The sequence below is a fragment of the Trueperella bernardiae genome (genome assembly GCF_001469025.1).
GTDB classification, from domain to species: domain Bacteria; phylum Actinomycetota; class Actinomycetes; order Actinomycetales; family Actinomycetaceae; genus Trueperella; species Trueperella bernardiae.
The window spans coordinates 1-230686 of sequence record NZ_LNIZ01000002.1 but is presented as its reverse complement, the minus strand read 5'-3'; the positions used below and the strand labels follow the sequence as shown (position 1 = coordinate 230686).

Genomic DNA, 230686 nt, shown 5'->3' with positions numbered 1-230686 from the left:
GGCCGCGTTGCACCACGCCGAGGTGCTGGCCGTGGTGCCGGCAGACAAAGAGGAGGTCCGGCCAGGGGACCTCCTCCAGGTCATTCAATTATAGGAACGTTGCTAACTGGTGAGTCTGAGCGGTTTCGTGCGCACAACCGGCCTTTTCAAGCCCAGATTCACCAGTTAGTTACGGCGATCAGTGGTCGGCACCGGACTTCCACCCGGCAATCCTCGCCGGACGCCGTTCGCGGGACGATTTGAGCTTCATCTTCGTATATACGAAGATACGGCCGAAATCGTCCCGCGAAGGGACCACCTCTCCGTCACACCCCAATCTGGGCGGTGACAATTGGGGCAATTGTAACTGGTGTGAATAGGGTTGGGGCAGGCAGAAAAACAAGCGCCCGCCGGCAAATTATCGGCGCCGGCAGGTTTCGCCCCAATAGGTTGGGGCCGGCCTCGGCACCAAAACCGGCCTCGACACCAGGGTGGATTGAAATATTTTGGACGATTCCGGGGCGATCTCCTCATATAAAAAGATCGCCCCGGAATCGTCCAGTATTTTTAAATCGCTCAGCCCGGCCACGGTGGCCAACATCCGCGGGCGATCAGTGGTCGGCGCCGCGCATCTGGTCCACGGCGTGGGGCAGGATCGGGATGATCACTTCCATCCCGTCCGTCACTCCGCCCACCGAACCGGGCAGGTTGACCACCAGGGTGCGGTTGCGCCCGAGCACCATGACGCCCGCGCGCGAGCGGGACAGGACTGCCGACGGCGAGCCCTTCTTGATCCCGTGGTAGCGGATCGCCTCCGGGATGCCGGGGATGTCGAAGCGCAGGAGCGGGTCCATCGCGCGGGCCGTGTAGTCCTGGGGCGAGATGCCGGTGCCGCCGGTTGTGATCACGACGTCGACCTCGTCGTACACCGCGGTCTGGACGGCTTCGGCGATGGCGCGGACATCGTCGTGAACCACGGTGGCGGTGACGACCTTGACGCCGGCCTCTTCGAGATAGCGCACGGCGGTGGGGCCGGAGATGTCCTCCCGCTTGCCGGCGGCGCTTCGATCTGAGATCGTGATAACGGCAGCTGAAATACTCATAGTCTCATTATAAATTAAGTAAACGTTCGCTCAAGAATGTTTAGGAACGTCTTGCTTAACGAAGCCTGCGACCCAAGGACACACATGTTCAAGAAGATCGCCGCGGTCGCCGCGGTTACCCTCCTCCTCGTCGCCTGCTCCCAGGGCGCCGGTAACGACGCCGGCTCCGGCCCTGGCAGCCCGGGCGGCTCGGGTGCCAGCAGCCCCGCCAGCTCCGAGCTCATCGTCTTCGCCGCAGCCTCTCTCAACACGGCGTTCCCGCAGATCGCCGAGGAGGTCTTCGGCCCGGATAACCCGGGCGTCAACGTCACGTTCTCCTTCGAGGGCTCCTCCTCGCTGGCGGAGAAGATCCTGGCCGGCGCCCCGGCGGACGTCTTTGCCTCCGCGAACGTGGGCAACATGGACAAGGTGGGCGACCTCGCCGTCTCCCCCGCCGAGTTCACCAAGAACACGCTGCGCCTCATCGTGCCCGCGGGTAACCCGGCCGGCGTCACGGACTTGGCCTCGGCCAACGCGGCGAAGTTGGTGGTGTGTGCGCCGCAGGTGCCGTGCGGGGCGGCCACCACGCAGCTTGCCGAGCACCTCGGGCTCACGCTTACGCCGGTCTCGGAGGAGCAGTCGGTGACGGACGTGCGCACGAAGGTGGAGACCGACGAGGCCGACGCGGGCCTCGTCTACGTCACCGACGCGATGCTGGTGGCGGACAAGGTGGAGATCGTCGATGTCCCCGGCATCACTGACGTCGGCACCTCCTACATGATCGCCACCCTCACCGACGCCCCGAATCCCGACGCCGCGAAGGCCTTCCTTGACGCCGTCATGTCGGAGAAGGGTCAGGCCATCCTCGCGGAGTACGGGTTCGGCACGGGCGCGGGCGAAACCAAGTAATGCGCGGCATCCCGCGGGGCTTTTGGCTGCCGGCCACGATTGCGCTAGCCATGCTTATCCTGCCGTTGGTGGGCATGGCCTCGCGGGTGCCGTGGGCGGAGCTGGGGCCGATCCTCACCTCCGCCGCGTCCACAGACGCGCTGTGGCTCTCACTGCGCACGTGCCTTCTTTCCATGGCGATTTGCCTGGTGGTGGGAACGCCGCTCGCGCTCATGTTCGCGCGCGCCGCTGAGGCGCCCCGGCGCCCGGCGTGGCTCACCCCGCTGCGCACGTTCGTCCTCGTGCCGTTGGTGATGCCGCCGGTGGTGGCCGGCCTGGCCTTGCTCACCACATTCGGCCGGCGCGGGCTGTTCGGCCCGGCGCTGAACGTGGCGGGCATCCAGATCCCGTTCACCACCACGGCCGTGATCTTGGCCCAGGTCTTCGTGTCTTTGCCCTTCCTCGTCACCACTGTGGAGAGCGCCGCGCGCGCCGCCGGCTCCGACCTCGAGCACGCCGCCGCGGGCCTGGGCGCCAGCCGGTGGGTGCAGTTCAGCCGCATCACGGTGCCGGTGCTCGGCCCGTCGATCATCTCGGGCGCGGCCCTTGCGTTCGCCCGCTCGCTCGGCGAATTCGGCGCCACCATCACCTTCGCCGGCTCACTCCAGGGCACCACACGCACGCTCCCCCTCGAGGTCTACCTCCAGCGCGAACAAGACCCCGACTCCGCCCTCGCCCTCGCCCTCCTCCTCATCCTGATCGCGTTGCTCGTCACCGCGCTCACCACCGCCATCGAGGCCCGCAGCTCTCGCCGCTTTGCCAACGACGCCGGTGCCGCGGCCCGCGCCGATGCCCCGGGTGGGGGCCGGGAGGACGGCGTCGGGAACGACACCGAGGCTGGGCGGAAGATACAGGCGCCGGTGGGCTTCGTGCTGGACGCGGACGTGCCCGAGAGGCACGTGCGCTACCGGCTGGAGGCCGAGCCGGGCGAGACGATCGCGCTCATCGGGCCGAACGGCTCGGGGAAGTCGACGGGGATCCGGCTACTGGCCGGAGATATCACGAGCCCGGGGTCGGTGGTGGAGAAACCGGCCGCCGTGGGGTTCTTGGACCAGTCGCCGGCGTTGTTCCCGCACATGTCCGTGCTCGACAACGTAGCCTTCGGGCCACGGTGCGCCGGGGTGGGCAAGGCCGAGGCGCGGGAGCGGGCGCGGGCCGAGCTGGCCGCCGTCGGGATGGCCGGGCAGACGGAGCGTAACCCGCGCGAGCTGTCGGGAGGGCAGGCACAGCGCGTGGCACTGGCCCGGTTGCTCGCCGTGGACCCGCAGCTGCTCCTGCTGGACGAGCCCTTCGCCGCGCTCGACTCCACCGCCACCGCGCAGCTGCGCGCCATCATCGCGCGGCGGGTGGCGGGCATTACCACGGTGATCGTCACGCACGACATCGTCGACGCCCTCACCCTTGCCGACCGCGTGGCCGTGCTCGAGGGAGGGCAGCTCGTGGCGCTCGCGCCGATGCAGGAGGCGCTCAGCCGGCCGGCCACGGCGTTCGTGGCGAGCTTCGCGGGCGTCAACATGCAGTTCGGGCAGATGGGCGGCGATGGCCTGCGATCCGGGGCCGTGACCTTCCAGGGCGTGGCCGACGGGCTGACCGACGGCGACGCCGGTGCCGCCGTCTTCGACCCCACCTCCGTCTCGCTTCGCACCCAGCGAACTCCCGGTTCGCCGCGCAACGTGTTCGAGGGCCGGGTGCAATCGATGAGCACCGGGGCCGTGGGGGTGAACGTGATGCTGGATATCGGCTCTGCGACGCCGATCCACGCAACCATCACCGCGGCCGCAGCCGCCGAGCTCGGGCTGGAGGAGGGGGCTGCCGTGTATGCCGAAGTGAAGGCGATGCAGGTGCGACTCATCTCCATTTCGCACGGTGCAAATGTGAATAAGTAGCTACCGGGGCGTAAGATGAGTGTGTGCGTTGCCCGATCCGGGCGGCGCTGACCTGAAAGGAGTCCACCCATGGTCAACATCATCGGAACGATTATCTTCGGAGCTGTGATCGGCTTCCTCGCCCGCTTCATCCGAAAGGACGCCCCGATCTCCGTGCTGGCAACTGTCGGCCTCGGTGTGGCCGGCGTGGTGGTCGGTAACCTGATCCTCCAGCTCTTCAGCTACCCAACCGACACGCCCGGCATTGATTGGATCCGCTGGATCGTGGCCACCGTGCTCGCGATTTTCTTCATCGGCATCTACCTGGGCCGCGCGGGTAAGAAGAACTAAGCGGCGCTGAACGGGGGCGGCGGGCGAAGGCCCGCCGCCCCCTTCGCGCATCTGCAACGTTAGTTCCCAAGATGCAACACCAAAATGCGGCTTTTTGCCGTTGCACATCGCGAATTAGCGTTGCACCTGCGGAGGTGAGGGGCCGGGCCGAACCAGAATGGCCAGGCCAGACAGGCCGAACCGGGCAGGGCCGCAAACCGGCCGAAAACATAAATGAGGCGGGCCGCCATCCACGCTAGGCGGCCCGCCTCGGGCAGACGCTCTGACCTTCAGGGAGAAGACTGCACAAATTCCTTCTCCAGCCAGTGCGTCAGGTTTCATCACACACACGAAAGGGAAGACCTTGAAGGAGATCTCCTTGCGATGTCTCTAGTATGGCAATCGATACTTAGATATCCATTGATGATTTCTGGGAGTTTTCTGGGAAATCTTTACCTCCCGCCGCAACCCAAACAGGCGCCCGAGAACCCGCGGTTTTCCGAGCCATTAGACCCATGACTGTGGCGTACGGAACATTAAGATGGCTTTCATGAACGACGCCCCACGCGCCGCGTCCAACGACGGACCCGCCCCCACCACCACGCCCGCAACCGGCCAGCCCTCGGCTGCCCGCCCAGCCCCCGGCCAAGCCCAACCCACGGCCACCCCGGCTGGCGCATCCAAGCCCCGCGCTAAGCGCCCGGCCCGCCGCCCACGCAAGGCACCGGCCGCCCAGCGCTGCACGCCGCTTGGCGCGAAGGAGAAGATCGGCCTGATTCTGGGCGCGATCGCCTTCGCGTTCCCATTCGTGGTGGATATCCCGAACCTGGAGCCCCTGGGCGAGCGCATGCTGGCGATCTTCCTGCTGGCCATTATTTTCTGGATCACGGAGCCGATTCCGCTCACGGCCACGGCGGTGCTCGTCATCTTGCTGGAGGTGCTGTTCGTGGCCAAGGGCGGCGTCTTCACCCCGAGCCTCTACCCCTCCAGCCCCGACGCCGCCACCATCGCCGACCAACTCCTGCCCTCCTCGGCCTACTTCGCCGCGCTCGCCAACCCGGTCATCATCCTGTTCCTGGGCGGCTTCATGATCGCCCACGGCGCCGAAAAGTACGGCCTGGACCGCAACCTCGCCTCGGTCATGCTGCGCCCCTTCCCCGATAGCGCCCGGGCCACCACCGCGGGCCTCATGCTCATCACCGCGATCCTGTCGATGTTCATGTCGAACACGGCTACCACGGCCACGATGTTCGCCGTCGTCGCCCCCATCCTCAAGGGCCTGCCGAAGGGCAAGGCGCGCGCCGGCGTCGCGCTGTCCATCCCGCTCGCGGCAAACGTGGGCGGCATCGGCACGCCCGTCGGCACCCCACCCAACGCGATCGCTATCGGCGCGCTGGCCGAGCGTGGCATCACCGTCTCCTTCGTGGACTGGATGATCATGGCCGTGCCGTTCATGGCGATCATCCTGCTGTTCTCCTGGCTGTTCCTCTCCTTCGTGTTCCTCCCGAAGGACGCCCGCATCCACGTGGAGATGACCTCGAACTGGGACCGCACCTCGAACGCCCGCATCTTCTACGCAATCGCCGCAATCACCATCCTGCTGTGGATGAGCGAGCCGCTCCACGGCGTCTCATCCAACACGGTGGGCTTCTTCCCGGTCGTAGCCCTGCTGTGCCTCAAGGTCATGGGCGGCGCGGACATCAAGGCGCTCGACTGGTCGGTGCTGTGGCTGGTCTCGGGCGGCATCGCGCTCGGCACGGGCGTCGGTGCCACGGGCCTGGACGCCTGGCTGGTCGGCTCGGTGCCGTGGGAATCCCTGGGCGGAGTGTGGATCGTCGCGATCCTCGGCCTCATCGGGTTCGGTATGGCGAACGTCATCTCTCACTCCGCGGCCGCGAACCTCCTCGTCCCGCTGGCCGTGTCGCTGGCCGTCTCCCTCGACGGCGTGGACACCATCACGGTCAGCGTGGTCGTGGCGATCGCCTGCTCGCTGGGCATGTCGATGCCGATCTCCACCCCGCCCAACGCGATCGCGTACTCCACGGGCGAGATCAAGATCTCCCAGATGGCGCTGCTCGGCATGGTGGTGGGCACGGCCGCCACCGCCGTCCTCATCTTCGCCCTGCCTACCGTCTGGTCTGCCATGGGGTTGCTGTAACGATGGGGTTCCCGACGACGTCCGACTCGGTCGCGTTCAACCGCGCACCATTCCATACCCCCGCGCTCGACACGGCGAACTTCGGCGTCCAGCCGTCGATCCCGATTGTGGACGCGCGCCCGCTCGACGTCGTCATGCTCGGCACCGACCCCGCCACCGCGGCAGTCCCCGAGTGGCTCGCGGAGGGGTTGCGCGGGGAGTGCCGGGTCCACCTCATGGCCGACCTGACCGAGCTCATCGAGCGGGAGCCGGAGCTGGACGAGCTCGCCGTCGTGACCCTGACCGTGGACAAGCACGGGCTCGGCCCCGGTCACCTCCTGTTCGACTTCATCGCCGCCCCCGGACATGAGGACGTGCGCGTGGCGCTACTCGCCACTGAGCGCGAGATCAGCGGCCTGTCCGCCCTCGCCGACTCCAACCGCCTCGACCTCCTCGCTTACCTCCCCGACATCCCCCACCTGCCCTTCACTCGCGACATCCGCACCCAGCTGCGCCGCTACCGCAAGAACACTCGCGTCAAGGCCGGCGGGCGCCGCGAGCGCGCCACGGTGGACGAGCGCTTCGCCCTCCACCTCGACGCCTCCGACCTGGAGATCGTCCACCGGATCGTCGAACTCGCCGACGAGCTACTCGGCTACCAGCCGCGCGTCCACCACCCGCCCAACACGCGCCTGACCACCGAGGGCGAACGGGTGGAGGAGATCACGCTGGCGCTGTCGGGGCAGGTCGCGCTCGAGATGCGTTCCGACGTCGGCGACGTCACCATGCACCGCTCCACCACCGGCCGCCTCATCGGCATGCTGGCCCTGACCTCCGGCCGCAACGCGTTCTTTACCTCGCGCACGACCACCAACGTGGTGGCCGTCCAGCTCACCTTCGAGCAGATGAACTACATTTGGAGCCACAATTCGGAGATCCCCTCCCTGGTGGCGGCGCTGTTCGTGCGCTCGTTTGACCGGCGCCTGCGCCGCTCGGAAGATATTCAGATCGAGCAGGTGGAGCTCACTGCCGAACTCGAGCGGGAGCGCGCCAACCTTGCCCAGGCTCTGCGCAACCTCGAGGCGGCCCGCGCCGAGCTCATGAGCCAGGCGCGTTTCGCGTCGCTCGGCGAGCTCGCGGCCGGAGTGGCCCACGAGCTCAACAACCCGATGGCCGCCATCGAACGCATCGGCGACCACCTCTACGACGACGTCCACGCCCTCACCTCCACCGCGAAGGACCAAAAGTGGGCGCGGCGCGTGCTGGCGGCGATGGACGCGGCTCACGGGGCGGCGTCGTTAACAACGCGCGAGGAGCGAAAGATTCGGCGCGAACTGGAAGCGGTGACGGGTGACCGGGCCGCGGCCCAGCGCCTCGTGCTCGCCGGAATCCACGACCCAGGCTTCGCCAAGGAAGTCCTGCGCTCGCGCGGCATCGACCTGGAGACCGTGGAGCTGGCGGCGTCGATCGGCACGGGCCTGCGCAACATTTCCACGGCCACACACCGGGTCACCGAGCTGGTGGCCTCGCTGCGCTCCTACGCGCGCCCCGACGGCGACCCCATCACGAACGTGGACGTGCACGTGGGTCTCGACGACACCCTCCGACTCGTCTCCCATCGCCTCCTCAACGTCGAAGTGGAACGCGACTTCCACACCATCCCCCACATCACCGGCAACCCCGGCCAACTCTCCCAAGTGTGGACCAACCTCATCACCAACGCCGCCGAAGCCATGGCCGACCAGCCGGGCGCCCGCATCCGCATCACCACCGGCGTGGAGGGCGGCAACGTCACCGTGGCGATCGCCGACAACGGGCCCGGCATCGCACCCGACATCCAGAAGAACATGTTCGAACCGCGCTTCACCACCAAGGGCGGGCAGGTGCGGTTCGGGATGGGGATTGGACTGTCGGTGGTGCGGTCAATGGTCACGCGGCACGGCGGCCACATCCGCGTGGACACCGGGCCGAGCGGCACCACCTTCACCGTGTCGCTGCCAATCGCCGGGCCCCCGACGGAGGCTGAGGGCGCTGGTGCGGGCCGGGCGGACGGCGTCACAACAAGCCAAATAGCAGAGCAGAGAGCCGAGTAGGAGGAACCATGAAACTTGCAATTCTCATCGTGGAGGACGAGCCGGAGGTGCGCGCCTCCATCGAGCGCGACCTCATCGACTTCGCTGACGTGGCTCGTATCGAGCCCGCCGAGGACGTCGAGGACGCCTGGGAGGTGGTGGACGACATCGACGAAGACGGCGACGCGCTCGCCCTCGTCCTGTGCGACCACCGCATGCCCGGCACCACCGGCGTGGAATTCCTGGTGCAAATGATGGACGACGATCGGACCGTGGACACTCGCAAGGTGCTCGTGACCGGGCAGGCCGACCTGTCCGACACGATCCGCGCCGTCAACGACGCCGACCTCGACCACTACATCGCCAAGCCCTGGCAACCCGAGGAGTTACGCGAGACCGTGCGGCAGATGCTCACCGATTATGTGGAGGTCAGCGGGATTAATCCGCTGCCGCACCTGGCCGTACTTGACCCGGAGCGTGCGATGGAGCTGGCGCGGGACTTCTCGATCGCCGACTAGCCGGTGCCGGGCGGTCAGCGGGGGCCGAAGGGGATCTCCTGCGTGCGGCCGGCGAGCACGTCGATGAAGAGGACGCGCCCAACCAGCGGGTGGCCAGCCCCGGTGATGAGCTTGATGGCCTCGGCGGCCATGACCGCGCCCGTCTGGCCGGGCGCCGCGCCCATGAGCCCCACCTCGGCGGTGGTGGGCAGGGAGCCGGCGGGAGGTTCAACGGGGAAGAGGTCGCGCAGACAGAGCCCGTCAGGACCGGGGAATCCGGCGGCCACGGCCCGCGGCCCAGTCCAGAACACCGACACTTGGGCCTGCCAGCCCAGCAGCGCACCCCACACCACGGGGATGCCGGCACGCGCGGCAGCATCGGAGATGAGGAACCGGGTGGGCAGGTTGTCGGTGCCGTCCAGCACGAGGTCCCAGCCGGCCAGCACCCCATCGACGTTATCCTCCGTCAGCCTCACGGGGAAGGTCTCCACAGCAAGGCCCGGGTTGAGCTCCTTGAGCCGACGCGCCGCCGAAGCCACTTTGAGCTCCCCGACCGCGGCGGTCGAATGGATAACCTGGCGTTGAAGATTGGTGAGGTCCACGCGGTCGGCGTCCACGACGCCGACCGCGCCCACTCCCGCCGCCGCCAGATAGAGCAGCGCTGGCGATCCGAGGCCTCCGGCCCCGATCATCAGCACCCGCGCCCCTAGCAACCTCCGCTGTCCAAGCTCGCCGATCTCCGCCCGCGCGATGTGGCGCGCGTAGCGTTCCCGCTGGTCGAGGGTCAGTTCGGGGCCTGGCTCCACGAGCGGGGCGATCATCCCAGCCGAACTGCTCTTCACGCCCACCTCAGCCTCCGGCGAACGGGGGTAGAACGTCCACGCGCGGGTCGTCGGGGAGGACGGCCTCCCGCTCGGCGTGCTTGCCGTTCACCAGGAAGGAACACAGGCCCAGGACGCGGGTGAGGCGGTCGGGGTCGGCGGGGGCGACGGCGTCGTGAACGCGCGCCGCCAACTCCTCGACCGTGGCGCCCTGCGGGACCTCCACGGTGGCGGTGTCGGTGCCGGCGGCGTCGGCTGCCGCGGCGAAGAAACGAAGCTCGGCGATCATGCACTCTCCTCGAAAAACGGTTCGGGCTTCCACAGGGGCGTGGGCTCGTCGGCGCGCGCCCGGATGATCCACCATAGCGCCTCGACCGCGAGCGCGCCCGCCAAGCCGATCAGCGTGGCTTGCCACATCATGGGGCCGTTGGAGGAGTCGAGCATGAAGATGCGCTGCGTGAGGTCCCAGTTGAAGATCACGCCGTACCCGACCAGCGGCAGCACCACGAGCGCGAGCTTCCACGCAGAGAGCGGGCGGGCGATGCAGAACAGCACCCAGGACGAGGGGATGATGAGGGCCACGAGCGCCGCGGTCGACTCTTGCACGTGCACGTCCGGCACGTCCCACCCGGAGGCAACCATGTAGGCGAGGAACGACGTCGTCCCGACCACCACCCCCGCCGGCACCGCGAAGCGCAGCACGCGGCGCACGAAGTGTGGCCGCGCCCGGTTGTGATTCGGGGGCAGAGCGAGGATGAAGGCGGGGATGCCGATGGTGAACCAGCCGGTGATCGTCACGTGGATCGGCATGAAGGGGAAGGGCACGGCGGCGAGGATCACGAGGATCGCGAGGAAGGCGGAGTAGATCGTCTTCGTGAGGAAGAGGTTGGCGACGCGCTCGATGTTGCCGATTACGCGCCGGCCCTCGGCCACGACGTGCGGGAGGGTGGCGAAGCGGTTGTCAAGCAGGACGATCTTGGCCACCGCGCGGGTGGCGGCGGAGCCGGAGCCCATGGCGACACCGATGTCGGCGTCTTTGAGGGCGAGGACGTCGTTGACGCCGTCGCCGGTCATGGCCACCGTGTGCCCGTTGGATTGGAGGGCCTTGACTATGTCTTGCTTCTGGTCGGGGCGTACGCGCCCGAACACGCGGTTGTGCTCGATGGTGCGGGCGAAGTCGTCCGGCTCGATGTGGCGGGCGTCGACGGGCGTGCCCTGCTCGACGCCGAGGCGCTCGGTCACGGCCCCCACCGACGCCGCGTTGTCGCCCGAGATCACCTTGACTTCTACGTCCTGCTCGGCGAAGAACTCGAGGGTGGCGCGGGCGTCGGGGCGGATCTTCTGCTCGAAGATGATGAGGGCAAGCGGAGTCACGACGCCGGGCGCGCCTTCCTCGCCGACCTCCCGTTCCGCCCTTCCCAGCATAAGGACGCGGCGGCCCGTGGCCCCGATCTCCTCAGCGCGTGCGGCGGCAGGGTGGTCGCCGCCGAGGACATCCGGGGCGCCCATAACGTACGTGACCCTGTCCGGCCGAGCGAACGTGGCCCCCGACCACTTCGTGGCCGAACTGAACGGCGCCCGCTCGGCCACCTCCCAGGCCTCGCCCTCCACCGAAAAGTGCTCGGCGATGGCTTGCGCGGTAGCGTTCGGGTCCGGGTCGGTAGCCACCAGCTGCGCCAGGATCTGGGCGCACTCGCTTTCCTGCGCGTTCGGCTCACCACGGCCGACTGTGCCGTCGGCGCCCTCGGCCCCGCCGTCGTGCCCCGCACTGTCGACGCGAGCCGCGCGGCCGGCGTCGTGAACAACCTCAAGTTCGGCGAACACCAGCGTGTTCTCGGTCAGCGTGCCGGTTTTGTCGGCGCAGACCACGTCCACGCGCGCCAGCCCCTCGATCGCGGGCAGCTCCTGGACCAGGCACTGCCGCTTGCCGAGCCGGATCACCCCGAGCGCGAACGCCGTGGACGTGATGAGCACCAGGCCCTCCGGCACCATCGGCACCAGCGCGCCCGTGATCTCCAGGACCACGGCGCGGTAGCTGTGGACGCCGTCGCTGGTCTGTGAATAAATCGTCAGCAGGCCCACGGGGATGAGCACCCACGTGATGTATTTCAGGATCGTGTTGATGCCCGCCTGCAACTCCGAACGCGCGAGCGAAAACCGGGAGGCCTCCGCGGCGAGCTTGGCCGCGTACGAATCCGCGCCGACCTTCGTCACCTCATAATCGCCCGACCCGGACACGACAAACGACCCCGACATGATCGGATCCCCCGGCGCCTTCCGCACCGCGTCCGACTCTCCCGTCAGGTTCGACTCGTCCACCGACAGGTAGTCCGAGGCGCGCACCACGCCGTCGACCACGATCTGGTTCCCCGCGCCGACCCGGACGACGTCGTCGAGCACCAGCTCCTCCTGGGCCACCTCGGTAAGCTCGCCGTCGCGCCACACGCGCGGGCGCTCCTCCCCCACGATCACGAGGGACTCGAGCGTGCGCTTCGCGCGCAACTCCTGGACGATGCCGATGCCGGAGTTCACCACGATGAGCAGGCCAAACGCGCCGTTAATGAGCGATCCGGTGGTCATCACCATGATGAACAGGACGAACAGGATCGCGTTGATCCGCGTGAAGACGTTCTGGCGGACGATCTGCCCCACGGACTTGCCCGTGCGCGGGGGGAGCTCGTTAGCGCGGCCGTCACGACGCCGTTCCTCAACTTCCGCCGACGTCAAGCCGAGCGTTGTAGCTGGCATGCTATCTCTTCCTGTAAAGGGTCTTGCGCTGGTAGTGCGGCTCGGACGTGACGAGGATGCCCAAGTTGCGGAAAATCGCCTCGTCCACCGTGCCCAGGATCGTGGTGGTGTGCACGTCGCAGCCCTCAAGGTTGCGCAGCTGCTCAAGCGCGAGGCGGGCCTCGGGCGACGTCGACGCCGACACCGACAGCGCGATCAGCACCTCGTCCGTGTGCAGGCGCGGATTACGCGAGCCGAGGTGCTCGGTCTTCAGGGTCTGGATCGGCTCGATTGACTCCGGGGAGAGCAGGTGCAACTCCGGATCGATGCCGGCCAGGTGCTTGAGGGCGTTGAGCAACATCGCCGCCGAACAGCCCAGTAGCGGGGAGGTCTTGCCCTGGATGATCGTGCCGTCGCGCAACTCGATCGCGCAGCCCGGCTCGCCCGTCGCCTGCTCAATCGCGAGCGCCGGCTCCACCACGCGCCGCTCCTCCGCCGTGATCCCGGCCTCCGCCATGATGAGCGCAATCCGGTCCGACTGCGCCGGCTCCAGGTCATTCGCTGCCTCATCCACCAGCGCCTTGTAATACCGGCGCACGATCTCCTGGCGGGAGGCGCGCCGGACGGCGTCGTCGTCGGAAATGCACATGCCCACCATGTTCACGCCCATGTCCGTGGGCGACTTGTACGGCGACTCGCCCATCATCAGCTCGAGCAGCGAGCGCAGCAGCGGAAAGACGTCCACGTCGCGGTTGTAGGACGTGACCTGCTTGCCGTAAGCGGCGAGGTGGTAGGGGTCAATGACGTTGTTGTCCTCGAGGTCCGCGGTCGCCGCCTCGTAGGCCAAGTTCACCGGGTGCTCCAGCGCGATATTCCAAATCGGGAAGGTCTCGAACTTGGCGTAACCGGCCGGGACGCCCCGCTTGAACTCGTGGTAGATCTGGGAAAGGCAGGTGGCGAGCTTACCCGATCCCGGGCCGGGCGCCGTGACCAGGATGAGATCGCGGGAAGTGCGGACGTAATCGTTGCGGCCCAGCCCCTCATCCGACACGATCAGCTTCGTGTTCGACGGGTAACCCGGGATCGTGTAATGGTGGGCCACCTTCAGGCCCAGGCGCTCCAGCCGGTCCGAGAACTGGTGCGCCTGGCGGTTACCCGCCTCAATCTGCGTCATCACCACGTTCTCCACCAGGAACCCGCGCTCGCGGAACACGTCAATCAGGCGCAGCACGTCCTCCTCGTACGTAATCTGCAAGTCGCCGCGCTTCTTCTGCCGCTGAATGTCCTTCGCGTTGAGGCAGACCAGGATCTCGATCTGGTCCTTGATCTGCTCCAACATCACGATCTTGTTGTCCGGCGTGAAGCCGGGCAGGACGCGGGCAGCATGATTATCGTCGAAGAGCTTGCCGCCCATCTCCAAGTAGAGCTTCCCGCCGATCCGCTCACGCCGCTCACGAATGTGGGCCGACTGCATATCAATGTACTTGTCCCGATCAAAACCGATCGACGACGGGGTTGGGCCGGACAAATCTTGCGACACAGTTACTCCTTCACGCCTCGCACACTGGGGCCGCGGCTTTGGGGCCGCCGTACCTCCCACAGCACACCGCCCTGGGCGGGTGGGGTGCCGGATCACGCTTTGGGTCGCGTGGCCCGGAACCGTGCCGGAGCAAAAGTTCGCGCACCACGCGACCTTCAACCGTCCTAGTCTAAACGCGACCGCCCCGCCGTGCGAAGTAGACCGGGGGATGACCTCGGGGCGCGCGTTCTTTCGTTTCTCGTCACCAAAAGGGTTTTGTGCACTCCAAAATCGGCCGTTTAAGTGACGCGAAAACACTGTGCGTGACGAGAAACGCAGGGCAGGGGTTCGGTGGCGGCTAGGCGCGGCGGGGGCGACGACGTCGGGCGTCGAGAATAAAGCCGATGACGATGGCCGCGAGGGCGGGCGTCGTCCAGCCCATCTGGAGGTCGGAGGCGGGGAGGGCGTCGACGGCGGGTTTGATCGCGAGGAAACACTCGGAGGCGGCGATCAGGCCGGCCTCGGCGAACGCGACCACGGCGGCGGCGAGCGCGCCGAGCTTGTACGCCCAATCAAGGGCGAAGGGCAGCGCCAGCTCGACCAAGCCCAACACCACGATGACGATCGCGATCGGGTAAATGAACTGGTTGAGCGGGGCCACAAACTCGAGAATCCGCTCCAGGCCAAGGTTCGCGAGCGCCACCGACACCACGATCTGCACCGCGATCACCACCGGGCGCGGGACCACGCGCAGGAGCCGGGTGAAGTAGGCGGTGGAGGCGGTGAGGAGGCCGATCGTCGTCGTGAGGCAGGCGAGCAAAGTGATGATGCCGAAGATGACCTGGCCCATCGAGCCAAATATCTGGCCCGCCACGGACGCGAGCAGCTCCGCGCCATTCGTGAAACCCATGCCCGCCTGGCGCGCGCCGATCAGGGCCAGGCCCACGTACACCACGGCCAAGCACGCCCCCGACACCAGGCCCGCCTTCATCATCCCACCAATGCGGGCGGCGCGGGTGGCGGCGCCGCGCTTCTTCAGTTCCGTCACGATCACGACACCGAACACGAACGTGGCCAGCACGTCCATCGTGTAGTAGCCCTTGATCATGCCGCTGGTCAGCGACGACGGCTCCGTGGACACCGCGTTCGCGATCTGCGGCAGGCGGATGAGGGCCCCGACGATCAGGAGCGCGAGGAAGCCCAGGAGGAGCGGGGTGAGGACGCCGCCGACGCGGTCCACGACCTTGCGCGGATTGACCAAGTACAGCGTGGAGACCGCGAAAAACACCAGCGTGAAGACGAGGAGAGGCGTGCCGGAGGTGTGGGCGGCGTCGGAAACGAACGGGCGAGTGGACATCTCGTAGGCGACCGTGGCCACGCGCGGCACAGCGTACAGCATGCCCGTCGACAGGAAGATTGCCAGCGTGAACAGGAAGCCGGCCGGTCGACCGATGCGCATCGCGACGCCGCCGGCCCGGAGCTCGCCGGCCGTTTCGGTGGCGTTCACCACCATCGCTAAGACCGGTAGCACGACGCCCGTCAGCAAGAAACCCAGGAGGACCGCCGGGAGGTGGCCGACCGAGTTCGCGCCGATCATCACCGGGAAGATCAAGTTGCCCGCGCCGAAGAACATGGCAAACAGGGCGAAACCGACGATGACGGGGGTGGGCATCTTGCTCGTTGGTGTTGGCGTGCTCACTGTGTGTCCCCTCGTTGTGTAGTTGTGCAAGTGGGCCGGTTGGCCGGGTGGGCCGGTTGGGCGGGCCACTCCCCCGTATGGCAGGCTACCCCGCGAGCCCGGGCTGACCGTAGATCACTGGTCGCAAGTACCACATGATGTTCGCCATGTTTACCGGAGAAATCGCCCGGTCCGCCGGCCCCAGGCTTGACCCCGGGCTTGACCGGGCGTCGTCGGGCATGAAAAATCCTCCGGCGCGGGCAAACCCGTACCGGAGGACTCTGGCGGTGGAGGCGGGATTTGAACCCGCGGTAGCTATTAACTACACAGCATTTCGAGTGCTGCACCTTCGGCCGCTCGGACACTCCACCTCGGCACGCCATCTTAACCGAATTTCGTGCCGCTGAGCAATTCGCCCTCGGGGTGAGCCGCCCCACGGCCCGCACCCCGCGTCGCGAGCCGGCTCGAACACCCGGCCGGCCAGCCCTTACACCCGCCGCGCGGCGAACCACTCCCGCAGCTGCCGCCCCGCCTGTTCCTCGGCCACCCCACCGAATACTTCGACTTCGTGGTTGAGGCGGGCGTCGCGCAGGACGTCGCGGACGGACCCGGCGGCGCCGGCCTTCTCATCCCAGGCCGCGAACACCACCCGCGAGATCCGGGCGTTTACGATCGCCCCGGCACACATCGTGCACGGCTCGAGCGTCACATACAGCGTGCACCCGGCCAGGTTCCACGAGCCGCGCGCCCGCCCGGCCTCGCGCAGCGCGTTGATTTCGGCGTGCCCGGCCGGATCGAGGTCGATCTCACGGGTGTTGACCCCGCGCCCGATCTCCCGTCCGGCCTCGTCCACGACGACGGCGGCGACGGGGACGTCGCCCTCGGCCCCGGCGCCGCCGGCCAGCTCGAGCACCAGGTTGATCCACGATTTTTCCATACCGACATCGTATCGATCCAGAAACGCAACCGCCCTGAACGCGGTAGATTAGAGCTATGAAACTCCAGGTTATTGATCACCCGCTCGTCTCCCACAAGCTCACCGTGTTGCGCGATAAGAAGACACCCAGCACGGTTTTCCGCCAGCTTGTCGAGGAGCTGATCATGTTGCTGTCCTACGAGTCCACCCGCGACGTGGAGGTGGTGGACAAGCAGATCGTCACCCCGGTTGCTCCGATGACGGGCCGCGCGATGGCCACCCCGGCCCCGATCGTCGTGCCGATTTTGCGCGCGGGCTTGGGGATGCTCGAGGGCATGATGAAGTTGATGCCCACGGCCGAGGTCGGCTTCCTTGGGCTCAAACGCAATGAGGAGACGCTGGAGGCAGTCACGTACGCGAACCGCCTGCCGGATGACCTGACGGGCCGCCAGTGCTTTGTGCTCGACCCGATGCTCGCCACCGGCCACACCCTCATCGCGTCGATCGATTACCTGCTCGAGCGCGGCGCCCGCGACGTCACCGCGATCTGCATCCTCGCCGCACCGGAGGGCCTCGCCACCCTCGAGGAGCACCTGGGGGATCGCGCGAACGTGCGCGTGGTGGTGGCCGCCGTCGACGACCACCTCAACGAGAAGGGCTACATCGTCCCCGGCCTGGGCGATGCGGGCGATCGCCTCTACGGCGTCGTCGACTAGTGGCCGCCCCCGCGCCTAGCTGGCTCGGCTCCCCCGGCCCGGACTACCTGGGCCCGTCCTGGCGCGCCCGGAGGATTTATCTTCGCGACGACGACGGTGGTGCCCCTCGCGCCCACGGCTCGACGTGCGGCGGCACTGAGTTCGCCGTGTTGGTCCATGAGGTCGATGCCGCGGACCTGGTCGCCCGAACGGGCATGGCGGCCCTGTGGATCCCGGGCTTCGTGGACACGTTTTTCCACGTGGAGCATGCCGCGGCGTGGCGGGAGGCGGGCGTGGCCCTGGTGGGCCTGGACATGCGCCGGGCGGGCCGCGCGCTCATCGGCTGGCACCGCGACGACATCCGCGACATGTCCGTGCGCAACGAGGAGATCGACCGGGCGATTGAGGTGCTGCGCGCGTGGGGCGCGGACAAGGTGATCCTCATCGGGCATTCGACGGGCGGCCTTCAGGTGCCGATCTTCGCGGCGGCTCACCCTGGCGCGGCGGACGCGATCATCTTGAACTCGCCCTGGTTTGACCACAACGGCCCGGACCTGGAAAAGAAGCAGCTCACCGCCCTGGTGGACCGGGTGGGCGCGCGGCTACCGCTGTTGCGGATCGGCAAGCTCGACCCCGCCTACGCCCGCCGCCTTCACGTGGACTACGGCGGCGAGTTCCGCTTCGATCCGGCCCACAAGCCCCTCGACTCCGTGCCCGTGCTGGCCGGGTTCTTCAGGGGCGTGCGCCGGGCGCAGGCCCAGCTCGCGGCCGGATTGGCCATCCCGACGCCGATCCTCGTTGCCCATTCGAGCGCCTCGGGCAACCCTAAGAAGCCCACCGGCGCCGAGCTGGACAGCACGGACGTGGTCCTCAACGTGGGCGACATGGTCCGCCTGGCCCCGAAGCTCGGCCGGAACGTCGAGCTGTTGGCGGTGCCGGGCGGCCGGCACGACCTCTCGCTCTCCCCTGCCCCCGCGCGCACGTTCTACACCGAGCGCACGATTTCCTGGGCGCTCGACGCCACCAGCACCGCCACGCGCTACTGACCCTCGTCATATGTCAGGACCCTGTAGCTTTTCGTTGCCAAAATCGGCCGATCCGGCCTCAGAGTCCTGAGATTTGACGGCCAGCCACGCGGGCGCCGTTGTTACCGGTTATTCCACCAGCGCCGCGCAAGGACCCCGATGCCGAACGCGACGGCGAAAATGCCGACATACTGGATGATTTTGACGGCGGTAGGGTCAGCGGAGGTGGCCATAAAGATTGCAAGATTCACAAGCCCAGTCTATCCACAGGCGCCCGCCGCCGCCCGAAGGCGGCCAGCGCATTTGCTAGTCTTGGTCCAAACGCGCCCGCATCGGCGCCGCGCACCGACAGAACAGGAACTTTTGATGGGCAAGTCCAGCCGCCGTAACAAGGAAGCCAAGCCGAAGAGGCCCCGTATCCAGTTTGTTGACCGCCCGTTTGAGGGCCTGCCGTTCGAGGCGGAGCTGGTGGCGATGCGCGAGATCATCCCGGCGGCCACGCTGACGGTGATCACCACGCCGGAGTACGGCTCGCGCGAGGTCACCTTCGTCACTATCCTGCCGGGCATGGGGGCGGCGCTGCGCCGCAAGAACGGCGAAGTTCTGGTGGCGGTGCAAGCGGTGACGTCGTCGGGAGATGCGTCGCTCGACATCGCAGACCGTCTGGTCAAGGCGCTCGAGCTGGAGCCGGGAGAGTCCATCCTGCACGCCGACCTGCCCGAGCCCGGCCCGCGCCTGCAGGACGTGCTCGATGCGGACAGCGCCGGCGAGCTCACGATCCTCGATTCGTTCGGGTACTGGGTGGACGCGGAGGACGCGCAGGATCCCAACGTGCAGGCCGCAATCCAGCAGACCTCCGACCAGATGGTCCCCACCACCCAGGTGGAGGGCGTGGAGGGCGCCTACTGGTGCCGCATGCAGCGCGAGTTCCTGCGCTGGGTGCGCCCCGAATCGGAGGATAAGGTGCTCGACGGCCTTGCCCGCCTACACTTCAAGCGCGAGCTCACGTTTGACGACGCCCGGTTCGTCGGCGCCTTCCGCGCGCTCGGCCTGCTCATCCCCGTCTTCGAGCTGGCCCCGGGCACCGAGGCGGAGGAGCTCGAGGGCCCGCTGGCCAACTTCGAGAAGGTGCTGATCGCTGCGATCACATCCGACGAGCCGCTCTCCCCCGAGGAGCGCCGCACCCGGTCGGGCATCATTTCCCGCCAGGTGACTCTGCGATAACTTCCTGCACGTTCGCGCATTCCTTTGCACATTCTTTACCTGGAATGGTTAGACTTTACGTGTGAAGGGCGAACGTGTAGCAGTCGTTATTCCGGCCAAAGATGAGGCGGAGCGCATCGGCGCGACGATCCGTGCCGCGCGCGCCATTCCCAAGGTTGACCTCATCGTGGTGGTGGACGACGGCTCCGACGATGACACGCGTTCCGTCGCCCGCGCCGCCGGCGCCACGGTGGTTCGCCACTCGGTCAACCGTGGCAAGGCCTCGGCACTGGAGACGGGCGCATCTGTGGTGGCGATGCGCGACGCCGAAGACGCCACGCCCCGCACGCTCCTCTTCCTCGACGCCGACCTCGGCGACTCCGCCATCGAGTGCGCCCCTCTGGTGGCGCCCGTGCTGGCGGGCGAGGTCGACATGACGATCGCCTACCTTCCCCCGCAGGCCGGCGCCGGCGGGCACGGCATGGTGACCGGGTACGCGCGGCGTTGGATCAAGAAGCTGACGGGCTGGGAGGCGCAGCAACCCCTGTCCGGCCAGCGGTGCCTCACGCGCGAGGCCGTGGAAGCTGCTCACCCGCTCGCCCCGGGGTGGGGCGTGGAGGTCGGGATGACGATCGACCTGCTCACCCAGGGTTTCACCGTGCAGGAGATCGCGTGCAAGCTTTACCACCGGCCCTCGGGCAACGACCTCGCGGGTCAGTTGCACCGGGCCAGCCAGTACGCCGACGTCGTCCGGGCCGTGACCGCCCGCCGGATGCGGGGCGTCCGGGTCCATTCGCGCAAGCGCTCCGGGCAGGTTCCCGAGCCGGGCGTGCCGTTCCGCGCCATCAAGTAGGGTGAGCGCGGGCCGGCCCGTTACTAACTAGCGAATTTGGGCCCGAAACCGCCGGTTTTTCGAACGAAACTGCTCACACTCACCAGTTAGCCACGCGCGTGCTCTTTGGACAGGGGCGTTTCGAAGACGTTGCGCCCGTAGCGCTCGTTTTCGGTGCCGTCGAGCCCGGCGATCACCCACAGGCCGCCCATGTAGATCCCGCCGATGAGCGGGATGACCAGGCCGGAGTCGTTGATGAGCATGGCGATGAGTAGCGTGGTGATGGCGGCAATGGCGCCGGCGCGCAGTTCGGGGAAGTCGGTGCGGTCGCGCAGGGGATCGAGGCCGGCCCGACGCACGGCCACCACTACCCCGGTCAACACCACTGCGGCCACAATCCAGCTGGGCCACGGCACCTGCGTGAAGAGCTGGTGGGCTTTGCGCGCCACGACGTCGAGCGCCTGCCCGTCGAGGAGGGATTGGAAGAAGTGGCCGAGGTGGGTGGGGTCGGGGCGGAGCCAGTCGAGCCAAGAGATCCCGACCGCGAGCGCGGCCGCCGCCACCCCCACCACGATCACCCGCAGCGACGTGATCCGCACGCCTCGCATCATGAGGATGAGGAGCAGGAAGCCGATGAGTAGTGGGGGCGGGCCGCCGAAGTCGGCGCCGATGTGTGGGGCGCCGTTGATGAAGATCGCCACGGATCCGAGCAGGCTCACGACGCCGACCGCGATCCACCTCCCCGCCAGCACGCGGGCCGCCACCACGGCGAGGAAGATCATTGACACAGCCCAGATGGCGAAGGGGGCGTTTGAGATGCCGTAAAAGCGCCCGCCGGATTGGGGTTGGTCGCCGAGCACGGAGCTGGCGTGCAGGTGGGAGCCGAGCATGGCGTCCACGCCAATCACCACCGCGGTGAGGCACGCGATGAGGACGGGGCCAAGCGCGATGGCGGGTAGGCCGCCGGCGTCGGGGGCAGTGAGGACGTCGCTGGTCTGGCCGGTTTCCGCCTGCTCCTCGGCGAGCCGACGCCGGGTGGCGCGCCGCACCACGAGCATCGCCAGTTCCGCGATGACCAGGGCAATGAGGATGACGCCGACCGTGAAGCTGATCGTGGAGAAGCGGCCGGCCCGCCACCAGGGCAAGAGGTTGATGAGGAAGGAGGCCACGGGCATGGCGGCTACGACGCCGAGGGCGAAGACGTGGTGGAGGCCAAAGCGCCCGCCGCGGATCGTGATGATCATGGCGGCAAAAATGAGGGCGGCCCCGAACACGAAGAGGAGGTAGAAGAGGACGACGACGGCGCGGGTCATGATCGCGCGGTCGTTGGCGTCGACGAGGGTGGCCGGCCCGGCGTCGGAGGCGAGGAAGGTGACGGCGGCGCCGGCGGAGGTGGCGGGGGCGGTGAGGCCGAGGGCGTCGAGGATGGCGGCGTGGACGTCGACGTTTTGGATGAGGCCGCCCTTGCGGGTGGACGCCGAGGTGGCGAGCCCGTGGTGGGATTCGCCGATCACGGTTTCAAGGAAGATCTGCAGGCGGGCGGCGCGCCGGTCGGAGTCGCCGATGGAGGACACGATGAGGGTGGTGCCGGGTTCGAGGGTGGCGATGAGCTCGCCGAGCTGGCTGTCTATCGTTTCGGCGACCGCGCGGGTGTGGGCCGACACCTGGCCGGGCGGGACGAGCGCGGCCTCGAGGTGGGAGGAGGGGGTGGTGTCGCGGTGAGCGCTGCCCAGGTCGATGACCACGAGGTCGGCGTCGCTGACCAGCTCGTAGGCCTCGACCACCTGGTTGACCGTGCCGTAGGAGGAGACGGCGAGAGCGGGGCCGAGGGGGCGGCCGTCGTCGTCGGCGATGGCAACCGCGCCACCGCCGCCGATGGAGGCGACGCTGAGCCCGGCGTCGGTGACCGTGGTGGCGAGCGCGCCGAAGGCCGGGCGGAGCGGGTTGGATTCGTTGTGTTCGAGGAGCGTGTCCCACACGCCCAGGCGGCCGTCCTGGCTGAGGCTGCGCCCTACGAACGTGCCGCCGTATTCCTGGCAGGGCTGCTGGGAGTCGGCGAGGCCTCGCGTGCGCACGCCCGTGTTCAGCGTGGCCCAGCCGGCGAGCGAGCAGGTGGTGAGGTCGAAGGTGCGGACGGAGACGTTGGCGATGGCGGAGTCCTCGGCGAGGGCGAGGAGCGTGGGGGTGCGCGGGCCGACCGCTTCCCACGGCAGGCCGGTCATCCCAACGAACACGACCTTGTTACCGCGCGGCATCGGCTCGGGGTCGGGGCGCAGGAGCGGGAGGAGGATCGAGGCGAGCAACGCGAGCGCCGTGCCCACAACGATCGCGATGCCGGCGCGCCCGAGTCTCATGCTTTTTGCCATGAGATTTAGCCTAGCGTGCCCCGGGTAGACTAGCGGCCATGAGCAAGCTTCGTTTTTCGTTTCTCGGCCCGCGCGGCACGTTCACCCAGCAGGCGCTGAACGAGATCTCCACTGAGGAGGAGTCGGTCCACATTCCCGCGATCGACTCGCCGCGCGCCATCAAGATGGTGCGCGCCGGGGAGGCCGACTACGCCGTGGTGCCGATCGAGAACTCGGTGGAGGGCGGGATTAACGCCACGCTCGACACGCTCGCCGCCGGCTCCGACCTGCTCATTTACGCCGAGGTGCTGGTGGACATCGCGTTCACGCTTGCCGTACGGCCGGGCACGAAGATGGAGGACATCACCCACATCTCCACCCATAACGCCGCGTGGACGCAGTGCCGCAACTGGTTGGGGGAGCATCTTCCCGACGTCGTCCACCTGCCCGCGTCGTCCACCGCGGCCGGCGCCGAAAAACTGGCGCGCGAGGAGAACCCGGGCTTCCAGGCCACGCTCGTGTCGAAGCTGGCCGCCCAGCAGTACGGGCTGGAGTCGCTGTCCGACGCCGTGGCCGACAACCACGACGCCGTCACCCGCTTCGTCCTCATCGGCAAGGCCGGCAAGTTACCCGAGCGCACGGGCGCGGACAAGACCACGCTCATGGTGCAACTGCCCACCGACGAGGCCGGCGCCCTGCTCAACATGCTCGAACAGTTCAAGGCACGCGGGGTGAACCTGTCGAGGATCGAGTCGCGGCCGATCGGCGATTCACTCGGCCGGTACGCCTTTTCGATCGACGCCGAGGGGCACCTCATGGACGAACGCATCCAGGCCGTGCTACTCGGCTTGCACCGGGTGTGCCCCAAGGTGACGTTCCTCGGGTCCTACCCGTCCGCGGCCCACAAGAGCATCCGGCTGCGGCCCGGCACCGCCGACGACGACTTCATCGGCGCCCGCGCCTGGGTCGACGCACTGGTGGAGCGCTCGCTGTAGGGCTTACCGGGCCCGCGGATGTGGCGGGCGGTCAGCGCGGGCTCGCGCGCCGGGCGCGTTACACCACGCGCACGCGCAGCGCGCCCTTGTCGATGTAACCGGAGATCGTGGTGGCGGCGCCCAGCACGTCGCCATCCACCTGGACAAGTTGGGCGGATTCGGCCACCACGGTGGCCGAGCTGATGCGGTGAATGTGGAGGTCCCCCGAGGGCTGCACCCCCGGCATGCTCACCGGCTTTAGGCCCAGCCCGTTGAAACCGACTTTGCGCGCCACGTCCACCCAGCCGATGAGGCCGCGGCGGATGTCGAGCACTCCGAGTTCAAGCCACCCGTCATCCGGGCGGGTGTGCGGGTCGAGGAGCAGGCCGCCCACCAGCTGCCCGCAGTTGAGCAGCATGACCGAGCGGGCCTCTACCTGCACCGGCTGCCCCTCCTGGCCAGCGGTGATCGTGGCCGACATCCTGTCCGCGCACAGGTACGGCATCGCGGCCTTGACGTAGGCCAGCCAGCCGATCTTGGCCTTTAGCTCCGATTCTTCATCGGCAGCCGCCATGATGTCAGCATCGAAACCCAAGCCGGCCACCACCAAGAAGGCATACTTGCCCGGCTTGGCCGCCTGGGAGGCATCGGGATCCGTGGACTCGCCAGCCCCGGGCGCATCCGGCGCGGGCGGCGCCGGGGCGCCCTCGGGGATTTCCAGCCACCCCACGTCAATCGTGGTCTCCTGCCCGGTCAGCGCGGTGACTGCCATGCGCCGGGCGGAGGTGAACGGCAGGTCAAGATTGCGGGCCAGCAGGTTGCCCGTACCCACCGGGAGCAGGCCGAGCGGCGTGCCCGTGCCGGCCAGCACCTCGGCCACATTGCGCACCGTGCCATCCCCACCCGCGGCGATCACCACCGAGGCGCCCATCTCCAGCGCCTGGCGGGTCTGCCCGCCGCCGGGATCCTCCGCGGTGGTGGGTAGCCAGATCGGCTCCGGCAAGTCCGCATCCGCGGCGACTCTGGCCAGCAGGGTCTTCAGGTAGTCAAAATCCGTCTTCTTCGTCGGATTAAAGACAACCACAGGGCCCGCCTGCTTCCCGGGCGGGGGCTCCGCCTCCGCGGCGCCCCCGCCCGGATCCACCAGCTCCCGCAGCGCGTCAATCTCCGCCTCATTCGCATCACACTTGAGGCGCAAGGAATCGGCCGACGAATTCACCCGCGCCGCCGACCACAGCGCAAAAAGCCCGACCACCAGGCCGAGCACTCCGACAACGATTCCCCAATCCATGAAATCATCCTATCCCCACCCTCCGACAATTCTTCCCCGGCCCGCAAATGCGCCCTTTTCTCCCGGTCCGCCCGCGTCGCAGGCGACGCAAGCCGCGCCCAACGCCACCACAACGGGGAGCGCAAGCCGGCCGCCGTCGTCCCTCACACCCCGCCCGCGCACCGAGCGTTCCGGACGTCAATTGCCCCGTTCGTAAGCCAAGGCATATCCTTGAGGCATGATCGATATCCGCACCATCCGCGACAATCCCGAACAAGTAAAGGCCTCCCAGCGCGCCCGCGGGGCCGCGGAGTCCGACGTCGACTCCGTGCTCGCCGCCGACGAGGCCCGCCGATCGTCGCTCCAGGAGTTCGAGGACCTGCGTGCGGAACAAAAGGCGCTCTCCCGCACGGTTGGCAAGGCCAGCCCCGAGGAACGCCCCGCGATCCTGGCCAAGGCCAAGGAAATGGCCGAACAGGTCAAGGCGCTCGAAGCGAAGTCCGACTCCGCCGCGGCCGCCTTCCAGGAGGCCATGCTCAAGCTGCAAAACATCATCGTCGACGGCGTGCCCGCCGGCGGCGAGGACGACTACGTGGTGCTGCGCGAGGTCGGGAAAATCCGCGACTTCGCCGCCGAAGGCGTGCAGGTCAAGGACCACCTCGACGTCGCCGAGGGCATCGACGCGCTTGACATGGAACGCGGCGCGAAGGTCTCCGGCGCGCGCTTCTACTACCTCACCGGCATCGGCGCGCGCCTCGAACTGGCGCTGCTCACCATGGCCGCCGACCAGGCCGAAGCCAACGGCTTCAAACTCATGAACACGCCCACGCTGGTCAAGCCGGAAGTCATGGGCGGAACCGGCTTCCTCGGCGCGCACTCCGACGAAATCTACTACCTCCCCGCCGACGACCTCTACCTCACCGGCACCTCCGAAGTGGCACTCGCTGGCTACCACGAAAACGAAATCCTCGACCTCACCGCCGGCCCCAAGCGCTACGCCGGCTGGTCCACCTGCTACCGGCGCGAAGCCGGATCGCACGGCAAGGACACCCGCGGCATCATCCGTGTCCACCAATTCAACAAGGTGGAAATGTTCTCTTTCTGCGACGCCGCCGACGCCGAAGCCGAGCACGCCCGTTTCCTCGGCTGGGAAGAGGACATGCTCGCCAAGGTGGAGCTGCCCTACCGCGTGATCGACACCGCCGCAGGCGACCTCGGCGCCTCCGCCGCCCGCAAGTTCGACTGCGAGGCCTGGTTGCCCTCCCAGAACCGCTTCATGGAGGTCACCTCCACCTCGAACTGCACCACCTTCCAGGCGCGCCGCCTCAAGATCCGCCAGCGCGGGGAGGACGGGATGGAGGCCGTGGCCACCATCAACGGCACCCTCGCCACCACCCGCTGGCTCGTGGCCATGTTCGAAAACCACCAGCAGGCCGACGGCTCGCTCTACGTGCCACACGCGCTCCGACCCTACCTGGGCGGACGCGAGGTCATTGAGCCGGTCCGGGGGCTGCAGGCATAACAATGCGCGAGCTAAGTGACGCCCTTTCCGGCCTCGCGGCCGGACCCGATCTGCTTATCGGGCTCGACGTCGACGGCACGATCTTCCACCACGACACCTCACTCTCGCCCCGCGTCCGCGACGCGATCCTCGCCCACGTAGCCGCGGGCACGCACGTCGTGATCGCCACCGGGCGCGGGATCGCCGGCACGCAGCTGGCGCTCGACGCGCTTGGACTCAGCGGCGTCTACGCCGTGTGCTCGAACGGCGCGATCATCGCCGCGTTCGGCGAGGACCCGGGGCTCGCGCCCACCACGCCCGTCTCCCCCGACATCACCGACCGGGCCGTCCACATCGTCCGCGTCCACACCTTCGACCCCAGCGCCGAAATCGCCAAAGTCCTCGTAGGGCTTCCCGACGCCGCCATTGCCGTCGAGTCCATGAGCTCCGCCACCCGCATCTCCGCACCCTTCCCGGTCGGCGAGCTCTCCGGCAACGTGGTGCTCTCCGCGCCTGACCAGCTGGTGGGCCCCGACACCACGCGCGTCACCATCCGCGCACCCCACATGACCGCCATGGAACTGCTCGACGCCATTGAGGCGCTCGGGCTACGCGGCATCGAGTACGCCGTGGGGTGGTCGGCGTGGATGGACCTCGCACCCGCCGGGATCTCCAAAGCCGTGGGGCTCGCCGACGTGCAAAAGATCGTGGGCGCGCGGCGGACCCTGACCGTCGGCGACTCCGGCAACGACTGCGAAATGCTCGCCTGGGCCGACACCGGCATCGTCATGGCCAATTCCCGCCCCTACATTCGCGAGTTCGCCGACGCCATGGCGCCCCATGTCGACGACGACGGCCTGGCCGTCGTGCTCGAGGCCCTGCTGTAGGCGGGGCTGGCCTGACGCCTTTCTTTCCACCACCTGGCTCCTTTCTCCCCTCATTATCTACTTCGTCCCGCGTGTCCTTCTCCCCTGGCCGGGCGAATTGGGCGGCAGTTTTTGGCAGGGGGTCGGCCAACGTGCCAGAATGACACGTAGCTCGCGCGTGCGGCGCGAGCGCTGGAGGGTTGTCAGAGCGGCCGAATGAGGCGGTCTTGAAAACCGTTATACGGCGATCCCGTATCGGGGGTTCGAATCCCCCACCCTCCGCCACCGGCCCGGAAAGGGCGACGCCTCGCCCTTTCCGGGCCTCCTTCTCAGCGTTCATGGCTAACGCCGTGACTGACATGCTCGCGGGCGCGGTCGGGCAGGGCGCCAAGGCTCACGTAGACAAATCATGAGGATTTGCTCCGAATGGCCGATTTTGGAAACGAAAACTCTCAGACTCACGAGTTAGCCACACCAACCCGCTAGCAGCCCACTTCCAGCGCACTCCACCCTTTAACACCCCATTAATTCAACGTTATTTGCACAATTATAATTGCCGCATTAGGCTGGTCCCATGATCACCCCAGATACCGCACCCACCACCCAAACCCCAACCCAATCCCTGTGGCGCCAGCACGACTACCGAGCCTGGTTCGTCGGCGACACCTCCTCTCAGCTCGCCGGCGCCCTGCGCGCTTTTGCGCTTCCGCTCGCAGTCGTCGCCCTCACCGGCTCGGCCACGCAGGCGGGCCTCATCGCCACGGCCTCCCAGGTCATCGGCATCATTTGCATGGTGCCGGGCGGCGTGATCGCCGACCGGGTGGACCGCCGCAAGATCCTCTACCTCTTTGCCACGCTCGGCACGGTCATCTGGTCAGCGGTCGCGATTCTCTTCGTCACCGGCGCCCTCAGCTTCCCCGTCCTCATCACGCTGACCTCGCTGGGCGCCATCAACGCCGGCCTGTTTGGCCAGGTCACGGACGCGATCCTCCGCACGCTTGTCCACGGCGAGGACCTCGTCAAGGCCAGCGCCGCCAACCACGGCCGCGACGCCACCATCGAACTCGGCGCCCCACCCATCGGCGCCGCCCTCTACGCCCTGGGCGCGTGGGCACCCTTCGCCGCCTCAGTTGTCGGCTACCTCCTCCTTGGCCTGTGCGGCTCCCTCATCCGCCGCGACCTCCGCCCGCGCACACCCCCGCCGAACCGGCCACCCCCGCCGAACCAGCCTCCACCACAGCACCTGCCCCGGCCACCACCCGCGTCGACGACGCCACCGGCCCGACCGTCGTCGTGAAAGCGTGGACCACCTTCACCACCGACGTCCGCGACGGCTTCGCCTACCTGCGCGAACACCCCACGATCTTGCAATTGCTGGCACCACTGTCAGTGGCGAACATCGGGTTCCTCGGCGCGCAGCACGCGATCACGTACGCGCTGGTGCTGGACGGCCGGTCGCCGGGCACAATCGCGGGCTATAACATGGCGATCGCGGTGTTTGCACTGGTCGGATCCGCGCTGGCGGGCCGGTATTCGAACCGCTTCCGCACGGGGCGGGTGTTCACGGTGGCCATTCCGGCGTCGGCGTTGGTGCTGATCCCGGCGGTGTTCAGCCGCGAGCTCGTGGTGATCATCCCGTGCATGGGCCTGTACCTCATGGCCGCGATCACCACTGCGGGCCACCACTCCATCATTTTCTCCACGGCGCCCGACCACATGCAGGGCCGGCTATGGGCGGCGTTTGGGCTGATCACGTCGTTGCCGATGGCGGCCGGCCCCACCCTGGCCGGCGTGCTGCTCGACCGGGGTGCCTACAGCGTGGCTATGGCGGCGTTCATCGTGGTGATGGTCGTGCCTTTGCTCACCTGGTCGGCGATGCCGCGGGTGCGCTCGCTGCCGCGCCCAGGCGAGTGGTCTAATGTGGAGCTATGACGAACATAGCCACCCCGGAGGTCGTGGCCGCGCTGGCCAATCCCGTGCGGCTCAAGCTCCTGTACGAGATCACGGCAGCCGGGCGCGCCCGCACCTCCGACCTCGCGCAGGCCGTGGAACTCGCGCCCAACAAGGTCTCCTACCACCTGAAGAAACTCTGGGCGGCCGGCGTCGTGACCAAGCAGCCCGGCGACGACGCCCGCGAAACCTGGTGGTCCGCCGTCCCGGGCGGGTGGCAGGTCGACGACCCGGAGCTCGCCCCCGGCCTCACCGCCGCGCTCACCCTCCTCGACCAGCACGTCCGCGACCGCTCAGAGGCCTTCGCCGCCCAGCAGCGTGACGCCGGCGTCGTCCTCCCCTTCGCCAACGGCGACACCGTCCTCACCCTCAGCCTCGACGACGCCCGCACACTCGCCGACGAACTTTCCGCACTTGTCGAGCGGTATGTGGGGCGCCCGGCGACGCCGGACGAAGACACCCAGCCGGCAGGCACCGGGCCAGCCGACGCCAAGCCCGCCGATGCCGGGCCGGGCGCGATCCGCTACGACTTCCGATTCTCGCTCCTGCCGATTGGATACGCCGCGCCCGCCAAGGAGTAGAGGTAAGCGAACATGACACTTGAGACCGAACGACTACTCTTGCGCCAATGGGAAGAACGCGACGCAACCGACCTCTTCCACTACGCCAGCGCCCCCGCCATAGGTCCGATGGCCGGGTGGCCACCGCATAAGAGCGTTGAGGAAAGCCTCGGAATCATCAGAAACTTCCTGGACGGCCCGGAGGCGTATGCCATGTGCCTGAAAGATGACGGCAGACTTATCGGATCTATCGAACTCAAGGTCGACAGCAAGGACACACCCGCCGACGAGTGCAACCTCGGCTTTTGGATCGGCCAACCGTACTGGGGCCGTGGGCTCACACCGGAAGCCGCCCGGGAGATTCTTCGCCACGCCTTTGAAGACATCGGCATCACTAAGGTCTGGTGCAGGTTCTACGACGGCAACACCCAGTCAAAGCGCGTCCAGGAAAAGCTCGGCTTCGTGCATGTTGAGACTCTCCACGACGTCGACATCCCGCGGTTACACGAGAAGCGAACCGTTCACGTCAACGCGATGACCAGGGACGCATGGCTTGCACGACAGCGACGCGCCTGACGGCGCCGGGGCTGCGGTAAATTGGCGCCGCCCGGGCGATATCCGCTATTCTGATCAAGCCTGGAGATGTGGCTGAGTGGTCGAAAGCGCTCCCCTGCTAAGGGAGTAGCCGTGGAAACGTGGCTCGCGGGTTCAAATCCCGCCATCTCCGCCCAGCGCCCGGAAACCGCGCGAAATCAACGTTTCCGGGCTTTTCCTTGTCCGCGAATGACTAAACAATTTCGGGCCTTGCCACGCCCTCGCAAGCTAGCCCTCAAAGACCCGGACTTTCCGTGTCCTAGCAACGAAAAATCCAAGTATTAGACCCACATTTTGCCTATTAAACCAAGGCTCTGATACCCAATCGAGCGAGCCACTTAACAACAGTGGACGATTTTGACGCCATGACCTCATATAGGAAAGATGGCGCCAAAATCGTCCAGTGAATTTAATTGGCTCTTCCCAATTAGGGGTGAGGCTTGGGATCCGCCGGGCCGGACGCCGATAATCCGTGCCGCCGGCCCACGCGCTGCCCGACACCGGCCCCAGGTCGTGCCCGGTACCGGCTGCGGCCGACACAACTCGTGAACCTAAGATCCGCCAGGCCTCTACAGAAATTGCCAGCCGGTATATTCACGAGTTCTGCCGAATACCCTCGATCGAGAAGATCCCTAGATAGATAACTGCAACCCAGTGGTTGCATGCTTGTGTGATAAGGAGGCTCGCCATAGGCATCTATGACCAGCTCGGGATCGACGTCACCGCCCCGGCACACTCAGCTCAATCGAGATGTATACCCAGCTTCGCCAGGTCACGACATGACTTGTGGAAATCCGCAAGGAGCGCGAGATGCGCCAGGAAGATCTGGCCAAGGAGCTGATAATCTCCCACCAGGAGGCGGCGAAAATCGAAGATCCGCGCAACAGCTCGAAAATGTCCACCCTCATCGGATACGCTCTTGCGGTCGGCGCCGGATTGACATCCAGGTCCACAAGGACGACACCCATTCTTGCGGCCCCGCGAACGACCCCAAGCGCGCTCGCTCCGGCGTAAAAACTCGTGAGCCTGAGAGCAAGACCGCCGGTTTTCCCGACGAAAACTCTCAGACTCACGAGTTAGCAACAGCGCCCGTTAGTTCAGCTCCACCTTCTGGTTCCACGAGCGGCGCGACAACCACAGGAACACCACGATCATGATCGCCATGCCAACGAACATGCCGAGCGGCATCACTTCGCTGTCCGGGTCGGCGGCGATGAGCTGCGCCATGCCATAGTGGACGAACTCGGGGGCCCCGCCCCTCTCGATCATCGACATGTCGAGCCCGAACGGCACTGCCGCCAGCGAGATCACCGCCGCCACCTGCCACGCGATCCATGCCACGATCGCGACGACGATCGGCCCGCCCGCGCCCATCCGGCCGAAGCGCCCCTCGCTTCCCACGGTGGCGACGAACGTGAAGAACACCGGCCACATGAAGAACACTCCGATGAGCAACAGTGGGATGACCAGCCCATACAGCACCGGGACCGGGACCACCTGGCCCGCATTCCGCAGCACCTCACCCACAACGGCGAACAGGTTCGGATCGGGATCGAAGAAGGCGGCGCCGAGCGTCGTGCCTACGACGAACCACACGAGCGCAAGCAGCAGGAAGTCGATCACCAGCGCCACGGCGGTCACAATCATCGCCCACCCCAGCTTCGTCCAGTAGATCGTGGAGCCCTTGACCGGGATCGCGTGCGTCAGATAGCCCTCCGAGCGGAAGCTGGAGCGCCAAAAGTCCACAGCCAGGATGATCTGCAGGGCCGGGACCAGCACGATCACCGGCAGCAGGCCGAGCACCACGCCGAATTCATTAAGAACCGGGATGCGAAACGCCATGAGCGCACACCCGAGCGCGATGGTGGCGAGGGCGGCGCCGACCACGACTCCGATAATCCCGCGCGTACGGATAAATTCATGCTTGAGCAGTTTGCCGATCATCGGTACACCTTTCGGAAGAGCTGGTCGATGCTGAGGCCGTGTTCGGAACGGAGGTCGTCGGCGTCGCCGGTCATGGTGATCTGGCCGTGGCGCATGAAGACGACCGTGTCGAGAGCCGGCTCGAGGTCGTGGACGAGGTGGGTGGACATGACGAGGAGCGAGTCGGATTCGAGGTTGTCGAGGATCGCTTGGAGGATGCCTTCGCGGGCGGCGGGGTCGACGCCGCTGATGGGCTCGTCGAGTAGGTAGAGCTTCGCGCGGCGCGACATCGTCAGCGAGACCTGCACCTTTTCCCTCATGCCCTTCGACATCTCCGACAGCTTCATCGACTCATTCAGCCCAAAGTTGCCGATCATGTCGAGGGCGCGGGCGCGGTCGAAGTCCGCGAAGAGGTCGTCGTAAAGGTCGAGGCAGTAGCGCACGGCGAGCTTGCGCGGCAGGAATTCGCTGTCGGGCAGGAACGCGGTGACTGCCTTGGTCTCCGGCCCGGGCGCGTTGCCGAGCACACGCACCTCGCCGCTGTAGCCGGCGTTGACGCCGGCGATGGTCTTGAGCAGCGTGGTCTTGCCGCAACCGTTTTCGCCGAGGAGCCCGACGATGCGGCCGGCCTCCAGGTCCAGGTTGACGTCGGCGAGCGCCTGGACGTCGCCGTAGCTCTTGCGCAGGTCGCGGATGTGGAGCAGCGGTTCACGCTCGTTCATGGGTTATCTCCCTTCGGGGTTGAGGTCGTAGCTGTGCCAACTCGAGGTGATGAGCTGCTGTGCTTGTTCGTGGGTGAGGCCGAGGCCGCGGGCTGCGCGGATGTAGTCGTCGGCCGACAATTGGGCGAGTTCGATGCGCAGGGCGTCGACCCGTTCGGCGCTGTCGGTGATGAATCTGCCGGCCGTGCGCTCGGTGCGGCACAGCTCGCGGCGTTCGAGTTCGGCGAGTGCGCGCTGGGCGGTGTTGGGGTTGACCCCGAGCTCCGCCGCGAGTTCCCGCACGGAAGGCACGCGCGCGCCCGGCGCCCATGCGCCGCTAACGATCCGGCGGGTGAATTCGTCCACCAGCTGCATCCAAATCGGGATTCCGGCTTCGAAGTCCACGTACACCACCTTCCTTTGTGTTGCTGTATTACGCACATAATACACCGACACAGTTACGCAGGGCAAGGCCCTCTTCACGACGACGGTCGGCCCATTTCACTGCGCTGGGCTCAGCTCACACCCACCCGGCGTGGGCAACTGGTGAATTTGGGACCGAAAGGACCGATTTTGGCAACGAGAGCTTCCAGACTCACCGGTTAGCAACACGAGCCCGACAGGTCACCCCTCGGGCACTGGCCGGGCTGGACAAGCCAGGGCGGCGGGCACTGGCGCCCGCCACCGCAACAGGAACACGTGCTAGTCGGCCCGCGTGCGATCCTCCCACGCGGTCTCGATCAGTTCGCGCAACACGGATTCGTCAAGCTCGTCAAAGGCTGGCAGCACAATCGCATTCCGCCCAAACGGCACCGACCCCAGCCTGGCCAGGATCGGCGCGTAGTACTCGGAGTAGCGGCGCAGCACGAGCACCAGCTTCGTGCCCCGACGGGAAAACCCGATCTCGAACCCATCCGGCGACGACTCATCCACACACACCGGCACCTTCTCCCCGAACCCGATGACGGACGGCCCCCACATCACGGCTTCGTGCCCCGTCACGGACTTCAGCAGCCCGTACAGTGCCCGCGCGTCCGCCTGTAGCTCGGCGGGGAATCGGTCCACGACCTCACAGGGGTCCAGCCGGGTCTGCGCCTCCATGCCGATCCCTCCTTCGTTTGGCCTCCTGCCGGCATTCTATCGGCCGCGCCCGCCCAAGTGGCGGGTGCCACCTTGCCCCTTCCGCACGACGCCGCCCGCCCGGCTCCCCGCCCCACCCCGCTTTCACGTCACCAACCCGGCAACCACGCCCACCCCCGTTTCACGTCACGCAAAGCCTTTTCTCGTCACTCAAATCGCGGATTTAGGTGACGAGAACACACTTTGCGTGTGCCGAAACGGCGATAGCCCGCGCGAGGGCGAACACCGGCCTCGACGTCGTCGTTGATAACAATTCGGTAACATCTTGATATTGAGACAATCCGCCGGCGAAAACCTTCCTAGGATGGCACCAAGCCCCCGAGGACACAACGTCGTGCCCTCGGGCATCGCTTCACCGCCGCACCAGGCCAGCCGCACAAAACCCACCAAGAGAGGTCGTCATGAGCACGCCGAATCTCATCAAAGACTCCCCCATTTCCGCAGGTTCCCAAGACCACCACGACGAAACGATCATGCCCCAAGGCCACCCCTGGCTGCGCCACCTCGGCGGGCTGGCGGCCGGCGTCGTGGCCGGGCTGATCGTCTACTTCATCTTCCCCAAAGAGCTCTCCGCCTCCCTGCTCGAGCAATTCGCCGCGAAGGAGATGGATACCAGTGCCACCAACATCGCCATCACCGCGGGCATCGCGGTCATGATGGGCGTGTGGTGGATGACCGAAGCGATCCCGCTGGCCGCCACCGCGCTCGTGCCCGTCACGCTCTTCCCCATCTTCGGGATCATGAGCTTCAAGGAGGCCGGCGGCGCCTACGCCTCCTCCACGATCTTCCTGTTCATGGGCGGGTTCTTCCTCGCGCTCGCCATGCAACGGTGGAACTTCCACCGGCGGCTCGCGCTCACCATCGTGCGGGCGATCGGCACGAAGCCCACGCGGCTCGTGCTCGGGTTCATGGTGGCCACCGGCTTCCTCTCGATGTGGGTGTCGAATACCGCGACCGCCGTCATGATGCTGCCGATCGGCATCTCCGTGCTCTCCACGATCGGGCATGTCGGCGACGACGACGGCCCCCGCCTGTCCAACTTCGGCACCGCGCTCATGCTGGGGATCGCGTACGCGGCGTCGATCGCGTCGCTGTCCACGCTGATCGGCACGCCGCCAAATGCGCTGCTGCGCGGGTACCTGCAGGACACGCATGACATCACGCTGTCGTTCGGCAAGTGGATGCTCTTCGCCACCCCGATGGCCTGGCTGTTCCTGCTGGTGGCCTGGCAGCTGCTGGTGCGGGTGTACAAGCCCGAGGTGAGCGAGATCCCCGGCGGTAAGGAGCTCATCGAGCGCGAGCTGCGCGACATGGGGCCAATGTCCGCACAGGAGAAGATCGTTGGCCTGATCTTCGTGGCCGCCGCTGCCGCCTGGATCATCATCCCCACCTTCTGGCCCGACGGCCCCATCTCCGACTCCACGATCGCCATGATCCTCGCGATGGTCCTCTTTATTACGCCGGCCAAGCCGAGCGAGGGCGTGGCAATCCTGGATTGGGAGACCGCCAAGCACATCCCGTGGGACGTGCTTCTGCTGTTCGGTGGCGGCCTGTCACTGTCTGCAGCGTTCGGGAGCTCGGGGCTGTCGGTGTGGATTGGCGAGGTGGCCGGGTCGATGGCCGGGCTGCCCACGATCATCATCATCGCCGGCGTGGCCGCGATCGTCATCTTCCTCACCGAAATGACGTCCAACACCGCCACCGCCGCGGCCTTCCTGCCGATCATCGGCGCCGTGGCGATCGGCATGGGCGTGGACGTGCAGCTGCTCGTGATCCCGGTGGCCCTCGCCGCCACCTGCGCCTTCATGCTTCCCGTGGCCACTCCGCCGAACGCGATCGCCTACGGCTCGGGCTACATCTCCATCGCACAGATGGTCAAGGCCGGCCTGTGGCTCAACATCCTCGGCATCGTGATGATCACGGTGTGGACGCTGGTGTTCGGGCCGATGCTGCTGGGCTTCAGCCTGTAGGCGGGCGGCCGGCGCGGGCGGGGCCACAGCTCCGGGCGGAGGACGCGGGGCCGGTTTCGCCGGCCCAGAGCCCCGTTCCGACGGCGCGGTCGGCGCGCGTCCGATCCCGGGTTTCGCAGGCCCGGCTCACCGCCCGCCTCGCCTCCGCTTTCGGTTTCACGTCACGCAAAGTGTTTTCTCGTCACTCAAATCAGGGGTTTACGTGACGAGAAAACACTTTGCGTGTGTCGAAACGGTGGGGCTGACCGCCGCACGCAACCTCGGGCCAGCAGGCGGCACGTAATCAAGACCACGCCGGCCCAAGTGGCATCTCGCGGGTTTGGCGCGTAAAGTAAACGCTGTTCAAGAGAACAAAGCGCCCGTAGCTCAACGGATAGAGCGTCTGACTACGGATCAGAAGGTTGGGGGTTCGAGTCCCTCCGGGCGCGCACATCGGCTCAGTGGTTGATCTAGAATCCCGCTGAGCCGTTTGTTTTGCCGAAACTAGGCTTAGGCTTATCGGCCAGATTGCATCTGATTTCGGGCTATTTTTCGTTGCTACAAAGCCAAAAGTAGGAGTTAGATTCGGCCTAACTTGAGTTCGGGTTTATAGGCCAGACTGGGCTTACCGGGCTCTTCCCAAGTAGCAACTGGGCCGGCTGCCCGGATTATCGGCGCCCTAGCAGGCCCCGCGTACCCAGTGCCAAGGCCCGGCCGACAGAACTCGTGAAAATACCGGCTACCGATCGCTATAGGCACCAGGTCGACCTCAGGTTCACGACTTGTGACGGGCCCAGCCTGTGCCAGGCGCGAATTGGGCCGGCTACCCGGATTATCGGCGCCCTGCTCGGTGGGCCTCGCCCTACACCTTTAATTGGGAAGAGCCGCTTGCGGACGCTGGCCCGAGTACCGGCCTCCACTCAATCTTTCCGGGACGATCTGATTCACATCTGCGCATGTGTGCAGACGTGGCCGAAATCGTCCCGCAAGCACCTCGCCGTCCTTCAGCCTTGGCGCGGCTCCCCTTCGGCCAGTTGCCACCGCCGGCCCAGGTACCCATTCAAGCCCACCAACAGCAGTGCGATGAACCCCACCATGGCCAGCCCGCCCGCCAACCCACGGGTCTCAAACGCGGTCTGCTTCCCGTAGAACATAAAGCCGGTGGCCAGGCCAACCAGTACGTCAAGGACGTAGCGCCAGCGCGCCGGCACCCGCCGCACGTGGCGAGCGGACAGCCCGCCCAGCGCCTGCCCAAGCAACCTCCTCTACAGGAAGTGCGCCCGCAGTTCCTCCGCACTCACGGCCGACAGCTCCCCGAGCGTCACATCAAACGCGGTGATCGCCCCGGTCTGCCCGCCGGCGGCCTTCCGGGCCACTGCCCGCGCGAAGGCCACGAGCACCGACCCCGTGAATTCGGGATTCGACCCAAGTTCGAGGCTGAACGTGACTGTGGCGGCGACGTCGTCGTCCGTCATCCCCGTGCGGATCACCTGGCCGCCGTGCGGCATGCCGGCGTGGTCGGCGGCGAGTTCGGCGGCGGTGAGGAAGGTGACGGTGGTGTCGTAGTCGGCGAAGTAGTTCGGCATCTCAACGATGGCGCGCTCGATGGCGGCGCGGTCGGCGCCCTCCTCGGCCACCACGTAGCACGCGCGCTTGTGCATGGTGCGCGGGGTGAGGTCGACGTCGCGGTGCTCCTTGACCGCCGCGACCGTCGCCTCGACGGGGACCGTGTACTGCTTGGCGTCAACAACGCCGGGGATGCGGCGGATCGCGTCCGAATGCCCTTGCGAGACACCGGGCCCCCAGAACGTGGTGGTGGCACCGGTGGGGAGGACGGCGTCACCGAGCACGCGCAGCATCGAGAACAGGCCCGGGTCCCAGCCGGCGGAGATCAGGGCGAGGGTGCCGGCGGCGCGGGCGGCGTCGTCGAGCGCGGTGAAGTGGGCGGGGATGTTGGCGTGGGTGTCGAAGGAGTCGACCGTGTTGAACAGCGCGGCGACGGCGGGGCCTTGGACGGCGAGGTCGGTGGCGGAGCCGCCGCAGTTCACGACGACGTCGAGCCGGCCCACGTACTCCTCCATGCGGTCGACGTGCACGACGGGCGTGCCGAGGGTGGTGACGGTGGCGGGGTCGCGGCGAGTAAAGACGACGACGCCCTCCACGCCCGGTTGGCGGCCGAGCGCCAGTTCCACGCCGCGGCCCAGATTGCCGTACCCATTGATGCCTACACGAATCATGAGCCCCTCTTTCGCTGGTGAACTAGTGCCTAGTGTGGCAAAACTGCGAGCGGAAGAGAAGGGCGGGTCACGGAGCGGACGGCGGGGTCGGGTGCGAGGGGCGGGAGGGATAGCCGGATTGGCTTCCTGCTCCGTCCCGACACCCTGCTCGCCCAGCCTCCCCGTGAGCTCGGAACCAAAACCTACGAGGTGCTCGCATTTGGCAGATGCTTGCCGATGTATCCGATATAGATCTTTCCTGTCACCGCCGTTGCGTCATGGAAATGCATTCGCGGCGCAATTTGATCGTTCGTTGCGATTTTGGTGTGCGCTCCCGTGAAAACCCGCTCCGAAAGATCGATTTGAGCGGGCACCTTGAAAGTCCTCTTATCTCTGAAACCGGTGTTGGTCCGGCTCGTCTTGCTCTCGTTCGCGGCAAAAGTAGCCGAAGGGAATTTCGTTCCGGTTGCCGTGTCACTTTCAAGATACTCTTTGGACCCTCCATATTCGATACGCGTCCGGAAGCTCCTCGTTGAACGCATCGGCCGCGTTCGCTGCGACCACGTAAACGGCCGCAATTCCCGTCATTTCCTTGGTCAGAGATGAAACAATCTGCTTCCAACCGTCACGATAATTCTGATTGGGTTCGACCGCCACGACAACGGACGCGACGCGATCGGGCGCACTGATCGCGTCGTGAGCGCGGCTAACGTCTATCTCGTCCACGAGGAGAGGCTCAGCAGTGAGTTCTGTGGCCCCATCTGTGATTCGATATGCCCCCAAAATCATGGAAGAAAGCCCCGGCGGGGCTACCTTCCTGATCCCGTCTGACGTTTTGGCAGTTTTCCACTGTGCTCCGGCGGCTCCCAAGCTGTTTCGGCCACGATTGTCTGGCGGTATTCGCGGATCCGAGGCAGGCTCGCCGCGTAGAGCGACACCGTAAACTTGCCGTTCTCGTTCTCCTTGGTGAGCCGGTAGAACCCTCGTCGGCTTGAATCGGCATCGTCTGCGTGATGATAGACCCTCAACGTGGAGTTTTGCCCCAGCTGGTGGGCGCCTGTGCCCTTCCAATCAGCACGGACCCGCGTTTGGTTCCGTCCCTTCGTCTTCTTGTCCAACCAGCGATGCAACTGCTCCTCAGCTACAGTCACGGCATCCTCGCCGTCCTGCAACCGCATGATCGCCCGGTAACCGACTACCATGGCACAACCTCCTTGTCGTTGTCTGTTGGTGCCAGCGTACTTCCCGCCTCCGACAATTTTTGGAAGTCGCTTCGCCAAATAGATCCCACCTCGATATCGAGATATTTCGAGGTGCAATTACCCCCGCTCGCGCGGGGAAGAGCCGCGGTCGCCAGTGATGAGTGTGATGAAGTTGGAATTACCCCCGCTCGCGCGGGGAAGAGGAAGTCAAAGCATCGGCTGGCCCGGCTCAGCTGGAATTACCCCCGCTCGCGCGGGGAAGAGCGCGCCGAGGATGGCAGAGCGGCCATGCGCCGGGAATTACCCCCGCTCGCGCGGGGAAGAGCGGGGCGCGTCCCCGTTTAAGCGCATGATGTGGGAATTACCCCCGCTCGCGCGGGGAAGAGCGGGTGCCGGTCGCTCCGCGCCCTCAAAATCGGGAATTACCCCCGCTCGCGCGGGGAAGAGGCACCATTCGGGTAGTAAAGGGCCGCCATACCGGAATTACCCCCGCTCGCGCGGGGAAGAGTGAGGGCAACGAGGACGAATGACCGTCATCGCGGAATTACCCCCGCTCGCGCGGGGAAGAGTGCGTGTGCGTACTCGGCGGGTGATACTAGTAGGAATTACCCCCGCTCGCGCGGGGAAGAGTACCCCCGCCACCGCTAGATCCCTATAGGCCTGGAATTACCCCCGCTCGCGCGGGGAAGAGCCGCTCGGAATCTTTCTGGAATTGCTGGGAACGGAATTACCCCCGCTCGCGCGGGGAAGAGATTCTTGCCGCGCGCAGGGACGAGCTCGGGATGGAATTACCCCCGCTCGCGCGGGGAAGAGCGGCTTGGAACGCTGACAGTGCGTTCGAGAAAGGAATTACCCCCGCTCGCGCGGGGAAGAGACCATCCCACCTGTGGTTTTACTGAAGCAGGCCTCCCTTTGACCCGTTTTCCCGGTCCAGAATGGGCGGCTCGGACTGCGAGCCGTCGTCGTCAAGCACGCCGGTCACGGTGGAGCTCAAAAGAATCCCATCCATGTCCATAATCATACGGGTGGGTTCGCCGAATGTCTGGACGCTGAAGCCTTGCTCCATCGCCGTGTCGCTACTAATCGCGACGATTCGTCCCTCCCCGGCTCCTTCGCGGCAGCGGCCGACGAGGTTGTCCCTCACCACGGGCGACACCTTGCCAACGTACGTGCCTACGTCCACCTCTGACAGGAATCGGCTGAGGTAGCCGTGGAGGTGATCTGGGATGGAGGTCGCGGTGATAACGATGAACACTAGTCGGCCCCGTACTGCGTGTGACCGGCTACCTCGTGGTTTCTCCCGCCGATCAGCCGGTCGTCGTCGCGGCTTGGAAGGTGGGGCGAGAGGATTTCCATGAGCGTGGCCAGCATCCCCTCGAGCACGCGCTCGCCGACCAGCGCCGAGCGCAGCTCGCGCCGAATCTCCGCCAGCGCCTCGAGGTCGTGGGCGTGCTTGAACACGATCGGGATCGAGAGCGACGGCTTGTACGTGTCCGCGAGGTCGAACAGCAGCGAGCGCTGGTCTCCCCGGTGTATGACGCCGAGCGCCGGGCTCACGCCGATCGCCGCGCACGCAGCTGCCGCGCACCCATACAGAATGGAGTTCGCCAGGTTCAACCCCGCGTTCACGTTGTCCTTCGCCGTGGTGTCCCGGTGGAAGCCCGGCACCTTGTATCGTTTCGCCAGGTCGCGGTAGAGGTTGCGCATTGTGCGCCCCTCCATGCCGCGCATGACGGCGATGCTCATGCCGTCGACGTCGTCGAGCCCGAACTGCTTCTTGTACAGGATCTTCGCGGCGTCACGCTGGCGTGCCTCGTTGGAGACCAGCCGTGCCTGCGCGATGGCCCACTTCGACGACGTCGTCAGCGGCGTTGCGACCGTGTACGAGGTGAGCCCTCCCCCGCCTCCGAAGATGACCGTGGCACCCGCCCGGGCGCAGGACGTCATTGCCGCGTGGGAGATGCTCGTTCCCGGCCCGAGGACGATGACGGCAATTTCTGCCACGGGTATCTGGATCGTGTGGGCGATGTTCTCGCCTTCCTCGCTGCTGTACGCTACGACACCGGTCCGATCCTGCCGGATGGTCGCGTACTCGAGATATAGGTAGGAGATGCGATCCTCGAGGCGAATCTGGTGATTCACTGGGATCGTCGCAAACGCAAGTGCCTCGTCCGAATATGCCATCACCGCCTACCCCAAGAATCCTGCGTGATCATAGTATTTCTCGGCGTTCGTAAGCGCCCAGTATCCGGCAAGCACGGACGTCGATTCTGCGAGCGACACGAGATCACTCTCGATCCCCTCCAGCTTCGAGTTGCCGGGAATCGGCATCGACGCCCGCAGCGCCCGCTTCACGCTCTCCTTGTCGCTCCCGCGCAGACATTGAAGCGCCTCAAGCGACTCAGGCCAGGCGCCGGGCACGACGCTCGGATCGCCCACGCACACCACCATCAGCCTTTCGGTCTCCACCAGGCGAGTTCCGTTGGCGAAATCATCCGTCGCATCCTTCGTGCCCGTGAGCCCAGAGAACATCCCGAGCGACGGCTCTCCGCTCAAGATCTCATCCAGATCGACGCGCGCATTCTTGCCGGCGCTCTTCCGAAGGGCGGCCTTTGCCGCTTCGTTGATCGCCGATTCGCGGTTGGGGTCGATGTCGGAGAAGCGGAAGGCCGTGGCGTCGATAAAGCCCTGGCAGTCGTCCGGGATTCTCAGCTGCTCGTGCGAGGAGAGCCAGTTCCACACCCGCCCCAGCTCTCCGGCCATGTACGGCAAAACCAGCCCGGAGTATCTTTCGTCGTCATCGTCCCCCGCAACGCGCACCACCCACATCGGCAGCCGTTCGACCCCCGGGAGCCGCTGGCTCCTTCGCGGGTCGGTGCGCCGCCACGCGCGGCCGGCTCGCTGTATCAACGACGGTGCCGGAGCCAGCTCGGTGCGCAGCAGATCCAGGTCGATGTCGAGCGAGGCCTCGATCGCCTGAGTGCCCACCACAAAAACGGCCTGCCCCTCACCCTCCGGACCGAGGAGGTGCTCGAGCCGCTCGGCGTTACGTCTCCGGTGCTCGGCAGTCATCCGTGAATGGAGCAGGATGGTGTCCCCCGCGTTCTCGAGCGCCTTCGCCACCTCGCGCGCGTGCGCGACTCGGTTGCAGATGATTCCGATCCGCGCACGCGGGTAACGCTCACGCATCCGGCTCGCCCAGCGCACGTGTGATTCGGGCACCTGATCGATCGTCTCCTCCGAGCGCTGGATGTCCAGCACCGCCTCCCTCGCTGCGGGCTCTGAGCGCAACAGCTGGCCGCTCGTCGTGAGTGTCTCGATCGACGGAAAGTGCGCGTCCGGCAACTCGCCGGGGGCGCCGTAATGCGCGAGCAGCGTCTCGCGCTGCCACGACGGCATGGTCGCCGTCAGGAACGTGACCCGCGCGTTCGTCGCCTTGAGCCACGACACGATCGGGCGGAGAAGCTCCGTCTGATACAGGTCGAGGGTGTGGACCTCGTCGACGACGACGTGCGCGTTCGCCAGCGCCAGCAATCGCAGGTGCGTCCATTTGCGGGGCAACGCCCCGAGCAACGCCTGATCGACGGTTCCCACGCACACCGGTGCTAGCAACCGCGCGCTGCGGCTCTTGACGAAGTCAGTGGGATAGAGGCCTCCACCGTCGGAATACCGCTCCGACTCTGGCCCCTTCTCCACCGTCACCGGCGTGGCATAGAAGTCCTCGACGGAGGCCAGGCCGTGGGCGAGCGCCGCCACGTTCGGCGTCCCCTCGTAGAACTTCTGGATCCTCCGCATGAGCGCGTTCGACGTCGCCTGTGTGGGCAAGAGGAAAATGAGCCGCTCGTTTGCGCTCGCGTGCCGCAGCATCGCCGCCTCGGTCTTGCCGCCGCCCGTCGGGGTCATGACGCTGAGCAGGCCGTCGCCCACCTCACCAGCGATGGCCTGAATCTGCCGCGGCTCGTGCCCGCCGAGGATCGCCGCCCGCGCCGCCTCCGGGCTCCCCCATCCGCGGTAGATGCCTACCGTCGCGTCGATGTGGGCGAGCGCTTCACGACGCCGTCGCTCCAGCCACGCCCTCGGATCCGTCAGGCTGAGCTCGCCCGTACCCCGTGCCGCGCTGCCTGCCGCCACGAAGGCCTCTTGGGAGGCGATGCGGTCGGCCAGGACGGTCAAACCCGAGAGCAGGATTGTCTCGGTCGCGCCGTGCCGCGAATCCGCATCGGGAAAACCCTGACCCGTTGCCTCGCACAGCGCATCGAGTAGATCGCGGCGTATCGTGTTCCAAGGCTCCGACAAGACGTGACTGATGTAGCGCCTTCGATCGGTATTCCTGCGCAGCTCTTCTCCCGGCAGGGAGTAACGCCCATGGTGACCGAGCGCCGGGATAACCCTCCAGTACCTCGCCGCCGAGAAGTTCTCATCGAGGATCGCACCCTGTAAGGAGAGGGCGCCTACCCGCTCATGCCGGCGATAGTCACGCTTGCCGGCACGCTTCAGAATAGCTTGGGGGTTATCGAATGACACCCCCTCCTCCGCCTCGAGCTGCCGCCGAACAGCGTCAATGCGTGGACCTGCCATTCTCGGCTGGTATTGGAATTCCTCGGACGCCTTGCCCAGGTCATGGCACCCGACCAGGAGTTCCACCACGCCGCGCGCGGCCTCCTCGGACTCCCCCGGCGCCAGAGCACGCGCGAGAAGTTCCCGGAGCCCGGGCCTCAGCCAGTGATCGAACAACGCGCCGGCGACAGCCGCGGAATCTAAGAGGTGGGCGAGCAGCGGGTACGTCGTGCCCTCCCCATCGAGCTTTGCCCACACCCGCTCGTGCGTCTTCATTCGCTTACCTCAGCGGCTGCACCGACAGCAATCCGCACCCGTAGGACTTGGCCCGGCCCACTCCCTTGAGCACAAGCTCCTGCAGGCCCTCGGGCGAAGAGACTTCCGCGACCCCGTCGATCGTGTCGACCTGCACCACGTGCGTGGCGCTCGGCGTCTTACCCCTCCGATCCCCTCCGAGAACCGCCCTGGTGTGGTTCACGATTGTCACGTTCGTCAGGCCGCTTTCGAGCTTGCTCGCGAGCCACTCGGGAACGCCCACCTCGCCGTCCGTAGCCTCCATCGGCACGGGGCTCACCCCGCCCGTTCCCTTTCGCCTCACCGCATTGATCGCAACACGGAAGCGGACGGGCGTCCCCGCCGCTATCTGCTGGATCTCCACTTCCTTGATCTGGAGGCCGTCGACGCCGTCGAGGTTCTCCGGCCGCACGCGCGACTGGACGAGGAAGTATGGAGCCTGCCCCGGGATCAGGTCGAGGCGGAACAGAATATTGTTTGTGGAACGCGGCTTGGTTCCTTCAAACTCAGGGAAGAGCGCCATGACGGCACGGTGCCGAAATACCGGATCGTTGATGTCCCAGCCGCGCGCCGGCTTATGAACATGCGGGCGCCGAAGCGCTGAATGAACCGGATATTTTGCAAGAAATACCTTCTCGGACACGGCATTCCCCTTTCTCTACGGTAACCTGCAGGAGGTGCCTCCTCGCACGCGCGGGGGTATTTCCATTTACGGACGACGGCGCCTCTCTTCCCCGCGAAAGCGGGGGTACTGTCAACACAATAACACACCCAAAATATATGTGGAACATTTATGGACGACGGTCAATACCTGTGTTACGCTTTCTTCATCTACAGGAGGAGGTCCTATGGGTGACAACGCGCTTTCCGAGGTTGCATGGATCCATCGTCAGGATGGTCGCGCCACCGTGAGAGACACGCTGCTCAACGCACACAAACCCGATTGCAAGCTTGACCTGTCCTTGCCCGGGTTCGCGGTGTCGAGCCAGCTACGCATCCTCACGCATGTGCTCGCCGTCACCTTTCGACACCTCGAACACACCTCAGGTGAGGCGCGGTACAAACAGGTTATTCACATCCTTGAAAATGGCATTCCCGCAGGCGCGGTCGATGGCGCGATCGCGGATCTCGACGCGGGAGCCCACCTTTTCAACCCGGTTCACCCCTTTCTCCAGCGGCCACCCCTTCCGGAGCAGAAGAAGAATGACACGGGCCGGCGCATCGGCCCAAACAACGATCCCGTCACAAAGCTGCTACCCAGCAAGCTGTCTGAAGAAGGTAAGGACTTCTGGAACCTTGGCTTCGCCGGGACGGGTAGACTTCCCCTCCACGAGGCGGTTCTGCACATCGCAGTTTTCTACTGCTTTTATCCAGCGGAGAACACTCGCTACGACGGCGACAAGTGCGAGATGGGCGCACCCGGCTTCCGCTTTGTCGGCAAAGACAACACGGCAACCGAAGTTGTGTGGTGGGGAGAGACGCTTCTCGAAACTCTGTTCTACATGACCCCCAGCTCATGGGTGGCAGGCGCGGGCCTCCCCGCATGGGCAGACAGGACGGGCACTCAGTCACAGGAAGACAATGACATGCACCCTCTGTGGAAGGCGTCGTGGTCATCTAACTCCGCTGTGTGCTGCTGGGAGGAGGGCGAGCTTGCCGGCGTCAGGAGGGGCGGCGTCCCGAGCAACTGGCTCCCTCGCGGAGTTGCGAAAGGTACAGGTAAGGAAGCTAAGGATAGCCGTAAAGCATGGTGGGATCTTCGCAACCTGTCCGATCCTTTCTACCTCTATCGCGACGGCAAGATGGTTCGCGTCGACTTCGGCCGTGACGCCACTCAGCTCGCGGTCGAGTGGGCGGCTAACCTCAACATATCGCTCGCCAGGGAACACGCCCGGACGTCGATCCTCATCCCAGGTAGCACGTTGCTAGCATCTGACCCTCGCCTCATGTTCATCCGCCATCAGATTGGGGGCGAGCCAGGGTCTTTATCTATCCGTGCGTCGTCAGTCTTCATGCCCGACGACTCGGTGTGGTCGTTCAACTTGGGCGAGGAGTTCGTCGAGGCTGTTGCCGACGAGGCCAAGTTCATTCAGTCCCTCCTCAAATTCGTGGTCGCGCCCTTCCGCCGGTCCGGAGTCGGGGACAGGCAAGCCGCCGCGAAAAACCAGGTACCCAACGTCCTCGACCCTCTCAAGAACCAGCGCGCCGACGCCGCGAGCGCCTTCTGGCGTTCGATCCACGACGTCTACGCAGACCTGATTGCTGCCACCCAGGACGGTCTGGAGATTCCTCCGGAGGTGTATTGGCGGGGGCGCGACGCCGCGCTGGCGGCGTTCGATTTCGTCACCACGCCACACATTGGTCAATACCCCGCGCAGATCTCGCACTCCCGTTCACGGCTCGACTCCTTGTTGAGAGGGCTCGTGAACCAAAGGATTTCCCCAGTCAATGCGTCTGAAGGAGACGATGATGAGTAACGATAACGAAAAGGCGTGGCAACACTACATACGCGCATTGGCGTTGCCAGCTGGCGATTCGCGAGCTCGTTCCACCAAGGAGATCGCGTCGGTACGCAGGGGATTGACTGCCGGAACGGAGGTTTATGCCTACCCCTTCGTTCTCCCGCACGTGCCCGCGGACGCCTCGCGGCAGACCGAGCAGGCCCTCCTCCGCGGAGCCTCCCTGGTCGCCGAGTTCAAGGACTCCATCCCCGCGTTCACCCCGAGCGCGGATTCCGACGGGCGCTATCCGCGTCGTAGTTTCGGCCAGTGGGCCGGCATGGTTGCGCACAACAACCGCGAACTTCTGGATCCGAACTCTCCCGGAATGATCGGCAACCGTCTGGCCTACATTCACACACAGTCTCTCGACGAGGCCGCCATGACGATTCGCCGGATCCTCCTCGTTGCCTCCCGTGGCAGCGAGCGGGCGCCAGCCATTGACTACGTCGATCTCGTTGCCACCTTGGTGTACTGGGGGCGCGGCCTTACCCAAGCCTCTCGTGAACGCCGTCTGCGAATCATCCGCGATTTCTATCGCCCACAACGGCAAGAACCTGCCGACCCCACCACCACATCACAAGCTCAGAACTAAGGAACTTAGGAGAATCATGTCCCGTAACCTCACGCTCCACATTGTTGCGTCCGTGCCCTATTCAAACCTTAATCGCGACGACTCCGGCACCCCGAAGCGAGTCGTCCAGGGCGGCGCCCTCCGTGCATTGCACTCCTCGCAGGCGATTAAGCGCGGCATCCGCACCATGTACGAGGAGGCGAGCCTGGTGACGTCTGTTCGATCGGGCCAGCTTGTCGCCGAGATCGTCGACCGCGCAAAGACCCTCGGTTCCGGCCTCGACGAGAAAGCGCTGACGAAGGCGGCGACCGACATCGTCGGAACCCTGACGAAGAAGGAAAGCGCGGCTGGCGACGGCGCAAGCGATAACGCCGTTACCGAATCCGATCGCTCCATCTGGATGAGCAGCGAGGAGATCGAGGCTGCTGCTGCTGCGGCGGTCGCTGGCCAGACAGACGGCGACTTCATCAAGGACGGGGTCACGGGATCGCTGGCCATCGCGGCTTTCGGACGCATGTTTGCCAACGCTCCCGCAAAGAACACCGAGGCCGCGATTGCGGTCTCTCCCGCAGTCACCACGCATGCTGCAACCATCGACACCGACTACTTCTCCACGGTCGACGACCTGCGCGAGCGCAAGAATGACTTGGGCGCCACCTTCCTCGGCGTTTTCCAGTTCACTAACGGCGTGTTCTACCGGAGCGTCACCATAGATAAGGACCAGCTGAAGAAGAGCTGGACCGGGTGGGACCGGGACGACGCCGCAGCAAACCTCAAGGAGCTCGTCAACGCGATCATCTACGGTCAGCCGCGCGGCAAGGTGAACGCCACGGCTCCTTACATCCAGCCGGCCCTCATCCTCGCTGAGGAACAGCGTTATCGTGTAGCCTACGACTTCGAGACCCCGGTCGACGCCGATGGCACAACCGGCGGCTACCTCACCCCGACTATCGACACGCTCGCCGCACAGTTCGCACAGGCGCGGAAGTTCGACGCCGATAACTTTGGGCCCCTCGAGGTCCTCTCGGGCACCTCGGAGCATCTCGATGAAGCGTTCGACACGCTCACGCCCGTGTCGAAGAACGATCTGATCGACGCCGTCGTGAACTGGACCCGGGCATGACCACGTCCTTCTACGTCCGGCTCGCCGGCCCGCTGCAGTCTTGGGCCGGCGCGTCGGTGACCGGAAACATCGTCCACACGGAGCTCGAGCCAACGAGGTCCGGCCTTGTCGGCCTCCTCGCCGGAGCCTGCGGATATTACCGAGGCGAATGGCCCAGCTGGTTGGATGACCTGGTGTTCATCGTCCGCAACGACAACCGCGGCATGCTCACTGACGACTTCCAAACCATCAATCCCCCCACGGTGGAAAAAGAATTCAAACGAGGACTATCCATCGCACTTGGTAGGAGCATTCGCGCTAAGGACGCCCTCACTCATACACCCGCCGGACCCACTAAGAAAGGGGCTCGCACCGCAGTCATCACACGAACCTACATCGCAAACGGCGAGTTCCTTGTGCAAATCACGAGCAACGAGCACGTCGACCAGATTCGGGAAGCTCTGAAGAACCCTGTGTTCACCAGCTACTTGGGGAGGAAGGCGTTCGCGCCCACGTTCCCCTTTGTCCTTGGCGAAGGTAGCCCGGCCGCCCTTGCGAAGATTCCCGTCTACCGCCCGCACGATCGGAGCGGGGCGCCCTCGGCGCGGCTGCAGCTCAAGCACCTTGCCCCCGGGGTTCCGCCGCTGGCCGAGATTACCACGGTCCCAACCGTGCGTAGCCGAGGCGAGTGGCTAGACGCGGTGAGGTCAATGCTCAATCCGCTCTAGCGACACCCGAAACTATCGGCCTCGGGTTTGCGTCCGTGCGCCGATCGGATACAAAGAACGGCACCCTTGAAACTTCGGTGGGGTGCCGTTCTGTCGCGCCTCCTCGCGGGCATATGGATGGCCCTCGTATGGGCGTAGTCGAAGCTCCCCTCGATGGGGGTGCTGGACAAGCGCGAGCACCCTCGTGAGCGAGAACCGCCGTTCAAGCTGTTCTAACAGTCGTGGATCAGCAACGCCATACGGCTCTGCCTCACTCACAAACTTGTTTCGCAACGTCTGGGCGCCTGGAATAAGGTACGATTTCCACTTACCGAGCGCACCCATCACTTGCATTCCCCTATGGTGTAGCCACGGAGAATCCCACGCACCTCGCTACCGCTGATCAATCCACGAGCCTGACATGGCAGCGCCTGATCAGCGAAGGGATCCTCCTCCACCTGCCCTGCCAGCTAGCTGGCCGCCTTCGCGAACACGAAAGCCTCGGGAAGCTCGTCCGCTTGCGCGCGGCTGAAGCCGCCCTTGAGTAGCCCTGTCACGTCTTCCACCCCTCAGGATGTCCGGTTACCCCAGTATGCCTCCCCACCTTTCCGCCAAAACAGGAGTGTGGACAACCGGGCCCGACCCCAAGTTGTTTGCAAGTTGTTTAAACAACTTCGAAACAACTTGCGACCCCCTCGCCACCCCGAGACACCCATAAAACCGCGCTATCTCGCGGAAAACAAAGGTTACGTCCTTTAGTGTGGTGTATCTGGACCCGGGACTGGCCGCGTGCCAACGTGTGTAGTGGCGGTCATCGCGGGTACCTTTCGAATCAACTTCCAATTCTCCTCGAAAGGATACAATCACGATGACCGCCGATCCCCATCATATCGACAACACTGCTTATCTTGAAGAGTTACTGACCCAGGCCTCGCCTGACTTGATGCGGCAGATGCTTGCCGACTTCATCAACCAGATCCTGTCTGCCCAGGCAGACAGCGTATGCGGGGCCTCCTATGCCACGGTCTCACCCGAGCGCACCAACAGCCGTAATGGTTACTGTCACCGCCAGCTCGATACCTGCCTGGGCAGTATCGATGTAGCTATCCCCAAGCTACGCATGGGCTCGTTCTTCCCTGACTGGCTCTTAGAGCGCCGTAGCCGCACCGAGCGGGCCCTGACCAGTGTCATTGCCATTTGCTACCTCAAAGGGGTCTCTACCAGGCGTATGAACGACCTGGTAAGCACGCTCGGTATTGACAACCTATTGAAGTCCCAGGTCTCGCAGATGGCCAAGGAACTCGATGACACCGTTGAAGACTTCCGCACCCGACCACTAGACAACGGGCCCTACTACTTCATCGCCTGCGATGCCTTGTCGATAAAGGTCCGTGAAGGGGGCCGAGTGGTTAAGACCAGCGTGCTGCTCGCGACCGGGGTCAACGCCGAAGGCTACCGGGAGTTGCTGGGCATGCAGGTGACCACCAGTGAATCTATCACCTCCTGGACGGGGTTCTTCCGTGACCTCCTCGCCCGCGGGCTGAGCGGGGTGTTCATGGTCACCAGTGATGCTCACATGGGCATCCAAGCCGCGGTCAGTGAGTGCCTGCCCCAGGCGAGCTGGCAGCGGTGCCGGACCCATTTTTCTAAGAACCTGTCCTCCATGGTCTCTAAGACCCAGTGGCCGACCCTGTCAGCGATGTTCCACACCATTTTCGCCCAGCCTGACAAGGAGACCGTGTGGCACCAGGCGAGGGAGGTAGTCAACTTTTGTCAGGCCAGGTTCCCCGACGTGGCTGACAAGCTTGAAGAGAGCCTTGATGACCTGCTGGCCTTCACCGCCGCCCCGAAGGCGGTATGGACCAAGATCTGGTCCAATAACCCCACCGAAAGGCTCAACCGTGAGATCAGGCGCCGCACGGACGTGGTAGGGATCTTCCCCAACCGTGACTCCATCACCCGCCTGGTTGGGGCGGTCCTAGCCGAGCAACACGATGAGTGGATCCAACAAAACCACTACATGTCCCTCACCAGCCTCGAGCAGGTCAAGCTCACCATCGCCACCAACACCATCGACCACGACACCATCGAAGCCCACCCCAAGGAAATCACCGCCTAACCACCCAACAACCACCCGCCAATCAAAATCGAAAGGCAGATACACCACGACCATGGACTTGACCAAAACAAGTTGTTTCAAGTTGTTTGCGAAGTTGTTTCAAGCGGTTGTTTGACGCGGCTCGCGCCCCGTCAACGCCGGCCGCATCCCGATCGTCGCCACCCGGCAGCGCCGCGTCACGCCTCGCACGCCCGCCTGAGGAGACACACCGTCTCGAAGTGCTCGGTGTGCGGGAACATGTCCACCACCTGCGCCTTCACCACGTCGAACCCGCCCATCGCCGCCACATCCTTCGCTAGCGACCGCACATTGCACGACGAGTACAGCACCGTCTCCACCCCCGACCGCGCGATCCACTCCGCCAGCTCCGGCCCGATCCCACGCCGGGGCGGATTCACGACAACGACGTCCGGCCGCTCGCCCTGCTCCCCCGCCCACGCGGTCGCATCCGCGACGACGAAGCGCGCCTCACCCCGACCGCGGGCCTGCACGCCGGTTGTTGGATCACTCTGCTTGCCGAAGCTGACGTCAGCTCGCCCGCCGGCGGCGGCGTCCGCGCCGCCGCCGGCCGTGCCAGCCAACTCCTCCGCTGACTCCCGCGCCGCCTCGACTGCCTGCTCTTCGGCCTCGACCCCGACCACGTTCATCCCCGCGCTCGCGAGCGCGAGTGCAAACCCGCCGACCCCGCAGTACAGGTCCCAGACCGTGGCCGGCCTGCCGGCCTCGCGATCCCCGGCGGCGTCCTTCTCTCCGTCAGCGCCCGTGTCCACATCCGCACCCGCGCCGGCCACCCATTCGACCGCCCGCGAGTACAGCACCTGCGCGGCCTCGGTGTTGGTCTGAAAGAACGACTTCGGCCGCAGGTTGAGAGTCAGCTCGCCGCCGGCCACTTCGAGCCGCATCGGCAGCGCCGACTCGTCGGAGATGACGATCTCCTCCTCGCCCTCGATCACCGCCTTGCGCTCAGGCTGGACGTTGAGCGACACCACGCGCGCCGCCGGCACCAGCTCCCGCAGGCGCGCCAGCTTCTTGAATAGCATCCCCTGCACGCCGCGCCTCCGCGCGACGAATCGCACCATCAGCTCCCCGCTCGGCGACTCGGTGACGATCACGTACTTGAGCACCCCGCGGTCGCTCACCGGGTCGTAGGGGTGGAATCCGCACTCGCTCACGAACTGAGCCAGCGCCGGGGTGGCCAGCTGGATTCCCGGGGTGGGCAGCGGGCAGTCGCGCAAGTCCTGGCCTCCATCCGGGCCCAAGATACCGAGCTTCGGGCGGGCCGCCGTGCCCGTCACCACCAGCTTGACCTTGTTGCGGAATGTCTCCCGCCCCGAAGCCCCCGGCTCCAGCCACTCGCCGTTCATGAAGGGGGCGAGCGCCTCTTCGGCCCGCGCCTGCTTGGCGGCGAGCTGCTCATCCTGCGGGGTCTCGATCAGGGTGCAGGATCGGCAACGCCCCTGGTCATAGTAGTGACACTCGAGGAGCGGCTCGGCGGCGGCAGCGCGAACTGGAAGGGGGAATCGCATGCCCTCATCCTACCGTCCGCGCGATCCCACCTGCCCGGGCCCGGCCGGGCAGGCCCCGCACACCCAGTCCCCGGCACCCGCCCGACACAACTCGTGAAAATACCGGCTACCGATTCCTATTCGGGCCAGGTCGCCCCCAGATTCACGACTTGCGCCGGCCACACCCCGAGCCGGACCAAAATCAAAGCCGACGGCACAGATTATCGGCGCTCGCCGCGCGGCGGCCTCCGACCCGCGTTTACCGCCCGGCCCGCGGCTTGGCCCGCCTCGTCGGTTCGGCGGTCAGCGGGTCTTCGGGCCAGGGGTGGCGCGGGTAACGCCCGCGCATTTCGGCCCGGACCTGCGCATATGACCCCGCCCAGAACGACTCCAGATCCCGCGTAATCGCCAGCGGCCGCTGGGCGGGTGAGAGCAGCTCGAGCGTGACGGGCACCCCGGCCAGCCGGGGCGTGGCCGTCCACCCGAAGCACTCCTGCAACCGCAGCCGCACGGTTGGCACTCCGGACGAGTAGTCCACCTTTGCGCTCCCCGTCGGCGTGGCGATCCGCTCGGGGGCCAGCTCATCCAGCCGCGCCGCCTCCGGCCAGGGCAGCAGCGCACGCAGCCCGGCCAGCAGGTCGGGGCGCCCGGCGCCGAGCAGCGGGGTCAGCCACTCGTCCACGCGCGCGGCCAGCCCCTCATCGGACACGTCCGGCCAGGGCTCCCCCACGGCCTCGTGCAGAAACGCGAGCCGCTCCCGCAGCGCCACCGCCGCCGCGGGCCAGTCCAGCATCCCGACCCCGGCCCGCTCCATCTCGCGCGCCCTCGCCGCCGCCACCTGATCCGTCGTCAGTTTCACCGGCTCGCGCCCTAGCTCGATCGCCCCCAGCGCCCGCACCCGCGCGCCCGGCACCTCCATGCCGCGCACCGCGGTCTCCACCCGTTCACTCACGCCCGGCCCGTACTCCGCCGCGTCCTCCGGCGCCACCGGCACCGCCGCCCGGATCACCGCATCCGCCCGACCCTGCGCCTCGCCCAATTCCGCGACCGCCAGCCACTCCTGGCCCTCCAGCGGCGAGCCGTCCTCCAGCACCGCCCCCGCACCGTTCGCTAGCACGTACCCGCGCCCGCGCCTGCGCGCCACCCACATGGGGTGTGCCATCACGACGACGGCCGCGATCTCCTCATCCACACTCGCCCGCCTCGCGCCCGTCCCGGCTTGCACCAGAGCGCCCGCCTCGGCTCGCGCCCGCCCGCCTGCCTGACCTGGCACCTCACCCGTCACCTGACCAGCACGCCCGCCCGCCACCGCGCCCAGCCGGCCCGCCAGCTCCTTCAGGCGCTTGGCCTCCCGGGCCCATTCACGGTCGCCACCTGAGCGCCGGAGCTGCGCCGCGAGGTCAGCACCCGGAATGCGCGGCGCCAACGACAGCAGCGCCACCACCTCGGCCGCCCGCCGGGCGCCCACCACGGCGGCCCCCTCGATGAGGGCGCGCCCGAGCTGCGGGGACAGCGGCAGGCCGGCAAGTGCCCGCCCACGCGCGGTGATCACTCCCGATTCCTCCACAGCCCCGATCGCCGCCAACGTCCGCTGGGCCGCTTCTGCCGCCGCGGGCTTGGGCTGGTCGAGCAGGCGCAGGCCGGCCATCCCCGGGTTGCCCCACGCCGCGGCCTGCAGGCTCGCGCCCGTCACGTCGCCGACCACTATCTCCGGCTCCGAAAACTCCACCGCCCGCGCGTAGCTCAGGCATCGCCACGCCCGGCCCGGCCCTTCGCGCCCGGCCCGCCCGGCGCGCTGGTCCAGCCTGGCCCGCGAGGCGTGCACGGTCACCAGGTCCGAGATGCCCGTGCGCGGCTCGAAGCGCGGCTCTCGCGCCAACGCCGCGTCCACCACGGCCCGCACACCCGGCACCGTCAGCGACGATTCCGCCAGCGACGTCGCCAAAATAATCCTGTCTTCACCGCCGGCCAGCACCCGGTCCTGCTCCTTCGCCGGCATCGACCCGTGCAGCGCCATCACCGGCAGGGGCGCGCCCGCCAGCAGCGCCCGCATCTTCTCAATCTCCCCCACGCCCGGTAGGAACACGAGCACCGAGCCCGCCGGGTCGTCCTCACCGCGCACGACGCCGCCCACGCCAGCCGCGCCCACACCACCAGCCGCACCGGCCCCACTGCCACCGCCGCGCCCCGCAGCCCACTGCGCCGCCTCGTGCACCACGCGGGCCACGTGCGCGAGGAAGTCACGCGAGACCACCACGCCGTGTCCCACGTCGGTCAGGGCCCGCGGGCCAAGCCGCTCCTCCACCGCCACCGGGTGGATCGCGCCGGGGATCTCCACCACCGCACCGCCTACCAGCTCCGCGAACCGTCCGGCCTCGAGCGTGGCGGACATCGCTACCAGCCGCAGGTCGGGGCGCAGGGTGTCTTGGACGTCGAGCACGAAGGCGGTTGCGAGGTCGGTGTCGAGGTCGCGCTCATGGATTTCGTCGATAATCACGGCGCCCACGCCCGCCAGCTCCGGGTCGTGCTGGAGCATGCGTAGCATGACACCCGGCGTCACCATCTCCACGCGGCTGCCCGGCTTCGACTCTCCTCGCACCCGGAATCCCACCTGTTGCCCCACGGGCTCGCCCAGCAGGTAGGCGATCCGCCGGGCCGCCGCCCGCGCTGCCACGCGCCGGGGCTGCACCACGATCACGCGCCCCTCCACGAGCGTGGCCATGAGCACGGGCACCAGCATCGTCTTGCCCGACCCGGGCGACGCCGTCATCACGATGTTGCCGCGCTGGCGCGCAATATCCCCCAGCCCGCGCGCAACGGGCAGGTCCGGCAGGTTTTCGAGCAGCCGCTCCATGCTTAGCGCTCGCGTACTAGCGCCCGACGAGCGCGGCGAGCAGCCGCAGCGCCGTCGCCTTCACCTCGCCGGCCGGGTACCCGTGGTCGAGCAACCGCAGGCCCGCGTCCAGGATCGACCGGGTCATCTGGGCGTTGACCACCGCGGCTTGCGGCGTCACCTCGCGCCACAGCCGCACCACGCTCCCGGCGAGCTCGCGGTGGAAATTCAGCACGGCGTCGGACCTGGCCTGGATCTGCGCGCCCGACGGCGCCTCGTCCCGCTTCCCGCGCCCGATCCCGGCCTTGACCACGTCGATCAGCCACTGGTGCCCGGCCTCCGCGCCGATGTCCAGCGTGATCTCGACGAGTGTGCGTAGCTGCTCGTACGGCTCCGCGTCCACCTCCAGCGCCGTGTCCAGCCGCTTCTTCCAGCCCGGGATATAGCGCTCGAGCACAAGCAGACGCAGGTCGTCAATCGACTCCACGTAACGGTAGATCGAGTTGCGCGCGATCCCCGCCCGCGCCGCCACGGCCCCCGCCGTCAGCGCCGCCGGCCCGTCCTCGCGCAGGATCTCCTCGGCACAGTCCACCAGCTTGGTGTACATCATCGAGTGATGTTCCTTCACGGAGGGCGCAGAAATCTTCGGGCTCATGGTCTTTCTTTCACGACGACGGTCTCCCCAGTTTACCGGCTATTCCCATTTCAGGGTGGAGCGGGAAAACTCGTGAATCTAGTACCTACCAGGGCGATATAGCAACCCGTAGCCGGTATATTCACGACTTCTGCCCGCGTCACCAATGAGGAAGAGCCCCAAGCAAGCCAACACGGCTTAGTCCCGCCCTGCCTTCGCCCGCCGGCGTTCTCCCACGCCCTCGATCAGCCGGTACAAAATCGGCAACAGGATGAGGGTAAGCAGGGTGGAGGTGATGAGTCCGCCGATCACCGTGATCGCCAGCGGGGTCGAAATAAACCCGGTCGACGACGACAGCCCCAGCGCCATCGGGATCATCGCCACAATGGTGGCCAGCGACGTCATCGCCACCGGCCGCACGCGCCGCATCGCCCCGTCATGCACTGCGCTCGCTAGATCCATGCCCTGCTCGCGGTACTGGTTCATGAGGTCCACCAGCACCACCGCGTTGGTCACCACGATGCCGGTCAGCATGAGCAGGCCGATCATCGCCGAGATGTCGAGCGCCGTGCCCGTGATGAGCAGCGCCAGGAAGGAGCCGATCGCCGCGAACGGGATCGCCACCAGCAACAGCGCCGGCTGGACGAGCGAGCGGAAGATCCACACGAGCACCACGTAGATGAGCAGCACTGCCGCCGCGAGCGCCAGCCCCAGCTGGTTGAACGAATCCGCGAGCTGCTGGGAGGCCCCGTCCATCGACGTCACCGTCCCGTCCGGCAGGTCCAGCCCGGCCACGGCCTCCTTCACCGCGTCCGTGGCGTGGCCGAGGTTGTCGGCGTCGACGGGCGTCGCGGACACGGTCGTCGTCGTTTGCCCGTTGATCGTCACGATGGTCGGCAGCGAGTCGACCTCCTCCACGGTGGCGAACGCCTCGAGCGGCTGGCCGAGGACCGTCATCGCGCGCAGGGCCTCGATCGTGGTGACCGACTCATCAATCGAAATATAGATCGAGGTGTCCACGTTGTCGATCGTGATCTGCCCGATATTCGGCTCCACCATCTGCGCCGCGATCATCCCCACGATCGCGTTCTCGGTCAGCCCCACGGCCGCGGCCGCGTCCCGGTTGACGTTGACCTGCACGGCCGGCGTGATTGCACTGGCGTTGTGCTCAGCCCGCTTGATCTCGGGGAGCTGGGCCACGGCGTCGTTGATTTGCTCGGTCGCCGCCGCGAGCGCCTCCGGGGTGGGGGCCGTGACGTTGACGTCGATCGTGCCCGAGCCCAGCATCGACTGACTCGAGTCGGAGGTGGTGCCCTCGCCGGTCACGGAGTCGCCGGCTGCCACGATCGCGTCGGTGAGCTCGGTGATGTCCGCCTTCTCGTCCACCGAAATCATGTACGTAATCGTATCGCCGGCCCCACCCATCGCCATCGGGCTGGAGCCGATCATCGCCGCCGTGGACTCCACGCCCGCGATCGCCGAAATCTTCGCCTCGGTGGCATCGGCCTGCTCCACCTTCGCCTCCATCGACGCCCCCGGAGCGGTCGCCTGCGCCACCGTCACGTTGCCCTGGTTCGTGCCGCCCAGCAGGTTGATCTTGAGTAGCGGGAACAGCGCCACGGTCGCGGCCAGGATCGCCACCGCCGCCACCAGCGTGATCGCCGGGTGCTTCTGCGTGCCGCGCAGGGCCGGCTCGTAGGCTCGGTGCAGCCAGTAGCGGTGCTCCTTTTCTTCCGCACGACGCCGGAACTCCACCACCTCACCGCTCTCCAGGGCCGCCTTCGCCTCCTTCGACGGGCGCAAGAACCAGTACGCGAGCACCGGCACGATCGTCAGCGCCACCAGCAACGACGCCGCCAGCGCGATCACCACCGTGAACGCGAACGGGCGGAAAAGCTCTCCCACCATGCCCGGCACCAGGCCCACTGGCACGAACACGATGAACGACACCACGGTCGACGCCGTGATTGCGGACGCGACCTCCTGGACGGCGTCGAGAATCGCCTCCCGCCTGGGCTTGCCGTACTCGAGGTGCCGCTTGATGTTTTCGATAACGACGATCGAATCGTCCACCACGCGCCCGATCGACAGGGTGAGCGCGGCGAGGGTGAGCATGTTGAGCGAGTACCCGCCCACGAGCATGCCGATGAAGCCCACGAGCAGGGACAGCGGGATCGACAGGGCCGTGACCAGCGTGGAGCGGATCGAGGTGAGGAAGATGAGGATCACGAGCACCGCGAAGATGAGGCCGAGCGCGCCCTCCTGGGCCAGCGACTCGATCGAGCCCGTGATGAACGGCGCCTGCGTGAACAGGGTGGTGAACTGAGTATTGTTCCCGACGGCGGGGGCTAGCTCGTCCAGCACGCCGTTGACCTGGTCCGTGACCTGCACGATGTTGGCATTCGCGGTGGGGAAGATGACGATGCCGAGCGCCGATTCGCCGTTGAGGCGGCCGACCATCTGGGCATCTGCTTGCGTGAGCTCGACGTCCGCGATGTCCGAGAGCGGGTAGACCGTGGCCGGCTGGCCCGGCTGCGCCTCGCCCGCCACCACCGGGATCTGCTTGAGGGCGTCGACCGAGTCAATCTCCTGGCCCACCGTCACGTCCCGCGACTCCTCGCCATCCACGAGCGATCCCACTGGCACCGACAGACCGTTGTCTTCGAGGGCCTGCTGGACGGCGTCGGCGGAAATGCCGAGTTCGGCGATGCGGGCCTGGTCGAGCGTGATCGAGATGCGCTGCTCCGGGGCGCCGAGCAGCTGGACGGAGGCGACCCCGTTCTCCTGCTCAAGCGCTGGAACAACTGTGGTGCGCAGGCGCTCCGCCACCTCCAGCGGGGTGCCGTCCGAGGTCACGGCCACGTACGCGAGCGGGATGTCGGACGTGCCGCCGGAGACGACGTCGTAGGTCAGGCCCTCCGGGAAGTTATCGTCCGCACGCGAAATCTGCTGCTCCACGCGGTTGGTGGCGCGGGCGATGTCCGTGCCGTAGTCGAGCTCGATCGTGACGATCGAGACCGAGGACCGGGACGTGGTGGTCGTCCCCGAGACCTCCGCGATCGTGGAAACCTGCTGCTCGATCGGGACCGACACGCGGTCGTGCATCTGCTCCGACGTGGCACCCGGGGACACCGAGATGACGTTGATGACCGGCAGCTCCACGCGCGGGATGAGCTCCTGGCGCAGGGTGCCGAGGGCGAAGATGCCCAGGACAAAAATCACGGTGGAGAGGAGGGCCACGAAGGCGCGGTTCTTCAAGGAACCTTCGGCAAGCTTAAACATTTTTCCCCAGATCAGTAGGCCAACGTACTGAGCCTAGGGAAGGGGTGCGGGAGGGCGCCAACCTGTCCTCTCACAGAGTAGCGGGCGGGGCTAGGGGCTCGCCGCACACGCCTAAAGGCGCTCCGTCTCCCGCTCCAGGCGGGAGGTAGGGCCGGCGAGAATGATGAGATCGCCGGATTCGAGGGTGTCGGTGTCGCGGGCGGCGCGGAAGTTACCCTCCCCGCGCTGGACCGCGATGATCTCCAGGCCGGTCTTCTTGGCGTTGACCTCGCCCACGGTCTTGCCCAGCAGGCGGGCGGGCGGGGTGGCGGCGGCCACGGAGAAGCCGTGGGTGAACTCGAGGTAGTCCTCCACGTCGTTGCGGATGAGGTGGGCCACGCGCTTGCCCATGTCGATCTCGGGCCGGACGATGTGGTGGACCCCGATCTGGGACAGCAGTATGGCGTGCGATTCCTTTGACGCCTTCGCCCACACGTCCGGCACCCCCATGGTGATGACGGCGGAGGCGGCCAGAACCGAGGCCTCCACGTGCGAGCCGATCGCGATGATGACGCGCGAGGCCTCGTCCACGCCCAGCTGGCGCAGCGCCTCGGTGTTGGTGGCGTCCGCGTGGACGATGTGGTCGAACTGGGTGGACAGCTCCTGGACCACCTCGCGGTCGGAGTCCACGCACAGCACCTCCACGCCGCTGTTTTCCAGTTCCGCGGCGAGCGCCCGGCCGAACCGGCCGAGGCCGAGGACGACCACGGCGCCGTCGTCGGAATTGCGGTGAGCAAAGATGTTAGCCAATGGCAGGCCTTTCTTCGGGGTACTCGTACAGCCGGTTTGTCACGCGCCCAGCGAGGGTGGTGGCGAGGCCTAGGGGGCCCACGCGGCCGGCGAACATGAGGACAATGAGGACGAGTTGGGCGTGGCGCGGCAGGCTCTCCGTGATGCCCGTGGATAGACCCACCGTACCGAAGGCGGAGGTGGTTTCAAAGAGGACCTGGTCGAGGGTGAAGCCGGGCGAGAGCGCAAGGATGACGAACGTCGCGCCAACCACGAGCGTGAGCGCCGCGACCGTCACCGACAGCGCCTGGCCGATCACGCGCCGGGACATGGCACGGCCGTGTGCGGAGACGACGCGCCGGCCCCGCACCTCCGCCCCGATCGTGGCGAGAAGGACGGCGAGCGTGGTGATCTTGATGCCGCCCGCGGTACCACCGGAGCCGCCACCTATGAACATGAGAATGTCGGTGCCGAGCAGGGTCTGGGCGCGGGCATCGGCGTAGTCAATGGCGTTGAAGCCGGCAGTGCGGGGGCTGACAGCGGCGAAGAAGGCGTTGAGGAAGCGGCCGGGAGTGTCGAAGCCGGCGAGCACCCCATTCCATTCGGTGAGCATCAACAGCACGCCCAGGATGATGAGGACCCCCGTGCCCACCCACGTGAACAGCGCGGTCAGCGACCAGCGCCGGCGCAGGCACTTCGGCGTGCGCAGGCGCCGGAACGTCTCCAGTAGCACGGGAAATCCCAGTCCGCCCACCATGAGCCCGAAAGCGAGGGGGAGGAGGATGAGGCCATCGTCGGCAAAACCGATCACGTTGTCCGTATACAGCGCGAAGCCCGCGTTATTGAAGGACGAAACAGAGTGGAACAGGCCTTCCCAGGTGGCGCGCCCCCAGCCGTATCCGTAGCCGAAGCGGAAGCGCGCGGTGAGGAACAGGAAGATGACGGCCTCGATGGCGAAGGTGAAGAACACCGTGGCGCGCACCACCCAGCGCACGTTCCCCAGGTCGCCACGGCCCTCGGCTCCCGCCGTCAGACGACGCCGGAGCCCCAGCCGCGCCCCCAGCACCATGGACAGGAGGCACGCAATCGTCATGATCCCCAGACCGCCGAACTGGACGAGCACCATGATGACTCCCTGGCCGAAGTGGGTCCAGGCCTGGGCGGTGTCGAGCGTGATGAGGCCGGTGAGGCACACGGCGGAGGTGGCGGTGAAAAGGGCGTCAACGATCGCTACGGGTGCTCCGGCGGAGGCCCACGGCGTGGCGAGCAGGACCGTGCCGATCGCAATCAAACTGAAGAAACTTAGTGCTACCGCGCTTGCCGGGCGCAGATGACGCAAATAGTACACGAGCACAGCGTAAGCCCACGCACGCCCCCGCGACTACTTCCGTGCCAGGCGCGACATTTTGCTCAAAGCGCCGAGTTGATAAGAATGAGGTTATGGATTTCATGGAGTGGGCCCTGCAGCAGACCTCCCAGCACCCGCGGCTGGCGAATTCCCTGGTGACGGCGAACGGGGACTGGCTGGACGTCCTCCTCGACGACGGGCGCACCTTCCGCTTCCGCCCCAGCGCCCTCATCAGGCAAGACGCCCCGCTCGACCAGCGCGCCGAACTCCTCGACCGCCTCATCTCCATCGGCATCGACGAGGCCGAGTCCGCCACCGTCACCGAACCCAACCGGGCCTCGGCCGCAAAGCCCGACGACGGCGTCGTGCCCGGCTACCCCGACACCACCGGCGGCGCCTACCCCGGCCCGAGCGGCGAACCCTCCGACGACCTAGATGACCCGGACGCGGAGGCCCTGATCGTCCCGATCGTGCGCTCGGCGGACTACTTCCTGCCGGCCACCCCGGACTCGGACTCGATTGTCTACATCCCGCTGACGGCGTTCCTCGCGGTGGGGCTCGCGCACGACTACCCGGACACCATCCAGCCGATCTACTACGACCAACTGGAGGATTCCCGCGAGATCGGGGAGATCATGTCCGACGCCGTCATGACGCTGCGGTTCATGACGAACGGCACCCAGCAATCGGTGGAGATCGGGATCACGGAGATCGCGGGCGCGCAGGTGATGACATTCCTCCAACCACCGAACTACGAACTGTCCTGGTTCTCGGATCTGGACATGATCCACCAGGTGGCCGACCGTATTTGCGAGCAGCGCCCGGACGACATCCCGCTGTTCATCCCTGCCTCGCGCACGAAGCTCTTCATCGTCTTCGCCGACGACCCGCACCTGGCCGACTTCTTCAAACTCCTGCTCGCCCAACGCAACTCCGACGACGCGATCTACCCCCTGCCTCACACCGTGGCCGCCGACGGCTGGCTCGAATGGCAACCCTTCCCCGACTCGGAGCTGGCGGCCGTGCTCGGCGCGCTGCGCAACTACTTCCGGCAAAAGATCTACACGGCGCAGGAGGACATGATGCGGCAGTGGCCCGCGTTCGGGCAGGTCAAGACCTTCCAGCCGCGCCGGCTCACCACGGGCGAGCGGGTGTCCGCCGCCACATGGGATGCCACCGACGCCCACGGCTCCATCCCCCACACCGACTTCGTCACCTTCACCCGCTCCCCGCACCCGTGGCAGGAGGTACCGGCGGTCAACATCACGGTCCGCACGCACGTGGCGCGCGAGATCTGGCCCGACGGGATCGTGGAGGACGACACGGTGTGGCCGCCGCGCTACCGGGTCACGGGTTTTCCGGACGAGGACACTCTGCGCAAGCTCCGGGACGCCACTGACCGGCGCTTTTAGCGCCAGCCGGCGTGGTGCCGCGCTCGGGTACGCTCAGGCGCCGTCAAATCTCAGGAGAATACAGCTTGTCGTGCGCGAAATCGGCCTTTTTGGCCCCAGAGTCCTGAGAATTGACGGGCGGGGCGCAAGACCCGAGCCCCCGAGTCCCCGAGTCCCCGAGCCGGGCGCTACTTGGCCATCGGCCCCGCGCTCCCATAAAACCGGCCGAGCGTCTCTTCCTTATACTCCCAGTACGTGCCGGCCGCGATGGAGGCCCGGATCTGGTCGACCAGGTTAACCGTGAAGTGCTCGTTGTGGATCGTGCACAGGGTGGCCGAGAGCATCTCCTTGGCCTTGAACAGGTGGTGGATGTAGGCCCGCGTGTAGTTGCGGCACGTGTAGCAGGTGCAGCCCTCCACCAGCGGGGTGAAGTCCCGCTTGAACTCCGCGCGCGTGATGTTGAAGCGACCGGTGGGCGAGTAAATCGCGGCGTTGCGGGCCACCCGCGAGGGGTTGACACAGTCGAAGGTGTCCGCCCCGGATTCGACGCAGGCGAAGAAGTCATCCGGCTCGGAGATGCCAAGCATGTGCCGCGCCCGGTCCTCGGGCAGCTCCTCGCTCACCCACGCCGTGATCGTGGACAGGTTCTCCTTCTCCAGCGCGCCCCCGATCCCGAAGCCGTCGAAGCGCTGTCCGTCCACCTCCATCGAGCCCAGGTCGCGGGCGGCCTTGCGCCGCAGATCCTCGTACTGGGCGCCCTGGATCACGCCGAACAGCTGCTGGTAGGGCTTGCCCTCCCGCTCTTCGGTCAGCCGCTTGTGCTCGGCCAGGCACCGCTGCGCCCACAGCCGCGTCCGCTCCAGCGCCTCCTCCTGGTAAGGCCGCGAGTTCATGAGCGTGGTCAGCTCGTCGAAGGCGAAGATGATGTCCGCGCCCAGCTCGTGCTGGATCCGCATCGAGATCTCCGGCGTGAAGCGGTGCCTATCGCCGTTGAGGTGCGAGCGGAACCACACGCCGTCGTCATCGACATTGGCGAGGCGCTCCTTGCCGGGCGCCACGGCGTCGTCGGCGACGGTCTTGCCCGAGAACTCGTCCGAGAGCACCTTCTTGAACCCCGACCCTAGGCTCATCACCTGGAAGCCGCCCGAGTCGGTGTAAGTGGGGCCGGGCCAGTTCATGAACGCGCCGAGTCCGCCCGCGTCGTCTACCACGTCCGAACCGGGCTGCAAGTAGAGGTGATAGGCGTTGGAGAGCACGGCCTGCGCGCCGAGGTCCTTGACGGACTCTGGCAGGGTGGACTTGACCGTCGCCTTCGTGCCCACGGGGATGAAGGCGGGGGTGTGGATGTCGCCGTGCGGGGTGTGGATGGTGCCCGTGCGCGCGAGCGTGCCGTCCAGGCGGGATTCAAGGGTAAACATGCTTACTTTCCGTAGTTCGGTTCGTGCTTCTTGACCAGGTTAATGACAGCGTAAGTGATCGGCAGGAACACCACTTCGACCGACACCTTGTACAGGAAGCCGACGACGGCGAGGTTCGCGATTGTCGCCCAGCCCACGACGCCGACCCACGCGATCACGCAGAAAATGACCGTGTCCGCCGCCTCGCCCACCAGGGTGGAGCCGATGAGGCGCGCCCACATGTGCTTTTCTCCCCAACGGTCTTTGATCGCGGTGAGGACCTTCGCGTTCAGTAGCTGACCGGCCAGATAACCGGCGAGGGAAGCGAAGACGAAGCGCCACACCACGCCCAGGACCTCCTCGAAGGCGGCCTGGCTCGTGTAATCCGGGTGGGCGGGCAGCTGGATGACCGCCCAGAACGTGAGCGAGGCCAGGAACGAGACCACAAATCCCATGAAGATCACGCGCCGGGCGGCCTTAAAACCGTAGACCTCGGACAGGACGTCGCCGATGATGTAGGTCAGCGGGAAGAGGATCGCGCCGCCGTCAAACGTGAGGGGGCCGATCTCCACCAGCTTCGTCGCGCCGATGTTCGACAGCAACAGGAAGGCAACGAAGAAAACCGCGAAGTAGTCATACAAGCCGCGCCGGATCGCGGCGTAGGCGGTGGTGGTGGCGGCGGGCTGGGCCGCGGCGTCGTTGGCGGGGGTTGCGCCGTCGGAGAGAGCGGGCGCGGGCGTGGTTGGCTCGGGGGCAGTCATGGTGTCCTTTCGTGGGCGCGAATGCGCGTCGACGCCGGGCACTGCCACTACCCAAGCGCACCTCGGCCGCGGGTTGCGGGCGGGTGGGACGCCGATCGCTCGCACGTCCGGGAATATGGTAGCACCCGCCGCGGCCGAATCCGGCTAGAAGTCGAGCCGAATGACCGTGGCCCCATCGGCCTGCGACACTTCCTGCGAGATCACGATCTGCTCCCCGTCCGTGTACCCGAGGGTCTGGCTGGGGAGGAGGAAGGTGTCGCCCGTGACCACATAATTGGCCACGTTCATCAGCAGGTTGTACACGTCCTCCTCCGAGCGGGTTGACTCCCGCACCTGCACGTCCAAGTGCCCGAAGTTGGTCAGGCCGAGCGTGCGCCCAAAGGTGAGATCGTGGGAGTGCACCCGCACGTTCACCCACAGAGGCAGGGGCGCCTGTCCCTTCGTCAGCATCTCGGCCAGGCTCGTCACCATCGACGGCGGCATCAGCACCCCCAGCTCGTCGCGGTACACGCCGATCGCCGCCGGCTCACGCATGAGCCCGTCCATCACTTCGGTAAAGACGATGTGCGCCTTGACCATCTTGTGCCGGCGCCGCAACTCCCTGGCCAGGGCCGCCTCCGGGTCCGGCTCGCCGGGGGCTGGGTCGGGGGCGCCGTCGTCGGGAACGAAAAACGATGCCGCCACGTGGAACCGATGAAGCGGCAGCTGCCCGCGCTCCAACACCAAACCGTGGGGCACGGGGGTGAGGAGCACGTGGACGCCGTCGAGCTCGAAGTGGAGGACGCGGCCGGAGTCGCCGGCGTGCTCGTCCACCACGTCCCACTCGGGCATGACCGGCTCGCCCCACAGGGCGGCAAAACGCTCGACGGCGGCTTCGAGGTCGATCGGCGCGCGCATGATCGCCGCCGCCGAAAACATCGCGGGGGCGGAGGGGTGAATCGAGGAAATTCCAAGCTCGTGCATGGGACGAGTCTACCGGGTGGACCGCGGTACGCCGCGGGTGAGGCAACATGGGCCGGGCTGCGTGGCACGGGGCGGGCGCCGTCAAGCGTGAAGTGCGCGAACGGCGTCGTGAGCGCTAACTATCCGCGACCAGCGAGCCCGCCTCCAACGGGACCAGCCCCCGCGCGCCCTGCCAGGTCTCGGCGGAATCGAGCAGGTCGGATAGCGGGGTGCCGAAGCGCTCCTCGATGGCGGAACGCTCCACGTAGTAACTGCCGTCGAGGGTGACGTACGTGAGGGAAGTGGCGTTGTCGATCGCGGCCATGAACGCCACCGCGGAATACAGCACGTTTTCGCGTTCGTTGCCGGTGTCGCCTTCGCCGAGCATGACCAGCACGTCTGTGCCATGGATCTCCACCCTGTCAATGCGCGCGCCGAGCGGCAGCGCATACAGGGCCTGCACGGTGTTCGAGTTGTCGCCCACGTAGGGTGAGCGGCGGGTTTCGAGCGCATTGATGTCGTGCGTCACAAACGACGACTGCTGCTCCAACGACTGCACCTGCGCCAAGTTCGCTTTCGATTCCGTCAAGCGAATGTACGTGAAGCCAATGATGACAATCAATGCCAACCCGATGGAGATCAGCACCTGCACCACCAGGCTCTTGCGCGACGAAGAACTTGTCATGCCCCCATTATTCTCGACTCCCACCCCGCCCGCATAAGCCCGCAGGGTGAAGCGGCGCTCCGGGTGCGCCGGCTACGGGATGACGACGACGTCGGCGCCGGGCGTCGCCATCACCCCCCCGTTGCTACCCGCGCAGGTCAAGGAAGAAGGGGCCGCGCTGGGCGAGCTCGTTCATGTAGAGCGCATCCCAGTGCTGCCACGGTTCCTTCGCGAGGGAATCGTTGGTGAAACGCGGGTCCGTGGTCACTTCCGTGACGCAGAAGTCCGGGATCGCCAGGTCCACCACCGGGCTCAGGCGCTCAATCTCCGCTACCACCAGGCCGGCGTTCTGGCCAGAGAAAACGTCGAACTCCCAGCCGTCCTCGCCCACCCACAGCGAATGGCGGGTCTTGGCCACAATCCGGCCCGAGCGCTGGATGATCTGCACGGCCACCTCCGGGTCGAGCTCGGTCTCCATCTCGTAGCGCTCGCCCGCCACCGACGGGGACTTCACTGCGATGGTCGCTACCGGCGGGGGCGTGGGATGGGGGCTTGGGGTTGTTGGGCTTATTGGGGCCACGGGGATGCCGGGTGCCGGGCCGCCGGCGTCGGCGGAAGTGCCGGCCGAGGGGGTGGAAGTGCTGGTGGCGGGCGCGGATGACCTGGCCACGAGCTCGGCGAGGAGTCGGCGTTCGTAGGCGCCGAGTTCGTCGACGGCCGGGTCGAAGGCGGGGGTGCCCAGATCGGCGTCGAGGTCCACCCCACGGAACGCGAGGCGGACGCGGATCGCGTAGCCGGCCTCGGCGAACACGTAGGCCTGAATGATCACCTTCGGCGCACCGTGCTCGACCACACCCTCGGGTAGCCGGCGCACCAGGAACTTGCGTTCGAATTCGAAGGGAAAGTCTTCCATGACGAAAGCATACCCCGCCCCGGCTGGCCCCCGGGCCCTGTGCAGAGGCTACGCCTGGGAGCCAACCGGGCCCACGCACCCAGTTCCCGGAGCCCGGCAGTCCAGCCGCCGGGGCTAATCAGCGGCCGAGCGGGCGCAAATAATGCAGGGCGGAGCCGTCCCACTCGAAGAACATGTCGGCGCTGTGGCCTTCGCCCACGAGCGCATCCTCCACCAGTGCCTCACCCGTGACCAGGTTGACGATCGCATTCCCGGCCTGGGCAAACGGGGCGCCGCGCGCGAAGGGCTCGGCGCCCGCGGGGATGTCGGTGAGCCAGCGCCCGTCCGCGAGCACGGCCACCGTGGCACGATCCCGCGCATTGGCAGCGGGCTTGTCGGCCTCGGGCACATCGGAATCGGCGGAGTCGGACTCGCCGGTGCCAGCACCACCGGACGCACCCGAACCAGAACCCCCGGCGCCTTCGCCGGCCGAATCCACGCCCGCCGCATCAGCCCGCTCCGCGAGCGCCTCGGCCAGCTCGCGCGCAGTGACGTCGGGATCCATGCCCGCGACCTCGTAGACCTCCCCGGCGCTCCCGGCCCGCAGCGGCGTTTCGCGCCGGAGGTTTGCGCGCGCGTCGTACTCCACCACCTGGCCCGCGCCCACGCACACGATTCCGTCGGTGACGGACCAGCACTTGTCCCCGCTGACCTTGCTCAGCCCGGGGTAGGTCACGAACGTGGTGCCGGCGGTGCCCGGAATCCCGGTATCCACGATGTCGATCCCGAGCCTCACCTGCGCATCCGCCGTGAACAGCCGCTCGTCTTCGATCACGCGCCCACCGGAGTCGATCACCGCGGCGAGCACCGAGTCGCGCCCGAGCCGCACGATCCCCGCGCCCGCGTCATACGCGCCGACCAGCCACGGCACCTCCGTGTCCAGCACATGCGCCCGCGTCCACCTCAGCTCCTCCGCGCCTGACCTCGCCCCCAGCACAATAAAATCGCTCGGCACGGCGTCCGTCATTTTTCCCGACGACGCCGTCGCCCGGCCCGCGTCCGCACCCCCGGCATTCGCCTCCGCGGCCCCGGCACCCCCAGAACCAGCGTCCCCAGAACCAGCCCCCGCATCCCCCACCGACACGAACACCGACCCGCTCGAGGCGTCCATCGCGAGGATGTCGGTGGCGTCAGGGATGTCGTAGGTCCAGATGGGGAGCGTGCGCCCGGAACTCGACACACTGAAGGCGTGCAGCTGCGTGCCCCGCGCCTCCGCGAGCGCGGCGATCAACGTGCCCGACTGCCTGTCGTACACCACGGCCGTCGGCTGGCCCGGAAGCTCCACCGACCAGTCCCGTTCGGCGCCGCCCTCATAGGGGTTACGTACGGGTTCGGGCGTGGGCTCGGCGCTCGGCTCGCCCGCCCCCGGCACGCCCGCCGAGTCGGGGGCGGACGGCGTCGCCGTCGGGGAAGCTGGCTTGGTGACGTCGGTGCACGCGGTAAGCACAGCACACCCGGCGAGCACCAGCGCAACTGCCCGCTTCCGCATCCCGCCACCTCCATCGCAACCCCGGCTTTATCCCTCCACAATACCGGCCCCGCAATTTCCCCGCCGAATAGTGGCAACAATTTGGTTTCGAGTTGCTCACGCGGAAAGATGGGGATATGACGAATGTGACCGGTACGGACGTGGTGGTCGCGGCGCAGACCCTGGGCTCGACAGTGCGGACCACCCCGCTTGAGGAATCCGTGCGCCTGTCTGCCAAGGTGGGCCGCCAGGTGCTGCTCAAGCGCGAGGATATCCAAGTGGGGCGCTCGTATAAGGTGCGCGGTGCCTACAACTTCCTTGCCGGCCTGGGCCCGGCCGAGGCGCCGAATGGGGTGGTGTGTGCGTCGGCGGGTAATCACGCGCAGGGCGTGGCGTTCGCGTGCAACAAGAAGCACATTCACGGCACGATCTTCATCCCGTCCACCACGCCGCGCCAAAAGCGCAACCGCATCGCGGCGATTGGTGGGGAGTGGGTCACGTTGCGCACGGTGGGTACGTCTTTCGATGAGTGTTCCGAGGCCGCGATCGCGTTTGCCAAGGAGAACGACGCCGTCTACGTCCACCCTTTCGACGACCCGCGGACGATCGCCGGCCAGGGCACGGTGGTGAAGGAGATCTTCGAGCAGGCCCCTACTCCGCCGGCAACTGTGGTAGTGCCGGTGGGCGGCGGAGGCCTCCTGTCCGGCACGCTGGCGTGGGTGAAGCAGTTCCACCCGGAGGTGAAGGTGGTGGGCGTGGAGCCGGCGGGGGCGGCGTCGATGGCGGCGGCCCTCAAGGCGGGCGCCCCGCAGACCCTGGAGACCGTGGATAATTTCGCCGACGGCACGGCCGTTGCCCGTGCCGGCAACCTCACCTACCAGATCGTGGCTGACCTGTGCGATGAGATCGTGATCGTGCCCGAGGGCGCGATTTGCACGGAGATGCTGGAGCTGTACCAGGTGGAGGGCATCATCGCTGAGCCGTCGGGTGCGCTCGCTCCGGCCGCGCTCGGCGACTACCTCACCGACCTGCCCGACGGCCCCGTCGCCTGCATCATCTCCGGCGGCAACAATGATGTGATGCGCTACGACGACATCGTAGAGCGCTCCATGATCCACGAGGGCCTGCGCCACTACTTCCTCGTCACCTTCCCGCAGCGCCCGGGCGCGCTACGCACGTTCCTCGACGACGTGCTCTCCGAGGGCGAGGACATCATCTTGTTCGAGTACACGAAGAAGAACAACCGCGAGACGGGCCCGGCGCTGGTGGGCATCGAGATCGAGGACCGCACCAAGATCGACGACCTGCGCGCCCGCATGGATGCCTCCGACCTCGAGATCGAGAAGCTCGAGCCCAACTCGCCGCTCTTCGGCTACGTCCTCTAACCTCAAACCGATAATTCCGACCGCCGCAGGAGAAATGCATGAACAAGACCGTCCGTAACCTCATCATGACCGTGGTGTTGCTTGCCACGGTGGTGGTGGCGCTCGTCGTCATGCTGGTGCTCAATCGTTCCTCGGAGGCCGAGCCTGAGCCGACGACACCGTCCGCGTCCGCCACGTCCGAGGCCACGACGCCCGACGGCGCCAGCCCCAGCGCCGAGGCGACCGAGCCAGCCGCGCCGAGTGCGGAGCTTAAGGAGCTGGTGGAGGGCCTGTGGCGCCTCGACCCGGACGATCCGATGGCGGTGGGGGACCTGGATGCGGACATCGTCATGCAGGTCTACTTCGACTTCCGTTGCGGTTACTGCGCGAAGGCGGCCACGGAGACCGAACCGAAGATGCAGCACTACATTGATGACGGTACGGTGCGCGTGGAGTACCACAACTTGGCGATTTTGGGCGACGAGTCGACCCTGCTGGCACAGGGCGCGGTGGCCGCCGCGAACCAGGGCAAGTTCCTCGAGTACCACTCCTACGTCTACGACCACCACGTGGCCGGCGACGCGGTGGAGGCCAGCGAGGACGGGATCGCCGCCGTCGCCAAAGCGATCGGGGTGGCAGACCTGGAGAAGTTCCGCGCCGACATGACCGCGCCCGAGACCGTCGCCGCCATCGAGGATGTCCGCACCACGGCCACCTCGCTCGGCATCTCCGGCACGCCGGCGTTCATCGTCGGCTACAGCTACGTCCCCGGGTTCATCCCCATCGAGACGATGGACCAGGTGATCGCCACCGAGCTCGCCCGCCCCAAGGCCTAGGGCCGACGACGTCGCCCGCCGCGCGTCGTCCCACAACGCTCGCCGCGGCCCCGCCCACCCCGCCGCCCACATCGCAAGGAGAACTATGAGTTTCAAACGACTTTTTTCTAAGACATACCAGCGCCTGTCGAAATGGACGTTCGCGGAGGAGGCGCCACTGCCGAAGAAGTCGATCGTGATCGGCGCCTACCACACGTCGAACTGGGATTTCTGGTTCATGCTCATGGCCCTGTGGGATAAGGGCGTGCCGTTTAAGTTTTTGGTGAAGGACTCGGTGATGCGCGGGCCGCTCGCGCCGATCGTGCGCGCCCTGGGCGGGATTGGCGTGGATCGCAGCCACCCGAACGGGATGGTGGCAGGCATCATCGAGCAGCTTGAGGGCGAGGATCGCTTTTCGCTCATCATCGCCCCCGAGGGCACGCGCAAGAAGCGCGACTACTGGAAGTCCGGCTTCTACCACATCGCTCGCGGGGCCGGCCTGCCGGTCACGCTCGGCTTCATTGACTCCACCCGGCACGTGTACGGCTGGGGCAAGACGATCGAGCTGACGGGCGACGTCGCGGCCGACATGGACGTCATCCGCGAGTTTTACGCCGACGCCGCCGGGTTTAAGCCCGCCCAGGGCACCGCGCCACGCCTGCGTTCGGAGGACGAGCAGTGACGCAGGCCGAGGTTACGGGCGCGCCCGCATGTACGACGTCGGCGCAACACCGGCAGGTGAGCTACGAGGTCCCGTGGGAGCACCCCACCACGCTCATTGAGCACCGCCTTGAGGTGCCGTTGGCCCACCCGGGCCTGGGCTACCGTCCGCCGCGCCCGGATGCCACGATCCAGGTCTTCGCCCGCGAGTTCGTGCGCGCGGGCTGCGAGGACAAGCCGCGCCTAGTTTTCTTCCAAGGCGGCCCGGGGTCGGCCGGCACCCGCCAGACCACCGAATCTGGCTGGGTAGCCCGCGTGCTTGAGGACTACCGCCTGGTCATGCTCGACGAGCGCGGCACCGGCCAGTCCGCCGCGATCGACGCCGCCGTGTTGGCCGGCGTCGGCACCCCCGACCAGCAGGCCGACTACCTGGCGTGCTTCCGGCAGGATTCGATCGTCGCCGACGCCGAGGCCCTGCGCCACGCCCTGCAGGGCGATGAGCCGTGGGCGGCGATGGGCCAGTCGTTTGGCGGGTTCTGCATCACCACCTACCTATCCCAGGCCCCGCGCGGGCTGAGCCGGGCGTTCATCACCGCCGGCCTGCCCTCCACGTGGCGCCACCCCGACGACGTCTACCGCCTCACCTTCGCCCGCACCGCGGCCCGCAACGCCGAGTTCTTCGCGCGCTACCCCGAAGATGAGGAGACATGCTGGCGGATCGTCACGCATCTTGCCGACGCCGCCACGGCCGGTACCCCCGAACTCCTGCCCACCGGCGAGCCGCTGACCGCCCGACGGTTCCGGATGCTCGGCCTCGAGCTCGGGCACAGCTACGGGCTCGAAGCCCTGCACTACATGCTGGAGGACCCGTTCGTCGAGGTGCCGGGCGCGGGTGGGGACGACGGCGTCGTTGGAAAGCGGCTGAGCTCGCGATTCCTGACTGCCGTGGGAGCGGCGCTGAGCTACGGGGCAACGCCGTTGTACTGGGCGCTGCATGAGTCGATCTACCAGCAGCGCGGGGTGGCGCCGAGGTGGGCGGCGGATCGGGTGCGCGGGGAGTTTGCGCAGTTCCGCCAGCCGGAGGCAACCGCGAGCGCCGAAGCCGCCCTTCGCGCCGAGGGGCACGGCTTCCGCTTCACGGGTGAGCACGTGTTCCCCTGGCAGGGGGAGGAGGATCCGGCGCTGGCTCCGATGGCCGAGACGGTGAGCATCCTGGCCGGCCGCGAGGACTTGCCCAACCTGCACGACCGCGCCGCGCTCGCCCGCAACACCGTGCCGGTGGCGGCGTGGGTGTACCGGCCGGACATGTTCGTACCCGTGGAGATCTGCCTGGAGACCGCTGCCGAGATCGCCGGGATCAAAGTGCTCATCTCCGAGGACTGGCACCACGACGCGCTTCGCACGCATGGCGCGGCGGTGGTCGGGCCGCTGCTCGAGGCGCTCGGCTAGCGGGCACCTTTTGCCATCGGCAGGAGAGCAACTCTCTGACCTGCGGTTTTAGTTTTGGCTCGGGTCGGCGCCGTGGCGGGGTTGTGGGGAGATCAGGATTTAGAGCCGTTTCGTCGCGAAAACTGCCCAATCCGGGCATATTTTCACAAGTTAGCCACGCCGGAGGCCCGCGCTGGCCCGCCCGTGCCGGGCGCATCCGTGCGCCCTCCGGCCCGCCCAGGCACACCTTCGCACCGCGGGCTAGGATGAAAACATGAATATTCCACAGCTTGGCTTTGGCACCTACAAGATCGACAACGACGCAGCGCCGGCGGCCGTGGCCTCCGCGCTCGAGGTGGGCTACCGCCACATTGACACCGCGCAGATGTATCGCAACGAGCTCGGGGTGGGCCGGGCGCTCGCGGCAACGGGCATCCCCCGTGAGGATATCTTCGTCACCACGAAGCTCAACACCCCCAACCACCGGCCCGACGACGTGCGGCGGACCTTCGCCCAGTCGCTGGCGGACTTGCAGACCGACTACGTGGACCTCTTCCTTATTCATTGGCCGATGCCGATGTTCTACGGCGGGGACTTCATCACCACGTACCGCGTGATGGAGGAGTTTGTGGAGTCGGGCCAGGCGCGCGCGATTGGCGTGTCGAACTTTGAGATCCACCACCTGGAGAAGCTGGCGTCGGGCACGTCGATCCTGCCGGCGGTCAACCAGATCGAGCTGCACCCCTACTTTACGAACGCCGAGCTGGCGGCCTACTGTGCCGAGCGCGGGATCGCGGTGGAGGCGTGGTCGCCGCTCGGGCGCGGCGGCGTGCTGGACGATCCGGTGATCGGGGAGGTCGCGGCCGAGGTGGGGGCCACCCCGGCGCAGGCGGTGCTCGCCTGGCACCTGGCCAAGGGCCACATCGCGATCCCGAAGTCCACGCACGCAGATCGCCAGAAGGAAAACTTCGCCTCGCAAGACGTCACGCTCACCGAGGATCAGATCGCGCGGATCGACGTGCTCGACAGGGGCGAGCCCGGGCGCACCGGCAAGCACCCGGACGTGTTCGACCGCATGTAAACATTCGTCTTTGCGGCCGGCGGGGACTAAAATCGTCTCCGCCGGCCGCGCCAATTTCGGCCAACGTTGAAAGGTTATTCATGGTCACGTACGCGTACACGATTGCAGGTTCTGAAGCCACGGGCGGAGCGGGATTCCAGGTGGATCTCAAGACGTTCCATGAGCTCGGCTGTTACGGCCTGGGTACACTCACCTGTATCGTTTCCTTCGACCCGGCGGATGGCTGGAACCATAAGTTCGTGCCCGTCGAGTCCGGCGTGATCAGCGACCAGATGCGCGCGGCGATGTCGCACGCCAACCTGGATACGGTCAAGATCGGTATGCTGGGCACGGTGCCCACGATCGACGCCGTCGCCGAAGGCCTGAAGAGCCAGGAGTGGAAGAATATCGTGGTGGACCCGGTGCTCATCTGCAAGGGTCAGGAGCCGGGCATGGCGCTCGACACCGATAACGCGCTGCGGGAGAAGATCCTGCCGCTGGCCACCGTGGCCACCCCGAACTACTTCGAGGCCTGCACTCTGGCCGGCATGGACAAGCTCGAGACCCTGGAAGACCTGGCCGAGGCCGCGATGCGGATCTCGGAGCTGGGCCCGAAGTACGTGGTGGTCAAGGGCGGGATGGACTTCCCGGGCGACGAGGCCGTGGATGTGCTGTGGGACGGCGAGCAGGCGCTCGCGTACTCGGTGCCGAAGATCGGCAACTCACGCGTGTCGGGCGCGGGCTGCACGTTCGCCGCCGCGATCACCGCGGAGCTGGCCAAGGGCTCGGATATCCACAAGGCCGTGCGCGTGGCGAAGGACCTGGTCACGCAGGGCATCGACGCGCAGGTGCGGGCCAACACCCCGTTCTCCACAGTGTGGCAGGGCGCGTTCGAACCCAAGCAGGACGCCGACTACACCTACGCCGCCCAGATGGACTACTCGGACGCCACGCCCGACGAGGGCGAAGGCTGTAGCGGCGACGGCGACTGCGCCAACTGCGGCGAGGGTGGCTGCGGTAACGGCGCCGGCAGCTGCGACAAGTAATATGTATCCGGATTTCGCGGCCGCCCGGGTGTTCCTCTACGAGCACCTGGCGGCCGCGCCCGCATCCGAGGGCTCGCGCCGCTACCGCTACGAGCACTGCCTTCGCGTGGCCCGCATCGGCCGCCGGGTCGGGCTCGAGGCCGGCCTGGACGCCGACGCGCTCGAGCTCGGGTGCCTGCTTCACGACGTCGGCAAGTACGACGCCGCCGTTCCGGTCGATCACGGCCGGGCGGGCGCGCTCGTCGTGAAAGAGTACTTCGATGGCCTCGGCTTTGGCGGGGCGGCGGCCGAGGAGATCGCGCAGGGCATCGCGATGCACGTTGACGGCCGGTTCAACCCGCGCGAGGACGGGGAGGGCACCGACGCCGACGCGCGGGGCCGGGCCTATCTCGTTTTTGACCGCGAGCCGGGGCTGGTGGCGCGCTCGATCGGGGACTGCGACAACGTGGACCGTTTCAGCGCGTACCGGATCGCCGACACGCTGCGGTACGTGGACTTCATGGCCAAGTCGACGCCCGAGCAGCTCGCCTTCATCGACTCCTACCTCGAGTCCCTGCGCGCCCAGTACGACTACGAGTGCGCCACGACGCCGGCCCATGAGCTGTGGATAGCGAACCTGGACTACCAGTGGGAGTTCTTCCAGCGCCTGGGCGCGGAACTCAGCTGAGCCGCCGCCGGCGGGCGGGCCGGCGGGCGGGCCGGCGGGCGCACCCCTGCTCCGACCCCAGCCCTCGCTCTGCGCAAACGGGATACTAAACCGCAAGATGCGGCACAAAATAACGGGAAATTAGTGCCGCATCTTGCCGAGTAGTGCAGCATCTGTGGGGGGGGGCGTGGCCGGAGGGCTGGTTGTGGCCCTCTCCCGGGCGCACCCTGGCCCCGGGCCGGGCCGGCCGCGCCGCCACCCTACATCCCCACCATCTTCTCGTTGGCCTGCACGGTCCACTCGGCGTGGATGCGCGGCAGGTAGTTAGTGAAGTGCAGGCGCAGCCGCATGCCCTTCGTGCTGAAGTAGGCCAGGATCCCGAGCACGGTCAGGAGGTTGACCCCGCCGCCCAGCAGCAGCGTGGACCGCGGCCCAAACACATCCCCGAGCCAGCCGATGATCGGCGCGCCCAGCGGGGTGCCGCCCAGGAAGATCGCCATGTAGATCGCCATGACACGCCCGCGGTACAGCGGGTCGGAACTGAGCTGGACCGCGGCGTTCGCGCTGGTCATAACGGTTAGGGCGAAGAACCCTGCGGGCACGAGCAGCACCGAGTAGGCCAGGTAGTTCGGCGTGAAGGCCAGCCCGATCGTGGCCAGTGAGAACGCCATGAGCGACAGGAGGATGGTGCGCAGGCGCGGCCGCTTGCGCCGCGCCGCCATGAGCGCGCCCGCCAGCGTGCCGATCGCCATGATCGTGCCGAGCAGGCCGTACTCGCCCGATCCCTTGCCGAACGCCTCGGTGGCCATCGTGGCGTTAAAGATCTGGAAGTTCATGCCGAACGTGCCCAGCATGAAGACGATGACCAGCAGCACCACGATGTCCGGCTTCGACTTCACGTACCTGAAACCGCCGCGCGTGGCCCCCTTCTTCTCGGCACGCGGCGAGGGGTGTAGCTCGGAGGTCTTCATCGCGAGCAGCGCACCGAACATGCCCACAAACGACAGGGCGTTGATGAGGAGTGCCGGGGCGACGTCGTCGTTAAAGGCCGCGATCATGAAGCCGGCCATGCCCGGGCCGATGAGGCGCGCCGCGTTGAACGACGTCGAATTCAGGCCCACGGCGTTCGCCAGCCGGTCCTGCGAGACGATTTCGGGGACGAAGGCTTGGCGGGCGGGGTTGTCGAACGCGACCACCAGGCCCTGCGTGAACGCCAGCGCGTAGATGTGCCACAGTTGCACCGCGCCGGTGTACACCACCAGCCACATCGCCACGGCGTTAAGCCACAGCAGCCCCTGGGTGACCATGAGGACCTTACGCTTGTCCATCCGGTCCACGATCCCGCCCGCGTAGGGGGCAAGGAACGGGATCGCGAGGAACTGCAGCGCGGTGACGATGCCGAGCGCGGCGGAGGAACCTTCGGTGAGGTCGGTCAGCACCAGCCAATCTTGGGCGACCCGGAAGATCCACGTGCCGATATTCGACACCAACGCCCCGGCGAAAAAGTACCTGTAGTTCCTGACCTCAAACGACTCAAACGTGCGCGACATGCACCATCTCCTTAAAGAATCAGGCTAGTCAACCCCCAGGATGTTGTCTATCGGCCAGGTCACGTGCTACTTTACTCTCCGCCGAAGTTGGCAAAGCGCGTGTAGTTGCCCTGGAAAGCCAGCTCGATCTTCGCAGTGGGGCCGGAGCGGTTCTTGCCCACGATCACCTCGGCGGGCGGCGGGTTCATGGAGCCGTCCTCGGCTTGGGGGCGGTTGATGAGAAGGACGACGTCGGCGTCCTGCTCGAGCGAGCCAGATTCGCGCAGGTCGGACACCTGCGGGGTCTTGTCGTTGCGCTGTTCGGGGTTTCGGTTGAGCTGGGCGATTGCGATGATCGGCACGTCGAGCTCCTTGGCGAGCAGCTTGATCGACCGGGAGAATTCCGAGACCTCTTGCTGGCGCGATTCGGGGGTGCGCCCGCCTGAGGTGAGGAGCTGGAGGTAGTCGATGACCACCATTTCGATCCCGTGCTGCTGGCGCATCCGCCGGGCCTTCGCGCGGATTTCCATCATCGTGAGGTTGGGCGAGTCGTCCACGTAGAGCGGGCCCTCGGCGATCCGGGCCAGCGTGGTGGAGATGCGCTCCCACTGGTTTTGACGGATGTCACCGGAGATTAGGGCCGACAGCGGGATCTCCCCCTCCGCCGCAAGCACGCGCATGGCCAGCTCCGTGCGCCCCATTTCCAGGGAGAAGAAGGCCACCGGCTTGTTCTCACGGAAGGCGATGTGCCGGCAAAAGTCCATAGCGATGGTGGTTTTCCCCATGCCGGGACGCGCAGCCACGATCACCATCTGCCCGGGCCGCAGGCCGTTGAGCACGCCGTCGAGCTCGTGGAATCCGGTGGCGAGCCCCGAGACCTTCCCGTCCCGGCTCGCGTTGATCTCCAGCTCCTCGATCAGCCCGGGCACGATCTCGCGGAAGGGCGTGTAGTCGGACTTCGTGCGCGACTCGGTCATCTGGAAGACCTCAGACTGAGCCATGTTCACCAGTTCGACGACGTCGGCGCCGTCCGTCGTGTACCCCAGCTGGGTGATGCGGGTGCCCACCTCGATGAGGGAGCGCAGCTGGGCCTGCTCGTGGACGATCCGCGCGTAATAGGAGGTGTTCGCGGCGGTGGGCACGCCGTTGACGAGGTCGAAGATGTAGGTGCGCCCGCCCACGCGCTCCAGCTCGCCACGCCGGGCAATCTCCGCGGCCACGGTGATGGCGTCGGCCGGCTCGCCCTTGGAGAACAGGTCGAGGACGGCGTCGTAAATAATGGTGTGTGCGGGACGGTAGAAGTCGGCGCCTTGCAAGATCTCGATGACGTCGGCGATCGCGTCCTTGTTGATCATCATGCCGCCCAGCACCGAGCGCTCCGCCTCCATGTCCTGCGGCGGCACGCGCTCAAACACATTCTCGCTCACGGCCCCTCCTTCACTCTCGGTTAGACCTTACCTGCCGCGGCCGGCTCGCGTGTAACCCCCGGGAAACTCGGGTGCGGCTTCCTGCGCGGGCCATGTTGTCAAATCGTCGACGACGACCGAGCCGTCAGTTTTCCACAGGCTGCGGCTTTGTCTGTGGCTTGTTGAAGAAATACGGTGGACACTCGCGGGGCCTCTGTGGATGTTAGAGGGATAACGACCGCAGGTTGTCCACAGCGTTACACACATGCGCCGAGATTTGTGGAAAGGTGGTGCGGTTTTGGCGATATTTCTTCAACAGCACTATCCACACCAGTGGATAAGCAACCGGGATGTTGACAAGTTTTCACCTTAGGCCGCGACACGCTACTTGAAGAACACGCCGGCGTGTCATCGGGCCCGCGAGCAAGCGTTGGCGGGCCGCGCCGGCGGGCCCTGCGGTATTCTTATGGTGTAGGCAGGGAGGAATCATGGTGAGTTTCTATTCCGACAACACGACCGGTTCGGCGTGGGTTTCCTCAACGAAGGGCTTCTCGCTCCCGCACCGCGCGGAGAGCCTCGAATCGCCCTTCCTAGCGGGCGACTACGCGAAGGCCAATAAGCGCCGCCAGAAGCGCGACAGGCGCCGGGCCCGCGAGATGGCCAAGCGGGCACCCCGCTCCTTCACGGAGGCCCCGCGCCAGGACGCCCCGCCGCGCCAGCCCACCCGCACCATGAACGCCCAGCCGGTCCAGCAGCGTCAGGCCCCCGTCCGCATGCCACCCCAGCAGGGCCCGGGGATTTCGCAGGCAAGCACGATGACGGTGGGCCGCCTCCGGGGCGTCACGGTCTCACGGGATACCTCTTTCTTTGGCCGCATGTCGCGCACGATGCAGAACTTCTCCAATAGCCGCCTCACCTCGGTGACGAACAATTCGTTCCCGGCCAGCTCGGGCTTCGCGCTCGACGGCGTGGAGCTGACCAAGGGCGAGTACAACGCCTGGATCGGCGGTGATCCGCAGGCAAACGCGCAGGTCGTCGTCGTGACGGAGGCCCCCCAGCAGAATCCTGGCCGCTAGGGGCTGCCCGGCGTGAGTATTGACCGCGAGATCCGCCAGCTCGCCCTGCCCTCGCTCGCCACGCTGCTGGCCGAGCCGCTACTGGTGGCCGTGGATACGACGATGATCGGCCGGCTGGGCGCGAACCCGCTGGCCGGCCTGTCGCTGGCTTCGACGTTGCTCACAACGCTGGTGGGCGTGTGCATTTTTCTTTCCTACGCGACGACGGCGGCGACCGCCCGTTTCGTCGGCGCGGGCAGGCCCGACCGGGGCTTACGTCAGGGGCTGGACGGGATGTGGCTCGGCGCCCTCCTTGGCGTGGCGCTCGGCGCGGTCCTGGCGGGCTTCGCCCCCGCGATCCTCAGCTGGTTCGGGCCGGAGCCCGCGGTCCTCAATCAGGCGGTGGCCTACGCCCGTGCCTCCGCGATCGGCCTGCCGGGTATGCTGCTGGTGCTCGCGGCCAACGGCACGCTGCGCGGCTTCGCCGATACCCGCACGCCCCTCATCGCCGCCACCGCCGGCGCCCTGGCGAACATCCCACTGAACGCCGCGCTCATCTACGGCGTGGACCTCGGGGTGGCTGGCGCCGGGCTCGGCACCGCGATCGCCCAATCCCTCATGGGGATCTACCTGGCGTGGATGGTCCTCAGGCTGGCCGTGGCGCACGGCGTCTCCCTCGCCCCCAGCGGCGTGGGCGTGCTGCGCGCTGTTCGCGACGCCGTCCCCCTCATCATCCGCACCCTCTCCCTGCGCGGGGCCATCCTTCTCCAGATCGCCGCCGCCACAGGGCTCGGTACGGTGGCCCTCGCCGCGAACCAGATCGTCATGACGATGTGGAACTTCGCCGCCTACGGCCTGGACGCCCTCGCCACCGCCGCGCAGATCCTGGTCGGCCAGGGCCTGGGCTCGGGCAATCGCGAGCGTGTGCGCACAATCCTCTCCCGCTGCCTGGCCTACGGTTTGAAGGTGGGGGCGGGTCTCGGCGTGGTCCTCGCGGGCCTGTCGTTCGTCATCCCGCGGGTGATGAGCGTGGACGCGGGCGTCGCGTGGCTGGCCACCCAGTCCATGTGGGTCACGTCGCTCGCCCTGCCGATCGCGGCGGTGGCCTACATGCTCGACGGCGTGCTCATCGGCGCCGGCGACACCCGCATGCTCGCCACCTACATGCTCACCGCGTTGGCTGCCTTCGCCCCGCTCGCCCTCCTCCTCGCCGGCCCGGGCCGCCACCTGGGCACGGCCGGCATGCTGATGCTGTGGTGCGCGTACGCGATCGTTTTCATGGCCGTGCGCGGGGGCACGATGCTGTGGCGCGTACGTACCGACACCTGGATGCGCCTCGACTGAAGCTCATCGCCCTACCTGTGAAAACACCCCCTGCGGTATGATGCTCTTAGCGACATCGCATACCCTCGGGGGACGGGCCGCCAATTTAGGCTATCCGAAACCTAAGGAAAATGGTTGTACAACTCACCACCCGAAAGGCGAACCTATGAAACGAGCGAAGCGGTTGGTTCTCGGCAGTGTTGCCACCTCCAGCCTCATCCTTTCACCCACCGTTGCACTTGCTACCACCGACGACGCCAGCCGCGCGGCCGCCGTCGAGACTGAGACCTCCGTCGAAGCTGAGGCTCCCGCGACAGAGCCCGCCGAGGACGCGGCAAAAGCCGAACCCGCGCCCGAAGGAGCCGGTTCGGACATCGTCGTGCTCGACCTATACAACCTCACCGACATCCACGGCCACATCGAGCAAACGACCAAGAAGGTTGGCGGGAAGGTGACCGTCAACGAAGCCGGCCTGTCCGCCATGTCCTGCTACGTCAAGGAAGCGAAGAAGAAGAACCCGAACTCCCAGCTCGTGCTCTTGGGCGACAACATCGGCGCCTCGCCGTTCACCTCGGGCTCACAGCACGACAACCCCACCATCGCCGCCCTCAACAAGATGGACGTGTTTGCCTCCACGATCGGCAACCACGAATTCGACAAGGGCCAAGAGGTCCTGCGCGCCCGCTTCACCGGCGGCACAGTGGATGGCGTGACGTACGAGAAGGTCAACTTCCCCTACCTCGGCGCCAACATTACGGGCCTCGAGGGCCTGGGCACGTACGAGGTCTGGACGTCGCCGTCGGGCGTCAAGGTCGCCTTCATCGGCGCGATCGAGGACGACGCCGACACGAAGGTCTTCCCCGGCACGTTCGACGGGATGGAGTTCTCCAAGCCCGTCCCCGTGATCAACGACCTCGCCAAGGAGATCAAGACCAAGGGCGAGGCCGACGTCGTCATCGCGATGTACGATAACGACGTCGCCCAGTCCTACCCCAAGATGGGCGAGTACGTGGACGGCATCATGGGCGGCGACACCCACAAGCCGTACTACTTCACCAAGGTAGCCACCGAGTCCGGGCACGTGCTGTCGGCCACCGCGTCCGGCAGCTTCACTGACAACCTGTCCAACCTGCGCATCACATACGACACGAAGGCGAAGAAGGTTGTGGACTCCGAGGCCGTCCAGATCACGGCCGCCGAAGTCGCCACCTGCGGCGACGACCCGGAGGTCAAGGCCGTAGTCGACCAGGCGAAGACCGCGGCCCACGAGGCCGGCTCGAAGGTAATCGCCGACGGCGCGGGCAACTTCTCACGCGGCTACCAGCAGACCGTCAAGGACGGCCAGGCGACGCGCGGCGAGAACCGCGGCACCGAGTCCACGATCGGCGGCCTCATCGCCGACGCAATGCGCGAGACCATCACCACGCTCGACGGCGACCCGATCGACATCGGCATCATCAACGCCGGCGGCATCCGCGCCGACCTCCTGCCGGCCGACGGCAAGGTGACCGTGGCCGACGTGTTCAAGGTCCAGCCGTTCTCCAACGAGGTCGGCTACGTGAAGATGACCGGCGCCCAGTTCAAGACCCTGCTCGAGCAGCAGTGGAAGGTGCTCGGCAAGGATTCGACCCGCCCGATGCTCAAGCTCGGCCTGTCGAAGAACGTGAGGTACACCTTTGACCCGTCCAAGCCGATGGGCGAGCGCGTGACCTCCATCCTTATCGACGGCGCGCCGATCGACCCGGCGAAGACGTACACCGTGTCGTCCGTGACCTTCCTTCTCTCCGGCGGCGACTCCTTCGACGTACTGAAGGATCCCTCGATCGCGGGCACGCTCAAGACGATCCCGGACCGCCTGGATCGCGACTTCTTCGGCGCGTACCTGACGAAGAACCCCACGGTCCAGCCGCGGGAGACCAAGCAGTCGGTGGGCGTGAGCCTCACGGCCGACGTCGCGGGCAACACGGCGTCGGCGAAGGTGAGCCTGCGCGGCCTGTCCTTCTCCGGTGAGGGTGAGGCCCGCACCAAGGACGTCACAGTCAAGCTCGGCGACGTCACCGCCACCGCGAAGGTCAACAACACGCTCGAGGACGCGAACGCGGCGAACGAGAACGCGATCGTCACCGCCGACGGCGTCGGTTACGTTGACGCCCCCATCTCCCTGACCGCCACTGCGCAGTGCAAGACGGCGGGCACGGTCCACCTCCCGCTCACGGTGCTGAACGAAGCAGGCGTGGAGCTCGTGGGTGAAGCCGCGGGCCTCGGCGTCGACGTGGCGTGCACGCCCGCAGGCGGCGACTCCGACGAAGGCGAGCAGGGCGGCGACCACGGCCAGTGCATGGTCATGGACCGCCCGGCCAAGCCCGCGCGCGCCACCGGCAAGCTCGGCGAGGCCACCGGCGATGCGTACGCTGACCTGTGGTCGGTCGATAGCTCAGGTGCCGTGCACTTCTACGCCGGCACCGGCAAGGGCCTCGTCCACCGCGGCGTGGTCATGTGCGGGGCCAAGGACATCGTGGAGATCGACGCCATTCCTGACGTGAACGGCGACGGGCGCGCCGACGTCTTGGCCCGCTACGAGAGCGGCGACCTGTACTACATGTACTCGGCCGGCGACGGCTTCCTCACCAAAGGCCTGAAGGCCGGCCATGGCTGGAACGCGATGGACAACGTCACCTACGTGGGTACACTCGGCTCCTCGAAGGACACCTACGTGGTGGCCGTCCAGGTGGCGACCGGCGACCTGTACCGCTACAACGTGAGCGCCGTAGGCTTGCATAGCGGCATGAAGATCGGCCACGGCTGGAACTCAATGCGCTTCGTCTTGGCCCCCGGCCAGTTCAGCGGCTCGGCACACAACGACCTGGTGGCCATCCACGAAGACGGCCGGATGTTCGCCTACGAGGGCGCTGCGAACGGCTACCTGTACGGCGTGGGCCAGATCGGCCACGGCTGGGGTGGCTTCACCTACGCCTCCATCCCCGGTGACCTCAACGGCGATGGCAAGTACGACCTGATCGGTATCCGCAACGAGGGCACGATGTTCTCTTACCTGAACAAGGCCAGCGGTTCGTGGACTCCAGCTACTCAGATCGGGCACGGCTGGCAGAAGATGCTGACCATCAGCTAAATCTCCGGCCGCCTCCCCTGGGCCCCTGCCGTTCGTGGCGGGGGCCCACTCTTATGCCCCGCGCCCAACTGCGTTTCGCGTCACCAAAAGTGTTTTGTGCACACTCAAATCGGGGATTTGAGCGACGTGAAAACACTTCGCGTGACGCGAAACGGAAGGGGGCGACCGGCCGGGCGCCCGAGAACGGCGGGCAGGCCAGGTGGGCGGGCCGGCCAGGCCCGGTCGGGCCATCGGCACACACCGCCGGGCAGCAGAAGGGGGCGGGGCGCTCCCGCGCCCCGCCCCCTATGCGGCTTCAGCCGCGTGCTGATCGGATTACTCGGCGACCACGTTGATCTTCACGTTGGCCACGATCTCCTCGCCCAGCTTCACCGAACCGGTGTACTCGCCCACCGACTTGATGGCCGACACCAGGTGCACCTGGCGGCGGTCCACCGGCTTGCCGGTGACGGCAGCGGCAGCAGCGGCCACGTCGGCGGTGGTGACGGCGCCGAAGAGGCGGCCGTTCGCGCCGGCGGTCTTGGCGATCTGCAGGGTGGCGGTCTCGAGCGCGTCGCGCGACTCGCGTGCCGACTCGAGATCCTCGGTGGCGCGGCGGCGGCGGGCCTCGTTGATCTGATCGATCTGACGCTGAGCGCCCTTGGTCCACGCCGTGGCGTAGCCGCGCGGGATCAGGTAGTTGCGGCCGTAACCGTCCTTGACGGTGACCACGTCGCCCGGTTGGCCGAGCTTTTCAACTTCGTGAGTCAGGATGACCTTCATTTATTTATCCCCTTCCTCAGCGGTTCGAGCTCGAGAACGGAAGAAGAGCCATCTCGCGAGCGTTCTTCACGGCGCGGGCGATCTGGCGCTGCTCCTGGGTGGAAACACCGGTGACGCGGCGAGCGCGAATCTTTCCACGGTCGGAGATGAACTTGCGAAGCGTGGCGGTGTCCTTGTAATCGACGTGCTCGATCTTCGCAGCCTTCAGCGGGTTTGACTTCTTCTTGGGCTTACGCAAAACAGGCTTTGCGACCATGATTGAATTCCTCTTTATCTGTGAACATTCCGGCGGCGAGCACTGCCCGCTGGCCGGTTAACAATGGTGGATCAGAACGGCGGGTTGTCGTCGAATGCCGATCCGCTTGGCGCCTGCGACCACGGGTCCTGGCCCGAGCCGCCCTGAGGCGCGTTGTAGGATGCTTGACCGCGTTGCTGGCCCAAGCCGCCCTGGTAACCGCCGCCCTGGTTGTAACCACCCTGACCGCCGCCGGAGCGGTTGGTCTTGGTGACCTGAGCCGTGGCGTAGCGCAGCGACGGGCCGACCTCATCTACCTGCATTTCCACGGACGTGCCTTGCGAGCCGTCCTGGCGCTGGTAGTTGCGGATCTGGAGCCTGCCCTGAACGACCACGCGCATGCCCTTCGACAGGGATTCGGTGACGTTCTCTGCGTATTCGCGCCACACCGAGCAACGAATGAAGAGGGCTTCGCCGTCTTCCCATTCGTTGGTGTTGCGGTTGTAGGTACGCGGGGTCGAAGCGACCGTGAAGGAAGCGACTGGCGTACCCGAGCCAACATACTTGAGTTCCGGATCTGCGGTGAGATTCCCGACGACGGTAATAATCGGTTCGCCTGCCATGTCCTTCTCCTTCTTACTCGGCTGCCGCCGCGGCCTTGGGCTCGTAACGGAGCAGCTTGGTGCGCATGACGGTTTCGTTCAGGCCCAGCTGGCGATCGAGTTCCTTGGCGGTGTCCGGCTCGGCCGTCATGTACACGACGACGTAGATGCCTTCGCTCTTCTTGTTAATGTCATAGGCGAGGCGACGCTTGCCCATGATGTCCACGTTGTCGAGGGATCCGCCCTCAGCCGGGACGACGGCGAGCATCTTGTCCAGCGTGGGCTGGAGGGTGCGCTCGTCCACTTCCGGGTCGAGGATGATCATCATCTCGTAACTACGCATGTCTACCCACCTCCTTTGGTCTCAACGGTCACGGTCCTTCCGTGACAGGAGGGTTCATGCTCTGTCATAGACAGACAAAGACCAATTCTAGCCCATCCGCGCGCTTAGGCCACTGCGCAATGCGCCACATGTGGATGCCCGGCGGTCGCGCGCGACGCCGCCCGGGCACCTCACGCCCAACGGCCCAGACCCGGCGTCTCGCTTCGCGCCCGGTGCCGGCCCCCTAGCCGTCGGCAGGTTCTGACGACGGATCGGGCTCCGGCTCCGGGCTGGGGGGCGCGCTCGGCTCCTCGCTTGGCGCCTCCGTGGGAGCCGGGGTGCTGGGGGCCTGGGTTGGAGCCTCGGTGGTGGGGGCCTCGGTGCTCGGCTCCTCGCTCGGCTCCTCGGAAGGCTCCTCGCTGGGCTCGGGCGCGGGCGCCGGGGTGCGCTTCGGTGTCAGCTGGCCAATCAGGGTGTCGACGTTCGGGAAGTACTCCACGTCCATATCCGCGGTGGCCGTCGCCATGTAGTCGTGCCACACCTGGGCGGGGAAATCGCCGCCGGCCACCTGATAGACCCCACCGAACGGTTCGAGCACGGCCTCTGAGCCGTCCTCACCCACGGCGTACATGTTGACCACCGTGACCATCTGCGGGACGTAGGCGGCGAACCACGCCGACTTCGGGCCGGTGGACGTGCCCGTCTTACCGGCCGCCTCGCGGCCAGGCAGCGCCGCGTTGGCGGCCGTGCCACCGTACTTGAGCGTGTTTTCGAGGACGTAGGTGGACAGCTGGGCCGTCTCCTCGCTGATCGCCCGCTCACCAACGGTGTTGCCCGTGTAGATCCGGTTTTCGCCCTGGAAGACTTCGCGCACGATGTGCGGGGTGGTCTTCTCCCCGCCGTTGGCGATCGTACTAAACGCCGTGGCCATGTCCACCGCTCGCGGGGAGGCCGAACCGAGCACGTTGCCCACCCCGTTATCCAGACCCGGGGTGTCCTCCGGCAGGCCGAGCTTGACCGCCATGTCCCGCGTCTTGTTCGGGCCGATCTCCTCATTCAGCTTGATGAAGCCGGTGTTGAGCGACTGCGCGGTCATGTTCGTCAGCGGCACGCTGTAGTAGCTGCGCCCGTCCACATTGTTGAACGTCAGGTCGGTGCCACCGGGATTGGCGATCGTGTAGGTGGCCGGCGAATCGTAGCGCTCGAGCGGAGAGATGCCGGCGTCCATCGCGGCCGCTACCGCGAAGGCCTTGAACGTGGACCCGGCCTGCGCCCGGTCCTGTAGCGCCGAGTTGCGCTGGCGCTCCAGGTAGTCCTTGCCGCCGTACATCGCGTAGATCTCCCCGTTGCGCGGATCGACCGAGATGAGGCCCACGTAGTAGTTATCGGGCTTGTCCTGTGGCAGGTTCGCCACGGCCTCCACGGCGGCCTGCTGCTTGGCCGCGTCGATCGTGGTGACGATCCGGTAGCCGCCGGTGGCCAGTTCTTCCTCCGTGAACCCGTTGTCCACCAGTTCGTTGCGCGCGGCCGCGAGCAGGTACCCGTCCGTTCCCGCATACGCGTTGTCCTTGCTCGGTTCGAGCACTTCCGGGAACGACGCCGTATCCGCCTCTTCTTGCGTGATCCACCGTTCGGAGACCATGCGGGCGATGACGCGCTCGAAGCGCTGTTCGGCCCGCTCCGGGCTGACGGCCGGATCCCACGCCGAGGGTGCGGGGATGATGCCGGCGAGCGTTGCGGATTGGGACAGCGTCAGGTCCTTGGCCGGCACGCCGAAGTAGGCCTGCGCTGCCGCCTCGATGCCGTAGGCGCCGCGCCCAAAGTAGATGGTGTTGAGGTAGTTTTCAAGGATCGTTTCCTTCGACTGCTGACTGTCAATCTTCAGCGCGAGGATCGCTTCCTTGAGCTTGCCGAACAGCGAGGTGGTGGTGCCTGTGTAGTAGCGCTCCACGTACTGCTGGGTGAGGGTGGACCCGCCCTGGGTGGGCTTGCCCTGGATGTTGTTCCACAGGGCGCGCGCGATGCCGCGCAGGTCCACGCCCGAGTTCTCGTAGAACGACGAATCCTCCGAGGCGATGACGGCGTGCTGGAGGTGCTCCGACACGTCGGCCAGGGACACCGAGGAGCGGTTGAGCTCTGAGAACGATCCGAGCTCCGTGGCGCCATCGGAGTAGTAGACCTTCGTGGTCTGCGCGAGCGCGAAGTCGTCCACCTCGGGGATGTTCGTGGTGACGTACAGGCCGGCGAGGGCGCCGATCCCCAGCGCGGTCAGAGCGAAGAACGTGCCGAGGAAGAAGCGCCACGACGGGATCCAGCGGCGAATCGGCCCCAGGCCCTCGCGTGGATAACCGCGGCCTTTTGCCTTCGCCTTCTTCTCTTTTCCTGCCATCGCTGCCTCTCAGTTCTTCGCGCGCGTGGGCCGCGAACGTTTCATTTTCCGCCGCCGCTCCTTGGGAGTGGGGACGGCGTACGCTCCCTGCCTGTCTTTTCGCACGATGTGTTGCTCGGAGATGAGGTAGGCATCGAGCCAGCGGGCGCGTGGATCGGAGTCTACTAGCAGAGCCTTAAAGAACAATGTGAGCGGCACCGCAAGGATCGAGCCGAGGATGCCCACCACCACGGTCCACAACGCCAGCGAGATGAAGGTGACCGTGGGCGAAAGCCCCACCACGTCACCCGTGAACTTGGGCTGGATGAAGGTCTGGATCGCCACGTTGATGATCGAGTACAACACGAGCACCCACACCATCGCCTGCCAGCCCTGGTCGAGTTGCGCCATGAGCATGGGCGGGATGACGCCGATAACGAAGCCGATGTTGGGAATGTAGTTGGTGACGAACGCCCAGTACGCCCATGTCCACGCCAGCGGCACGCCCATCACCTGGAGGGCGAAGCCGTCGATCACCGCCACGATCAGGCCGAACAGGGTGGAGACCACCCAGTAGGAGCGCACGCGCCGCTCGAAGTCGGACATGGCCCGGCCGATGTTGGCGTGGCGCTTGTTGATGATGGCCACACGCCCGGAGGTGATCGTGGTGTCGATGGTAATGAAGAACGCAGCGACTCCCACGATCGCGATGAGCCCGCCCACCGACGACATTTTGTCCACCAGCTCCCACGCCAGGCTGACCACCGAGTTGAAGTTGATCTGGTCGAAGAAGTTTGACAGCTCCACGTTCTCAAACCCCAGCCGGGTGAGCAGTTCAGTGGCCTGGTCCATCGTGTTCTCGAAGTTGATGGAGTAGTTCATCAGCGTCTGCGGCACGGGCGTGAGCAGCAGGATCGTGACCCCGAGCATCCCGAACACGATGAGCGCGAGCACCGTGATGACCACGGTGGCCGCCAGCCACGACGGCAGGCCGTGCTTGATCATCTTCTGCCCGATCGGGCGCACGGCCAGCACGAGCGTGAGCGCCAGGAAGATCGGCGTGAACACCGAGGAGATGGCGTTGAGGCCGATCCCCAGCACTGTCATGAGCGCGAGCACCACGAGAATCATGAGGCCGCTCGTTTCGCGGTCCTCAATCTGCACCGGCGGCGCCGGCGGCTCCTCCTCGGGGAGCTCGCGGGGAAGGTCTTCGTTCGTCATGACTTCATCATCTCACCTTCCTCCGACACTCGCGGGGAAGGTCCCCATCACGACACCCCTCACGCCCCTCGCGCCCAGTGCCCAGCACTGCGCCTGGCAGAAGTCGTGAATATACCGGCTACCGATCGCTATAGGGGCCTGGTATGCCTCAGGTTCACGAGTTGTGTCAGGCCGCCCGGCCAACCGCCGCCTACGCCTCGCGCGGGGCGTTGCCGATCCGGCTGACCATGTACCAGTACCAGCCGGCGAGCAGGATGTAGACCACGGTGAGCACCGCAAACACGGAGGGCTCCCAGCCGGTGTCCGGTAGCGCGACGGCGGCCAGCCCGGCCGCGCCCACGAACGCGGCGTTGTACATCATGTCGTAGAGGGAGAAGGCCCGCCCGCGGAAAGAATCTGCGGTGTCGGCCTGCACGATCGTGTCCACCGCGATCTTGGCCCCCTGCACGCCTAGCCCCAGCAGCACCGCCGACACGTACAGCAGCGGCATCTTGTATGTGGCCACCAGCAGCGTCTGCGACACTGCCGAGATCCCCAGGCACACCACGATCCACGCCGCCGGCGAGATCCACTGATACACGGTGGGCGTTGCCACGATCGCCAGCCCGTTGCCCACCATCGACACCCCCGCCACCAGAGCGAACATCGCGAGCCCGGCGCCGGCGTCGTGCGGATCGGCCAGCAGGTTGCGCGAGATGAGGAGCAGCGCGATGAAGTTGACTCCGTAGAGGAAGCGGTGGGTGGCCATGACGGTCAGCCCGTACATGGGCGTGCCGCGGCGGGTGAGGTACACGACCCCGTCCCACATCCGCCGCACGACGCCGGCCAGGTCCGTCCCGAGCGTGGTGGTCGGGCGGGCCTCGGGGCCGAGTTCGTCGCGGCCGAGCCGCAGCGCGAGTATCGCGGCCATTGCGAAGATGACCGCGGCCATCATGAGCGCCATCGCGTTGCGCATCGACTCGGCCGAAACGAGGCTGAGCAGCAGTCCCAGGCCCGAGCCGAGCGCCGCCGCCACCGAACCTAGCGTGGGCGTGATGGAGTTCGCCATCACCAGCAGGTGCTTCGGCAGCGTATGCGGCTGTCCGGCCGACAGCCCCGACAGCAAGAAGCGGTTGACCCCCAATGTCACCAGCGCCAGCACGTAGACCAGCCAGTGCGTCGGGGCCGCGAAGATAAGCGCGGCCAACACCACCGCGAGCGCCATCCGGATGAGATTCGCGCCGAACAACACCTGGCGCCGGCTCCACCGGTCCAGCAACGTGCCGGCGAACGGCCCGACCACCGTGAACGGCAGGAGTAGCACCGCGAAGGCCGCGGCCACCCCGGCCGCTGTCGTCGCGTTTTGCGGATTAAAGAAGAACAGCGTGGCGAGCCCGACCTGGAACACCCCGTCGCCGGTCTGCGACACGATCCGGATCACCAGCAGCTTGCGGTACTTCGGATATTGCGCGCACTGGCGCAGTTGCTCGAGCATCCCCGGCTTCTCGCCGCCCAGCTCTTCGGCCGGCTTCCCGCGCGCCTCACCGAGCGCTTCGAGCTCCTCGCCCACGACGCCGGCGTCCCGGCCCGCGCTTTTCTCTCGGCTCGGGCCAGCCACTACTCCTCGCCCCGCTCGGCCCACCAGGCCAGCAAACGGCGCGTGGCCTCCTCCTGCCCGAGCGGCCCCTCCTCCATGCGCAGGGCCAGGAGGTAAGAGCGCGCCTGGCCGACCTCGCGGCCGGGCTTGAGGCCGAGCAGGTCCATGATCTGCTGGCCGTCGAGGTCGGGGCGGATCGCGTCGATCTCCTCTTGCTTCTTCAGCTCAACGATGCGCGCCTCGAGGTCATCCATCCCGGCGGACAGCCACGCGGCCTTGCGCCGGTTGCGGGTAGTGCAGTCGGCGCGGGTGAGCCGGTTGAGGCGCTCGAGTAGCGGGCCGGCGTCGGTGACGTAACGACGCACGGCGGCGTCCGTCCACTTCTGCTCGCCGTACCCGTGGAAGCGCAGGTGAAGGGCGACCAGGGCGGAGACGTCCTTCGTCACCACCTTGGGGAAGCGCAGGTGATTCATGCGCTTGCGGGTCATCTTCGCCCCCACGATGTCGTGGGCGTGGAAGGACACCGCGCCGCCGGGCTCGAATCGGCGGGTGGCGGGTTTGCCGACGTCGTGCATGATCGCGGCGAAGCGCAACACGAAGTCGGGGGCGGGGACGGGGCCGTCGTCGTCGGTCTCAAGCGCGATCGCGCGATCGAGCACGGTGAGGGTGTGCTCGTAGACGTCCTTGTGGCGCCCGTGCTCGTCCACGGTCTCGCGGAGCGCGGAGAATTCGGGGAGCACGACGTCGCACACGCCCGTCTCCACCATGAGTTCCAGGCCCTTGCGCGGGTTGGCGCCGATCATGAGGCGCTCGAGTTCGGCCTGCACGCGCTCAGCGGAGACGATCTCCAGGCGGGCGGCCATGTCAGCCATCGCGCCCATGACCTCCTCGGATACGTCGAAGTCCAGCTGGGAGGCGAAACGGCAGGCGCGCATGATGCGTAGCGGGTCGTCGTCGAAGGACTGCCGGGCCGGGGCCGGGGTTTCGAGCACGCCGTCGATCAAATCATCCAGGCCGCCGCACGGGTCCACGAGCGCCAGCTCGGGCAGGCGCACCGCCATTGCGTTGACCGTGAAGTCGCGCCGCGTGAGGTCGCCCTCCAGCGTGTCGCCGTAGTCCACCTCGGGCTTGCGGGAGGCCGGATCGTAGGTTTCGGTGCGGTAGGTGGTGACCTCCACGACCAGCCCGGAGCGCGCCGCGCCGATCGTGCCGAAGTCCTTGCCGATGTCCCACACCTTGTCGCCCCACTCGCCGAGCAGGGCCATCGTCTCATCGGGACGCGCCGACGTCGTCAAATCAAAGTCGTGAATAGCGCGGCCCAGGAAGGCATCTCGAACTGGCCCGCCAACGAGGGCCAATTCGTGCCCGGAACGTGCGAAAATAGATCCTAGTTCAAGAATTGCCTCAGGCAGATCGGACAGGGATCGGTGTCCCTGCACGAGAAGCCGGGCGCGCTGGTTCGTGCCGGCGTCCGTCGTCGTCAAGGAAGTGGTATCGCGTTCAGTCACTCCTTAAGAGTGCCAGAAAACCGGGTGCGTGAGCACTTTCCTCGACCTAGATCACTACAGTAGAAATAAGATGTCAAGAAGATTCCCGGCCCCTCCTCCCAGGGGGTCGCGCCGCAGACGACCAGTGGTTCGTATCCACAACCTGCCGGTCGTCAACGAGACGTCCGCGGGCGGCGTCATCGTCTCGGTCAAAGGCGGCCAGGCCTACGTTGCCGTCATCGCCCGGCGTAATCGCGGCGGGCGCCTCGAGTGGTGCCTGCCGAAGGGCCACCTCGAGGGCGACGAGACGCCCGAGCAGGCGGCCGTGCGCGAGGTCAGCGAGGAAACCGGTATCTTCGGCCGCGCCCTCATGCACCTGGCCTCCATCGACTACTGGTTTTCCTCCACTGACAAGCGCGTGCACAAGGTCGTCCACCACTTCCTCCTCGAGGCGCTCTCCGGCGAGCTGACCGTGGATAACGACCCGGACCAGGAGGCTGAGGACGTGGAGTGGGTGCGCATCGACAAGGTCGCCACCCGCCTGGTCTACCCCAACGAACGCCGCATTGTGGGCATGGCCCGCGCGATCCTGTACGGGGGCCGCGAATGAAACGCCTAGTGGCGGCGCTGGTCGCCGCGCTCGTGGTGGGTATACCCGGTGCGCTGTCTGCCTCCGGGCCCGCCTTCGCGACGACGGACGCCCGGCCCGGCGCCCAGGGCACCAGCTCCGAGACCGCGAGCGCCGAAGCCGACTCCGCGCAGCCCGCCGTCACCATCTCCGACGCCCCCGCCGTCCTGGAGGCGGGCCAGGACCTGGTGGTGTCGGTGGACGTGACGAACACGGGCACCGCCCCGCTCACCCTGACCTCTGCCGACCTGCGCGCGCAGGCCACCACCGCGGTCTCCGAGTTCTCGGTGCATCGCTGGATGGCCGACGTCACCCCTTCTTGGGACGTCGCCCGCACCGATATCTCCCGCAGCGTCGCCCCCGGCCAGACCATCACGCTGCGTCTCAGCTTTCCCGACACCGAGCTGCCCTGGCCCACCGGCGAGTTCACGTGGGGCCCGCGCGGCATTGAGATCGAGCTGTCCACCGACGACGGCCCGGTCGGCTTTGACCGCACGATGATTGTGGTGGCCTCCTCCGCCGAGCTCACCCCGTTCCCGGCCACAGCGGTGGTGCCCGTCTCGGCGATCAGCTCCGAGCCGATCAACCTGCTCCTTGACGCCCCCGCCACCGATTCCGACACCGACGCCCTCCTCCCCGACGTCACGAAGCAGGTGGATGCCTGGGACATCGCGGGCGTCACGCTGGCCGTGGACCGGGAGCTGCCGGTAAGCACGGACCGCGCCACCCTCCTCGCCCTGCCGGCCTATGACGCGGACATCTCCGCGCTGTCCGCCCTCGACCGCGAGCAGCAAGCGCGCGAGCTCGCCACGAACACCGTGTTCCTGCCCGCCTCGTCTCCCACCGCCAACGACATCGCCTTCGCCCACGACCTGGGCATGACCGTCCTTGTCCCCGACGCCGACTACGCGCCCGCCGACACGCTCACCTACACCCCCTCGGCCGTCACCACCTTCCAGGGTGAGCCGCTGCTGGTCACCAATTCCCTCGCTTCCGACGTGCTTTCCGGCGAGTTGCAGGTGATCGGCCGCGACGACGTCGCCCTCGACACGCTCGACACCCGCCAGGTCGCGGTCGCCCTTTCCGCCGTCCACCACCGCCAGCGCCCCAACGATCCGCGCCCCTACGTCCTCGCCGTGCCCCGGGGGGCGAGCGACGCCGCCCGCGCGGCTGTGGCCGCAGTGCTGGACGCAAGCTGGGTGACGGCGTCGTCGGTCAAAGCTCTCATTGGCCTCGAGCCGGACGACACCGAGCGCGTCCTCACCGAGCCCGACACCGAACCTTCCGGCGCGCTCACGCGCGGGGAGGTCACCGCGATCGACCACGCACTGGCCGCCTTCAGCGCCGTGGCCGCGATCTTCCCCGACGCCGATGCCAAGGTGGCCGCCGCCACCACCGCGGCGCAGGAGCTGACCTCCGTGTCGTGGCGCGGCAACCCGTCCGGGCGCGAAGCCCTCATCCGCACGATCGCGCCCACGCCCGCCCAGCTCGAGACGATCCACGTCTCCACTACCTCCACGATCAACCTCATCTCGGAAAGTTCGGCACTACCCGTGCAGGTGACGAACGGCTTCCATCAGCCGGTGACCGTAACCGTTCACCTCGATGTGCCGGACATCCGCCTGCGCGCACCGTCGCCGGTGGAGGTGACACTGCCGGGGTCGTCGACCACCACGGTCTCGGTGCCGGTGGAGGCTCACGGCTCGGGCAACCTGGACGTGGAGGTGACGGTGACGAACGCGGACGGCACGGTGGTCGGCGCTAAGGACGTGCTGCGCGTGCGGGTGCGGGCGGACTGGGAGAACGTGGGCACCGTGGTGATCGCCGGGGCCGTGGGCCTCGTGTTCCTTATCGGCCTGGTGAAGTCAGTGCGCGATGGCCGCCGTTCCAAGCCCGTGCAGCCGGACGATTTCGTGGCGGCATCAAGGCGATCGTGACACGGTCGCGGTAGACTTTGGCAAAGATTGACGAGGGAGTGAGACGTGAACACATACGCGCAGGCTGGTCAGCGCATCGCCGACCGGTTCGATCTGCTGTACCCGTACGAGCATCAGCCGAGCGATCAGGCGAGTGTGTGGGTGGCGCTCGACGTGGTGCTGTCGCGGCACGTGCGCGCCATCGTCGTTGACCCCGACTCCCCGCGCGCCCAACCCACGATCGACGCCGCCCACCGCGCCTCCCTCGTGGGGGACCCGCACCTCGTGTCGATCGTGCAGGTGGATTCGGAGGACCTGGCGATCATCACGGAGATCCCGCCGGGCAGTCCCGTCTCCCAGCATCTGATCGGCACGCCGCTGCCACCCGAGCAGGTGGCCTCCATTATTGGCGAGGCCGCGAGCGCGATCGCCACCGCCGCCCGGCGCGGCGTGCGCCACCTGCATTGCACGGGCAGGACCATCTTCCTCACGCCCGAGGGCGACGTGATCGTGGACGGGTTGGGGGTTTTCGGCGCGCTGGCCGGGGCTGACACGTCGAAGGACCGCGCCGACCTCGACCGCGACGAGGCGCGAGGGCTGAGCGTGCTGTGCGCGTCGTTACTGCTCGGCCACGACTTCCCCGAGCCCTCCGAGCACGACTCGGCCATCTATGAGGCCCGCCAGCTCGATCTGCCTCCCGTGCTCGACTCCCTGCTCACGCGCGAGTCCGAGGGCCAGGGTGCCACCTCGCCCGCCGACCTCACCCGCTCGCTCGTGCCCTGGCACGCGATCGACGTGGCGGCTTTGCCTGGGAAGGCCAACGACGCCGCCACCGCGGCTGACGGCATTCCGCCCGTCACGGCACCGAAGACGCGCCCGCAGTGGCCGGCGCTCAAGCCCGAGGCGATTGATGCGCACGAAGAAGAGGTAGGCGCTGAGGGCGTGGGCGCCGTAGAGACGGCGGACGAGCCCGCGGAGGAACTTGCGGGCGAGCCGGCCACGATCGAGATAGTCGCGGCCGACATCGAGAACGAGGCAGAAGACGCTGGGGCAGAAGGCGCCGCGGCCGACATCGAGGAGCCTGCGGCTGCAGAGCCCGAACCCGTGCACCAGCCTGCCGAAACGAAGGCCGAGGCGGCGCAGGTGGTCGACGACGCGCTCGGCCTGGACGGGGATGCCAAGCTTTCCTCGCCAATCGCGTGGCCCGACCTTTCCCATGAACCCGAGGGCCCGGCCACCGAGGCCTTCTCCCCCGAGGAGGCCCAGACTGCCGTCATGCCAGCGGAAGAGTCGGCAGCCGAGCTGGAGGCCGACGTCGTTGACGAGGGCGACAAGTCGCAGGTTGACCGCGAGCCCGAGAGCGTCGTGCCCGAGGCGAAGTCTGGCCCGAAGCGTGTGAGCGTGCTTGAGGGTGAGGTCACCGAGCCGGAGCGCATCACGCGCACGGCCATGGCGGCGCGCGCGGCTGAGCCCGCCGCGAGACCCGATCCGAAGCCCGCCGGCGCTCCCTTAGCAAAGTCTGCTACCAAGCCCACGCCAAAGCCCGCACTCACCGAGTACGAGCGCGAGCGGGAGAAAAAGTTCGACGTGTCGAAGGTGGTGCTGCCGCTGTTCGCGGTCGGCATCGTTTTCTTTGGTTGGTTGGGATTGAAGACGCTGACGGCGCCGGTCGCCCCGGTGACGCTGGTCGATCCGGACACGAACGTGCCCTCCACGGAGGAGCCCTCGGCCACGGCCGAACCTACCGCCGAGCCGAGCCCCACCCCTACCGTGGCGCCCGCCATTGCCGCGGCCGAGCTGGTCAGCCCCGACGCCGGCCTGCTGCGCGGCACAGACCCGGCCACGCTGGACAACCCGAGCATCGTGCCGCTCGCCGTGGATGGCAACCCGGAGACGGAGTGGGAGTCGTGGACGTACGGCTCGCCCGATATGTACACTATGTCCGGTATTGGCCTCTATGTAGAGCTCGAGCAGGAGGCCACAGTCGCCGAGGTCACGATCGACACCGTGGGCAACACCGGCGGGAATATTCAGATCCGCGACACCGTTAAGGATGCACCCTCGGCAGGCAAGGTCCTCGCCGAAGGGCCCGCGGATGGCAGCACCACGTTCACGCTAAGCGAGCCGCTCACCGGCACGTCATTCGTCATCTGGATGACCGAGCTGCCCCTCAACAGCGCGGGTGAACCGCAAATGATCGTGTCCGAAATTCATGTGAAGTAGAAACGAGGAAGAGTGACTATTCACGACGTCGTCATCGTCGGCTCCGGCCCCGCCGGATGGACCGCCGCCATTTACACGGCCCGCGCCGGCCTCAAGCCCGTCGTCATCGCTGGCGCTGTCAGCGCTGGTGGCGCGCTCATGCAGACCACCGAGGTGGAGAACTTCCCCGGCTGGCCCGAGGGCATCCTCGGCCCGGACCTCATGGAGAAGCTCCAGGAGCAGGCGGAGCGCTTCGGCGCGGACGTGCGCTACGAGGACGCGGAGTCCATGACGCTCGAGGGCGAGGTCAAGGAGGTCGTCACCGACGAGGAGACCTACCAGGCCAAGACCGTCATCCTCGCGCTCGGTTCGGAGTACAAGAAGTTGGGCCTGCCCGGCGAGGAGGAGCTGTCGGGCAAGGGCGTGTCCTACTGCGCCACGTGCGACGGGTTCTTCTTCCGTAACCAGGAGATCGCGGTGGTCGGCGGCGGCGATTCGGCCGTGACCGAGGCCCAATTCCTCTCGCGCTTCGGCACCACGGTTCACGTCATTCACCGCCGCGACGAACTGCGCGCCTCGCAGATTATGGCCGACCGCCTGCTCGCCAACGACAAGGTGAAGATGCATTGGAACTCCGTGGTTGAATCGATTAACGGCTCAGCCAAGCTTGATTCCCTCACCCTGCGTGACACCGTGACGGGCGAGACCCGCGAGCTACCCGTGACTGGCCTGTTCGTGGCGATCGGCCACGAGCCGCGCACCGAGTTCATCAAGGGCCAGATCGCGCTCGACGACAAGGGCTACATCACCGTGGCCGAGCCCAGCACCGCAACGAGCGTGCCGGGCGTGTTCGCGTGCGGCGACGTCGTCGACTCCCACTACCAGCAGGCGATCACCGCCGCGGGCATGGGCTGCAAGGCCGCGCTCGACGCCGAAGCCTACCTGGAGGCACTGGCCGGCTGACCGGCGGGCCGGCGTCGTCGGTTAACAAGCGCTTGTGACGCCAGCGGGCCGTTGGGCGCAAGCCGGCAGGCCGGCGTCGTTGGGTAGCCTGTGGACAATTCTGCGCGGGTGGGAGGCAAAGTGGTAGCGTCGGCGTGGGAGAGGAATGAGATGAACGAGCGCATCGCGAGCAAACTAGCCGCCACGGGATCGGGCACGCGCCTGGATCCGTGGTTTGACCGTTACGCGGACCGGGCACTTGGCATGCGCCAGTCCGAGACCCGCTCGCTGTTCGCAGTGGCGAACCGCCCGGAGGTCGTCTCGCTCGCCGGCGGCATGCCGAACATCGAGGGCCTCCCGCTCGACTTCCTGGCGGAAATGTCTGCCAAGCTCATCCGCGAACGCGGCACGCAGGTGCTGCAATACGGTGGCGGCCAGGGTGAGGAAGAGCTACGGGAGATGATCGTTGAGATCATGCGCCCAGAAGGTATTCGCGCCCACCCCGACGACATCGTGGTGACCACCGGCTCGCAGCAGGCGCTGGACCTCATCACGCAGATCTTCATCAACCCGGGCGACGTGATCGTGGCCGAGGCACCCAGTTACGTGGGCGCGCTCGGCGTGTTCCGCGCCTACCAGGCCAACGTGGTGCACGTGCCGCTCGATAAGGACGGGCTGATCCCGGAGGCGCTCGAGGAGACGCTGACCAAGCTAGAGAACGAGGGCCGTGAGGTCAAGTTCCTCTACACCGTGCCGAATTTCCACAACCCGGCGGGCGTGTCGATGTCGCTGGAGCGCCGCCCGCAGATCGTGGAGATCTGTAAGCGCCATCACGTGCTCATCCTCGAGGACAACCCGTATGGGATGCTCGGTTTCGACGACGTGACGATGACCCCGCTGCAGACCTTCAACCCCGACGGGGTAATCTATCTCGGCTCGTTTTCCAAGACCTTCGCGCCCGGGTATCGCGTGGGTTGGGCGCTGGCCTCGCACGCCGTCATTCAGCGACTGGTGCTGGCGAATGAGAACGCGGTGCTGTCGCCCACGAAGATGGGCCAACTGTCGATCTCCGAATACCTGCGCACGTACGACTGGATGGCGCAGATCAAGTCCTACCGCTCGATGTACCGCGAGCGGCGGGATGCGATGACGGGCGCGCTGGCGAAGTACCTGCCGCAATGCTCGTGGAACGTGCCCGAGGGCGGGTTCTACACGTGGGTGAAGGTACCCGACGGGATCGACGCCAAGGCGATGCTTCCGCGCGCCACCACCAATCTCGTGGCCTACGTGTCCGGCACAGCATTTTACGCGGACGGGCAGGGGCGCGACCACATGCGCCTATCCTTCTGCTACCCCACCCCGGAGCGGATAAAGGAGGGCGTGCGGCGCCTGTCCACCGTGCTCGAGGCCGAACTCGACACCGTTCAGATGTTCGGCAACCCCAATCGTCACACCAACTCCGGCGTGGAAACGCCGAACTCGAACCTAAGGTAGGTAATGATGGGCCCGATGACAGTAGCTGTGCTCGCCGGTGGCCTCACCCACGAACGTGAGATCTCGCTCCACTCCGGCCGCCGCGTGGCCGATTCGCTGCGTAACTCCGGGATCCAGGTCAAGGTTCTCGACGTCGACGCCCAGCTCCTCCAGCGCCTGGACGCGATCGAGCCCGACGTCGTGTGGCCGCTCGTGCACGGATCCATCGGCGAGGACGGCTCGCTGCAGGACCTGCTGGTGTTGGCCGGGTACCCGTTCGTCGGCTCAGAAGCCTTCGGATGCCGGCTGGCCTCGGACAAGTCGGTGGCCGCGTCGGTGCTGGCGCGCGCCGGGCTGCGGGTGCCCGATTCGCTCGCGCTTCCGCAGAGCCTGTTCCGCGAGGTGGGCGTGGGCAACATTTTGAACCTGGTGGAGCACCGCTTCGATTTCCCCCTGGTGGTGAAGCCCACCAAAGCTGGGTCCTCGATGGGCCTGTCGATCGTGTCTGACCGCGCGGCGCTGCCGGGCGCGATGGTGGACTGTTTCGCGTACGGGGATGTGGCCCTCATCCAGCAGCACATCGCGGGGCGTGAATTCGGCGTCGGCATCGCCGACCTTGGGGAGGGCCCGCGGGCGCTGCCGCCGGTGGAAGTCCGGGCGTCCGGCCCCTACGACTACGACGCGCGATACAACCCCGGCCGGGTGGAGTACCTCATTGCGGACGAGGAGGACAAGGTGACGCACGTGGTCAGCGAGATGGCCGAGGCCGTGCACCGTACGCTCGGGCTGCGCCACCTGTCGCGCACGGATGTCATGGTCGACGCCGAGGGCCAGGCCTGGTTCCTCGACGTCAACATCACCCCCGGCATGAGCGAGACCTCGATCTTCCCGCAGGGCGCGGCCGCGCTGGCGCGCCGCCAGGGCCGCACGCTCGACGACGTCTACCTCGACATCCTCACAACGGCCGCGCACTCCGCCGACGCCGCCCAGGAGTAGGGCGGGCGCTGGCCACGCAAGCAACGCTGGCGAGTGCCGTCAGCGACGACGCGGGAGTCATGAGTTTCACCCGGTTCGCCGCACATGTTGCGCTGGCAGATCTCAGGCTTGTTGCGCCGCGCCGCTCTCTGCCTCGACTGCCACGGCACCCTCGGAGAGGTTGTCGAGGATCCGGTTCAGGTCTTCGATCGTCGCGAATTCGATGGCGATCCGCCCCTTGGTCAAGCCCATGTTGACCTTGACCCGGGTGTTGAACCGGTCCGAGAGGCGGCCCGCGAGCTCATTGAGCTCTTCCGCGTAACGGCCGCGGCGGGGACCCCGTGCACGTGCGGGGGCGTAGTCCTCTCCGATCGCCACGGTTTCCTCGACCTGCCGAACCGAGAGGCCCTCCGCTACGATACGCTGGGCGAGGCGCTCCATCGCCGCCGGATCCGTGAGCCCGAGCAGGGCGCGGGCGTGTCCCGCCGAGAGAACGCCGGCCGCCACCCGACGCTGGACGAGCGGGGGTAGCTTGAGCAGGCGTAGCGTGTTGGAGATCTGCGGGCGCGAGCGAGCAATTCGCCGGGAGAGTTCTTCCTGCGTGCACCGGAAGTCCTCGAGGAGCTGCTGGTAGGCAGCCGCTTCTTCCAGGGCGTTGAGGTTTGCCCGGTGGAGGTTTTCGAGGAGGGCGTCGCGCAGGAGGTCGGCGTCGTCGGTGTGACGGACGATCGCGGGGACGGTGTCCTTGCCCGCCCGCTGCGAAGCTCGCCAACGACGTTCGCCCATGATGAGCTCGTATTGCGCGTCCGGGTTGTCTGGGTGGTGCTCCGCGAGCCCGCGCACGACTATCGGCTGCAGCACCCCGACCTCCGCAATCGAGTCTGCGAGCTCTTGGAGATCGTCCTCGTCGAAGACTTCGCGCGGCTGGCGGGTGTTGGGAATGATGGCGTCGACGGGAATGTCGCCGAAGGTGGCGCCCGGGACGGGGAGCAGCCCGTTGGGATCAGCGGTGTCAGCAGTAGCAGCGGTGGCCAGGTCAGGCATGCCCATGCCCGTGGGTGTTCCACCAGCCCGGCCCTTGCCCTTGGCGGGCACACCCGGCTCGCTTGCGGTTTCTGTTCCCGAACCTGCCGCCAAGTCGAGCGAGATTTCCAGGCCGGCGCCTTCCTTGGCTGCATTTTCGGACAGCATGGAATTCTCCGAAGAACTGGCCTCCGAAGCGGCCTTCTTCGCGGTTGTCTTTTTTGCCGTGGTCTTCCGGGCAGTTGCCGGCTTCGTTTCGCCGGATTCCTTCACCGTATCTGCCTCAGACACCACAGTGTCCGAATTGTCCGAAGTGTCGGCGCTTGTCGTCTCCTTCGCGATGGGCGAGCTGAAGAAAACGTCCGTGGCCCGACTGCGCGTTTCCTTTTGTTCCTCGGGGAACAGCGCGCCGAGTCCGCGTCCGAGTGCTCTTCTCTTGTCAGACATTCTTACCTCCGGTTGGCGATCTCGTGGGCGGCGGCGAGGTAGGCGACGCCTCCGGCCGAACGCGGGTCATACGTGAGCACGGTCTGCTCGAAGCTGGGCGCCTCGGAGATCTTCACGTTGCGAGGGATCTCGACCGTGAGGGTTTGCTCCGGGAAGTGCTCGCGCACATCGGCAGCGACGTCCTGTGACAGGTTGGTGCGCTTGTCGAACATAGTGAGCAGGATCGAGGAGATGTGCAGCTCCGGGTTCGCTGATTCCTTGATCATGTTGATGGTGTTGACCAGCTGGGTCAGGCCCTCCAGTGCGTAGTACTCCGCCTGGATGGGGATCAGCACCTCGCGAGCGGCGATGAGGGAGTTCAGCGTGAGGAGCCCGAGGCTGGGCGGGCAGTCGATGATGATGTAGTCGTCGTCCAGGTTAGCGGCTTCTATCGCTTCCTTGAGGCGGTATTCCCGTCGGAATTCCATGATGAGTGAGACCTCGACCGACGAAAGATCGATCGTCGATGGAACCACTTGCAGGTTGACGATGTCCGGGCATTGGTAGGTGACCTCATCGAGAGGTTTCTGGCCCATCATAACTTCATACAGCGACTCGGTGCCGGGCGTGTGCGGAGTTCCAAGAGCCGTCGAGGCGTTGCCCTGGGGATCCGCGTCAATGACCAGCACCTTGAGACCACCGAGCGCGAGTCCCGCAGCGATGTTCACCGCCGTGGTCGTCTTTCCGACGCCGCCCTTTTGATTTGCGACCGCAATGATTCTGGTCTGCTCGGGCTTGGGAAGCTTTTTTCCGCGAAGTCCTCGCAGTGTCTTCCTGTCACGGAGGAGTTCTGCACCCACTGGGGATGCCGCTTCCGTGAATTGCTCTTCAAAAGTACGCTTGACGGGCTCAGTGCCGCGGCGACGCTCGGCTTGACGTCTGGGATCTGCCACTTCTGCTCCTCGGGTTGTTAGGAATTCATTCTATCGGAGTGCCCCGACAATCGCGCTTCTGAACTGCTTTCGAGCGATGTTTCACGTGAAACATCGGCCCCGCGCACGAACGTTGACTGGTTAATTTCTCCATCAAACTGACCGCGTTTCACGTGAAACAGTCGCGCCTCTCCACAGCACTTGTGATGTCCACAGGGCCTGTCAACCGTTTCACGTGAAACACTATTCGGTTCCCAACTGTCTTGTGCTATACGTTGGCGGAAACGATATAGTTTACTCAATTCGAATGTTTTAAGTGAAACGTTCAACAGCCGAAGAGCGACGGCACGTTACAAGGAATTGCAGACTAAGCCGCCTCAAAAGACTATGACGTTTCACGTGAAACGGAAATCTAAAGGAAGCTACCGAAGGACCTGTCCCGAACAGCGCCCGAAGTAACTACGAAGGAACGGAAAAATGACGCTCCCTGCCGGACGTCCCGGCGACACTTCCGCAGACAGAAGCACCAGAGCGGTGTTTCACGTGAAACATGAAACGGTGAAACAGCACACTACGTGAAGTGCCAGCGGAGGCACGGCGTTATAACCGCCCGTAGTGCCTCACGTTAAACGCATGGCTATCAGTTCAAGTACCTGCATTGCAGTCAAATGGAGGGAAGGCTGTCACAGACAAATTTGCTGTTTCACGTGAAACGCTTAATTCCTTCGGTACGACACGGCATTAGAACCGTGGGGGGCCAGATAGCTCGGCCGGCTGCGATGTTTCACGTGAAACGGAAGTGCGGAGGTGCCAGAAAGTAGATAAAGAACGACCCGAACCGCAGGTGGCTACACCGGGGCGGCGACATAAAGTTTCACCGCCTTAAGAACCGGCGTCTCTACCGCAGACGAAACCAAATGCCCAATGTTTCACGTGAAACATTCGCGCAGCATTCGCTACTCACGACACTGTTTCACGTGAAACATCGCGCTGACGGCCAGACTCCGACTACAAAGCCTGAACCGCTCACTACTTCATCTTGACGACCTCAACTACCCTTGTGCCCTCGTCAGTTCCCCACACATCCACGTCCATCGTTCGCGCAGACTGTGCCCGGTATTTCATGAGTTGCTTCTCGGCCTCGGCTACTTCAATCTCGGCCCGCTGCCCCTTGAGTGCGACAAGCCGTCCGCCGGGCTTGAGTAGTGGTAGCGTCCAGGGGAGTAGCTTCTTGAGGGCGGCGACTGCGCGGGCGGTCACGACGTCCACGGCATATGTCTTGGGTAGATCTTCGGCTCTGGCGCGGATGACGTTCACGTTCTCCAACGCCAGTTCATCGGTGACGAACTGGAGCCAGTCGGTGCGTCGTTCCATGGGTTCGATGAGGTCGACGTCAAGGTCAGGGCGAATGATAGCGAGAACCATTCCAGGAAATCCGGCTCCCGCCCCTACGTCCGCGATCCTCATCCCGTTGGGCACGAACTCCGACACGGCAGTCGAGTTCAGCAGGTGGCGCGACCACAAGCGGTCCAGCTCCCGCGGCCCAATGAGGCCGCGCAGCTCACCCTGCTCCACGAGCAGTTCTCCGAAGCGAACGAGCCGCTCCCACTCGCGAACACCAAAGTGACCTGCGCCGCCCTCCGGCGTGGGCTCCACTCTCACCACGTCAACACGCGCACTCGCCGGCTCCCACCCGGACTTCCTCGCATCCGACATCTCTACACGCTCCCTCTTCTACCACTACCTACAGAAACGGGGGCCAGCCGCAGCCAGCCCCCGCATCAGCGTTGCTTACTCGTCCGCGGACTCGGCGCTCTCCGCGCTCTCCCCGCTGTCGGCACTTTCCGCACTCTCAGCGCTGTCGCCAGAGTAGTCGTCGTCGTAATCATCATCGGGAAGGGTGATGACCACGTGGCGGTCCTGGCCCACGCCCGACGAATCAGACACAAGCCCGGCGGCGGCCACGACGTCGTGGACCACCTTGCGCTCGAACGGGTTCATCGGCTTCATCGAGTAGGGCTCTCCGGTTTCCTCCACGCGGTCCACCGCGCGCTGTGCGATCTCCGCGATGTGGCGGCGGTGGCTGTCGCGGTAGCCAAGGATGTCGAGCATGAGGCGCGAACGCTCGCCGGTCTCCTGCTGGACCGCCAGGCGGGTCAGCTCCTGTAGCGAATCGAGTGCCTCGCCCTTGCGGCCGATGAGGCGCTTGAGCCGGCGGTCCCCGCCGTCGTCAGACACGATCGCCACGGAGGCGCGGTCGGCCTCGACACCGATCTCGATGTCCCCGTCGAGGTCCGCGATGTCGAGCAGCTCCTCGAGGTAGTCTGCGGCGATGTCGCCTTCTTGATCAAGCTTGGAAGTATCTTCGCTCATCTTTATCCCCTAAAAATTGCGCTTCTTTTGGTTCTGCTGGCGCTGCTTAGCCTGCTGCTTCTTGTTCTTCTTGGTCTTCGACCGCTGCCGCTCGGCCATCCGCCGCTCGTAGCGCTTCTGGGCGCGCTCGGCGTCGGTGAGTCCGTCGAGTCCCCGAATCTCATACTCTTCTTCGGCGATGTCGGCGGCGGCGCCGTTCACGACGTCGGCGGCGGGCTCAACGCCCTTCGCTGCGGCCTTCTTGGAGCGCTTTTTGCCGAGGGGCTGTTCGCGCTGACCCACCGACACTTCGGTGGGCGACTCTTCTTCCTCCGGCGGCAGGCCCTTGGCGATGCGCTTGGCGCGCAGCCGCTCCTGGCGGGCCTTATAGGCCGGCGAGCCGGGCGCGGGGTTCTTGGTGATAAGCCAAGTCTGCTGGCCAATGTTCCAAATGTTTCCGGTCAGCCAGTACACGAGCACGCCCACCTGGAACACCGAACCGGAGAACAGGTAGATCAACGGCATGCCGTAAAGCATGTACTTCTGCATCTTGTATGCCGGGTTGTCCGGGTCCTGCGAGTCCTCGGGCAGGTTCTTCGTCATGATCTGCTTCTGCGAGAAGAACAGGGTGGCCATCATGAGGGCGATGAGCACCACGGCCACCACGATGACGTTCGTGGGCAGGGAAAAGCTGTTCGCCGTCGAGATCGAGGACACGAGCGGGGCACCGAAGACCGTAGACTCGCCGATCTCCTGGGCCACGGCCTGGTTGATCGGGCCAATCGACGGGCGCTGGTACGAGACGGTGGAAATCGGCAAAACCGCGTAGAGCAGGCGGAAAAGGGAGAAGAAGATCGGCATCTGGATGAGCGCCGGGAGGCAGGCCGAAAACGGCGACGTGCCGTGGTCGCGGTAGAGCGCCATCATTTCTTCCTGCTGGCGCTGCTGGGAGACCTGGTCGGTACGCCCCTTGTACTTCTTCTGGATCTTGCGGATCTCGGGTGCGAGCTCCTGCGATGCGCGCGAGGCCCTGGTCTGCTTATTAAACAGCGGGATGATGAGGATGCGGATGATGATCGTGAGGCCCACGATCGACAGTACCCACGCGGGCCCGGCGCCCGCCTGCATCCCGATCGCGGTCAGTGCGGTGTGAATCCCGTACATGATGTAGGAAATGATCCACATGAGGGGGAAGAGGATGGTATCCACCTATACGCTCCTAAGCGTCGTGACCATCGCCATGGCTATCTGCCTGATGGTCGTGTTCTTGCTGTTCGCGCAGTGCGATGAGTTCTTTGTAGCCTAACGGCTTGGTGGGCCACTTTCCCTTTTCGGGAACCCAGTCCACCCCGCCCTTCGACCATTGATTACACCGCAGCAACCGCCAGATACTTAAAAGTGTACCTTTAATCGCGCCGTGAACTTCAATTGATTCGAAAGCGTAGGCCGAGCATGTCGGCTGGTACCGACACCGCCTGGGCTGACCTGCGGAAATGCTGCGCTGGTACCAGCGGATGCCGGTTTGCAGCGCGCGAGAGACGCCCTTAGCCACGCGTCACCCCCGCACGTTCGAGTTGCACGACGACGGCCCGGGTCAGCTCCTCGTAGCTCGCCTCCGCCGCGGCGGGTAGCGCGCGCACGACGACGAGCTCCGCGCCGACGTCGAGGTGGTCCCTCATAATATGGCGAAGACGCCGGCGTACCTTGTTTCGTACGACGGCGTTGCCCACCTTCTTACTAACAGTGAAGCCGACCCGAGGGCCGGCTTGCGGTTCGCCCTTCACGACGTGAACGACGACGTATCTGTTTGCGCTGCGTAACCCCGAGCGGAAGGCGAATTGGAAGTCCTCCGGCCTGCGCAGTCGGTTCGCTGCAGAGAGCATTTACGCAGAGAGCTTGGCGCGACCCTTACGGCGACGTGCGGCGAGGACGGCGCGTCCGGCGCGAGTGGACATGCGCTTGCGGAAACCGTGGGTCTTGGCGCGACGACGGTTGTTCGGCTGGAAAGTGCGCTTCGTAGTCATGGGTGACCACCTAAACTAGATCGGATAACGAAAACACTCCATGCGGAGCGCGTGTGCAAAGCACACATGACTTATCGAATTTACTGAAGAATTAGCCGAAAGGTCAAGGAACGCGCGCGGGGCGGTGATGGATATCTCAAGACCCCAAGAATGCCCAGACTGGAGTAATTCCATTTATTAATATCATCCACATTTTTCCTTCCCCTAAAGGTTAAAACTTTCGCGCGTGAACACGCCATTTGGGCCTGTGAATTACAGCAGTGTAATATCCACACGTGTGCACAAGCTTGTGGATAACTAATCTGACTTTCCACATTTTATCCTCTACTATGAAGAGTCCCAGAAAAAATAGTGATCGGAGAAATGATGGACGGCTCACCTGCACGCGATGCATGGACAGCGGCCAGTGAGCTCCTCCGCGCCCAGGGCGACCTCTCCGACTCCCAGGCGGCCTTTGTGCGCCTCGCACACCCTCTCGCCACTGTGGACGACATCTTCATGATCGGAGTTGGCTCCGAGTTTGTAAAAAATTGGATCGCCGAGCACGTGTCCACCATCATGGAAAATCAGCTCTCGGCCATCCTCGGGCGGTCCGTGCGCCTGGTCATCTCCGTGGACCCCTCGCTCACCGAACAGCAAACCACACCGAACCAGCCCGTCCCGCAGTGGCAGGCCCCCGAGCGCCAGCTCCATGTGGTCGACAACGACGCCCCAGCCGATCCCGCAGGTCCGGGCGCAACCGGGATGCCGGCGTCGGGAACCCAACAAGAATCATCGAACCTCCAGGTGGCGCACGGTTTCCCACCCGTGACGGATTTTGAGGGTGCAACTGGCAGCCCGTCGTCGCCGGACCTGTTCGGACCCTCCTCGCGCGACGTCGCTGACAAGCCCGCCGAAGCCGAACCGGTGCATCACATCCCGTCCGGGCTGGGCACAATGCTGCCGCGGATCGAGAAGAATCAGGACCAGTCGATCGCGAACCTCAACCCGCGCTACACGTTTGACAACTTCGTGATTGGCGAGTCAAACCGCTTCGCGCACGCCACCGCCCTCGCGGTCGCGGAGGCGCCGGGTTCCACCTACAACCCCCTGTTCCTCTACTCGGACTCGGGCATGGGCAAAACCCACCTCCTTCACGCGATCGGCAACTACTTCCTCAGCCTCTTCCCCGGATCGCGCGTGCTGTACACGAGCTCAGAAGAATTCACGAACATGTTCATCAACGCCATGATGCGCAAAGAGGGTCACAATTTTAAGAACCTCTTCCGATCGGTGGACATCCTGCTCATCGACGACATCCAGTTCCTCTCCCACAAGGAGGGCACGCTCGAGGAGTTCTTCAATACCTTTAACGCGCTGGCGACTGCGAACAAGCAGATCGTCATCACCTCCGACGTGGCGCCCCGGCTGCTCGACGGCTTCGAGGAGCGCATGATCTCGCGCTTTGCGTCAGGAATCGTGGCGAACATCGACCTGCCGAACCTCGAGACCCGAATCGCGATCCTGGAGAAGAAGGCAGCTTCCGAAAAGCTCATGGTCCCACGCGACGTGCTCGAATTCATTGCCTCGCGCATCACCACGAACGTGCGCGAGATGGAGGGCTCACTGCGGCGCGTGACCGCATTTGCCGGACTTTTCAATATGCCGGTCACGCTCGACGTGGCCGAAAGCGCGCTGAAGGACATGATGAGCGACCCGAGCTCGTTCACCGTGACTGCGGCGCTCATCATGAACCAGGTGGCCTCCTATTTTGGGATCACGGCCGAGGACCTGAAGTCGCCCACGAGGACCCGCTCACTCACCCAGCCACGCCACATCGCGATGTACATGTGCCGGGAAATGACCGACCTGTCGTTGCCGAAGATCGCCGAGTCCTTCAACCGCCGCGACCATACCACTGTGCTCAACGCACTGCGCAAGGTCGAGAGCCTCATGGCGGAAAAGCAGGAGATCTACAACCAGGTCGCCGAGCTGACCTCGCGCATCAAGCAGGCGGCCAAGGAACAGGCCCAGCTATCCGAGAACAGGTAGCTGCGCTCGCCGCTCGCTGTCCACATCATGTGTGATTAACCGAGCCAGTTTCTGCTCGAAACGTGTGGAGAAGTGGCCGAAAACTGCGAGCATATGACACTCAAAAGTGTCCCATCCACACCGGCGCCAAGATAGGCACAGGGTAATCCCACAGATATCCACAGGGATGAAAGCGCGAGGGATCGAGCGAAGATGGACTTATCCACGAAATCCACAAAGGCTACTACATCTACTACCCATGAACTTCCGAAATGACGACCTTGGCCACCGACTGCTCGAACGAATGGGCGCACGCGGGGTCGGATCGCTAAAGTAGGAGCCAGATAATAGAAAGTAGGTTTGACGGTGAAATTTAGCGTCGATCATAAGGAATTTACTGACGCCGTGACCTGGGCATCGCGCACGATCCCCTCCCGGCCGGCCAACGCCGTCCTTGCCGGCATTCACATCGTGGCCGAGGAAGACGGCACGGTCACGATGGGCGCACGCGATTCGGACATTTCCTCGCAAATTACTATCAACACGGCGAACGTGATGGTGCCGGGCGAGGTGCTGGTCAACGGCAAGCTGCTCGCCGAGATCTCGCGCTCCCTGCCCAATCAGCCGATCGAAATCGAGAGGGACGGCGGGAAGTTTGACATTTCCTGCGGCCGCTCGCACTTTACTCTCAAGACCATGGCCGCAGAGGACTACGCCGACCTGCCGGCGATGCCGCCGGTGATCGGCAAGGTGGATGGCGCGGAGTGGGAGAAGGCCGTCTCGCAGGTGACCATCGCTGCCTCGAATGACGACACGCTACCCATGCTCGTTTCCGTGTGCATCGAGATCGAGGGCGACCAGATTTCCCTCATGGCCACCGACCGCTACCGGCTCGCGATCCGCGATTTGGCGTGGGCCCCGGTGCACTCCGACTACTCCACCCGCATCCTCGTGCGCGCCTCGCGCCTGCTCGACGTCGCGAAGGCGCTCGGCACCGTGTCGGACGTGGAGATCTCGCTCCAGGATGAGGGGATGGGCGCGCTCATCGGCTTCTCGGCCGGCAACCGCCAGAACACGATCCAGCTCATCGATGGCGAATACCCGCAGGTCCGCTCGCTGTTCCCCACCGAGGTCAACGGTCACGTCGAGCTCGACCGCCTGGAGATCCTCGACGCGATCAAGCGCTCGCGTCTGGTGACGGAGAAGAATGCGGCCGTGCGCCTGTCATTCTCCGAGGGCGAGGTCATGCTCGAGGCCGGCCAGGGCGACAACGCTCAGGTCTCCGAAGTCCTGCCCGCCACGCTCGAGGGCGAGGACATCAAGATGGCCTTCAACCCGATCTTCCTGCAGGAAGGTTTCGCGGTGATCGACGAGCCGACCGTGCGCCTGTCATTCACCCACCCCACCAAGCCGGCGGTGGTGACCTCCCAGGACAAGGATGGCAACGTGGAGGACGACTTCCGCCTGCTCCTCATGCCGATTCGGACTTTCGGCCAAAACTAGGTGTACATCTCCGATCTGGCCCTCAACGACTTCCGGTCCTACCGCGAGGTCGTGCTCGAGTTCGAGCCCGGAGTGGTGACCTTCGTGGGTGAGAACGGCCAGGGCAAGACGAACCTGGTGGAGGCCATCGGGTACCTGGCCACGTTTTCGTCGCACCGGGTGGCTGCCGACGCCGCGCTCGTGCGGCAGGGCGCGGGCGCCGGGGTCGTGCGCGCTAAGGTGCGGCGCGGGGAGTCGGAGACGATGGTCGAGGTGGAGATTATCACCGGCAAGGCCAACCGCGCCCGGATCAACCGGGGCAACGCCCGCCCGGCGGACCTTTTGGGGATCGTGCGGACCGTGGTGTTCGCCCCGGAGGACTTGAGCCTGGTCAAGGGAGATCCCGCGGATCGGCGCCGATTCCTCGACAACCTCATGATCCAGTTCCGTCCACGTTTGGCCTCGGTCAAGGCCGAGTACGAGCGGGTGCTCCGCCAGCGCGGCGCGCTGCTCAAGGCCCTACAAAAAACGCGGCGGCGTGGCGGGGTGGTCGACGAATCCTCGCTCGAGGTGTGGGACGACCAGCTCGCCCGCTACGGCGCGCAGATCATCGCCGCCCGCGCCGAGATCATCGCTGGCCTGCGCCCGCACGTGGCGAGCTACTACGCCGACGTGTCGGGTGGCAACGACGTCGCCCGCATCGACTACGCCGCTAATCTCGACGAACGCCGGAACTGGGCCCTTCCCACCGCCGCACAGCTCGCGGGAGAGGACGGCACCGAGCTGGCGGACGGCGTCGTGAAACACGAAACGGAGCTGCGGGACGCGGCGGCCGTGGAGGCGAAGCTGCGCGAGACGTTGCGCGAGTGGCACGGGGCGGAGATCGAACGTGGGGTGAACCTGGTGGGGCCGCACCGTGACGAACTTGAGCTTTCACTCGGCACGTTGCCGGCGAAGGGATTCGCGTCGCACGGGGAGTCGTGGTCGTATGCGCTGGCGCTGCGGCTCGGCTCGTGGGCCCTGCTGCGCGGGCACGAGTCCGGGGACTGGGCCGAGCACGAGGAGCCGATCCTTATCCTCGACGACGTCTTCGCCGAACTTGACTCCCGGCGCCGGCTGCGGCTGGCCCAGATCATCGCCAACGCCGAGCAGGTGTTCGTCACCGCCGCCGTGGGAGACGACCTGCCGCCACTCGGCGGGATCCGGTTTGCGGTGACCCGCGGGAAGGCGACGCGGCTCGACGACGGCGGCCGTACTGGCGGCGAAGGCGCGCCGGGCGGCGTCGTGACGGACGCTGACGTGGGACGTGACGTGGACGGTGGCGCGGATACCGTGGGCAGCGATGGATAGGATCGCGCAGGCCAAGCGCGCGGCGGCGGAAAAGTACGGTGACGAGCTGCCTCTCGAGGCACTCGAGCGGGCACGGCTCATGGCCGAGGCCCAGGGCTGGGTGCGTGTGCGGATGGCGGCGCGGATTGAGCGGGAGGCCGAGCAAATCGGGGAGGACGTGGTGGTCCCCATCCCCGGGCAAGACGTTGGTTCCGGCTCGCGGCCCTCGAAGCGGGACCCGAAGCCGCTCGGCATCGTGTTTGACCACCTCGTGAAAACCCGGGGGTGGGGCACACAGCTGGAGATTGGATCGATGGCGGCGCGCTGGCCGGATATCGTCGGGGAGGCAATCGCGAACAACTGCCAGGTGGAGAGCTTCGAGGACGGGGTGCTGACGCTGCGGGCGGGGTCGACGTCGTGGCAGACGCAGATGCGCGCGCTGTCGGCCTTCCTCGACAAGCGGTTGGAGGAGGAGCTGGGCCCCGGCGTCGTGAAAGAGATCGTGGTGGGCGGGCCGTTCGCGCGCTCGTGGAAGCACGGGCGCTACTCGGTGCCAGGGCGCGGACCGCGGGACACCTACGGGTGAAGAGGCGGTTGCCGGGGGACGGCGTCGTCGGAAAGATGTCCACGGGCCACGCTCACGAGTTTCGAACCTCTCTGGGAGGACATGTGGCGAGATTTTGCGTCCAAAACGCGCTATAATTAGTTTTTGGTCTCATGGTGTAGATACCTACCCAAACGGGCCTCAATGCCTTCCAGGCGATCCTAGGGCTTATTTAGAGATGTAGACCACAGGTAGAGGAGTTGCCAAGCGTGGCTGAAAATAATCGGATCGGCGCGGTCTCGGAGGACCAGTCGTACGACGCGTCGAACATCACCGTCCTTGAGGGGCTCGAGGCCGTCCGGAAGCGCCCGGGCATGTACATCGGCTCCACCGGCGAACGCGGCCTGCACCACCTGGTCTACGAAGTGGTTGATAACTCGGTGGACGAGGCGCTCGCCGGCTACTGCGATCACATCGAAATTACCCTGCTGGAGAACGGCGGGTGCCGGGTGGCCGATAACGGCCGCGGTATCCCGGTGGATATTCACCCCACGGAGGGCCTGCCAGCCGTCCAGGTGGTCATGACCGTGCTGCACGCGGGTGGCAAGTTCGGCAACGGCGGCTACGCCGTGTCAGGCGGTCTGCACGGTGTGGGCGTGTCGGTGGTCAACGCGCTGTCGACGCGCATGGATACCAAGGTCCGGCGCGACGGCTACGTCTGGCGGATTTCCTACGAAAACGGCGTGCCCGTGGCGCCCTTGGAGAAGGGTGAGCCCACCACCGAAACCGGCACCACGCAGACTTTCTGGCCCAACGGCGACATCTTCGAAACCACCACGTTCGACTTCGAGACCCTGCGCCACCGCCTGCAGCAGATGGCGTTCCTCAACAAGGGCCTGCGCATCACCCTGATCGACGAGCGGCCGCAGGCCGTTCCGGAGGGCGAGGAGGTCGTGGGCACGGAGGACTCGCTCGCGGCGGAGGAGCGCCCGCACCTCGAGGTCTCCTACCATTACGACGGCGGCCTGCTCGACTACGTGCGCCACATCGTCAAGACCAAGAAGGTCGAACCCGTTCACACCGACCCGATCTACTTCGAGTCTGAGGACGAGGAGAAGAAGATCTCGGTGGAGGTGGCCATGCAGTGGACCGCGTCGTATTCCGAGACCCTCCACACCTTCGCTAACACGATCAACACCACCGAAGGCGGCACGCACGAGGAGGGATTCCGCACGGCGCTGACCTCGGTGATCAACAAGTACGCGCGTGACAAGGGCCTGCTCAAGGAGAAGGACCCGAACCTCTCGGGCGATGACATCCGCGAGGGCCTTGCCGTCGTCATCTCCGTCAAGCTTGGCGAGCCGCAGTTCGAGGGCCAGACGAAGACGAAGTTGGGCAACACGGAAGCCCGCACCTTCGTCCAGCAGCAGACGTACGCCCACATCTCCGACTGGTTGGACATGAACCCGTCGGAGGCGAAGGAAGTCATCCGCAAGGCCACGCAGGCCTACCAGGCGCGCATCGCAGCGCGGAAGGCGCGCGAGGCGACGCGTCGCAAGTCGGTGCTGGAGTCGGCGTCGATGCCGGGCAAGCTCAAGGACTGCACGTCGCGTAACCCCGAAGAGTGCGAAATCTTCATTGTGGAGGGTGATTCGGCGGGCGGCTCGGCCGTCAACGGCCGCGACCCTCGCCACCAGGCGATCATGCCAATCCGCGGCAAGATCCTCAACGTGGAAAAGGCGCGGCTCGACCGGGCGCTCAGCTCCGACTCGATCCAGAACCTCATCACCGCGTTCGGCACGGGCGTGGGCGAGGAGTTCGACATCGACAAGCTGCGTTACCACAAGATCGTCTTTATGGCCGACGCCGACGTGGACGGCCAGCACATCGCCACCCTGCTGCTCACCCTCGTCTACCGCTACATGCGCCCGCTCATCGAGGCCGGCTACATCTACCTGGCGATGCCGCCGCTGTACCGTATCAAGTGGACGAATGCCACGCACCAGTATGTGTTTTCCGACGCCGAACGCGACGCGGTGCTGAAGGAAGGCATGGCCGCCGGCAAGAAGCTACCCAAGGCCGAGGGCCAGGGCATTCAGCGCTATAAGGGCCTGGGCGAGATGAATGATTCGGAGCTGTGGGACACCACGATGAATCCCGAAACCCGCACGCTCAAGCGGGTCAACATCGGGGAGGCCGCCGCCACGGACGAGGCCTTCTCTATCCTCATGGGTGAGGACGTGGGTTCGCGCCGTAGCTTCATCCAGCGCAACGCCCGTGACGTGCGATTCCTCGACATCTAAGGATTAATCGTGAGTGAGAATACTGTGAACTTTGAACACGGCAGCATCAAGGATGTCGACCTCCAGCGCGAGATGGAGACCTCCTACCTTGACTACGCCATGTCGGTCATTGTGGGGCGCGCCCTGCCCGATGTGCGCGACGGCATGAAACCCGTCCACCGCCGCGTCATCTACGCGATGTGGGATGGCGGCTACCGGCCCGATTCGGCGTTCTCGAAGTCGGTGAAGATCGTCGGCGACGTCATGGGTCACTACCACCCGCACGGTGACGCCGCCATCTACGACACGATGGTCCGCATGGTCCAGCCGTGGAACCTGCGCTACCCGCTGGTGGCCGGCCAGGGTAACTTCGGTACCGCGGGTGACTTGGGTGCGGCCGCGCCGAGGTACACCGAGGCGCGGATGGCTCCCCTGGCTGTCGAGATGGTCCGCGATATCAACGAGGACACGGTCGATTTCCAGCCCAACTTCGACGGTTCCGTCCAAGAGCCCGTGGTGCTGACCTCCCGCATCCCGAACCTGTTGATCAACGGTTCGGAGGGCATCGCGGTGGGCATGGCAACCTCGATCCCGCCGCACAACCTGCGCGAGATCGCCGCGGGAGCCCAGTGGTACCTCGAGCACCCGGACGCCACGCGCGACGAGCTGCTCGCCAACCTCATGATGCGTATCTCCGGCCCCGACTTCCCCACCGGCGCCACGATCCTGGGCACCAAGGGCATCGAGGATATGTACCGCACAGGCCGCGGCACGATCACCCAGCGCGCGAAGGTGGAGATTGACGAGGTCAACGGCCGCACGTCGCTCGTCATCTCCGACCTGCCCTACCAGGTCAACCCCGACCGCCTGCTTGACCGCATGGTGGAGGGCGTCAAGGACGGGCGGCTGTCCGGCATCGCCGACATCCGCGACGAGTCCTCGGGCCGCGCGGGCCAGCGCATCGTGGTCGTGCTCAAGCGGGACGCCGTGCCGAAGGTGGTGCTCAACAACCTCTACAAGCACACCCAGCTGCAGAACAACTTCTCGGCCAACATGCTCGCGCTGGTCGACGGCGTGCCGCGCACCCTCTCGCTTGACGGATTCATCCACTACTGGGTGCAGCACCAGGTAGAGGTCATCAGCCGACGCACCGCCTATCGCCTGCGCAAGGCCGAAGAGCGCCTCATGATCCTCGAGGGCCTGGTCAAGGCGCTCGACATGCTGGACGAGGTCATTGCCCTCATCCGGCGTTCGCCCACGGTGGAGGAGGCCCGCACCGGGCTCATCGAACTGCTCGCGATCAACGAGATCCAGGCCGACCATATCCTCGCCATGCAGCTGCGACGCCTGGCCGCCCTCGAGCGGCAGAAGATCGTCGAGGAGCGGGACGAGAAGCTCGACCTGTGCGAGGACTACCGCGACATCCTGGCCAAGCCCGCCCGCCAGCGCGCGATCATCTCCGAGGAACTGAACGAGGTGGTGGACCGCTACGGCGACGACCGCCGCACCATCATCCTCCCCTTCGACGGCGAAATGACCGTGGAGGACCTCATCCCCGAGGAAGAGATAGTGGTGACCGTGACCCGCTCGGGCTTCATCAAGCGCACCAAGGTCTCCGAGTACCGCGCCCAGCGCCGCGGCGGCAAGGGCGTCAAGGGGACGACGCTGCGCAGTGACGACGTCGTGGAGCACATGGGGATCGCCTCAACACATGATTGGCACCTGTTCTTCACGAACCTCGGCCGGGTCTACCGGGTCAAGGGATACGAGATCCCCGAGGGCTCGCGCGAATCGAAGGGCCAGCACGTGGCGAACGTGCTCGCGTTGCAGCCGGGCGAAGAGATCGCCTCCGCCTTCACGCTGCGCACCTACGACCAAGCCGACTACCTGGTGCTCGCCACAGAGGACGGCATGGTGAAGAAGACCAAGCTGGCCGACTACGACTCGGCCCGCACCGGCGGCCTCATCGCCATCAACCTGCGCGAACACGTGGACGGCTCCACCGACCAGGTGGTCTCCGCCCAGCTCATCAACGAAGGCGACGAGCTCATCCTCGTGTCCCGCCAGGGTCAGTCGCTACGCTTCACAGCCGACGACTCCTCGCTCCGGCCCATGGGCCGCGCCACTGCGGGCGTGCGCGGCATGAAGTTCCGCGACGGCGACTCGCTGCTCGCCATGGAAGTGGTGCGCGAGGACTCGGAAGTCTTCGTCATCACCGACGGCGGCTTCGCCAAGCGCACCAGCGAAGACCAGTACAGGCCCCAGAACCGCGGCGGCCTCGGCATCCGTGTGGCCAAGGTGGCTGAAAACCGCGGCGAGCTGGTGGGCGCGCTCATCACCAAGCCCGGGGACGAGGTCGTGGTGATCATGGAGGGCGGCAAGGTGGTCCGCTCGCGCGTGGACGAAGTCAACCTCACCGGACGCAACACCCAGGGCGTGCGTTTCGTCCGCCCCGATAGCGGCGACCGCGTGCTCGCGATGGCGCCCGTCTTCGAGTCGGACAGCGTTGACAGCGCTGACAGCTCGGATTCCGCCGATTCCGCGGACACTGTCGCCTTGGGCGAGACGGTCGGATCCGGCGACTCGGTCGCAGCCGATGAGGACGTGGCCGCGCCTGTGGACGCGGGCGGGGCAACGGCGTCGTCGGACCAGATCGACAATCAGCCCCAAGAAGGGTGAGCGGGCGCGCAAAAAGCGGTAGCGTCATACCAGTAGCAACATCAACGACGGAGATCTCTCATGACCGAGACCACGCATACCCCCGATAGCGTCGACGCGGCGGAGGAGCGGCTGGACGTTGGCATCAGCCGCGTCCGCATGACTATCTCGCGCATCGACCCGCTGTCAGCGCTCAAGCTGTCCTTCCTCGTGTCGGTGGGTGTGGGCATCATGATCGTCATCGCCGCGATCCTCCTGTGGTTCACGCTTGACGCCATGCACGTGTGGGCGCGTATCGACGAGCTGCTCGTGACGCTGAACTCGGCGCCGCTGCTCGAGCTGGGTCAGTTCATGCAGTTCGGGCGCGTCGTCTCGTTCGCCGTGGTGGTGGGCGTTATTGAGGTCGTGCTCATGACCCTGTTCGGCACGGTCATGGCACTGCTCTACAACGTGGTGGCTATGCTGGTCGGCGGGCTCGGAATCACTGTCACTGACGAGTAGCCCGGGTGGCTCGCTCGCGGGCGGCTCGGTGGGCCGGCCAGCGGTTGGCGGACGCGGCGGCAGAAATGTGACGTCGAGCGCTCAGGTCATATCCGGTTTGGAGAAGTGCGGGAGAATGAGTTAACCTAATTCGGCATCCGTTAGGAACGGGGCGTATAGCTCAGTCGGTTAGAGCGCCACACTGATAATGTGGAGGTCCGTGGTTCGAGTCCACGTACGCCCACTCGTTAATCGAGGAAGGTCACGATGAAGAGGTTTGCTCTGGTATGTTTGGCCGGCCTGGGAGGATACATCGTGTTCCTCCAGGTTCAGAAGAACATGCAGCGTCAAGCCACGTGGCAGCAAGTGACCGACCCGGTTGATCTTTAAGGGGCCTTGGCGCAATTGGTAGCGCACCTGCTTTGCAAGCAGGGGGTTACGGGTTCGAGTCCCGTAGGCTCCACAAATGAATTCCGCTAAATATCAACGAAAAGCCACCATCATCGTTTTTCGGATATCGAGTTGGATACCCATGGAAACGGCGTCTCGGTAATTGAAGGCGTCCACGCACTAAGCACGACAAACCCAGGATCCCGGGCCATTCAGCGCGGCCGAAACATCTGGGGGCGGGGTGCGTATCGCACCCCGCCCCCAACAGATAGGCTGTGTCTCAATCCCCGTCAGCGGCTAGCTGACCGGAATCTGGCTCGGACTAGTCTTCCTTGTCCTCGTCGATGAGGCCCGCTGCCTCAGCGGCCTCCTCCTCGCGAGTCTTGGCCACCTTCTCCTTCAGCTCCTCTTCCTTGAGCTCCGCCTCCGAGACCTCCTCCTGGATGACCTCATGAGCGGCGGCCTGCTCCTCGACCTTATCCTTCGCAGGGGTCTCGGAATCCTCCGGCTTGGCAGCCGACTCATCCGTGGGCACCGAGACGTCCTCCCAGTAGGCTTCGGCCCACGGGTCCTGCACCGGCTTCGAGCGCGCCCACGCCACGTACGCTGCAACGGCGCCCGCGCCAGCAACGGCCAGGAAGCCAACCCACTTGCGCAGGCCACGCTTCTTCTCCGGCTTGGCCAGCTCCTTCTTCGACGCCGCGACCACAGCGTTCGCGCGCGTGGCCAGGTCGCCAGAACCGGACTTTGCCTCTTCGAGGGCGGCGTGAGCAGCACGCTTGGCACGCGGCAGGTAGTCCTCCCGCACCAGCGCCGACGTCTCCTCATACCGGCTGGTCGCATCGGCGACGAGCGGGCGGGCCTTCTCCGCGGCGTCGTGAGCGGCGTCGTTAGCCTTGTCGTAAGCGTCCTTGACGTAGGGCGCGGCCTTCTCGTACGCGTCATGGGCGGCGTCGTTAGCCTTGTCGTAAGCGTCCTTGACGTAGGGCGCGGCCTTCCCGTACGCGTCGGCGGCAAGCGGCTCCGCCCAATTGACCGCGGCTCGCACCGAATCCTTCACGAGGGAGCCAAGCTGGCTACCAACCTCTGCCGCACGCTCGGCCAGCGGCTCGACCTGGTCGGCCACCTTCTCCTTCGTGCTCTTCTTCTTGAACAAAGACATGTTTACCTCCACTGCTGGACGGCGTTGTGCCGCGCGTAACCCTTATCTTTCCACGTAGAGCTCCGTTTCGCAGGACGCTAGCCGAATTACCTCGGCAAACAGGGCCCCTTTTCGTTGACAGAGTAAATTTCGCCGATAGCGGTGTACCCAAATGAATGCGTGGAGAAAACCGGCCCGACCTGCGCGGGTGTGGGAGGATTAGCCCTATGGAAGCAACACTGCATACAAATTACGGAGACATCAAGATTGACCTCTACCCGGAGCACGCTCCGGAGACGGTCGCGAACTTCACCGAGCTTGCCACCGGCAAGCGCGAGTGGCTCAACCCCCGCACGGGCGAACCCACCACTGACCCGCTGTACGACGGCGTCATTTTTCACCGCGTCATCGCCGGCTTCATGATCCAGGGCGGCGACCCGCTCGGCACCGGCACCGGCGGCCCGGGCTACCGTTTCGACGACGAAATCGCCCCCGAGCTCAACTTCACCGAACCCTACGTGCTCGCCATGGCCAATGCCGGCAAGCAGGGCGGCCGCGGCACGAACGGCTCGCAGTTCTTCATCACGGTTGCCCCCACCACGTGGCTGCAGGGCAAGCACACCATCTTCGGCAAGGTCAACGACGCCGACTCGCAGGCTGTCGTCGACTCCATCGCCGCCGTTGAGACCGGCCCGATGGACCGCCCGGTGGAGGACGTGGTCATTAACTCGGTGACGGTCGCCGACTAGCAGATGTACGACGCCGAAAGGTCCGGGATGTCGGACCACAATCGCGAAATTCCCGGTTTCCGGAGGCGGATGGCCGTTCGGCGTCGTAATCCTGCCCCTGCCACGACCGTGCTCATCGTGGCGTGTGGGATCATGGCTCTTGTGGAGCGGCTGCAACCCCAGGTGGGGGTGGAGCTCATGTTCTACCCTCCGCTCGCACAGGTGCAGCCGTACCGTTTCATTACGTCCGCCTTCCTCCACAGCGGCTTTTGGCATTTGGTGCTCAACATGTATGCCCTGTGGCTGCTCGGGCGGGTGCTCGAGCCGGCGCTCGGCAGGGTGAGGTACCTGGCGCTCTACTTCTTGTCCGCGATCGCGGGTAACGCCGCGGTGTATGGGGTGGCGAACTTGACCGGAGGGTGGAACGTGGGCGCGGTGGGTGCGTCCGGCGCGATCTTCGGGTTGTTTGGCGCGCTCGTCATTCTCTCGCGCAAGGTGGATGCGAACATATCGGGAATCTTCACGATCCTGGGCGTTAACCTCGTCTACAGCTTTGTGGTTCCAGGGATCTCGTGGGAGTCGCACGTGGGCGGGCTGATCGTGGGCGCGCTGCTGACCTGGGCGTGGATATCCATCCGCGAGAGCTTCCCGGCGAGGCGTAAGCGCACTGTTCTTGAGGTCGCCGCCGGCCTGCTGGTGCCGGTGCTGACGGCCCTCGTTCTGTGGATTTAGCGGCAACGAGGCCGCGTTACCTCCCCTGCATTTTTAGCCTCATCTATCCCCAGGTGTGGTTTACCCTGTGGAGAATTACATGAGTGTAATTCGAGTTGTCCTCAGCTGTGGCTTGGCCTGTGGAGAATTACATGAATGTTATTTAGGCGGGCGTGAAGCTAACTCGTGAATCTGAAAGGTTCCGTGCTGAAAACCGAGCTTTGTGGGCCCAGACTTACCAGTTAGTAACACCCGACGCCTGCGCCGGGCTGGGCGGTCAGTGAGCGCGCTACTTCCAGCCCATCGTCATGAGGAAGCCCACCAGCATGAAGCCGATGCCCACGAAGATGTTGATGTTACCGTTCGACAGACCGGGGATCGGGAAGCGACCGCCGGTGATGTAGGCGATGACGATGATGATCAGGCCGAGCACGGCGAGGCCGACCATGACGGGAACCCACCAGCGCGGGGACTGTTCGGGGGCCGCGGCCTTGCGGTTCTCCTGGGCGTGCTGCTGGGCAATCCTGCGCTCAACGACCTTCTTGCGCTTCTTCGATTCGGGCATCGCTCATCCTTCTATGCGGAACGTACCCCCAAATCCTATACGGATAAAAGGAAAAACGGGAATCATCCACAGGGTTAGTTTTCGCATCTGGGGAAGGTGGGAGGGATGAAATACACTATGCTTGAGCCAGTCAATTCGAGGAGATGATATGAAGGCGGACCAAGCACGGCGTAAACCATCCCTGTTCGGCCGTATCCTTGGTGTCATTGGGGAACTGATGATCACTGCTGGGCTCGTCATTGGGCTGTTCATTGTGTGGCAGATCTGGTGGACGGATATTGAAGCGAACCGTGAGCAGCAGGCCGCGATTGTCACGTTGCGTCAGGAGTACGGCGAGGTTGCTGACGACGGGATTGCGGAGCCGCAGCCGGGCCCGCCGCCGGAGTGGTCGGGGCCCATGGGTGTGGGTGAGACGATCGGCATCATGCGTATCCCGGCATTTGGCTACGAGTATGCTTACACGATCCAGAACGGCACGGACTTGACCACGGTGCTCGATAAGGGTTCGTTCGGCAGGTATACGGATACGGCGTTCCCGGGTGAGGTGGGTAATTTCTCGACGGCGGCCCACCGGCAGACGTACGGCGCGCCGATGATGAACGTGCAGAACTTGAAGGAGGGCGATGCCGTGGTGGTGGAGACCGCGGACGCCTTCTACGTATACAAGATCATCGCGGATGAGATCGTGTCGCCCACGGACGTGTGGACGATCGCGCCGGACCCGTTCATGGCACTTGATTCGCTGAAGAATGGCACGCCGGTGTCGGAGGCCACGCGCCGCCTGCTGACGATCACCACGTGCCACCCGCCTTTCGTGTCGAATGAACGCTGGATTGTCCACGCCGAGTTCGATTACTGGACGAAGCGTGAGGATGGCCTGCCGAAGGAGCTTGTTGACCCGGCGACCACCGCGGTGGAAGGAGCGAACTAATGTACGGAGCGATTTGGCGCATGCTTCCGGGCCCGACATGGCTGAAGGTCCTGGAGGCCCTTGCCCTGATCTTTGGCGTGGTCTACCTGCTGTTTGAGTATGCCTACCCGTGGGTCATGGAAAACACTCACTTGGTGGATAACACGGTCGGCGAGTGACCCCGGCGGGGTCCGCCTCGCCCAGTTTCACGCCAAGAAAGTAGCGCGGCCAAGCTTTGCTTGGCCGCGCTGATTCCTATTTGCTCGATTCGTCCGTCGGTGCCGGATCAGTGGGTTGCTCACCCGGATCCTGACTCGGTTGCTCGCTTGGCTCCGTGGTGGGGGGCGCCACAATCTCCTTGGCGATCACCAGTTCGACGCGCTGGTTGTATGGTACCTTCCCGGCGGCCGGGTTCATGGATAGCACGGTGCCGGGCTCGGCCTGGTCGGTTTCCACCTCGGAGATCGAGATCGACTGAATCCGCAGGTCGTTGGCGAGGAGGGCTTCGGCGTCGTCGATGTTCATCCCGCGCACATCCGTCAGCACCACGTCACCGGACGCGACCACCAGGTTGACCTGGCTACCGCGCTTGACGGTGTTGCCGGCCTCGGGCGAGGTGGCGGACACTGTGTCCTTCGCCAGCCCGGGCACGTCCTCGATGTCGACCCGCCCCACCCGCAGGCCTGCGTTCTCTAGGATCTCCTTCGCCTGGTCCTGGGTGTAGACGCCGTTGGCGACGTCGGGAACCTTCACCGAGCCGACGCCGGAGGAGAAGTGGACGGTGACCGTGTCGCCCTCGTTGACCGTGCCGGCGATCGGCGGGTTGGAGGAGACGTAGATCCCCTCGGGGATCTTGTCATCCTCGACCGGGTCGCCCACGTTGAGCACGAGGTTGCGCTCCTCGAGCGCGGCCCGCACCTGGCTTTCGTTCATGCCGGTCAGATCCGGCACGGTGGTCTGCGCGACCGTGGCGGTCGGCTCCTCGGGGGCGCGGTTGGCGTTGTAGATCGCGTACCCGATTCCGGACATGGCGAGGATGGTCAAAATAATGCCGAGCACGATGAAAAGCGTGTTCCGCGAGCGCTCCTCGGCGGGCGGGATCGAGGTCTGCGTGGACGTCTTCGTCACCTGCGACGGCGGCACGGACGCGACCTGCGTGGGCGGCGTTGAGACCTGCGTGGGCGGCGTCGAAACCTGCGTGGGTGCGGACATCACCTGGGTCTGCCACGAGCCGACGGCCGGAGCACTCACCTCCCCGCCACGGATGGCGGACAGGAGGTCGGCCCGCATGTCGGCCGCGCTCTGGTAGCGGTCCTCGCGGCGCTTGGCCAGCGACTTCGTCACCACCCTGTCGAGCGACTCGGGGATGTCCGGCGCGATCGACGTGGGCGCCGGCGGTTGCTGGGACACGTGCTGGTAGGCGACCGCCACCGCGGAGTCCCCACGGAACGGCGGTTGACCGGTGAGCAGCTCGAACAGGACGCAGCCGGTGGAGTACAGGTCAGATCGGGCGTCGACAACCTCGCCACGCGCCTGCTCCGGCGACAGGTACTGGGCGGTGCCCACCACCGAGTTTGTCTGCGTCATCGTGGCCGACGAATCGGCCACGGCCCGCGCGATGCCGAAGTCCATCACCTTGACCTTGCCGTCCGGGGTCAACATGATGTTGCCCGGCTTGATGTCGCGGTGAACGATGCCCTCCCGGTGCGAGTACTCGAGCGCCGACAGGATCCCGACGACAATCTGCACCGCCTCGTCAATAGGCAGGGCGTCCCCGTTGCTCAGCAGCTGGGAGACGGTGCGGCCCTTGACGTACTCCATGACGATGTAGGGAAGCGAGAGGGTGCGACCGGATTCGGAAATGACGGTCTCTTCGCCCGTGTCATACACGGCCACGATCGAGGGATGGTTGAGGGCGGCGGCGGACTGCGCCTCGCGCCGGAAGCGCGCGATGAAGGTGGGATCCTGGGCGTGGTCGGTGCGCAACACCTTGATGGCGACCGTGCGCGAAAGCCGCGTGTCGTAGCCCAAGTGCACCTGAGCCATGCCTCCGCGGCCGATCAGGTCGCCGACCTCATAGCGGTCGCCGAGGATACGGGGTACGTCAGCCATGCCGAACTTTCCTTTCCCTCACACCTTCAAACATACTGCCCCACATCGGCGCGTGATTGCCAACTAGTGAGGTCACGAAACGATTACAGTTCATTGGCCCACCACCGCGTCGATGACGGCCCGTGCGACCGGCCCGGCGTTGGACCCGCCGTCGCCCCCGTTCACGACGAGCGCGGCCACCGCCACCTTCGGATCGTCCGTCGCGTCGAACCCGGCGAACCACGCGTGCGGCTCCACCCCGGCGCCGACCTCGGCCGAGCCTGTCTTGCCCGCCACTTGCACGTAGTTCAGCGCGGCGTACGACCCGGTGCCCTTGTTTACGACGTCGATCATCATCGACCGCATCTGCTCGGCGGTGCTCTTCGAGATCGGGTTGGAGAACGTGGTGGGCGCGGTGGTGGACAGTACCCCAAGGTCCGCGGTGAACGTCTGGTCCACGAGGTAGGGGGTCATGAGGCGCCCGTCGTTGGCCACCGCCGCCGCGACCATAGCCATCTGCATTGGTGATGCGAGGATGTCGCGCTGGCCGAAGGAGTCCATGGCGAGAGCGGCGTCGTCGGCCGGCTCGGGAAACTGTGAGGGGCGGACGGACAGCGGGATGTCGAGGTCCTGCCCGAAGCCGAACGCCTCGGCCATGGCGCGCATCTTCTCCGCGCCCAGGTTCAGGCCGCCGATCGCGAAGGCCGTGTTGCACGACTGGGTGAACGCCACGCGCAACGGCACTGTGCCCGAGCCGTCCCCGCACTGGCGCTGGCCGGGGTTGTAGATCTCGTGCGACGTGCCGGGCGGAGAGTAGGTGTAGGGGGCCTCGACGCCGGAGTCAGCGGTCAGCCCGTTCTCGATCATGGCAGCAGCGGTAATGAGCTTGAACACTGAGCCGGGTGCGTAGAGGTCGTCCCCGATCGCCCGGTTGAGCAGGGGTTTGGCCGGGTCCGCGTTGAGGGTCTCCCACGCGGTGGTCGCCTCCTCGCGGTTGTGCGAGGCGATCTGGTTCGGGTTGAACGTGGGTTTCGAGACAAGCGCGAGGATCTTCCCCGTGGACGGCTCGATCGCGACGACGGCGCCCTGCCTGTCCCCAAGTGCATCCCACGCGGCCTGCTGCGCAGCCGGGTTAATGGTGAGCGAGACGGCCCCGCCCTCCGGGTCCGCGTCCGTCAGCAACTCCTGCAAGTGCTGGGTGGCCAGCTGCGAATCGGATCCGCCCAGGATCCCGTTCTCCGCCCGCTCGATCCCAGTGATCGCGTTGTGAATCACCGAAAAATAACCCGTGACCGGCGCATACAGCTCCGGCTGCAGGTAGGTGCGCAGGTAATTATAAGGAGAGTCGATCTTCTCGATCCCCGTGATCGCCTCACCCGCCACGATGATCGGGCCGCGCTTGACCCCATACTCCTTATATAGCGTGCGGGCGTTGCGTGCGTCCGCATTCAACGAGGGCGCTCGGAAGAACTGCAACGACGTCGCCGCCGCCATGAGTGTCAAAAACATGATCGTCACGACGACCGATAGCTTGCGTAGCGGCGGATTCATCGGACCACCTCTGTGGGGTAGCGGTCGGCGTCGGAAACGCTATCGGCAGGACCGCCGGGCGCGCCGGCGTCGGCGTCAGCTGGGGCGGCGGCGGAAACGGGCGCGCCGGCGTCGTCGGAAGCCTCGGTGTTACGCGAGGCGGAGGGCCAGTCGGAATTGGGCCAGTCGTCGTCGGGAGAATCGGGCAGCTCCGGCAACGGCGCGGAGGAGGGCAGCGCGGGGCGGCGGGCGGCATCGGACATGCGGATGAGCAGGCCGATGATGATCCAGTTCGTCAGCAGCGCCGAGCCGCCGAGGGAAAGGAACGGGATCGCGAGGCCCGTCAGCGGGATAATGCCCGTGACGCCGCCGGCCACGATAAAGCACTGCAAGCCCACGGTGAAGCCGAGGCCGGAGGCGAGGAGTTTGCCGAAGCCGTCGCGGAGGTCGAGCGCGGTTTTGAACGCGCGCTGAACAAGGAGGAGGTAGATCGAGAAGATCGCGAGCAGGCCCATGAGGCCCAGCTCCTCCCCGAAGGACGCCACGATGAGGTCGGAGTTCGCGGCGAACGTGTTGCCAGGATACCCGCGGCCGAGGCCCGTGCCGAGCAACCCGCCCGACGCCATCCCGAACCAACCCTGGACAATCTGCCACGAGCCGTACTTGGCGTTGTAAACCTCTGGGTCGAGGGCGTGGAGCCAGATGTCGAAGCGGGCCTGAATGTGCGGCATGATCTGGACGAGGAAATACACGCCGATCGTGGTGAGGATCCCGCCGATCACGATCCACGACACGCGCTCGGTGGCCACATAAAGCATCGCCACGAACAGGCCAAAGAAGAGGAGAGCCGTGCCGAAATCCTTCTCCATCGCGAGGATGCCCATGCAGCCCATCCAACCCACGAGCAGGGGGCCGAAGTGGCGTGCACGCGGCAATTGGATGCCCAGCACTTTCTTGCCGGCAAGCGCCAGGTTGTCGCGCTGGCTGACCAGGTAGCCCGCGAAAAACACCGCGAAGAAGATCTTGGCCAGCTCGGCCGGCTGGTAGGAAAAACCGGCCACCTGAATCCAAATGCGGGCGCCGTAAATCGACACGCCAAGGCCCGGCACCATCGGCAAAAGCAACAGGATCGTGCCGAGCGCGAGCGAAATGAACGTGAAGCGGCGCAGCGCCCGATGGTGGACCACCACGGCCGTGGCCACCATGAGCACCACGCCCACGCCCGCCAACATGAACTGCCCGCCCACAAGCGGAGCGTTCCCCTTGGCAACCAGCGAATAGTCAATCCGGTGAATCATCACCAGGCCCAGGCCCGTGAGGGTCACCGCGATTGGGAAAAACACCGGGTCCGCCCACGGCGCCCGCCAACGGATCACGAGGTGAGCCACGAAAATGAGGCTGGCGGCCGCGCCCGCCACCATCCAGAAATTCTCTGGAAGCGCCGAGACCTCCTCCACGCTCACGCTGTGGTGCACGATCACCCACGCCTGCAGGCACGCCGCCAGCGCCAGGATCAGGAGAAGGAGCTCGCGGAAACGGCCCGTCCGGGCGGTCTTCTGAGTCACCACGCTCATTGCCTCTCCTCCCGTGGGTCCGTGGGGGCCGGGACCGTGGTGCCGCTGGTCGGGGCGGGCGTCGTCGTCGGGGCCGGTGTCTGGCCGGACGGATCTCCGGACGGATCGCGCGAAGGCTCCGTGCCCGTCGGCGGGAACGCGGACGGCTCAGGGGTTGGGCGCTCGCCGACGATCGGGTCCGGCTCGCGCACCTGCGCCGACAAATCCGCGACGACCGTCCGCGCCTCCTCCAACGACCCGCGCGTGATCGGCTCGGCAATACGCGCCTGGGCCACCGCCTTAAGGCTCACCACCTCAACGTCCGTCTTCTCATGCAGATGGGACAGGGTGAGCGGGCCGAGCTTTTGCGGCACGCCCTGGAAAATCGCCACCTTCCCGCCCGCCTGCGTCACGTAATACTGGGTCTGGGTCCACGCATACGCGCCAAACAGGGAGCCCGCAAAAATGCCGAGCACCGCGATCGTGGCCGCAATCCGCGCCCACGGGCTACGTCGCTCCGGTTCGACCTCGCCCGCCTCATCCGTCTCACCCGGCGTCCACCGCGCCAGCTTCCCCGCCGCCGACGCCGTGCCACGCGTCGGCTTATGCGCATCGACCGCCGCCGAACCCACGATGAGGGGCGGGGCCGGGGCGACGTCGTCGTCGACAACATCGGCCAACACCACCGTGACGTTATCGGGCGCGCCGGCGGCCAGCGCCAGGTCCACCAGGCGGTTCGCGCACGCCTCCAGGTCGCGGTAATCGGTGAGGGTCTTCGCGATGCGCTCCTTCGACACAACGCCGAACAGACCATCCGAACACAGCAACCAGCGGTCGCCAGGGATGGCCTCGCGGATCGAACGGTCGATCTCCAGCGGCTCCGGGGTGTCGCCGATGTTGCGCATGATCACGTTGCGCTTCGGGTGATTCTCCGCCTCCTCCGGCGTGATCTCCCCCTGATCCACGAGGTATTGGACCAACGTGTGGTCATGCGTGACCTGAGTCAGCGTGCCCTCCCGCAGGAGGTACGCACGCGAATCGCCAATATGGACCATGCCGAGTTTGTTGCCCGCGCGTAAAATCGCGATGCACGTGGTGCCAAGGCCCGCCAGCGACGTCGTCTCCGCCGAGCGCTGAATGAGGTCCGCGTGCGCGTCCTCGAGCGTTGCCGTCAGCAGAGGCAGGAGGTCCTCGGCCTGATGGCTATCATCCACCTCCGCCAAGTGCGCCACCACCACTGACGACGCGACATCGCCACCAGCCGCTCCGCCCATCCCGTCAGCCAACACGATGAGATTCGTGGAGGCATAACCGGCATCCTGATTGGACTTGCGAATCAGGCCGACGTCGGAAGCTGCTGCGCAGCGGAAAGAAATGCTCACTGGCGTAACTCCAGGGTTGTCTTACCGATGGTCACGGGCGTGCCAAAGCCCAGGCGGGTCGGCTCATAAATGCGGGTGCCACCCACCCACGTGCCGTTCGTCGAATTCAGATCCTCCACGTACCAATCGTGGCCATCCGTGTAGAAATGGGCGTGGCGGGCCGAGGTGTAGCCGTCGTCAAGGACGAGCGCCGAATCCGGGGAGCGGCCCACCGTGATCGAACCCGACAGCGGGATCGTGCTGCCGGCTAGGGATCCTCCGCTCACCACCAGGTGCGGGTGCGCTAAGGCGCTAGGCGCGGGGGTGGACGAACGGCGGGGCTGCGGCGTCGTTCGGGAGGCGGGGCGGTTGAAAGCGCGGCCCGGGGTGCGGGACGTGACGCGCGTGCCGTGCACGTCCTTCTTCACCGTGAGCACCACAGCGAAGACGAACAGCCACAGGAGAATGAGGAACCCGTAGCGGAAAAGCGCAATGACCAGGGCACTCATAGCATCTCCGGGCTCGTCCAAAACATGATGCGCGTGCGGCCAATCGTGATCGTGTTGCCATCCAGGAGAGTGGCCGCCGTGATCCGATGGCCCTCCACGTACGTGCCGTTCGTGGTGTCGAGGTCCGTGGCGATGACCCCGCCCGGGGTCACGCGGAGCTCGAGGTGGCGGCGGGAGACACCGGCGTCGTCAACAGTGATATCCGCCGATGATCCACGGCCAATCACCGTGACCGCGCCCGTGAGCAAATAGCGCTCGCCCGCCACCTCAATGATCGGGTTCTCCGGCGAGGCCTCCGGCATGGTAGCGGGGGCCGCCGGGCCGCGCTTCGACCGGCCGCGCACCAGGAGCTTGCCGCGCGACAACTCCGGGGTGGAATTGAACGTGATCTTGATCGGGCCCAGGAACGTGTACGCCTGGTTGCGGGCGTGGGCCGTGGCGATATCCGTTAGCTCGTCGCGCATCGCGTCCTCACCCCACTCCTCCAACTTGTGGAAATCCGATTCCGACAGCAGGATCTCAAACTCGTTCGGCACCACCACGCGCTCCTGGCTGACCGCCGCCGCCCGATCATCCATCGACTTCTTCAAGCCCGATGCCAACTCCACCGGCTTCAGATCCGAGCGAAACGCGCGCGAAAACACGTTCTCGACCGCGTTCTCCATCCCGCGCTCAATCCTGTCGAATGCGCCCATCGTCATCCTTTCGCACTCTCGCCGTCACCGACGCAGCTGAATCGATAGTTCATTTCCTAGGCTACTCGTTCTGAGATCCAAGTGGATCAGCCTGGGAGTGCGGTGTGCGCGGTGGGCGGACATGGGGTGTGGGGTGGGGCGCTGGCGGACACGTGGGTGTGGCGGGGGCGGGGGCCGGGGCCGAGTGCGGCGGCGGAAGATGGAAAGTGAGAAACGCGGCATAGTCGGCGGCGGCGACTTGGAGAGGGAGCGCATGTGCGTGTAGGCTGTCTTTCGCTTGCTCGAGTGGCGGAATAGGCAGACGCGCACGGTTCAGGTCCGTGTGCCCGTGAGGGCGTGGGGGTTCAACTCCCCCCTCGAGCACCAACAAGGCCGGGAAACCGGCCTTTTTCTTTGCCCGCCCTGGCTGACCAGATTATCGGCGCCGCGCACCAAGGTCCCGCCGGTCTGCCCGACAGAAGTCGTGAATATATCGGCTGACGATTGCTATAGGGGCCTGGTGGGCCTCAGGTTCACGAGTTGTGTCGGCGCCCCCGGGTAGCAGCCACTCGGCGGGGGTATTATCGGCTGATCCAAACCCGCCGGCGCTGACCGTGTTCGGCTTTATCCAAAAGGACCGCGTGGAGGCCGCCGCCTAAGAGGCTGACAGAAAAAGTGCGGGCCACCCGGCCCGCACTTTTCTCTGTTCGCCGCCCGGCCCTAGTCGTCAATCCAGGTGTTGATGACGTCAGCGTAGGTGAGCGCGTCGGACTCGGAGTGCACGGAGAACACGATGAGGTCGAGGCATTGGCCGTACTTGTCCATCCAGGTGTTGACCGCGTCGAGGGCGATGGTGGCCGCCTTGCGGATAGGGAAGGCGTTGTAGCCGGTGGCGATGGCAGGGAAGGCGATGGAGCTCACGTCGGGCATTTGCCGCGTGAGCTCGAGCGCGTTCCAGTAGCAGTTGTACAGGATGTCGACGTCGTCGTCGGCGATGATCCCGTCGCGCACGGAGGGCCCCACCGTGTGGATGACGTATTTGGCGGGGAGGCGGTAGCCGCGCGTGACCTTGGCTTGGCCGGGCTCTTCGACGTCGGTGCCCTGTAGTTCCATGATGGTGGCGCAGTCGTTGCGCATCCAAGGGCCGGCTTGGGCGTGGAGGACGGAGTCGAGGCAGCCATGGAGCGGGATGCGGCACCCGGTGAGGGTGGGCAGGGCGGTGTTGACGATGGCGTCGATGACGAGTTGGCGCATGTCGCCGCGGAAGAGGACGGTTTCGGTGGAGGAGTCGAAGTCGTTTTCGGGGAGCAGGTCGTGGATGCGGCGGAGGTTCTTGGCTTCGACGCGGCCGTGTTCGCCGACCTGCCTGTAGAGCAGGGTGTTGATTGCGCGGGAGGCGATGGGGTTGAGCGGGCCGGGTTCGCGCAGGGCGAGTTCGGCTTGGAGCCAGCGCAGCAGGCCGTCGTCGGTGGAGAGGTGGGCGATGGAGCCGGTGCCAGTGTAGTGCTTGTGGTTGAGGCCGCCGAGGGCGGTCATCAACAGGTCGTAGGTGGAGCGGGTGTCGTCTTTGGGCTCGGGGAATGGCTCCGAGAGTTTGATTGCGTCCTTATAGTCGTCGAGTTGGAGCATCGTACCTTCCTCAGTTTGATACCCCCAGGTTACCCGAGTTCGCGGCGCGCTGGAACTGTGGGGGCGTGCCGACGACGCGCGGGCTGGCGTTTCACGACAACGGGCGCGCGGGGTTGCACGGCCGCCTGCGGGTGGGCGCGGGAAGAGTTGTCGGAGGCGCTCGTTATGATGGGGGCATGACTGAGATTGGACGGCCCAAGGCGGGCTATGACCTGGTGATTGCGACTGACGGCTCGTGCTCGGGGAATCCGGGCCCGGGCGGTTGGGCGTGGGTGGAGCAGTATTCGGGGCGCACGGCTGCGGGTGGTGCGCATCAGACTACGAACAACATCATGGAGCTCACGGCGATGATTTCGGCGCTGGAGTTTGCGGGGCCGGAGGCGGACCTGCTGCTGCGCTCGGATTCGTCATATGTGATTAAGGCGATGACGGAGTGGGCGCCGGGGTGGCGCCGGCGCGGGTGGAAGAAGGCGGACGGTAAGCCTGTGCTCAACCGGGAGCTGATTGAGAAGATGGTGAATTTGTATGAGTCGCGCACGGGGCGTACCGACGTGGAATGGGTGAGGGGCCATTCCGGGGACGCGGCGAATGAATTGGCCGACCGCCTGGCGGTCGAGCAGACGAACTTGCACGCCTAGGAGCGGGGCACGCGCGGCCGCTGGCCGCGCGTGCTACTACCCCTGTTCGAGCGGGACTTCCTGCGCGTGGGACACCTGCATTTCGGCCACGGCGCGCTTGATCGCATCAGCGTACACGTCGGCGGGCTGGGCGCCAGAGATCCCGAACTTCCCGCCCACTACGTAGAAGGGCACGCCCTCAATGCCGAGTGAGCGGGCGCTGGCGATGTCGGCGCGTACGGAGTCGGAATGCTCGCCGGATTCGAGTTCGTCGGAGACGTCGTCGGGGTCGAGGCCGAGTTCGGCGGCGATCTCGATGAGGGTGTCGGTGTCGGCGAGGTTGCGGCACTCGGTGAAGTGGGCGAAGTAGAGGCGCTCCACTGCCTGCGCCCCGAGGAGTGCGGCTTCTTCGAGGGTTTCGCCGCGGGCCTTGGCGGCGTAGACGAGCTGGTGTGCGAGGAACGTGTTGACCTCGGTGACGTTCTTCCAGTTAATCGCCAGGCCCTCGTCGGCGGCGAGCTCGGTGGTGGAGGTGAGCACCTCGGTGACCTCGTCGGCGGAGAAGTCCTTCATCGACAGGGAGGTGGCGAAGGGGACTGCCGCCGCGGCGTCGGGCTGAAGCTGGTAGGCGTGGTACTCAACGGCTACCTTTTGCCCTGATTCCTCAATGCCTTTTTCCAGACGGTGCTTGCCGATCCAACACCACGGGCAGGCGATGTCGGACCACACGTGTACCACGATGTCATGTTCCATGGACCCCACCCTACTCATCGGGCACGAAAAGTGCCGTTCGTGGAGCCTTCGTCACAGCCCGGCCCGGCGAACCCCTAGAATGGCGTCATGAACATCACCGAGGGCGCACCCCGCGCCGAGCGCATACCCTTTGAGCGGACTTTCCACGGCCACACTTTCACGGACCACTACGAGTGGCTACGCGAGGACGAGGAGAAGGCCCATTCCCTGATCGACGCCGAGAACGCCTGGTTTGACCAGAACACGGCGGACCAGGCCGAGCTCCGCGAGCAGATCGTGGCGGAGATCGCGGCGCGGACGAAGGAGACCGACGTCTCGGTGCCGGTCCGCCAGGGCGACTACTGGTACTGGACCCGCACATGGGAGGGCCGCCCATACAGTGGTCTGTTCCGTGTGCCGCTCAACGGCGCGGACAAGCAGACGGAGAAGGGGGAGTTGACCCGCCCGAAACCTGGCGCGCGGCTCGCGGGGGAGACCTGCGTGTATGACGGCAACCAGCTCGGCGCCCACGAGGAGTACTTCGCCACCGGCTCGGGGGATGTGTCGCCGGACGGGCGGCTGTTCGCGCTCGCGGTCGACACCACCGGGGCCGAGCAGTTTAACCTGCGCATTCACCAGATTGACGGGGACGTGGTGGTGGACGACGCCGTAGAGGGCGCCGGTTACGGGCTGGCGTGGCTCGCAGATTCCAGCGGTGTGTTCTACACGAGGGTGGACGAGGCATGGCGCCACCACGAGATCTGGCTCCACCGGGTGGGGACGAACCCGGACGAGGACCAGCTGATCCTGCGCGAGGACGACGAGGCCTTTGGCCTGTGGTGTGACTCCTCGCGGGATGGGAAGTGGCTGGTCATCACGTCGACGTCGACCGAGACGACCGAGGTCCACCTGGTCTCAACCACGGACCCGGATGAGCGCTTCGTCGTGCGCGAGCGAGAGCAGGGCGTGTTCTACACGGCGGAGGTGGCAGGCGACGAGCTGCTCATCATCCACAACGCCGAAGAGCCTGGCTTTGAGCTGGCCACCGCCCCGGTCCGACCCAGCGATGTCACCGAGTGGACGAGCCTCGTCAAGCCGGCCGCCGGCGAGCGCTTCCTTGAGGTCGCCGCGTTCAAGTCGTTCGCGGCGCTGCACACGCGCGCCAAGGGCGGAACCGAGATCCGGATCATCGAGCGCACGGCCAAGGGCTGGGACAAGCCGTACATGCTCCCGATCCCTGAGACGATGACTGTGGAGATCAGCGCGAACTACGAGTGGGAGACGACCGGGATCGACGTCGTCGCCGAATCGCTCATCCAGCCGCAAACCTGGCTCAACTGGGACGTGAAGGATAAGGAGCTGACCACGCTCAAGACCCTCGAAGTGCCCGGCTACGACCCGGCGGCCTACGTCGAGTATCGGGAATGGGCGGAAGCGGAGGACGGGGTGAAGATCCCGCTGACCATCGCCCACCGCGCCGACCTCGACCGCGCCGGCGACAACCCTGGCTTCATCTATGGCTACGGCTCCTACGAGATCTGCGACGACCCGTACTTCACCCCCATGCGCCTGCCGCTCCTGGACCGTGGGGTGGTCTACGTCGTGGCCCACATCCGCGGTGGCGGTGAGATGGGCCGCCAGTGGTACGAAGACGGGCGGCTGCTCAAGAAGAAGAACACGTTCTCCGACTTCGTGGCCGCCTCCCGCCACCTCATCGACACGGGACTCGTGGACGGTGAGCGCCTTGCCGCGGAGGGCCGCTCCGCCGGCGGCCTGCTCATGGGCGCGGTGACCAACTTGGCTCCCGAGCTCTACCGAGTGATCTTGGCGGGCGTGCCGTTCGTCGACGCCCTGACCACCATCCTCAAGCCCGAGCTGCCACTGACGGCCGGCGAATGGGAGGAGTGGGGCAACCCGATCACGTCGAAGGAGGTCTACGAATACATGGCCTCCTACTCGCCGTACGAAAACATTCGCGCCGAGCGCTACCCCGCGATCCTTGCCGTCACCTCGCTCAATGACGTCCGTGTGTCCTACCTCGAGCCCACCAAGTGGGTCCAGGAGCTACGCGAGGTGGTGGCCGACGATTCCGGGATCATCCTCCAGCACACCGAGAAGGTCGCGGGCCACGCCGGCGGTTCCGGGCGTTACGCCCGGTGGGAGCGGCGCGCTCGCGAGCTCGCGTTCGTGCTGCGCCAGCTCGACGTCGCTTAGGTTCACGACGCCGATCGCTCAGTCCGTGTCGATCGCGGCGGCGTTGAGCGCTTCCTTCCAGGAGCCGAAGCGCTGCCGGATCGCGGCGCCGGAGGGTAGCTTGCCGGCCTGCCCGGAGACCTTCAGCCACGTACTGTAGGCGTTGAAGGAGGGCTGGCGGCGCGTGCGCTGGGCGTCGATGAGGTAGGAGCGGATGGCGAACAGGTAGTCGTCGGTAGTGAACTTCAGCCCGCCGCGGTTCCGACCGCGGCGGGGCTTGAGGCCGATCGACGTGAGGGCATCATTCCAGTAGCCGTTGAATCGCTTGATCACGGTTTGGGATGTGGGCGGCCAGAGGAAACCGGCGCCGGAGCTCGAGTAGTGGGTGATGAAGTCGGTACGGTGCGTGTCGTAGTCCTTGGCGGTGAGGGGGGCGGTCGGCTTCTCGGCGGCGAACTGGTAGCCGGCTAGCATGAGGCCGAGCGCCTCCTTGCGCTTGGACGGGTCGAGCGCGTCCAGGTGCTTGTCTGCGGCCTCGAGCACCTCGGGTAGTTCGCCCGTGGCCGGGCTCAGGCCGTGCGCGTTGGCGAGCATGAGGTAGAGCGCGCACTGGAGTGACGCCTTGGAAAAATGCTGGGCTGGCCCGTGCCCGGAGCGTTCGATGTCCAACACGGACGTGTGGGAGAGCAAGTTGAGCACGGTCTTGGCGGCTGCGAGGGCGACGTCGTCGAGCTGGGCGTTGAAGGTCTGGGCCTGCTTCTTGGCAGTAGTGGCGCCGACGACGTCGGAAATTGAACGCACGGACGCGAACGGGATGCCGAAGGCATGGGCGATGAGGGCCAGCGAGTGAGATTCCATGTCAGCGGAGAGGACGCCCGGGAACTTGTCGCGCGTGTCCTTGACGTTGGCCTCGGTGACGAACGAGTCCGAGGAGACGACCAGGCCCGCGTGCGTGCGGCGGTCCGCCTGGCTGGCGGCGTGCGCGGCAAGGACGAGCGCCTCCGTGCTTTGGAAGTAGCGCGGCTGGCCCGGGATCTGGCCGGGCGCGTAGCCGAACGCGGTGGCGTCCGCGTTGCCGTGCACGTAGCGAGTGCCGACCACGATGTCCCCGATCGCGATATCGGAATCGAGCCCGCCGGCCGAGCCCACCGACACGATCACCCGCGGCTCGTACTTGGCGAGCGCCCAGGACAGGAGGCCGGCGGAGCAGGCAGAGCCGATGCCCGTGGTGAGGAAAAGGAGGGCAGAGCGGCCCTTGCGGGCCAGGAATGCCGAGCCGAACGGGGTGGCGATCGGCGAGGTGGTGAAGTCGGGAAGGAGTTCGTTAAACGGCTTCATCTCCTCGACCATCGCCGCGACGATGATGGCGTTAATGCTGGTCATGCGAATACTTCTCCCCACAGGTCTCGCTGGGCGAGCATGTTGGCGACGGCGGCTTGGGCCGCCTCAAGCGAATGGTGGGCGCCCCAGCCGCACTGGACCTCGTTGGCGGCCGGCACGGAGGTGGCGGCCAGGATGTCGCGGAAAGTGCGCTCGATGAGGGACATGGCGGCGTCGACGTCGGGCTCAGCGGCGAGGATGAGGTAGAAGCCGGTCTGGCAGCCCATGGGCGAAAAGTCGACCACGTGATCGGCGTGGTTGCGGGCGTATTCGGCGAAGGAATGCTCAATGGAATGGACGGCGGCCATGTCCAGGTGTGCCACGTTGGGCTGGCAGAACCGCACGTCATACTTGGTGAGAACATCGCCGTGTGGCAACCTCTTCACGTCCGCAATGCGCACGAACGGCGCGGCGACAGCCGTGTGGTCGAGGTTGAACGACTCGACGTTCATTTTGTTCATGGGCTTCCTTTCGACGAAGCCCATTGTAGCCTATTGAGCGTTTGATTCCGCTTGTGCGATACGGGCCTGTTCGCAATCGGGGCAGTAGCCCCAGAACGTCACCTCGGCCTCGTCAATGGCGAAACCGTGCGTGTCGCAGGGCTCCAGACACGGCGCCGAACCGACGACGCACGGGATGTCTACCACCGTGCGGCACGCACGGCACACGAGGTGGTGATGGTTATCGTGGCGGGCCAGCTCGTAGAGCGGGACCGAACCGTGCGGCTCGATCTCCCGCAGCAGGCCCTTCTCGGTGAGGGCGTGCAGGACGTCGTAGATTGCCTGCGTGGACACGGAGCCGAGCCGGGAGGTGACACCCTGGCGGACCGAATCGGCCGTGGAATGCGGGCAGGCCTCGAGTTCTTCGAGCACAGACAGGCGCGGGCGGGTAACGCGCAGCCCGGCGTCGCGCAGTTGCTCTTCGAAGGTCGTGTCCATGCGTCCCATTTTCCACATAAAAATGGACTTATTCAAGGACATCAGCCCTAGGCGGGGTGGGGGGTGAGTGTGCAGGTGGACGAGTGTGCAGGTGGACGGCGTGGGCAGACACGCCGCCGAAACGCCGGGATGGATGTACGACACGCCGACGCCGGAGAGCGGACTTTTCGGACATCGGAGCGCACAACAGCGGGCACCTGTCCACAATCGTGGATAGAACTGCTCACAACCGTGGATAACGGGGACAACTTTATCCACAGGCCGGTGGATTTGTGGACAAAATAAACTGTCGGAGGCGGGTGGGACGATGGGTGCGTGGCTGGCGGAGGCGGGTCGTCGTCGTTGGCTGTGGAGCCTCACGTGGGTAAGGCGAAGTGTGATGTTATGCGTAGCGTGACGTCGGCCAAGCTTCCCACAAGGGGAAATCCGCATGCCGGCGCGGGGCGCGCCCCGACACGCCGCCAACACATGATCTAGTGGTCAACCGTTTGTCGGCCACTAGGTGTAGTGTTGATTCCCGTATCGATCTATCAGCACAGTAGGAGAAATGCGATGGCCATTACCGTCTACACGAAGCCCTCGTGCGTGCAGTGCACCGCCACCAAGCGGGCGCTGAAGAAGCACGGCCTCGAATTCGAGGAGGTCGATCTTCTCGAGGACGCGGACGCGCTGGCGACCGTGAAGGCATTGGGCTACCAGCAGGCACCCGTCATTTTCGCGGGTGGCGACCACTGGTCGGGCTACCGCCCGGACAAGATCAAGGCGCTCGCTACCGCCGCAGCGGAAGTGTCGGCCTAACCGTTCGGGGCGGCTACGGTCGCCCCGAACGCGCCGGGTGTGCGATGGTACACATCGTCTACTTCTCGTCTGCCACCAACAACACGAAGCGCTTCGTGGATAAGCTCGGCTTCCCAGCCGAGCGCATTCCCTTATATGCGAAGGATCCGTTCCTACACGTCACCGAGGAATACGTCCTCATCACCCCCACCTACGGGGGCGGCAACACCAAGGGTGCGGTGCCGAAACAGGTGATCAAGTTCTTGAACGACGAAGCGAACCGCTCCCTCATTCGCGGGGTCATCTCCGCAGGCAACACGAACTTCGGCGATGCCTACTGCCTCGCGGGGGACATCATCTCCGCGAAAACGAAGGTCCCACACATGTACAGGTTTGAACTGCTCGGCACCCCGCGGGATGTCGATGTGGTTCGCAAAGGATTGGAAGAATTTTGGACGCAACTTTGACGGACACGGGCGAGGAGAGCCTCGACCCGGCGCTGGACTACCACGCGCTCAACGCCCAGCTCAATCTTTACGACGCCGACGGGAAGATTCAGTTCGACGCCGACCGTCAGGCCGCCCGCCAGTACTTCCTTCAGCACGTCAACAAGAACACGGTCTACTTCCATGACCTGGAGGAAAAGCTGAAGTATCTCGTGGACGAGGGCTACTACGAGGCGGAAGTGATCGAACAGTACGATTTCGCGTTCATCAAGTCGTTGTTCAAGGCCTGCTACGCCCACAAGTTCCGCTTCCCCACCTTCCTGGGAGCGTTCAAGTACTACACCTCCTACACGCTGAAGACCTTCGACGGCACACGCTACCTGGAGCGCTTCGAGGACCGCGTGTGCATCGTGGCCCTCTACCTCGCGCGCGGGGATGAGCAGATGGCGATGGACCTCATGGAGGAGATCATCACCGGCCGCTTCCAGCCGGCCACCCCCACGTTCCTCAACGCCGGCAAGGTGGCGCGCGGCGAGCTCGTGTCCTGCTTCCTGCTGCGCGTGGAGGACAACATGGAGTCCATCGCGCGGGCCATCAACTCTTCGCTACAGCTGTCCAAGCGCGGCGGCGGCGTCGCTCTCAACCTGTCCAACCTGCGCGAACAGGGCGCGCCGATCAAGAAGATCCAGAACCAGTCCTCCGGCGTCAACCCGGTGATGAAGCTGCTCGAGGATTCGTTCTCCTACGCCAACCAGCTGGGCGCCCGCCAGGGAGCGGGCGCGGTGTACCTCCACGCCCATCACCCCGACATCATGCGCTTCCTCGACACGAAGCGAGAGAACGCGGATGAGAAGATCCGCATCAAGACCCTCTCGCTCGGCGTTGTGATCCCGGACATCACCTTTGAGCTGGCCAAGCAGAACCAGGACATGTACCTGTTCTCGCCGTATGACGTGGAACGGGTGTACGGCGTGCCGTTTACCGAGATCTCCGTGAGCGAGAAGTACCACGAGATGGTGGATGACAAACGGATCAAGAAGACGAAGATCAACGCCCGCACTTTCTTCCAGACGTTGGCGGAGATCCAGTTCGAGTCCGGCTATCCCTACATTGTGTTTGAGGACACGGTGAACCGGGCCAATCCGATCGACGGGCGCATCACCATGTCGAACCTGTGCTCGGAGATCCTGCAGGTCTCAGAGGCCTCCACCTACAACCTGGACCTGTCCTACGAGCACGTGGGCAAGGACATCTCGTGTAACCTCGGTTCGCTCAACATCGCCAAGACAATGGATTCGCCCGACTTCGCGCGCACGATCCGCACGGCGATCCGGGCACTGACGTCCGTGTCGGACCAGACCAGCATCGACTCGGTGCCGTCGATCAGGCGCGGCAACGACATGTCGCACGCCATCGGCCTGGGGCAGATGAACCTGCACGGGTACCTCGGCCGCGAGCGGATCTTCTACGGTTCGCCCGAGGCGCTCGACTTCACGAACATGTACTTCTACACCGTGACCTACCACGCGATCCGGGCCTCGATGGAGCTGGCGCGCGAGCGCGGGGAGGTCTTCGAGGGCTTTGAGAAGTCGGACTACGCCAGCGGTGTGTACTTCGACAAGTACACGGAGAAGGAGTGGGCGCCCGAGTTTGACCGGGTCAAGGAGCTGTTCGCGGACATCCACATTCCTACACAGGCCGATTGGGAGCAGCTGAAGGCCGATGTCGCGAAGTACGGCATGTACAACCAGAACCTGCAGGCGGTGCCGCCCACAGGTTCGATTTCGTACATCAACAACTCCACGTCGTCGATCCACCCGATCGTGTCGAAGATCGAGATCCGCAAGGAAGGCAAGCTCGGGCGCGTGTACTACCCGGCTGCCTACATGGACAACGACAACCTCGAATACTTCCAGGACGCCTACGAGATCGGGCCGGAGAAGATCATCGACACGTACGCCGTGGCCACCCAGCACGTGGACCAGGGCCTGTCGCTCACGCTGTTCTACCCGGACACGGTCACCACCCGCGACGTGAACCGCAACTACATCTACGCGTGGCGCAAGGGCATCAAAACCTTGTACTACATGCGCATCCGCCAGGCCGCCCTTGAGGGTACCGAGGTGGAGGGCTGCGTGTCCTGCATGCTGTAGTGGTGGCGGCCCGCCGCGAGCGGGTGGCTGGATAGTGCGGCTGTGAAAGATGGATCCCCCGGCGGCGCCGGGGGATCCTTCACGTCTGGGGGCCGGGGTGTTCGGTAGCGCACAAGTTAGCGACACGTGCGGCCCGAACTGTTCCGATTTCATCGAGCTATCAGGAAAAGTCGGCAGTCAGGATGCAGAACAGCTGTAAATGGCGCATAATCGTGGCGTGCGCTACCGGGCGCGCTTTCCATCTGATCGTCAACTTAGGGACACTCATGGTCGACGCCTACATGCTCCTCTCCTACGGAGGCCCGAACAAGCCGGAGGACGTGGTCCCGTTCCTGCGCAACGCGGTGGCCGGGCGCGGCGTGCCGGACGAGCGTCTGGCCGAGGTGGGCAAGCACTACTACCGTTTCGGCGGGAAGTCGCCGATCAATGAACTCAACGCGGCGCTCGCGGACCGGTTGCGCGCGGAACTTGAGGCGCGTGGGGACCGCACGCCCGTCGTCGTCGGTAACCGTAACTGGCACCCTTTCGGTCACGAGATCCTGGCGGAGCTTTACGACGCCGGCGCGCGGTCGGTGCGGGCGGTGGCGACGGTGGCGTTTTGCTCCTACTCGGGGTGCCGGCAGTACAGCGAGGACCTCGAGCGGTGGCGCGCCCAGCTCGGCCATGCGGACCTGCGCGTGGAGAAGATCCATCCGTTTTGGCAGGCCACGGGGTTCTACGTGGCGTATCGCGAGGTGGTGCGGGAGGCGCGTGCGAAGATGCCTGACGCGCGGCTGGTGTTCGTTACGCACTCCATCCCCACGGCGATGAATGCGGCGGCGGGCCCGCCCGCCTACGACGTTCAGCACCGCCAGCTGATCGAGCGGCTGTGTGCGGAGCTCGGCGAGCAGGAGTGGGACCTGGCCTACTGCTCCCGCTCGGGTAGCCCGCACGTGCCCTGGCTCGAGCCGGACATCAACGACCACCTCGAGGCGATCGCCGGCGAGGGGGCGTCGGCCGCGATCGTGGTCCCGATCGGGTTCATCTCGGACCACATGGAGGTTGTCTACGACCTCGACATTGAAGCGCGCGCCACCGCCGAACGCCTCGGCATGGGTTACCTGCGCGCCCCCACGATCGACCGCTCGCCCACCTTCATCGCGCAACTCGCCGACCTGCTCCAACAGGGGCCGGCCGACTCCCCGGCAGACTGCTGCCACCCAACCCCGCCCGCCGCCCTGCGGGCCAACCCAGAAAGAGGAATGATGACTCACCCGACTCCCGCCAACGACGCCGTCGCTCACCCCGCGCCCGACCATCCGGCGCCCACACACCCCGGCTCGCGTCCCTCCCCGCACGGCCACCCGCGCGGGGAGGTCCGCCCGATCGCCAAGCAGCTGAATGAGGAGCGTCCGTTCGTCATGTGGTCGGTGTTCAAGGCCGACCAGGTGGGCGAGGCGGGAGCCGGCGCGTTTGACCCTGCGCGGATTGCGGCGGCGGAGGATGCCGTTGGGAAGACGGGGGTCTCGGTTCGCGGGTACTACGACGTGTCCGGATTCCGCGCGGACGCCGATCTCATGGCCTGGTTCGTGGCGAAAAGCGCCGAGGCTGCGCAGGCAGCCTACCGGGTGCTGCATCGCGGGTTGGAGCTGACGCCGGTGTGGTCGGTGCTCAGCCAACACCGGCCGGCCGAGTACAACCCGGACCACCTGCCCGGCATGTTTGAGCACGAGCCGGAAAGGTTCGCGTCCGTGTACCCGTTCGTGCGCTCGTATGACTGGTACCTGCTCGAGGACTGGAAGCGGGCCGCGATCATGCGCAATCACGCGGCGGCGGGCCGCCCCTTCGGTGACCTCGTCACCTCCACGCTGGCCTCCTTCTCCCTGTCGGACTACGAGTGGGTGGTAGCGCTCGAGGGTGAGGACCTGACCCGGATCGTCGATCTCATGTATGCCTTCCGCAAGACCGAGGCTCGGCTTTACGTACGCCAGGACGTGCCGTTCTTCACCGGCGAGCGCGTGGAACTGGCCGAGTGGGCGCGCAGGCAGGGAAGTCCGCTGGCCTAGGGTCGGGGTGCTGGTCGCACGGACGTTCGCGGACGACCTGGCGTGTGGCCGGCGTGAAGCCTGGAATCGGCGCTTGGTTTTGTGCAGGCGGGTCTTGGGGGCGCCCGGCAGAACTCGTGAATATGCCGGCTGGCGATTGCTATAGGGCCTGGTGGGTCTTAGGTTCACGACTTGTGAGGGAGCGACCGGCAAGCCAGCCGCCGGGGCCGGCGGTTTTGGGTGGGGTTAGGCGCGCTCGAGGTCGAGGAGCTGGATCTTGCACTCGAGGCCTCCGGCGTAGCCGGCCATGGAGCCGTCGGCGCCGATCACCCGGTGGCAGGGCACGGCGATGAGCACCTGATTCCTGCCAACAGCCCCGCCGACCGCTCGGGCCGAAGTCGGCCGGCCTAGCTTCTTTCCGACAGCCGCGGCGAGTTCACCGTAGCTCACCGTCTCCCCGTAGGGGATCTCGCGCAGGGCCTTCCAGCTGGCCAGCTGGAAGGGAGTGCCGGTCTGCTCGATGGGGAAGTCGATGGCGGGATTCTGGCCGGCGAAGTAGGCGTCGAGCCAGGTGACGACAGGCTCGGCGCCGGACGAGTTGGTGGTGGGCGGAGTGCTGCCGGCGGTGCTCCTTACGGTGACACTGCTAGTGGCGGGATTGCAACCCGCCGGGCTCAGCGCGGCGGTGGGGGCCTCGGCCTCCAGCGCCGCGGGCACGTTGGCAAGCGTCCACAGTCCGTTCAGCGCACCATCATAGGAAATGGTGAGAACCCCGATGGGTGAGTCGTAGTGGAAGATCACGGCTGCTCGTTGGGTTCCGGCACAGCAGGCGCCTCCAGCTCCGGCTGTGCCTCGGGCTTGGATGTTGCAGGTGATTGCGGAGTAGGAGGTAGCGTCCCCGCCTGGGATGTTACGGGTTGGACCGCGGGCCGGGGTAGCGCCGGGTGCGCGAACCACTGCGAGAACCAGTAGGTCATCCACTCGAGCGGCCCGCGCCGGAACGGCAGCAGCGCCCACACGGTGCAGAACAGCACCGCGATGCCGGCGACCAGCAGGAAGGGCGTGGCCGTCGAGGAAAAGAACAGCTCCTCGTTGAAGTGCAGCCCGAAGGCGTGGCCCACGTAGGCGGTGAGCGACATCGAGCCCACGGCCGCGATCGGGAAGAGCAGGTGCTTGGCGAGCGGCGAGAGCCACAGGCATACCGCGAGCACTATGAGCCCGAAGCCGAGGTTGCCGATCACTTCCGTGGTGGTGTTCATGTGCGGTTCGGCGGTGAACACGTCCCACAGGGTGAAGGGCATGAAGGAGGGCACGAACTCCATGGAGCTGCCGGACTCGAACCCTGTTTCGGTGGCGAAGGTGTGGGTGGCGAGGTAGGCGGTGCCGTAGCCGAGCACGGCGAGCATGAGGCCGCCGCCCAGGAGCCGGATCCGCGCGGACGACTCCGACAGGTCCGTCCGCCCGATGGCGATGCCGGCGATGACGTAGGCCATGTAGGCCAGCCCGGGGTAGTGGCCGGTGACGAGCACGTCATAAAGGTAGGAGTTGGGCCCGGAGGCGGGGTAGACGTCGAAGGTGTAGGAGATGAGATTGGCGAGGTGCATGACCTGCGGGCCGACCAGGGCGACGACGCCGGCCGCGATCGCGAGCTTCTTTGAAGACCAGCTGAGCAGCGGCAGGGCGAGCAGGAACCAGGCGGCGTAGTAGCCGAGGATGACCGCGATGATGGTGGGGAAGAGGGAAAGGAAGGCGGCGAACGCGAGGAGGGCGACGGCGCGCCCGGCGATGCGTAGCTGGGCGTGGCGCAGTTGCAGGTCGGTGTAGGGCACGTTGCGCCCGGAAAGGATCGCCAGCGAGATGCCGGCGAGTAGGGCAAACAGCGCCGATGATCGGCCCGCGGGGATGTTGCCCAGGAAGTTGGTGAACGTGGCGGTCACGTCGATGCCGGGCCGCACGTGGGCCCAAATCATGCCGAGGATCGCCAGGCCGCGGGCGAGGTCGATCCCGCGGATGCGGCCCCGGTAGCGCTGTAGGGCAGGTTCGACGATGACGTCGGGCGCAGCGGGCGTCGTCGTGGACGGGGTGGACTCGGGCGCGAGGGGCCCGGGCGTGGTCGTGAAAGTGCTCATTGCACAAGCCTACGGCCAATCGTGGCCCCGCCGTACGCTGACGCGATCACATCGGGGGAAATTGTCGGAGGAACGTGCGAAGATAGTTTTGGTTACGAAATGGAGGTTGGCATGGCGCACAAGGGCCCGTTTGAAGCTATTAATTGGAACAAGATTGAGGATGAGAAGGACCTGGAGGTCTGGGATCGCCTCACCGGGAATTTTTGGTTGCCGGAGAAGATTCCGCTGTCGAATGACATTCAGTCGTGGAACACACTCAAGCCGCATGAGCAGGAGATGACCACGCGCGTGTTCACGGGGCTGACGCTGCTGGATACGATTCAGGGCACGGTGGGCGCGGTGTCGCTGATTCCGGATGCGGTGACGGCGCATGAGGAGGCGGTGTACACGAACATCGCGTTCATGGAGTCGGTGCACGCGAAGTCGTACTCGTCGATTTTCTCCACGCTCATTTCGATGAAGGAGATCGATGAGACGTTCCGCTGGTCGGAGGAGAACGTCTACCTGCAGAAGAAGGCCGAGATCATCGAGAAGTACTATGACGGGGATGATCCGGAGAAGCGCAAAGTTGCGTCGGTGATGCTGGAATCGTTCCTGTTCTACTCGGGGTTCTACGCGCCGATGTACTGGTCGGCACACGCGAAGCTGACCAACACGGCGGACCTGATTCGCCTCATTATTCGCGACGAAGCGGTGCACGGCTACTACATCGGTTACAAGTTCCAGGTGGCGATGGCGAAGGCCAGCCCGGAGCGACGCGAGGAGATCAAGGAGTGGACGTACGAGCTGCTCGATGAGCTCTACGACAACGAGGTGGAGTACACCGCCTCGCTGTACGACCAGATGGGCCTCACGGAAGACGTGAAGATGTTCCTGCGCTACAACGCCAACAAGGCGCTGATGAACCTCGGCTATGAGGCGCTGTTCCCCGCGTCGGAGACTGCGGTGAATCCGGCGATCCTGGCAGCGCTGTCGCCGGGGGCGGATGAGAACCACGACTTCTTCTCGGGCTCCGGCTCGTCCTACGTGATTGGCACGGCTGAGGCCACTACCGACGACGACTGGGACTTCTAGCCGCCCGGCTGGCCCGGCGCCAAGTGAGCGTGTCGGCCCGGCGGCGACGCCGTCCGGCGCAAGTCCGCCGGCACTACCGGAGCAAACGGCGCAACTGGGCCCACGGCGTCGTGAACGCGGGGCCGGCAAGCTAAGCGCGCGGCGGTCGGCTAGGGTGGGGGCATGTATCGCGTGCTGATTGTGTGTACCGGAAACATTTGCCGCTCGCCGATGGGTGAGATCGTCCTGCGCGACCGCCTTGCTGAGGCAGGGATTGACGACGTGGAGGTCCGCTCCGCCGGCGTCTCCTCCGAGGAGCACGGCAACCCCGTGGACTCGCGCGCCCGGCAGGTGCTGCGCGAACACGGGCACGACGTCGGTGCCCACCACGCCCATCGTGCCACCGACGCCGAACTGCGCGACGCCGACCTCATCCTCGCGATGACCACCGGCCACGCCCGCTCCCTGCGCGGCATGCTCAGCCAGATCGGGGAGCCGTTGGATAAAGTCCACCTGTGGCGCGAATTCGACGGCACGATCGGCGTGGCGGCCGACGGCGCATTCGGTGAGGGCGGCGTGCTCGCGGGCGACTCAAGCAAGCGGTCGCACTCGGCCAACCTCTACCACTCCGCCGGCGAATACGACGTGCCCGACCCGTGGTACGGCGGCCCCGAGGACTTCCAGGACACCTACGAGGTGGTGGACAGGGGCGCCCGCGGGCTGGTCGAGTTCATTGAGGCCCGCCGCGGTTAGCCTCGCCTGTCCCGCGCTACTTGCCGGCCAGGATTGGATCGGCCAGCTGTGAGCGGTGTTCGTCGTCCTCAAAGCGCGGGTTGATGATGTCCTGTGGCTCGTCCACCGCGGTCAGGGTGGCCGTGCGCGTGCTCTCTCGGCCGTTCACCGTGTACTCGGATTCGGAGCGGATGACCACGTAGTCGTCGCGGATGAAGATGGTGGAGACGAGCGTGTCGGCGTCGTCGGACACGGTCAAGGTCAGGACGGTGACGGGCATGCCGTCGACTACGTCCGTGCCCGACACCTTGTATTCGAGCGCGGGGTCCGTGCCGGCCGCGCGCACGTTCGGGTTGAGCAGCGCCTCGTAGCGCCCGGGGAGAGTGGATTGGAAGGCGAGGGTTTCGTCGGTGGAATCGGAGGTGGCCTGTACCCACGAGCCGTCGCGCTGGACGAACGTGTTGCCGCTGACGAGGATGACGCGGCCGGCCGCGTCGCCGTCACCACCAAAGGACTCGATCTCCACGGCGAGTGGGTCCATGTTCGTGCGCGAACGGGTGGCCAGCTGCCCGTCCACGGCGTCCTCCTGCACGTAACCGGCCAGCTTACCCAGAGCCTCCGCCTGGCAAAACGCCAGCTCGCGGGCGTTGACCGTGGTGGGGGAGCCCTTGAGGGGGTCAGTACAGTGATCGACTGCGGTGTCGGGGGCGGAGGGGTCGCTGGCGACGTCGCTCCCACATGCCGTGAGAATCGCCGTCAACGCGCCCATGCACGCCACAAACCGAGCAGTCATTGTCCATCCTTTCCCTGGACCCACTCTACCCACGCAACCCTTAATGATCCCTGGAGGAAGTGGCGGCGGATCTGGGAATTCCCTGTGAAAAGTGTGGGCGGGAAAGACCCGCCCACACTCATGATTCGGCAAACGCCGAGCTTGACGCCCGCAGCCTTAGAGGTTCATCGCCGCGTTGCCCGCATCCCGTGCTTCCTTCAGGCCCTGCTCCACGGGGACCGAGCCAAGGAAGACGTCCAACAGGCGTGGGATGAACGCCTCGGTGCCGGCGTTGACGTCCGGGCCAAACGGCGACAGGGCCGTCTTACCCGCGGCTGAGTCGATGAACACCGACACGTCCACGCCCTGCTCAGCCCAGTAGTTCACAAAGTAATCCTGCGCGCCCACGGCGCCCGGGAACGAAACGCCCATCTGACCAAGCGGCGCCTGGCCCTCGGTGGTGCCGAGCCACTTGAGGACCTCGAGGGTTGCCTCGCGGTGCTGCGTAGCCTCATTACCCACGGCCACCACGCCGTGCGACGTGGAGATCGCGCCCTCCGGGCCGGCGATCAGCGGGGCGATACCCCAGTTGATGTCCGTGTTGTCCGCGATCGTCTTCAGCGAGTACGGGCCGGACTGGAACAGGGCCATCTCGCCGCGGATGAACATCTCACGGGCGAGGTCGCCGTTCGTGTTCGTCTCCGCCGCCGACGGCGCCACGTGGTACTTGTTAATGAGGTCCGTGATGTAAGTGAAGGCCTTCACGCCTTCCGCCGAGGCGAAGTCGAACGAGCCGTCCTCGTTTTGGAACTTGCCGCCGGCCTCCGCCAGGAACGGCAGGTAGATCGCCTGCATGTCCGCCTGGGCGTTCATGCCGTAGGTGGCGATGTTGTTCGCGTCAAAGTCGGCCGAATCGGCGGTGTTGCCGTTCGCGTCCATGGTCAGCTTCTGCAGGGCCGGCAGCAGCGTGTCGTTGTCGCCCCAGGTCAGTTTCGTGACGTCGACGCCGGCCGCGTCCACCAGATCCTTGTTGTAGAACAGTGCGATCGAATCCCAGATCTGCGGGATGCCCCACAGGGCATCGTTGCGCGTGTACAGGTCAACCACCGACTGCTGCCACTCCTCGTGATCGCTGCCCAGCTCCTCGGTGATGTTCATCAGGTTGCCGTTATCGGCGTAGAGCGCGAAGTTCGACGAGTTCACCCAGAAAATGTCGGCCATCTCGCCCGAGGAGATGTCCAGCGGCAGCTGGGTCCAGTAGTCACCCCACGGCACAACCTCAACCTCAACCTTGATGTCAGGGTGCTGCGCCGTGAACTGCTTGAAGGACTCTTCGTAAGCCGGGGCGGCGGCGTCGTCCCACAGGCGGAACGTGACGGTGGTGCTCTCCGACGACGTCGACTGCTCCGACGACGGATCCGTGGTCTTCTCGGCGCCACCCGTGCTCGGCGAGCACGCGCTCAGCACAAGGCCGAGGGTGCCAATCGCCGCGGTAGCGGTCAGGAATGAACGCTTCATGGTCTCTCCTCTGTGTGAAATGGGCGCAGGCGCGCCGATACGCCAACTCTACCAGTTGAAATGTCAACAAGTTGGTGTGAGGTTAGGGACGTCACTATGAGCAAACAAGGCCCGCCCGAGTGCGAACTTCCGTGGCTTTTCCCAATCAGGGGTGTAGTTTGGCTCGCACCCACCGGTCGCTGCTGGATATTGCCGCAATTTCCGGCAGAAGTCATGAATGTGTCGGCTATCGATCGCTGTAGGCACCTGGTGGGTCTCAGGTTCACGACTTGTGACGGGCCCAGCCGGTGCCAGACGCGAATTGGGCCGACGGCATAGATTATCGGCGCCCAGCCAGACGTCACGTAGCCAGTTACATAGCCCCTCCGACAGAACTCGTGAATATACCGGCCACTGATTGCTATGGGCGCCTGGTCGACCTCAGCTTCACGACTTATGACGGGTCCAGCTGGTGCGTCGTCGGGGCGCGCCTACTTGAGCGAGGAAATGCCGATTGAACGCACGATCTGCTTGTTGAACGCGATGAACAAGATGAGCAACGGCAAGATCGACAGCGTGGTGGCCGCCATGACGAGCGTCCAATTGGCGGCGTATTGGGTCTGCAGGCCGGCCGTGGCGACCGTCAACACGTTCCACTCCTTGCGTGGGGACACGATCGACGGCCACAGGAAGTTATTCCACTGCGAGACCACCGTGATGAGCAGCAGCGTCACGAGGATCGGCCGGTTCATCGGCAACACGATCGACCACAGCTGGCGCCAGAAGCCGGCACCGTCGAGCTCGGCGGCGTCGAGAATCTCCTGCGGCAACGCCATGAAATTCTGCCTCAGCAAAAAGATCGCGTACGGCGAGCCGAGCATGAACGGCGCCACGATGCCGGCAAACGTATTGCGCATCCCCCACTGACTCATCATCGTGAACAGGGGAATCATGGTGACAATCGCCGGGATCATCATCGTCGAAATGTAGGCCCAAAACAGGATCTGCCGGCCAGGGAACTCCAGGCGCGCGAACGCGTAGGCGGCCAAAATCGAGGAGAAGAATTGGCCGACCACCATCACCAACACCACCTGGAGGGTGACCGCCAGAGGCACAATGAAGTCGTGCTCGGTGAAAAGCCGGACGTAGTTATCGAACGTGAGCTCGTGCGGAAGGGAAAGCGCGCCTCGCTGGACGAGGTCGCGCTCGGTGCGCATCGAGGTCGTGATCGAAAACACCAGCGGAAGCACGGTAATCAGCGCGCCCGCGATCAGCACCGCATACGTGAGCGCTGTGGCGAGGATCGAATTCTTCTTGCGGTAACGACGCTTCGTGGCCATGATCAGCTCATTTCGTACGTCATGCGCTTGGCGAAGTAGCGCTGCTGGACAATCGTGATCGCAACAATCAGCACCATGAGGAACACGGCCATCGCCGCCGCCTCCCCAATCCGCGGCGACGCGAAAGCCGCGGTGTAAATGCGGGCCGCGATGACGTCGGTGGTGCCGCCGGGGTAGCCGGGATTGCCGTCGGTCAAGCCGTAGACCAGGTCAAACACCTGGAACGACGAGATGAACGACGTCACCATCACGAAAAACGTGGTCGGCCGCACGAGCGGCAACGTGATCGACCACAGAGTGCGGACGGGGCCGGCGCCGTCGAGCGAGGCGGCCTCGTAAATATCGCGCGGAATGGACTGCAGTGCGGCCAGGAAAAACAGCGAAATATAGCCAATGTTCTGCCACACGTACACGAAGGCCACGACGGGGAGCGCTGTCGTCTCGCTGGCCAGCCACGCGACGCGGGTGCCCAGCAACTGGTTCAGCAGCCCCGACGGCGCCAACAGCCAGTTCCACACAATGCCCAGCGCGAGCGGGGCGGCCACCCATGGGATCACGTACATGATCTGCAGGATCCCGGAGCCGGGGAGCTTGCGGTTCAGGCCCACCGCGATGAGCAGGCCCAGCGCGATGGCGAGCGGGATCGCGATCGCAGAGAAGAGAACGGTCACGCGCACCGAATTCCAAAAGTCCGGCGAGGTGAACATCGTGTGGTAGTTCGCGAGCCCGACGAACGTGGGCGGGGAGATCAAGTTCCACCTGAGCAGCGAAATTGCCACAACGGCCACAATAGGCACCATGAGGAAGAAGCCCACACCAATGAGCGAGGGAATAAGCATCGTGAACGCCGTGGCCGCCTCCCGGCGCTTGCGTGCGGCGCGAAGAGGGCGCTCGTGCTTAGCCTCGCGGGGGTTGGCTGGGGTGGCTGGCTGGCTTGGGTTGGCCGGGTGCGCCTGGCTCGGTGCCGCCGGCTGCGCCCCGCGCGAGCCTCGCGATTCCGCGGTTCCTGCATCGGTGGCGTGTTGCGACATGTGACCACCTCCTGGTCATAGGCTAGAGCAACGAGGGCCCGCGCGCCTATCGGCCCGCGGGGTGGGTGGGAGCCCTGACAGTACTACCCTTAGCGCCGTGCGGTGCTGGCCGGGGTGATGGATAAGTGATGGATAGCACTGACATGGCGGCAGATCGCACCGGCCTGGCGCTCGAAAGAACAGGCCTGTGCGCCGGATGGCCCCGCCTGGGCGTTGGATGTAACTGCGCTGGCGCCGGGCACCACGGCCCCGCACTGGATAGCCGGCCCGGCCGCCCGGTAATCACGCCGTGGCGCTGGTACTCGATATCGGCCCCTAATGTGCGTCACAATATTCACACTAGTCACACCTGTCACAGACGCGAGCTTCCTCTCCAGTGTTCCCCGACAGAAGTCGTGAATATATCGACTGCCGATTTCTATAGGCACCTGGTCACCCTCAGATTCACGAGTTGTGTCGGCCGTGGCGTAGTGAAGGAGGGCGAAGCGGAGGCTGTGAAATGGTGGAAACGCGCGAAAAATCTTATCCACATCTTGCTCGGCGCTACAGCTGTCCACATTTGGCCACGTGGCGAAAACGGGCCGCCACGGACTTTGCCAATGTAGACGCATGTGGAACGGAGTGATCTCCCGCGCGGAATTGCAACAAGCTGGCCTGAACGGGCATCGCATTGCTGAGCTGAAGGCCAGCGGCAAGCTCGTGCACGTCAGCCGAGGTTGGTATGCCCAGAGAGACGCGAACCCGATGGTTGCGCTCGCGGCAGCCGGGCATGCACAGCTGGGATGTCTGTCTGCGTGTGAGCGGCATGGCCTCTGGGTGCCGTCCGAGCCAGAGCCGAGAATTCACCTTGTGGTTAACAACTCGGACTCGATCAGCAGAATCGCCAATAGACTCCACGACGCAACGAAAGGCCAGGTCAGACCAATCGTCCACCGGGGTGTTGTGAGCAAGAACGAGCTTGTCGCGGATGTCTGCCGGGCGGTCGAACATGTTGCGAGGTTTCATAGTGTGGAGCAGGCGCTGATTGTGATCGAGTCGGCGCTCAATCTGGGGAAACTGTCGGTCCCTGAGGTTGAGCACCTTCTTGAGATGATCCCCAAGAGTCGGGCGCGGTATCTGTGGAACTTTCAGCCGAACTCGCAGTCGGGGAGTGAAACTCGGGTGGCGCACTTTCTGCGCAATCGTGGCTTCACGGTTGTTCAACAGTTCTCGCCCGTGCCTAACTGGTACACGGACATGAAGGTTGGTAGCTCGTGGATTATCGAATGTGACTCCGTGGCACATCATGGTAGCCCGGACGACTTCGCCCGCGACCGACAGCGCGATCTCCTTCTTGCCGAAATGGGTTATGAAGTCACGCGCCTCAGTTACCGGCAGATCTGGGATGACTGGGCGAGCACGAGACGGGCGCTCATACGAATCGCGAACCGCAGGCGCTACCGCAAGGAACCCGAGTTCTCGTGGCGTGAGATCTAACTCGTGAGCCCAGGCGGCTGCTTGGCGGGCTTGGTCAGAGGATGTCTGGTGGGTGTCGGATTGCCGTAACCCGCCGATAGTGTTCGTTCCTGTGGCGTGCTCCGGGCGCGGCTGTCACAACTCGTGAATCTGAGGGCGGCCAGGCGTCTAGAGCGATCGTCAGCCGGTATATTCACGACTTCTGTCGGGGTGGCGGGAGTGCGCGCTGCCAGCGTGTGACAGGCGTGAATTGTTGGGAGATTGTGACTATAAATAAGTGCCCGGCGTGAACTGGTGGCATAAGACACCAAGCGACAGCAAAGGCCATTAAATGGTGGGGTGTGCGAGCCAGCTAGGCCAGCCAGCCTAGCCCCGGAAGATCTCGCCCGTGCGCTGGTTTGTCCAGGTGATGAGGTAGCGCCTATCAAATACCCGCGAGCATCGCGGGCACGACCCGGCCCGCCCCAACCGCTGCCGCTCAAAGCGGTGACCGTTCGGGCACAATCCAACCCATAACGCCGGCGCGGTCGGCCACTTGGGATCCACGCGCGTGAGTCCATCCCCGCCGATCTTCAGGCAGGCGGCTCGCCATGCGGCGTCGTGCCCGTGACCTTCCCCGACCAGCGCATGCGCCACCTCGTGCAACACGAGCAGGCGCACCTGCTCCTCGCTATACAGCGTGATCAGCGGCCCCGACAGCGAGATCGTGCGCCGCGCATGACTCGTGTAGCCGGCCCGCCGCTTGGCGCGGTCGATTGCGAGGTCCCACCCGCGCAGGCCGTGCGCGTCCATGAGCCCCCGCGCAACCTCGCGAGCTCGCGAAACATCCATGCGCCGATTCTATCCACTCCCTCCGACAGCCTTCCGCGCCTGGCCCTGCCACCCGCCCCTACCCCACGGCCCCAGCCCCACCCCTCCACCCCAACAACTCCCTCGCGCCCCTTGCAAAGTGCCCTTCCGCGTACGCTACCGTTGAGGTATGCACGAGGTAGATGTCGTGGTGATTGGAGCAGGCCAGGCCGGGCTCGTCGCCGCGCATGAGCTCCAACAGCGTGGCGTGGCCGGGTACGCTGCGCAGTCGTTGCCGGCGCCGCGGGCGGCGGCGTCGTTCGTCGTTCTCGACGCCGAAACTGGCCCGGGCGGCGCTTGGCGCCACCGTTGGGACGGCCTAACGATGAAAACGGTCAACCACATCGCCGAGCTCCCCGGCCTGCATGCGCGCCCCGCGGCCGGCCCCGAGCGCGCCTCCGCGTTTTTGACCGACTATTTCGGCGACTACGAAGACACCTTCGACCTGCCCGTTTTCCGTCCGGTCAAGGTCCGCTCCGTTCACGACGACGGCGCGCGCCTCCGCGTCCACACGAACGTCGGCGATTTGTCGGCGCGCGTGGTGATCAATTGCACCGGCACGTGGGACGCGCCGTTCATCCCCTGGTACCCCGGCCGGGAGCTGTTCCGCGGCATCCAGATCCACACTCATGACTACCGCGATCCGGACGTGTTTTGGCGCAAACGCACGCTGGTCGTGGGCGGGGGAATCTCAGCGCTCGACCACCTGGATGATGTCTCGCGCGTGACGAAAAACGTCTTTTGGACCACCCGGACGCCCCCGCGTTGGCGCGACCCCTCCGACTTTTCCGTGGGCGAGGCCGCGGGCGGACTCACAGCCGAGGCCGGCCGCGTGATCGAGGCGCGGGTGCGTGCGCGCACGGACGCCGGGCTGCGACCGCTGCCCGTCGTGGCCGAGACGGGCCTGCCCCGCAACGAACGGGTGCTCGACATGGAACGCCGCGGCATCCTCAACCGCCGTGAGATGTTCGACCGGGTCGACCGCCACGGCGTCTGGTGGGGCGAGGACTACCTCGACCTCGACGCCATCATCTGGGCCACGGGCTTCCGCGCCAACCTGCGCCACCTCGCACCCCTCCACCTGCGCGAACGCGGTGGCGGCATCATGCTTGACAGCTCGCGCGCCGTCAAGGAACCGCGCGTTTACCTGCTCGGGTACGGCGCCTCGGCGTCGACGATCGGCGCCCGCCGCGACGCCCGCGCCGCCGTGGCCCAGATCGTCCGCGAGCTGTAGACGCGACCGGCGCGACGGCGCCGTGAAGCGGAAAAACTGTCGGAGGTCTGCGGTAGGGTGTGACGGGTAGGAGGATCATGGCTTCACACACAGACCTAGTTGCGCGCATCGGCGAGGCGGGCGCCGTGCCCGCGGACCGGCCGATCGACCGCGCGCGCCGCATCGTCACCGCCGGGACGCTCGGGGCGTTCCTCGGCACGATTCTCGCGCTCTTCTGGCTGCTCGGTTACCTCAGCCCGGCGCGGATGGTGCTGGCGGCGGTGCCGTCGGTGATCATGCTGGTCGCGTTCGTGGTGGTGTGGCGTTTTCTCGACGACGACGCCCGCGGTACGCCCATCCCCGTGATCGCGCGGACGCTGGCCACGGCGGAGAGCCCCTACTCGCGGTACATCAAGAAGGGCGCGAACAAGGGGCTGCTGGTGCCAGTGGTGGTGCAGCCAGTGGAGGGTGAGCCGTTTCGGTCGGTGATTTTGCTGCGCGAGACCGGCGGGGTGCAGGTGGAGGAGCCGGAGGTCGGGACGTTGATGGCGCTTCGGCAGGTCGAGCGCGGCATGGGCGAGCTGGCCAACATTGATCAGGTGACCCCCGAGCAGGAGGCCCTACGCGAACGGCTGGCGCGGCACCCGAGGCAACTGTCGAACCGGGCACCGGCGCTGCCGATGCGGCGCGGGAGTCTAGAGCGGGTGCCGGCGAGCGCGGCCGCCGAGTGGTGGGGTGCGCTCGGGGCGGGGCTCGCGGTGGCGCTGGCCTATATTTGGGTTATTTACTAGGAGCCGGGCTCGGCGACCGGCTACGCCAGTAGCTTGCGGATCCTCTGCGGCGACACCTTCCCCGCCGTCCTCAGCTGCTGGGCGAACAGCGACACCCGCAGTTCCTCCACCATCCACCTGGCCTGCCGCAATGTGGCCGCGCGCTCCGGATCGTAGGCACGATCCGTAGCCGCCTCCCGCTCATCGGCGACCAGATCCTCAATGTCGTGCACTTGCCAGGCGGCGGCATCGTCGGCGGCAGGGTTTTGCGCGGCTTTGTCGATGCGCATGGCCGCCGCCTGCAAGTACCGCACCAGGTGCGCCAGCCGCTCCTCCTCGGTGGCCCCGATGAAGCCCTCGTACACGAGCCCGGAGATCTGCTCGCGCACGTCGCTCACCGTGTTGATGAGCGCGAGCGAGCTGTTGGCCCGCACCTTGGCGTCGGCCTGCCCGTAGGCGCGCAGCACGCGCACCACGGTCTTGACCAGCGTATAGATCTCGTCCTCGAGGTGGTCGCGGGCGTAGTCCCGCAGTGCCACATAGTCGGCCCGGGCCCGCAGACGCCCGAGTGGCGTGTCGTTCGCGGCGGCCCACCTGTCGGCAATGTTGCGCGCGGCGGCCAAATGCAGATCGTCGACCACCGCCGCCGTGTTCTTGTAGGGCGCCGCCGCCATCGTCAGCGACTCCTCCCCATTCCACCTGGACGTCACCCGCGCCTCCGGCAGCGTCAGCTCCGTGGCGAGCAGCCGGATGACCCCGCGCCGGTGGTCGCGCACTTGCAGCGCAGGCTCGGGCAGCACCCGCAGGCTCGCCCGCCGCCCCTCCGCCACCAGCGCCGGGTACCCGCGCACGGCCATCCCGTGCGGCCCCGCGGTCTCGACCACCGCCGGCAGCTCCTCCACCTCGGGCCAGGCTTCCATGCCGTCGACGCCGTTCGGCAGGCCCGCTCCCACGGCCCCGGTTTCTGCCTGCCCGGCCGACGACGACGCCGCCGCGCCGGCCCCGCGAGAACCGGACGAGTCGCCTCGGCCAGCGCGAGCGCCCGCGCCAGACGGCGCGCCCGCGCCCATCTCCTGCAGAATCTGCGCCCGCGCCTCCTCCAGCGCCTGGGCCACCGCGCCCTTGACCACGGACTCAACCGCCGTGCGGGTTTGCGGCGCGAGCCGCCGCTGCAAGTCGGTGATCGACGTGCTCTCGTAGAGCACGGCCCCACGTTCGGATCGCACCCGGAAGGTGATCTCCAAATGCGGCGGCAGGGCCACTTCCGCCCATTGCGCCGCCGAAATCTCCACGCCGCGAAGCGCGCGGACGGCGTCGTTAAAAGCGGACCGGAAGCTGGGGGCGCCGGTCTGGCCGTGGGCGACGTCGTCCCACGTCGGGAGCTTGCCCAGGATTTCGCGCGCGGTGTCGGGCGCGGGCACGAGGTGGCGCCGTACGGGCTTGGGGAGCGCGCGGATGGTGGCCACCACGAGCTCGTCGAGCATGCCGGGGACGAGCCAGTCGAAGCCGTCGTCGGTGAGTTGGGGCAAGAGGGTGACGGGCACGTCGATGGAGAGGCCGTCGGCGTGGGCGCCGGGCGTGTAGTGGTACTCGATGGGGAGGGTGATGTCGCCTTGCACCCACTGTTCGGGGAAGTCGGCGTCGCTGGCGGAGGTGGTGCCGAGGAGGAAGTCGTGGGTGAAGTTCAAAAGCTCGGGGTTCTTGTGGCGCTCGCGCTTCCACCAGGAGTCGAAGTGCCGCGCGGACACGATGCCCGCGGGAACCCGCTCGTCGAAGAAAACGAACCGGGCGGCGTCGTCGGCCACGAGCCCGCCCTGGCGAAGGCGCTGTTCGACCTCGTGGGCGTCGGCGAGAGCCTGCTCGTTGTGTTTGATGAAGGCGTGGTGGGCGCGCCACTGGTTTTGCACGAGCGCGTGGCGGATGAACAGTTCGCGGGCGAGTTCGCGCGCGGCCGGTGTGCCGACTTTCGACAGGAGGACGTTGCGGTCGGCGATGAGGGTCAGGCTGTAGAGGGTGACTTTCTCGTGCGCCATCGCGGCGCCGTGGCGGGTGGACCAGAAGGGCTCGGAGTGGGAGGTGCGCACCAGGTGCGAGCCCACTTCCTCCACCCATTCGGGCTTGATCTGCGCCACCGAGCGGGCGAAGAGCCGCGAGGTTTCCACGAGCTCCGCGGCCATCACCCAGCTGGGGTTGCGCCGGTGCAGGCCGGAGCCGGGCCAGATGATGAAGCGCGTGCCGCGGGCGCCTAGATAGTCCTTGCTGCGCTCGTCCCACGAGCCGAGGTTTGACAGGAGGCCCACCAGCATTGACCGGTGGATCTGGTCGGCGGCGGGGGTGTCCGCGCTTTGCCCGAGCGCCTTGACCGCGCGGGCCACGTCCTGGTTGTGCGAGTTGTCCTTGTCCTCGGCTGCCGCGCGGGCGAGCGCCGCACGCGTGGGGAGCGCGACCGGCTTGGCGTCCATCCCCAGTGGCCGCGACATTTCCCGCAGCTGCACGACGACGTCCTGCCACTCCCGGAATCTCAGCCAGTTGAGGTATTCGGCCCGGCACATGCGGCGGAAGGCCGACCCGGACAGTTCGCGCTGTTGGGTGCGCAGGTAGCGCCACAGGTTGAGGTAGGCGAGAAAGTCGGAGGTGCGGTCGGTGAAGCGGGCGTGGAGTTGGTCGGCTTGGGCGCGGAATTCGGTGGGCCGTTCGCGCACGTCCTGCACCGACATGGCCGCCACCAGTACCAAGACTTCGCCGGCGCAGCCGTTGTCGGAGGCGGCGAGGAGCATGCGGCCGAGGCGCGGGTCGATGGGGAGGCGGGCGAGGATGCGCCCGGTCTCGGTGAGCAGGTGCGTGCCCGCGCCCACCACCGTGCCGCGCGCGTTCGCCGACATCGGCACAAGCGCCCCGATCTCCTCGAGCAGCTGCAGGCCGGCCCGCACCTGGCGCATGTCCGGTGGGTCGATGAACGGGAAGTCCTCAACCGAGCCCAGGTTCATCGCTGCCATCTGCAAGATCACCGACGCTAACGACGTGCGGCGGATCTCCGGCTCCGTGAATTCCGGGCGCGCGACGAAGTCCTCCTCCGAGTACAGCCGGATCGCGATGCCGTCTTCCACACGGCCCGAGCGCCCCGAGCGCTGGTTCGCCGACGCCTGCGAGATCGGCTCGATCGGCAGGCGCTGCACCTTGGTTTTGTTGGAATAGCGCGAGATGCGGGCGGTGCCCGGATCGATGACGTAGCGGATGCCCGGCACCGTCAGCGAGGTCTCGGCGATGTTCGTGGCCAGGATGATGCGGCGGTGGGCGTGGGGCTGGAAGATGCGGCGCTGTTCGGCGCCCGACAGGCGCGCGAACAAGGGCAGGACCTCGACGGCGTCCGGCACCGACGACCGCCCGCCCGGCTCAACGTAACGGCGCCCGAGCTCCTCCTCGAACGCCTTGGCCGTGTCGCGGATCTCGCCCTCGCCGGAAAGGAACACGAGGATGTCTCCCGGGCCCTCAGCCATGAGCTCGGCGGCCGCGTCGAGGATGCCGGCCACTTGGTCGCGGGCCTCCTCGCGCGTGAGCTTTTCACTGCCTTCAAAAGCGGGTGCGTGGTGGGGGCTGGGGGCGGTCGCGGCGTCGCCATCGCGACCGCCCGAGGGCAGGCTGGAAGCCGGGCCGACGGCGTCGTCGTAAAGCGGGCGATACCGGATCTCGACCGGGAACGTGCGCCCCGACACCTCAATGATCGGCGCCTCGTTGCCCGGGAAACCACCGTACATGTGGCGGCCGAAATGCTCGGCGAAGCGCTGGGAGTCGATCGTGGCGGACGTGATGATGACCTTGAGGTCCGGGCGGCGCGGCAGGAGGTTGGCGAGGTAGCCGAGGAGGAAGTCAATGTTGAGGGAGCGCTCGTGGGCCTCGTCGATGATAATCGTGTCGTATTTGCGCAGGTCGGGGTCGGACTGGGTTTCGGCGAGGAGGATGCCGTCGGTCATGAGCTTGACCAGGGTGGTGCGCGAGACCTGCTCCGTGAAGCGAACCTGATAGCCGATCGCGCCGCCGAGCTCCACGCCCAGCTCGTCGCAGATTCGGTCCGCCACCGAACGGGCCGCGATGCGGCGCGGCTGCGTATGGCCGATCATGCCGGTGATGCCGCGGCCAAGCTCCAGGCAGATCTTCGGTAACTGGGTGGTCTTGCCCGAGCCCGTCTCGCCCGCGAGGATCACCACCTGGTTGTTCTCGATCGCCTCCGCGATGTCGGCGCGGCGCGCAGAGACCGGGAGCTGCGGCGGGTACGTGATCGCCGGGAGGGCGGCGCGGCGGGCCTCGAGCTCCGCGGGGATGAAGGGGCGCGGGCCGCGGGAGCGGCGGCCGGCATGCTTGGCGTTTGGCCTGCCGGCGCGCTTATTGGCGCGCTTGCCCACAGCCGTCTCGCCGTGCCTGGTAGGTGTGCTTCCGTCAATCATCGAAACCATTGTGCCACGTTGCTGGGCGGCAGGATTCGGCGACAGTGACGGTGTGGGCATTCGAGGTGATGTCGAGAGAATAAACCACTAAAGCCTATAGGTGTGTCGTAAATAACACTGCGGGACAAGGGCCCTCCGGCACGGGTGTTCAGAGGAGCGTTGCCCCAGTTCGGGGGGGGGGGTTGGGTTTCGTCCGCCCCAAGTCGTAGCTATGTCGGACGTGTTCATAGGATAAAACGATATTGTTTTCGGTGGCGCTAAATAGCAGTATAAGTGCATCAACATCGGCAGTGACCACTTCGGAGGCGGGGTGACCATGAGCAAATGTGCTGAGCGCGTCACGGCGCGTCTGCGTGCACTCGTTGCACTGACGGTGGTGGCAGGCCTGGCGCTGGTCGGGGGCGTGCCAGCCGCCGTCGCGCAAGATTCCTCGACGCCTTCCACGGTCGCAGAGGCGACCGACGCCGCCACGCAGACAGACGGCCAGACGGAACCTTCCGGCAGCGCCGACACCGAATCGGCGGAGCCGGGAACCGCTGAAAACGCCAACCCCTCGATTGACAGTTCCGAGGAAGCTACGCCCGAAACGCCAAGTGTCGATAATTCAGCGGGGGGGGGGAGAGCAGCTTTCTGAGCTAGCCGCTCCGGATACGGCCGAGGGCGATCCGGAGGCAGATACGCAAGAGGGCGATCGGAGTTTCGCGGAGCCCAATTCTGACGGGTTCGAAGACTCGGGTCCGCTCATGTTCGCCGCACTGGGTGCGGCAGGCTCGGCGCCGGGTATCGAGGCCCTGTCCACGAACGGTGAGCTCTACCTTTTCAATCCGGCGACGGCGGACCTCGCCCCGTTGCCGCCGTACCTGCCCGGCATCCAGAACCTCACCTCCTACACGAGCCCCAACACCCGGCGGGAGGTTCGTCGTCCGCTGAGCAGCACCGAGTGTAAGGACGCCCGCCCCACAAGAACGGATGGCAAGTACTGCTACTTCTCCAAGGGCCTGAACTACAACGCTCTCGGCGTTGGGGAGGACGGCACTCGGTACGCGACGCTGAAGGTCGGGCAGACTGGCACCCCCTACGAGGGAAGGAGTGGCTCCTCAAAGGCGCCGCTTTTCCAAGTCTATAAGTACACGCCGGGCGACACGGAGTGGAGGAAGTTCGGAGACGAGTTCGAGTTCCCCTACAAGAAGGTGCCGGGTGGCAACGAGCTCAAGGATCTCACCTTCAACGGCGGTCAGGTGGCCCCCGACGGAACGTACTACCTCGCGATCACGGATCGCGAAGGCCCGGACAATGACAAGCGCCTTGTCGCGCACGTGTACAAGATGACGCCCGATGGCAGGTTAGACAAGGTCGGCGACGTCCGCGATTCCGCGCCTGGGGGCTCGAATGGCGACAACAACGGCGACTTGACGTTCACCGAATCCGGCGATCTTGTGGTGGTGTTTTCCCATCTGCAGGCCGATATTCCGGGCAGCTCGAACGCGGGCTACAACGAGGTGAGCTTTGAGGTGGTGACACGGGACACCCTCGCTTCGGCCCGGGGCGGCGAGCTCGCCTCCTATCACCTTGGCACTTCGAAAATTCGTCAAGGCCAGTCCATCGGTGAGCAAAACTCTGACGCGGCGCAGACGACGGGCATCTCGATTGGGCCCGACGGCTCGCTCATCACGTCGAACTACAAGAAGACCGACTCCATTTCGCATTTCTACCAGCACGACGCCAACGGTATTGCACGCGAGATTCGCTCGATGCCGCACGTCGGCGATCTGGGCACCTACTGGGAGATGGACCCGAACTCGCCGTGGGCATATCCGCTTGCCGCTTGGCGCGAAGAACGAACTGGCGCGGGCCGCCCCTACTATCGGCCAACGCCGTGGGTGGGCCAGATCTCCGATCTTGCAGGCGAAGCTGTCATCCCGTCCGTTGCCGTGAGGAAGGTCGTCAATGGCCGCGTGGACGCCGCCGACCAGTTCACGGTGAAAGTCGGGACGAACAACATCTCCCGGGAGGCGAGCACCTCAGGCGAGCAAACCGAGGTCACCACCGAGCGGCTCCCGGTGCTGGCGGGAACGCGGGTCACCCTCTCTGAGACGATCAACCGCCCCGGCGCCACGCTGGAGGGCTATACCGTCACGCTTCGCTGTGATGGCGGCGTCCAGCCCACGACGCCGAAGGTTTCGGGCGCCACGGCAACGGCGAGCGTCACCATTCCAAATGCCGTCGGTGACGTGGTGTGCACGTTTACGAACTCGGCGAAGGCCAACGGCAAGATGGAGTGGGCGAAGGTGAACGAGGACGGCGAGCTGCTCGCCGGCTCATCGTGGACGCTCGCACGCGAGGACGGCGCAACCTTCACCGTCGACGGCGCCACGCAGGAAGCGCCCAGCTTTACCGTCCCCGACGCAACAGCTCCCGGCGGCATCGACCAGGACACGGAGGAGGGTCGGCTGCTCCTCACCGGGCTTGGTCGCGGCACCTACACGCTGACGGAAGCGGTCGCCCCCGCGGGCTACGTGAAGTCGGGCAAGACCTACACGTTCACGATCAGCTCGCCGTCGCAGGAGGCACATAAGGTAGACCTCTACGACGGTCAAGATCCCGTGACCGGGCACAAGTGGCACAACGCGGTGGTCAACACGCCAATCAGGGGCTCGCTGACCTTCGAGAAGCGCGCGAAGCAAGGCGCGGCGGTCACGGGTGACGAGCCGCTGCTAAGCGGGTCGGAGTGGAAGCTGACGAACACGACGACGACCGACACGTGGACGATCACCGACTGCGTCGGCAACTCTCCCGCCGATTGCGAGCGCTCGGCGCACAACGACACAGACTCCCGGGCCGGAATTATCCAGGTCACGGGCCTCCCGCTCGGCACATACGAGCTGGTGGAAACGAAGGCTCCCGCGGGCTACGTCCTCGACGCGACGCCCACGACCTTCACAATCGCCGCCGACAACCCGGACGTGACGTTCGCGGGAGCGAAGGCGATCTACAACACACTACAGGCCGGACCTACGATTCCGCTCACCGGCGGGATCGGACGCGACTTCTACGCCTTTCTGGGTGCGGGGGTCCTCAGTTTCGCCCTGCTCATAAGGCTCGCGCAACCGCGTAAGCGTCACTGAAACAGGGCGAAGTTCAGCCCACAAGACGAAAGGTACTCGAGTGCAGTTTCTCAAGAAATTGAAGCAGCGCGCTGTGGCGACGACGGTCGTCGCCTTGGCTTCCGTCCTCACCCTCGGTGTGGGCGTTGCAAACGCCGCTCCGGGCGATATGCCGACCGGGCAAGGGTCGATTACGATCCACAAGCACAAGGAAGTCGGCAACACCAACCAGCTCAAGCCGGACGGCACTTCGGCCGCGCCGAGCGATCCGCTTAAGGGCGTGGAGTTCACCGTCACGAAGATCGAAGGTCTTGACCTGAACAAGAATGCTGATTGGCAGAAGGTCTCGACCCTGACTGTCGACCAGGTTGGTCAGAACGGTATCACCAGGGGTACCTCCCAGAAGGTGACGACCACTGAGGACGGATCGGTAGCAGTCAACAGCCTCGACATGGGCGTCTACCTCGTCGAGGAGACCGGGACGGGCGAGCACGCCATCACGAAGAAGGCGGCCCCGTTCTTCGTGACCATCCCGCTTCCGTTTGACGGCAAGTGGATCACCAACGTCCACGTCTACCCCAAGAACGTCGTCCAGACACCGGGTACTAAGGAAGTCTCGGACGACAAGGACACGCACAAGGTGGGTGACGTCCTTGAGTGGACCATCACGACGACGGCGACCACCGACACCCCGTCGGCATTCGGCGTGGTCGATGAGCTCAAGGACTACCTGAGCTATGTTGACCAGTCTGCGAAGGTCTACCTGAAGGACGCCGTCGATCCGCTGACGGACGTTACTGTCGAGCCGCTCACCGGCGGGAAGAACGGCGTTAAGATCACGCTCGGCGAGACTGCGCGTGCACAGATCAAGAAGGGTGACACCGTCAAGTTCGTCCTCAAAACCACGGTGACCGCGATCCCCGAGAACGGCATCGTCGAGAACAGCGCGTGGCCGATCGACAACGAGTACAACCCCTTCGAGGATCCGAACGTCCCCACCCCGCCGATCGACCCGACCAAGGATCCCTACTTCGGCGACTACAAGTTCAAGAAGGTGGACGCAGATAACCCGGGCAAGGAGCTGTCGGGTGCCGAGTTCGGCCTCTACCAGTGCAATGGCGACCAGACCACCGGTGACCCGATCGTGACAGCGGTCTCTGGCGAAGACGGCGTCGTCTCCTTCACCGGCATTTACCTCGGAACGTTCGACAAGGGCACCGCAGCCGACCAGGCGACGAAGGAGTTCTGCCTCAAGGAGACCAAGGCTCCGGCCGGCTACGTCCTTCCTGACACGGTGACGAAGGTGACGATCAAGGCCGGTAAGGTCACGACCCCGACTGAGCAACTCACCACCGTGACGAACACCCCGCAAGACGGCCCGGATCTGCCCCTCACCGGTGCGGCGGGCACGGCGCTGCTGACCGTGCTCGGCTTGGGCCTCGTGGGCGCCGGCGTGGCACTCTACGCGGTGAACTCTCGTTCGCGTAAGCGGAGCTAACATCACCTAGAGTTGTGGGGGTGCCTCAGCACCCCCACAACTGTGTATCTACGCCATGCGTCGCCTCGTCAGTGCCTTCATCATCGCGCTCCTCGTCCTAGCCGGGAGCGGGCTCATTCTTTACCCCACGATCGCCTCATGGAAAAGTCAGTGGGACCAGTCCAAGGTGGTCGACTCCTACGCCAACCTGGTCGACCACGTCGAGCCGGACCGCCGCGAACAAGTCCAAGAAGCACGCCAATACAACGATCTGCTCGCCTCTGGGGCTGTCGTCGGATCGAACGAGCACGTGCCGCACGGCTCCGGCGTCGTTGACCTCGAATCGAACCCGGACGTCCTGCCCTACGACCAGCAGCTGAAGGCTGGCGAGGCGGGGATCATGGGCAGGATCCGCATTCCGTCGATCGACGTGGATCTGCCGATCTACCATGGCACGAGCGAGGAGACACTACTTAAGGGCGCAGGTCATCTGGAGGGAACGTCGCTACCCGTGGGCGGGGACTCCACCCGGACGGTGATCACCGCACACCGTGGTCTGCCCGAAGCTACCCTCTTCAACAACCTCGACCAGGTCAAAGAGGGAGACACTTTTACGCTCGAGGTCTTTGGTGAGGTGCTGACGTACCGCGTCTTCTCCACGCAAGTGGTCGAGCCCCAAGACAGTCAAGCGGTGCTCGTTGAGCCCGGCCGCGACCTGGCGACTCTCATCACCTGCACCCCGCTCGGCGTCAACAGCCACCGCATCCTTGTTACCGGCGAGCGCATCATCCCCACCCCTGCCGCCGACGTCGACAGCGCCGGCCAGGCCTCCGAGCTCCCGCGGTTCCCCTGGTGGCTGCCTATCTCCATTGCGGTGTTGCTCCTCATTGCGGTCTACCTCGGGCGCGAGATTGTGCTCTACCGGCGTGAGGCCCGTGTTGCTAACAGGTGAGTTTGGTGGTTTTGGTCCGGAAATCCGGCGTTTTCGGGCTCAGATTCACTAGTTAGCCACGGGTCGACCAGAAGAGCCCGCCGCGCCCGCCGGCACGGGCTGGCAGCCCGGCCCTACCACGCCGCCTAGAGCCACCCCTGGTCCTGGGCGGTCCGCGCTGCCTCGCTCCGCGTAGTGACGCCCATCTTCCCGATCGCCGAGGACAGGTGGTTGCGCACCGTCCCCTTGGACAGGTGCACGCGCCCCGCAATATCAGCCACTTTCCCGCCTTCGAGGGCGATGCGCAGGATCTCGCGCTCGCGGGCAGTGAGGGGGTTCACCCCGGAAAACAGGGATTCGGTGGCGAGCGCCGGGTCGATCACGCGCTTGCCGGCGTGCACGCCGCGGACCATGTCGGCCAGCTGTTCGGCGGGTGTTTCTTTCACCACGAACCCGCGTGCCCCGGCCTCCAGCGCCCGCTGCAGGTAGCCCGGCCGCCCGAACGTGGTCACCACCAGACACTTCACCTCCGGCCACCGGCCCGCGATCTGCCGCGTGGCCTCGATCCCGTCCATGCCGGGCATCTCGATGTCCACCAGCGCCACATCCGGCGCCACCTTGCCCACCAGCGCCACGAGTTCCTCGCCGTCCCCGGCCTCGCCCACCACCTCGATGCCGTCCTCAAGCGAGAGTAGCGCGGCGAGCGCGCCCCGCACGAGCGCCTGGTCATCAGCGAGAACAACGCGTATTGGGCTCACAGTTCCACCTCGATTTGCGCCCCGCGCCCGCCCGGCCCGGGGCTTGTCACCTTCAGCCTACCGCCGGCGTTCTCCACGCGCTGGCGTAGCCCGCGCAGTCCGTTGCCCTCGGACATCGGCGAGAACCCCACACCGTCGTCGGCCACCACGATCCTCTGTGCACCAATCTTGATCCACGCGTGTCGCGCCCCCGAGTGGCGCACGATGTTGGTCATCGCCTCACGCACCACCCAGCCGAAGAGGATGCGGTGGCTGGGGTCGGCGTCGTCGGCGACCTCCTCAATGTGCGTGAGCTCCGCGGCCAGCTGCCGCCCGGCGAGCCCGGACACGGTGGAGCGGACCTCGGCGATGGCTTGCCGGCTGAGCTGGTGGATGTCGGCGATTTCGGCGCGGGCGCGCTCGACGTCGCGGTCGAGGAGTTTGTTGGCGAGCTCGGATTTGAGGGAGATGACGGTGAGGGTGTGGCCGAGGACGTCGTGGACGTCGCGGGCGATGCGCTCGCGTTCGTCGAGGGTGGCTTCGCGGCGGGCGGCGCGCTTGTCGCGCTCGGATTGGCGCGTGAAGTAGCTGCTGCCGATGGTGGAGACGTACACGGCCACCGCGATGAACCCCAGGGCCCACATCCCGTCCCCCGGCAGGCGCGAGATCAGCCCGACGACGACCGCACACAGCAGCCCTCCCGCCCAATACCCGATGCGTGGGGGCAGGGTGATGACGAGCTGGGCCACCACGTAGATCCCAAGTGCGGCGGCGCCGGGGTAGACCGCGGTGTTGGCGATGAAGATGGCGCCGGACACGGCGACGGCTACTGCCGTGGCGGGGTAGAAAGTGTCGGAGAAGGGGTCGGGACGGGTGAGCGCGTAGGCGGTGCCGGTGATGTACGCGGCGGCGAAGAGGGCCAGGCCCCCGAGCTGGACAGCCTTCAGCCACGCGGGCTCCGTCTGCCCGAGGATCTCCACCACCGGATTGATGAGGAACACCAGCCACACGAACGCCATTGCCATGCCGCCCACCTGCTCGCGCAGCTCTTCGCGTGAGCGTTTCACGACGCCGTCGCCCCGGCCCGCGCTGCCCGCCCGGCTTGTGCTGCCCGACCAGCCCGCTTCGCGTCCGCGCCAAGCACGGCCGGTGCGGCCGGCCCCCTCGGCACCGGCCGCACCCTCAGCGCGCCTGCTCACTGGCGTTCACCCCGGCGTCGTAGGGCGAGGGCGGCGAGGCCGATGAACACGGCCGTCCACACCCCGAAGGACACGAGGGCCTGCCACAGTTCGTCGGTGTAGGCCTCGCCCTGCCCGGTGGTCCACATCCCTTCAGCGACGGGCCAGCGGGCAAGCGTGATGTAGCCCCACATCGGGGTGAAGCGGGAGGCCTCGAGCAGCTTGCCGGACAGGGGCACGAACAGGTTGCCGGCGAAAGCGAAGAGGAGGACCAGGGCGTTGACCACCGACGTCGCCGACTGCGAGCGCATCACGTGGCTGAGCGCCAGCCCGACCAGCGCGAACGGTAGCGCGCCCACCGCCACAATGAGGAAGGACCCCACCCACGCCCACGCCGTGCCCTTCGCGCCGGTGGGTGCCGCGACCGCGTAGATGATGGCCACGGTGATGAGGGCAAAGGCCGCGGCGGTCAGGGACTTGTTGAGCGCGTAGCGCCCGGCGGTCAGCGGGGTGAGGGAGATCTGGCGCCCCCACCCCTGCAGCTTTTCCACCCCGGCCTGGGAGGCGAGGCTGGCGGTGGCGGCCACGGCGCCGTAAGCGGCCATGCCCACCATGATCGCCATGGCGAGGTTGCCGTTCGCCGCGCTCTCCTGCCCGTAGCTCTGGGCCGCGCCGAAGATGAGGTACATGAGCACGGGCACCCCGATGATGAACAGGACTCCGGGGTCGCGCAGCATGCGCTTGAGGTCGATGGCGATCATGTTAGGCTCCAGTCTTCTCGGTCGAGGTCAGGGTGAGGAAGGCGTCCTCGAGCGAGGCCTCGGTGATGATGAGGTCGGTGATGGGGTGGGCGAGGAGGATGCGGGCGGCGTCGTCGGAGTGTGCCGTGCGCACCTCGAGGGTTTGCCCGTCCCACGACGCCGTGGTGCCCGGAAGCGCCGCAAGCTCGGCGGCGAGCGTCTCGCGTTCCGTGGCCGGCAGGGCGCAGGCCGTGGCCCGCACGTGGCGTAGGCCCGCGATCGAGCGCACCTGGGAGGTCGGCCCGTCGGCGACGATGCGGCCGGCGTTCATGAGGATCGTGCGCTTGGCGAACTCCTCGGCTTCGGCGAGGTAGTGGGTGGCGAAGATGACGGTGCGCCCGTGGTGGGATTCCTCGTAGATGTTGGCCCAAAATTCGCGGCGGGCGGCCACGTCCATGCCGGTGGTGGGTTCGTCGAGGATGAGGACGTCGGGCTCGGGCAGGAGGGCGAGTGCGAACTTGAGGCGCTGCTGTTCGCCGCCGGAGCACTTGCCCACGCGGCGCCCCGCGATGGGGGTGAGGCCGGTGCGCTCGATGACGGAGTCGATCGGTTGGGCGCCCGGGTAGCACGCGGCGATGTAGGCCACGGACTCGCGCACGGTCATGTCGGCCAGTAGCCCGCCGGTCTGGAGGAGGGCGCTGATGCGGCCGGCGCGGATCGCCGCCGCCGGGGTGCCGCCGAGCACCGACACCTGCCCGGAGGTGGGATGGGTGAGGCCGAGGATCATGTCGAGCGTGGTGGTCTTGCCGGCCCCATTTGGGCCAAGGAACGCGACCACCTCACCCGGCTCAATCACCAGGTCAATGCCATCCACGGCGGTGACGTTGCCAAACTTCTTCGTAAGCGCCTTGGCGCTGATTGCGTTCATGACTCCATTGTGCCCAGCCACCCGCGCGCGCAGAAGTGCCGGGTGACCGGACTTTTCCATGACCACTGTCATGGGTTTGCCGTGTCACCCGGCACGGGCGAGCCGCCGGTCCGACAGAAGTCGTGAATATGCCGGCTACCGGTTCCTATAGGAGCCTGGTGGACCGCAGATTCACGAGTTCTGACGGAGCCACCGCCTGCTAGTCGTTCTTGCGCGACTTTTGGGACAGCACCATCGCCTGGATCGGTGCGGTGGCGACCACCGCCGCGAGCGTGAGCGCAATGCCGAGGCCGACCACCCACACGAGGATGACGAGGTTGTCGGTGTTGGCCTTTTGCTCGGCGAAGGTGCCGAGTAGGGCGCCGAGGCCGATGGTCACGGAGAGCATGAGCAGCAACGGCGGGATAACCTGCCACAGGCGGGCCTTGAGGAGGGTGGAGTAGGGCAGGCCGATCCGCATGAGGGCGGCGGATTCCTCGGCGCGGTCGAACACGTCGGAGGCCTGGTGGATGAGGGTGCCCGTGGCGCCCAGAATGAGGGAGAAGGCGAGCGCGATCGCGACACCCTTGGTGATGTCGCCGGTAAGGGTGCGTCTGAGGTTGTCCACGTCCTCGTTGATGCTGCCGTAGCCGGTGACGTCCATGGTCATGATGAACACGACCACGGAGGCCAGGAGCGCCATGAGCGAGATCGCGGAGATGTTGCGCCATGCGGCGCGGGGGTCGTCGAGGACGCGGCGGGTGCCGAGCAGGCGCGGGGTGCGGGCCGTGACGGCCACGGGGCGGGCGGCCATCTGGATGAACAGTGGGCCGGCCAGCGACACGGTGAGGAAGAAGACCATGAGCATGAGCGCGGACAAGAGGAAGTTTGCGATGGTGGAGGTCTCTGGGTCGAGGTTCTGCATCATGACGCCCAGCACCGGGATCGCGGCGACGACGCCGATCACCCGCCAGTATTTCATCGCCTTCGGGGTCTCCCGGCGCGAGACGCCGAGCGGGGAGATGGACACGCGCCACAGGCCGGCCAGGGTGGAGCCGATCGTGATGACGGCGACCAGCGCGGCGGCGGCGAGCCAGCCCCACCAGGGCAGGAGCATCTCGGTGGTGGTGATGGGCAAAGTGGTGAAGCTCATGTTCGACCACGCGGGCAAGGTGAGGAGGTAGATCGCCCCGCCGATCGTGAAGCCGACAGCGGCCTGGATGAGGGTTTCCACGAGGGTCATGAGGTTGACCTGGCCGGCGCTGAGTCCGATGAGGCGCAGGGAGGCGAGGCGGCGGGCGCGGCCGTTCGCGCCGAGCCGGGCGGCCGAGGCGCCAAGGGAGAGGAGGGGGATAATGAGCAGGCCGAGCGCGAGCACCGCCAGGCTCATGTAGACCCCGCTCAACCCGTCCGTGACGTCGAGCGGGACGCCCTGCTCGAGTAGGCGCGGGCCCGTGGTGTCCAGCCGCTCGTAGAACATCCACACGCCCCCGGCGGTGGTGAGCAGCAGCCAGGAAGAGACGGAGAAGGCGACGACGGCGAGCGCGTCCAACAGCGCGTGCCCGCGGGCGTTGCGGATCCGGGAGGTGGCGAGGTGACCCGTCATCTGCAGCGTGTTCATCGGGCCACCTCCGCGCCCTGCACCTGCGACATTGGACGATCGGTGTGGATGAGGCCGTCGCGGATCTCCACCAGGCGGTCGCACCAGGAGGCGACCTTGAGGTCGTGGGTGACGACCACCAGGGTGGTGCCGTTCATGCGGGCGGTGGTGGACAGCAGCTGCATGACCTCGTGGCCGGTGGCCTGGTCGAGCGCGCCGGTCGGCTCGTCAGCGAAGATGATCGCCGGGCTGGAGACCATCGCGCGGGCAATCGCCACGCGCTGGGCCTGCCCGCCCGACATCTCGCCCGGGCGCTTCTTCGCCTGCTCCGCCACCCCGAGGCGGTAGAGCCACTCCTCGGCCCGGCGCAGGCCCTCCCCGCGCTTGACCCCAGCGGCGAACAGGGGCAGCGCAACGTTCTCCCGCGCGGTCAGCTCCGGAACCAGCTGCCCGTCTTGGAACACGAAACCGAGGCGCTCGCGGCGCAACTTCGACCGGCCGGCGTCGTTCAGCGACGTGACGGAGGTGGTGCCAAGGCGCACGTCGCCGTCGTCGGGAACAAGGATGCCGGACAGGACGTGCAAAAGCGTGGATTTGCCGGACCCCGAGGGGCCCATGACGGCGACGAGTTCGCCCGCGTCGATGTGGAGGTCGACCCCGGCGAGGGCGTGGACCTTACCGTACGTTTTTACCAAGTGCGTTGCATTGAGTTCGTTCATGGTTCCATTCAAACCCGGGCCGGCACCGATTTCGAGGGTGCTACCTGCCCAATTGGGGGTAGGGCTAGGTCTACCTTTTCGCGGGGGCGACGGCGCGGGGGTCGAGAGTGTCGGAGGGCGCCGATAGGCTAGAGGTATGTGGAGGAAGAAGGACGTGGCGCGGCAAGTCGAGGAGCTGACCGACTCGCGCCGGCAAATCGTGTCCGCGTTCGAGATCGAGCGGCGGCGCATCGAACGCGACCTTCACGACGGTGCCCAACAGCACCTCGTCGCCTCCGGGATGGCGATCGGGGAAGCACAGTTCTTGCTGGACATGGCGGGGGCCGCGGGGGAGATCCCGCCGGCGCTCGCGGACCTGCCGGGGATCGTGGCGCGGGCGCTGCAGACGAACGAGGAGGCGCTGCGGGCCCTGCGCGAAACCGTGAATGAGATCCACCCCAAGGTGCTGTCGGACCTGGGGCTGGAAAGGGCCGTGCGCGGGGCGGCGGAGCGCAGCCCGGTGCCGGTGCGGGTGGTGGTGCCGCACGCGCTGCCCGACATGCCCGAAGGGGTGATGGCCGCCGCGTACTTCCTGGCCACCGAGGCGCTGACGAACGTGGCGAAGTACGCGCCGGGAGCGCGGACCACCTTGCTGTTGGCGGCGGATGAGACGCTGAGGGTGTCGGTGGTGGATGACGGGCCGGGCGGGGCGTCGGTGGTGGCAGGGCATGGGCTGGCCGGGCTGCGCGAGCGGCTGGCCGCGTTCGGCGGGAAGCTGGAGGTGAACTCGCCGGTGGGCGGGCCCACGATGGTGGTGGGCACGATTCCGCTGCTGCTATACCGAGGCGAGAGTGCGATTGGGGGAGTGCAATGAAGATCTTCTTGGCCGATGACGCGACCTTGGTGCGCGAGGGGCTGGCCGGCATCCTCGAGCGTGTGGGGCACACCGTGGTGGGGCAGACCTCCGACGCGCCCAGCACGCTCGCGGCTGTGCGGGAGCTACTCGCGGGTGATCCGGGGGCGGTGGACGTGCTGGTCACGGACGTGCGGATGCCGCCGACGATGAGCGACGACGGGCTGCGGGTGGCCGTGGAGCTGCGGTCCGACTTCCCCGACCTGTCGGTCATGGTACTGAGCCAGTACGTGGCGCCCGCCTATGCGTCCGCGCTGTTCGACCCGGTGGCGATGGCTCGGCCCGGCGCTGACCGCGGGGGCCTGGGGTACCTGCTCAAGGAGCGGGTGTCGCGGGTGGCGGACTTCGTGCACTCGCTGTCGATCGTGGCGGGCGGCGGCGTTGTGGTGGACCCGGAGGTGGCCGTGGGGCTGGTACGCGGGAAGGCGAGCGCGTTGGACGCGCTGACCCCGCGTGAATCCGAGGTGCTGGAGCTCATGGCGCAGGGGAAGTCGAACGCAGAGATCGCCGGGGAGCTGTACTTGTCCGGCGCGGCGGTGTCCAAGCACGTGGCGAACGTGTTTTCCAAGCTGGGGCTGCCGGCCGGGGAGGAGAACCGGCGGGTGCGGGCGGTGCTGACGTACCTGACGGCCACAGGCGCGGTGTAGGCGAGGGTGCTTGCTCGCTGGTGTGTGTCCCGCCGGCCGGTCCGCCGGCAGGCGGAGGCCTCGGCGTCGCCAGTCGCCGCTGTGGGTCCAGCCCCCGGCTCGGCGTCGTTGGCCCTGCTTCCGATAGGAAGAACTTAGTGCCCGTGCGCCTATACGAGCTGAGCGACACTTCTCTTGAGAATCTGACACAGCGCCCGACACGTCTTATGAATATGGCGTCTACCGATCGCTATATGGGCTCGGTCGCGCTCAGACTCAACAGTTGTGTCAGGTTGAGGACAGACACATCGCACGCTCGCCCTGTGAGCGAGTTACTGGCTTCGAGGCGGCGGTCATGAGGCAATTCCGAGCGAGGGTTGGACACCCACGCTTCTCTAGCAAGGGAGGACTGATGCGCGGTGTTTCATAATGCCGGTCGGCTCGCCTATTCCGCAGCTTCAGCGAAGGAGTCGACAGGCGTAAGCCCAACATGTGATTCTTCGTGAAAGCGATGAGTACTAGCTTGTGTGACAAGTAAATATCATCCCAACCACCACGTGATGGACCTCGTCAACTGGTGCCATCAACGGCCATATCCCGCGCCTTCGTATCATTCCTACGCGTGTGGCTAGCACGGCAAGCCGAGCAGCGGAACCGTGGTTTACCAGCACTGGTCGCACCCCGGTTTTGTGTTAGTGTTCCGCAGATTCTACAGCGAGGATTCTCCACCCCAGCATGAAGCTGAGTCCAAACCCGACTTTAACGCAAGAAAACGGGCCAGCCGCTGAAAAAATCAACACCGTTGGGGGGGGCTTCGATGCTATAATTCTTACACACATCTGGAAAATGTGATATGACCCACACATGAAAAAGAACACGCTCAGTTTAGCCTTCGCGGGCGCTGCTCTGATCGCGGCGACCGGATTCGGCGTGGCTACTGACGATGTTTCAGCCACACCGGATGTTGAGAATGATTCGCGCGCAAGGAGTGTCGCGGATACTCCACTTGCGCAACTTGTTGAGATGCCGGAGCCGGTTGAGTATTATGTGGCATCTGCTGGGGACATCGGTCTACCCCCTGAAGATGCACCGTACACTACTGACGGTTTCGAGATCGTGGGACAGTATTTTGATACGGACTTGGGTGTTGGCTATGTTGCGATCTCGCGCGAGGATGCGACAAGCGCGAAGGCGGAATTGAACCTCTCTCCCGAGTATGCACTAGAGTCATCCAATGCTTCTCACCTACGGAGTGATGCACTTTCCGGCGATGGTCGCGACAGTGTGGTTGTTGTGATGTCTAAGTACACTGCCGCACAGATATCTTCTGCAATGGAGCAGTTAACAGCACACTTCCAAGCGACGGGCGCACGGGTCGCGTTTGGTTACCATGCACAAAGCGACACCATTGAGCTGAGCGGTGAGCTGACTGAAGGCGACCTTGAGGTGCTCCCAGATACAGGCGTTGGATACTCATTCGTGCCGGGATATTATCAAGACGATGCGTACAACGAAAATGTGCGGGCCCCATTTGTTGGGGGAGCGTCAATTCTTGGCTATCGGCAGGGGAATTTGTATTCGTGTACGAGTGGTATTCCCGCTGAGAATAGTAATGGTGCACGTGGGTTTTTTACTGCGGGTCATTGTTTCGATTTGCTCTCGCATGTCTGGACATCTTCTTCGCGTGCAGGTGTTTCTAATTCAGGTCGGGTTACACACAAATATAATGCGAGCATTGATGCAGAGTTTGTGAGCGGCAAGACATACGAAGGAAAGATCCTTTCTGGTGGTGAGAGGAAGCCCGTGGCGGGCACTTGGCACCCCATGGGGTCACAAGGAAATCGGCTGTGCTTTCAGGGAAGAACGAGTGGAAACGTTTGTAATAACCAAGTAATTAGCTATGGCATATCACGATGCTTTGGTAGCGGTTGTTATGGCAACCTCATTAGTCTACGAGGTGGTACCTCAAGCCAAGGTGGTGATTCTGGGGGGCCGGTATTCGCCAACTTCGGTAGCTCGGTCAGAGTAACGGGAATGATAACCGGCCACTTTGATCCCTTGGTCGGGCAATCCACGACATATGTTACTGATTGGCGTGCAGTGCGGGATAACTATGGAGCGAGATTGATATATGGCTAGGCTACGAAATGGTGGTGCGCTGGCGGGAATCCTCCTGCTTGCGCTGGCGGGGTGCGCCGGCCAAGCCGAGGATCTGAAGGCGCCGACTCTGCAGCGAGCGGAGTATGTCTTAAGTGTTGCGGCCATCAATACCTTGAAAGAGATCAGGGTGGGTGGCGATGAACTGTGCCCAATCAATGAGCGCGGCGCGCTGCTTGTCTTCGTGGGAACGGCTACGGGCCCTGCGGATGGCGCCTACCTTGACGTCAACGGCACAAGGATCAAGGCCGGTGACGTCTTTTTGACTGGCGAACAGTCGGATATCGACGGGGGCTTCGACTGTGGAGGCGAACACTTTGAGAACGCTAGGCGTGTTCTCGTCGAAGAGATTACGCTATCTGAGTAGCGGCGCGCCCAGATGTGTGGGGCGCTTGGGGTAGGAACTGTATGGAATTACTCGTGGCTGGACCGCGCCCGCTTAATGAGCGCACTTTCATTGCGGATAATGGATCCGTGGTTCGGCGCCGGCAGGACCGGCCAAGCCCAGCCGAAGCACGGCGCGGCGCGTATCACACCCTGGGACTTCGACGGCTCCACTATGCAGGGCGATTCCGTGACCGCGGTCTGCTCCCTACCCGCCCAAACCTTCCCCGGCCGAGCCTTTGGCCTCGCGTTGCGCTACGAGGTCACCTTCGGCCCAGAGCTTGAGCTCAAACTGACGGTCATCAACCAAGGTGACGAGACGACGTCGTTCGAAGAAGCGCTCCACACCTACCTAGCTGTCGACGACATCAGGGGCGTGCGGGTTGAGGGTCTAGATGGTGCGTCCTACGTCGACCACGCCGGCGCCAAGACGGAGAAGACGCAGATGGGGGAAGTCGTCTTTACGGGTCAGGCCGCTCGCGTATACGCGCGCGGCGCCACGGTGATCCTGCACGGAGCGGCAGGCGGCCGTGCGCTCAAGATCGCCTTCGAGGGTGCCACCAACACGGTGTGTGGAATCCGTGGATCGATGGCGCGGCTGCGATCGTGGGGATCCTTGATGCTGCCAGCGTGGCGAGGAGTTGACTAGTAGGGCCACAAACATCCGGCCCGGCGACACGCCGATCGCCTCAGAAGACATAGATCGTTGGCACCCATCGTGCCCGCGCTTGGCCCGGTTGCGCGCGGATCGCGTTCGTGAAGACACGTCGCGGGCGAAACTCACTGCGAAAAATACATGCATGTGATTCGAAAGCGACTACTATATGTAGTGTTCGCGTTTTTTCGAGACGGCACATCTTGTGTTTTCTGGAATATGCCCAGAAAGCGTAGCCGACCGGCTAAATGCGGCCCAACAGCAAGAACACCGCACGCATTGGCCTTGGCTGGGCGCGCTCAAAGAAGGGAAGAGATCATGTCACTCATCGACGTCACCACCGTCAGCGTCCTTAAGCGGGACGGTCGCTCGGTCCGCTTCGATGCGTCGAAGATCTACCGGGCCATTGAGGCGGCGATGAATGACCGTGGGCTCGAGGATCACGCCTTCTGCTCGCAGGCCACGAACGCGGTGGTCGCCTCCCTGCCCGCCGAGAACCTTGACATCCCCACAATCCAGTCCGCGGTGGAGGACTACCTCATGGCTTCGCGCTACCCGGAGGTGGCCCGCGCTTACATCGAGTACCGTCACGACCGGGACGTGGAGCGCAACCAGACGATGGACATCCAGCACTCGGTGGGCAAGCTGCTAAGCCGGGACAAGTCGGTGGTGAACGAGAACGCGAACAAGGACGCCACGGTCTTCAACACCCAGCGTGACCTCACGGCCGGCTCGGTGGCGAAGGCCTACGCGCTGAAGCACATGCTCCCCAAGCCGGTGGCCAACGCTCACATCAAGGGCGACATCCACTTCCACGACCTCGATTACAACCCCTTCCAGCCGATGACCAACTGCTGCCTCATCGACATCCCGGGCATGTTGACGAACGGCTTCCAGATCGGCAACGCCCGCGTGGAATCCCCGAAGTCGATCAACACGGCAACCGCCCAGATCGCCCAGATCATCGCGAACGTGGCCTCCTCCCAGTACGGCGGCACGTCGGTGGACCGCATCGACGAGGTCCTCGCCCCCTATGCCCAGCTCAACTACAACAAGCACATGCGCGACGCCGTGGAGTGGGTTGCGCCCGAGCGCCGCGAAGACTACGCCCTGGGGAAGACAAAGAAGGACATCTACGACGCGATGCAGTCGTTGGAGTATGAAATCAACACCCTCTACACGTCCAACGGCCAGACCCCGTTCGTCACCCTCGGCTTCGGCCTGGGCACGGGCCTGTTTGAGCGCGAGATCCAGAAGGCGATCCTCCAGGTCCGCATCGGCGGGATCGGCAAGGACCGCCACACGGCGATCTTCCCCAAGCTGGTCATGGGCTTGCGCCGCGGCGTCAACCTCGACCCGCAGGACGCGAACTACGACATCAAGCAGCTAGCCCTCGAGTGCTCCACGAAGCGCATGTACCCGGATGTGCTCTCCTATGACCGCCTGGTCCAGATCGAGGGCGACTACAAGGCCCCCATGGGTTGCCGCTCCTTCCTGCCCAAGTGGGTGGACCCCGCCACCGGCGAGGCCATCAACGCGGGCCGGAACAACCTCGGCGTCGTGACCCTCAACATCCCGCGCATCGCGATCGAGGCGCGCGGCAGCAAGGACGCGTTCTGGGAGATCTTCGAGGAGCGCATGCAGATCGTCAAGGACGCCCTGCTTTACCGCATCAAGCGCTGCGAGGACGCCACTCCGGCGAACGCCCCGATCCTCTACCGTTACGGCGCGTTCGGCCTGCGCGCGGAGGAAAGCGAGACGGGCGTGGAGAAGTTTTTCCGCGGCCACCGCGCAACGGTGTCGATGGGGTACATCGGCCTGTACGAGGCGGCCACCCTCTTCTACGGTCCGAACTGGGAGGACAACCCGGAGGCAAAGGGCTTCACGCTGGAGATCCTGCGGGCGATGAACCGATACGCGGAGGCGTGGCGCGAGCGCTACCCGTACTGGTTCTCGGTGTACTCGACGCCGTCGGAGTCGCTCACGGACCGATTCTGCCGCCTGGACCGGGAGAAGTTCGGCGTGATCGCGGACGTCACGGACAAGGAGTACTACACGAACTCCTTCCACTACGACGTGCGCAAGAAGGTCACCCCGTTCGAGAAAATCGACTTCGAGGCCGAGTATGCGCCGCTCACCAAGGGTGGCTTCATCCACTACTGCGAGTACCCGAAGCTGACGCACAACACGAAGGCGCTGGAGGCCGTGTGGGATTACGCCTACGACCGCGTGGCCTACCTCGGCACGAACACTCCGATCGACCGCTGCTACGAGTGCGGTTTCGAGGGCGAGTTTGACCCGACGCCGGAGGGCTTCGCCTGCCCCGAGTGCGGTAACGACGACCCGGACACCTGCGACGTCGTCAAGCGCACCTGTGGCTACCTCGGCAACCCGGTCAAGCGCCCGATGGTCCACGGCCGCCACGTGGAGATTTCCTCGCGCGTCAAGCACATGGACGCCCGCGAGTGATTAACGCCGATGGCGTCAGCGTCCCCGCCCCCTGCGAGTGGGACGGGCGGGCGCTGTTCGCCGGGAATGTCGCGGACTACAAGCCGTTCAATTTTGTGGACGGGGAGGGGGTGCGCTGCTCGTTGTACGTGTCGGGGTGCCCGTTCCGGTGCCCGAATTGTTACAACAAGGCGGCGCAGTCCTTCCGCTATGGCCGACCCTACACGACTGAGCTTGAGGAGCGGATCCTCGCAAATGTCGCCCAGCCGTACGTGGCCGGGCTGTCCCTGCTGGGCGGGGAGCCGATGCTGGCCACCCCGATCCTGTTGCCGTTGTTGCGCCGCTTCCGCGAACGCTTCGGCGCGGGTGAGGCCGCCACGCGCGACGTGTGGGTGTGGACCGGCTACACCTACGAACAGCTCCTGGCCGACACCCCCGACAAGCGCGAGCTGCTCGACCTCGTGGACGTGCTCGTGGACGGGCCGTTCATCCAGCGTCTCTACCACCACGACCTCGCCTTCCGCGGCTCCGCCAACCAGCGCATCATCGACCTGCGGGCCTCCCGTGTTCATGCCGACCTGCAGTGCTCGGGTGTGCAGTACGCCGCCGAGCCGGTGCTCTGGCGCGGGGGCGAGTACTAGCCGCCGAGCCGCGGGCACAAATGCCGCCTGCCCGGGCGCCGATAATCCGTGCCGGCAGCCTAATTTCAGTCCGGCACCCGGAGGCGCCGGGGTCATTCCCTCCTGATACCCGGTGGCGCCGCCATAAGTCGTGAATCTGGTGCCCACCGAGTGTCTATAGGAATCGGTAGCCGGTATTTTCACGACTTCTGTCGGACGGGCCCTGAGAACCGCGTGTGCTGCCCAGAAATCAGAACGAGTCGACCGCCCGCTTGACCTCGGTCGCGTACTCGGCCCCGCCTTCACCGCCGGGGTGGATCCCGTCGGAGGCGAGGTGTTCGGGGTGGGCGGCGGCGATCGCGGCCCAGTCGGCAACCCGCACGCGGTCCGGGTATTCGGCGGCGATCTGCGAGATCGTGGCGTTCGATTGCGGCACCCATTCGGCGTGCGGGGCGGCGGCGGTCACCCACACGACGTGGCGGTCGGGCCCGAGGTAGTCCATGATGTCACGCGCGGTCTCCACCGAGATCGCGCCGTTGGTACCCAGTGAGATGACCACGGTCCCACGCAGCTTGCCCTGCGCGGCGTATCCCTCGGCGATGCCCTTGAACACCCGGATCGACCGGGAGACCTCCCCGTCCACAACGGCGTCCGGGAACGTCTCGAGCAGAGCGGGTGCGGCGGCGAGGGTGACGGAGTCGCCGATGATGGTGATGTCGGCGCCGGTGTTGGGCGTGGGGGCGGCGGTCGGTTCCGGTTCGGGTGTCGCTTTGGCGCTGGGCTCGGGCGCAGCGGTGCCAGCGGCCCCGCCCGGCTCAGCCGCTCCAGCCCCGCCAGCGCCTCCGGCTTCACCAGCGCCGTCACCCGGTTTGGCGGAGTGCGAGGCGAGGGCGTGCTTCCCGGCGGCGACTGCGGCCTGGGCCTCGGTCATGTCGGGGGAGGTGACGAGCGCGACCGTGAACGTGGCCGCGAGCGCGAGCGCGCCGGTGGTGAGCCACGCGGTTGTGACGGTGGGGAGCTTGCCCATGGAGCGCACCCAGGCCACTAGCCCCATGGTGCGGATCGGCGTCTCCACGTAGGTATAGGACAGGTGCGCGGCGGCCACCGACACGGCGAGCACCAGGGCTGCCGCGAGCGGCCGCGGCATGTGGAGGTGGTAGACGGCGAGCACCCACAGGGGCCAGTGCCACAGGTAGATGCCGTATGAGCGCTGCCCGATCCACACCATGACCCGCGACTCGAGCAACCCGGCGAGGGCCTCGGAGGGTGTGCCGACGACGTCGGGCAGGATCCCCCGCACGGCCACCCCGGCCAGTGCGGACGCGAGCAGCATGCCCCAGGGGTAGAACCAGGAGGCGTCGGGGACGTTGAACGTGAGCACGGTCAGGCCCGCGAGCGCCACCCAGCTGCCCACGCCCCACAGGGGGGAGGCGGTGCGCGGCCGGCCGGTCATGATGCCGGGCAGGGCGAATGCGATGCCGGCGCCGATCATGAGGCCGAAGATGTGGGAGTCGGTGCCGACGTAGGCGCGGGTGACGTCGCCGCCGGCGAGCCACGCGTGCAGCGTCAGTGACATGACGCCGATGCCCGCAATCACTCCGATCTGCGCACGACGGGCGTCCCGTTCGGCCGCGCCCGCGCCCCCGTGCCCCGCGACCCACCGCCGCGCGCCAAGCAAGAGCGCCATGACTACCACGGGCCACACGAGGTAGAACTGCTGCTCCACCGCGAGCGACCACATGTTGTTCAGCAGTAGCGGAGACTGCGCCTCGAAGTAGTTGGACCCGTTGGCCACCTGGAACCAGTTGTAGGTGCCGGTGAGCGCGCCGAAGGCTTGCCAGCGAGCCTGGGTGACGGCGTCGGCGGAGATGAGTCGGCCGAGCGCGAGCGTGACCACCACCATGACTACCACCGCGGGCAGGAGTCGCCGGTAGCGCCGGTGGAGGAAGCTGGGCAGGTCGATGACGCCGGTGGCGTCGTGTTCTTTGAGCAGGAGCGCGGTGATGAGGAACCCGGAGATGACGAAGAAGACGTCCACCCCGATGAACCCGGCCCCGCCCACGGACGGCAGCAGGTGGTAGACGAGCACAAACAGTGCTCCGATGGCGCGCAGGCCGTCCAGGCCCCGGATACGATACGGCCTCGAAAACGAGTTCGCGGTGTTCCCTGGCATGCTCCCCATATTAGGTGCGCGCCCGCTCGCCGATGTCCACCGCGGGCCCTACGTGTGTCGTGAGTTTTCGCTTGTTGTAGCGGGTTTTCTGACGCCGCCGTGGCGTAGCTCGCTGCTGTAAGTTACGTCGCGTGTGGGGTGCCGACGACGCCGGCCCGGCCGGTTGCACTAGTTCCAGCAGCACCGGCACAGTCCGAGCCGCACGAGCCCCAGCCGCGCTACCCGGCAGGCCGCGCGACCGGCGTCGTGAACCTATCGGCGCTCGATGGGGCGCGTGTGGAGGTGGAGGTTCGAGGGGAGGTGGTCGAGTTCTTCGCGGATGCCGGCGGCGAGTTCGGCGCGATAGTCGGGGGTCATGCGTTCGGCGGGGGCGGAGATGGAGATGGCGAAGTTTTTGCGCGGGCCGAGGAGCGGGACGCCCACGCAGGCGATGCCGACTTCGTTTTCTTCGATTTCTTCGGTCCACCCGTCGTGGTCGAGGCGGGTGAAGTTGGCGAGGACGGCGTCGTGGAGGGTGCGCTGGTCGGCCTTGGTGTGCGAGGTGATGTCGGGGGTTTCGAAGTACCAGGGGAGGCGATTGTCGCGGTCGGGGAAGGAGCCGATGAGGGCTCGGCCGAGCGAGGTGGTGACGGCGGTGGCGTGGCGGCCGACCGCGGAGACGACTCGGATGGGGCGGTCGGGTTCGACCTTGTCGAGGTAAACGATGTCGGTTTCCACAAGTTGGCCGAGGTGGACGAGTTCGTTGAAGCGCCGCCCGATGTTCTCAAGGTAGGGGCGTAGTTCGTCCACGGCGCGGCGGGTGGAGGTGCGGTAGGCGGCGATGGGGGCGATGCCGTCGCCGAGCCGGTAGAAGCCGGTTTCGGGGTCTTGTTCCACCCAGTCGCGGTCGCGTAGCGTGGCAAGCGTGTTGTAGACGGTGGCTTTGTTGAGGCCGAGGTCGGAGGCGATGGTGACAAGTGCGGTGCCGTCGGGGTCGCGGGTGGCGAGGTATTCCACGAGCGAGAGGGCGCGGCTGACGCTTGCCAGTGGTTTGGGTGTGCTCATGCGGCTAATTCTAGCGCGGCCCGTTCCACCATATGAAATACGCGGGGAATCTTGCGTTCGGTTGCGCGGAGAATGTTGTGCTCGACACACTATGATGAAACTAGTGACTGTGTCACAGGGACAGGGTACTGTTTAAGTGTATGAAACGAGCGTTTCGCATAAATAAATGACTAGGGTCAACGGAGAGCCAAGCATGAAACTGAATCTCGCAGGACTAAGCGACCGCGCCCCCTTCGAAGTGGCCGGCGTGCAGCTACCGCCCTTCGACGTCGCCGCCATGCAGGCGGACGGGCGGGCCAACCCGCGCTGGATCCACCTGGGTCCCGGCAATATCTTCCGCGTCTTCCCGGCGCGCATCGCCCACGACCTCCTGGCCGCCGGCGATCGCTGGCCCATCACCGCCGTCGTGCCGATGGACCCCGCGGAGCTCGACATCCAACTCGGCAAACACGACCTCATGACCCTCTCCACCATCCTCAACCCGGACGGCTCGCGCGACTACCGCGTGATCGCCGGCATCGCCGAGGGCCTGGCCTGGCAGCGCCCGGAGGACTTCGAGCGCCTCACCCAGATCGTCACCAACCCCGAGCTCACCCTCATCACGATGACCATCACCGAAAAGGGCTACGGCATCCACGACTCGGCCGGCAACCTTTCCGAGCAGGCGCTCGCGGCGATCGCCGCCGGCCCGCACGGCTTCCATGCAAACACGATGGCGAACCTGGCCGGGTTGCTCGTGCGCCGCTTCGAGGCCGGCGCCGCCCCGATCAACGTCATCTCTTTCGACAACTTCTCCCACAATGGCGACAAGCTGCGCGACTCGGTCATGACCATCATGCGCGGCTGGCACGAGGCGGGCCAGCTCTCTAACGAGGGGCTCGCCTGGGCCGACGACGCCGCCCGCGTGGCCTTCCCCATCACCGTGATCGACAAGATCACCCCGCGCCCCAACACCTCCGTGGCTGAGGAGCTTGCGGGCCTCGGCTTTGAGGACATGGGCATCGAGATGCTCGGGCGCACCCCGCTGGCCGGCTTCGTCAACGCCGAGCCTACCGAATATCTCATTATTGAGGACGTGCTCGTGGGCGAGGTGCCGGATTTCGCCGCTCACGGCGTTCACCTCACCTCCCGCCAGGTGTGCGACGACTTCGAAAACATGAAGGTCACCACCTGCCTCAACCCCCTCCACACCGCGCTCGCCACCGCCGGCGTGCTGCTCGGCTTCCCCACGATCGACTCCGAGATGCGCGACGCCGACCTGCGGGCTCTGGTCGAGCGGCTCGGCTGGAAGGAGGGCCTGCCCGTCGTCGTCGACCCCGGAATCGTGAACCCAGAGGACTTCCTGCGCGAAGTGCTCGAGGTGCGTTTCCCCAACCGCTTCCTGCCCGACGACCCGGCCCGCATTGCGATGGACACCTCGCAGAAGGTGGGCATCCGCTTCGGGGAGACCATCAAGAAATACCTCGCGCAGGGCCGTGACCTGGGCGAACTCGTGGCGATCCCGCTGGTGATCGCTAACTGGATGCGCTACCTGCTCGCTGTCGACGACGATGGCGCGCCGTTCGACCCGTCCCCGGACCCGCTGCTGGCTGAGCTGCAGGCCCACCTGGACGGTGTCGAGCTCGGAGGGGACGTGGACGCCCACGCGGCCCTTCAGCCCATCCTGTCCAACCCCGCCATTTTCGGCACCAACCTTTATGACACGCCGCTCGCCTTGCGCGTGGAAGAACTGTTCACCAAACTCGTGGCCGGCCCGGGCGCCGTCCGCACCACCCTGAAGGAGACCCTCGCATGAAGATGACGTTCCGTTGGTACGGCGAAGGATTCGACCCGATCCCGCTCCAGTACATCAAGCAGATCCCCGGAATGACCGGCACCATGGGTGTCCTGTCGCAGTACGCTGCGGGGGAGGTGTGGACCCGTGAGGAGATCGCGAAGATGATGGACCAGGTCCGCGCCGCCGGCCTCGAGTGCGAGGTGATCGAGTCGGTCAACGTCCACGAGGACATCAAGCTCGGCCTTGACACGCGCGATGAGTACATCGCCAACTACTGCACCACCCTGGAGAACCTGGCCGAGTTCGGCGTGAAGGTGGTCATCTACAACTTCATGCCCGTGTTCGACTGGCTGCGCACCGAGCTCGCCCACGTCAACGAGGACGGCTCGACCTGCCTGTACTACGACCACGCCGACATCGAGGGCATGACCCCGCAGGATATCGTCCAGCGCACGGCCGAGGAGTCCGGTGGGCTCACCCTGCCCGGCTGGGAGCCCGAGCGCCTGTCCCGCCTGGACGAGGTCATGGCCCTCTACCAGGATATGACGGTGGACAAACTGCGCGAGAACTGGAAGTACTTCCTCGACGGCATCATCCCCACGTGTGAGAAGGTCGGCATCCGCATGGCCTGCCACCCCGACGACCCGGCATGGGACCTGTTCGGCATCCCGCGCGCATACAAGAACCGCGACGACATCGACGCGATCTGCGGGCTGAATGACTCGGACGCGAACGCCCTGTGCCTGTGCTCGGGCTCGCTCGGCTCCAACCCGGCCAACGACGTCCCCGCGATCTTCCGCGAGTTCGGCAAGCGCGGCCGGATCGCCGCTGCCCACGTCCGCAACGTCAAGTACCTGGGCGAGAAGAAGTTTCAGGAGGCCGCGCACTGGGCCGCCGACGGCGACCTCGACATGCACGCCATTGTCGAGGCCCTCTACGACTACGCGCCCGACATTCACGTGCGCCCCGATCACGGTCGCATGATCTGGGGCGAGACGGGCCGCCCGGGCTACCCGCTCTACGACCGCGCCCTCGGCGCCCAGTACCTCCTCGGCCTGTGGGACGCGATCGACGCCCAGCGCAAGGCCGCCGCCGGAAAGGATGCCTAATGGTACAGATCCCTGACGCACTGCCCTTCCTTAAGGCCAACCCGATCGTGCCCGTCGTCGTGATCGACGACGCCGTCGACGCCGTCGACGCCGGCCGCGCCCTCGTGGCGGGTGGCATCCACTGCGCCGAGGTGACGTTCCGGACACAGGCCGGGCCGGACGCGATCAAGGCAATGAGCGCCGTTGAGGGCATGACCGTGGGCGCGGGCACCGTGCTCAACCGCGAGCAGGCCGAGCGCGCCGCGGACATGGGCGCGAAGTTCTTCGTCTCGCCCGGGTTCAGCAGGGGCGTGGCCGAGGTGGCCGCTGAGCGCGACATCCCCTACCTGCCCGGCGTGCAGACCGCCACCGAGGTGATGATGGCGCTCGAGGTGGGCGCCACCGCCGTTAAGTTCTTCCCCGGCGGGGAGGCCGGCGGGCTGAAGATGGTCAAGGCGCTGCGCGGACCGTTTCCGAACACGGCGTTCGTGCCGTCGGGCGGCGTGAACCTTGCAAACCTCAGCGAGTGGCTGGCCGACCCCGCCATCGCCTCCGTCTCTGGATCATGGATGATCAAGCGAGACCTCATCACAAACAAGGAATTCGACACAATTACTAAGCTCTCGCAGGAGGCCTCCTCGCGAGTCAAGGAGTTGCGATCATGATTAAGCTGCGTCCCGTAGAAGAGTGTGCCTACGACATCGTCTCGCTCGGCGAGGTGATGCTCCGCCTGGACCCGGGCGAGGGCCGCATTCGTACCACCCGCTTGTTCGCGGCCTCAGAAGGCGGCGGCGAGTACAACGTGGCCCGCGGCCTGCGCCGCTGCTTCGGCAAGCGTGGGGCCATCGTCACCGCGCTTGTGCGCGATGAGGTGGGCCGCCTGCTCGAGGACTGCATCCTCACCGGCGGGCTTGACACCCAGTTCATCAAGTGGGTTCCCTCCGACGGCATCGGCCGGACCGTGCGTAACGGGCTGAACTTCACCGAGCGCGGGTATGGCGTGCGCGGCGCGGTCGGCACCTCGGATCGTGGGAATACCGCCGTGTCGCAGATGCAGCCGGGCGACGTGGACTGGGATCACCTGTTCGGCGAGCTCGGCGTGCGCTGGCTCCACACCGGTGGCATCTTCGCCGCGCTGTCCGAGTCCACAGCCGAGGTGGCCAAGGCCGCGATGAAGGCCGCGAAGAAGTACGGCACCATCGTCTCTTACGACCTCAACTACCGCCCCTCCCTGTGGAATGCCTTCGGCGGGCTCGACAAGGCGCGCGAGGTCAACCGCGAGCTGGCCAAGTACGTGGACGTGATGATCGGCAACGAGGAGGACTTCACCGCCTCCCTCGGCTTCGAGATCGAAGGCGCGAACGAAAACCTCGACAACCTTGAGGTGGAGTCCTTCCGCAAGATGATCGAGAAGGCGTCGGCCGCCTACCCGAACTTCCAGGCGATCGGCACCACGATGCGCGAAGTCAAGACAGCCACGATTAACAACTGGTCCGCCGTGGCATGGAGCCGTGAGGACGGGTTCGTCAAGGCCACCCAGCGTGACAACCTCGAGATCCTCGACCGCGTGGGTGGCGGCGACTCCTTCGCCTCCGGCCTCATCTACGGGATCATGGAGAAAGGCAACGTGCGCGAGGCCGTCGAATATGGTGCGGCCCACGGTGCGCTTGCCATGACCACCCCGGGTGACACCACGATGGCGTCGCTCGAAGAGGTGGAGCGCCTGGTGGCGGGCGGTAGCGCTCGCGTGCAGCGCTAAACGCCACGTTGGCGGAGGGCCCGGGGGCCGGCATGGTGTGCCGGCCCCCGGGCCCTCTTGCGCGTCGGCGTGGCAGCGCCCGGCTGCCGGTTCCCCCGGGCCCTGGTTTCGCCGCGTGCCGGAGTCGGACGCGGATCGGCACGGCATCGTGCGAGCGGCGTCTAATCTGATGCGCTAGGGCCGGGCCTGATGGGCTGGGCGCGCTCGACCCCACGCCTGGCCGCTTCGCAGAATTGTCGGAGGCGGCCACTAGGATGAAGGCTCGGAGACGAGGGGAGCCTAATGAAGTACGTGTGGGGATTCCTGGCGGCCGTTTTTGTGGCAGTGGGCGCGCTGACGTTGCGGCCGGACCTGCTGCCGGGTGCCGAAAATTGGGTGCTTGACACGCCGATGGCGCAGGTCATGGCTTTGCGGGTGTGGCTGGCAATTGTGTTCTTCGGTGTGGCGATCTTCCTCTTTAGTTTTGCGGGCATCCGGCGCAGGCTAGTGGACTCGGGGCGGATTGCGCTGGCCACGGCCGTAGCGTACCTGGTGATGGCGATCTTCCATGGGGGCACGGTGTATGCGCGGGGGATTGAATCGCCGGAGCAGTTGAAACCGGACCGCGGGGTCACGGTGGCAGGCGCAGGTAATGGCGAGGTCACGGTTTTGTCGTTCAATACGCTCGGAGGGTCGGTGGATATGGAGGATCTGGCCGCGTCGGTGGTGAGGAACGGCGTGGATGTGCTCGTGTTGACGGAGACGGCCACGGCACGCGGCGAGGAGCTCGTGGGGCTACTGGCCGAGCGTGGGCTGGACTTCCATCAGTTCGACACGGGCACTGACCGCTACGCCACGGAGTTTGAGTCCACGGTGGTGCTTATTTCCGACTCGCTCGGGGAGTACGCGCAGGTGGAGCCGGAGGGGTTGCCGGGTTCGACAGTCATGGTGGTGCCGGCAAACGGGCAGGGGCCCAAGATTATCGGCGTGCACCCGTTTGCTCCCGTCCTCGCGCATATGGGCCGCTGGAAGTCCGATATTTCCGCGATTTACAGCCAGTGTGCTAGCGGGCCGGTGATCATGGCTGGTGACTTCAATTCGACCGTGGATCATCAGATGACGCTCGGGGCGGACTGCGCCGACGCCCGCATCGAGGCAGGCGCCGGCGGTCTTGGCACGTGGCCGTCCAACCTGCCCGCGCTACTGACCACGCCGATTGATCGCGTGGTCACCGACGGCAGCTACCGCGGGGTGGAGGCCGTCGGCGTGCCCGCCGGCGGCAGCGATCATCGCGGGATCATCGTGCGGTTGGCGCCGGCTGGGGACTAGGCGCGGATTCAGCGCACCGCATATCGGGCGGCCGGGGAGGGTCGGCGTCGTTATGCTGGAGAAAAACTAACGAAGGGGGAACCATGGGTTTCTTGAGGACTGTGACCGTGGGCGCGATCGCGTACGTGCTGGGCGCGCGGGCGGGCCGTGAGCGCTACGAGCAAATTAAGACTGGGACGAAGCGCGTGTGGGATTCGAACGTGGTGCGTGATGGTCGCTCGAAGGTCCGCCACCAGGCGGCCGACACGTTCCAACAGGCGCAGAACCTCGCCTCGGAGAAGCTGCACGAGGCCACCGACGCGGTGAAGGAGAAGGTCCGCCAGGACGATCCGCGCGTCGAGGACGAGATCACGGTGGAGGCCGTTAAGGTCGACCCCCAGTAGCCGGCGACGGCGGCCAGGCGTTGAGCCCCGGCAGGCAGAGCCCGGCCGCCAGACTTCGCGCACGAGCCGACTAGGCGCCGCGGCCTAGGCCGGTCAAAACGTGAGCCAGCCCACCCACGTCGTGATGATCGGGGTAAGCTGGGGGAAACCGACGGAGGTGCCCCATGGACTATGTGCTCACTGATTTGATGGTCGACCGCGGGCGCGGGGCGCTCCTGGCCTCCGCGTGCGGAGACGCGCTCGGCGTGCCGTACGAATTCACGCGCGGAACGGATGACCCGCAGATGCTCGGCGGCGGGCTCGGCCCGTACGAACCGGCCGAATGGAGCGACGACACGCAGATGGCGATCTGCATCGCGTCCGTGGCGGACTCCGGGCTCAGCCTCACGTCGGACCGGGCTCACGACGAGATTGGCCAGAACTTCATCAACTGGATGCACGATGGCGCCACTGACATCGGCATCCAAACCCGCGCGGTGTTGCTTAATGCGTCGCGGTTGACGGGCGACGTGTCTGACCGGCTGCGGCAGGCCGCGCGCGAGTACTCGGCGAACACTGAGCGGGCGGCGGGCAACGCAGCGCTCGGTAGGATCGCGCCGATTGGGATCGCATTCCTGTGGGACCGCGACGCCACCGCGCGGGCGGCTCGCAGCATCGCATCCCTCACGCACGACGACCGCGAGGTCGAGGAGGCGTGCGTGCTGTGGGCTGAGGCGATGCGCGTGGCCGTGATCGACGGGGTGCTTGACGTGCGGGCGGGCATGGACCTGCTACTCGCCGAGTCGCGCCCGAAGTGGGAGGACTGGATTACCGACGCCGAATCGGGGCTGGTCAACCCGCGGACGAATAGCTCGGCGGTGTCGGCGTTGCAGTGCGCGTGGTTCGCCGTGAAGGCCACCCAGGACTACTTCGGGGAGGCCGCGATGTACGACGGGCTGCGCCGGGCGGTCAAGCTGGGCGGGGATACGGACACGGTGGCGGCTATTGTGGGTGCGCTGCTTGGCGCCCGATGGGGCGAAAGCGCGATCCCAGCGGCCTGGAAGGAATCGGTGCACGGCTGGCCCGGCATGAGCAGCGGCCAGCTCGCCGACATGGGCGAACGGATCGTGCGCAACTCCCAGCCGCGGGGTTTCTAGCCGGGCGGCTGGGCGGCTCGGGCGGGCGCTCCCGGGCGGGCGTGCCCCGCCAGGCTGAACCGCACCCGCGCCCTTCGCGGGACGATTTCAGCCGTATCTACGCATATACGAAGATACGGCTCATTTCGTCCCGTCAAGGGACGGCCTGCGCGTGTCACCTACCGGAAGCGCTCCACCTGACCCAGCAGCGCGTACCCGTCTTCGCCGCGAATGATGGGGACGCCGTCGTCCTCAAGGTCCGACTCCTCGCGGTGCAATGCCGTGGCCTCCGTGGTGCCGTGGGAGAGCACCTGCTCCACGGGGTTGAGCGTGCGTAGCGCGATACCGCGAACGCGGCGCGGGTAGGCGCGGGCGAGCTCGTCGTAGATGAGGGGGTCGTGCTGACCGTCGTCGCCCACCAAGTACCACGAGATGTTGGGGAACATGATGAGCAAGTTGCGCAGCTGGGTTTTCTTGTGTTCCTGGCCGGAGCGGAACAGGCCGGTGGGGGTGGGGCCCCAGTCGGTGAGGAGCATCGGGCCGATCGGCAACGCGTTGTGCTGGATGAAACTCAGCATCGTCGAGTAGACGTTCCACGCGCCGGTGGACAGGTAGAAGACGGGCGCGTCCGGCGTCGGCTCGAGGAGGGCGTGGTAGAAGTCGGCCATGCCGGGCACGGGCTGGCGCATGTCCGTGTGCAGGACGAAGGAGTTGTAGGCCGCGAGCATCGAGCGGGGTAGCCAGGTGACGACGATCGTGTCGTCGATGTCTGAGATCAGGCCGGTGGTGACCTGGTTCGCCACGATCATCACTGGCGCCGTGATCGGCTCGCCCGCGGCCGGGGTCAGGGTGGCTTCGTGCCAGCCGGGGGCGAGGCCGTGATCTTCGATGAGGAGGTCGACGTAGCCGGAGCGGTCCGTGCGCGTCTTAATCGTGCGGTTGCCAAGCTGCACCGTGACCGGGAGGAAGCCCACCTGCGTGGTGAAAAACTGGCGCCACCCGCGCTGGGCCTTCTCCGCGTTCTGCGTGGCGAGTTTCGCCAGGCCGGACATTTGCGGGGAGGTCAGCGAGTGCATCGACTTCGGCAGGAAGGGAAGCTTGAAGGGCTGGGAGTCGTTGGGGTCGGCCATCGTAGCGCGGGCTAGCACCTTCGCCGCGTGCACCGAGCCCCAGCCGGCGTAGCCGGTCAGCCGCGGCTCCCATCCGCGCTCGCGCAAGCGCACGGTGTTGCGCCTGTTCGCGCCGTCTTCAAAGTTGCGGACCACATCAGCCAGAGCCATAGCTCCAGCCTACAAGGGTCGGGCTGGCAGTGCGAGGGCGGCGGCAATGCGAGGGCGGGGTGCCCGACAGAAGTCGTGAATATACCGGCTGGCGATTGCTATGTGGGCGAGGTCGCTCTCAGGTTCACGAGTTGTGTCGGCGCCGCTGGGAACCAGGGCTGGGGACGCGGATTATCGGCGCCCGGCGCGGCCCACCCGCCTACGCCTGGGCGAACACGGTCGATTCGTACCTATACAAATCTGCTCGATAGATATGGAACCCCCACTCGATGATGTGCCCGCTGGGGTCGAAGGCGGTGCGGTCGATGGTGAGGACGGGGTCGCGCAGGGAGATGGCGAGCAGTTTGGCCTCGCGCCGGTCGGGGCGTTCGGCGCCGACAGACTGCGTGGTCGACGTCGGCTCCACCCCCGCTTCGCGCAGCAGCTCGTACAGCCCGTGATCCTCGAGCTTTTCCCGCGGCGGGGTGATCTTGGCGGGCAGCCAGTTGTAAAGGATCGCCACGGGCACGCCGTCGCGCTTGCGTAGCCGCTCCAGCTCCACGACCGGCGTGTCGATCGGTATGCCCAGCTGTTCGGCGATGGCGTCGGTGGCGCGGCGGTGGTTGTAGTTGAGGATTTCGGTGGTGGAGGCGTGCCCGGTCGCCTTGATCTCCTCGTGCAGGGACGGCAGGCGCATGAGCTGCCGCTTCGGCTGCGGGGCCACCACGGTCCCCACCCCACGACGCCGCAGCAGGAACCCCGCATCCACCAGGGTCTGGAGCGCCTGGCGGGTGGTCGGCCGCGAGACGTTCAGCCTCCGCGACATCGACACCTCGTTTTCAATCCTCGTCCCCGGCAGTAGGTGCCCCTCGAGGATCGCGCGCTTGATCGGTGCGGAAATCTGGGCGTGGAGCGGCTGGCTGGAGGTTCGGTCAAGCACGACGGTGGGCTCCCACCTCACGCCCGACGTCCGGCTGCTCGCCTCCAGGCTGCCGACGCCGCCCTGCCCCGCGGAGCCTGCGCCGCCCGCGCCCCGGCCCGCCGATCCTACGCCGGCCGCACCTGCCCGGTCCGAGCTCGCAACCACCGAGCCATCCGCGCCCGCCGCCCGCGCCTCGGCGCGCTCTGCGTCAGTCATCTGAGCTCCTCCCTGCGATGTGTCTCTCAGCCCATTCTAGCCGCACGGCGAGACGCTCCTAGAAAACGGCTTTGTCATGACATAGAGTAGACTATGTTCGTGAATGAGCCGCGCTCCGGCGTGCCTTAACCGCATGATTCCAAACAAATGTGGTGTTGAGGCACCTCCGCTTCGCAGCTCGCCTAAGTTGGGATGTGTTATATGCTTCTCGAAGCGCGCTCGATCTCGAAGCGCTACCCGGGGGTGCAGGCGCTGGACGGCGTGGACTTTTCGCTCCGCGCGGGCCAGATCCACGCGCTCGTGGGCGAAAACGGTGCGGGTAAGTCCACGCTGATGAAGATCCTCGGCGGCATCGAGCACGCCGACGCCGGGCAGGTGCTGCTCGACGGCCAGCCGGTCTCGATCGCCGGCCCGCTGGACGCCCAGCGCCGCGGCATCGCGCTCATCCACCAAGAGCTCAACCTGATGGCTGACCTGAGCGTCGCCCAGAACATTTACTTTGGCCGCGAGCCGCGCCGGGGTCCCTTCATCGACGACGCCGCTATGGCGGCCGGCGCCCGCGGCATCCTGCTAAGGGTGGGTCTGGACATCGACCCCACGATCCGGCTCGGCACCCTGACGGTCGCGGGCCAGCAGATGGTAGAGATCGCGAAGGCGTTGTCGATGGACGCCCGGATCCTCATCATGGACGAGCCCACCGCCGCGCTGTCGGAGCACGAGGTCACCCAGCTTTACGCCATCGTGCGCGAGTTCATCGCGGGCGGCGACCGCGCCGTCATCTACATTTCGCACCGCTTGGAGGAGATCCAGGAGCTGTGCACGCAGGTCACGGTGTTGCGCGATGGCGTCATCGTCGCCTCCCACCCCACCGCGGACCTCACGCGTGAGGACATGATTGCCCTCATGGTCGGCCGCGTCATTGATACCTCCCACCGCCCGGACCCCCACCCGGGTGGCGAGCCGAAGTTGGAGGTGCGTAACCTGTCGGCTGGTTTCGTGCGTGACGTGTCCTTCACTGTCCGTGCGGGCGAGATCTTCGGCCTGGCCGGCCTGGTGGGGGCGGGCCGGACGGAAACCGCGCGGGCGATCGTCGGGGCGGACGGCAAGGAGGCGGGCGACGTCGTCGTCGCCGGAAAGGCCCTGCTCGCCACCACGGTGGAGGAGGCCGTGCGTGGAGGGATCGGCTACCTGTCGGAGGACCGCAAGCATTACGGGCTGCTGCTTGAGCAGTCGCTGACGCAGAATGTGGCGTTGCCCTCGCTGGCGCGGTGGTCGCGGCACGGGGTGGTGGATGACTCGTTCGCTGGTGAGGTGGCCGAGCGCTCGGTGGATGACCTGGCGATTGCCACGCCGTCGGTGGAACAGAAGGTCAAGGCGCTCTCGGGCGGGAATCAGCAGAAGGTGGTCATCGCCAAGTGGGTGGCCCGCGACTGCGACGTCCTCATTTTCGACGAGCCCACCCGCGGCGTGGACGTGGGTGCGAAGGATGACATTTATCGGCTGATGGAGTCGCTGGCGGGGGAGGGGAAAGCCATCGTGGTCATCTCCTCTGAGATCGCCGAGCTGCAGCGCGTGGCGCACCGGATTGGCGTCATGTGCCAGGGCCGGCTGACCGGGGTCCTCGACAACGCCGAGGCCACGCAGGAGAACATCATGGATTTGGCAACGCGTTTCGTTGCGGCAGAAGGAGAAGCATGAACGGCAAGGTCGAATCGGCTGTGAGGCCCGACGACGACGGGCGCACGGCCCGCGCTGCCAGCGCGGCTGGTGCTGGCGCGGGTAGCGCCGGGGACGTGGGCGCGGCTGGCACGGGCGGCGTCGTGCACGCCGGCGAGCGCGGCGGGATCAAGGTGCGGGAGCGTCGGAAGGTCGGCGGCGGGTTGCTCGGCCGGCTGTATGCGAAGCACCCGGCGCAGGTGCTGATCGTGGTGTCGGAGCTGGTGCTCGTGGCGGTTTTCGCGGTGGCGAGCCCGTACTTTCTGGACCTGGGCAACATGTCGGCGCTGCTGCTGGACGCGTCGGTGTACATCCTGCTGGCGCTCGGGCTCACGTTCGTGATTGCCACCGGCGGCATCGACCTCACCCCCGGATTCGGCATGGCGTTCACCGGCGTGATCGCGGCGCTCGCGATGACGAAGGTGGGCGGGCCGATGGGGCTGGCTATTGCGGCCGGCGTCCTCGCAGGAATCTTGGCTGGGCTGGTGCTCGGCGTCGTGAACGGCTTCCTTGTGGCGAAGCTGAACATGCAGCCGATGGTGGCCACGCTGGCGATGATGCTGGTGGCGTGGGGTGCGGCGCTGTCGATTACGGGGACGTCGTCGATCCCGCTCAACGATTTTGGGCCGTTCTTGGCGCTCGGCAACGGCAAGACCTTCGGGCTGACGAACGCGATTTACCTGTGCATCTTGGCGGCCGTGGTGGCGCACTTCCTGCTCAAGCACACGCTGATCGGGCGGTATGCGCTGGCGATGGGCTCAAACGAAGAGGCCACCGAGCTGTCCGGCGTCAACGTCCAGCGCTGGAAGTGGCGCGTGTATGCGCTGGCCGGCACGTTCACGGGCCTGGCGGGGGTGCTGATGGCGTCGAGGTTGGCGTCGGGCAAGCCGGACGTGGGCCAGTCGTATGAGATGTATGCGATCGCGGCGGCCGTCCTGGGTGGGGCGTCGCTGCGCGGCGGCAACGCCTCCGTGTTCGGATCGGTGGTGGGCGCGATCCTCATCGCGACCATCCGCAACGGCGCCGTCCACCTCGGCATGTCTGACCAAAACCAGAAGATCGTGCTCGGCATCATCGTGCTCATCGCGGTGTTTGTGGACGTGCGGAGGAAGCCGAAGGCGGCGGCATGAGAACGTTGAAAGGAATTATGTGCCGGGGTGGCGTGGTGGGCGCGCCGCAGGCGGGACCCGCGGCGCGCCCGTCCGGCCAACGCCAACACCGGGGCCAGCGGCCGCGCGTGAGCCGCCACCCCCGCCGGCCCTGGATCGTCAGCGCGCTCGCGGCCCTCACCACCGGGGCGGCCCTCACCCTGGGGCTGACCGGGTGTGCGGGCCTGGGCGAACGCGTGTCGGGGTCGAACGGGCGGATGGATATCGCTGTGGTCGCCAAGGGGTACGCGAGTCCGTTCTGGGCCGCCGTCAAGGTCGGCACGATGGCCGCCGGGCAGGACCTGGGGGTGAACGTGACGTTCTCCGGGCCGGACACGGAGTCGGACGTGGTGCGGCAGGTGGACCAGATCAACCTCGCCCACGTCCAACACCCTGACGCGTTCGTGTTCGCCGCTCTCGACTCCTCCGCGTCCGTCATCGCGTTGCAACAGTTCGTGGACTCGGGCATCCCCGTCATCGCGTTCGACTCCGGCGTGCCCGGCTCCGATATCCCCGTCTCCACCGTGGCCACCGACAACCGCGCCGCCGCCGCCGAGGCCGCCAAACACATGGCCGAGCTGCTCGGCGGGGAGGGCAAGGTGGCGGTGCTCGCCCAGTCCTCGACGTCTGTCACCGGCACTGACCGACGCGATGGCTTCATCGGCTGGCTCGCCGCCAACGCCCCCGGCGTCGATGTGGTGGACGTCCAGTACAACGATTCCGACCAGGCCAAAGCCGAACAGCAAGCCGCCGCGATCCTCCAGGCTCACCCCGATCTCGCCGGTATGTTCGCAACCGACGACGACGGCGCCGTTGCCGCCGCGCAAACCGTGCGCCGCACCGAGCGTGACGTGCAGGTGATCGGGTTCGACTCCGGTGCGGTGCAGATCGGGCTCATCCGCAAGGGTGTGATGGCTGGGGCCGTCACGCAGAACCCGTATCAGATGGGGTACATCGCGGTGGAGAAGGCGGTGGCCGCCGCCAAGGGTGAGGAGGTCGAGCCCGAGATCGACTCCGGCTTCTACTGGTACGACGCCACTAACCTCGACGACCCCGACATCCAGAAGGCGGTCTACGACTAGCGGGGTGCGGGGCAGCTAGCCGGCGGTGCCGGGCGGCCGGCTGCTAGTCGCCGGCGTAGGCGGCCGCCACGGCCGCCGGGTCCGGGATTGTCGGCCAGTCAGTGGGGCCAGCACCGAGGCGGGCGGATTTTTGCGGGACGATTTCGACCTCATCTACGTATATACGAAGATACGGCCCAAATCGTCCCGTGAATTCCGGTTCGCGGCCGAGGCTCGGCTCGCCTGGCCCCGCCGTGTCGGTGGGGAGGGCCCAGCGCAGTTGGCCCGACCCGGCCCATTCCCGCAGGTCAGCACGGGTGGGCGCCGCCGCCGATCCCCCAAGCCGCTGCACGGTCCACCCCGCCACCACCTGGCCGAGCACCACGGCCTCGAGTAGTTTGGCCCCGCGGGCGAGTGCACGCACGAGCCCGGCGGTGAAGGAGTCGCCCGCGCCGGTGGTGTCTTTTGCCTCCACGTCGATCGCCGGTAGCTCGATGACGAGCGCGCCCGGCCCACCGGCGCTAGCCCCAGCCGGGCCACCCAGCGCATGATCCCTTGTCAGCACGCACGTGGGCCGGCTGGCGATCACTACCCCGTCCCCGCCGCAGGTCACAACCACGGTGGGCACCAGCTCCAGCAACCGCCGGGCGGCTTCCCGCACGTTCCCCGCCCGCGTGTAGGCGAGGGCTTCGGCGGCGTTGGGGACGAAGATGTCGGCTTGAGCCAGCGGGTCGAGGTCGGCGCGATCCCAGCGCCCGGTGGGGTCCCAAGCCGTGTCTGCCACGACCACGGTCCCGGCGCCCCGTAGCTGCTTCAGGCATTCGAGGTTCCGCGCCAGGTAGTCCACCGACGCCACCACGAACCCCGGCGCCGCATCCGCCAGGCCGGCCGGCAGGTCGGGGTAGGCGCCGTCCCCGTACGTGGTGAACGCCCGGTCGCCGTCCAGCACCTGCGCCACGGTCACGGATTGCGTCCCCCCACGCGTGGAGCCCGCCAGGCCCACGCCTTCCTCGGCGAGCACCTCGGCCACCCAGCGCCCGGCCCTATCCGCGCCGACATTTGTCACTACGTCCACGTTCAGGCCGAGCCGTGCGCACGCGATCGCCTGGTTCGCCACGCCGCCAGCCATGACGGCGCCGCCCGCGACCCACTGCTCTTCGCCGGGCCGCGGGGCGTGCTCGAGCCCGAACTGCACGACGTCCAAAAACAGCGGCCCCGCCGCCACCACATTAGCTACAACCTCAGCCTTTTCACCCATACCCCCAGCCTACCCGCGCCCTCCGACAATCGCCGCGCCCTGCCAAATGTGGGTCAAATCTTGGCGTGTAGTAGGCGAGAACAAGACCATTGCTCTCTTTTGAAAACCTTGTAGCGGCGAAACCTCCGGTGCTACGCTATAAACACTAAGTCATTGGTATCAGTGCAACGGTGCGTTGGAGATCAGTCGAGTTCATTTGTAGCTCCCGTTACGGTTCAGCCGTCAATGTCGTCATCGTCGATTGTACGTCGAGGCTTAGCAAGCCTCGCTATTGTTATGCTTCTTGCGCCAACAACCGCAGTAGCTCATGCGCATGCAACCTCTGAAACTGCGGAGATTTCAGCAAGCGCTCACTCAGTCGAGCTCACCGAAGAGGAGAGAGCTTCCCTTATCGGCGAGTTTGCGTCCTACGGCGTCAACGAGGAAGTAGCTGCTGGGCTACTAGATAAGCTCCAACAAGGGTATCTCTTGGACTCTATGAAGCCTGACGCTGTTCCCGTATCCAGTGTGGAAAGTGTTCATGGAACAGAAATTGAGGTAATCGAACGGAATACGGGCGTGGAAGTACATGGGCAGAGAGAAGCACCAGCGTGACTCGGCTAGAAAAAGTCATCAAGACCAGATGAGTCACCAAGTTGACGGCTGAAGACCGTTGAGGAGCAGAAAAGTGGGCTGTCTCTATGGGTAGCCCTGCGCTTTTGAGGCAACACGGCGACGTGCCCGGCGTCTTCTACCAAGGTGGAATGCGCCGGGCACACGCATGGTGAAGCCGTACTTCTTGATCAAGCCGTTGAAATTGTAGCTAAAGGCTGAGGCGGGGATCTTCTTCGTCCTTGGTGACTGTCCTGTTGTGGGGATGCGGACGGCAGGGACTCACGAGTCGCTGCGTCCACAGCGCTCGACGCCTCCTTGCTGACAACGCTCTTCTGGCCCGCAAAGAACCCTCGGGATCGGCCTCCAGGGCGGTTACCTCGAACCGCCCACCGTGCCATTGGCCCTGGTAGCTCGCTAGGCTTGGATCCGAAAGGAAGGCATCATGAAACTGACGTTGATCGGCGGGGGCGGCTTCCGCGTCCCGCACGTGGCATCCGTGTTCCAGGAGGACTCTCCGGTGCACCTGGACGAGCTATGCCTGTACGACATCGACCCCGCCCGCCTTGCCATTATGCGCAACGTCCTGGTCCAGCTGGGACTGGCGGAGGCGATCGGGTCCGTGACCACGACGACGTCGCTATCGGATGCCGTCCGCGGCGCGGACTACGTCTTTTCCGCGATGCGCGTCTCAGGGGCATGCGGGCGCGTGATCGATGAGCGGGAGGCGCTGTGCCGCGGCGTACTCGGCCAGGAGACGGTGGGAGTCGCCGGCTACGCCTACGCGTTCCGTCAAATCCCGGAGGCCCTCCGCCTCGCCCGCGCGGTCGCCGAGCTCGCGCCCAGCGCCTGGGTCCTGAACTTCACGAACCCGGCTGGTGTCATCACGCAGGCGATGCGGACGATTTACCCGCGCGTTGTGAGTATTTGTGACACCCCGATCGGGCTGGTGCGCCGGGCGATTCACGTGCTTGGCCTGGAGGAATCCACGACCACCTACGACTACGTCGGCCTCAACCACCTCGGCTGGCTGCGCTCGATGACGTCGAATGGCGTTGACCACCTGCCACGCCTCCTAGCAGACGATTCTCTTCTGGCCCGGATGGAGGAAACCCAGGTCATCGGCGCGGACTGGATTCGTGCGCTTGGGCACATGCCCAACGAGTACCTGTATTACTACTACAAGAATCGGGAAATCGTGCAGCGTTTGCGCCACGGTCAGACTCGTGGCGAGTTCCTCGTTAAGCAGCAGGGGCGCTTCTACGAGTCAGCGGAGGCGAATCCGGGCCGGGCGGGCGAGGTGTGGCGTGCCGCCGACGCCGAGCGTGACGCTACGTACATGGCCGAGGCGCGCGAGGCGGGTGAGGGACGTCCCGAGGAGGGGATCGACATCGGCGGCTATCCGCGCGTCGCTCTGGAGTTGATGAACGCGCTGAGCAACGGCGCGACCTCCCAGTTCCAGATGATCCTTGGCGTGGGTAATTCCGACGACGAGTCCGGCCGGGGGTTGCTCGTGCCCGAGCTTCGGGCCGACGCCGTGGTAGAGGTTCCGTGTGTCGTGGATGCGAACGGTATTCACCCCCGGCGTCCGGAGCCGGTGACGGGGCCCGAACTTGGGTTGATGACCGCGGTGAAGGCGTGCGAGGAGTTGGTCATCGAGGCTGCGCTCAAGGGGGATCGGGAGATCGCGTGGAAGGCGTTGGCCAGTCACCCGCTTGTTGACTCGATCGATGTGGCTCGTGAGGTCCTAGATGCCTACATCGCGCGCAACCCCGATGTGGCCCGCGTGTTCGCCCAGGGGTGACGCACGCAGAAAGCGGGAAATAGTGCTGGATTAGTGTTGCATGTGCAAAGGGGGCGCCGGCCGGCCCCCGCGGGGGCCGGCCGGCGAGGCATCTATCCGATCATCGCGATCGAACTCCACCCATGGCCCGCCTCCTTCGCTGGGCCCCAACCACTACCGGTGTTGTGGTAGCTGAAGAGCTTGCCATCGTTTCGGATGCCGACGAGGTCCAGGCGCCCATCACCGTCCGTGTCGCCGGGAACGGTCACGTGGGTGAAGGCATCCCACCCGTGACCGATGCGATCCGCGAGGCTGATGTAGCCATCGGAGGAGCCGGCGTAGAGGTAGAGGCCGCCGTCGCGTCCTGTCGCGATGACATCCGATACGCCGTCGCCGGTGAGATCTCCGGCTGACATGATAGAGCGCATGTCTCCCCACGAGTGGCCAATCTTCGTCCCTGAGTGCATACCCGAGGGGGTGAGCACGTAGCGGTACAGATCCCCGCTGGGAACGTGACGTGCCACGACGAACTCGCTTCGCGACGAACCGATCCTGCCGACGTAGGCGAGGTTGTCCAGGTTCGACCAGCCGTGGCCTGCCTGCTGCCCGCGGGTGAGAAAGCCATCGCCTTGCGAGTTGTAGAAGAAGGCACGCCCGTCGTCGAGAGTCACGAGCATGTCCGCGCGCCCGTCGCCGTTCATATCCGGGATCGGAGCCATGGAGGCGAAGTTCTGAGCGTCGCAGGACACGACACCCTTGCCAGCGAACTTGCCGTTTCCGAGGCTCGGGTAGAACCGGAGATGACCGTCGGCGTCGATCGCCCACAGGTCCGCGAAGCGATCGCCGCTTGCTTCGCCGAGTCGATCAGTGGCCTTCGCCGGGGTTGACGGCCTGTCGATCGTCTCGCACACCGGCTCGGCGGGCTCGTCCGGAACGACGGCCTTGTCGGGGAACTGGTGTGTCCACGTGGTCTGCGCCTGGGGATCAAGTGTGATGCCGTCCGCGAGTCCGTCCTTGAGCTGCGCGCTCATCTGCGCGACGTAGCCCGGCTCGACAGAGTGAGTTCCGGGGGAGAGGAGCGTCGATCCAAGAAGGTAGTCGACGTACTCCGACTCGGGAACGGTGATGGTCAGGTTCTCATCGACCCAGGTCGGCTCGTCCGGGACGATCAACGTTTCGAAGGTGTGAACCCACGGGATGAACTTGCCGTCGTTGTCGTAGAAGGAGTCGCTGAAGTAGTAGCCGTCAGCGGGCTCGGCGGTCACGACGAGCGTCGAACCGGCTTGTCCTTCGTGGCTGCCCGGCGTCACGGGCGCGCCGTCGACGAGGTAGGTGACGCCCTCGGTGGCGGGGATGGTGTAGCTCAGGCCGTCGTAGGTCGGCTCCGCGGGCTCAACGAGGGTCTTCGGTGCGCCCCTGCCCCGAATGACCTGAAGCTCGCCGGCAGACATGACGGTTGCGTCTGTGGCGCTCGGCTGAGCGTTGAGGCCTTGGAACCGGAGGTACTTGGCCTTAACGCCGTCAAGCGAGACCAATTGGCTCTTGGTGGAGTCCTCGAAGGATCCCCTTGCGACCGGTTCGCCCCAACCTGCCGGGTCGGAGGGCATCTCGTTGGCCGCGTAGATCTCGTAGTCCTTGACGCGACCGTTGACCTGACCCTGCCTCGGGGTGTAGACGAAGCCGCACAGGTCTACCCCGTCCTCGCCAACTTGCAGGTCGATGTAGTGGGGGTAATCGGGGTGCGAGTTCTGCCACGCGGTGTGCCAGAAGGTGGCGGGGTTGCCGTCAACGGCTGCCTCCTTAGGCCCGTTGGGGGCTCGCTCGCCAGTCAGCTCCTCCGAGGATGCGCCCACCGCCGTCGGAGATGTTGGCAATCCGCAGACTGCCGAGATAGTGGCGCGGACGTTCGCGCTCTGCTCGCCGGCGGTGACGTTGAAGACGAACTCCGCTTCGCCTCGATACCAGTCAGGCTTGACCTTGAAGGTCACGTCCTTCGCTTCGCCGTCGCCGATGGTGTCGATGGTCTGAGCGCCGGGGGTGATGAGCCAGCCGTTCTTCACGGGAGGCTTCACGACGACGTTGGTGAGGTTGGCGTCCGTGCGGTTGGTGATCGTCACGGTCATGGTGGCCGCCCCGGCGTCGTCGGCGGAGGGGTAGGCGGTGAGGGGGTTGGAGGCGACGGTTGCGGTGAAGGTGCGCGTTGAGGGCTCGATCTTCCACACGTCGTCCGTCATGTCGCCGGGCAGCTGGACGATTTCGCCGGCAGCGGGCTTGGTGTCCTTCTTGGTCCCGTTGAACTCGACGAAATCGATGTGCTCCTCGGCGCCGGTGGCGACTGCCAGGCGTTGGAGGGTCACGGCGTTGACGATCTCGAAGGAACCGTCGCCAGTTGTGAGCAGCATCCACTTTTGCGGGTTGCGCTCGGCGTAGCCGCTGTTACCGGCCTGGTTGCCCGTGTAGATCTTGGACACGTCCACGCAGGGACGGGCCTCGGGGCGCGCGCCAACCTGGGTCACCGTGGAGAGGTGCTTGTAACCGGAGACAACCGACAGGCACTGGTTGGTCGCCATGTTCTTCAACTGGTAGTAGTGGTCCGGCGTGGAGGTCAGCGTCCATTCGTCTCCGTCCCCGAGCGAGGCGTTACCCGCGAGTTGGAGGGACTTGCCGGCCGGCTGAGAGATCGTGTAGACGCCGTCCTCAAGCGGCTTGCGGTTGATGTTCTCCCACATGGGCGAACGTTCGATCTTGTCGACGCGCTTCGCCTTGAAGTCCGCGTAGGTCGGGTTATCGGAGGGGTTTCCTCCGCTCCACGTGATCTGTGCGATGTAGCGCATCGCCTCGTAGACGTCGAGTTCGACCTCGTTTTCGGTTTGCTTGACGCCGTTGTCGGGCCAGATCGAGAGCTTGGCGCCGAGGATGTTGTCGGTCTTAGACACGACGCCGTCGCGGCCCTGGAAGATGTTGACGTCGAAGTTCGGGTCGTTGTACAAGAAGGCCGGACCGTTTGCCTGGATGGGGTAGGGGGTGGCCCTGGCGAAGTAGAGTTTGAGGTTCGCGTTGACCAGCCGGTAGCCGTCGTTAGCAAGCTCGTTGGCTGAGCGTCCAGATCCGAGCCAGTGCTCGACTACGATGTCCTTGTCGAGCGTGACGGCGTGGGTGGCGACGATTCCGTCGTTCCAGATGCGCAGCGTCTTGCCTTTGGCCTTGACATAGCTGTTGATGTCGTTAATGAAATAGGTGAAGGCGTCGGCGCCGGTAGCCTGACTATTGCCGGTGACCTCCCTGGCGTAGCGGGCCAGTTGTGGGTAGGTGGCGTAGCTTGCCCCCATGAGGTACTCGTCGGCGCCCATGTGCCAGTAGTTGGTGGAGAAGACGCCGTCGTACTCGTCGATGAGTGTCTTGTAGAACTCCACGGCTTGCGGGTTCGTGATATCGAGGCGATCGACGCTACCGTTGCCGGCTTGGTCCTTCAGTTGGAACTGGGGGAGGTTCTCCAGCCAGATGTTCATGTGGCCGGGGGAGTTGATCTCGGGGATCACGTCGATGCCGTAGGAGTCGGCCTTCTCAACAAATGCCTTCACGTCCTCGCGCGAGTAGTACGAGAACGTGTTCGCGGCCGGGTAGGCGTCCGACTTGAGTTTCATCTCCATGAGGATGGAGTTGAGCTTGAGGTCAGCCATCTCATTGAGGAAACGCTCGATCCACTCGGTGGAGAAGTTGATCTGGCAGGCGCACAGCGTGACGCCGCGCTCCTTGTAGGTGGGTGTGTCCGTCACCGATCCGGCGGGAAGGGTCAGACTCTGGCGGAGCATTTGGGACAGCGTGCGGGTTCCCCAGAATGCCCCGCGCGCTGTGGCGGCCGTGATCGTGACGCCCGCTGGTTGGATGGAAAGGGTGTAGCCCTCCTCGCCGAGGCTCTCCTTGTGGGTGTCGTCGATGACGATCTCGATCCCTGTCCCGTTAGTTGCTCCCGTGACGGAGTCGCCGTTGGTGTAGGCATTGAGTTCGTCGACGAGAAGCTGGGCGCTGCTGGCGAAGGTGTCGGGGCGAACGACTGTCACGTCCTGCGTGGCAGTCCAGGTGCCCTCGGAACGTGCGAACTGTCCGGTCAGGGAGGGGATGGTGGCCGGGATGGGCATGCCCTCGTAGCTGAAGTCGTAGCTAACGGACTGGTCGCCGAAGAACGTGTAGCCATCTCGAGGGGTGGCGGTTACGGTGGTGGCGCCGTTGTTGAGGGTGACGTCGCCCGTGACGATCGCGCCGTTGATCTTGTAGTCGACCCCGGCGATGGTCGGCACAGTGATGCTCGCACCGTTCTCGCTCTGGATAGGCGCGGTGGGGGTCACGATGGTGGCGCCGGCCTCGGTGTGGCAGGAGCCGATGAGGCGAATGTCGCCCACGGACGTCAGGTTCTGGCTGTTGACGAGCGCGGAGAGCGCCTTCAGGGTGACGAACTTGCCGGTTGCGGGCCCCTCAAAGCGGACGACCTGCGCTGAGTCCGTGTTCTCGAAGGTGCCGCTAGCGACCCGGGTGGTGTCGGTGAAGCCGGCGCCATCCTCGATGGGGCTATCCGAGACATGGATCTCGTAGTTGCCGACGATGCCGTTGTGTTTACCGGTTCCACTGCTGCCCTGCCGCTGGGTGTACTCGATGCCCGTGAAAGAACAGTCGGCGATCTGCGCACCTGGGAATGTGCCCACGGAGATCCAGTGGGGGCCGGGGGTCTCGGTATTGCCCACCGACCAGTTGGTGTGCCAGTAGGTGGTCGCAACCCCGTCAATCGCCTTAGCGGCGGGACCGTTGCCGTTGGGCTCCTGAGTTTCCTCCGAATCCGCATACCCGACGTACAACTGGTCGGGGCCGCCGATGAAGGTGTCGGTTGTGTCGGCGGTTGCGGGTGGGGCAGTGAGGGTACCGAAACCGCCTCCCGCCACGACGACGAGTGCTGCCGACACTGCGGCAATAGCTCGCCTAGACCATGATCTGCTTGTGCCTATCACACGTGCTCCTTTGCTCGATGTGGTTGGTTGGTCTTAACGATAATGGTTGGTCGTCGACAGTGACGACGGTCCGCCGTGGCCAGTTACGTCTGTGCCCCTGTGCAACATCGAAGTGACATAGGGGCACAGACGCGAGCGGCCGGCGTGATCGCTAGGCTAAACCTCATGGGATGTGCTTCGAGACCTATCGCGCCTCGAAGCCATGGTCGAGGAGCCAGGCCAAGGTCTGCTCCTTGTGCTTGAACACTGCCGTGTTATCGAGGATGCGCTCGCAGATGCTGCCTAGCTCGTCGCGGATGGCGGCGTCGATTGCGGCGCGGTCGGTGGAACCGGACAGGGCCTCCTTCGTCTCGTCGAACAGAAGGCGGAACGGTTCGAGGTCGGCTGGGAGGTCGGCGCCGGATTCGATCGCGTCCGCGATCAGCGCCAGCTCCGAGTCGAGGCGGCCGGGCAGGATGAACAAGCCCTGGGCCTCGATGAGGCCGATGGATTCCTGCTTGACCGCATGGAATTCGGGGTGGGCGTGAAACACACCCGCCGGGAACTCCTCGGTCGTAACATTCGACCGCAAGATGAGGGACATTTCGTATCCGCGTTCGGTGCGAATCACCGTGGGGGAGGTGGCGGAATGAACGCCCTCATCATCGCGGGCGATTATTCCTAGCTCCGGATTGGAGTAGGACACCCATGCGTCGTGGATCTTCTCGCAGACGGCTACCACGGTCTCCGCGTCCGGGCTGACCACCCGAATGGCGGTGTTGTGCCAGTCGAGGATCTCCACCCCGGCATCCGGATGGTCCGGGTCTTGGACTTCCTTCCACGTCTTCGCGGTGTGCATCGGCAGGAGCTCCCCGCCGCCCTGGTAGTGGTCGTGGCCGAGCACCGAGCCGCCGATCCGGGGCAGTGCCGCGTTGCAGCCGATGAACAGCGAGGGGTACTGGTCGACGAAGGAGATGAGCTGACGGAAGGCGTCGGCGTCCACGTGCATCGGGGTGTGAAGGGTGTTGACCGCGATGCCGTGCTCGTCGAGGTAGCCGTAGGGGGAGAACTGCCAGAACCAGTCCTCCGCGCCCATCTTCAGTGGCACCGTGCGGAGCGTGAACTTGGCCCGGCCCGCGAAGCCCTCGTTCTCGTGGCAGATCGAGCAGCGTGGGTAGCCGCCGGCCACCGCGTTTCCCGCCGCCGCTTTCTTCGGGTCTTTGAACTCGGGCTTGGCCTTGTTGATCGTGACGATCAGGCCGCGGGTTTCGAAGCGCGGGTTGCGGTCAAGCACCGCCCGGCGCACGTAGTTCGAGCGGATCGAGTACTCGTAGAGCCAGGCCATCGCGGCGTCCCCGCCTTCGGCGTCGCGCATCTGCGCGAAGCGCTCCTGTAGCTGGGAGGGGATGAGTGTGAGGTAGCCCATCGCCTGGTCGCAGACGGCGTCGGCCTGGTAGTCCTCGATGAGACCCTCGGCGGCCAGCGCCCCCGCGAACTCGGCCAGCAACGCGTCGGGCCGCACGTGCTCGGCCCCGCGCGTTCCGGTCGGCTCGTAGGAGTTGAGCCCGAACATGCCAAAGATCTGGTTGCGCGCCCAGTCCTCGTTGGCCGCCCCGAGCTCGAGGTGGGCCCGGGCGTAGTCGACTAGGGCGTCGATCGCTTCATACACGCGGCGCAGAGTCATTGTTCTTCCTCGCTTTCTAGCGCGCGGCGCACGATCGCATTCATTTCATCCATCTTCTTTTCGATGTCGGCTACCAGCGCCAGTTGGGTGCGGGCCCGCTCCAGGTTGTGAGTGGGGTGCTTCGTTGCGAAGTACACGTCGCCTTCAAGGTAGTCGGTGAGGAACCGCATGCCGCATTCAAGGGTGAGGAGCTTGACGGAGAAGGCTAGCAGCTCGGATTCTTTCTCCGTGATCGCGTCGCCCAGGGTGCTGACGAATCCGCGGCAGTACGCCTCGAATAGCTCGAGGTTGATCCCCATGTTGGCCGGCTCGGGGTCGTCCTCGTCCGTGGTGGCGGCCCCGGTGCGCAGTGCGTCGCCGAAGTCGTACAGCATCGAGCCGGGCATCACGGTGTCGAGGTCGATGATGGCCCGCGCCTCGTGCGTGGTGGCGTCGAACAGGATGTTGTTGATCTTCGTGTCGTTGTGCGTCACCCGGTAGGGCAGTTTACCGGTGCTGAGCCGGTCGGTCACCACGAAGCAGTCGAGTTCGCGCCGCATGTAATCGGCGATCTCGGCCCGCGCGCTCTCGGCCCGGTCGGCGATGTCGGCCTCCACGGCCGCCGCGAGGTTCGCGAACCGGCGTGGCGTGTCGTGGAAGTGCGGGATCGTCTCGGCAAGCTGGGTGGCATCAAAATCGGCGAGGTCCTTTTGAAACTGTCCGAATGCCGCGCCGGCGGCCCGCGTCACGCCCGGGTCGTCCACCACCGAGTACGACACCGTGTGCGGGATAAAGACGTACAGCCTGTACGCGCCGTGCGCCCCGGCGTCGTGAAACAGCTCGCCCTCGACCGTGGGGATCACGGTCAGGGTCTCGCGTCCCTTGGCGGCCACGAAGCGCGTTACGAGGTCGATGTTGCGCATGAGGCTGGCCGGGTCGCGGAAGATCTCCGTGTTGAGGCGTTGCAGGATGAACACCCCACGGCCGGCTTCCACCCGGTAGGTGTCGTTGATGTGCCCGTCGCCCCACGGCTCCAGGTGGGTCACCTCGCCGACGTCGAAGTGACCCAGCACCTGCTCCAGCACGTCGGGCTTGAGTTCCTTGGCGCCCATCAGTCCTCGTAGTCCTTCCACAGGATGCCCGAGCCCTCCAGCTCTACATCCACGCGCTCCCCGCCTGGCAGCGCCACGGTGGTTGCCTGCGGCTGGCCGGTGTTGTTCACGACGGCGTAGCACCGGCTCGCGGGGAAGTAGGCCACTTCGCAGTCGGGGTTGGAGCTCGACCATTCGGCGTAGTGCTCCTCCGCGCCGGCAACCCAGAACAGGATGCGCTCGAGCAGGCGGGCGTTCGTGGCTGAGTAGGGCAGGCCAGACAGGTACACGCCGCGGCCCTTCCCGTAATCGTTGGCGGCCAGCTGGACCTCGCCGCCTTCGGCGCGTAGCACGGCCGTGTCCTGGGAGATCGGGAACGTGTTCGTGATCGTCTCACCGAAATCGAGCGGGGCTTCGAACTCCGCCGTGATGAAGTGATCCTCGGTGGGCTCGGGCCAGTACTTGTCCACGTTGAGCGAGCGGTAGATCTCCTCGTCCACGCCCAGCACGTCGGCCAGCTGGAAGAAGCGGCCCTGCCGGTCGATCGCGGTGGGCTGGCCGACGCCCACGAAGCCCTTGCCGCTGCGCACCCACGCGCGGATCGCGGAGACGAGGGCGGGGTTGGCCCAGGCGTCGCCGCCCGAGTAGGAGGTGGCGGCGGGGCCGGCATTGATAATGACGTCGACGTCGTCGGGCACGCCGCCCTCGAGCACGTCCGCGAACGAGATGAACCGGACGTTCACGCGCATACCCGAGATTGCCTCGAGGATGCCGTAGTAGTTGCGGTTGTACTTGTTCGGCAGCGCGTGCGCGACAGTGAAACCCTGCCAGGAGCGCTGCTCGCCCCACGCGTCAAGGAACGCGACGGTTAACTGAGGCTGCGCGCCCACGCCGCCCGAGCGGTCGTAGATGTCGCGGAACTCGTCGGCAATGTGGGCCACGGCCTCCACGAAGGTCGGGAACTTGTTCGCCAGCGACAGGTAGCCGCCGTAACCCATGCGCTCCAGCGGGGAGCGCAGGATTGCGCGGCGGGCCTTGCGCCAATTGTCCCACGCCTCAATCGAGGGGTCTGCCCCGTCGTAGAAGCTGTCCGGGAAGAAGTAGGGAAGGAAGCGACCTTCGTGGTATCGCACGCCCTTGATGTCCGCGATCATGCGGGTGGTGGTGCCGTCGCCCACCGAACCCACGATCGCGTCCATGCCCAGGCCCGGGTATTCCTTCGAATACGGCTCGGTGCCGATCCACTGGTCGCCAAGGAACATCATGGCTTCCTTGCCAGCGGCGTGGGTCAGATCGACCATGTGCTTAATCATGTGCTGGACCGAGTGGAAGGTGAAGTCCAGCCAGTCGCGCTGCGGCTTGCCGGGGTTGACGAACGACGAGCCGTAGCTACCGGCGTCGACGAAGTCCTCCGGGCGCATCCGGTAGCCGTACTGTTTCTCGAAGTCAGCCAGCGCCTGAGCCGAAACGGTGACTTGGAATCCCGTCCAGTCCACGATCTTCTCGCGCCGAAGGTTGTTGAAGATCAGCGTGAACTGGTAGAAGAACGTGGTGAAGCGGACGACGTCGACGTGCGGGTTGTCCGCCAACCATTTCTCCAGGGTCTCGTACATGAAGTCACGGACCTCCGGGTGGCGCGGATCGAAGGCGATCTCGTGCTCCTTGTCCCCCCAATCGTTCGTGATGTGGTTGTACATCTGGACCGGATCCCAGATGACGTAGGCGAGGAACGTCACGGTGTACTCGTGCATCGAGGTGGCCCCGGTGATCGTGACGCAGTCCGTGGTGGCGTCGTAGCTCCACGACGCCGTGGGCAGGGTCTCGCCGGACGTGCGGTCAATGACCTCCCAGTACTGGGCCGGGTCGTCGTCGTGATTGACCTGGAGCTGCTCTTCAAAGTAGGTGGCCAGCAGCGGGATGGTGACGGATTCGCCCTCGGCGAGGGTGCGCTCCGAGAGCAGGTAGACCTGCGGGACGTACCTCATTTTGCCGACCATAAACTCGTTATGGCCACGGGTGGGGAAGTAGGCCGAGTAGACGCGCTTGCCCAAGTCCAGGACGTCATGGTCAAGCTGCGTGCCGTCTGAGTTGCGGACGGCGTCAGCGCCCCAAAGTTCGGCGAGTTTCTTAGATTCTTCGAAGAAGTTTTCTTCGGTCGGCATGGTGAAGCGGCCGTGTGACATGGTTTCTCCGTGAGGTAGTAGTAGGTGGGTGGTGATCAGCCCTTGACCGCGCCGGCCGACAGACCGGACTGCCAGTAGCGCTGCAGTGCAAGGAAGAGGATGATCAGCGGGACGACGCCGAGCAGGGAGGCCATCATCATCGGACCATACTGCGGGTTGAAGTACGAGGCCATGCCGTACAGACCGAGGGTGATGGGCTTGAGTTCCTGGGAGGAGATCATCAACTGCGGCAGGATGAAGTTATTCCAGGTTGCCACGAAGATGAACAGGAAGATCGTCACCATCGCCGGGGCCAGGATGCGCAGCACCATCGTGAAGAAGATGCGTCCCTCGCCGGCGCCGTCGATGCGGGCCGCCTCGATCAGTTCGGTGGGCACCGATGACTGGACGTAGACCCTGCCAAGGAACACGCCGAAGGGTGAAACCGCGCAGGGGATGATGATCGACAGCATCGTGTTGTCCAAGCCAAGGTTCAAGAACATGATGTAGATCGGCACCGAGAGCAGGGCCACCGGCATGAGCAGGCCGGCCATGATGGTGCCGAGCGCGGCGTTCTTGAACGGGAAGTTGAACTTTGCGAGCGCGTAGCCGGCCATCACCGAGGTGATGGTGCCGATGAGCGCCGCAACCGTGGAGTAGATGAAGGAGTTGCCGATCCACCGCCACAGCAGGCCCTGGGTCCAGCCCACGAGCGAGTCATAGTTGGCGGAGATGGCGGCGGGCAGTGACGGGTTCGCCGTCGTGTCGTTGTGGGAGGCGAACCACAGGCCGAACGTGGTGGTCAGCTCGGAGTTCGTTTTCGTGGAGGCGACGATCATCCAGTAAATCGGGAAGATGAAGTACAGGAGGAAGATGATCATGAACAGGGCGGCGATGACCTTCGAGGTGATCTTCGGTGCGAAGGTGCGGGTGGGGACGCCCTCGATTGAAGGGGTGTAGGTTCGCCCGTCGGGGAGCGCGGCTGTCTTAGTCATTTCCATTCACCTTCCGATCCGTCAGGAAGTAGATCACGGCGAGGACACCGGCGATGATCGCCATCATGATCGCGATGGCGGACGCGGGGCCGTCACCCGAGGGCGTGATGTATCCCTTGGCCGTGTTCAACGCCATCATCAGCGGCGTGTAAGCCTGGCCCATCCAGGTGTTCTTCGTGGCAAGGACGGCGGGCTCATTGTAGAGCTGAATGGTGCCGACGATCGACAACAGGATGGCGAGCAACGCTGCTCCGCGCACCATGGGGATCTTGATGTGGCGCACGATCTGCCAGGATGATGCGCCGTCGACACGGGCTGCTTCGTACAGGTCGCGCGGGATGGCCTGCAGGGCTGCGAGGAAGATGAGCATGTTGTAACCAGCGAACGTCCACGTGGTCATGTTCGCCATGGAGGCGAGAATGACGTTGCTGGAGAAGAAGTCGATCGGGAATTCCACGCCGATCGCGTCAAACAGTGAGTTCAGGGGCGAGACTGTCGGGGTGTAGATGTACATCCAGATGATGGCGGCCACGACGCCGGGAACGGCGTAGGGCAGGAAGTAGGACAGCCGGTAGATGGTGACGTGGCGGAGGATCAGGGAGTCGATGAGGAGAGCCAGGACCAGGGCCAGGCCGATCATGATCGGTACCTGGAAGAGGGTGTAGAGGATGACTCGTCCGATGCCGGCCCAGAACACGTCGGAGCCGACGACGTAGGCGAAGTTGTCAAACCCGACGAAGACCTGCTGAGAATCGCCGCCGCCGAAGGCGCCGCCGCCGACCACGCGGGTCTGGAAGAAGGCCTTGTAGATGGAGACGAAGATTGGGATAACGAAGATAAACGTGAAGAGTGCAGCAAACGGGGCCATGAAGAGCCAGCCGGTGCGGGCTTCGTGTGCCTCGCGCTTTGTGCGCCGATGCTTGTGCGTTGTGGCTGGAGGTTCCTTAACGGTTGTAGACATTATTATTTTTCCATCCGTTTCTGCATCCCGTTCTTTTGCTGTGGGGGCACCTTTCGGCGCCCCCACAGCAAAAGAACAAGTGTTCTTACTTCACCGTCAGGCCGGCGTTTTCGATGGCCTTCTTGGCGGTGTCGGCAGCCTGGTTGAGCACGTCAGCCACTGAGCTGGACCCGCTGCCTGCGGCGGCGGCGTTCTCACCGAGGTTGCTCCACACGGCCGACCAACCCGGGATGTAGAGGAAGGGCTTCATCGCGTCGTTCGCGGTGGCGAACTGGGCGAGTACATCCTCATCGCCGTAGAAGGAGGCGTACTTGGGGTTGGCGGGCTTGTCGGCCGCGGCGACCACGAGACCCTGGGAGGCGAGGTCGTCAACCTGGGTGTTGAACCAGGCGTTGAACTCCATGGCCTGCTCGGGGTACTGGCAGGTCTTGGACACGACGACGCCGGAGCCGCCATCGGGGCCGGTGCCGCCGCCGTTGCCGAAGTCGGGCAGCTGGGCGATGGACCACTTGCCGACGTTGTCGGAGCCGGCCATGTCGTCAGCGAGGAGCGGGGCCTCCCACGCGGCGCCGATGGTGCCGATGATGGTGCCGTCGTTGAGCTTGGACTTCCAGTCAGCGCCCCAACGCTCGATCACGGGCGCAGCCTTCGCGTCGAGCAGCTGCTGCCAGAAGTCGGCGACGGCCGAGGTGCCCTTACCCGTGACGTCGATCTTCCAAGAATCGCCGTCGATGGCGAACCACTGGTCGCCAGCAGCCGCGGACAGTGCCGGGAAGATCGAGCCGGCCTCGTCAGTCTGGAAGGTGGCAATGTACTTGCCCTTCTCGGCTGCCTTCTTGGCGGTGTCGATGAACTCTTGCGAGGTGGTCGGAACGTTGAGGCCAAGCTCCTCGAACGCGGCCTTGTTGTAGTAGTAGACGAGCGGGCCGGTGTCCTGCGGCAGGCCGAAGTACTTGCCGTCGAGCTGCATGGAGCCGAACGGGCCATCACCGAACTTGTCGGCGTACTTCGTGGCGTACTGCGTGACGTCCTGGACGAGACCGCCGACGTAGAGCTCGGCTAGATCGGCGTATCCGGCCTGGAAGAGGCAGGCCGCGTTGTTGGCCGAGACGTCCGTCTGGACCTTCTTGATCAGGTCGGCCGGGGCGCCGTCGAACTTGGTGGAGGTGACCTGGATGTCGGGGTGCTCCTCGTTCCAGCGTGCGACGATGTCAGCGACGGGGACCATGCCTTCGCCGTCGGGCAGGCGGTGCAGGTACTCGATGGTGACGGGTTCACCGGAGGCGGAGGTTTGTGATCCGCCGCTGGTGGGCGTGGTGGTGGACTCCGAGCCGCCTGCACCGTTTGAGCAGGCGGAGAGGATCAGGGCGCCCGAAGCAAAGAGGGCTCCGACCTTAGTGATTGACGAAAGTTTTGTCATGTTTCCTCCCCCTTGAGGATTGTTGTGTCGTGGTGACGAGATTCGGGTTCCGAATCAGTATTGGCACATCGCCTTCGGTGCGCCTCAACTGACCTCGAGCTTAACACACTTCATCCACGCAGTGTGCAATTTGCAAAATAATAACGATATGGTTTCGCCAAGTTGGAAAAAGGCTCGTAGGAGGATACACTGATTCTAGAGCGGATACCACGGCTCAAGGAGGAGTTTAAGTGGCGAAGAATCCTGCGGTAAGCACCGACTTGCTAGACACCGCATACGGAATGATCAAGTCAGGCGTTGCCCGGCGTCGATCGGATTTGGTGCACTCGATGGGGATTTCGTCGTCGACAGCGTCGAACGTCGCCCGCAGCCTCATCGAACAGGAGCTGATTAAGGAAATAGAATCGAACAGGTCCACCGGCGGGCGGCCGGCAAAGATCCTTGTCTCAATCGACACCGCCGAGGTGGTGGCGGTGGCAGAGGTCGGCGCCCACCACCTGCGCTTCGGCATCATGGACTCCATCCACCCGATGCGCGAACCGAAAGAGATCGTCTTCGATTCCCCTTCGCCGCCCGAAAAGGTGATGGCCACCCTGGTCGAACGGTGGAATCAGCTACGAGAGGAGCACTTCGCGGAGTGCAAGATTGGCGCGATCGGCCTGTCCGTGGCCAGCCCGGTGGAAGCGATCACGCGCAAGCTCGTCCTACCCGCCCGCATGCCCGGCTGGCACGGGGCGGACCTGTGCGGGATCCTCAATGAGATGACGGGCCTGCCCGTATGGGTGGAAAACGACACGCGCGCATGCGCGGTGGGGGAGCTGCCCTACGTGTCCGCCGATTCTTACATCTACGTCAAGGCGGGTACCGGCATCGGCGGGGCGGTGGTCATCAACGGCGAGCTCTACCAAGGCGCGGGCGGCTTCGCGGGAGACATCAGCCACGCGCGGGTCGATCCCAACCTCAACAACCTGTGCGCCTGTGGGCGCATCGGGTGTCTGGAGGCGGTGGCCTCGGGTGCCATGATTCGCGAGCGGGCGCTGAGTGCGGGCCTCGACCTCGGCGACCGCCCGATCGTCGACGCCGTGCTTAACGACATGCCAGAAATCAACCCGTACGTGCGCCAGTCTGGGGAGCTGATTGGCCGGGCTTTGGGGCCGATCGTCAACTTCATTAACCCCGGCGCGATCTACGTGGGAGGTTCGCTCGCTCAGCTGGGCGTGTTCATGAGCTCCCTGCGTGCCTCGGTGTTTGATACTGCCAGCTCCACCGCCAGCCAGGATCTCGTCATTGACATCGCACCCAACGGCGCGAACGCCCCGCTCATGGGCGTGGCGCGGGAGGCGTTCAAGCTTATCGGATCCAACACTAGCCATCTGAAGTATCGACCTAGGAGGCATGAATGATGCGCGTGGGAATCGACGTCGGCGGCACGAAGATTGCCGTCGGCCTCGTTGACGGTGGAAACATCCTCGCCAAGGAAAGGTTCGCCTCCTATCCGGGGGCGCCGCAGTCAACGATCGCCGACATGGCACGCGAGGTTAAGGCCCTCGTCAGCGCGCACGGCCTCGGCCTTGACCAGATCGGCGGCGTGGGTGTGGGCTTCGCCGGCACGGTGGACTCGGACGCCGGCGTCGTGCGCACCTCGGCCAACCTGCGTTGGACGGACGTGGACGTCCGCACGCCGCTATCCTCAGCGCTTGGGCTTCCCGTCCGCCTGGTCAACGACGCCGACGCCGCGGCTTGGGCCGAATACCGATTCGGCGCGGCGCGAGGGTATGACTCGGTGGTGGCCATTACGGTGGGCACCGGGATCGGAGGCGCGCTGATCTTCGGCGATCGGGTGCTCGAGGGCAGGCACGGCCTGGCTGGCGAGCTCGGGCACTTCACCTACGAGCCGGGCGGACTGCCGTGCGGGTGCGGACGTGTGGGGTGCTGGGAGCAGTACTGCTCGGGTAGCCGGATGAACGCGCTCGCGGCTGAACGCCTGCCGGCCACGAACGGGCTGGCCACGGCCCGCGACGTCGATCCCCTCGCGCTCGCGGGGGACCCGGTGGCGCTGGGAATCTTTGAGGAGATCGGCACGGCACTGGGTGCCGGCATGGCCTCGCTTGGCATGATCTTCGACCCGGACCTCTTCCTTATTGGCGGCGGTGTGTCCGAATCGGGGGAGCTGCTGTTGGAGCCGACGCGCCGGGAGTACACCCGCCAGATGGGCCTGGGCGGCTTCCCGTGTGCGAAGATCGTTGCGGCCTCCCTCGGCAACGACGCGGGAATCATCGGCGCGGCCGACCTCGGCGCAACCGCGCGGTGACCGTGGGGTGGTCGAGGGTCCCCGGCCGCAGCCGGGGACCCTCGACCACAGCCGGAGACCCGCGGCCGACGCAACTCAGGAATCTGGGGCCTGCCGGGCGCGTATAGCGATCGGTGGCCGGTATGTTCACGTGAAGTGTCGGGGCAGGCCGGCAGAGCGCGCGGGATTTCCGGGCGGCCGCGGTGAAGCGGCCTGCGGGGACACTCAAACTCAGAGCCTACGCCCGCCCGGCAACACCCGGCCCCGACCCAGCAATAGCCGACGTGACTCGGGCCTGCACGCCGTCCACCAGCGGGAAGTGGCAGGCCACAAACTGGTCGTTGCCCTGCCCTGTACGGAGCTTTCGCAGCGCCGGCTCCTGCGCCGCGCAGATGTCCTGGGCGAAGGGGCAGCGGGTGCGGAAGCGGCAGCCGCTGGGCGGATCCATCGCGGAGGGGGTCTCGCCGTCGATCTTGAGGCGGGAGACCTCCTCGGTGAAGGCGTCCTCGATGCGGGGGACGGCGTCCACCAGCCCCTTCGTGTAGGGGTGGAGTGGGCGGCGGGCGACGCTGTCGGCGTCGCCGTACTCCACGATCTTGCCCAGGTACATGACGGCGATGCGGTCGGACATGTACTGGACCACCGACAGGTCGTGGCTGATGAACACGTAGGCCAGCGAGTAGCGCTGTTGCAGGGCCCGCATCTGGTTAAGCACCTGAGCCTGAACGGAGACGTCGAGGGCGGAGACCGGCTCGTCGCACACGATCAGCCGCGGGTTCAGCGCGAGCACGCGGGCGAGCCCGATGCGCTGGAGCTGGCCGCCGGAGAATTCGTGCGGGTAGCGGGAAAGGGCGTCGCTTGGTAGGCCGATCTGCTCCACGAGGGCGGCCACACGGTCGTGGCGCTGGGCGCGGGTGCCCACCTTCTGAATGTTGAGCGGCTCGAGAATGATCTCGTCCACCCGCATGCGCGGATCCATCGCGGCGGCGGAGTCCTGGAACATCATCTGGACCTGGGCGTGGAACTTCTTCCGCTCCTTACCGCGCAGGCCGCAGAGTCGCACGCCTCCCACCTCGATCTCGCCTTCGGAGACGTCGTCGAGCCCGGCGATGAGCCGGCCGAGCGTGGACTTGCCGCACCCGGATTCGCCGACCACCCCGAAGACCTCGCCCTCGTAGATGGTCAAGGAGACGTCGGAGACAGCCGAGACGGTGCCGATCTTGCGCCGCACGAGCGAGCCGCCGTAGGCGGGGAAGTTGCGCGAGACGTGGCTGACCTGAAGAATCGGCTTGCTCTCATCGAGAGCATCGTTGCGCGACACGGACCGTAGCTCGTTGGTAAGCGGCTTGCCGCCGGGGAAGTGGCAGGCCACCTTGTGGCTGCCCTCCCCGAGCGTCGGTGTCACGGTGTGGCACACGTCCTGGGCGAAGGCACAACGCGGCGCGAACGGGCACCCGGTGACCTCCTCGGTGATCTCCAGCGGGGAGCCGGGGATCGAGTACAGCTCGGCGTCGGCGTTGTGGGCGCGCTCGGGTAGTGCAGCGAGCAAGGCGCGCGTGTACTGGTGGCGCGGGTTGGTGAACAGCTCGCGCGAGGGGGCCTGCTCCATCACGCGCCCCGAGTACATGACGGCCACGGAGTCCGCTCGCCCGGCTACCACCGCGAGGTCGTGGGTGACGAGGATGACGGAGGAGCCGAACTCGTCCTTGACGTCGTCGATGAGGTCGAGGATCTGCATCTGGGTGGTGACGTCGAGGGCGGTGGTCGGTTCGTCGGCGATGAGGAGCTTGGGCCGGCAAATGAGGGCCATGGCGATCATCGCGCGTTGACGCATGCCACCGGAGAGCTGGTGGGGGTAGTCGCCGACGATCTTGTCGGGTCGGGGCATCCCCACGCGCCGCATGATGTCGATGGCCGCCTCGTAGGCCTCCTTCTTCGACGCCGAGTGGTGGACGCGCAGCGGTTCGCCGATCTGGTCGCCGATGGTCATCGTGGGGTTGAGGGAGGTCATGGGATCTTGGAAGATCATGCCCACCTCGGTGCCACGTAGGCGACGCAACTCGGCGTCGTCCATCCCCACAAGCGCCTTGCCGTCCAGGGTGATCTGCCCGGAGGAGACGTACCCGTTGGAGGGTAGGAGGCCCATGAGGGCGAGCGCCGTCATGGTCTTTCCGGAGCCGGATTCGCCGACGATGCCGAGGGTCTGCCCGCGTCCGACTGTCAGGTTGACGCCGGACAGCGGCTGAACCTCGTCTTTTCGGCGGGGGATGCGAACCGAGAGGTCCTCGATTGATAGCAGGGTATCCATGTCTACCTCTTCCTCAAGCGCACTTCGAAGGCGTCACGCAGGCCGTCGCCAACGAAGTTGAAGGCAAGCACCAGGACGATGATCGCGATACCGGGGGGAAGGATCAGCCACCAGTTGCCCGAGTAGACCTCGGACAGGCCGGAGGAGAGCATGCCGCCCCAGTTGGCTGCGGGCGGCGGAACGCCCAGTCCGAGGAAGGATAGGTAGGCGACGTACAGGACGGCGTCGGCGACTTGGAAAGTGGCGTTGACGATGACGGTACCGATGGAGTTTCGCACGATGTGGGTGCGCACGGCCCGCCCCGGGGAGCCGCCCATGCCCTTCATGGCGAGGATGAACTCGCGCGAGCGCAATGCGATGGAGTCACCACGGACCATGCGCGCCGGGTTGAGCCACGCGAACGCGGAGATGACGAGCACGAGTAGCGGGACTGTGGGGGTGATGATCGTGGCGATCAGCATGAACAGGAATAGCGCGGGGATCGACATGAGGGCGTCGACGAGGCGCATCATGACGGCGTCGACCCAGCCGCCGATGAAACCTGCCGCGGCTCCCCAGAGGGTGCCGAAGGCGGTGGCGAGCAGGCCGGCGCACAGGCCCACGATGAGGGAGGTCTGCCCGCCGAGCATGAGACGGCCGAGCTGGTCGTAGCCGACGGAATCAGTGCCGAGCGGGTGGCCGAGCTCGCCGGGGGCGAGGTAGGCGTGTGCGAGGTCGGTGTGGACCTGATCGGTGTGGTAGATCAGGGGGCCAACGAATGAAAAGAGAATGAGGGCGACCACGAGGCACAGGCCGAGGACGGCGAGCTTGTTCTCGAAGAAGACGGCTATGCCTTGGCGTCCGATGCCGAGTTGGCGCCGTGCGTGCGTGGCGTCGCCGACGACGACGGCAGCACCGCCGGATCCACCTCCGGCAACGCCGGCACTGTGGCTCGAGGAACTGCGGCTTGAGGCGGGGGCGCCGGCCACCGCGTCGTTGATGGACTCACTCATTTGTCACCTCCAGAAAGTCGGACGCGGGGATCGGCCACGGCGTAGAGAATGTCGGCGATGAGGGCGCCGATCACGGTGGCGAGGGAAACGATGAGGGTGGAGGCCAGGAGGATGGGGTAGTCGCGGGTCTGGGTTGCCTGCCAGAACATGAGGCCCATGCCGGGATAGTTGAAGAGCTGTTCGACCACGAGCGCGCCGGAGAAGAGGGCGGGGATGTACATGCCGAGTAGCGTGATCACGGGGAAGAGGGAGTTGCGCAGAGCATGGCGGATGGTCACGCGCGAGGGGGAAAGGCCTTTGGCCTTGGCGGTGCGGATGTAGTTTTCGTTGAGGTTGTCGACCATCGTGGAGCGCACGTAGCGCGTGAACGCGGCGAGGGCGACGACGGCGAGGGTCACCACCGGCAGGATGAGGCCCTTCCATTGGCTGAGGATCTCGGCGACCGTGAAGCCTTGCGGGGCTTGCGGGGGAAGGATTGGCCACCACTGGGAGAAGACCACGATGAAGATGATGCCGAGGAAGAACAGCGGGGTGGCGTAGGCCAGGAGCGCGATCCCAGTGATGGCGTAGTCGACCTTGGTGTTGCGGTAGACGGCCTGGATGGCGCCGAGTGGGATGGAGATGATGACGGCGAGGGTGGTGGCGAGAAGGCTCAGCAGGATGGTCTTGGGCAGGCGCTGGAGGATGACGTCGGCTACCGGCTGGTTGAGCCGGAAGGAGTATCCGAGGTCGCCGCTCAGGAGGCGCTGGACGTAGAGGCCGAACTGCGTGAGGAAGGGCTGGTCGTAGCCCATCTGCGCGTTGTAGGCATCGATCTGCGCCTGCGTGGCATCCAGGCCGAGCGCGGATCGGGCGGCGCCGCCGGGAAGAAGATGAAGAAGGAGGAAGGTCAAGAAGGTCACGATGAGCATGACCGCGAATGCCTGACCGAGCCGTTGAAGAATGTATCGCCACATAGTTGCCCCTCGCGGGCCGGCTGGCGAAAGCCAGCCGGCCCGTCAGCGTGTGTTACTTACGTGTCCAATCTTGGGGGTACATGCCGAGCATCGGATCTTGCGGATCGATCCCGGAGATATCCGACTTGTAGGCCGAGACCCGGTTGACCGGATTCGGCATCCACAGGACGGGCAGGTCTTCGGCAAGGAAGTCGTTGTAGTCCTTCATTGCCGACTCGTCGGAGGAGACGAGGGTGGCGTCGATGAGCTTATCCGCCTCCGGGTTGGAGTAGGCGCCGAGGTTAACCGGCGCGCCGGTGGCGAACAGGCGCTGGCCCGAGGCGAAGGGCGGGTAGTACCAGGAGCCTTCGGAGCCGAAGAAGGATAGATCCCATTCACAGTTGGGGTCGTCCTTCTTGCACACCTGCGAGACGGCCACCGAGTCGGGAACCTCCTGGATCTCCAGCACGATGCCGAGCTTGCCGAACTGGGACTTCAGCTCCGCCATCATGTCGTGGGTGGCGGTGAAGCCGGACTGGGAGATAAGAGTGAAGCGCATTTCTGCGCCCGCCTCGATTCCTTCGCCGCACTGGCCGGCGCCGGTGCCGGGCTTTTCACAGGTGGTCACGCCGTCGGGGTTGATGGCCCAGCCGTGATCTTCGAGCAGTTTTCGGGCGGCGTCGGGATTGAAGGAGTAGGCGCAGCCCTCGGTGGTGCCGGCGGCGCCGGGCTCCTGCGGGACTGGCCCGCAGGTGGGGGCCGCCATGCCCTTCCAGATGACCTTGGAGATGGTCTCCTGGTCAATCAGTTGCTGCATGGCTTGGCGCACGTACTTCTGGGCGAAGATCGGCCCGGACTTGGGGTGGTTGAAGTTGAACGGCATGTAGGTGATGGACCAGCCGTACCACGGGGAGACGGTGTAGCCCTGACCTTCGATGTAGTCCCGCTGGGAGATGTTGCCGGCGGGGATGTAACCGTAGTCGATGCCGCCGGCGCGCAGGGTGTTGAATTCGGCGTCGTCGGAGGTGAAGGGCTTGTAGATGACATGGCTGAAGGTGGCCGGGTCGGTGCCGTCGTAGGAGTCGTTGGCGGCGAGCTCGACCTCGCCGGACGGCGTGTAGGAGGTCAGCTTCCAGGGGCCGGAGACGGTCTGCCACAGGGCGTTGCTGGCGTAGTTGGCCGGATCCTCGGCGGCGCTACGCAGATAGGCATAGATGTCCTTGGCGTTTTGCGGATCGGTAAAGTCGACGATCTCGCCGTCGTCGGAGGTCTTGGCCCAGGCGTGTGCGGGCATGGGCCGCACGGAGTTGAGCTGGTTGCCCACGAAGTAGCCACCGGAGAAGGGCTCGGTGGTGGTGATGGTGAAGGTCTTGTCGTCGACGATCTCGAAGCTGGTGACGTTGTCCGGGAAGCCGCCTTCGCGGTAGGAGGCCCAATCGGCCTTGTTGTTGAGGACAAGGTTGTACCAGAAGTCGATGTCCTTGGTGGTGAGCTTTTCGCCGTCGGACCAGGTGCGATCTTTGAGGGTGATGGTGTAGGTCAGCCCGTCGTCGCTGATCTCGGGGATGTTGGCGATGGAACGCTTTTCGTCGATGTTGTAGGCGTGCTCACCGTCGAGGGTGAAGGAGTACATCGAGGGGTAGAGCATCTCGATGAAGATGCCGTTTTCGCCCTGCGTCTTGCCGGGGGCGGAGATGGGGAAGATCCACGTGGGGGTGTCCATGGCGACGGTGACGGTCGATCCGTCACCGGCGGCGGAGCCTGATGGATTGGTGGCGCCTGAGGGCGTGGACGAGCTTCCACTGCCGCAGGCGGACAGGAGCAGGGCGACGCCTGCCACGGTGGCGACGATGCTAGCTCGCCGTGATGCGCGGGTCATGTGTGCCTCCTTTGACTCACGTTTTGTGCCGTGTGGCACAAACCCTGGGATTGTTTCCAAAATAGCAGGATGTGATCCAGAGTGTGGGGTTTTTGGAAAACCTCTTGCCAGTTTAGAAAATCAATTGCGTTGTTTGGATCTTAGTGGTGATATAGGAAACACAACCGTCGTCGATGAAGTGAGGCATCCATGGCTAGCGAACAGGGTTTTGCTACTGTGAGCCCCGATCTGCTTGAGTCCGCCTACCGGCTCATTCGCGCAGGCGCGGCCAAGAACCGTTCGGACCTGAGCGAGAAGCTCGGCGTGTCGTCGTCGACGGCGTCGAACATTGCCCGCTCGCTGGTCAGCCAGGAGCGCGTGCGCGAGGTGGAACCCGCCTCCCCCGCTCGCGGCCGGCGCTCCACCCAGCTGGAGAGCATCGCCCCGCCCGTGCTCGTTGCGGCCGCGGAAATCGGCACAAGCCACATCCGTTACGCGCTCTCCGATCACGTCGGCCCGATCGTGGAGGCGCAGGAGGTGCCGATCGACCTCGCCCCCGGCCCGCGCCCTGTCCTCCAACGCCTGGTGGACCTGTGGCGCGAACTGCGCGACCGCGAGTTTCCCGGCGCCGACATCCTCGCTGCCGGCATCGCGGTTCCCGGCCCGGTTGACGCGAGCACACGGCGCATCGTCTTGCCCTCGCGCATGCCGGGGTGGCACGACGCCGACGTGCGTGCGATCGTTGCCGAGCTGGCGGACGTGGATTGCGTGGTGGAGAACGACGCGCGGGCGGCGGCGCTTGGCGAGGCGAGTGTGCGCGGCCCGGAACACCAGCCACTGCTCTACATTAAGGCCGGTTCCGGGATCGGCGGCGCGCTGGTGATCGACGGCAAGATTTACACGGGCGGGATGGGCATCGCTGGCGACGTCTCCCATGCGCGCGTGGTGGAGGATTCGCCGTTTGTGTGCGGGTGCGGGAAGTCGGGCTGCTTGGAAACCGTGGCGTCGGGCGCGGCAATTCGCCGGGACGCGGCGCAGTTCATGGAGCTGGGCTCGATGGCGGAGCTGGTGGAGGCGGGCCAGAATCAGTTCCCGCACATCACCCAGCTGATCCGCAATTCGGGGATGCTGGTGGGTAAGGCGCTCGGGCCGCTGATTAGTTTCGTCAACCCCTGTGACGTGGTGGTGGGCGGGGCGATGAGCGAGCTGACCGCTTTCATGAACGCGTTTCGGGTTTCGCTGCTGGGCTCGGCGGTGCCGATGGCGACGGAACGGCTACGGATCGAGGCGGCGAGCCTGGGCGCGAATTCGGCGCTGACGGGGATAGCCCGCAGCGCCCATGACCTGGTGGTCAGCGCTCCGGTGCAGTGACGGGAGAGATTATGGATAACACGTTTGAACATCGAACCGGCCCTGCAGACTTGGCCGCCCGCACCACCTACCCGGCACACGAAGTGCCGCAGTGGTTCACAGAGGCTAAGCTCGGCTTCTTTATCCACCTGGGCATCTATTCGATGCCGGGTTGGGCCTACCGGCGCGAGGCGGGCCGCAAGACGCCGCCCGAGTTGGCTTACGACTATCACGAGTATGCGGAGTGGTACGCCAATACGGTGCGCATCCCTGGCTCGCCGTGTGCGACGTGGCATGAGGAGACCTTCGGGGTCGGCACCAGCTACGAGGACCTCGCCTTTCGCTTTGCGCCCTCGCCGGAGAACGTGGCCAACCTGGTCGCCACGTTGGTGGCGGCGGGCGGGCGCTACATCGTGCCGACCACGAAGCATCATGACGGCTTTTGCCTGTGGGACACGGCAACGACGCCGTTTTCCTCCGTCTCGCGTGGTGGCCCGGACGTCATCTCCGTGGTCGCGGACGCCACCCGGGCGGCCGGCGCCCGGCTCGGCCTGTACTTCTCCGGCGCACTCGACTGGCACGTGTCGCACCTCCCGCCCATCCGCTCGGACGAGGACCTTTTCGCCTTTCGTCGCAATGACGAGGCCTTTGCCCGCTATGCCGCCGGCCAGCTGAGCGAGCTGATCGACCGCTTCCATCCGGACCTTTTGTGGAACGACATCGACTGGCCCGACGCCGGCAAGGGGCCGGAGGAGTGGGGTTTGTCCGCCATCCTCACCCGCTATCTGGCCGAGCATGAGGCCACGATCAACGACCGCTGGGGGATCCCCTTCCATGGCTACCTGACCCGCGAGTACACGCAGGTGGACGAACCGCTTCCGGAAATGTGGGAGTCTACTCGCGGCCTGAACCGCTCGTTTGGGTACAACCGCAACGACAACCCCGCCGACCGGCTCAGCGGAGCCGAGGCGGCCTGGCTACTCGTCGACGTCGCCTCCCACGGCGGCAACCTCCTGCTCAATGTGGGCCCGCGCGCCGACGGCTCGCTCGACCCGTACCAGGCCCGCGTGATTGCCGAGCTCGGTGAGTGGATGAGGACCTACGGGCGCTACATCTACGCCTCTACGCCCGGGCCTGCGCCCTTCTCCCTGCTCACTCCGGGCGCGACGGCCTATTTCGTCCGCGAAGGCGAGGCCGCCGGCTCGGCTGGCGCCGCCGACCTTGCGCGCGCCTTCTGGCTCGCCCCGGACGGTAGCCGTATCCCGGCGTCGTGCCCGGCGCCGACCTCCTCTTTCCCCGTCGCTCTCATCGTTGAAAGGTAAGTCATGCGCATCGCAATCGCAGGTATCCACATCGAGTCATCCACGTTCTCGCCGCAGCCGGCGGTGGCGGAGGACTTCGAGATCACGCGCGGTGAGGAGGTGCTGGGGCGCTACGGCTGGATCCACGAGACGTGGAGCAAGGCGGTGACGTGGCTTCCAATCTTCCACGCGCGAGCGTTGCCCGGTGGCGTGCTGGAGCGGGCCACGTATGAGGTATGGAAGGCGGAGATCTTGGACGGGCTCGCCGTCCTTACGGACCAAGCGCCGCTTGATGGCTTCTTCTTTGACGTCCATGGCGCCATGAGCGTAGCGGGGCTCGACGACGCCGAGGGCGACCTGATCACCGCGATCCGCGCCGTGATCGGGCCGGAGCCGATGGTCTCCCTGTCCACAGATCTGCATGGAAATGTCTCCGAGGCGCTGTTCGCGGGGTGTGACCTGCTGACCACCTACCGGGAGGCCCCGCACGTCGACGCCCTCGAATCCCGCCGACGCGCGATGAAGAATCTCGTCACGCGCTTGCTGAGCGGGCTGGGCAAGCCGGCGAAGGCGCTGGTGCACATGCCTTTTCTTTTGCCGGGTGAACGCACATCCACTCGCCTTGAGCCGGCCGCTTCCCTCTATGGGCGCATTCCGCATCTGGAGGCGATGCCGGGGATCCTGGATGTGGGTTTCTGGATCGGGTTCGCCTGGGCGGACCAGCCGCGGTGCAAGGCGGCGGTGGTGGTCACGGGCGATGACCAGGAGCGGGTGTCCGGGGTGGCCCGTGATTACGCGCGGGAGATCTGGGCCCGCCATGAGGAGTTTGGCTTCGTGGCGCCGGTGGACTCGATGGACGGCTGCTTGGAGTGGGCGCGGACGGCCGCCCGCCCGACCTTCATCTCCGACACGGGTGACAATCCGGGTGCCGGCGGCGCTGATGACGTCACCTTCGCCCTCTGGCGTCTCTTGACCTTCCAGCCGGTGGCGGCCGGCGAGCTGTCCGCGATCTTTGCCTCGATTCACGACGCCGCCACGGTGGCGCTCGCGGCCGAGGCGGGCGTGGGCGCCCGGATCGAGGTGCAGCTCGGCGGGAAGATTGACGCCCGCGAGCCGGGCACGCTGGCCCTGAGCGTGCAGGTGGAGAACCTGGCCGTCGACCCGCGGGCGGGCGAGGTCGCCGTGTTGAGGCCGTTGGGGGAGGGCGGGCCGAGCGGCGCGGTCGTCGTCGTGACGCAGAACCGCATGCAGTACGCCACCGAGGAGGCGTTTACGATCGCGGGGCTCAAGCCGCGCGAGGCGGACGTGGTGGTGGTGAAGATCGGTTACCTCGAACCTGACCTGTATGAGATGGCGGCGGCGTGGAAGATGGCGCTCACGCCGGGCGGTGTGGATCAAGATTTGGTGCGGCTGGGTCATTCGCGCATCGACCGCCCGATGTATCCTTTTGATGAAGGTTTTGAGTGGGAGGCACAGGTCACGTGCTAGAGATTGCAGTGCAGGACGCCGCGGGCGCGCGGATTGCGCGGGAGGAGGGCGCCGACCGGGTGGAGGCGTGCAGCGCCCTGGAGGTCGGGGGCCTGACCCCGTCGCTTGCGATGGTGGAGGCGTGCGTAGTGGAGGGCATCCCCGTTTGCGTGCTCGTCCGTCCGCGCGCGGGTGACTTCGTTTACGACGACGCCGAGGCCGCGGTCATCGCCAACGACGTGCGGTGGGTGGTCTCCCGCGGGGCCGCAGCCGTGGTGGTGGGCGCGTTGCGCGAGGGGCCTGCGGGCCTTGAGCTGGACGTGGCGCGGCTGCGCCAGTGGGCCGAGGTGGCCAGGGAGCGCAACCCGGAGGTGGACGTGGTGGTTCACCGGTGCGTGGATGTGCTGTTTGGCGCCGGGGTCGGCCCGGCGGAGGTGGCGCGCCAGCTGGCAGAGGTGGGCGGCGTGACGCGCGTGCTGAGCTCGGGCGGCAAGTCCCGTGCCGGTGACGGCGCTCCCGTGCTCGCGCAGTTGAAGGCCGAGTTGGATCGGCTGGGTGCGGGTGTCACGGTCATGGCTGGCGGGGGCGTGGCCCTGGAGGCGATTCCTGCCCTGCGTGAGGCCGGGGTCGAGGAGTTTCACATGTCGGCCCGCCGCCAGATCCCTACGGGCCCGACCGGCCCGGGTGGGGGGCAGAGCGTGCGGTCGGTGACGGACGGGGAGCTGGTGCGGGCGGCCCGCGCCGTGATCCGCGGGGCGCAGGTACACGGCGACTAAAGCGGACTGGACGGTTGTGGGGCGATCTTCGTTTATGGTGAGGTCGCCCCACAATCGTCCGGGTTTTCTTAATTCGCGGCCGGTTGAACCGGCCAGCGGCCCGAACCGAGATAAGCCAGCCTGGGCTCGTAGCGCGATCGATGAGGGGCGCGAGCTGTCAGCGCCGGTGTGACGCGGAACGCACTATATCACCTGTTATTAGTAAGGGTTTCCCGTGGATTCAGTGCCCTGTTTGGTGTGTGAGATGTCGGACAGGGCTCTGAGCTGTGATTTTGTCCGTTTTGACGGCAATGCTGGATCTGCGACGGCGGCACTTAGTATACTGGAATCAATCCAGCGCTAATTTCATGCGCATGGCTATCGTATGGTTTTGTGGGGGAGGGGGCTCTCAAGGCGAGTCTTTTGGTTGCCACAGGTTGCCCATTAGGCAAGTGATTCACGATTCTACTGATGTACGCACCGATTGGGCAGTGAACGAGCTCAATTCGAATCCAAATTGAGAGGAAGGAGAGATTTGTGATCTCTCGGATAGTAAGGAAGGCGATGGCTGTCGTAGGCACAACGGCAATCATCGCTACCGGGCTTGCAGGAGGGGGGCGCCGTAGCGGCCCCCGCTCCTGACGGTTCCGGTGGAACTACGGCCGTACGGTCGACTGGGACGGCGATCGAGTCGACGGGGAAGGGAAATGCTCCCTACACCGTGTCGGGCACGACGCGTTTCATCGAATCCTACGCATCGAATAACACCGGTTTTGAGTACACCGGACCCATCGAGGGTGTGAAGGTCTACGTGCAGTGGCGAGAGGGCGCCGGCAACGCTGACTTCCCCTACAGCTACTCCCCGATCTACTACTCCACTGCGGACGCTCAGGGTAACTTCTCGATCGACATGAAGCCCTACTTTGATTCGATCGGGCGCGTGCGCTACTTCGAGGGGCGGGTCGACGCCGGCGCCCCCGGCACGAAGGATCTCGCGGGCAACGACTCGCGCCTCGGTTGGTGGGAGAAGGTTCGCATCTGGGCCGAGCTTCCTGACGGAACCAAGGCCGATTACCGGCTCATCAACCACTACGCAACGTCGTGGCTACCCGCTGATCCCACGCTTGATAACACTGTGATGGCGACCTGGGATTCCGGAAAGTCCTCCATCCGCGGCGTCTACATTAACTATGCCAAGAACACGGACAACGCCCTGGCCAAGCCGGATCGTAATGATTGGGCTGTTTCCGGCGAGGGTAATAACGTCGGCAAGGGTCTTGATGGCTCTGTTGGCGGAACCGTGTTCTGGAACGCAAACGTTCCCAACGGCGCCATAGACTTCTCCACGTCGATGCTCTACCAGGGCGGAGCGGACTACCCGCTCTCTGGAATCACGATCCAGGGATCTTACCTCAGCGATGAGGCGGTCGCCGCGATTAAGGTGCACGCTGCTGCGGCCTTCGCGGGCAAGACCCTGCGTGGAAACGGCTGGACCGCGACCGACGAGAACTCGCTGCAGGCCTGGATCAGCGAGCAGATTAAGGCTGATCCCACTTGGGTTGCAGAGACCGTCACCGCAACGACGGGCGCGGACGGGAAGTACCAGCTGTACTTCCGTGGCATCTACGGAAACTCGGCTAACGCCTGTGGCATCACTGGTGATAAGTGTCATAAGTTGGCCGACTCGTGGGACACGGGCTCGTTCCTGAACGGTAACCTGCAATCCAAGCACACCAACTGGGACTGGATGTACGTCGCCCCGGTTGATCTTCCGAACAACGTTGGCGTCATGTCGCCGTGGTCGATCCAGCGCTGGCAGCGTGTCGATGGGCGCGGAACCTGGAACGGTGCCAACTTCGGCCAGGTTGGATTCGCCGTCGGCGGCACGATCGACAGTGTGACTTTGGCGGACATCCTTCTGTCCCCGGCGCCACTCGAGTTCGACGTCGTCAACTACGACACCCAGCTCAACCCTGCCGCGCCTGGCGACACCGCCAAGACGTACACCGGCGGCGTGCTGACGAACGAGAACCTCACCTACGACATCGTCTGGACGGACCAAAAGGGAAACCAGGTCCACGAGTGTACGGGTCTCACGCCGGACACGAACCTGAGCCTTGCCTCGTGTGACTACCAGGTCCCCGCCGACCTGGCCGCCGACACGGTCTACACCGCCACCCTGTACGGCGTGAACGATGGTAAGAGGGGTGCGTCTCTCGGTTCGGACGCTTTCCTCGCCACGCGCGGCACCGAGCTGCCGTGGGGCTCGAAGTACTCCGACTACGATGAGGAAGCACTTCCCAAGGCACCGGACGGGACGACCCTCTCTGGGCTCACCGCTGACGGCCTGCCTGACGGCCTGAGCATGGATCCCGACACCGGCAAGATCACGGGCAAGCCGACCGAGACCGGCCGCTTCCTCGTGAAGGTGACTGGAAACGCTTCCGTTCCGCGCAATGGCGCCGACCCCGTCGACGTCCGTCTTGCGCGCACCTACATCGTCGTTGTCACGGACACCCCGCTCATGGCGGGCGTTCGCGGCACCGAATACAACCAGGAAGTCACGCCGACCGGATTTGAGGACTCCGGCTACACGCTGGGCGAGATCAAGTCGGTGGACAACCTGCCCGCGGGTCTGACTTATAACGCAGACACGAAGACGATCACCGGCACTCCGACCGAGATCGTCACCGCTGACGAGCAACAGCCGAACGTCACCGTCACCTACACCGTGACGCGCGAGACTCCGAATGGGACGGAAACCAAGGACGTTACGGATATTGTTCCGTTGCCGGTGGTTGCCGGCGACTCGGATGGCGATGGGGTTCCGGATCCGGCTGATCCGGATAACCCGAAGCCGGGTGAGGATCAGTGCCCGGATACGCCGAAGGGCGAGAAGGTCGATGAGAATGGTTGTTCGCTTGCTCAGCTGTTCGAGCCGGCTTACGCCGATTCGACGGTTGAGGCTGGTAAGACCGCCACTGTGACCCCGACCTTCTCGAAGAAGGACACGGATGGCACG

General features: G+C 65.7%; 188 protein-coding genes, 7 tRNA genes, 1 pseudogene and 1 CRISPR repeat array (1 of these 197 cut by a window edge). Of the genes and pseudogenes, 99 read left to right on the top strand and 97 right to left on the bottom strand.

Annotated features, from left to right (window positions below):
• Positions 1 to 94, top strand: the end of a protein-coding gene (locus AQZ59_RS03005) for a molybdopterin molybdotransferase MoeA (RefSeq protein ID WP_062613013.1). It extends 1154 nt beyond the left edge of the window; the window shows 94 of its 1248 coding nt (coding positions 1155–1248); its start codon lies off the left edge, out of view; it ends in the stop codon at positions 92 to 94.
• Positions 95 to 590: 496 nt separating this feature from the next.
• Here the strand turns inward: AQZ59_RS03005 and AQZ59_RS03000 are convergent, their stop codons facing one another.
• On the bottom strand, positions 591 to 1082 hold the full coding sequence (locus AQZ59_RS03000; protein ID WP_062613012.1) for a MogA/MoaB family molybdenum cofactor biosynthesis protein: 492 nt from the start codon (positions 1080 to 1082) through the stop codon (positions 591 to 593).
• Between the two features lie 84 nt (positions 1083 to 1166).
• Between AQZ59_RS03000 and modA the strand changes: the two genes are divergently transcribed.
• From modA to AQZ59_RS02970, 6 genes are all read left to right on the top strand, one after another.
• Positions 1167 to 1970: a molybdate ABC transporter substrate-binding protein gene (modA, locus tag AQZ59_RS02995; protein ID WP_062613010.1), complete on the top strand. Its 804-nt coding sequence runs from the start codon at positions 1167 to 1169 to the stop codon at positions 1968 to 1970.
• Positions 1970 to 3895, top strand: coding sequence for an ABC transporter permease (locus tag AQZ59_RS02990; protein ID WP_062613009.1), 1926 nt, complete (start codon positions 1970 to 1972; stop codon positions 3893 to 3895). The genes modA and AQZ59_RS02990 overlap by 1 nt, the downstream gene beginning before the upstream one ends.
• 69 nt (positions 3896 to 3964) lie before the next feature.
• A complete protein-coding gene (locus AQZ59_RS02985; protein WP_062613006.1) occupies positions 3965 to 4225 on the top strand; it encodes a GlsB/YeaQ/YmgE family stress response membrane protein in 261 nt (86 codons plus the stop codon).
• Between the two features lie 529 nt (positions 4226 to 4754).
• Positions 4755 to 6362 carry an SLC13 family permease gene (locus tag AQZ59_RS02980; RefSeq protein ID WP_082661120.1) on the top strand — a complete coding sequence of 536 codons (1608 nt, stop codon included), beginning with the start codon at positions 4755 to 4757 and terminating at the stop codon, positions 6360 to 6362.
• 2 nt (positions 6363 to 6364) lie between these two features.
• A complete protein-coding gene (locus AQZ59_RS02975) occupies positions 6365 to 8434 on the top strand; it encodes an ATP-binding protein (RefSeq protein WP_062613005.1) in 2070 nt (689 codons plus the stop codon).
• 8 nt (positions 8435 to 8442) lie between these two features.
• On the top strand, positions 8443 to 8931 hold the full coding sequence (locus AQZ59_RS02970) for a response regulator (protein ID WP_062613003.1): 489 nt from the start codon (positions 8443 to 8445) through the stop codon (positions 8929 to 8931).
• A 14-nt stretch (positions 8932 to 8945) separates the two neighbouring features.
• Here AQZ59_RS02970 and AQZ59_RS02965 read toward each other — a convergent pair whose 3' ends face one another.
• The 7 genes from AQZ59_RS02965 to AQZ59_RS02935 form a co-directional block, all read right to left on the bottom strand.
• A complete protein-coding gene (locus tag AQZ59_RS02965) occupies positions 8946 to 9752 on the bottom strand; it encodes a HesA/MoeB/ThiF family protein (protein ID WP_201783140.1) in 807 nt (268 codons plus the stop codon).
• A 7-nt stretch (positions 9753 to 9759) separates the two neighbouring features.
• Positions 9760 to 10020: a MoaD/ThiS family protein gene (locus tag AQZ59_RS02960; RefSeq protein ID WP_068539040.1), complete on the bottom strand. Its 261-nt coding sequence runs from the start codon at positions 10018 to 10020 to the stop codon at positions 9760 to 9762.
• Positions 10017 to 12479, bottom strand: a complete 2463-nt coding sequence (locus AQZ59_RS02955; protein ID WP_062613001.1) for an HAD-IC family P-type ATPase — start codon at positions 12477 to 12479, stop codon at positions 10017 to 10019. The genes AQZ59_RS02960 and AQZ59_RS02955 overlap by 4 nt, the downstream gene beginning before the upstream one ends.
• A 1-nt stretch (position 12480) precedes the next feature.
• Positions 12481 to 13998, bottom strand: a complete 1518-nt coding sequence (locus tag AQZ59_RS02950; protein WP_330218611.1) for a DUF1846 domain-containing protein — start codon at positions 13996 to 13998, stop codon at positions 12481 to 12483.
• A gap of 337 nt (positions 13999 to 14335) precedes the next feature.
• Positions 14336 to 15676 (bottom strand): branched-chain amino acid transport system II carrier protein, encoded by a 1341-nt coding sequence (gene brnQ, locus AQZ59_RS02945; protein WP_143602102.1) that lies wholly within the window; start codon positions 15674 to 15676, stop codon positions 14336 to 14338.
• A 261-nt stretch (positions 15677 to 15937) separates the two neighbouring features.
• A tRNA-Ser gene (locus AQZ59_RS02940) sits at positions 15938 to 16026 on the bottom strand.
• 116 nt (positions 16027 to 16142) lie between these two features.
• Entirely contained in the window at positions 16143 to 16592 is a 450-nt protein-coding gene (locus tag AQZ59_RS02935) for a nucleoside deaminase (RefSeq protein ID WP_062612997.1), read from the bottom strand.
• Between the two features lie 56 nt (positions 16593 to 16648).
• On the opposite strand from AQZ59_RS02935, the gene upp reads away from it, so the two are divergent.
• Both upp and AQZ59_RS02925 read left to right on the top strand, forming a co-directional pair.
• The gene (gene upp, locus AQZ59_RS02930) at positions 16649 to 17287 is read left to right on the top strand and encodes a uracil phosphoribosyltransferase (protein WP_062612995.1); all 639 of its coding nucleotides are present in this window, start codon (positions 16649 to 16651) and stop codon (positions 17285 to 17287) included.
• Positions 17287 to 18312: an alpha/beta hydrolase gene (locus AQZ59_RS02925; protein ID WP_062612993.1), complete on the top strand. Its 1026-nt coding sequence runs from the start codon at positions 17287 to 17289 to the stop codon at positions 18310 to 18312. The genes upp and AQZ59_RS02925 overlap by 1 nt, the downstream gene beginning before the upstream one ends.
• A 101-nt stretch (positions 18313 to 18413) precedes the next feature.
• On the opposite strand, the gene AQZ59_RS09785 is transcribed toward AQZ59_RS02925, so the two are convergent.
• Positions 18414 to 18542 (bottom strand): hypothetical protein, encoded by a 129-nt coding sequence (locus AQZ59_RS09785; RefSeq protein ID WP_256359270.1) that lies wholly within the window; start codon positions 18540 to 18542, stop codon positions 18414 to 18416.
• 115 nt (positions 18543 to 18657) lie between these two features.
• On the opposite strand from AQZ59_RS09785, the gene AQZ59_RS02920 reads away from it, so the two are divergent.
• Both AQZ59_RS02920 and AQZ59_RS02915 read left to right on the top strand, forming a co-directional pair.
• The gene (locus AQZ59_RS02920) at positions 18658 to 19515 is read left to right on the top strand and encodes a DUF5926 family protein (RefSeq protein WP_062612991.1); all 858 of its coding nucleotides are present in this window, start codon (positions 18658 to 18660) and stop codon (positions 19513 to 19515) included.
• Between the two features lie 61 nt (positions 19516 to 19576).
• Positions 19577 to 20347: a glycosyltransferase gene (locus tag AQZ59_RS02915; protein ID WP_062612989.1), complete on the top strand. Its 771-nt coding sequence runs from the start codon at positions 19577 to 19579 to the stop codon at positions 20345 to 20347.
• A gap of 86 nt (positions 20348 to 20433) precedes the next feature.
• Here AQZ59_RS02915 and AQZ59_RS02910 read toward each other — a convergent pair whose 3' ends face one another.
• Positions 20434 to 22680, bottom strand: coding sequence for a hypothetical protein (locus AQZ59_RS02910; RefSeq protein WP_062612987.1), 2247 nt, complete (start codon positions 22678 to 22680; stop codon positions 20434 to 20436).
• Between the two features lie 50 nt (positions 22681 to 22730).
• Here AQZ59_RS02910 and pheA point away from each other — a divergent pair, with 50 nt between their 5' ends.
• Positions 22731 to 23666, top strand: coding sequence for a prephenate dehydratase (gene pheA, locus AQZ59_RS02905; RefSeq protein ID WP_062612985.1), 936 nt, complete (start codon positions 22731 to 22733; stop codon positions 23664 to 23666).
• A 58-nt stretch (positions 23667 to 23724) separates the two neighbouring features.
• Here pheA and AQZ59_RS02900 read toward each other — a convergent pair whose 3' ends face one another.
• Positions 23725 to 24936: a diacylglycerol/lipid kinase family protein gene (locus AQZ59_RS02900; protein WP_062612983.1), complete on the bottom strand. Its 1212-nt coding sequence runs from the start codon at positions 24934 to 24936 to the stop codon at positions 23725 to 23727.
• 217 nt (positions 24937 to 25153) lie between these two features.
• On the opposite strand from AQZ59_RS02900, the gene serS reads away from it, so the two are divergent.
• The 9 genes from serS (at position 25154) to AQZ59_RS02855 (ending at position 31400) form a co-directional block, all read left to right on the top strand.
• Complete coding sequence (gene serS, locus AQZ59_RS02895) at positions 25154 to 26437, top strand: serine--tRNA ligase (RefSeq protein WP_062612981.1); 1284 nt, start codon at positions 25154 to 25156, stop codon at positions 26435 to 26437.
• 2 nt (positions 26438 to 26439) lie between these two features.
• Complete coding sequence (locus AQZ59_RS02890; protein WP_062612979.1) at positions 26440 to 27303, top strand: HAD family hydrolase; 864 nt, start codon at positions 26440 to 26442, stop codon at positions 27301 to 27303.
• Between the two features lie 173 nt (positions 27304 to 27476).
• Positions 27477 to 27567: transfer RNA gene (locus AQZ59_RS02885), tRNA-Ser, on the top strand.
• A gap of 289 nt (positions 27568 to 27856) precedes the next feature.
• Entirely contained in the window at positions 27857 to 28579 is a 723-nt protein-coding gene (locus tag AQZ59_RS02880) for an MFS transporter (protein WP_062612977.1), read from the top strand.
• Entirely contained in the window at positions 28576 to 29214 is a 639-nt protein-coding gene (locus AQZ59_RS02875) for an MFS transporter (protein ID WP_062612975.1), read from the top strand. The genes AQZ59_RS02880 and AQZ59_RS02875 overlap by 4 nt, the downstream gene beginning before the upstream one ends.
• Complete coding sequence (locus AQZ59_RS02870) at positions 29211 to 29813, top strand: ArsR/SmtB family transcription factor (RefSeq protein ID WP_062612973.1); 603 nt, start codon at positions 29211 to 29213, stop codon at positions 29811 to 29813. Before AQZ59_RS02875 ends, AQZ59_RS02870 begins: the two co-directional genes overlap by 4 nt.
• A 12-nt stretch (positions 29814 to 29825) precedes the next feature.
• A complete protein-coding gene (locus AQZ59_RS02865) occupies positions 29826 to 30368 on the top strand; it encodes a GNAT family N-acetyltransferase (protein WP_062612971.1) in 543 nt (180 codons plus the stop codon).
• Positions 30369 to 30430: 62 nt separating this feature from the next.
• Positions 30431 to 30519: transfer RNA gene (locus AQZ59_RS02860), tRNA-Ser, on the top strand.
• Positions 30520 to 31196: 677 nt separating this feature from the next.
• Entirely contained in the window at positions 31197 to 31400 is a 204-nt protein-coding gene (locus tag AQZ59_RS02855; protein WP_062612969.1) for a hypothetical protein, read from the top strand.
• Between the two features lie 78 nt (positions 31401 to 31478).
• Here the strand turns inward: AQZ59_RS02855 and AQZ59_RS02850 are convergent, their stop codons facing one another.
• The 4 genes from AQZ59_RS02850 to AQZ59_RS02835 all read right to left on the bottom strand — a co-directional run bounded on the left by AQZ59_RS02850 (position 31479) and on the right by AQZ59_RS02835 (position 34111).
• Positions 31479 to 32330 carry a hypothetical protein gene (locus AQZ59_RS02850; protein ID WP_062612967.1) on the bottom strand — a complete coding sequence of 284 codons (852 nt, stop codon included), beginning with the start codon at positions 32328 to 32330 and terminating at the stop codon, positions 31479 to 31481.
• Positions 32327 to 33031: an ATP-binding cassette domain-containing protein gene (locus AQZ59_RS02845; protein WP_062612965.1), complete on the bottom strand. Its 705-nt coding sequence runs from the start codon at positions 33029 to 33031 to the stop codon at positions 32327 to 32329. The genes AQZ59_RS02850 and AQZ59_RS02845 overlap by 4 nt, the downstream gene beginning before the upstream one ends.
• Positions 33032 to 33034: 3 nt before the next feature.
• Complete coding sequence (locus AQZ59_RS02840; protein WP_062613162.1) at positions 33035 to 33415, bottom strand: GntR family transcriptional regulator; 381 nt, start codon at positions 33413 to 33415, stop codon at positions 33035 to 33037.
• Positions 33416 to 33712: 297 nt separating this feature from the next.
• Positions 33713 to 34111: a hypothetical protein gene (locus AQZ59_RS02835; RefSeq protein ID WP_062612963.1), complete on the bottom strand. Its 399-nt coding sequence runs from the start codon at positions 34109 to 34111 to the stop codon at positions 33713 to 33715.
• 440 nt (positions 34112 to 34551) lie between these two features.
• On the opposite strand from AQZ59_RS02835, the gene AQZ59_RS02830 reads away from it, so the two are divergent.
• A complete protein-coding gene (locus AQZ59_RS02830) occupies positions 34552 to 36120 on the top strand; it encodes an SLC13 family permease (protein ID WP_062612961.1) in 1569 nt (522 codons plus the stop codon).
• 355 nt (positions 36121 to 36475) lie between these two features.
• Positions 36476 to 36548 (top strand) — tRNA-Arg (locus AQZ59_RS02825).
• Between the two features lie 555 nt (positions 36549 to 37103).
• Here the strand turns inward: AQZ59_RS02825 and AQZ59_RS02820 are convergent.
• The 8 genes from AQZ59_RS02820 to AQZ59_RS02785 all read right to left on the bottom strand — a co-directional run bounded on the left by AQZ59_RS02820 (position 37104) and on the right by AQZ59_RS02785 (position 45011).
• Entirely contained in the window at positions 37104 to 37358 is a 255-nt protein-coding gene (locus tag AQZ59_RS02820; protein ID WP_062612960.1) for a hypothetical protein, read from the bottom strand.
• A 6-nt stretch (positions 37359 to 37364) separates the two neighbouring features.
• On the bottom strand, positions 37365 to 38336 hold the full coding sequence (locus tag AQZ59_RS02815) for a diaminopimelate dehydrogenase (RefSeq protein ID WP_062612959.1): 972 nt from the start codon (positions 38334 to 38336) through the stop codon (positions 37365 to 37367).
• Positions 38337 to 38795: 459 nt separating this feature from the next.
• Positions 38796 to 39041 carry a hypothetical protein gene (locus tag AQZ59_RS02810; RefSeq protein ID WP_143602176.1) on the bottom strand — a complete coding sequence of 82 codons (246 nt, stop codon included), beginning with the start codon at positions 39039 to 39041 and terminating at the stop codon, positions 38796 to 38798.
• 83 nt (positions 39042 to 39124) lie between these two features.
• Complete coding sequence (locus AQZ59_RS02805; RefSeq protein WP_062612956.1) at positions 39125 to 39517, bottom strand: hypothetical protein; 393 nt, start codon at positions 39515 to 39517, stop codon at positions 39125 to 39127.
• A gap of 113 nt (positions 39518 to 39630) precedes the next feature.
• Positions 39631 to 40391: direct repeats of the CRISPR family, unit length 29 nt; unit sequence GGAATTACCCCCGCTCGCGCGGGGAAGAG.
• An 18-nt stretch (positions 40392 to 40409) separates the two neighbouring features.
• Entirely contained in the window at positions 40410 to 40772 is a 363-nt protein-coding gene (gene cas2e / locus AQZ59_RS02800; RefSeq protein ID WP_068539473.1) for a type I-E CRISPR-associated endoribonuclease Cas2e, read from the bottom strand.
• Positions 40772 to 41659 (bottom strand): type I-E CRISPR-associated endonuclease Cas1e, encoded by an 888-nt coding sequence (gene cas1e, locus AQZ59_RS02795; RefSeq protein WP_236698646.1) that lies wholly within the window; start codon positions 41657 to 41659, stop codon positions 40772 to 40774. Before cas1e ends, cas2e begins: the two co-directional genes overlap by 1 nt.
• A gap of 48 nt (positions 41660 to 41707) precedes the next feature.
• Complete coding sequence (locus AQZ59_RS02790) at positions 41708 to 44350, bottom strand: CRISPR-associated helicase/endonuclease Cas3 (protein ID WP_062612949.1); 2643 nt, start codon at positions 44348 to 44350, stop codon at positions 41708 to 41710.
• Positions 44351 to 44354: 4 nt separating this feature from the next.
• On the bottom strand, positions 44355 to 45011 hold the full coding sequence (locus AQZ59_RS02785) for a type I-E CRISPR-associated protein Cas6/Cse3/CasE (RefSeq protein ID WP_068539469.1): 657 nt from the start codon (positions 45009 to 45011) through the stop codon (positions 44355 to 44357).
• Positions 45012 to 45216: 205 nt separating this feature from the next.
• Between AQZ59_RS02785 and AQZ59_RS02780 the strand changes: the two genes are divergently transcribed.
• The 5 genes from AQZ59_RS02780 to AQZ59_RS02760 all read left to right on the top strand — a co-directional run bounded on the left by AQZ59_RS02780 (position 45217) and on the right by AQZ59_RS02760 (position 51368).
• Positions 45217 to 46845 (top strand): type I-E CRISPR-associated protein Cse1/CasA, encoded by a 1629-nt coding sequence (locus tag AQZ59_RS02780; RefSeq protein WP_062612946.1) that lies wholly within the window; start codon positions 45217 to 45219, stop codon positions 46843 to 46845.
• Positions 46835 to 47461: a type I-E CRISPR-associated protein Cse2/CasB gene (casB, locus tag AQZ59_RS02775; protein ID WP_160326861.1), complete on the top strand. Its 627-nt coding sequence runs from the start codon at positions 46835 to 46837 to the stop codon at positions 47459 to 47461. The genes AQZ59_RS02780 and casB overlap by 11 nt, the downstream gene beginning before the upstream one ends.
• 16 nt (positions 47462 to 47477) lie before the next feature.
• A complete protein-coding gene (gene cas7e / locus AQZ59_RS02770) occupies positions 47478 to 48563 on the top strand; it encodes a type I-E CRISPR-associated protein Cas7/Cse4/CasC (RefSeq protein ID WP_062612943.1) in 1086 nt (361 codons plus the stop codon).
• Positions 48560 to 49270, top strand: a complete 711-nt coding sequence (gene cas5e / locus AQZ59_RS02765; protein WP_062612941.1) for a type I-E CRISPR-associated protein Cas5/CasD — start codon at positions 48560 to 48562, stop codon at positions 49268 to 49270. The genes cas7e and cas5e overlap by 4 nt, the downstream gene beginning before the upstream one ends.
• An 847-nt stretch (positions 49271 to 50117) precedes the next feature.
• The gene (locus tag AQZ59_RS02760; protein ID WP_062612940.1) at positions 50118 to 51368 is read left to right on the top strand and encodes an IS256 family transposase; all 1251 of its coding nucleotides are present in this window, start codon (positions 50118 to 50120) and stop codon (positions 51366 to 51368) included.
• Positions 51369 to 51544: 176 nt separating this feature from the next.
• Here AQZ59_RS02760 and AQZ59_RS02755 read toward each other — a convergent pair whose 3' ends face one another.
• The 6 genes from AQZ59_RS02755 to AQZ59_RS02730 form a co-directional block, all read right to left on the bottom strand.
• Positions 51545 to 52894 (bottom strand): class I SAM-dependent methyltransferase, encoded by a 1350-nt coding sequence (locus AQZ59_RS02755; protein ID WP_062612938.1) that lies wholly within the window; start codon positions 52892 to 52894, stop codon positions 51545 to 51547.
• Positions 52895 to 53132: 238 nt separating this feature from the next.
• Positions 53133 to 55727: an ATP-dependent RNA helicase gene (locus AQZ59_RS02750; protein ID WP_062612937.1), complete on the bottom strand. Its 2595-nt coding sequence runs from the start codon at positions 55725 to 55727 to the stop codon at positions 53133 to 53135.
• Between the two features lie 16 nt (positions 55728 to 55743).
• Complete coding sequence (locus AQZ59_RS02745) at positions 55744 to 56361, bottom strand: TetR/AcrR family transcriptional regulator (protein WP_062612935.1); 618 nt, start codon at positions 56359 to 56361, stop codon at positions 55744 to 55746.
• Between the two features lie 177 nt (positions 56362 to 56538).
• A complete protein-coding gene (locus AQZ59_RS02740; protein ID WP_062612933.1) occupies positions 56539 to 59622 on the bottom strand; it encodes an efflux RND transporter permease subunit in 3084 nt (1027 codons plus the stop codon).
• A gap of 111 nt (positions 59623 to 59733) precedes the next feature.
• Positions 59734 to 60411 carry a potassium channel family protein gene (locus tag AQZ59_RS02735; protein WP_201783139.1) on the bottom strand — a complete coding sequence of 226 codons (678 nt, stop codon included), beginning with the start codon at positions 60409 to 60411 and terminating at the stop codon, positions 59734 to 59736.
• The gene (locus AQZ59_RS02730) at positions 60404 to 61738 is read right to left on the bottom strand and encodes a TrkH family potassium uptake protein (RefSeq protein WP_201783138.1); all 1335 of its coding nucleotides are present in this window, start codon (positions 61736 to 61738) and stop codon (positions 60404 to 60406) included. The genes AQZ59_RS02735 and AQZ59_RS02730 overlap by 8 nt, the downstream gene beginning before the upstream one ends.
• A 92-nt stretch (positions 61739 to 61830) precedes the next feature.
• On the opposite strand from AQZ59_RS02730, the gene AQZ59_RS02725 reads away from it, so the two are divergent.
• A complete protein-coding gene (locus AQZ59_RS02725; RefSeq protein WP_062612931.1) occupies positions 61831 to 63150 on the top strand; it encodes a hypothetical protein in 1320 nt (439 codons plus the stop codon).
• Between the two features lie 167 nt (positions 63151 to 63317).
• On the opposite strand, the gene tgt is transcribed toward AQZ59_RS02725, so the two are convergent.
• The 6 genes from tgt to AQZ59_RS02695 all read right to left on the bottom strand — a co-directional run bounded on the left by tgt (position 63318) and on the right by AQZ59_RS02695 (position 69334).
• A complete protein-coding gene (tgt, locus tag AQZ59_RS02720) occupies positions 63318 to 64547 on the bottom strand; it encodes a tRNA guanosine(34) transglycosylase Tgt (RefSeq protein ID WP_062612929.1) in 1230 nt (409 codons plus the stop codon).
• Positions 64548 to 64549: 2 nt separating this feature from the next.
• Positions 64550 to 65287 (bottom strand): queuosine precursor transporter, encoded by a 738-nt coding sequence (locus AQZ59_RS02715; protein ID WP_082661104.1) that lies wholly within the window; start codon positions 65285 to 65287, stop codon positions 64550 to 64552.
• Positions 65288 to 65431: 144 nt separating this feature from the next.
• On the bottom strand, positions 65432 to 66250 hold the full coding sequence (locus AQZ59_RS02710) for a DUF4261 domain-containing protein (RefSeq protein ID WP_062612927.1): 819 nt from the start codon (positions 66248 to 66250) through the stop codon (positions 65432 to 65434).
• 115 nt (positions 66251 to 66365) lie between these two features.
• The gene (locus AQZ59_RS02705) at positions 66366 to 66914 is read right to left on the bottom strand and encodes a DUF4825 domain-containing protein (protein ID WP_062612926.1); all 549 of its coding nucleotides are present in this window, start codon (positions 66912 to 66914) and stop codon (positions 66366 to 66368) included.
• 124 nt (positions 66915 to 67038) lie between these two features.
• Entirely contained in the window at positions 67039 to 67806 is a 768-nt protein-coding gene (locus tag AQZ59_RS02700) for a CYTH domain-containing protein (RefSeq protein ID WP_062612924.1), read from the bottom strand.
• Between the two features lie 118 nt (positions 67807 to 67924).
• Positions 67925 to 69334 (bottom strand): hypothetical protein, encoded by a 1410-nt coding sequence (locus AQZ59_RS02695; RefSeq protein ID WP_062612922.1) that lies wholly within the window; start codon positions 69332 to 69334, stop codon positions 67925 to 67927.
• Between the two features lie 116 nt (positions 69335 to 69450).
• On the opposite strand from AQZ59_RS02695, the gene ilvA reads away from it, so the two are divergent.
• The 7 genes from ilvA to AQZ59_RS02660 all read left to right on the top strand — a co-directional run bounded on the left by ilvA (position 69451) and on the right by AQZ59_RS02660 (position 76353).
• Positions 69451 to 70698 (top strand): threonine ammonia-lyase IlvA, encoded by a 1248-nt coding sequence (gene ilvA, locus AQZ59_RS02690; RefSeq protein ID WP_062612921.1) that lies wholly within the window; start codon positions 69451 to 69453, stop codon positions 70696 to 70698.
• 38 nt (positions 70699 to 70736) lie between these two features.
• Positions 70737 to 71513 carry a DsbA family protein gene (locus tag AQZ59_RS02685; protein WP_062612919.1) on the top strand — a complete coding sequence of 259 codons (777 nt, stop codon included), beginning with the start codon at positions 70737 to 70739 and terminating at the stop codon, positions 71511 to 71513.
• Positions 71514 to 71598: 85 nt separating this feature from the next.
• Positions 71599 to 72174 carry a 1-acyl-sn-glycerol-3-phosphate acyltransferase gene (locus tag AQZ59_RS02680; protein ID WP_062612917.1) on the top strand — a complete coding sequence of 192 codons (576 nt, stop codon included), beginning with the start codon at positions 71599 to 71601 and terminating at the stop codon, positions 72172 to 72174.
• Entirely contained in the window at positions 72171 to 73601 is a 1431-nt protein-coding gene (locus AQZ59_RS02675; protein ID WP_236698645.1) for an alpha/beta fold hydrolase, read from the top strand. Before AQZ59_RS02680 ends, AQZ59_RS02675 begins: the two co-directional genes overlap by 4 nt.
• 253 nt (positions 73602 to 73854) lie before the next feature.
• Entirely contained in the window at positions 73855 to 74661 is an 807-nt protein-coding gene (locus AQZ59_RS02670) for an aldo/keto reductase (protein WP_062612915.1), read from the top strand.
• 80 nt (positions 74662 to 74741) lie between these two features.
• Complete coding sequence (gene thiD / locus AQZ59_RS02665; RefSeq protein WP_082661103.1) at positions 74742 to 75686, top strand: bifunctional hydroxymethylpyrimidine kinase/phosphomethylpyrimidine kinase; 945 nt, start codon at positions 74742 to 74744, stop codon at positions 75684 to 75686.
• A gap of 1 nt (position 75687) precedes the next feature.
• Complete coding sequence (locus AQZ59_RS02660; protein ID WP_062612913.1) at positions 75688 to 76353, top strand: HD domain-containing protein; 666 nt, start codon at positions 75688 to 75690, stop codon at positions 76351 to 76353.
• A 239-nt stretch (positions 76354 to 76592) separates the two neighbouring features.
• Here AQZ59_RS02660 and AQZ59_RS02655 read toward each other — a convergent pair whose 3' ends face one another.
• Entirely contained in the window at positions 76593 to 77882 is a 1290-nt protein-coding gene (locus AQZ59_RS02655; RefSeq protein WP_062612911.1) for an MFS transporter, read from the bottom strand.
• A gap of 71 nt (positions 77883 to 77953) precedes the next feature.
• Entirely contained in the window at positions 77954 to 79288 is a 1335-nt protein-coding gene (dnaB, locus tag AQZ59_RS02650) for a replicative DNA helicase (RefSeq protein ID WP_062612909.1), read from the bottom strand.
• 467 nt (positions 79289 to 79755) lie between these two features.
• Between dnaB and AQZ59_RS02645 the strand changes: the two genes are divergently transcribed.
• From AQZ59_RS02645 to AQZ59_RS02635, 3 genes are all read left to right on the top strand, one after another.
• On the top strand, positions 79756 to 80343 hold the full coding sequence (locus AQZ59_RS02645) for a hypothetical protein (protein ID WP_062612908.1): 588 nt from the start codon (positions 79756 to 79758) through the stop codon (positions 80341 to 80343).
• Positions 80344 to 80355: 12 nt separating this feature from the next.
• The gene (locus AQZ59_RS02640; protein WP_236698644.1) at positions 80356 to 81666 is read left to right on the top strand and encodes an MATE family efflux transporter; all 1311 of its coding nucleotides are present in this window, start codon (positions 80356 to 80358) and stop codon (positions 81664 to 81666) included.
• A 145-nt stretch (positions 81667 to 81811) separates the two neighbouring features.
• The gene (locus tag AQZ59_RS02635) at positions 81812 to 84775 is read left to right on the top strand and encodes a bifunctional metallophosphatase/5'-nucleotidase (protein WP_062612904.1); all 2964 of its coding nucleotides are present in this window, start codon (positions 81812 to 81814) and stop codon (positions 84773 to 84775) included.
• A 315-nt stretch (positions 84776 to 85090) separates the two neighbouring features.
• Here AQZ59_RS02635 and rplI read toward each other — a convergent pair whose 3' ends face one another.
• From rplI to AQZ59_RS02595, 8 genes are all read right to left on the bottom strand, one after another.
• Positions 85091 to 85537, bottom strand: a complete 447-nt coding sequence (gene rplI / locus AQZ59_RS02630) for a 50S ribosomal protein L9 (protein ID WP_062612902.1) — start codon at positions 85535 to 85537, stop codon at positions 85091 to 85093.
• A gap of 16 nt (positions 85538 to 85553) precedes the next feature.
• Positions 85554 to 85793, bottom strand: coding sequence for a 30S ribosomal protein S18 (rpsR, locus tag AQZ59_RS02625; protein ID WP_038101734.1), 240 nt, complete (start codon positions 85791 to 85793; stop codon positions 85554 to 85556).
• 71 nt (positions 85794 to 85864) lie between these two features.
• Positions 85865 to 86395, bottom strand: coding sequence for a single-stranded DNA-binding protein (locus tag AQZ59_RS02620; protein ID WP_062612900.1), 531 nt, complete (start codon positions 86393 to 86395; stop codon positions 85865 to 85867).
• A 13-nt stretch (positions 86396 to 86408) separates the two neighbouring features.
• The gene (rpsF, locus tag AQZ59_RS02615; protein ID WP_062612898.1) at positions 86409 to 86717 is read right to left on the bottom strand and encodes a 30S ribosomal protein S6; all 309 of its coding nucleotides are present in this window, start codon (positions 86715 to 86717) and stop codon (positions 86409 to 86411) included.
• Positions 86718 to 86940: 223 nt separating this feature from the next.
• Entirely contained in the window at positions 86941 to 89085 is a 2145-nt protein-coding gene (locus AQZ59_RS02610) for a transglycosylase domain-containing protein (protein WP_062612896.1), read from the bottom strand.
• Between the two features lie 9 nt (positions 89086 to 89094).
• A complete protein-coding gene (locus tag AQZ59_RS02605; protein WP_062612894.1) occupies positions 89095 to 90285 on the bottom strand; it encodes an AI-2E family transporter in 1191 nt (396 codons plus the stop codon).
• Between the two features lie 190 nt (positions 90286 to 90475).
• Complete coding sequence (locus tag AQZ59_RS02600; protein ID WP_236698643.1) at positions 90476 to 91882, bottom strand: MFS transporter; 1407 nt, start codon at positions 91880 to 91882, stop codon at positions 90476 to 90478.
• Positions 91882 to 93300: a CCA tRNA nucleotidyltransferase gene (locus tag AQZ59_RS02595; protein WP_371440857.1), complete on the bottom strand. Its 1419-nt coding sequence runs from the start codon at positions 93298 to 93300 to the stop codon at positions 91882 to 91884. Before AQZ59_RS02595 ends, AQZ59_RS02600 begins: the two co-directional genes overlap by 1 nt.
• 139 nt (positions 93301 to 93439) lie before the next feature.
• Here AQZ59_RS02595 and AQZ59_RS02590 point away from each other — a divergent pair, with 139 nt between their 5' ends.
• From AQZ59_RS02590 to AQZ59_RS02565, 6 genes are all read left to right on the top strand, one after another.
• Positions 93440 to 93958 carry an NUDIX hydrolase gene (locus AQZ59_RS02590; RefSeq protein WP_082661100.1) on the top strand — a complete coding sequence of 173 codons (519 nt, stop codon included), beginning with the start codon at positions 93440 to 93442 and terminating at the stop codon, positions 93956 to 93958.
• Positions 93955 to 95913 carry a DUF6049 family protein gene (locus tag AQZ59_RS02585; protein ID WP_143602081.1) on the top strand — a complete coding sequence of 653 codons (1959 nt, stop codon included), beginning with the start codon at positions 93955 to 93957 and terminating at the stop codon, positions 95911 to 95913. Before AQZ59_RS02590 ends, AQZ59_RS02585 begins: the two co-directional genes overlap by 4 nt.
• A 45-nt stretch (positions 95914 to 95958) precedes the next feature.
• Positions 95959 to 98115 carry a protein kinase family protein gene (locus tag AQZ59_RS02580; protein WP_062612882.1) on the top strand — a complete coding sequence of 719 codons (2157 nt, stop codon included), beginning with the start codon at positions 95959 to 95961 and terminating at the stop codon, positions 98113 to 98115.
• Between the two features lie 12 nt (positions 98116 to 98127).
• Positions 98128 to 99057 (top strand): thioredoxin-disulfide reductase, encoded by a 930-nt coding sequence (gene trxB / locus AQZ59_RS02575; protein WP_062612879.1) that lies wholly within the window; start codon positions 98128 to 98130, stop codon positions 99055 to 99057.
• A 150-nt stretch (positions 99058 to 99207) separates the two neighbouring features.
• A complete protein-coding gene (locus AQZ59_RS02570; protein ID WP_062612877.1) occupies positions 99208 to 100530 on the top strand; it encodes an aminotransferase-like domain-containing protein in 1323 nt (440 codons plus the stop codon).
• A 15-nt stretch (positions 100531 to 100545) separates the two neighbouring features.
• On the top strand, positions 100546 to 101505 hold the full coding sequence (locus AQZ59_RS02565) for a D-alanine--D-alanine ligase family protein (RefSeq protein WP_236698642.1): 960 nt from the start codon (positions 100546 to 100548) through the stop codon (positions 101503 to 101505).
• A 102-nt stretch (positions 101506 to 101607) separates the two neighbouring features.
• Here the strand turns inward: AQZ59_RS02565 and AQZ59_RS02560 are convergent, their stop codons facing one another.
• The 8 genes from AQZ59_RS02560 to rpmH all read right to left on the bottom strand — a co-directional run bounded on the left by AQZ59_RS02560 (position 101608) and on the right by rpmH (position 108241).
• Positions 101608 to 102798: a ParB/RepB/Spo0J family partition protein gene (locus tag AQZ59_RS02560; RefSeq protein WP_330218610.1), complete on the bottom strand. Its 1191-nt coding sequence runs from the start codon at positions 102796 to 102798 to the stop codon at positions 101608 to 101610.
• Positions 102799 to 102956: 158 nt separating this feature from the next.
• Positions 102957 to 103793: a ParA family protein gene (locus tag AQZ59_RS02555; RefSeq protein WP_062612871.1), complete on the bottom strand. Its 837-nt coding sequence runs from the start codon at positions 103791 to 103793 to the stop codon at positions 102957 to 102959.
• A gap of 1101 nt (positions 103794 to 104894) precedes the next feature.
• Positions 104895 to 105581 carry a 16S rRNA (guanine(527)-N(7))-methyltransferase RsmG gene (rsmG, locus tag AQZ59_RS02550; protein ID WP_062612869.1) on the bottom strand — a complete coding sequence of 229 codons (687 nt, stop codon included), beginning with the start codon at positions 105579 to 105581 and terminating at the stop codon, positions 104895 to 104897.
• Positions 105582 to 105656: 75 nt separating this feature from the next.
• Positions 105657 to 106238, bottom strand: coding sequence for a Jag family protein (locus AQZ59_RS02545; RefSeq protein ID WP_062612867.1), 582 nt, complete (start codon positions 106236 to 106238; stop codon positions 105657 to 105659).
• A 9-nt stretch (positions 106239 to 106247) separates the two neighbouring features.
• Positions 106248 to 107426, bottom strand: a complete 1179-nt coding sequence (yidC, locus tag AQZ59_RS02540) for a membrane protein insertase YidC (RefSeq protein ID WP_062612865.1) — start codon at positions 107424 to 107426, stop codon at positions 106248 to 106250.
• 10 nt (positions 107427 to 107436) lie between these two features.
• On the bottom strand, positions 107437 to 107769 hold the full coding sequence (gene yidD / locus AQZ59_RS09060; protein WP_082661098.1) for a membrane protein insertion efficiency factor YidD: 333 nt from the start codon (positions 107767 to 107769) through the stop codon (positions 107437 to 107439).
• The gene (gene rnpA / locus AQZ59_RS02535) at positions 107762 to 108100 is read right to left on the bottom strand and encodes a ribonuclease P protein component (protein WP_062612863.1); all 339 of its coding nucleotides are present in this window, start codon (positions 108098 to 108100) and stop codon (positions 107762 to 107764) included. Before rnpA ends, yidD begins: the two co-directional genes overlap by 8 nt.
• Positions 108101 to 108241, bottom strand: a complete 141-nt coding sequence (gene rpmH / locus AQZ59_RS02530; RefSeq protein ID WP_024963111.1) for a 50S ribosomal protein L34 — start codon at positions 108239 to 108241, stop codon at positions 108101 to 108103. It abuts the gene before it with no gap.
• 351 nt (positions 108242 to 108592) lie between these two features.
• On the opposite strand from rpmH, the gene dnaA reads away from it, so the two are divergent.
• From dnaA to AQZ59_RS02485, 10 genes are all read left to right on the top strand, one after another.
• Entirely contained in the window at positions 108593 to 110272 is a 1680-nt protein-coding gene (dnaA, locus tag AQZ59_RS02525) for a chromosomal replication initiator protein DnaA (protein ID WP_330218609.1), read from the top strand.
• A gap of 345 nt (positions 110273 to 110617) precedes the next feature.
• Positions 110618 to 111754 (top strand): DNA polymerase III subunit beta, encoded by a 1137-nt coding sequence (dnaN, locus tag AQZ59_RS02520; RefSeq protein WP_062613149.1) that lies wholly within the window; start codon positions 110618 to 110620, stop codon positions 111752 to 111754.
• Complete coding sequence (recF, locus tag AQZ59_RS02515; RefSeq protein WP_062612859.1) at positions 111755 to 113083, top strand: DNA replication/repair protein RecF; 1329 nt, start codon at positions 111755 to 111757, stop codon at positions 113081 to 113083.
• Positions 113076 to 113648 (top strand): DciA family protein, encoded by a 573-nt coding sequence (locus tag AQZ59_RS02510; RefSeq protein WP_062612857.1) that lies wholly within the window; start codon positions 113076 to 113078, stop codon positions 113646 to 113648. The genes recF and AQZ59_RS02510 overlap by 8 nt, the downstream gene beginning before the upstream one ends.
• Before the next feature lie 227 nt (positions 113649 to 113875).
• Positions 113876 to 115909 carry a DNA topoisomerase (ATP-hydrolyzing) subunit B gene (gene gyrB / locus AQZ59_RS02505; protein ID WP_062612855.1) on the top strand — a complete coding sequence of 678 codons (2034 nt, stop codon included), beginning with the start codon at positions 113876 to 113878 and terminating at the stop codon, positions 115907 to 115909.
• 6 nt (positions 115910 to 115915) lie between these two features.
• Entirely contained in the window at positions 115916 to 118567 is a 2652-nt protein-coding gene (gene gyrA / locus AQZ59_RS02500) for a DNA gyrase subunit A (protein ID WP_413788359.1), read from the top strand.
• Positions 118568 to 118627: 60 nt separating this feature from the next.
• Positions 118628 to 119047, top strand: coding sequence for a DUF3566 domain-containing protein (locus AQZ59_RS02495; RefSeq protein ID WP_062612853.1), 420 nt, complete (start codon positions 118628 to 118630; stop codon positions 119045 to 119047).
• A gap of 149 nt (positions 119048 to 119196) precedes the next feature.
• A tRNA-Ile gene (locus AQZ59_RS02490) sits at positions 119197 to 119270 on the top strand.
• Positions 119271 to 119293: 23 nt separating this feature from the next.
• On the top strand, positions 119294 to 119416 hold the full coding sequence (locus AQZ59_RS09725) for a DLW-39 family protein (protein ID WP_210382915.1): 123 nt from the start codon (positions 119294 to 119296) through the stop codon (positions 119414 to 119416).
• Positions 119417 to 119489, top strand: a tRNA-Ala gene (locus AQZ59_RS02485).
• A gap of 249 nt (positions 119490 to 119738) precedes the next feature.
• Here AQZ59_RS02485 and AQZ59_RS02480 read toward each other — a convergent pair.
• On the bottom strand, positions 119739 to 120578 hold the full coding sequence (locus AQZ59_RS02480; protein WP_062612851.1) for a hypothetical protein: 840 nt from the start codon (positions 120576 to 120578) through the stop codon (positions 119739 to 119741).
• Between the two features lie 206 nt (positions 120579 to 120784).
• Here AQZ59_RS02480 and AQZ59_RS02475 point away from each other — a divergent pair, with 206 nt between their 5' ends.
• On the top strand, positions 120785 to 121306 hold the full coding sequence (locus AQZ59_RS02475; RefSeq protein WP_062612849.1) for a peptidylprolyl isomerase: 522 nt from the start codon (positions 120785 to 120787) through the stop codon (positions 121304 to 121306).
• 69 nt (positions 121307 to 121375) lie between these two features.
• A complete protein-coding gene (locus AQZ59_RS02470; RefSeq protein ID WP_070808044.1) occupies positions 121376 to 122017 on the top strand; it encodes a rhomboid family intramembrane serine protease in 642 nt (213 codons plus the stop codon).
• Between the two features lie 268 nt (positions 122018 to 122285).
• Here AQZ59_RS02470 and AQZ59_RS02465 read toward each other — a convergent pair whose 3' ends face one another.
• Positions 122286 to 122561: a cell division protein CrgA gene (locus AQZ59_RS02465; protein WP_062612846.1), complete on the bottom strand. Its 276-nt coding sequence runs from the start codon at positions 122559 to 122561 to the stop codon at positions 122286 to 122288.
• Between the two features lie 148 nt (positions 122562 to 122709).
• Between AQZ59_RS02465 and AQZ59_RS02460 the strand changes: the two genes are divergently transcribed.
• Positions 122710 to 123492 carry a class E sortase gene (locus AQZ59_RS02460; RefSeq protein WP_062612844.1) on the top strand — a complete coding sequence of 261 codons (783 nt, stop codon included), beginning with the start codon at positions 122710 to 122712 and terminating at the stop codon, positions 123490 to 123492.
• A complete protein-coding gene (locus tag AQZ59_RS09625; protein WP_162839026.1) occupies positions 123492 to 123650 on the top strand; it encodes a hypothetical protein in 159 nt (52 codons plus the stop codon). The genes AQZ59_RS02460 and AQZ59_RS09625 overlap by 1 nt, the downstream gene beginning before the upstream one ends.
• Positions 123651 to 123726: 76 nt before the next feature.
• Here the strand turns inward: AQZ59_RS09625 and pknB are convergent, their stop codons facing one another.
• The 6 genes from pknB to AQZ59_RS02430 all read right to left on the bottom strand — a co-directional run bounded on the left by pknB (position 123727) and on the right by AQZ59_RS02430 (position 131210).
• On the bottom strand, positions 123727 to 125583 hold the full coding sequence (pknB, locus tag AQZ59_RS02455; protein ID WP_062612842.1) for a Stk1 family PASTA domain-containing Ser/Thr kinase: 1857 nt from the start codon (positions 125581 to 125583) through the stop codon (positions 123727 to 123729).
• 90 nt (positions 125584 to 125673) lie between these two features.
• Positions 125674 to 127113 carry a penicillin-binding transpeptidase domain-containing protein gene (locus AQZ59_RS02450; RefSeq protein ID WP_062612840.1) on the bottom strand — a complete coding sequence of 480 codons (1440 nt, stop codon included), beginning with the start codon at positions 127111 to 127113 and terminating at the stop codon, positions 125674 to 125676.
• Positions 127110 to 128666 carry an FtsW/RodA/SpoVE family cell cycle protein gene (locus AQZ59_RS02445; protein ID WP_070808040.1) on the bottom strand — a complete coding sequence of 519 codons (1557 nt, stop codon included), beginning with the start codon at positions 128664 to 128666 and terminating at the stop codon, positions 127110 to 127112. The genes AQZ59_RS02450 and AQZ59_RS02445 overlap by 4 nt, the downstream gene beginning before the upstream one ends.
• Positions 128663 to 130027 (bottom strand): PP2C family protein-serine/threonine phosphatase, encoded by a 1365-nt coding sequence (locus tag AQZ59_RS02440; RefSeq protein WP_062612837.1) that lies wholly within the window; start codon positions 130025 to 130027, stop codon positions 128663 to 128665. The genes AQZ59_RS02445 and AQZ59_RS02440 overlap by 4 nt, the downstream gene beginning before the upstream one ends.
• Positions 130024 to 130515 (bottom strand): FHA domain-containing protein FhaB/FipA, encoded by a 492-nt coding sequence (locus AQZ59_RS02435; protein ID WP_062612835.1) that lies wholly within the window; start codon positions 130513 to 130515, stop codon positions 130024 to 130026. Before AQZ59_RS02435 ends, AQZ59_RS02440 begins: the two co-directional genes overlap by 4 nt.
• Positions 130512 to 131210 carry an FhaA domain-containing protein gene (locus AQZ59_RS02430; protein WP_062612833.1) on the bottom strand — a complete coding sequence of 233 codons (699 nt, stop codon included), beginning with the start codon at positions 131208 to 131210 and terminating at the stop codon, positions 130512 to 130514. The genes AQZ59_RS02435 and AQZ59_RS02430 overlap by 4 nt, the downstream gene beginning before the upstream one ends.
• 279 nt (positions 131211 to 131489) lie before the next feature.
• Here AQZ59_RS02430 and AQZ59_RS02425 point away from each other — a divergent pair.
• Positions 131490 to 131576 (top strand) — tRNA-Leu (locus tag AQZ59_RS02425).
• Between the two features lie 333 nt (positions 131577 to 131909).
• Here AQZ59_RS02425 and AQZ59_RS02420 read toward each other — a convergent pair.
• On the bottom strand, positions 131910 to 132818 hold the full coding sequence (locus AQZ59_RS02420) for a macro domain-containing protein (RefSeq protein WP_062612831.1): 909 nt from the start codon (positions 132816 to 132818) through the stop codon (positions 131910 to 131912).
• Positions 132819 to 132994: 176 nt separating this feature from the next.
• On the opposite strand from AQZ59_RS02420, the gene AQZ59_RS02415 reads away from it, so the two are divergent.
• A complete protein-coding gene (locus AQZ59_RS02415) occupies positions 132995 to 133456 on the top strand; it encodes a ribonuclease H family protein (protein ID WP_062612829.1) in 462 nt (153 codons plus the stop codon).
• Positions 133457 to 133492: 36 nt separating this feature from the next.
• Here AQZ59_RS02415 and AQZ59_RS02410 read toward each other — a convergent pair whose 3' ends face one another.
• On the bottom strand, positions 133493 to 134188 hold the full coding sequence (locus AQZ59_RS02410) for a DsbA family oxidoreductase (RefSeq protein WP_062612828.1): 696 nt from the start codon (positions 134186 to 134188) through the stop codon (positions 133493 to 133495).
• A gap of 87 nt (positions 134189 to 134275) precedes the next feature.
• Between AQZ59_RS02410 and AQZ59_RS02405 the strand changes: the two genes are divergently transcribed.
• Positions 134276 to 136381 carry a S9 family peptidase gene (locus AQZ59_RS02405; RefSeq protein WP_062612826.1) on the top strand — a complete coding sequence of 702 codons (2106 nt, stop codon included), beginning with the start codon at positions 134276 to 134278 and terminating at the stop codon, positions 136379 to 136381.
• Positions 136382 to 136399: 18 nt separating this feature from the next.
• On the opposite strand, the gene mtnN is transcribed toward AQZ59_RS02405, so the two are convergent.
• From mtnN to AQZ59_RS02390, 3 genes are read right to left on the bottom strand one after another with little or no spacing between them, the layout of a single operon-like run.
• Complete coding sequence (gene mtnN / locus AQZ59_RS02400) at positions 136400 to 137743, bottom strand: 5'-methylthioadenosine/S-adenosylhomocysteine nucleosidase (protein ID WP_062612824.1); 1344 nt, start codon at positions 137741 to 137743, stop codon at positions 136400 to 136402.
• Positions 137740 to 138201, bottom strand: coding sequence for an S-ribosylhomocysteine lyase (locus AQZ59_RS02395; RefSeq protein WP_082661095.1), 462 nt, complete (start codon positions 138199 to 138201; stop codon positions 137740 to 137742). The genes mtnN and AQZ59_RS02395 overlap by 4 nt, the downstream gene beginning before the upstream one ends.
• 30 nt (positions 138202 to 138231) lie before the next feature.
• On the bottom strand, positions 138232 to 138687 hold the full coding sequence (locus AQZ59_RS02390) for a Fur family transcriptional regulator (protein WP_306452661.1): 456 nt from the start codon (positions 138685 to 138687) through the stop codon (positions 138232 to 138234).
• A gap of 543 nt (positions 138688 to 139230) precedes the next feature.
• On the opposite strand from AQZ59_RS02390, the gene nrdH reads away from it, so the two are divergent.
• The 4 genes from nrdH (at position 139231) to hemQ (ending at position 144099) form a co-directional block, all read left to right on the top strand.
• Complete coding sequence (nrdH, locus tag AQZ59_RS02385; RefSeq protein ID WP_062612817.1) at positions 139231 to 139476, top strand: glutaredoxin-like protein NrdH; 246 nt, start codon at positions 139231 to 139233, stop codon at positions 139474 to 139476.
• Between the two features lie 44 nt (positions 139477 to 139520).
• Positions 139521 to 139922 (top strand): class Ib ribonucleoside-diphosphate reductase assembly flavoprotein NrdI, encoded by a 402-nt coding sequence (nrdI, locus tag AQZ59_RS02380; protein WP_062612814.1) that lies wholly within the window; start codon positions 139521 to 139523, stop codon positions 139920 to 139922.
• Entirely contained in the window at positions 139907 to 142054 is a 2148-nt protein-coding gene (gene nrdE, locus AQZ59_RS02375) for a class 1b ribonucleoside-diphosphate reductase subunit alpha (protein ID WP_062612812.1), read from the top strand. The genes nrdI and nrdE overlap by 16 nt, the downstream gene beginning before the upstream one ends.
• 266 nt (positions 142055 to 142320) lie before the next feature.
• Positions 142321 to 144099: a hydrogen peroxide-dependent heme synthase gene (gene hemQ / locus AQZ59_RS02370; protein WP_062612810.1), complete on the top strand. Its 1779-nt coding sequence runs from the start codon at positions 142321 to 142323 to the stop codon at positions 144097 to 144099.
• A gap of 225 nt (positions 144100 to 144324) precedes the next feature.
• Here the strand turns inward: hemQ and AQZ59_RS09830 are convergent, their stop codons facing one another.
• Entirely contained in the window at positions 144325 to 144879 is a 555-nt protein-coding gene (locus tag AQZ59_RS09830) for a methylated-DNA--[protein]-cysteine S-methyltransferase (RefSeq protein WP_062612808.1), read from the bottom strand.
• Positions 144876 to 146207 (bottom strand): heparan-alpha-glucosaminide N-acetyltransferase domain-containing protein, encoded by a 1332-nt coding sequence (locus tag AQZ59_RS02360; RefSeq protein ID WP_062612806.1) that lies wholly within the window; start codon positions 146205 to 146207, stop codon positions 144876 to 144878. The genes AQZ59_RS09830 and AQZ59_RS02360 overlap by 4 nt, the downstream gene beginning before the upstream one ends.
• Before the next feature lie 111 nt (positions 146208 to 146318).
• Between AQZ59_RS02360 and nrdF the strand changes: the two genes are divergently transcribed.
• Both nrdF and AQZ59_RS02350 read left to right on the top strand, forming a co-directional pair.
• Complete coding sequence (gene nrdF, locus AQZ59_RS02355) at positions 146319 to 147281, top strand: class 1b ribonucleoside-diphosphate reductase subunit beta (protein ID WP_082661115.1); 963 nt, start codon at positions 146319 to 146321, stop codon at positions 147279 to 147281.
• Between the two features lie 162 nt (positions 147282 to 147443).
• Entirely contained in the window at positions 147444 to 148013 is a 570-nt protein-coding gene (locus AQZ59_RS02350; protein WP_068538909.1) for a low molecular weight protein-tyrosine-phosphatase, read from the top strand.
• A 16-nt stretch (positions 148014 to 148029) separates the two neighbouring features.
• Here the strand turns inward: AQZ59_RS02350 and AQZ59_RS02345 are convergent, their stop codons facing one another.
• From AQZ59_RS02345 to AQZ59_RS02330, 4 genes are all read right to left on the bottom strand, one after another.
• Entirely contained in the window at positions 148030 to 148785 is a 756-nt protein-coding gene (locus AQZ59_RS02345) for a hypothetical protein (protein ID WP_143602075.1), read from the bottom strand.
• Between the two features lie 156 nt (positions 148786 to 148941).
• Entirely contained in the window at positions 148942 to 150282 is a 1341-nt protein-coding gene (locus AQZ59_RS02340; protein ID WP_062612799.1) for an ABC transporter substrate-binding protein, read from the bottom strand.
• A gap of 470 nt (positions 150283 to 150752) precedes the next feature.
• The gene (locus tag AQZ59_RS02335; protein WP_062612798.1) at positions 150753 to 151601 is read right to left on the bottom strand and encodes a carbohydrate ABC transporter permease; all 849 of its coding nucleotides are present in this window, start codon (positions 151599 to 151601) and stop codon (positions 150753 to 150755) included.
• Positions 151602 to 151603: 2 nt separating this feature from the next.
• Positions 151604 to 152632: a carbohydrate ABC transporter permease gene (locus AQZ59_RS02330; RefSeq protein WP_082661094.1), complete on the bottom strand. Its 1029-nt coding sequence runs from the start codon at positions 152630 to 152632 to the stop codon at positions 151604 to 151606.
• A 609-nt stretch (positions 152633 to 153241) separates the two neighbouring features.
• On the opposite strand from AQZ59_RS02330, the gene AQZ59_RS02325 reads away from it, so the two are divergent.
• Positions 153242 to 154108, top strand: a complete 867-nt coding sequence (locus AQZ59_RS02325; RefSeq protein ID WP_143602073.1) for a type IV toxin-antitoxin system AbiEi family antitoxin domain-containing protein — start codon at positions 153242 to 153244, stop codon at positions 154106 to 154108.
• Positions 154109 to 154453: 345 nt separating this feature from the next.
• On the opposite strand, the gene AQZ59_RS02320 is transcribed toward AQZ59_RS02325, so the two are convergent.
• Positions 154454 to 154918: a SprT-like domain-containing protein gene (locus AQZ59_RS02320; RefSeq protein WP_082661093.1), complete on the bottom strand. Its 465-nt coding sequence runs from the start codon at positions 154916 to 154918 to the stop codon at positions 154454 to 154456.
• 148 nt (positions 154919 to 155066) lie between these two features.
• On the opposite strand from AQZ59_RS02320, the gene AQZ59_RS02315 reads away from it, so the two are divergent.
• Together AQZ59_RS02315 and AQZ59_RS02310 are read left to right on the top strand one after the other, a co-directional pair.
• Complete coding sequence (locus AQZ59_RS02315) at positions 155067 to 156170, top strand: NAD(P)-binding domain-containing protein (RefSeq protein WP_062612795.1); 1104 nt, start codon at positions 155067 to 155069, stop codon at positions 156168 to 156170.
• A 77-nt stretch (positions 156171 to 156247) separates the two neighbouring features.
• Positions 156248 to 156940 (top strand): hypothetical protein, encoded by a 693-nt coding sequence (locus AQZ59_RS02310; protein WP_062612793.1) that lies wholly within the window; start codon positions 156248 to 156250, stop codon positions 156938 to 156940.
• A gap of 20 nt (positions 156941 to 156960) precedes the next feature.
• Here the strand turns inward: AQZ59_RS02310 and AQZ59_RS02305 are convergent, their stop codons facing one another.
• Entirely contained in the window at positions 156961 to 161361 is a 4401-nt protein-coding gene (locus AQZ59_RS02305; protein WP_082661114.1) for a DUF3418 domain-containing protein, read from the bottom strand.
• 743 nt (positions 161362 to 162104) lie between these two features.
• Between AQZ59_RS02305 and AQZ59_RS02300 the strand changes: the two genes are divergently transcribed.
• From AQZ59_RS02300 to AQZ59_RS02290, 3 genes are read left to right on the top strand one after another with little or no spacing between them, the layout of a single operon-like run.
• Positions 162105 to 164486 carry a SpaA isopeptide-forming pilin-related protein gene (locus AQZ59_RS02300; RefSeq protein ID WP_062612789.1) on the top strand — a complete coding sequence of 794 codons (2382 nt, stop codon included), beginning with the start codon at positions 162105 to 162107 and terminating at the stop codon, positions 164484 to 164486.
• Positions 164487 to 164526: 40 nt separating this feature from the next.
• Positions 164527 to 165963, top strand: a complete 1437-nt coding sequence (locus tag AQZ59_RS02295; protein WP_062612788.1) for a SpaH/EbpB family LPXTG-anchored major pilin — start codon at positions 164527 to 164529, stop codon at positions 165961 to 165963.
• A 55-nt stretch (positions 165964 to 166018) separates the two neighbouring features.
• Complete coding sequence (locus tag AQZ59_RS02290; RefSeq protein WP_062612787.1) at positions 166019 to 166894, top strand: class C sortase; 876 nt, start codon at positions 166019 to 166021, stop codon at positions 166892 to 166894.
• A gap of 125 nt (positions 166895 to 167019) precedes the next feature.
• Here AQZ59_RS02290 and AQZ59_RS02285 read toward each other — a convergent pair whose 3' ends face one another.
• The 6 genes from AQZ59_RS02285 to AQZ59_RS02260 all read right to left on the bottom strand — a co-directional run bounded on the left by AQZ59_RS02285 (position 167020) and on the right by AQZ59_RS02260 (position 172754).
• The gene (locus AQZ59_RS02285) at positions 167020 to 167631 is read right to left on the bottom strand and encodes a response regulator transcription factor (RefSeq protein WP_062612785.1); all 612 of its coding nucleotides are present in this window, start codon (positions 167629 to 167631) and stop codon (positions 167020 to 167022) included.
• On the bottom strand, positions 167628 to 168677 hold the full coding sequence (locus AQZ59_RS02280) for a sensor histidine kinase (protein WP_062612783.1): 1050 nt from the start codon (positions 168675 to 168677) through the stop codon (positions 167628 to 167630). The genes AQZ59_RS02285 and AQZ59_RS02280 overlap by 4 nt, the downstream gene beginning before the upstream one ends.
• A gap of 128 nt (positions 168678 to 168805) precedes the next feature.
• Positions 168806 to 169549 carry an ABC transporter permease gene (locus AQZ59_RS02275; protein ID WP_062612782.1) on the bottom strand — a complete coding sequence of 248 codons (744 nt, stop codon included), beginning with the start codon at positions 169547 to 169549 and terminating at the stop codon, positions 168806 to 168808.
• Between the two features lies 1 nt (position 169550).
• A complete protein-coding gene (locus AQZ59_RS02270; RefSeq protein ID WP_062612780.1) occupies positions 169551 to 170456 on the bottom strand; it encodes an ABC transporter ATP-binding protein in 906 nt (301 codons plus the stop codon).
• Between the two features lie 199 nt (positions 170457 to 170655).
• Complete coding sequence (locus AQZ59_RS02265) at positions 170656 to 172056, bottom strand: FtsX-like permease family protein (protein WP_062612779.1); 1401 nt, start codon at positions 172054 to 172056, stop codon at positions 170656 to 170658.
• Complete coding sequence (locus AQZ59_RS02260) at positions 172053 to 172754, bottom strand: ABC transporter ATP-binding protein (protein ID WP_062612778.1); 702 nt, start codon at positions 172752 to 172754, stop codon at positions 172053 to 172055. The genes AQZ59_RS02265 and AQZ59_RS02260 overlap by 4 nt, the downstream gene beginning before the upstream one ends.
• Before the next feature lie 136 nt (positions 172755 to 172890).
• Here AQZ59_RS02260 and AQZ59_RS02255 point away from each other — a divergent pair, with 136 nt between their 5' ends.
• Both AQZ59_RS02255 and AQZ59_RS02250 read left to right on the top strand, forming a co-directional pair.
• Positions 172891 to 173607 carry a sensor histidine kinase gene (locus AQZ59_RS02255; RefSeq protein ID WP_062612776.1) on the top strand — a complete coding sequence of 239 codons (717 nt, stop codon included), beginning with the start codon at positions 172891 to 172893 and terminating at the stop codon, positions 173605 to 173607.
• Positions 173604 to 174293 (top strand): response regulator transcription factor, encoded by a 690-nt coding sequence (locus AQZ59_RS02250; RefSeq protein ID WP_062612774.1) that lies wholly within the window; start codon positions 173604 to 173606, stop codon positions 174291 to 174293. Before AQZ59_RS02255 ends, AQZ59_RS02250 begins: the two co-directional genes overlap by 4 nt.
• A 462-nt stretch (positions 174294 to 174755) precedes the next feature.
• Here AQZ59_RS02250 and AQZ59_RS09715 read toward each other — a convergent pair.
• Positions 174756 to 175001, bottom strand: a pseudogene (locus AQZ59_RS09715) (IS256-like element ISAod1 family transposase); the annotation flags it as partial.
• 135 nt (positions 175002 to 175136) lie between these two features.
• Between AQZ59_RS09715 and AQZ59_RS09320 the strand changes: the two are divergent.
• The 5 genes from AQZ59_RS09320 to nrdG all read left to right on the top strand — a co-directional run bounded on the left by AQZ59_RS09320 (position 175137) and on the right by nrdG (position 180557).
• Positions 175137 to 176411: a chymotrypsin family serine protease gene (locus AQZ59_RS09320; RefSeq protein ID WP_152994708.1), complete on the top strand. Its 1275-nt coding sequence runs from the start codon at positions 175137 to 175139 to the stop codon at positions 176409 to 176411.
• Positions 176404 to 176796 (top strand): hypothetical protein, encoded by a 393-nt coding sequence (locus AQZ59_RS02245; RefSeq protein WP_062612773.1) that lies wholly within the window; start codon positions 176404 to 176406, stop codon positions 176794 to 176796. Before AQZ59_RS09320 ends, AQZ59_RS02245 begins: the two co-directional genes overlap by 8 nt.
• Before the next feature lie 99 nt (positions 176797 to 176895).
• Entirely contained in the window at positions 176896 to 177462 is a 567-nt protein-coding gene (locus tag AQZ59_RS02240; RefSeq protein ID WP_160326860.1) for an aldose epimerase family protein, read from the top strand.
• Positions 177463 to 177786: 324 nt separating this feature from the next.
• Positions 177787 to 179937: an anaerobic ribonucleoside-triphosphate reductase gene (gene nrdD / locus AQZ59_RS02235; protein ID WP_062612769.1), complete on the top strand. Its 2151-nt coding sequence runs from the start codon at positions 177787 to 177789 to the stop codon at positions 179935 to 179937.
• On the top strand, positions 179934 to 180557 hold the full coding sequence (nrdG, locus tag AQZ59_RS02230; protein WP_068538893.1) for an anaerobic ribonucleoside-triphosphate reductase activating protein: 624 nt from the start codon (positions 179934 to 179936) through the stop codon (positions 180555 to 180557). Before nrdD ends, nrdG begins: the two co-directional genes overlap by 4 nt.
• Positions 180558 to 180786: 229 nt before the next feature.
• Here nrdG and AQZ59_RS02225 read toward each other — a convergent pair whose 3' ends face one another.
• Both AQZ59_RS02225 and AQZ59_RS02220 read right to left on the bottom strand, forming a co-directional pair.
• Positions 180787 to 182709: an acyltransferase family protein gene (locus tag AQZ59_RS02225; RefSeq protein ID WP_062612767.1), complete on the bottom strand. Its 1923-nt coding sequence runs from the start codon at positions 182707 to 182709 to the stop codon at positions 180787 to 180789.
• 252 nt (positions 182710 to 182961) lie between these two features.
• Positions 182962 to 183753: an IclR family transcriptional regulator gene (locus AQZ59_RS02220; protein WP_062612766.1), complete on the bottom strand. Its 792-nt coding sequence runs from the start codon at positions 183751 to 183753 to the stop codon at positions 182962 to 182964.
• Between the two features lie 193 nt (positions 183754 to 183946).
• On the opposite strand from AQZ59_RS02220, the gene AQZ59_RS02215 reads away from it, so the two are divergent.
• From AQZ59_RS02215 to AQZ59_RS02185, 7 genes are all read left to right on the top strand, one after another.
• Positions 183947 to 185548 carry a mannitol dehydrogenase family protein gene (locus AQZ59_RS02215; protein ID WP_062612764.1) on the top strand — a complete coding sequence of 534 codons (1602 nt, stop codon included), beginning with the start codon at positions 183947 to 183949 and terminating at the stop codon, positions 185546 to 185548.
• Positions 185545 to 186639 (top strand): mannonate dehydratase, encoded by a 1095-nt coding sequence (locus tag AQZ59_RS02210; protein WP_062612763.1) that lies wholly within the window; start codon positions 185545 to 185547, stop codon positions 186637 to 186639. Before AQZ59_RS02215 ends, AQZ59_RS02210 begins: the two co-directional genes overlap by 4 nt.
• Positions 186639 to 187283: a bifunctional 4-hydroxy-2-oxoglutarate aldolase/2-dehydro-3-deoxy-phosphogluconate aldolase gene (locus AQZ59_RS02205; protein ID WP_062612761.1), complete on the top strand. Its 645-nt coding sequence runs from the start codon at positions 186639 to 186641 to the stop codon at positions 187281 to 187283. The genes AQZ59_RS02210 and AQZ59_RS02205 overlap by 1 nt, the downstream gene beginning before the upstream one ends.
• On the top strand, positions 187280 to 188377 hold the full coding sequence (locus AQZ59_RS02200; RefSeq protein WP_062612759.1) for a sugar kinase: 1098 nt from the start codon (positions 187280 to 187282) through the stop codon (positions 188375 to 188377). Before AQZ59_RS02205 ends, AQZ59_RS02200 begins: the two co-directional genes overlap by 4 nt.
• Positions 188378 to 188659: 282 nt before the next feature.
• Entirely contained in the window at positions 188660 to 189685 is a 1026-nt protein-coding gene (locus tag AQZ59_RS02195) for an endonuclease/exonuclease/phosphatase family protein (RefSeq protein WP_062612757.1), read from the top strand.
• Between the two features lie 83 nt (positions 189686 to 189768).
• Complete coding sequence (locus tag AQZ59_RS02190; RefSeq protein ID WP_143602064.1) at positions 189769 to 190068, top strand: hypothetical protein; 300 nt, start codon at positions 189769 to 189771, stop codon at positions 190066 to 190068.
• Between the two features lie 173 nt (positions 190069 to 190241).
• Positions 190242 to 191204 carry an ADP-ribosylglycohydrolase family protein gene (locus AQZ59_RS02185; protein ID WP_160326859.1) on the top strand — a complete coding sequence of 321 codons (963 nt, stop codon included), beginning with the start codon at positions 190242 to 190244 and terminating at the stop codon, positions 191202 to 191204.
• Positions 191205 to 191362: 158 nt separating this feature from the next.
• Here the strand turns inward: AQZ59_RS02185 and AQZ59_RS02180 are convergent, their stop codons facing one another.
• Both AQZ59_RS02180 and AQZ59_RS02175 read right to left on the bottom strand, forming a co-directional pair.
• On the bottom strand, positions 191363 to 192463 hold the full coding sequence (locus AQZ59_RS02180) for an App1 family protein (RefSeq protein ID WP_062612752.1): 1101 nt from the start codon (positions 192461 to 192463) through the stop codon (positions 191363 to 191365).
• A gap of 199 nt (positions 192464 to 192662) precedes the next feature.
• Positions 192663 to 193580, bottom strand: a complete 918-nt coding sequence (locus tag AQZ59_RS02175) for a GntR family transcriptional regulator (protein ID WP_062612750.1) — start codon at positions 193578 to 193580, stop codon at positions 192663 to 192665.
• A gap of 201 nt (positions 193581 to 193781) precedes the next feature.
• On the opposite strand from AQZ59_RS02175, the gene AQZ59_RS02170 reads away from it, so the two are divergent.
• The 3 genes from AQZ59_RS02170 to AQZ59_RS02160 are packed head-to-tail and all read left to right on the top strand — an operon-like array spanning position 193782 to position 197526.
• Complete coding sequence (locus AQZ59_RS02170) at positions 193782 to 195278, top strand: sugar ABC transporter ATP-binding protein (protein WP_201783136.1); 1497 nt, start codon at positions 193782 to 193784, stop codon at positions 195276 to 195278.
• Complete coding sequence (locus AQZ59_RS02165) at positions 195275 to 196426, top strand: ABC transporter permease (RefSeq protein WP_062612746.1); 1152 nt, start codon at positions 195275 to 195277, stop codon at positions 196424 to 196426. Before AQZ59_RS02170 ends, AQZ59_RS02165 begins: the two co-directional genes overlap by 4 nt.
• Positions 196423 to 197526 carry an ABC transporter substrate-binding protein gene (locus AQZ59_RS02160; RefSeq protein ID WP_201783135.1) on the top strand — a complete coding sequence of 368 codons (1104 nt, stop codon included), beginning with the start codon at positions 196423 to 196425 and terminating at the stop codon, positions 197524 to 197526. The genes AQZ59_RS02165 and AQZ59_RS02160 overlap by 4 nt, the downstream gene beginning before the upstream one ends.
• A 43-nt stretch (positions 197527 to 197569) precedes the next feature.
• Here AQZ59_RS02160 and AQZ59_RS02155 read toward each other — a convergent pair whose 3' ends face one another.
• A complete protein-coding gene (locus AQZ59_RS02155) occupies positions 197570 to 198763 on the bottom strand; it encodes a carbohydrate kinase family protein (RefSeq protein WP_062612743.1) in 1194 nt (397 codons plus the stop codon).
• A 1036-nt stretch (positions 198764 to 199799) separates the two neighbouring features.
• Here AQZ59_RS02155 and AQZ59_RS02150 point away from each other — a divergent pair.
• Entirely contained in the window at positions 199800 to 201158 is a 1359-nt protein-coding gene (locus tag AQZ59_RS02150; protein ID WP_062612741.1) for a family 4 glycosyl hydrolase, read from the top strand.
• A gap of 92 nt (positions 201159 to 201250) precedes the next feature.
• Here the strand turns inward: AQZ59_RS02150 and AQZ59_RS02145 are convergent, their stop codons facing one another.
• The 7 genes from AQZ59_RS02145 to AQZ59_RS02115 form a co-directional block, all read right to left on the bottom strand.
• Positions 201251 to 206092: a family 20 glycosylhydrolase gene (locus AQZ59_RS02145; RefSeq protein WP_062612739.1), complete on the bottom strand. Its 4842-nt coding sequence runs from the start codon at positions 206090 to 206092 to the stop codon at positions 201251 to 201253.
• A gap of 229 nt (positions 206093 to 206321) precedes the next feature.
• On the bottom strand, positions 206322 to 207800 hold the full coding sequence (locus AQZ59_RS02140) for a galactose-1-phosphate uridylyltransferase (protein ID WP_062612737.1): 1479 nt from the start codon (positions 207798 to 207800) through the stop codon (positions 206322 to 206324).
• Positions 207797 to 208891 (bottom strand): phosphotransferase enzyme family protein, encoded by a 1095-nt coding sequence (locus AQZ59_RS02135; protein WP_062612735.1) that lies wholly within the window; start codon positions 208889 to 208891, stop codon positions 207797 to 207799. The genes AQZ59_RS02140 and AQZ59_RS02135 overlap by 4 nt, the downstream gene beginning before the upstream one ends.
• Positions 208891 to 211053, bottom strand: coding sequence for a 1,3-beta-galactosyl-N-acetylhexosamine phosphorylase (gene gnpA / locus AQZ59_RS02130; protein WP_062612734.1), 2163 nt, complete (start codon positions 211051 to 211053; stop codon positions 208891 to 208893). Before gnpA ends, AQZ59_RS02135 begins: the two co-directional genes overlap by 1 nt.
• 35 nt (positions 211054 to 211088) lie before the next feature.
• Positions 211089 to 212027, bottom strand: coding sequence for a carbohydrate ABC transporter permease (locus AQZ59_RS02125; RefSeq protein ID WP_062612732.1), 939 nt, complete (start codon positions 212025 to 212027; stop codon positions 211089 to 211091).
• On the bottom strand, positions 212020 to 212988 hold the full coding sequence (locus tag AQZ59_RS02120; protein WP_062612730.1) for a carbohydrate ABC transporter permease: 969 nt from the start codon (positions 212986 to 212988) through the stop codon (positions 212020 to 212022). Before AQZ59_RS02120 ends, AQZ59_RS02125 begins: the two co-directional genes overlap by 8 nt.
• Positions 212989 to 213073: 85 nt before the next feature.
• On the bottom strand, positions 213074 to 214408 hold the full coding sequence (locus tag AQZ59_RS02115) for an ABC transporter substrate-binding protein (protein ID WP_062612729.1): 1335 nt from the start codon (positions 214406 to 214408) through the stop codon (positions 213074 to 213076).
• Between the two features lie 230 nt (positions 214409 to 214638).
• Here AQZ59_RS02115 and AQZ59_RS02110 point away from each other — a divergent pair, with 230 nt between their 5' ends.
• Complete coding sequence (locus AQZ59_RS02110; protein WP_145989883.1) at positions 214639 to 215811, top strand: ROK family protein; 1173 nt, start codon at positions 214639 to 214641, stop codon at positions 215809 to 215811.
• On the top strand, positions 215808 to 216719 hold the full coding sequence (locus AQZ59_RS02105; RefSeq protein WP_062612725.1) for an ROK family protein: 912 nt from the start codon (positions 215808 to 215810) through the stop codon (positions 216717 to 216719). Before AQZ59_RS02110 ends, AQZ59_RS02105 begins: the two co-directional genes overlap by 4 nt.
• Before the next feature lie 217 nt (positions 216720 to 216936).
• On the opposite strand, the gene AQZ59_RS02100 is transcribed toward AQZ59_RS02105, so the two are convergent.
• Genes AQZ59_RS02100 through AQZ59_RS02085 form a run of 4 tightly spaced genes read right to left on the bottom strand, consistent with a single transcriptional unit; the run spans position 216937 to position 222812 of the window.
• Positions 216937 to 219006: an ABC transporter ATP-binding protein gene (locus AQZ59_RS02100; protein ID WP_062612723.1), complete on the bottom strand. Its 2070-nt coding sequence runs from the start codon at positions 219004 to 219006 to the stop codon at positions 216937 to 216939.
• A gap of 2 nt (positions 219007 to 219008) precedes the next feature.
• On the bottom strand, positions 219009 to 219998 hold the full coding sequence (locus AQZ59_RS02095; protein ID WP_082661088.1) for an ABC transporter permease: 990 nt from the start codon (positions 219996 to 219998) through the stop codon (positions 219009 to 219011).
• Positions 219995 to 220954, bottom strand: coding sequence for an ABC transporter permease (locus AQZ59_RS02090; protein WP_062612721.1), 960 nt, complete (start codon positions 220952 to 220954; stop codon positions 219995 to 219997). The genes AQZ59_RS02095 and AQZ59_RS02090 overlap by 4 nt, the downstream gene beginning before the upstream one ends.
• A 52-nt stretch (positions 220955 to 221006) precedes the next feature.
• Complete coding sequence (locus AQZ59_RS02085) at positions 221007 to 222812, bottom strand: peptide ABC transporter substrate-binding protein (RefSeq protein WP_062612718.1); 1806 nt, start codon at positions 222810 to 222812, stop codon at positions 221007 to 221009.
• 189 nt (positions 222813 to 223001) lie between these two features.
• Between AQZ59_RS02085 and AQZ59_RS02080 the strand changes: the two genes are divergently transcribed.
• From AQZ59_RS02080 to AQZ59_RS02060, 5 genes are all read left to right on the top strand, one after another.
• Positions 223002 to 224162: an ROK family protein gene (locus tag AQZ59_RS02080; RefSeq protein ID WP_062612716.1), complete on the top strand. Its 1161-nt coding sequence runs from the start codon at positions 223002 to 223004 to the stop codon at positions 224160 to 224162.
• A gap of 11 nt (positions 224163 to 224173) precedes the next feature.
• Positions 224174 to 225463 carry an alpha-L-fucosidase gene (locus tag AQZ59_RS02075; protein WP_082661087.1) on the top strand — a complete coding sequence of 430 codons (1290 nt, stop codon included), beginning with the start codon at positions 224174 to 224176 and terminating at the stop codon, positions 225461 to 225463.
• Between the two features lie 3 nt (positions 225464 to 225466).
• Positions 225467 to 226930 (top strand): M81 family metallopeptidase, encoded by a 1464-nt coding sequence (locus AQZ59_RS02070; RefSeq protein WP_062612712.1) that lies wholly within the window; start codon positions 225467 to 225469, stop codon positions 226928 to 226930.
• Positions 226924 to 227685 carry a copper homeostasis protein CutC gene (locus tag AQZ59_RS02065; RefSeq protein ID WP_062612710.1) on the top strand — a complete coding sequence of 254 codons (762 nt, stop codon included), beginning with the start codon at positions 226924 to 226926 and terminating at the stop codon, positions 227683 to 227685. Before AQZ59_RS02070 ends, AQZ59_RS02065 begins: the two co-directional genes overlap by 7 nt.
• A gap of 700 nt (positions 227686 to 228385) precedes the next feature.
• Positions 228386 to 230686 (top strand): Ig domain-containing protein (locus AQZ59_RS02060; RefSeq protein ID WP_201783134.1); only part of this gene is annotated, 2301 nt, incomplete at its 3' end.

What these genes read in the sequence shown, in the direction of transcription:
- AQZ59_RS03000 (WP_062613012.1), bottom strand. Translation starts at nt 1,082, where the DNA reads ATGAGTATTTCAGCTGCCGTTATCACGATCTCAGATCGAAGCGCCGCC.
- modA (WP_062613010.1), top strand. Translation starts at nt 1,167, where the DNA reads ATGTTCAAGAAGATCGCCGCGGTCGCCGCGGTTACCCTCCTCCTCGTC.
- AQZ59_RS02990 (WP_062613009.1), top strand. Translation starts at nt 1,970, where the DNA reads ATGCGCGGCATCCCGCGGGGCTTTTGGCTGCCGGCCACGATTGCGCTA.
- AQZ59_RS02985 (WP_062613006.1), top strand. Translation starts at nt 3,965, where the DNA reads ATGGTCAACATCATCGGAACGATTATCTTCGGAGCTGTGATCGGCTTC.
- AQZ59_RS02980 (WP_082661120.1), top strand. Translation starts at nt 4,755, where the DNA reads ATGAACGACGCCCCACGCGCCGCGTCCAACGACGGACCCGCCCCCACC.
- AQZ59_RS02975 (WP_062613005.1), top strand. Translation starts at nt 6,365, where the DNA reads ATGGGGTTCCCGACGACGTCCGACTCGGTCGCGTTCAACCGCGCACCA.
- AQZ59_RS02970 (WP_062613003.1), top strand. Translation starts at nt 8,443, where the DNA reads ATGAAACTTGCAATTCTCATCGTGGAGGACGAGCCGGAGGTGCGCGCC.
- AQZ59_RS02960 (WP_068539040.1), bottom strand. Translation starts at nt 10,020, where the DNA reads ATGATCGCCGAGCTTCGTTTCTTCGCCGCGGCAGCCGACGCCGCCGGC.
- AQZ59_RS02955 (WP_062613001.1), bottom strand. Translation starts at nt 12,479, where the DNA reads ATGCCAGCTACAACGCTCGGCTTGACGTCGGCGGAAGTTGAGGAACGG.
- AQZ59_RS02935 (WP_062612997.1), bottom strand. Translation starts at nt 16,592, where the DNA reads ATGGAAAAATCGTGGATCAACCTGGTGCTCGAGCTGGCCGGCGGCGCC.
- upp (WP_062612995.1), top strand. Translation starts at nt 16,649, where the DNA reads ATGAAACTCCAGGTTATTGATCACCCGCTCGTCTCCCACAAGCTCACC.
- AQZ59_RS02920 (WP_062612991.1), top strand. Translation starts at nt 18,658, where the DNA reads ATGGGCAAGTCCAGCCGCCGTAACAAGGAAGCCAAGCCGAAGAGGCCC.
- AQZ59_RS02910 (WP_062612987.1), bottom strand. Translation starts at nt 22,680, where the DNA reads ATGAGACTCGGGCGCGCCGGCATCGCGATCGTTGTGGGCACGGCGCTC.
- pheA (WP_062612985.1), top strand. Translation starts at nt 22,731, where the DNA reads ATGAGCAAGCTTCGTTTTTCGTTTCTCGGCCCGCGCGGCACGTTCACC.
- AQZ59_RS02900 (WP_062612983.1), bottom strand. Translation starts at nt 24,936, where the DNA reads ATGGATTGGGGAATCGTTGTCGGAGTGCTCGGCCTGGTGGTCGGGCTT.
- serS (WP_062612981.1), top strand. Translation starts at nt 25,154, where the DNA reads ATGATCGATATCCGCACCATCCGCGACAATCCCGAACAAGTAAAGGCC.
- AQZ59_RS02890 (WP_062612979.1), top strand. Translation starts at nt 26,440, where the DNA reads ATGCGCGAGCTAAGTGACGCCCTTTCCGGCCTCGCGGCCGGACCCGAT.
- AQZ59_RS02880 (WP_062612977.1), top strand. Translation starts at nt 27,857, where the DNA reads ATGATCACCCCAGATACCGCACCCACCACCCAAACCCCAACCCAATCC.
- AQZ59_RS02870 (WP_062612973.1), top strand. Translation starts at nt 29,211, where the DNA reads ATGACGAACATAGCCACCCCGGAGGTCGTGGCCGCGCTGGCCAATCCC.
- AQZ59_RS02865 (WP_062612971.1), top strand. Translation starts at nt 29,826, where the DNA reads ATGACACTTGAGACCGAACGACTACTCTTGCGCCAATGGGAAGAACGC.
- AQZ59_RS02855 (WP_062612969.1), top strand. Translation starts at nt 31,197, where the DNA reads ATGCGCCAGGAAGATCTGGCCAAGGAGCTGATAATCTCCCACCAGGAG.
- AQZ59_RS02850 (WP_062612967.1), bottom strand. Translation starts at nt 32,330, where the DNA reads ATGATCGGCAAACTGCTCAAGCATGAATTTATCCGTACGCGCGGGATT.
- AQZ59_RS02845 (WP_062612965.1), bottom strand. Translation starts at nt 33,031, where the DNA reads ATGAACGAGCGTGAACCGCTGCTCCACATCCGCGACCTGCGCAAGAGC.
- AQZ59_RS02835 (WP_062612963.1), bottom strand. Translation starts at nt 34,111, where the DNA reads ATGGAGGCGCAGACCCGGCTGGACCCCTGTGAGGTCGTGGACCGATTC.
- AQZ59_RS02830 (WP_062612961.1), top strand. Translation starts at nt 34,552, where the DNA reads ATGAGCACGCCGAATCTCATCAAAGACTCCCCCATTTCCGCAGGTTCC.
- AQZ59_RS02815 (WP_062612959.1), bottom strand. Translation starts at nt 38,336, where the DNA reads ATGATTCGTGTAGGCATCAATGGGTACGGCAATCTGGGCCGCGGCGTG.
- AQZ59_RS02805 (WP_062612956.1), bottom strand. Translation starts at nt 39,517, where the DNA reads ATGGTAGTCGGTTACCGGGCGATCATGCGGTTGCAGGACGGCGAGGAT.
- AQZ59_RS02790 (WP_062612949.1), bottom strand. Translation starts at nt 44,350, where the DNA reads ATGAAGACGCACGAGCGGGTGTGGGCAAAGCTCGATGGGGAGGGCACG.
- AQZ59_RS02780 (WP_062612946.1), top strand. Translation starts at nt 45,217, where the DNA reads ATGGGTGACAACGCGCTTTCCGAGGTTGCATGGATCCATCGTCAGGAT.
- casB (WP_160326861.1), top strand. Translation starts at nt 46,835, where the DNA reads ATGATGAGTAACGATAACGAAAAGGCGTGGCAACACTACATACGCGCA.
- cas7e (WP_062612943.1), top strand. Translation starts at nt 47,478, where the DNA reads ATGTCCCGTAACCTCACGCTCCACATTGTTGCGTCCGTGCCCTATTCA.
- cas5e (WP_062612941.1), top strand. Translation starts at nt 48,560, where the DNA reads ATGACCACGTCCTTCTACGTCCGGCTCGCCGGCCCGCTGCAGTCTTGG.
- AQZ59_RS02760 (WP_062612940.1), top strand. Translation starts at nt 50,118, where the DNA reads ATGACCGCCGATCCCCATCATATCGACAACACTGCTTATCTTGAAGAG.
- AQZ59_RS02755 (WP_062612938.1), bottom strand. Translation starts at nt 52,894, where the DNA reads ATGCGATTCCCCCTTCCAGTTCGCGCTGCCGCCGCCGAGCCGCTCCTC.
- AQZ59_RS02750 (WP_062612937.1), bottom strand. Translation starts at nt 55,727, where the DNA reads ATGGAGCGGCTGCTCGAAAACCTGCCGGACCTGCCCGTTGCGCGCGGG.
- AQZ59_RS02745 (WP_062612935.1), bottom strand. Translation starts at nt 56,361, where the DNA reads ATGAGCCCGAAGATTTCTGCGCCCTCCGTGAAGGAACATCACTCGATG.
- AQZ59_RS02740 (WP_062612933.1), bottom strand. Translation starts at nt 59,622, where the DNA reads ATGTTTAAGCTTGCCGAAGGTTCCTTGAAGAACCGCGCCTTCGTGGCC.
- AQZ59_RS02725 (WP_062612931.1), top strand. Translation starts at nt 61,831, where the DNA reads ATGGATTTCATGGAGTGGGCCCTGCAGCAGACCTCCCAGCACCCGCGG.
- tgt (WP_062612929.1), bottom strand. Translation starts at nt 64,547, where the DNA reads ATGTTTACCCTTGAATCCCGCCTGGACGGCACGCTCGCGCGCACGGGC.
- AQZ59_RS02715 (WP_082661104.1), bottom strand. Translation starts at nt 65,287, where the DNA reads ATGACTGCCCCCGAGCCAACCACGCCCGCGCCCGCTCTCTCCGACGGC.
- AQZ59_RS02710 (WP_062612927.1), bottom strand. Translation starts at nt 66,250, where the DNA reads ATGCACGAGCTTGGAATTTCCTCGATTCACCCCTCCGCCCCCGCGATG.
- AQZ59_RS02705 (WP_062612926.1), bottom strand. Translation starts at nt 66,914, where the DNA reads ATGACAAGTTCTTCGTCGCGCAAGAGCCTGGTGGTGCAGGTGCTGATC.
- AQZ59_RS02700 (WP_062612924.1), bottom strand. Translation starts at nt 67,806, where the DNA reads ATGGAAGACTTTCCCTTCGAATTCGAACGCAAGTTCCTGGTGCGCCGG.
- AQZ59_RS02695 (WP_062612922.1), bottom strand. Translation starts at nt 69,334, where the DNA reads ATGCGGAAGCGGGCAGTTGCGCTGGTGCTCGCCGGGTGTGCTGTGCTT.
- ilvA (WP_062612921.1), top strand. Translation starts at nt 69,451, where the DNA reads ATGACGAATGTGACCGGTACGGACGTGGTGGTCGCGGCGCAGACCCTG.
- AQZ59_RS02685 (WP_062612919.1), top strand. Translation starts at nt 70,737, where the DNA reads ATGAACAAGACCGTCCGTAACCTCATCATGACCGTGGTGTTGCTTGCC.
- AQZ59_RS02680 (WP_062612917.1), top strand. Translation starts at nt 71,599, where the DNA reads ATGAGTTTCAAACGACTTTTTTCTAAGACATACCAGCGCCTGTCGAAA.
- AQZ59_RS02670 (WP_062612915.1), top strand. Translation starts at nt 73,855, where the DNA reads ATGAATATTCCACAGCTTGGCTTTGGCACCTACAAGATCGACAACGAC.
- thiD (WP_082661103.1), top strand. Translation starts at nt 74,742, where the DNA reads ATGGTCACGTACGCGTACACGATTGCAGGTTCTGAAGCCACGGGCGGA.
- AQZ59_RS02660 (WP_062612913.1), top strand. Translation starts at nt 75,688, where the DNA reads ATGTATCCGGATTTCGCGGCCGCCCGGGTGTTCCTCTACGAGCACCTG.
- AQZ59_RS02655 (WP_062612911.1), bottom strand. Translation starts at nt 77,882, where the DNA reads ATGTCGCGCACGTTTGAGTCGTTTGAGGTCAGGAACTACAGGTACTTT.
- AQZ59_RS02645 (WP_062612908.1), top strand. Translation starts at nt 79,756, where the DNA reads ATGGTGAGTTTCTATTCCGACAACACGACCGGTTCGGCGTGGGTTTCC.
- AQZ59_RS02635 (WP_062612904.1), top strand. Translation starts at nt 81,812, where the DNA reads ATGAAACGAGCGAAGCGGTTGGTTCTCGGCAGTGTTGCCACCTCCAGC.
- rplI (WP_062612902.1), bottom strand. Translation starts at nt 85,537, where the DNA reads ATGAAGGTCATCCTGACTCACGAAGTTGAAAAGCTCGGCCAACCGGGC.
- rpsR (WP_038101734.1), bottom strand. Translation starts at nt 85,793, where the DNA reads ATGGTCGCAAAGCCTGTTTTGCGTAAGCCCAAGAAGAAGTCAAACCCG.
- AQZ59_RS02620 (WP_062612900.1), bottom strand. Translation starts at nt 86,395, where the DNA reads ATGGCAGGCGAACCGATTATTACCGTCGTCGGGAATCTCACCGCAGAT.
- rpsF (WP_062612898.1), bottom strand. Translation starts at nt 86,717, where the DNA reads ATGCGTAGTTACGAGATGATGATCATCCTCGACCCGGAAGTGGACGAG.
- AQZ59_RS02610 (WP_062612896.1), bottom strand. Translation starts at nt 89,085, where the DNA reads ATGGCAGGAAAAGAGAAGAAGGCGAAGGCAAAAGGCCGCGGTTATCCA.
- AQZ59_RS02605 (WP_062612894.1), bottom strand. Translation starts at nt 90,285, where the DNA reads ATGACGAACGAAGACCTTCCCCGCGAGCTCCCCGAGGAGGAGCCGCCG.
- AQZ59_RS02590 (WP_082661100.1), top strand. Translation starts at nt 93,440, where the DNA reads ATGTCAAGAAGATTCCCGGCCCCTCCTCCCAGGGGGTCGCGCCGCAGA.
- AQZ59_RS02585 (WP_143602081.1), top strand. Translation starts at nt 93,955, where the DNA reads ATGAAACGCCTAGTGGCGGCGCTGGTCGCCGCGCTCGTGGTGGGTATA.
- AQZ59_RS02570 (WP_062612877.1), top strand. Translation starts at nt 99,208, where the DNA reads ATGAACGAGCGCATCGCGAGCAAACTAGCCGCCACGGGATCGGGCACG.
- AQZ59_RS02565 (WP_236698642.1), top strand. Translation starts at nt 100,546, where the DNA reads ATGACAGTAGCTGTGCTCGCCGGTGGCCTCACCCACGAACGTGAGATC.
- rsmG (WP_062612869.1), bottom strand. Translation starts at nt 105,581, where the DNA reads ATGTCGGATGCGAGGAAGTCCGGGTGGGAGCCGGCGAGTGCGCGTGTT.
- AQZ59_RS02545 (WP_062612867.1), bottom strand. Translation starts at nt 106,238, where the DNA reads ATGAGCGAAGATACTTCCAAGCTTGATCAAGAAGGCGACATCGCCGCA.
- rnpA (WP_062612863.1), bottom strand. Translation starts at nt 108,100, where the DNA reads ATGCTCTCTGCAGCGAACCGACTGCGCAGGCCGGAGGACTTCCAATTC.
- rpmH (WP_024963111.1), bottom strand. Translation starts at nt 108,241, where the DNA reads ATGACTACGAAGCGCACTTTCCAGCCGAACAACCGTCGTCGCGCCAAG.
- AQZ59_RS02510 (WP_062612857.1), top strand. Translation starts at nt 113,076, where the DNA reads ATGGATAGGATCGCGCAGGCCAAGCGCGCGGCGGCGGAAAAGTACGGT.
- AQZ59_RS02495 (WP_062612853.1), top strand. Translation starts at nt 118,628, where the DNA reads ATGACCGAGACCACGCATACCCCCGATAGCGTCGACGCGGCGGAGGAG.
- AQZ59_RS09725 (WP_210382915.1), top strand. Translation starts at nt 119,294, where the DNA reads ATGAAGAGGTTTGCTCTGGTATGTTTGGCCGGCCTGGGAGGATACATC.
- AQZ59_RS02480 (WP_062612851.1), bottom strand. Translation starts at nt 120,578, where the DNA reads ATGTCTTTGTTCAAGAAGAAGAGCACGAAGGAGAAGGTGGCCGACCAG.
- AQZ59_RS02475 (WP_062612849.1), top strand. Translation starts at nt 120,785, where the DNA reads ATGGAAGCAACACTGCATACAAATTACGGAGACATCAAGATTGACCTC.
- AQZ59_RS02470 (WP_070808044.1), top strand. Translation starts at nt 121,376, where the DNA reads ATGGCCGTTCGGCGTCGTAATCCTGCCCCTGCCACGACCGTGCTCATC.
- AQZ59_RS02465 (WP_062612846.1), bottom strand. Translation starts at nt 122,561, where the DNA reads ATGCCCGAATCGAAGAAGCGCAAGAAGGTCGTTGAGCGCAGGATTGCC.
- AQZ59_RS02460 (WP_062612844.1), top strand. Translation starts at nt 122,710, where the DNA reads ATGAAGGCGGACCAAGCACGGCGTAAACCATCCCTGTTCGGCCGTATC.
- AQZ59_RS09625 (WP_162839026.1), top strand. Translation starts at nt 123,492, where the DNA reads ATGTACGGAGCGATTTGGCGCATGCTTCCGGGCCCGACATGGCTGAAG.
- pknB (WP_062612842.1), bottom strand. Translation starts at nt 125,583, where the DNA reads ATGGCTGACGTACCCCGTATCCTCGGCGACCGCTATGAGGTCGGCGAC.
- AQZ59_RS02450 (WP_062612840.1), bottom strand. Translation starts at nt 127,113, where the DNA reads ATGAATCCGCCGCTACGCAAGCTATCGGTCGTCGTGACGATCATGTTT.
- AQZ59_RS02445 (WP_070808040.1), bottom strand. Translation starts at nt 128,666, where the DNA reads ATGAGCGTGGTGACTCAGAAGACCGCCCGGACGGGCCGTTTCCGCGAG.
- AQZ59_RS02435 (WP_062612835.1), bottom strand. Translation starts at nt 130,515, where the DNA reads ATGAGTGCCCTGGTCATTGCGCTTTTCCGCTACGGGTTCCTCATTCTC.
- AQZ59_RS02430 (WP_062612833.1), bottom strand. Translation starts at nt 131,210, where the DNA reads ATGGGCGCATTCGACAGGATTGAGCGCGGGATGGAGAACGCGGTCGAG.
- AQZ59_RS02420 (WP_062612831.1), bottom strand. Translation starts at nt 132,818, where the DNA reads ATGCTCCAACTCGACGACTATAAGGACGCAATCAAACTCTCGGAGCCA.
- AQZ59_RS02415 (WP_062612829.1), top strand. Translation starts at nt 132,995, where the DNA reads ATGACTGAGATTGGACGGCCCAAGGCGGGCTATGACCTGGTGATTGCG.
- AQZ59_RS02410 (WP_062612828.1), bottom strand. Translation starts at nt 134,188, where the DNA reads ATGGAACATGACATCGTGGTACACGTGTGGTCCGACATCGCCTGCCCG.
- AQZ59_RS02405 (WP_062612826.1), top strand. Translation starts at nt 134,276, where the DNA reads ATGAACATCACCGAGGGCGCACCCCGCGCCGAGCGCATACCCTTTGAG.
- mtnN (WP_062612824.1), bottom strand. Translation starts at nt 137,743, where the DNA reads ATGACCAGCATTAACGCCATCATCGTCGCGGCGATGGTCGAGGAGATG.
- AQZ59_RS02395 (WP_082661095.1), bottom strand. Translation starts at nt 138,201, where the DNA reads ATGAACAAAATGAACGTCGAGTCGTTCAACCTCGACCACACGGCTGTC.
- AQZ59_RS02390 (WP_306452661.1), bottom strand. Translation starts at nt 138,687, where the DNA reads ATGGGACGCATGGACACGACCTTCGAAGAGCAACTGCGCGACGCCGGG.
- nrdH (WP_062612817.1), top strand. Translation starts at nt 139,231, where the DNA reads ATGGCCATTACCGTCTACACGAAGCCCTCGTGCGTGCAGTGCACCGCC.
- nrdI (WP_062612814.1), top strand. Translation starts at nt 139,521, where the DNA reads ATGGTACACATCGTCTACTTCTCGTCTGCCACCAACAACACGAAGCGC.
- hemQ (WP_062612810.1), top strand. Translation starts at nt 142,321, where the DNA reads ATGGTCGACGCCTACATGCTCCTCTCCTACGGAGGCCCGAACAAGCCG.
- AQZ59_RS02360 (WP_062612806.1), bottom strand. Translation starts at nt 146,207, where the DNA reads ATGAGCACTTTCACGACCACGCCCGGGCCCCTCGCGCCCGAGTCCACC.
- nrdF (WP_082661115.1), top strand. Translation starts at nt 146,319, where the DNA reads ATGGCGCACAAGGGCCCGTTTGAAGCTATTAATTGGAACAAGATTGAG.
- AQZ59_RS02350 (WP_068538909.1), top strand. Translation starts at nt 147,444, where the DNA reads ATGTATCGCGTGCTGATTGTGTGTACCGGAAACATTTGCCGCTCGCCG.
- AQZ59_RS02345 (WP_143602075.1), bottom strand. Translation starts at nt 148,785, where the DNA reads ATGACTGCTCGGTTTGTGGCGTGCATGGGCGCGTTGACGGCGATTCTC.
- AQZ59_RS02340 (WP_062612799.1), bottom strand. Translation starts at nt 150,282, where the DNA reads ATGAAGCGTTCATTCCTGACCGCTACCGCGGCGATTGGCACCCTCGGC.
- AQZ59_RS02335 (WP_062612798.1), bottom strand. Translation starts at nt 151,601, where the DNA reads ATGGCCACGAAGCGTCGTTACCGCAAGAAGAATTCGATCCTCGCCACA.
- AQZ59_RS02330 (WP_082661094.1), bottom strand. Translation starts at nt 152,632, where the DNA reads ATGTCGCAACACGCCACCGATGCAGGAACCGCGGAATCGCGAGGCTCG.
- AQZ59_RS02325 (WP_143602073.1), top strand. Translation starts at nt 153,242, where the DNA reads ATGTGGAACGGAGTGATCTCCCGCGCGGAATTGCAACAAGCTGGCCTG.
- AQZ59_RS02320 (WP_082661093.1), bottom strand. Translation starts at nt 154,918, where the DNA reads ATGGATGTTTCGCGAGCTCGCGAGGTTGCGCGGGGGCTCATGGACGCG.
- AQZ59_RS02315 (WP_062612795.1), top strand. Translation starts at nt 155,067, where the DNA reads ATGCACGAGGTAGATGTCGTGGTGATTGGAGCAGGCCAGGCCGGGCTC.
- AQZ59_RS02310 (WP_062612793.1), top strand. Translation starts at nt 156,248, where the DNA reads ATGGCTTCACACACAGACCTAGTTGCGCGCATCGGCGAGGCGGGCGCC.
- AQZ59_RS02305 (WP_082661114.1), bottom strand. Translation starts at nt 161,361, where the DNA reads ATGATTGACGGAAGCACACCTACCAGGCACGGCGAGACGGCTGTGGGC.
- AQZ59_RS02300 (WP_062612789.1), top strand. Translation starts at nt 162,105, where the DNA reads ATGTTCGCCGCACTGGGTGCGGCAGGCTCGGCGCCGGGTATCGAGGCC.
- AQZ59_RS02290 (WP_062612787.1), top strand. Translation starts at nt 166,019, where the DNA reads ATGCGTCGCCTCGTCAGTGCCTTCATCATCGCGCTCCTCGTCCTAGCC.
- AQZ59_RS02275 (WP_062612782.1), bottom strand. Translation starts at nt 169,549, where the DNA reads ATGATCGCCATCGACCTCAAGCGCATGCTGCGCGACCCCGGAGTCCTG.
- AQZ59_RS02270 (WP_062612780.1), bottom strand. Translation starts at nt 170,456, where the DNA reads ATGAACGCAATCAGCGCCAAGGCGCTTACGAAGAAGTTTGGCAACGTC.
- AQZ59_RS02265 (WP_062612779.1), bottom strand. Translation starts at nt 172,056, where the DNA reads ATGAACACGCTGCAGATGACGGGTCACCTCGCCACCTCCCGGATCCGC.
- AQZ59_RS02260 (WP_062612778.1), bottom strand. Translation starts at nt 172,754, where the DNA reads ATGAACGAACTCAATGCAACGCACTTGGTAAAAACGTACGGTAAGGTC.
- AQZ59_RS02255 (WP_062612776.1), top strand. Translation starts at nt 172,891, where the DNA reads ATGTGGAGGAAGAAGGACGTGGCGCGGCAAGTCGAGGAGCTGACCGAC.
- AQZ59_RS02250 (WP_062612774.1), top strand. Translation starts at nt 173,604, where the DNA reads ATGAAGATCTTCTTGGCCGATGACGCGACCTTGGTGCGCGAGGGGCTG.
- AQZ59_RS09320 (WP_152994708.1), top strand. Translation starts at nt 175,137, where the DNA reads ATGAAAAAGAACACGCTCAGTTTAGCCTTCGCGGGCGCTGCTCTGATC.
- AQZ59_RS02245 (WP_062612773.1), top strand. Translation starts at nt 176,404, where the DNA reads ATGGCTAGGCTACGAAATGGTGGTGCGCTGGCGGGAATCCTCCTGCTT.
- AQZ59_RS02240 (WP_160326860.1), top strand. Translation starts at nt 176,896, where the DNA reads ATGGATCCGTGGTTCGGCGCCGGCAGGACCGGCCAAGCCCAGCCGAAG.
- nrdD (WP_062612769.1), top strand. Translation starts at nt 177,787, where the DNA reads ATGTCACTCATCGACGTCACCACCGTCAGCGTCCTTAAGCGGGACGGT.
- AQZ59_RS02225 (WP_062612767.1), bottom strand. Translation starts at nt 182,709, where the DNA reads ATGCCAGGGAACACCGCGAACTCGTTTTCGAGGCCGTATCGTATCCGG.
- AQZ59_RS02220 (WP_062612766.1), bottom strand. Translation starts at nt 183,753, where the DNA reads ATGAGCACACCCAAACCACTGGCAAGCGTCAGCCGCGCCCTCTCGCTC.
- AQZ59_RS02215 (WP_062612764.1), top strand. Translation starts at nt 183,947, where the DNA reads ATGAAACTGAATCTCGCAGGACTAAGCGACCGCGCCCCCTTCGAAGTG.
- AQZ59_RS02210 (WP_062612763.1), top strand. Translation starts at nt 185,545, where the DNA reads ATGAAGATGACGTTCCGTTGGTACGGCGAAGGATTCGACCCGATCCCG.
- AQZ59_RS02205 (WP_062612761.1), top strand. Translation starts at nt 186,639, where the DNA reads ATGGTACAGATCCCTGACGCACTGCCCTTCCTTAAGGCCAACCCGATC.
- AQZ59_RS02200 (WP_062612759.1), top strand. Translation starts at nt 187,280, where the DNA reads ATGATTAAGCTGCGTCCCGTAGAAGAGTGTGCCTACGACATCGTCTCG.
- AQZ59_RS02195 (WP_062612757.1), top strand. Translation starts at nt 188,660, where the DNA reads ATGAAGTACGTGTGGGGATTCCTGGCGGCCGTTTTTGTGGCAGTGGGC.
- AQZ59_RS02190 (WP_143602064.1), top strand. Translation starts at nt 189,769, where the DNA reads ATGGGTTTCTTGAGGACTGTGACCGTGGGCGCGATCGCGTACGTGCTG.
- AQZ59_RS02180 (WP_062612752.1), bottom strand. Translation starts at nt 192,463, where the DNA reads ATGGCTCTGGCTGATGTGGTCCGCAACTTTGAAGACGGCGCGAACAGG.
- AQZ59_RS02175 (WP_062612750.1), bottom strand. Translation starts at nt 193,580, where the DNA reads ATGACTGACGCAGAGCGCGCCGAGGCGCGGGCGGCGGGCGCGGATGGC.
- AQZ59_RS02170 (WP_201783136.1), top strand. Translation starts at nt 193,782, where the DNA reads ATGCTTCTCGAAGCGCGCTCGATCTCGAAGCGCTACCCGGGGGTGCAG.
- AQZ59_RS02165 (WP_062612746.1), top strand. Translation starts at nt 195,275, where the DNA reads ATGAACGGCAAGGTCGAATCGGCTGTGAGGCCCGACGACGACGGGCGC.
- AQZ59_RS02160 (WP_201783135.1), top strand. Translation starts at nt 196,423, where the DNA reads ATGAGAACGTTGAAAGGAATTATGTGCCGGGGTGGCGTGGTGGGCGCG.
- AQZ59_RS02155 (WP_062612743.1), bottom strand. Translation starts at nt 198,763, where the DNA reads ATGGGTGAAAAGGCTGAGGTTGTAGCTAATGTGGTGGCGGCGGGGCCG.
- AQZ59_RS02150 (WP_062612741.1), top strand. Translation starts at nt 199,800, where the DNA reads ATGAAACTGACGTTGATCGGCGGGGGCGGCTTCCGCGTCCCGCACGTG.
- AQZ59_RS02140 (WP_062612737.1), bottom strand. Translation starts at nt 207,800, where the DNA reads ATGACTCTGCGCCGCGTGTATGAAGCGATCGACGCCCTAGTCGACTAC.
- AQZ59_RS02135 (WP_062612735.1), bottom strand. Translation starts at nt 208,891, where the DNA reads ATGGGCGCCAAGGAACTCAAGCCCGACGTGCTGGAGCAGGTGCTGGGT.
- gnpA (WP_062612734.1), bottom strand. Translation starts at nt 211,053, where the DNA reads ATGTCACACGGCCGCTTCACCATGCCGACCGAAGAAAACTTCTTCGAA.
- AQZ59_RS02125 (WP_062612732.1), bottom strand. Translation starts at nt 212,027, where the DNA reads ATGACTAAGACAGCCGCGCTCCCCGACGGGCGAACCTACACCCCTTCA.
- AQZ59_RS02120 (WP_062612730.1), bottom strand. Translation starts at nt 212,988, where the DNA reads ATGTCTACAACCGTTAAGGAACCTCCAGCCACAACGCACAAGCATCGG.
- AQZ59_RS02115 (WP_062612729.1), bottom strand. Translation starts at nt 214,408, where the DNA reads ATGACAAAACTTTCGTCAATCACTAAGGTCGGAGCCCTCTTTGCTTCG.
- AQZ59_RS02105 (WP_062612725.1), top strand. Translation starts at nt 215,808, where the DNA reads ATGATGCGCGTGGGAATCGACGTCGGCGGCACGAAGATTGCCGTCGGC.
- AQZ59_RS02100 (WP_062612723.1), bottom strand. Translation starts at nt 219,006, where the DNA reads ATGGATACCCTGCTATCAATCGAGGACCTCTCGGTTCGCATCCCCCGC.
- AQZ59_RS02095 (WP_082661088.1), bottom strand. Translation starts at nt 219,998, where the DNA reads ATGAGTGAGTCCATCAACGACGCGGTGGCCGGCGCCCCCGCCTCAAGC.
- AQZ59_RS02090 (WP_062612721.1), bottom strand. Translation starts at nt 220,954, where the DNA reads ATGTGGCGATACATTCTTCAACGGCTCGGTCAGGCATTCGCGGTCATG.
- AQZ59_RS02085 (WP_062612718.1), bottom strand. Translation starts at nt 222,812, where the DNA reads ATGACCCGCGCATCACGGCGAGCTAGCATCGTCGCCACCGTGGCAGGC.
- AQZ59_RS02080 (WP_062612716.1), top strand. Translation starts at nt 223,002, where the DNA reads ATGGCTAGCGAACAGGGTTTTGCTACTGTGAGCCCCGATCTGCTTGAG.
- AQZ59_RS02075 (WP_082661087.1), top strand. Translation starts at nt 224,174, where the DNA reads ATGGATAACACGTTTGAACATCGAACCGGCCCTGCAGACTTGGCCGCC.
- AQZ59_RS02070 (WP_062612712.1), top strand. Translation starts at nt 225,467, where the DNA reads ATGCGCATCGCAATCGCAGGTATCCACATCGAGTCATCCACGTTCTCG.